Origin of the sequence: Micromonospora sp. TSRI0369 (assembly GCF_001905625.1) — a bacterium.
GTDB classification, from domain to species: domain Bacteria; phylum Actinomycetota; class Actinomycetes; order Mycobacteriales; family Micromonosporaceae; genus Micromonospora; species Micromonospora echinospora_A.
The window spans coordinates 1-177,887 of record NZ_LIVU01000012.1 but is presented as its reverse complement, the minus strand read 5'-3'; the positions used below and the strand labels follow the sequence as shown (position 1 = coordinate 177,887).

Below are 177,887 nucleotides of genomic sequence, written 5' to 3'. Positions count from 1 at the left end.
CCGCGCACGTCGTCGCCGACCCGTACGCCGACAACTCCCCCGGCCGCCCGGCGGGCCTGGACTGGGACGCGACGCTGGCGGTGCGGCGCGACCTGTGGTCGTGGGGTCTCGGCGTGGCGGAGGCGATGGACACCGCGCAGCGCGGGATGGGGCTGCCGCCCGATCGAAAACGCCGCCAACCTCATGATCAACCGGGCGGGGCGGGGCGGGGGCAGAGGGGGAGAGACGGGGGAGCCCGGTCCGCCTGGGGCGGGCCGGGCTCCGGGTGGGGCGGGGTGGGTCAGCCGGCGTGCTTGCGGCGGGCGGCCATCCGGCCGCGCTGGGTCTGGTCCAGCACCACCTTGCGGATGCGCACCGCGGCCGGGGTGACCTCGACGCACTCGTCCTCGCGGCAGAACTCCAGCGCCTGCTCCAGCGACAGCTTGCGCGGCGGGATCAGCTTCTCGGTCTCGTCGGCGGTCGACGAGCGCATGTTGGTGAGCTTCTTCTCCTTGGTGATGTTGACGTCCATGTCGTCGGAGCGGGAGTTCTCGCCGACGATCATGCCCTCGTACACCTCGGTGCCCGGGTCGACGAAGAGCTGGCCGCGCTCCTGGAGGTTGGTCATGGCGAACGCCGTGACCGCGCCGGCCCGGTCGGCGACCAGCGACCCGTTGTTGCGGGTGCGCAGCTCGCCGAACCACGGCTCGTACGACTCGAAGACGTGGTGCAGGATGCCGGTGCCGCGGGTCTCGGTGAGGAACTCGGTGCGGAAGCCGATCAGGCCGCGCGCCGGGACCAGCCACTCCATCCGGATCCAGCCGGTGCCGTGGTTGACCAGCTGCTCCATCCGGCCCTTGCGGGTCGCCAGCAGCTGGGTGATCGCGCCCAGGTACTCCTCCGGGGCGTCGATGGTCAGCCGCTCGACGGGCTCGCAGGTCTTCCCGTCGATCTCCCGGGTGACCACCTGCGGCTTGCCGACTGTCAGCTCGAAGGACTCGCGGCGCATCTGCTCGACCAGGATCGCCAGGGCCAGCTCGCCGCGGCCCTGCACCTCCCAGGCGTCCGGCCGCTCGGTGGGCAGCACCCGCAGCGACACGTTGCCGACGAGCTCCTTGTCGAGCCGGTCCTTGACCATCCTTGCGGTGACCTTGGCGCCCTTGACCCGGCCGACGAGCGGCGAGGTGTTGGTGCCGATGGTCATCGAGATGGCCGGCTCGTCCACGGTGATCAGCGGCAGCGGCACCGGGTTCTCGGCGTCGGCGAGCGTCTCACCGATCATGATCTCGGGGATGCCGGCGACGGCGATGATGTCGCCCGGCCCGGCGGACTCGGCGGGCTTGCGCTCCAGGCCCTCGGTCATCAGCAGCTCGGAGATGCGGACCCGCTGGGTGCTGCCGTCGGTGCGGCACCAGGCCACGCTCTGGCCCTTGCTGATGGTGCCCTGGCGGACCCGGCACAGCGCGAGCCGGCCCAGGAACGGCGAGGCGTCGAGGTTGGTGACGTGCGCCTGAAGCGGCGCGCCCTCGTCGTACGCGGGCGCCGGGATGGTGTCCAGCAGGGTGCGGAACAGCGGCTCCAGGTTGTGGCTGTCGTCCGGGACCGCGCCGTCGGCGGGCTGGGTCAGCGAGGCGATGCCGTCGCGGGCGCAGGCGTAGACGATCGGGAAGTCGATCTGCTCCTCGTCGGCGTCCAGGTCGAGGAAGAGCTCGTAGGTGTCGTCCACGACCTCCTTGATCCGGGCGTCCGGACGGTCCACCTTGTTGATCACCAGGATGATCGGCAGCCGGGCGCGCAGCGCCTTGCGGAGCACGAACCGGGTCTGCGGCAGGGGGCCCTCGCTGGCGTCGACCAGCAGCACCACACCGTCGACCATGGTCAGGCCGCGCTCGACCTCGCCGCCGAAGTCGGCGTGACCGGGGGTGTCGATGATGTTGATGGTCACCGGTTCGGAGCCGTCGGCCGGCGTGTACCGCACACCGGTGTTCTTGGCGAGGATGGTGATGCCCTTTTCCCGCTCGAGGTCCATCGAGTCCATGACCCGATCGGTGTTCTCACCGCGGGCGCCGTAGGCGCCGGCCTGCCGCAACATGGCGTCGACCAGGGTCGTCTTGCCGTGGTCGACGTGGGCGATGATGGCGACGTTGCGGAGGTCGGTGCGTAGCTGCATACCCTCCATACTCCTGTCTGCGGTTGCCCGGGCACGCCTCGGGGTCACCCCGAGATCGCCCGGATCTGCGTCGAAAGTGCTGTGCCGACCGTTCCAGCGCCTGGCATGCTGACACCCGTGCGGGGTGCCCGATGCCTGACCTGCTGAGCTGGCTGCAGGAGCTGCCGCCCCTGCTGATCTACCTGGCCGCCGCGGCGATCGTCGCGGCGGAGACCGCGGTGATCGTCGGGCTGCTGATGCCCGGCGAGGCGACCCTGCTTCTGGTCGGCTTCCTAGCGTACGCGGGGACGCTGCGCCTCGCGCCCGTGCTGGTGGCCATGACCGCCGCAGCAGTGATCGGAGACACACTCGCGTGGCGGGCCGGGCGGCGGTACGGCCCACGGCTGCGCGCCTCCGGCGTCGGCGCCCGGATCGGGGCGCACCGGTGGCGGCGCGCCGACTCGCTGCTGGACCGGCTGGGCGGTCGCGGCGTGCTGGCCGCCCGCTGGATCGCGTTCGCCCGCACGCTGGCGCCCCGGCTGGCCGGTTCGGCCGGGATGCCGTACCGGCGGTTCGCGCCGTGGAACCTGGCCGGGGTGGCGAGCTGGGTCGGCGCCTCGGTGCTGGCCGGTTACCTGGCCGGGGAGTCGTACGAGCGGGTGTCGAAGCTGCTCGGCCAGGCCACCGGGGCGGTGCTGGCCCTGCTGCTGTGCCTGCTCGGCGTGGTGCTGGCGGGCCGCTGGCTGGGACGCAACCCGGACCCGGTGCGCGCGCTGGCCGCCCGGGCCGCCGCGCTGCCGCCGCTGCGCTGGCTGCGGTCCCGGTACGGCGTGCTGTTCTTCCTGGTCGCGATGCGGGTCGGCCCGGCCTGGGGCCTGCTGATCAACCTGGTGCTGGGGCTGGCGCTGCTGTTCGTCGCCGGGTTGGCCGTGGCGCTGCTGCTGGAGGCGGTGGTCCGGCACAGCGGGCTGGGCGTCCTGGACGGGCTGGTCGCCGACTGGTTCGCCGCCCGGCGTACCCCCGGGGTGGTCGACGCGGCGCAGGCCGCGGTGTCGGGGCTGCGCGGCTGGCTGCTCATCGCCGCGGTCGCCGTGGTGGCCGCCGTGGTGACGGGGCGGGGCCGGCCGTGGCGGGCCGACCCGCTCGGGGTGCTGGGCACCGTCGGCGCGGCGGTGCCGCTGGTGTTGCTCGTCGTTGTCGCGGATCTGACCGATCCGGGTGGCCCGGACCGCGCCGGTGACCTGTTCCCCACCCAGAACGCGGTGGTCACGGCGAGCCTCGGCACGCTGGCCTGGCTGCTGTCACGCGGCGTGCGCTGGCCGGTCGGCGTGGCGGTCTGGACAGCCGCGTCGGCAGGGGTGGTCATGGTCACCGGCGCGCGGCTCTACCTGGGACTCAGCACCGCGAGCGGCACCGTCACGGCGGTGCTGCTGGGCATCGCCTGGACCACCGTGTTCGTGGTGGCGTGGGCGACCCGGGACCGGCTGGCCGACGGTGACGAGCGGCCGGCCGCGACGGACGGCGACCCGGCCCGACGGGACACGCCGCCCCGTCCCCGGCGGCGCAGGCCGCCGTCTCGGGTACCCCGCGGACCTGCCGATCCTTGTTAGGGTGCGCCGACGGCAACGACGGGGGAGGTCGGATGCGGCGAGGACTCGGCCGGTGGGCCGCGGTGGCGGTGGCGGCGCTGCTCGCGACGGGCACGCTGACGGCATGCGGCGAGGGGGAACGGCCGGTCGCCGTGGACCTGCCCACGGCGGCGCCGGCGGACGAACCGCAGGAGGTGCCCGCCGACGCCCCGAGCGAGGAGCCACCGGCGGTGGCGGCGATGGGTGGGCGGCCCAGCCCGAGCGCGTCGGCCAGCCCGCGGGCCAAGCCGCCCCGCACGTCCACCGGGCCGCTCGCCAAGCCGGATCCGCCGACCGAGACCAAGGTTCCGCCGCCCCCGCGCAAGCCGGTGGCCGGCTGCAAGCCGAGCTACCGGGGCACCGCGGCGAGCCGGAGCCAGGTGAAAGCGGCGCTCGCCGATGCCGCGGCGCGCACCTACTGGCCCACCTCGGCGCCGGACATCCGTATCCCGTCGGCCCTGATGAAGGCCACCGCCTGGCAGGAGAGCGGGTGGCAGTCCAACATCGTCGCCTGCGACACCGGAATCGGGCTGATGCAGGTCATGCCGGATACGGCGAAGTGGATGAACCAGCGGTTCGGCCAGTCGTACGACGTCGAGAACTACCAGGACAACGCCTATCTGGGTGGCAGCTACCTGGCCTGGCTGACCAAGTACATCGGGGACATGTACTTCAAGGCCGACTACCGCCTCGACGCCTCGCTGTGTACCGCGGAGCTGGACTCCTGTCTGCTCAACGCCGTGATCTCGGCGTACAACTTCGGGCACGGCAAGGTGGCGCAGAAGGACAAGCCGCTGGACATCCCCAACCCGCAGTACGTGCGCAACGTGCGGGCGCTGATGACCGAGTGCGAGTGCCTGAGCTTCTGAGCGAGCGAACGGACAAACGAACGGGCGGGGCCGGCGAACGTGCCGGCCCCGCCCGTCTGTCCAGGTCAGTCCCGCGCGGGCACCGGCTCGGCCGGCGCGTCGACGGCGTCGCTGGGCGCGTCGGCGTCCCGCTTGATCCGGCCGGGCCACCAGAACCGGTCGCCGAGCAGGAACGCCAGCGACGGCACCAGCACGGTACGCACCAGCAGCGTGTCCAGCAGCACACCGATGCAGACGATGATGCCGATCTGGGTGAGCGTGATCAGCGGCAGCACGCCGAGCACCGCGAAGACCGCGGCGAGCAGCACGCCCGCGCTGGTGATGACGCCGCCGGTGACCCGCAGCGCGGACAGCATGCCGTCGCGGGTGCCGGTGCGCCGGGCGTCCTCCCGGGCCCGGGTGACCAGGAAGATGTTGTAGTCGACGCCGAGCGCCACCAGGAAGACGAACGCGAGCAGCAGCACCCCGCTGTCCAGCGCCGGGAAGTCCAGCACGTGGTCGAAGAGCAGCCAGGCCGCGCCGAGGCTGGCGAAGAACGACGCGATCACGGTCACCACCAGCAGCAGCGGCGCCAGGATTCCGCGTAGCAGCAGCACCAGAACCGCGCCGACCAGCAGCAGGATGAGCGGCAGGATCAGCTGGAGGTCCCTGGTGTTCGCCTCGTTCGAGTCGTAGGTCGCGGCGACCGAACCACCGACCAGGGCGCCGTCGGGGGCGTCCGCGCCCTCCACGGCGGGCGGCGCGGAATCCGGTACGGCGGCCACGGCGTCGCGCAGCGCCACCACGGCCCGGTCGGAGGCGGCGCTGCCGGGCTCGGCGGTGAGCACCACGTCGATCTGGGCGACCCGGTCTCCGGCGGCGCCCGGCCGGGCCGAGGCGACCCCGTCGACGTCGGAGGCGGCGGCGAGCACCGCCTGGGCGGCCTGCGGGTTGGTGAGCACCGCCACCGGCTGGGTGCTGCCGGCCGGGAACGCCCGCGCGAGCGTCTCCGCCCCGGCGACCGCCTCCGGCTTCTCGCTGAACTGCTCGGTCTCGGACAGGCCGGTGCGGATGCCGAGGCCGCCGAGGGCCAGGCCGGCGAGCAGCAGGACGGCGAGCGCGGCGACCGGCAGCGGCCGGCGGACGACCATCTCGCCCAGGCGGCCCCAGACCCGGCCCTCGCGGGCGGCGCTGCCGACGCGGGGGACGAACGGCCAGAACAGGCCCCGGCCGAACAGCAGCAGCGCGGCGGGGAGCACGAACAGGGCGGAGAGCATGGCGAGGATCACACCGGTGGCGCAGGCCAGGGCGAGCGCCCGGTTGGTCTCCTGCTCGGACAGCAGCAGCGTGAGCACGCCGAGGACGACGGTGCTGCCGCTGGCCAGGATCGGCTCGGCGGTACGGCGCAGCGCCGAGCGCATGGCGGCGAACCGGTCCTCCTCGCGGCGCAGTTCCTCCCGGTAGCGGGCGATGAGCAGCAGCGCGTAGTTGGTGGCGGCGCCGAACACCAGCACGCTGGCGATGCCGGTCACCTGTCCGCTGGGCAGGTAGATGCCGAACGCGGGCACGAGGGACTCCACCACGCGCAGCGTGATCTGCTCGGTGGCGCCCACCACGAGCAGCGGTACGAGCCACAGGAACGGGCTGCGGTAGGTGATCAGGAGCAGCACCGCCACCACGGCGGCGGTGACCAGCAGCAGCGTGGTGTCCGCGCCCTGGAACACCTTGCCCAGGTCGGCGGTGAAGGCCGGGCCACCGGTGACCTCGACGGTCAGCTCGCCGGGCAGGTCACCGACCGCCTCGCGCAGCTTCTCCACCTCGTCGACCACCGCCGACGGGCCGCCCTCGGTGGACAGCGGCACCGCGACCAGCGCCACTGTTCCGTCCGGGGAGACCTGGGCGGGGGAGACCCGGCCGCCGGCGGCGAGCGAGCTCAGCTGGCCGGCGAGGCCGTCGAGCTGACCCCGGTCGGCCCCGCTCAGCGGAGCCTGGTCGGCGCGGCTGACCACCACCAGGGCGGTCTGGGCGTCCTTGGAGGGCAACTGGTCCTGCAGCCGTTCGACCTGCGTCGACTGCCATTCCACGGACAGGCCGGTGCCGGAGACCGGGTCGGGATTGTCCGGCTTCGGCAGCCCGAAGGCGACTACGCCGACGACGAGCGCGACGGCCAGGGTGAGCCAGGCGGCGAGCCGGCCCCGGACGACGCGGGAGAACAGTGACATCGGATGCCCTCACTATTGGTCGCGGAGGATTCTCTCTGAACGAGTATCTTGATAAGCGAGATTATCCGGGGTGGTTCTATGCTGCAACCGGATCAGTTCGGGCAGGGGGTGTCGGCGAGCGGTGGCGCACAGGATGTACCGGCGACGGGACGACCCGCGCGGGCGGATGATCGCCGAGATCACCAACGACCTGCGCCGCTACTCCGTCGACGCCCAGCACATCGGGCACGCCTTCGCCGGCCTGCACGGGCTCAACGCCACCGACCTGCAGGCGCTGATCGCGGTGATGGAGGCCGAGCTGGTCGGCGACCCGATCACCCCCGGCCGCCTCGGTGAGGCGCTCAACATCTCCTCCGGGTCGGTGACCGCGCTCGTCGACCGCCTGGAACGTGGCGGCCACATCCGCCGCGACCGGGACACCGCCGACCGCCGCAAGATCCTCCTGCACTACGCCGACCGTGGCGCCACGCTGGCGCAGAGCTTCTTCGGCCCGCTCGGGCGCCGCACCGACGAGGTGATGGACCGCTTCACCGACGACGAGCTGGCCGTGGTGCAGCGGTTCATGGCGGAGATGGTGCACTCCATGCGGACCCACCGGGACGAGATCCGCGCCGCGCCCCGCCGCGCCGCCGCACCCGGCCCCGACGGGGACGACTGATCGTGCGGCTGGTCACCCGGGCGGCCGCCGCGGCACTGCGACTGCCGGCCGCCCGCACCGGGCGGGTCACCGTGACCCGGGACATCCCGGTCCGGGTCCGTGACGGGGTGACGCTGCGCGCCGATCACTACGCGCCCGACCTGCCCGGCGCGCACTGCGTGCTGATCCGCACCCCGTACGGGCGAGGCGGCCCGATCCGGCTGCTCGGCCGCCTGATCGCCGAGCGCGGCTTCCACGTGGTCATCCAGTCCTGCCGCGGCACGTACGGCTCCGGCGGCGAGTTCGCTCCGCTGGTGCACGAGCGCGACGACGGGCTGGACACGCTGGACTGGCTGCGCCGCCAGCGGTGGTGGACCGGCGCGCTCGGCATGTTCGGCGCCAGCTACCAGGGCTTCGTGCAGTGGGCGGTAGCCGCCGACGCGGGCGAGGATCTGCGCGCGATGGTCGCCGTGGTGACCGCCTCGGCCACCCGCGACTCCACGTACGCGGGGGAGTCGTTCGCACTGGACACCGTGCTCACCTGGGCCGAGCTGCTCCAGGCGCAGACGGTGCCCTGGCTGGCCCGGCAGTGGGAACTCAAGCGCGGCCAGCCCCGGCTCGCCCGTGCCCTGGCGCACCTGCCGCTGGCCGAGGCGGACCGGGTCGCCACCGGCGTCACTGTGCCGTTCTTCCAGGAGTGGCTGCGCCACCACACCCCGGACGCCGGCTACTGGCGTACCCGGGTCTTCGGCGAACGGATCACCGAGGTGCGCGCCCCGGTCGCCATGGTCAGCGGCTGGCAGGACATCTTCCTGCCGGCCCAGCTCGACGACTACGCCCGCCTGCGGGCCGCCGGAGCGCGACCCCGCCTGGTCGTCGGCCCGTGGACCCACGGCAGTCCGGGCCTGCTCGTGGCGTCGCTGCGGGAAGGGCTGGACTGGCTCGACACGCACCTGGCCGGGCGGCCCGCGCCGCAGCGCGCGCCGGTGCGGGTGCACGTCGGCGGGGCCGGCGGCGGCTGGCGTGACCTGCCGGACTGGCCGCCGCCCGCCACGCCCGCCCGATGGCACCTGCGATCCGGCGGCGGGCTCGCCCCGCAACCGCCGGAGCACGGCACGCCGGACCGCTTCTGGTACGACCCGGCCGACCCGACCCCGTCGCTGGGCGGGCCGCTGCTCGTGGCCCAGCGGGCCGGCGCGGTGGACAACCGGCCGGTGGAGGCCCGGCCGGACGTGCTCACCTACACCAGCGAGCCGCTGGCGGAGCCGGTCGAGGTGGCCGGGCCGGTACGCGCCGAGATCCACCTGCGCAGCGAACTGTCGTACCTGGACGTGTTCGTGCGTCTGTGCGACGTGGACCGGCGGGGGCGTTCCTGGAACGTCTGCGACGGACTGGTCCGCGTCGAGCCCGGGCGGTTCCCGCGCGATCCGTCCGGTGTGGTCACGGTGCCGGTGACGCTCTGGCCGACCGCGTACCGCTTCGCGCCCGGGCACCGGCTGCGGGTCCAGGTCTCCGGTGGCGCCCACCCCCGCTACGCGCGCAACCCCGGCGCCGGCGAGCCACTCGGCACGGCTGTGACTCTTCGTGCTGGCTGGCGGGAGATCCTTCATGATCGTGAGCATCCCTCGGGGTTGACGCTGCCGCTCCTGCGGGCACCGTCCACAGCAGGCGGATAGTCCAAAAAACCGCTCCTGAGCTGGGCATTTCTGCCTAACCGTGGTTAAGCTCGGGGCAAGTGCCCGGTGCCGTGCAGTTATCCGGCGGGGCGCGTCCGCGGATCGCATGTCATCACGCGGTGTGATTGTCGTGCCCTCGCCGGTCATCGATCGGAAGGGGATCTGCCATGACGTCGGCCCCGGCGAACCTGCTGGCCGTCCGGAACCTGTTGCTCACCTACCTCAACGTCGACAAGAAGGCCGTACGCGGCGACGACCTGGAGCCGGCGGAGGTCGGCATCGTCGGCGACGTCAACCACCGGGGTGGCTACCACTGCGGCTCCGACCGGGTCGTGCGCAACGACTACTCGGTGGTGGAGTCCAGCCGGGACCGGAACGGGCTGACCCTGCACGCGTCCGGGTTGGACGTCGGCATGTTCTCCGTCCGCTCCGGCGGCGGCACGCACAACCTGCGGACGTTCTCCGCCTGGATGGTGGCGCAGTGCGCGGCGAACGCGGCCGACACCCGGGACATCAGGGAGATCATCTACTCCCCGGACGGGAGGACCGTTCGGCGCTGGGACCGGCTGGGACGGCGTACCGGCGGCGACAGCAGCCACCTGTTCCACACCCACTTCAGCTTCTTCCGCGACTCGACCAAGGCGGGGCGTGACCAGACCCCGCTGTTCCGCCGCTATCTGACCGCGATCGGAATGATCGCCATCGCGAAACCGGAGGACGACATGGAACAGACCGACCGGCTCATCAACGACACGGGATCGAGGAACCGTACCGTCGGCGACGTCCTGGCCGACCTGCAGAACCTGCGCAACTGGCTGATCTCGCCGGCCAACACGACCGGGCTCGTGAACCCGCCCATGCCCAACTCGCCGTTGCAGCAGATGCTGGCGATGCTGCGCGCCTGGCCGGCGCTCGTGGCACAGGTCAACGAACTGTCCGGCAAGGACTTCACCGACGAGCAGCAGATCGTCTCCGGCGTGCTGGCCGGGCTGCCGCCGGAGAAGATCGCCGAGGCCATCCCGCCGCAGATCGCCCGGGACGTCGCCGACGAGCTGTCCCGGCGGCTGACCGCCTGACCGTCCGGCGCCGCGACCACGGGTCGCGGCGCCGTCGGCGGGGCAATTCGGCAAGAGGTGTTGCGCAATAGCTCTTGCCAATGTGAGACTCGGCGCATGGAACAGCCGACCGTCCGGCAGATCACCGACTCGCGGGTGCTCGCCGCGCTCGCTCACCCACTGCGCCGCCGGCTCATGGACGTGCTCAAGGTGTACGGCCCGTGCACCGTCGGCATGCTCGCCGAGCGCACCGACCAGGCGCCGGCGAACGTGAGCCACCACCTCAAGGTGCTGGCCGCCGCCGACCTGCTGGTCGAGGCGCCCGAGCTGGCACGCGACCGCCGGGAACGCTGGTGGAAGCCCCGCAACCGGGGCGTGCGCTGGTCCGAGTCCGATTTCGGCGACGACCCGTCCACCCGGGTCGTCGTCGAGGCCGCCGGCTCACTCAACCTGGAGCGGCACACCGAGCTGGTGCGGGCCTGGCACGCCGCCTCCGACGAGACACACGCCGCGTGGAACGACGCCCCGTTCAGCACCGACCACTGGCTGCACCTGACCCCGGAAGAGTTGGAGGCGCTCGGCCGCGAGGTGATCGCCCTGCTCACCCGATGGGCCGACCGGCCGATCCCCGACGACGGGCAGCGCCGCGAGCCGGTCTTCGTCTTCGCCCACGGCGTCCCGGGCCGGCCGTGACCGCCCACACCGTCCCGGCGCCGGCCGCGCGCGCCTTACCGGGGCGCCCGTCGTGACCGCCCCCGCATCTACGGCCGGGCCGGCCGCCCCACCGCGCGGCGGGCTGTTCCGGCACCGCGACTTCCGGCTGCTCTGGACCGGCCACACGGTGAGCGCCGTGGGCAGCAACATGACCACTGTGGCGCTGCCCCTGGTCGCGGTCGCGGTGCTCGACGCCACCACCTTCCAGGTGGCGGTGCTCACCGCCGCGGCGTGGCTGCCCTGGCTGCTCGCCGGCCTGCCGGTCGGGGCGTGGGTCGACCGGGTCCGCCGTCGCCCGGTGATGATCGCCGCCGACCTCGCCGCCGCGGCGCTGTTCGCCAGCGTGCCGCTGGCCGCCCTGGCCGGGCTGCTCACCGTCGGGCACCTGCTGATGGTGGCGCTCGGCGCCGGCCTGGCCCGGGTCTTCTTCGAGACCGCCGACCAGGTCTACCTGCCCACGCTGCTGCGTCCCGAGCAGGTGCCCGAGGCCAACGCCCGGCTGCACGCCACACAGACCGCGAGCTACCTCGTCGGACCCGGACTGGCCGGTCTCGTCGCCCAGCTCGTCGGCGCGGTGACCGCCGTGGCGCTGGACGCGCTCACCTTCCTGCTGTCCGCGCTCTGCCTGCGCCGGATCAGCGCGGTCGAGGCCCGCCCGCACCGTCCGGACGGGACGACGTCGCTGCGCCGCGAGGTCGCCGCCGGACTGCGGTTCGTCGTCCGCGACCCGTACCTGCGGGTGCTGACGGTCTTCGGGGCGGCGAGCAACATCGGGCTCATCGGCTACCAGGCGGTGCTCGTGGTGTTCCTGGTGCGCTCGGCCGAACTCCCGGCGGGCCTGGTCGGCCTCCTGATCGGCCTCGCCAGCCTCGGCGGCGTGATCGGGGCCGCGCTCGCCGCGCGCCTGGCCCGCCGGATCGGCAGCGCCCGGACGTTGCTGGTCGCCGGCGCCCTCACCGGGCCGCCCGCGCTGCTCATCCCGCTGGCCGGACCCGGCGCGCGCACGGCGTGGCTGGTGCTCGGCGGTGTGCTGGTGAGCCTGGGCGTCGCGGTCGGCAACGTGGTGAAGGGCAGCTTCCGGCAGACGTACACGCCGCACCGGCTGCTCGGCCGCGTCACGGTGAGCATGCACCTGCTCAACTACGGCACGATTCCACTGGCCGCCCTGCTCGCCGGCGCGCTGGGCGCGGCCTGGGGGCCGGGCGGCGCGATCCGGGTGATGACCGCGTGGCTGGCGCTGACCCCGCTGATCCTGCTGGCCGGGCCGCTACGGAGACGGCGCGACCTGCCGGCCGCGCCGTCTTGATGATGCGCTGCGACGGCGGTCGGAGCCCCGACCGCCGCCACCGGCACGTCACTACATCGGACGGACGTTGTCCGCCTGCGGGCCCTTCTGGCCCTGGGTCACCTCGAACTCGACCTTCTGACCCTCGTTCAGCTCGCGGTAGCCACTGCTCTGGATGGCCGAGTAGTGGACGAACACGTCCGGGCCTCCGCCGTCCTGCTCGATGAAGCCGAAGCCCTTTTCCGAGTTGAACCACTTGACCGTGCCGGTTGCCATGCGTCTCTCCCTGTTCAATGCGGGCGAGCACCGGCTCCGCGGCCGGTGATCGCCCTGTACCACCCTGACAGTAACCGTCCGGGCCGCAATCCGCTGCCGGAAGCGCGCGGCGCGCCCGTGAATACGTGCCGCGCCGGGAAAATCACCCCGGCGTCGGGCGCGGCGCGGCATGCTTGCCCCGATGAGCACGCAGACGGCTCTGGCCGACCTGGAACAGGAGATCGCGGCGCCCGGCGCGGGCCCGGACCGCCTGCGCCTGGTCGACACGCCGTTCGTGCCCGAGGTACGCCTGCACCTGGCCGAGGACGCCATCCTGTGGTGGGCCCGGATGGAGGCCGCCGCCGGGCGGTCGCTGCCGCCGCCGTACTGGGCGTCGGTCTGGGCCGGCGGGCAGGCGCTGGCCCGGCACCTGCTCGACCACCCCGAGCTGGCCGCCGGGCGGCGGGTGCTCGACCTGGCCGCCGGATCAGGGCTGGTCGCCATCGCCGCCGCGCTCGCCGGCGCGGACGAGGTGGTCGCCAACGACATCGACCCGTACGCGGTGGCGGCCGTCACTGTGAACGCCCGCGCCAACCGGGTCATGGTGGCCGCCGACAGCGACGACCTGCTCGACGGCGTCGCCGGCGCCGACCTGCTGGTGGCCGGGGACGCGCTCTACGACGCCGGACTGGCCGCGCGGGTCCTGCCCTACCTGCGGCGCTGCGCCGACCACGGCGTCGAGGTGCTGGTCGGCGACCCGGACCGGGGCCACCTGCCGCCGGACGGACTGGAGCTGGTGGCCAGCTACCCGGTGCCGACCACCGAGCCCTCCGTCGACTCCCCGGTACGCCGGGTGCAGGTGCTGCGCCCCCGATGACCCTCAGGGATCTCCGGGTCGGGTGTCGGGGACCACTGGGGGATCATGCCCGATGTGCCAGGTGACCGGCGGGCCATAGCGTGCAGCTCATGAACGATCTCGTGGCCGCCGCCGGTGAGCTGCCCACCACCCTCCTGATGGGTCTGCTGGGCATCGTGATGCTCGCCGACGCCGTACCCCTGATCGGGGTGCTGGTGCCCGGCGACGCCGCGGTCCTCGCCGCGGTCGGCGCGGGTCGCCCGGCCGGCGGGGCGCTGACCGTCGCGGCGGTGGTCGCCGGCTGCCTGGCCGGCTGGTCGCTGAGCTTCTTCGCCGGACGGCGCTGGGGCGGGCAGCTGCGGGACAGCCGGGTCGGCGGCTGGATCGGCGAGTCCCGGTGGACCGCCGCCGAGACGCTGCTGCACCGCGGCGGCGGACGGATCGTGCTGGTGGCGCCGTTCCTGCCGGTGTTCAACGCGCTGCTGCCGCTGGCCGCCGGCGGGCTGCGGATGTCGTACCGGCGGTTCCTGGCCTGCGCGGCGGCCGGGGCCACCGCCTGGGCCGGGCTCTACGTGGCGCTCGGGCTCACCGCGCGGGCGCTGACCGGGCTGCTTCCCGGCGCGCTGAACCCCACGGTGCTGACCATGGCGGTCGGGCTGCTGCTCGCCGGGCCGGTGCTGCTCGCCACCCGGCGCCGGCTGCGGGCGGTCACTGTCACCGGCTGACCGCGACCGGCCCGGCCGCCACGGGGGAGGCCGGGCCGGTCGTGCTCACCAGCCGCGGGCGCGCCACTGCGGCACCGCGGGCCGCTCGGCGCCGATGGTGCTGTCCTTGCCGTGCCCCGGGTAGAACCAGGTGTCGTCGGGCAGGCGGTCGAAGAGCTTGGCCTCGACGTCGTCGATGAGCCGGCCGAAGCGCTCCGGGTCCTGGTCGGTGTTCCCGACCCCGCCCGGGAAGAGAGAGTCCCCTGTGAACAGGTGCGGGGTGCCGGCCGGGTCGCGGTAGAGCAGCGCGATCGAGCCCGGGGTGTGCCCGCGCAGGTGGATGACCTCCAGCGTGCAGTCGCCCACCGTCACGGTGTCGCCCTCGCTGAGCCGCTCGGCGGAGATGGGCAGGCCCTCCGCGTCGTCGGCGTGCACGAGCGCGCGCGCACCGGTCTTGGCCACCACCTCCTCCAGCGCGACCCAGTGGTCCATGTGCCGGTGCGTGGTCACCACGGCGGACAGCCCACCGTCGCCGACCAGCTCCAGCAGTCGAGGCGCCTCGTTCGCCGCGTCGATCAGCACCTGCTCGCCGGTGGCCCGGCAGCGCAGCAGGTAGGCGTTGTTGTCCATCGGGCCCACCGACAGCTTGCTGACGGTGAGCCGGTCGAGCTCGCGCACGGCCGGCGGCCCGCCGGGCGTGACGTCTCCGGTGTAGGTCATGACGATGCTCAGATCCATTCCGGTGGGTTGGGCAGAGGGCCGTCGGGGTCGACGGTGAGCAGCTCGCCCGCGCCCCGGCCGGTCAGCCAGGCGGCGAGTTCCGGCGCGGGGCCGGTGATCGTGGGCGCCCCCTCGGGGTCGCCCACGACGAGTTCGGAGGCCGCGCCGTCGAAGCGCAGCACCATGGCCGGCGCGGCCGGATTGCCGGACAGCCCGGTCACCACCTCGTGCAGCAGCCGCTGGGCGAACGCCTCCGGCCAGTCCGCCGGCTGGTAACCGGCCGCCAGGTCGACGTGGTGGACCTCGACCTCGCGCAGCCGGCCCCAGACCAGCATCGCCGCCGGCCAGGGGCCGCGCCGGGTCTGCACGGTGGCGCCCCAGGCGTCGACGGGCATCGCCGCGACCGCTGCGTCGAAGCGCTGACCGCTGCGGCGTACGTCATCGAGCAGGTCGGCCGGACCGCGCTCGGCGCCGGCGTCGATGTCGTCGGCGCGGGCCTGCGCCGAGGCGTACATCGGGATGTCCTCGCCGGTGCGCGCGGAGGTGAGCAGGTTGACGAACCCGTCGGCGTTGCGGGCCAGGTGGGTGAGCACGTGCGCCCGGGACCAGCCCGGCAGCAGCGAGGGCGCCGCGACGTCCGCGGCGGTCAGGCCGGAGACGGTACGCAGGAGCCGGTCGTTCGCCTCGGCCAGCGGGCCGGTCAGCAGCAGGGGGTCGGCGGTCATCTCGTTCTCACGGTTCGACCCTAGCTGGCCCGAGCGGGCCGCGCCGCAGGGGAAATCGCTTTCGGCGCGTCGGCGCGCCACCTACCGTCAGGGCCGACGACCTCGGGCCGCCCGGTCCGCGTCGTCGCCAACGCGGCACCGGGAGTCGGAGGGGAGGTGGTGCGCATGCCGGCCGCAGCGCGTGTGTTCCGCCATGCACCCCCTCGACACCGATGAGGACACCATGACTCTCGACCTGACCGCCCTCGGCTGGGACGCCGGCTGGGCGGCCCACCTCGACCGGCGTGCCGGCCACCGTCCCGGGCGGGTCGCCCGGGTGGACCGGGGCGTCTGCACCGTGCTGAGCCCGCAGGGGCCGGTACGGGCCAGCCTCGGCGGCGGCGTGCTCGCCGCTGCCGCCCGTGACCTGACCGCGCTGCCCTGCGCGGGCGACTGGGTGCTGCTGTCCACCTGGCCGGACGGCCCGGTCACCGTGGAGGCGGTGCTGCCCCGGCGTACGGCGCTGGTGCGGCGAACCGCCGGCAAGGACGCCAGCGGCCAGGTGCTGGCCGCCAACCTCGACGCCGCCGCGGTGGTCGAACCGGTGCACCCGGAGCCGGACGCCGCGCGGATCGAGCGGCTGCTCTCCCTGGTGCACGAATCCGGCGCGGAGCCGCTCGTCGTACTCACCAAGGCCGACCTGGCCGCGGACCCGGAAGCGGTGGCCCGGCAGCTGGCCGACCTCGCGCCGGGCGTGCCGGTGCTGCCGGTCAGCGCCGAGCGGGGCGCGGGCCTGGCGCCGCTGCGCCGGTTCGTCGGCCCGGGGAGCACGCTCGGCCTGCTCGGCCCCTCCGGCGCCGGCAAGTCGAGCCTGGTCAACGCGCTGGCCGGGGCGGAGGTGATGCGGACCCAGGCGATCCGCCGGGTCGACGGCAAGGGCCGGCACACCACCACCTGGCGGTCGCTGGTGCCGCTGCCGGATGGGGGAGCGGTGCTGGACACCCCCGGGGTACGGGCGGTCGGCCTGCTCGACGGCGCCGCCGGTCTGGACCGCGCCTTCGCCGACATCGCCGAGCTGGCCGCCGGCTGCCGGTACGGCGACTGCGCCCACGACGCCGAGCCGGGCTGCGCGGTGCGGGACGCGCTGGAGGACGGCGCGCTGCCGGTGCGCCGCTGGGAGAGCTGGCGCCGGCTGCAGCGGGAGATCGAGTACGAGGGCGGCCGGCGCGCGGCCCGGCTGGCGGCCGAACGGCGGGGCGGCTGGCGTGGCGGGCGGCGACGCACCGGGCGTCCGGCCACGCCCCCGGCTCCCGGGGCATTCTGAACCGGCCCGAGCCGGTCGGGTGGGAATGAGTGGTTCCCGCCCGACCGGCCTGAGCTGGGGGAATGTTCGCGCGACGGAAGTTGTCACACGTCGGGGCTAGAGTTGCCGAGGCGTCTTTTCTGCGCCCCGACAACCTGTGAAAAACACCCAGACCCGGCGTCTGGTGCACAGATCCGCCTCATATTCTTCTTCCGGGAGCACACGCACCGTGGCCGACCGACTGATCATCCGTGGCGCGCGCGAGCACAACCTGCGTGACGTCAGTCTCGACCTGCCCCGGGACGCCCTGATCGTCTTCACCGGGCTCTCCGGTTCGGGCAAGTCGAGCCTGGCGTTCGACACCATCTTCGCCGAGGGGCAGCGCCGCTACGTCGAGTCGCTGTCGTCGTACGCCCGGCAGTTCCTCGGCCAGATGGACAAGCCCGACGTTGACTTCATCGAGGGCCTCAGCCCCGCCGTCTCCATCGACCAGAAGTCCACCTCGCGCAACCCGCGCTCCACCGTCGGCACCATCACCGAGGTCTACGACTACCTCCGCCTGCTGTTCGCCCGCATCGGCGAGCCGCACTGCCCGATCTGCGGCGAGCGCATCTCCAAGCAGAGCCCGCAGCAGATCGTCGACCGCGTCCTGGCCATGGCCGAGGGCACCCGGTTCATGGTGCTCGCGCCGGTGGTGCGCGGCCGCAAGGGCGAGTACGTCGACCTGTTCGCCGAGCTGCAGGCCAAGGGCTACGCCCGGGCCCGGGTCGACGGCGTGGTGCACCCGCTGACCGAGCCGCCGAAGCTCAAGAAGCAGGAGAAGCACACCATCGAGGTGGTGATCGACCGGCTCAGCGTCAAGCCGAGCGCCAAGCAGCGGCTGACCGACTCGGTCGAGGCCGCGCTCGGGCTCTCCGGCGGCCTGGTGCTGCTCGACTTCGTCGACCTGCCGGAGGACGACCCGGCCCGCGAGCGCCGCTACTCCGAGCACCTGGCCTGCCCGAACGACCACCCCCTCGCCATCGAGGACCTGGAACCCCGGGTGTTCTCCTTCAACGCCCCCTACGGCGCCTGCCCGGAGTGCACCGGCCTGGGCACGAAGAAGGAGGTCGACCCCGAGCTGGTCATCCCCGACCCGGAGCGCACGCTGCGCGAGGGCGCGATCCAGCCGTGGGCCACCGGGCACAACCTCGAATACTTCCTGCGGCTGCTGGAGGCGCTGGGCGAGGCCGAGCACTTCGACATCGACACGCCGTGGCGGGCGTTGCCGTCGCGGGCGCAGAAGACGATCCTGCACGGCTCCGACGACCAGGTGCACGTGCGCTACCGCAACAAGTACGGCCGCGAGCGCTCCTACTACACCGGCTTCGAGGGCGTGGTGCAGTGGATCGAGCGCCGGCACACCGACACCGAGTCGGAGTGGTCCCGGGACAAGTACGAGGGCTACATGCGGGACGTGCCCTGCGCGGCCTGCGGCGGCGCGCGGCTCAAGCCCGAGGTGCTCGCGGTCACCCTGGCCGGCAAGAGCATCGCCGAGGTCTGCAACCTCTCCGTCGGCGAGGCGGCCGACCTGCTCGCCGGCATCGAGCTGACCGACCGGCAGAAGATGATCGCCGAGCGGGTGCTCAAGGAGATCAACGCCCGGCTGAAGTTCCTGCTCGACGTCGGCCTGGACTACCTCTCGCTGGACCGCCCGGCCGGCACGCTCTCTGGCGGTGAGGCCCAGCGCATCCGGCTCGCCACCCAGATCGGCTCCGGCCTGGTCGGCGTGCTCTACGTGCTCGACGAGCCGTCCATCGGCCTGCACCAGCGCGACAACCACCGCCTCATCGAGACGCTGCTGCGGCTGCGCGGGCTCGGCAACACGCTGATCGTGGTCGAGCACGACGAGGACACCATCCGGGTGGCCGACTGGATCGTCGACATCGGCCCCGGCGCGGGCGAGCACGGCGGCAAGATCGTGCACAGCGGCTCGGTGCCGGCGCTGCTGGACAACGCCGAGTCCGTCACCGGGGCGTATCTGGCCGGGCGCAAGTCCATCCCGACGCCCGCCGACCGCCGTGCGCAGACGCCGGGGCGCGAGCTGGTGGTGCACGGCGCGCGCGAGCACAACCTGCGCAACCTCACCGTGAGCTTCCCGCTCGGCCAGCTCATCGCGGTCACCGGGGTCAGCGGCTCGGGCAAGTCGACGCTCGTGAACGACATCCTCTACGCCGTGCTGGCGAACCAGATCAACGGCGCCCGGCTGGTGCCCGGCCGGCACACCCGGGTCACCGGCCTGGAGAACGTGGACAAGGTCGTCGGCGTGGACCAGTCGCCGATCGGGCGTACCCCGCGCTCCAACCCGGCCACCTACACCGGGGTCTGGGACCACATCCGCAAGCTCTTCGCCGAGACCACCGAGGCCAAGGTCCGGGGGTACGGCCCGGGCCGGTTCTCGTTCAACGTCAAGGGCGGGCGCTGCGAGGCGTGCTCCGGCGACGGCACCATCAAGATCGAGATGAACTTCCTGCCGGACGTCTACGTCCCCTGCGAGGTGTGCAAGGGCGCGCGTTACAACCGCGAGACGCTCGAAGTGCACTACAAGGGCAAGACGGTCGCCGAGGTGCTGGACATGCCGATCGAGGAGGCGGCCGAGTTCTTCTCCGCCATCCCGGCCATCCACCGGCACCTCAGGACGCTCGTCGACGTCGGCCTCGGCTACGTGCGCCTCGGCCAGCCCGCGCCGACGCTGTCCGGCGGTGAGGCGCAGCGCGTCAAGCTCGCCTCGGAGCTGCAGAAGCGCTCCACCGGCCGCACCGTCTACGTGCTCGACGAGCCGACCACCGGCCTGCACTTCGAGGACATCCGCAAGCTGCTGATGGTGCTGGAGGGCCTGGTCGACAAGGGCAACACGGTCATCACCATCGAGCACAACCTCGACGTGATCAAGACGGCCGACTGGCTCATCGACATGGGTCCCGAGGGCGGGCACCGGGGCGGCACCGTCATCGCCACCGGCACGCCGGAGGAGGTCGCCGAGGTGCCGGAGAGCCACACCGGGCAGTTCCTGCGGCCGATCCTCAAGCTCGACGGCCAGGCCAAGGGCGCCAAGGCGGCCACCACCCGGGCGGCCAAGGCCAACGGCGGCGCCAAGCCGCGGGCCCGCAAGGTGCCGGCCGGGGCGCGCTGACCGACGTCCTCCACCGCGGTGCCCGGTTCGTTGACGCGCCAGTATGAACCGTGTCCCACGCTGGTGCGTGTTTCCGCAGTAAGTCGAGAGAAAGGCCGGATATGAGTGATGACCAGGCGTTGACCCGACCGGTCACCCAGAGCCGCCGTGCCCTGCTGGCCGGCGCCGGCGCGGTCGGCGCGGCCGTGGTGCTCGCGGGCTGCGGCAGCGACGACGACGCGTCGCCCGGGCTCGCCCCGACCAGCGGTGGCCCGCCCGGCGCCACCGCCACCGGTGACGCCGGTGGCGGTGACCGGGCCGGCAGCAACGCCGTGGCCCGTACCTCGGACATCCCGGTCGGCGGCGGCGCGGTCTTCGCCAGCCAGGGCGTGGTGATCACCCAGCCCGAGGCCGGCCAGTTCAAGGCGTTCGACCCGATCTGCACGCACCAGCGCTGCCCGGTGTCGAACGTCGACGGCGGCACGATCAACTGCACCTGCCACAACAGTCGGTTCTCCATCACCGACGGCTCGGTGAAGGGCGGCCCGGCCACCAAGCCGCTCCCGGCCAAGGAGATCACCGTCGACGGCGACCAGATCCGCCTGGCCTGACCCCCGCCGCGCCCCCGGTCACCCGGGGGCGCGGCGGCGGCCGGGTGTCGGGGGTGCGGACTAGGCTTGAGAACGTGGCTGACCCCTCGACCTACCGTCCCGCGCCCGGCACCATCCCGGAGTCGCCAGGGGTCTACCGCTTCCGCGACGGCACCGGCCGGGTGATCTACGTCGGCAAGGCGCGCAACCTGCGCAGCCGGCTCAACTCCTACTTCGCCGACCCGGTCGGCCTGCACCAGCGCACCCGGCAGATGGTCTTCACCGCCGAGTCGGTCGACTGGATCACCGTCGCCACCGAGGTCGAGGCGCTCCAGCAGGAATACACCTGGATCAAGCAGTACGACCCCAGGTTCAACGTCCGCTACCGCGACGACAAGTCGTACCCCTATCTCGCGGTCACGCTCGACGAGGAATACCCCCGGTTGCAGGTGATGCGCGGCGCCAAGCGCAAGGGCGTGCGCTACTTCGGGCCGTACTCCCACGCCTGGGCGATCCGCGAGACGCTCGACCTGCTGCTGCGCGTCTTCCCGGCGCGGACCTGCTCGTCCGGGGTGTTCAAGCGGGCCGGGCAGGTCGGCCGGCCCTGCCTGCTGGGTTACATCGGCAAGTGCTCCGCGCCGTGCGTCGGCAGCGTCACCGCCGAACGGCACCGCGAGATCGTCGACGGCTTCTGCGACTTCATGGCCGGCCGCACCGACACCATGGTCCGCCGGCTGGAGAAGGAGATGCTCGACGCCAGCGAGCAGTTGGAGTTCGAGCGGGCCGCCCGCCTGCGCGACGACGTCGCGGCGCTGCGCCGGGCCATGGAGAAGCAGACGGTGGTGCTCGGCGACGGCACCGACGCCGACGTGGTCGCGTTCGCCGACGACCCGCTCGAAGCCGCCGTGCAGGTGTTCCACGTACGCGGCGGCCGGGTGCGCGGCCAGCGCGGCTGGGTGGTGGAGAAGACCGAGGAGCTGAGCACCGGCGACCTGGTGCACCACTTCTGCACCCAGGTGTACGGCGGCGAGCAGGGCGAGGCCGACGTGCCGCGCGAGCTGCTCGTCCCCGAGTTGCCCGGCGACGCCGACGCGCTCGCCGACTGGCTCTCCACCCGCCGGGGCAGCCGGGTGTCGCTGCGGGTGCCCCAGCGCGGCGACAAGCGGTCGCTGCTGGAGACCGTCGAGCGCAACGCCAGGGACGCGCTGGCCCGGCACAAGCTCAAGCGGGCCGGCGACCTGACCACCCGCAGCCAGGCGCTCGACGAGATCGCCGACGCGCTCGCCATGAACACGTCACCGCTGCGCATCGAGTGCTTCGACGTCTCGCAGATCCAGGGCACCGACGTCGTCGCCAGCATGGTCGTGTTCGAGGACGGGCTGCCCCGCAAGAGCGAATACCGTCGCTTCATCGTGCGCGGCGCCACCGACGACCTGTCGGCCATGTCCGAGGTGCTGCGGCGGCGCTTCGCCCGCTACCTCGACGCGCGCGCCGAGACCGGTGAGCTGGGCGAGGAGACCGCCTCCGACCCCGACCGACCCGGCATCGACCCGACCACCGGGCGGCCGCGCAAGTTCGCGTACCCGCCGCAGCTCGTGGTGGTCGACGGCGGCCCGCCCCAGGTCGCCGCCGCCGCGAAGGCGCTCGCCGAGCTGGGCATCGACGACGTGGCGCTGTGCGGGCTGGCCAAGCGGCTGGAAGAGGTCTGGCTGCCCGACGACGAGTTCCCGGTGATCCTGCCGCGTACGTCCGAGGCGCTCTACCTGCTGCAACGCGTACGCGACGAGGCGCACCGCTTCGCCATCACGTTCCACCGCCAGCGCCGCTCCAAGCGGATGACCGAGTCGGCGCTGGACAACGTGCCCGGCCTCGGCGAGGTACGCCGCAAGGCGCTGCTGCGGCACTTCGGCTCGTTGAAGCGGCTCTCCACCGCCACCGTGGAGGAGATCACCGAGGTCCCCGGAGTCGGCAGGCGTACGGCCGAGGCGATCCTGGCCGCGCTCGACGGCTCCACCGACGCCACCACGGCTGCCCCCCGTCCCTGACCCTTCTCGTGCTCGCGCCTGCCGTCGTGGCCCGGCCGCTGTCCAGCGGGCGTCAACAAACGCCCGTTGTCCGGTCCGCCGGCCCGCCACCGTCGTCGCGTGCCGTGGGTGGAACGCCATGGGTGTCTCGGCCCGCGTTTGGCACCCACACCGTTCCAGTCGCCGTCGCCAGGTGTCTCGGGTGGAACGCCGTGGGTGTCTCCGCCCGCTTTTGACACCTACGCCGTTCCAGCCACGCCTGTTCCCGATGGGCGAAACCGCCATCCCGTCCCCTGATCTTGCATTTGGTGCCCAACAGATGCTCGCTTTGCGAGGTTTGTCCAGCACCAAACTGCAAGATCGCCGTGCGCGCGCACCGCGAAGGCGCCGCCCAGCGCGCCTTGGGGCCGGTGTCCGGTTTGCCGGGGTGGCGCGTTGTGGTCGGCGCCATGCTCACGGCGGAATCCGGGGTGGGGTGCAGGCGTTGTACATGGCTGGCCGCCCAGGCATCAGGGCCGAGCGCTCAACCCGGTCCGCCCGGCACCACGGGTCAGGTCACGGGAATCGCCCCGGCCCGGCCGTCGTTACATCCCCCGACGACGAGCACCCCCGCCGGCGGGAATGACCCCGGCCCGGTGGTCGTTACATCCCCGAGCCGCGGAGCAGCCCCCTCTCGGGTCGCCCGCGTGCCAGCCCTTCCACGGGCACCCCCAAGACTTCCCCCTCGCGGCACCCCCCCTTTGCCGCGTCATCCCCCACTTCAGGGAGGCAACCATCATGGCTACCACTCTGCTGCGCAAGACCGTTCTGACCGCTGCTGGTGTCGTCGCCACCGCCGGTGGCATCGCCGGCCCCGCGATCGCCGCCCACGCCGCCCCCACCACCGGCACCACGAGCGTGGTGGCCGACCGCAAGAGCGGCCACGGCGAGCGCGAACTGGACGTGCGCTACGAAGCCCAGCCCAACTTCTACTTCTGCGGCCCCGCCGCCGCCCGTAACGCGCTGAGCGTGCAGGGCAAGAACATCGACGTGCACGCCATGGCCGAGGAGATGGGCACCACCGAGGCCGGCACCAACTCCATCAACGACATCACCCCCGTGCTGAACAAGGAGACCGGCGCCAAGGACGCCTACAAGTCGGTCGAGATCAGCACCCCCAAGGCCGACGACAAGCAGACCGACATCCTGCGCGCTGACGTGGTGAAGACCGTCGACGCCGGCCGGGCCGTGGTCGCCAACATCGCCGGCACCGCCACCGACACCGACGGCAACACCCACTCCTTCGAAGGCGGCCACTACATCAGCGTCATCGGCTACCGCGACGACGGCCGCACCGTCACCATCGCCGACAGCGCCAACCCGAACACCGCCACCTACCGGATGAGCATCGACAACCTCGCCGACTGGATCGCCACCCGCGGCTACAGCACCAGCTAACAACACCACCGCCGCACCCATGGCTGCAGAGCAAGAACAGGCAGCACGCACACCGAAAGGGCCCGACCCCCACCACGGGGGTCGGGCCCTTTCGCGTGCGTCAGGACTCGGCGAGGACGGCCAGGATCGCCTCGCCGTACTTGGCGAGCTTGTTCTCGCCCACCCCGCTGACCCGGGACAGCTCGGCCAGGGAAGCCGGCGGCTCGGCGGCGATCTGCCGCAGCGTCGCGTCGTGGAAGATGACGTACGCGGGGACGCCCTGCTCCTTGGCGGTGGCCGCGCGCCACGCGCGGAGTCGCTCGAAGACCGGCGCGGCGGCGGGGGAGAGGTCGGCGACCACAGTGGCCGCGCCCCGGGGCTTGGCGGACCGGCCGGCCGCCGGACGCTCCGGCTCCTTGCGCAGCGTGACGGTACGGCGGCGGCCGAGCACGTCCGCGCTGGCCTCGGTCAGCGCCAGCGTGCCGTAGTCGCCCTCGACGGCGAGCAGACCCTCGGCGAGCAGTTGGCGCACCACGCCACGCCATTCGGCCTCGCGCAGCTCGGAGCCGATGCCGAACGTGCTCAGCGAGTCGTGGCCGTACTGGTCGATCTTGTCGGTGTGCTTGCCGAGCAGGATGTCGATGCTGTGCCCGGCGCCGAAGCGCTGGTTGCGTTCGCGGTCGAGCCGGTAGACGGTGGAGAGCAGCTTCTGCGCGGCGACGGTGCCGTCCCAGGACTCCGGCGGGTCGAGGCAGGTGTCGCAGTTGCCGCAGGCGGCCACTGCGGTCTCGCCGAAGTATTCGAGCAGCTGGGCGCGGCGGCAGCGGACCGTCTCGCAGAGCGCCAGCATCGCGTCCAGGTGGGCGGCGAGGTTGCGCCGGTGCGCCAGGTCGCCCTCCGACGTCTCGATCATCTTGCGCTGCTGCACCACGTCCTGCAGCCCGTACGCCAGCCAGGCCGTGGACGGCAGCCCGTCGCGCCCGGCGCGGCCGGTCTCCTGGTAGTAGCCCTCCACCGACTTCGGCAGGTCGAGGTGGGCGACGAAGCGTACGTCGGGCTTGTCGATGCCCATGCCGAACGCGATCGTGGCGACCATGACCAGCCCGTCCTCGCGCAGGAAGCGCTGCTGGTTGGTGGCGCGGGTCGTGGCGTCCAGCCCGGCGTGGTAGGGCAGCGCGGGGATGCCGTTGGCGACCAGGAACTCGGCGGTCTTCTCCACCGAGGCCCGGGACAGGCAGTAGACGATGCCGGCGTCGCCCGGGTGCTCGTCGCGCAGCAGGCTCAGCAACTGCTTGCGCGGCTCCCGCTTGGGCACGATGCGGTACTGGATGTTGGGCCGGTCGAAGCTGGCCACGAAGTGCCGGGCCTCGGTGAGCCGCAGGCGGGTGGCGATCTCGGTGCGGGTCGCCCGGGTCGCGGTGGCGGTCAGCGCGATCCGCGGCACGTCCGGCCAGCGCTCGTGCAGCATCGACAGGTTGAGGTAGTCGGGGCGGAAGTCGTGCCCCCACTGCGAGACGCAGTGCGCCTCGTCGATCGCGAACAGCGCGATCCGGCCGCGTTCCAGCAGGCCGAGCGTGGAGCGTACGGCGAGCCCTTCCGGGGCGAGGTAGAGCAGGTCCAGCTCGCCGGCGAGGTAGGCCGCCTCGACCCGGCGCCGCTGCGCCGGGTCCTGCGTCGAGTTGAGGAAACCGGCGCGTACGCCGACGGCGGTGAGGGCGTCGACCTGGTCCTGCATGAGCGCGATCAGCGGGGAGACCACTACCGCCACGCCGTCGCGCACCAGCGCCGGGATCTGGTAGCACAGCGACTTGCCGCCACCGGTGGGCATGAGCACCAGCGCGTCGCCGCCGGACACCACGTGTTCGACGACCTCCTGCTGGAAGCCGCGGAAGGCGTCGTACCCGAAGACCCGCCGCAGCACCCGCAGCGCGTCGTCGGTCTGGGGGGCGTTGGTCCGCTCGTCGGTGGGGGAGACCATCCGGGCAGTCTACGAGCGTCCCCCGACAGCGCCGTCCCGGCGAGCCGCTCCGGGGCCGGCGACATGTTCCGGTCGTCACCCCGTGGAATCCCGGGCCGGGTCGCAGCCGTTAGAGTCGCTGATTGACCATGCGCGGCCGACCGGCCGCGGCGCCACGGCTGGGGGTAGCGGGTGAGCGAGGCGCGTACAGCGGGAGACCTGGGGCCGACCGAGGCGGAGACGACGCCGGTACGGCCTGCGCAGGCCGAGTCGGACACCTCACTGGTGGTGGTGACCGGGCTGTCCGGCGGCGGGCGCAGCACTGTGGCCCGGGCGTTGGAGAACGTCGGCTACTACGTGGTCGACAACCTGCCCCAGGCGCTGCTGCTCGACATGGCCGAGCTGGCGTTCAAAGCCGGTGGCGCGGCCCGGCGTACGGCGATGGTGCTGGACGTGCGCTCGCGGGCGTTCTCCACCGACCTGGCCGGGGCGATCCGGGAGTTGCGCGAGCGCGGCTTCCAGCCCCGGGTGGTCTTCGTCGACGCCGACGACGAGGTGCTGATCCGCCGGTTCGAGAGCGTGCGCCGCTCGCACCCGTTGCAGGGCGACGGGCGGCTGGCCGACGGCATCGCCGTCGAGCGGACGCTGCTGGAGGAGGCCCGCGACCAGGCCGACGTGATCATCGACACCAGCCACCTGAACGTGAACCAGCTGCGGCGCCGGGTCGAGGAGCTGTTCGGCGGCGAGGACGCCCGCCGGCTGCGGATCACCGTGATCTCGTTCGGCTTCAAGTACGGCCTGCCTCCGGACGCCGACTTCGTGATGGACGCCCGGTTCCTGCCCAACCCGTACTGGGTGCCGGAGCTGCGCGAGCACACCGGCCGGGAGGAGGCGGTGAGCGCGTACGTGCTGGGCCAGGAGGGCGCGGACGCCTTCGTGGCCGGGTACGCCGACCTGGTCAACGCCACCACCGCCGGCTTCGAGCGGGAGGGCAAGCGCTACCTGACCGTGGCGGTCGGCTGCACCGGCGGCAAGCACCGCAGCGTGGCGATCGCCGAGGAGCTGGCCGCCCGGCTGCGCCGCTCCGGCATAGCCGCCAACGCCCAGCACCGGGACCTGGGGCGGGAGTGACCCCGACCAGGGTGGTCGCCTTCGGCGGCGGGCACGGGCTCTCGGCGTCGCTGCGGGCGCTGCGGCACTGCGTACCCGAACTGGACCTGGACATCACCGCGGTGGTCACCGTCGGCGACGACGGCGGGTCCAGCGGGCGGCTGCGCGCGGAGCGCGGCGGCCTGCCCCCGGGTGACCTGCGTCAGGCGCTCGTCGCGCTGGCCGGCGACCATCCGGCCACCCGGCGCAGCGCGGCGCTGTTCCAGTACCGCTTCACCACCGCCGTGCCGCCGGCGCCGACGCTCGCCGCACCGGTTCCGGCCGCCCGCGCCGGTGACTCGCTCGCCGGCCACGCGGTCGGCAACCTGCTGCTGCACGGCCTGACCGAGCTGCTCGGCGATCCGGTGGCCGCGCTCGACCACGCGGGCGCGATGCTCGGCGCGGTGGGGCGGGTGCTGCCGATGTCCCGCCAGCCGGTGGGCATCGAGGCGCGGGTCCGCGGCGCCGACCCGGCCCATCCGGACGAGGTGTCCACCGTGCGCGGGCAGCACCAGGTGGCGGTCACCCCGGGCACCGTCGAGTCGCTGCGGCTCAACCCGCCCGCGCCGGCCGCGTGCGCCGAGGCGGTGACAGCGGTACGCGCCGCGGACTGGCTGATCTTCGGGCCGGGCAGCTGGTACACGAGCGTGCTGCCGCATCTGCTGGTGCCGGGCCTGGCCGACGCGATCGTCTCCAGCTCGGCGCGGCGGCTGGTGACGCTCAACCTGGTGGCCGAGAAGGAGACCTCCGGGCTCTCCCTGCCCGACCATCTGGACACGCTGCGGCGCTATCTGCCCGAGCTGAAGGTGGACCGGGTGCTGGCGGACTCGACGGCGGTGGGTGATCCCGCGGCGGTCGAACGTGCGGCAGAATCGCTTGGTGCCCGGCTGGTCCTCGCTCCCGTCGCCGTCCTCGACGGCACGCCCCGTCATGATCCAGCTGCCCTGGGCGCCGCGCTGGTGCCTGTCCTGCGCGCCGATCGTTAGACACGTACGTAATCACCGGCGACACGCCGGAACCGGTCCGTGAGGGGGCGCACTATGGCGATGACGGCTGCGGTCAAGGACGAGCTGAGTCGGGTCGACGTGCCCAAGCCCTGCTGTCGGCGGGCGGAGATGGCCGCCCTGCTGCGTTTCGCGGGCGGTCTGCACATCGTGTCGGGCCGCGTCGTGGTCGAGGCGGAGCTGGACACCGGCGCGGTGGCCCGCCGGCTGCGGCGCGAGGTGGCCGAGGTCTACGGCTACCCGAGCGAGATCCACGTGCTCGCCTCCGGTGGCCTGCGCAAGGGCAGCCACTTCATCGTGCGGGTGGTCAAGGACGGCGAGGCGCTCGCCCGGCAGACCGGCCTGCTCGACGTGCGGGGCCGCCCGGTGCGCGGCCTGCCGCCGCACGTGGTGGCCGCGAACGTCTGCTGCGCGGTCTCGGCCTGGCGGGGCGCGTTCATGGCGCACGGCTCGCTGACCGAGCCGGGCCGATCCAGCGCGCTGGAGATCACCTGCCCCGGCCCGGAGTCGGCGCTGGCGCTCGTCGGCGCGGCCCGCCGCATCGGCATCACCGCGAAGAACCGCGAGGTGCGCGGCGTGGACCGGGTGGTGGTCAAGGACGGCGACGCGATCGCCGCGCTGCTCACCCGCATCGGCGCGCACTCCAGCGTGCTGGCCTGGGAGGAGCGGCGGGTACGCCGGGAGGTGCGCGCCACCGCCAACCGGCTGGCCAACTTCGACGACGCCAACCTGCGCCGCTCGGCCCGTGCGGCGGTGGCCGCCGCGGCCCGGGTGACCCGCGCGCTGGAGATCCTCGCCGACGACGCGCCCAACCACCTGACCTCGGCCGGCCGGCTGCGGCTGGAGCACCGTCAGGCGTCCCTGGAGGAGCTGGGCGCGCTCGCCGAGCCGCCACTGACCAAGGACGCCATCGCCGGCCGGATCCGCCGGCTGCTCGCGCTGGCCGACAAGCGCGCCCGCGACCTGGGCATCCCGGATACGGAAGCGGCAGTCACGCCCGACATGCTCGTGGTCTGATAGGACTCGGGCGGCGAGCACCGCGAGCGGGGTCACCACCCGCCGCAGCGCGACGTCGCACGCTCGGATATGGTCGCTGCGTACGGCAAGGGGGCCGCGCACAGGCATCCCTCGCCGTGCTCACCGCCTCGGGCGGTCAGGTCTCCGGGACCGCGGCGGGGTGGCCGAGATGACATGTCGACGGCCGGCTCCAACGGTCGGCGCACACACCTCCGCCGGCCCCGGTCTGGCGCCGGCGGACCAGAACGCGAGGAGATGGGACCTGTGACCATCCGGGTTGGCATCAACGGCTTCGGCCGGATCGGCCGCAACTTCTTCCGGGCAGTGCTGGCGTCCGGCGCTGACATCGAGGTCGTGGCGGTCAACGACCTGACCGACAACGCGACGCTCGCCCACCTTGTCAAGTACGACAGCATCCTGGGCCGCCTCCCGCACGAGGTGAAGGCCACCGCCGACGAGATCACCGTGGGCGGCAAGACCATCAAGGCGTACGCCGAGAAGGACCCGGCGAACCTGCCGTGGGGCGAGGTCGGCGCGGACGTCGTCATCGAGTCCACCGGTTTCTTCACCGACGGCACCAAGGCGAAGGCGCACCTCGACGGCGGGGCCAAGAAGGTCATCATCTCCGCGCCGGCGAAGAACGAGGACGTCACCGTGGTCATGGGCGTCAACCAGGACCAGTACGACCCGGCCAAGCACAACATCATCTCGAACGCCTCCTGCACCACCAACTGCCTCGCGCCGATGGCGAAGGTCCTGCAGGACACGTTCGGCATCCAGCAGGGTCTGATGACCACCATCCACGCGTACACGCAGGACCAGAACCTGCAGGACGCGCCGCACAAGGACCTGCGCCGGGCCCGCGCCGCCGCGCTCAACATCGTGCCGACCTCGACCGGCGCCGCGAAGGCGATCGGCCTGGTGCTGCCGGAGCTGAAGGGCAAGCTGGACGGTTACGCGCTGCGCGTGCCGATCCCGACCGGCTCCGCCACCGACCTGACCGTGACGGTCGGCCGGGAGACCACCGTGGACGAGGTCAACGCCGCGCTCAAGGCCGCCGCCGAGGGCCCGCTGCGGGGCATCCTCACCTACAACGAGGACCCGATCGTCTCCGCCGACATCGTGACCGACCCGGCGTCGTGCATCTTCGACGCGCCGCTGACCAAGGTGATCGGCAACCAGGTCAAGGTCGTCGGCTGGTACGACAACGAGTGGGGCTACTCGAACCGCCTGGTGGACCTGGTCAAGCTGGTGGGTCAGTCGCTGTGACGATCCGTAACCTCGACGACCTGCTCGCCGAGGGGGTGTCGGGTCGGCGCGTGCTCGTGCGCGCCGACCTGAACGTCCCGCTCGACAAGCAGACCGGGGACATCACCGACGACGGCCGGATCCGGGCCGTCCTGCCGACGCTGAGCGCGCTGGTGCAGGCCGGTGCGAAGGTGGTCGTCTGCTCGCACCTGGGTCGCCCGAAGGGCGCCCCGGATCCGCAGTTCAGCCTCCGCCCGGTCGCCGGGCGGCTCGGTGAGCTGCTCGGCGCCCCGGTGGCCTTCGCCGAGGACACCGTCGGTGACTCGGCGCGGTCCACCGTGGCCGGCCTGGCCGACGGGCAGGTCGCGCTGCTGGAGAACCTGCGGTTCAACAAGGGCGAGACCAGCAAGGACGACGCGGAGCGCGGCGCGTTCGCCGACCAGCTCGCGGCGCTCGGTGACGCCTACGTGGACGACGCGTTCGGCGCGGTGCACCGCAAGCACGCCAGCGTGCACGACGTGCCGGCCCGGCTGCCGCACGTCGCGGGCCGGCTGGTGCTGCGCGAGGTCGAGGTGCTCAGCCGCCTCACCGGCGAGCCGGAGCGCCCGTACGTGGTGGTGCTGGGCGGCTCGAAGGTCTCCGACAAGCTGGCCGTGATCGAGGCGCTGCTGCCGACGGTGGACCGGCTGCTCATCGGCGGCGGGATGTGCTTCACCTTCCTCAAGGCCCAGGGCCACGAGGTGGGCACGTCGCTGCTGGAGAAGGACATGGTCGAGACCTGCCGCAACCTGATGGAGCGCGCGCCCGGCAAGATCATGCTCCCGGTCGACGTGGTGGCCGCCGACGCCTTCGCGCCGGACGCCGCGCACGACACCGTGCCCGCGGACGGCATCCCCAGCCACCGGCTGGGCCTGGACATCGGCCCGGAGACGGTGGCCGGTTTCGCCGCCGTGCTGTCGCAGGCGAAGACCATCTTCTGGAACGGCCCGATGGGCGTGTTCGAGATGGCGGCGTTCGCCAACGGCACCCGGGGCGTGGCCGAGGCGATCACCAAGGCCGACGCGTTCAGCGTGGTCGGCGGCGGCGACTCGGCCGCGGCGGTGCGCGCGCTGGGCCTGGACGAGTCCTCGTTCGGGCACATCTCCACCGGCGGCGGCGCCTCCCTGGAATACCTGGAGGGCAAGACCCTCCCCGGCATCGCGGCTCTGGAGAACTGAATGGCGAGCACGACCCGCCGGCCGCTGATGGCCGGCAACTGGAAGATGAACCTGAACCACCTCGAGGCCAACCTGCTGGTGCAGAAGCTGGCCGCGAGCCTGAATGAGAAGCAGCTCACCGACGTCGAGTGCGTGGTGCTGCCGCCCTTCACCGACCTGCGTACCGTGCAGACCGCGGTGGACGGCGACAAGCTGCTGATCGGCTACGGCGCGCAGGACCTGTCGCCGCACCCGTCGGGCGCGTACACCGGTGACATCGCCGGGCCGATGCTGGCCAAGCTGGGCTGCGGCTACGTCGTGGTCGGCCACTCCGAGCGGCGGCAGTACCACCACGAGGACGACGCGCTCGTCAACGCGAAGGTGTCGGCGGCGCTGGCGAACGGGCTCACCCCGATCCTCTGCATCGGTGAGGGCCTGGAGGTCCGGGAGCAGTCGGGTCAGGTGCGGCACTGCTGCGACCAGCTCGACGGCGCGCTGAAGGGGCTCACCGCCGAGCAGGTCACCAAGGTCGTCGTGGCGTACGAGCCGGTCTGGGCGATCGGCACCGGCAAGACAGCCACGCCGGAGGACGCCCAGGAGGTCTGCGGCGCGGTGCGTAAGCGCATCGCCGAGACCTACGACGCGAACACCGCCGAGCAGGTCCGGGTCCTCTACGGCGGGTCGGTCAAGGCGTCGAACGTCGCCGCGATCATGGCCCAGCCGGACGTGGACGGGGCCCTCGTGGGGGGCGCGAGCCTGGACGCGGAGGAGTTCGCGAAGATCTGCCGGTTCCCGGAGCACACCGCCCGCTGATCGCTCGCTATCCTTGACGCTGCCCGTCCACCGGCCGGTGCCGCAGTGCCCGACAGGTCCGGGCAGTGATCGCAACGAGAGGACTGACCCCCGCCATGCCGATCTGGTTCGCCTATACGATGATCACGTTGCTGGTCATCACCAGCGTGCTGCTCGTCCTGCTGATCCTCCTGCACCGCGGCAAGGGCGGCGGGTTGTCGAGCATGTTCGGCGGCGGCGTCAGCTCCAGCCTGGCCGGTTCCTCCGTGGCCGAGAAGAACCTCGACCGCTACACCGTTCTGGTGGGAATCGTCTGGTTCGCCTGCATCGTCGGGCTCGGGCTCTGGCTGCGCCTGCAGATGGCCACCGGCACCTGAGTCGGCGCTGAGAAGCGTACAATCTGCGCGCGGTCCGTCACGGACCGCGCGCAGTTTTGTTTCTCCGCGCGTCGCCCGTCGCCCACCCCCTCCGGCGGCGGTCCCCTCCGACGACAGGGAGCGAGCAACAGTGCCCAGCAACAACGTCATCCGCGGCACCCGGGTCGGGTCCGCCCCGGAGCGCTTCGACCAGCGCGTCGAGCCCGCCCCGCGCCGCCCGGTCGTCTACTGGTGCCGCCACGGGCACCGGGTCGAGTTCCTGATCGCCGCCGAGGCCGAGACGCCGGCCGCCTGGGAGTGCCCCCGCTGCGGCGAGCCGGCCGGCCCCGACCCGGGCGACCCGCCGGGCCGCCAGCGCGCCGAGCCCTACAAGACCCACCTGGCGTACGTGCAGGAGCGGCGCACGCCGGAGGAGGGTGAGGCGCTGCTCGCCGAGGCCCTCGACGCGCTGCGCCGCCGCCGCGGCCGGGCCTGAGCCGAGACGTGTTAAGAAGGGGCCCCTTCTCTACCGGAGGCGTTAAGAAGGGGCCCTTCCTTACACCTCAGCGGAGGCTGCGCAGGCGCGGGGGCACGTTCGCCGCCGCGGCCCGGTCGAGCAGCCAGAGGGTACGGGAGACGCCCTGCACCCCGGCGGCCGGCAACTGCACCGGCCCGGCCCCGGCCAGCGCCATGCCCACCGCCCGGGCCTTGTCCGCCCCGGCGGCGATCAGCCAGACCTCCTCGGCCGTGTTGATCGTCGGCAGGGTCAGCGTGGTCCGCACCGGCGGCGGCTTCGGGCTGCCCCGCACCGCGCTGACCGGGCGGTTGTCGTGGTGCACCGGGTGCTCCGGGAACACCGACGCCACGTGCCCGTCCTCACCGACGCCGAGCATCAGCACGTCGAAGTGGGGCAGGACCGCGTTCCCGGGCCGGGCGGCGGTGGCCAGCTCCCGCGCGTACCCGGCGGCGGCCGCCTCCGGGTCGTCGCCGGCCGGGCCGTCGGAGGCCGGCATCGGGTGCACCCGCGCCGGGTCCAGCGGCACCGTGTCCAGCAGCGCCGCCCGCGCCTGCGTCTCGTTGCGCTCCGGGTCACCGGCGGGCAGGAACCGCTCGTCACCCCACCACACGTCGACCCGGGACCAGTCGACCGCGTCCCGGGCGGGCAGCTGCCCGATCGCCCGGTACACCGCCGCGGCGATCCGTCCGCCGGTCAGCACCACCGACGCCTGGCCGCGCTCGGCCTGCGCGTCGAGCAGCTTCACCACCAACCGGGCCGCCACCGCCTGCGCCAGCAGGTCGGGGTCGGCGTGTACGGCGACACTCGCCTCAGTCATCCGTCGCGCCCTCGTGTTCCGGCCGCCCACCGGCGGTCACCTGTGCTTCCGGCCGCCCGGTCCGGGCGGTCACTCGTTCGCTGTCGCGCCCGCGTGCGCGGTCACGCCGGCCTCGGCCCGCTGGGCGGTCGCCGGATCCTTCCACACGTGCACCCGCTGGGCCGGACGCTGGTCGAGTCCGGTGATCCCGGCCGCGGCGCCGAGCGCCTCCGCGTACACCTGGTCGGCGTCGAGGCGGCGCAGCTCCTCGGCCAGTTCGTCGCCGAGCGGCCGACGGACCAGCGGCAGCGTGCGGTCCTCCTGCCCGGTACGCCGGAACACCGCGATGCTGTCGTCCCGGGTCAGCGTCAGCTCGTCGCCGTTGGCGCAGCGCAGCTGCACCTGACGCATCCGCGGGAACTCGTCGGACCGCTCCCAGGCCGGTTCGATGCCGAGCCGGGCCTTGAGCCACCCGCTCATCAGCGCCGCCGTCGGGTCCGACGGTGGCGCCACCACGCTGGCCTCGGTGACCCGGGCCTGGGTGGTGTCGAACGCGCCCGCCACGAGCGTGCGCCACGGGGTGATCCGGGTCCACGCCAGGTCGGTGTCGCCGGGGGCGTAGTCGTGGGCCCGCTGCTTCAGCGCGGCGATCGGGTCGGCGGCCTGCGCCGAGTCGGTGATCCGCCGGTCGGCCACCACACCGAGGAAGTCGGTGGCGATCTCCTCCGGCGGCTCGCCGTGCCACCAGGTCACCACCGGCACGTCCGGCACCAGCAGCGGCATCACCACGGATTCGGCGTGCAGCGCGAGCCGCCCGTACATCCGGGTCACGACGGCCTCGCACGGCCCGAGCCGGCCGCCCACGACGATCTCCGCGTCCAGCCGGTTGCGGTCGCGCTCCACGTCGGAGCGGACCACCACGAGCAGGCGGCACGGGTGCGCCGCCGCGGCGATGGTGGCGGCCGCCTCGGCCTCCCGGACCCGCTTCTCGTCCACCACCACGATCAGCGTGAGCGCCATGCCGCTGGCCACCCCGCCCGCGCTGCGCCGTTCCGCGGCCAGCGCCTTGACCACCTCGTTGCCGGTGGTGTCCCACAGCCCGATCATGCTCTTCTCCAAGCCCGGCCCTCGCGGGCCAGCATCTCGTCGGCGGCCCGGGGTCCCCACTCGCCGGCCCGGTACGGCTCCGGCGTGGTGCCCTCCCAGGCGTGTTCCAGTGGGTCGACCACCTGCCAGCTCTGCTCGACCTCGGCGGCGTCCGGGAACAGCGTCCGGTCGCCGATCAGCACGTCCAGCACGAGCCGCTCGTACGCCTCGGGGCTGGACTCGGTGAACGCCTCGCCGTACTGGAAGTCCATCGCGATGTCGCGGACCTCCATCGTGGTGCCCGGCACCTTGGAGCCGAACTTCAGCACCACGCCCTCGTCCGGCTGCACCCGGATGACGAGCTGGTTGGGGCCGAGGGACTCCATGTCGGCGACGTTGAACGGCAGGTGCGGCGCCTTCTTGAACATGATGGCCACCTCGGTGACCCGCCGGGGCAGCCGCTTGCCGGCCCGGATGTAGAACGGCACCCCCGCCCAGCGCCGGTTCTGGATGCCCAGCTTCACCGCCACGTACGTCTCGGTGGTGGAGCCCTCCGGAACGCCTTCCTCCTCCAGGTAGCCCTTGGCGCGCTCGCCGCCCACCCAGCCGGGCAGGTACTGACCGCGCACGGTGTCCTGGGAGACGTCGTGCGGCACGGTGATCGCCTTGAGGACCTTGAGCTTCTCGGCGCGGATCTCGTCGGCGTCGAAGCTGGTCGGTTCCTCCATCGCGACCAGGGCGAGCAGCTGGAGCAGGTGGTTCTGGAGCACGTCGCGGGCGGTGCCGACGGAGTCGTAGAAGGCGGCCCGGGTGCCGATGCCGACGTCCTCGGCCATGGTGATCTGCACCGAGTCGACGTACTTGGAGTTCCACAGCGGCTCGAACAGGTTGTTCGCGAACCGCAGCGCCAGGATGTTCTGGACCGTCTCCTTGCCCAGGTAGTGGTCGATCCGGAAGACGTCCTGGCGGGTGAAGACGTCGTCGACCAGGTCGTTGAGCGCCTTGGCCGAGGGCAGGTCGTTGCCGAACGGCTTCTCCACCACCACGCGGCGCCAGCCGCCGGACTTGTCGTTGTCCGCCATGCCGGTGCGGGCGAGCTGCTTGAGCACCACCGGGAAGGCCGCCGGGGGGATGGAGAAGTAGAAGGCGGCGTTGCCGGCGATGCCGTGGGAGCCGCGCAGCTCGTCAAGGGTGGCGGCGAGCTGGTCGAACGCGGCGTCGTCGTCGAACGAGCCGCCGACGAACTTGATGTTGCCGGCCAGCCGGGCCCACACCTCTTCCCGCCAGGGGGTACGGGCGTGCTTCTTGGCCGCATCGTGCGCCACCGACTCGAAGTCGCCGTCGCCCCAGTCCCGGCGGGCGAAGCCGAGCACCACGAATCCGGGCGGCAGGAGCCCCCGGTTGGCCAGGTCGTAGACCGCCGGCAGCAGCTTTTTGCGGGCCAGATCGCCGGTCACCCCGAAGATCACCAGGGCACACGGCTCGGGGATCCGGGGCAACCGCCTGTCCTGCACGTCGCGCAGCGGGTTCACCGGGCCACCTCCTCCTGCGTCTCGGTCCGCTGATTCCAGGTCATTGATCGTCACGTGCGTGTCCGTCCGGCCGTATCCAGCAGCTGGGCGACGCCAGCCGCCCGCTTGGTCAGGTGCAGTCGCAGCACCGGTCGTTCCCGGCCGGCCAGGGCCAGCCGGTCACCGGCGGCCTGGGCCGCCTGGAGCTGCGCGAAGGTGTACGGACGGCCGGGCACTTCCAGATCATCGGTGACCGCACCGGTGATCTGGAGGTGCCGGCCGCGGGTGTCGGTGTGCTCCGGCCGGCGCGGTCCCCAGGCGAAGGTGACCGGCCGTCCGGTGTGCCGTGCCAGCAGCGGGCGCAGCCCGGCCACCGCCGCGTCGGCCCGCGGGTCGAGGTACGCGGTGACCGCGAGGTGCTCCCGTTCGCCCAGCCCGTCGAGCAGCCAGCGCAGCGCGCCGGTCAGGTCGGCCGGCGCGCCGCTCGGGGCGTACACCTCGATCGCGTCCTCGGCCGACGACGGCGGCCCGCTGTCCGGCTCGTCGCCGGCCACCGCGGCGGCGGGCGCCGCGAACGGGTCGGTTCGCAGCGTCACCGCGGCGGTCGCGGCGGCGTAGGCCCAGGTGAGCAGGTGCGCGCCGAGCGGCCCGTTGACCGCCATGTCGGCGGCCACGCCCGGACCGACGCCGGCGCCGAGGGCGCCGCCGAGACCGACTGTGAGCACGCCCGGCCCGGTGGCGCCGGGGGAGCCCGGGGATTCCGCGAACAGCGGCAGGATCCGCCCGCCGGTCGCGTCGGCGAGCAGCGCGCCCGCCCAGCGGCCCAGGCCGTCGAGTCCGGTGCCGTCGGGGACCAGCGCGATCGTGTCCCGGCCCGCGCCGGGCGCCGCGCCCAGGGCCGCGCCGAGCGCGAGGCCCGGATTGTCCCGGTCCCGGTCGAGCGCGCCGGTGAGCGCCTCCGCCTCGTCCAGCACCTCGGCGACCGGCGCGCCCGCCAGCGCCGCCGGGACCAGGCCGAACGCGGTGAGCGCGGCCCACGGCCCGGCCACGCCGGGCTCGGCCGGGAGCACCACGGCGCCCAGCTCGTCGGCGCGCGCCGCGAGTTCCGTGCCGGGTTCGGTGACCACCACGACGTGCCGGGCGGCATCAGGGCCCTCGTCGGCCCACGCCTGCCGGTAGGCGCGCAGGTGGGCGTCGGTGGTCCGGTCCAGGCCGTGCCGGGCGGCGAGCACCAGGAGGGTACGCGCCGGGCGGTCGGCGAGCGCGGCCCGCGCCGGCCCCGGATCGGCGGTGTCGAGCACCGTCACCTGGCATCCCAGGCACTCGGCGACGACCTCGGCGGCGAGCGTGTCGCCGCGGTCGCCGGCCAGCACCACGTGGTCCAGGTCGCCCAGCTCGTCGGCCAGTTCGGCGAGCTGGGGGAGCAGGTCCCGGCTGCGCCGGTGGGCGTGCAGCCAGCCCAGCCGGGTGAGCGCCGTGGTCTCGGCTGCGGGCCCCCAGAGGGCCGGGTCGGCGGCGGCGAGCCTTGCCGGGACGTCGTGGGAGACGAGCGTGGCCCGCGCCGACGCGCCGAGGGCGCCGGCGCCGCGCACGGCCAGGCCGGCGGCCATGTCCGCCCGCCCGGCCAGCAGGTCACTCACGGTGCCGCCCCTCACCCAATCCACGGTACGGCGCGACGCGTCCCGGGGTCGGACCCCGGGACGCGTCGGACGCCGTCGGTCACGCGTTGCCGCCGGCCTGCTGGGCCGCCTGCGCGTTGCCCTCGGCGGCCCGGTGCGGGCTGCCCGAGCCCTTGGCCGCCTCGGCGAGGGACTTCTTGACCCCCTCCAGCAGCTCCACCCAGCTCGCCTCGAACTTCTCCACGCCCTCGCGCTCCAGCGTGGCGATGACGTCGGACAGGTCCACGCCTACCGCCAGCAGGTCGTCGAAGACCTGGCGGGCGTCGTCGTACGCCACCGTGACGGTGTCCGGCTTGGTCTCGCCGTGCTCGGCGTACGCGTGGATGACCGGCTCCGGCATGGTGTTGACGGTGCCGGGCGCGATCAGCTCCTCGACGTAGATGACGTCCCGGTAGTCCGGGTTCTTCGTCGAGGTGGACGCCCACAGCGGACGCTGCGGGTGGGCGCCAGCGTCGGCCAGCTTCTGCCAGCGCGCCGAGGAGAAGACCTCGCTGTAACGCTCGTACGCCAGCCGGGCGTTGGCGACAGCGGCCTTGCCGCGCAGCGCCTTGGCCTGGTCGGAGCCGATCTTCTCCAGCCGCTTGTCCACCTCGCTGTCGACCCGGGAGACGAAGAACGAGGCGACCGAGCCGATCTTCGACAGGTCGTGCCCGTTCGCCTGCGCCTGCTCCAGCCCGGCCAGGAACGCCTCCATCACCTGCGAGTACCGGTCCAGGCCGAAGATCAGCGTGACGTTGACGCTGATCCCCTCGGCCAGCGTCGCGGTGATCGCCGGCAGGCCCTCCTCGGTGGCCGGGATCTTGATGAACAGGTTCGGCCGGTCGACCAGCCACCACAGCGCCTTGGCCTCGGCGACGGTCTTCGCCGCGTCGTGCGCCGAGCGGGGGTCCACCTCGATCGACACCCGGCCGTCCACGCCGGCGCTGGTCTCGTACGAGGGGCGCATCACGTCGCAGGCCCACCGCACGTCGTACGTGGTGAGCATGCGGACCGCCTCCTCGACGTCCACACCACGCACGGCGAGGTCACGAAGCTGCCAGTCGTATTCGTCGGCGTCGCTCAGCGCCTTGGCGAAGATCGTCGGGTTGGTGGTCACCCCGGCCACGTGGCTCTCCCGGCGCAGCTTGTCCAGCCCGCCGGAGCTCAGCCGTACCCGGGAAAGATCGTCGAGCCAGATCGCCACCCCGGCGCCCTGCAGCTCGCTCAGTCTGTCCGTCATGACGTCGACGCTCCCCTCAGTTGCCGGTCGTGAAACCGGTGATGTCGCCCACCCGGGTCAGCGCCGCGTGCGCGGCGGCCACGATCCGGTCGGGGGTGAACCCGAACTGCTCGAAGAGCACGGTGTGCGGCGCGCTGGCGCCGTAGTGCTCGATGCTCACGCACTCGCCGCTGTCGCCGACGATCGCCCGCCACGACATCGCGATGCCCGCCTCCACGCTCACCCGTGCCTTTACCCCGCGAGGCAGCACCGACTCCCGGTACGCCTCGTCCTGCGCGAAGAACCACTCCTGGCAGGGCATCGAGACGACCCGGGTGGGGGTGCCGTCGGCCTCCAGCCGCTCCCGCGCGGTGAGGCAGAGCTGCACCTCGGAGCCGGTGCCGATCAGGATCACCTGCGGCTTGCCGCCGGACGCCTCGGCCAGCACGTACCCGCCCTTGGCGACGCCCTCGGCGCCGGCCAGGTCGGTGCGGTCGAGGGTGGGCAGCGCCTGGCGGCTGAGCGCCAGCGCGGTCGGCCGGTCGGTGTGCTCCAGCGCCTGCCGCCACGCCCACACCGTCTCGTTGGCGTCGGCCGGGCGGACCACGTCCAGGCCGGGGATGGCCCGCAGCGCGGTCAGGTGCTCGATCGGCTGGTGCGTCGGGCCGTCCTCGCCGAGGCCGATCGAGTCGTGCGTCCAGACGTAGGTCACCGGCAGCTTCATCAGCGCGGCCAGCCGCACCGCCGGGCGCATGTAGTCGCTGAACACCAGGAACGTGCCGCCGTACGGGCGGGTGCCGCCGTGCAGGGCGATGCCGTTGAGGATCGAGCCCATGGCGTGCTCACGGATGCCGAAGTGCAGCGTGCGGCCGTACTCGTCGCCCGGGAAGTCCTTGGTGGCGTGCGCGGCCGGGACGAACGACCGCTCGCCCTTCATGGTGGTGTTGTTGCTCTCGGCCAGGTCGGCCGAGCCGCCCCACAGCTCGGGCAGCACCGGTGCCAGGGCCTCCAGGATCTTGCCGGAGGCGGCCCGGGTGGCGACGCCCTTGGCGTCCGCGCCGAAGGTGGGCAGCGCGTCGGTCCAGCCGGTCGGCAGGGTACGGGTGGCCATCCGGTCCCACAGCGCCTTGCGCTCCGGGTTGGCCTGCGCCCAGGCGTCGAACCCGGTGGTCCACTCGGCCTGCTCCTGCGCGCCGCGCTCCAGCACCTGACGGGCGTGCTTGAGCACCTCCTCGTCGATCTCGAAGGTGCGCTGCGGGTCGAAGCCGAGGATCTCCTTGGTGGCCTTGACCTCGTCCGCGCCGAGCGCCGAGCCGTGGATCTTGCCGGTGTTCTTCTTGTTCGGCGCGGGCCAGCCGATGATCGTGCGCAGCGCGATGAACGACGGCCGGCCGGTCTCCGCCTTGGCGGCCAGCAGCGCCTGGTACAGCGCCTCCACGTCCTCGTGGTAGTCGCCCTGGTCGGCGTCGCCGCTGCGCCAGTCGACGGTCTGCACGTGCCAGCCGTACGCCTCGTAGCGGGCCGCGACGTCCTCGCTCTTGGCGATGCGGGTGTCGTCCTCGATGGAGATCTCGTTGTCGTCGTAGATCACGCAGAGGTTGCCGAGCTGCTGGTGACCGGCGAGCGCGCTGGCCTCGTGGGTGATGCCCTCCTCGATGTCACCGTCGGAGGCGATGCACCAGATGTCGTGCCGGAACGGCGAGTCGGCGCGGTCCGGCTCGGGGTCGAACAGGCCGCGCTCGCGGCGGGCCGCCATGGCCATGCCCACCGCGTTGCCGAGGCCCTGGCCGAGCGGCCCGGTGGTGGTCTCCACGCCCGGGGTGTGGCCGTGCTCCGGGTGACCCGGGGTGAGCGAGCCCCACTGGCGCAGCGCCTTGAGGTCGTCCAGCGCGAGCGGGTAGCCGGAGAGGAAGAGCTGGATGTAGAGCGTCAGGCTGGAGTGGCCGGCGGAGAGCACGAACCGGTCGCGTCCGGGCCAGTTCGGGTCAGCGGGATTGTGCCGCATGACCCGGTTGAAGAGCAGGTACGCCGCCGGGGCGAGGCTCATCGCCGTCCCCGGGTGGCCGTTGCCGGATTTCTCCACGGCGTCCATGGCCAGCACGCGGACCGTGTCGACGGCCCTGCGGTCGAGGTCGGACCAGTTGAGAGCGGGAAGCTCGGGTCGGTTGGCAGCCACGATGGTTGTGCTCCTCGGCAGATGGGCGGAACCCTCACTGATGACCCTATCGAGCGGTGCTAAACGTCCGCCCGGGGATCTCAGCATGCTGTTCTGTACGGATCGCGAACGTTCGGTCGTTCAACCGCGGGTGTGACGGCTCGCACCGTTGCCGGGTCCGCGGGGCAGCCAAAACGACGCCGCGTAGTGTGTGGGGCGGTGTGTGGACCTCGAAGGGTCCGGGCCGAACGACCTCCCCCGCCGAATGCCGGAAGGTGGCAATCCGTGAGCATGATCACCGAGCGCCCCGTCAGCAACCCTGCCGGGCAGCCGCCGGTGGGCACGGTGGCGGAGGCGCCGGCGAGCGGCCGGCGGGACGTACGCGCCGTCGTGGCGGCGTACGTGGCGCTGACCAAGCCGCGGATCGTCGAGCTGCTGCTGGTCACCACCGTGCCGGCGATGATGCTCGCGGACGGCGGCATGCCGTCGCTGTGGCTGGTCGCCGTCGTGCTCGTCGGTGGTTCGCTCGCGGCCGGCGCGGCGAGCGTCCTGAACTGCTACATCGACCGGGACATCGACCAGCTCATGCGGCGCACCAAGCGCCGCCCGCTGCCCGCGCACACGGTCTCGCCGCGCAGCGCGCTGATCTTCGGCCTGGTGCTGGCGGCCGTCTCGGTGGCGCTGATGGCGGCGACCACCAACTGGCTGGCGACCGTGCTGACGCTCGCCGCGATCGCCTACTACGACCTGGTCTACACGCTGTGGCTGAAGCGGACCACGGCGGCGAACACGTTCTGGGGCGGCATCTGCGGGGCCGCGCCGGTGCTGATCGGCTGGGCCGCTGTCACCGGCTCGCTGGCGCCGGCCGCCTGGGGCCTGTTCGCTGTGGTCTTCTTCTGGCAGATGCCGCACTTCTACGCGCTGGCGATCAAGTACAAGGACGACTACGCGCGCGCCGGCGTGCCGATGCTGCCGGTGGTGGCCTCGGTCCGGCGGGTCAACGCCGAGATCATCGGCTTCTCCTGGCTCACGGTGCTCTCCTCGCTGGCGGTCTGGCCGCTCGGGATGAGCCCGATCTACGGCGTGACGGCGCTCGTGGTGGGTGGGATCTTCCTCGTCGAGGCGTACAAGCTGTGCCGGCGGGCCACGCGTGGTGAGGCGGTCAAGCCGATGCGCCTGTTCCACTGGTCCACCACGTACCTGACGATCCTCTTCGCCGCCGTCGCGCTCGACGCCCTGCTCTGACCCGCCCGTCCGGCGGTTCATCAGAAATTTTTTTCGGGCTTCCGCGGAGGGGGCCAACCTGGACAGATTGTGACGATCTCGCCCGCCTGCTTTGCCCAGATTTAACCGACAAGTACGGGCAAATCACCTGTGGTTCTTCTTAAACCGGCGGGTAATTGGCATCACATTCAGTTCATGGTTCTCGCACATCCGAGTGGAAGTCTGCTTAGGCTTCGCGTCATGGCAGATGGTTCCGATACGACGCTGACGGCTGACAAGACCGCCGAGCAGGCCCCCAACGGCCTGGTCGCGGGCATCAAGTCGTTCGCCGCCGGACACGGCGGCGCGAAGGCGGTCATCGAGTACGTCGGCAAGCGCGGCGCACGGATCGTCCTCGTGGGTTCCGACGGGGTGTGGGCAGACCAGTTCGCCGACGGCACCGACGTGGCGCGGCAGGCCTGCGCCAAGGCCGGGGTCGACGTCGAGAACGCCTGGGAGCGTGAACTGATGGACCAGATGCGTCCGAGCAACGACCTGTGGCGGTCGATGGCCCGGCGCACGATGGCCCGTTGACATAAACCGAATGACCAACCACCACCAGTCGACCCGGGGGAAACCCCGGGTCGCTTTCGTCACCTGCGCCGAGCTGCCCGACCTCGACCCGGACGACCGGCTCGCGCTCGGCCCGCTCGCCGCCCGCGGGGTCACCGCCGAGATCGCGGTCTGGGACGACCCGGCCGTCGACTGGGCCGGGTACGACCTGGTCGTGCTCCGCTCCCCGTGGGACTACGCGCGGCGGCGCGACGAGTTCGTGGCCTGGGCGCGTACCGTGCCGGCCCTGGCCAACCCGGCCGACGTGGTCGCCTGGAACACCGACAAGCGCTACCTGTCCGAGCTCTCCGCCGCCGGGCTGCCCACCGTCGAGACGGTGTGGGTCGAGCCGGGGCAGGCGTGGACGCCACCCGCCGGGGGCGAGCACGTGATCAAGCCGGCGGTCAGCGCCGGCAGCCAGGACACCGGCCGCTACGACCTGACCGACAGGGAGCACCGCGCGCTCGCAGTGGCCCACGTACGGCGGCTCTCCGACGCCGGGCGGCTCACCATGGTCCAGCCGTACCTGGAGGCGGTGGACACGGCCGGGGAGACCGCGCTGCTGTTCCTGGCCGGCCCCGGCGGCCTGGTGTTCAGCCACGCGATCCGCAAGGGGCCGATGCTGACCGGGCCGGACCGGGGCGAGGCCGCGCTCTACAAGGAGGAGCGGATCGACGCCCGCGCCGCCACGGCGGAGCAGCGCGCGGTGGCCGAGAAGGTGCTGGCAGCCGTGCCCGGCGGCCCGGACCGGCTGCTCTACGCCCGGGTCGACCTGATCCCCGGCCCGGACGGCGCGCCGGTGCTGGTCGAGCTGGAGCTGACCGAGCCGAGCCTGTTCGTCGGGTACGCCGACGGCGCCCCGGACCGGCTCGCCGACGCGGTGCTCGCCCACCTGGCCCGCCGCTGAGCCGAGGCGGCGCGTGACGCTCAGTCGCGGTCGCTGTGGTTGCGTGCCCAGCGGCCGCCGATCGGCGGCGTGTCCAGCCGCAGCGCGGCCGCGGTGCCGGCCAGGTCGTTGTCCTCGAACGCGCAGGAGACGCAGCTGCCCGCCTCGGTGACCCAGATTCCGTACGCCTGGGTGTCGGCGTCCCGGTGCCAGATCCGGTTGGCGCGCACGGTGGCCGAGTCGAACGGCGCGGCGATGGTGATGCCGCCGCAGGCCGGCGGACCGTCCGGCAGCTCGTACTCGGCGCCCGGCTCCGGGGTGGCCTCGTTCCAGCCGGTGGAGCCGTCCGGGCGTACCTCGGCCAGGGAGAGCCGGGTGGCGGTGTTGTCGGACACCACGGCGTCCCGCGAGCCGACCCGGACCACCTTGCCCCGGTGCCCGCCGTCCGGCCAGTCCGCGTTGCCGTCGGTGACCTCGCGCGGGCCGTAGCGCACCGCCTCGCCGGAGCCGGAGCAGGCCGGGGCGGACCGGCGGCCGTTGTCCCGGATCCGGTTGCCGACGATCGACGTGTCGAGCATCGGCCGGTCGATCCGGATGCCGTCCAGCGCGTTGTCCCGGATGTCGTTGTCCTGGATCACCACGTCGGCCGCCGCGCCCCGGTAGCCGTGGCCCAGGTCGTGCTCGTGGTAGCCGAAACCGCCGTTGCGGCTGATCCGGTTGCCCTGCACGGTGTACGGGCCGGGGGTGTTGCCCATGCTGATGCCGTCGCCCACGTTGGCGTCGATCACGCAGCCGGTGAGCAGGCCGCCCCGCCCGGCCACCCCGGCGGTGCCGTTGCCGGACACGTCGAAGCCGGCCTCCAGGTTGTTGGTCATGGTGCAGCCGGAGACGATCAGCCCTTCGGCGCCCCAGTCGGAGATGCCGAACCGGTTGGCCTGGCTGTGGCAGCCGATGATCCGGAAGCCGCGCGGCGGGGTCCAGTAGTCCTTCTGCAACTCCAGGAAGATCCCGTTGGTGCCGTTGCCGAGGGTGGTGCAGTTGGCGATGGTGAGGCGCTCCACGTCGCCCCAGCCGCCGATGCCGACGCCGATCCCGGCGCCGCCCATCTGGTCGCCGTTGTCCAGCCGGCCGCATCCGACCACGACCACGCCGTCGATCAGGCTGTCCTGGAGGAAGTCGCAGCCCAGGCCGGTCGCCCCGGTGTGGTGGATGTAGAGGTTGCGGAACACGCCGCGCACCACGTACTGCAGGCCCAGCCCCTTGGCCAGGTAGTCGTAGGACGTCTGGGCCACGCCGGAGCCGTCGATCTCGAAGTCGGCGAACGTGCAGTCGGCGATGTGCCGGTCCCGGTCGGCGCCGTGCTGCACGGTGGTCCAGTACGCCAGCGGGACCGGTTCGCTGCGGTTGCCCTCGTTGCTGAGCAGGAACCGGGTCGCGGCCGGCCCGGCGCCGAGCAGCGAGACGCCGCTGCGCCAGACGGTGCCGGCGTCGCGGATCGAGTAGAGGCCCGGCGGGCAGTAGATCACCCGGGCCCGGCCGTCGGCGTCGTACCCGGCGCCGAGCCGGTCCACCAGCGCCGCCAGGGCCGGCTGGTCGTTCGTCACCCCGTCGCCGGTGAGGCCGTGCTCGTGGGCGTCGCACCACAGCGGCGCGCCGGCGACCGGCGTCAGCCGTTGCGGCGTGGTGGTGGCGAGGCTCTTGCGCGGCACCGGGAACTCCCCTCGGGCGTACGGTCCGTGACCCGGACCGCTTTCCCGTTCCCGTCGTGCGATAACGCCCCGCTCAGGCGGCGCCGGCGCCCACCGGTTCGGCGACCGGCTCGGCCGGGGCGGGCGGGACGGCCGGCAGCCGCTCCCGGGTCGCGAACAGCACGCCGAGCGTGGCCAGCAGCACCAGGCAGGAGCCGAGCATGTGCGCGCCGACGAGCACGGCGGGCAGGTGGGTGAAGTACTGCACGAAGCCGATCACGCCCTGGCCCAGCTCGACCGCGATCAGCACCGCGGCGGCCCGCGCCGCGCGCGCCGCGCCGACTGCCCGGAACGCGAAGTACAGCGCCACCGAGAGGCCGATCAGCAGGAAGACGCCGTCGGCGTGCACCTGCGAGATCTGCGTCGGGTCCAGGCCGTTGCGGGCCGCGCCGTGGTCGCCGGCGTGCGGGCCGCTGCCGGTCACCCAGGTGCCGACCACCAGCACCGACGCGCTCACCGCCGTGGTGATCCAGGCGAGGGTACGCAGTGGCGCCGGCACTGTCGGGGTCACCGGCCCGTCCGGCTCCCCGAGGCGCCGCCAGAGCGCGTACGCGGCGGCGATGACGGCCATGGAGGCGAGGAAGTGCAGCCCGACCACCCACGGGTTGAGGTTGGTCAGCACTGTGATGCCGCCGAGGACCGCCTGGGCCGGGATGCCGAGCAGCACGCCCACTGCCAGCGGCAGCGTCCCGCGGCGGCGGGGACGGTGGGCCAGCACGGCCACCACGACGGCGAGTGCGATGATCCCCACCGCGAAGGTGAGCAGCCGGTTGCCGAACTCGATCACCCCGTGCACGCCCATCTCGGCGGTCGTGGTGTAGGAGTCGTCGGTGCACCGGGGCCAGGTGGGGCAGCCGAGGCCGGACGCGGTGAGCCGGACGGCCCCGCCGGTGACCACGATCGCGACGTTCGCGATGATCGAGGCGAGCGCGAGGCGGCGCAGCAGCGTGGACGAGACCGGGAACCGGACGGAACGCTTCACGGAGCGAATCCTACGCACCGTAGTTGATCCCGATCGGGTGACTCCGCCACCCCGGTGGTCGGAATCACCGGACCCGGGTTTGCGGGCCCCGGGCGAATTACGTAACGTTGCCGTTGTGAAAAACGCGGCGGCGCTGTCCCGGGCGTCGGTGACCAGTGCGGTCACCGACGGTTCGCGGTCGCGTCGTGGCGTCCGGCCCGTCGAGCGGGAGTCCGCTCCGGCCGACCTGTCGACCCGCGACCGGGTCACCCAGCTCCTGCTGGAGCGCGGCGCGACCACCGCCGCGCAGCTCGGCTCGGCGCTCGGCCTCAGCCCGGCCGCGATCCGCCGGCACCTCGACGCCATGCTCGCCGACGGCGACGTGGTCGCCCGCGACCAGGTCGTGCGCGGCAGCCGAGGGCGGGGCCGGCCGGCCAAGGTCTTCGCGCTCACCGAGGCGGCCCGGGGGCGCTGCGGCACCCACCACTACGACAACATGGCCACCGCCGCGCTGCGGTGGATCGCCCGCACCGGCGGCGCCGCGGCGGTCGCGGCGTTCGCGGCCGAGCAGGTCTCCGCGCTGGAGACCCGCTGCCGGGCGGCCATGGAGGACGCGGGAGACGCGCCGCTCGCGCGGGCCGAGGCGCTCGCCGGGGCGCTCACCGCCGAGGGTTACGCTGCCAACGCGTCCACGATCGCCTCCGGCGGCCAGCTCTGCCAGCACCACTGCCCGGTGGCGCACGTGGCCGCCGAGTTCCCTCAGCTGTGCGAGGCCGAGACCGAGGTCATCTCCCGTCTGGTCGGCACCCACGTACAGCGCCTGGCCACCATCGCGCACGGCGACGGCGTGTGCACCACGCACATTCCCGCCCAGTCCGGTTCCACCGTCACCACTGTGAGGACAGATAAATGACCGAGCAGATCGTTCAGCCCCTGACCCAGGAGGAGCAGCTCGCCGCCCTCGGTCGTTACGAGTACGGCTGGGCCGACCCCGACGTCGCCGGGGCGTCCGCTCAGCGCGGCCTCAGCGAGGCGGTGGTGCGGGACATCTCGGCCAAGAAGAACGAGCCGGCCTGGATGCTCGACCTGCGGCTCAAGGGCCTGCGGCTGTTCGGCCGCAAGCCGATGCCGAACTGGGGCGCCGACCTCACCGGGATCGACTTCGACAACATCAAGTACTTCGTCCGGTCCACCGAGAAGCAGGCCACCTCCTGGGAGGAACTGCCCGAGGACATCAAGAACACCTACGACAAGCTCGGCATCCCGGAGGCGGAGAAGCAGCGCCTGGTCGCCGGTGTCGCGGCGCAGTACGAGTCCGAGGTGGTCTACCACCAGATCCGCGAGGACCTGGAGGAGCAGGGCGTCGTCTTCCTGGACACCGACACCGCGCTCAAGGAGCACGAGGACCTGTTCAAGGAGTACTTCGGCACGGTCATCCCGGTGGGCGACAACAAGTTCGCCGCGCTGAACACCTCCGTCTGGTCCGGTGGCTCGTTCATCTACGTGCCGAAGGGCGTGCACGTGGACATCCCGCTGCAGGCCTACTTCCGGATCAACACGGAGAACATGGGCCAGTTCGAGCGGACGCTGATCATCGTCGACGAGGGCGCGTACGTGCACTACGTCGAGGGCTGCACCGCGCCCATCTACTCCTCCGACTCGCTGCACAGCGCGGTCGTGGAGATCATCGTCAAGAAGAACGCCCGGTGCCGCTACACGACCATCCAGAACTGGTCGAACAACGTCTACAACCTGGTCACCAAGCGCGCCGTGTGCCACGAGGGCGCGACCATGGAGTGGGTCGACGGCAACATCGGCTCCAAGGTCACCATGAAGTACCCGGCGGTCTACATGACCGGCGAGCACGCCAAGGGCGAGGTGCTCTCGGTCGCCATGGCCGGTGAGGGCCAGCACCAGGACGCCGGCGCCAAGATGGTGCACGCCGCGCCGCACACCTCCTCGACCATCGTGTCGAAGTCGATCGCCCGGGGCGGCGGCCGCACCTCGTACCGCGGTCTGGTGCAGGTGCTGGAGGGCTCGACCAGCAGCAAGAGCACCGTCAAGTGCGACGCGCTCCTGGTCGACACGATCTCCCGCTCCGACACCTACCCGTACGTCGACATCCGTGAGGACGACGTGTCGATGGGGCACGAGGCGACCGTCTCCAAGGTCAGCGAGGACCAGCTCTTCTACCTGATGAGCCGGGGTCTGAGCGAGGACGAGGCGATGGCGATGATCGTGCGCGGCTTCATCGAGCCGATCGCCAAGGAGCTTCCGATGGAGTACGCGCTGGAGCTCAACCGCCTGATCGAGCTGCAGATGGAAGGCGCCGTCGGCTGACGCCGTCCGCCCTCCGCCTCACCTGACACCTCGTCGCAGAACAGACCAAGGAAGAGATGACTACCCAGGCTTCCGCACCGCCCACGACCAAGTCGCAGGCGCTCCGCTCGTACGACGTCGCCGACTTCCCGGCCCTGACCGGCCTGGAGGAGGAGTGGCGCTTCACCCCGCTCAAGCGCCTGCGCGGCCTGGCCACGTCGGCGCAGGGCGCGACCGGCGCGGTCCGGCACGAGTACGGCGACCTGCCCGAGGGCGTCACCGTCGACCGGATCGGCCGGGACGACCCGCGGGTGGGCAGCGTGCTCACCCCGTTCGACCGGGTCAGCGCGCTCGCGTACGGCGGGGCCGACGGCGCGCTGCTGGTGCGGGTCGCCCGCGACGCGGTGGTGGAGCAGCCGGTGCGACTGCGGGTGGTCGGCGAGAACGCCGAGGCGCTCGCGTTCGGCCACACGTTCGTCGAGGTGGACCGGTTCGCCGAGGCCACAGTGGTGATCGAGCACGTCGGCTCGGCCACGCTCGCCGACAACGTCGAGGTGTCGGTGGGTGACGGGGCGAAGCTGACCCTGGTCACCGTCGCCGACTGGGCCGACGACGCGGTGCAGGCGCAGCACCTCAAGGTGCGGCTGGGCCGCGACGCCCGGATCGTGCACGTGCAGGTCAGCCTCGGCGGCGACCTGGTCCGGCAGTACACGTCTGTGGAGTACACCCAGCGCGGCGGCGAGGCCGAGCTGTACGGCGTCTACTTCGCCGACTCCGGCCAGCACCTGGAGCACCGGCAGCTGGTCGACCACACCGTGCCGGACTGCCGCAGCAACGTCGGCTACCGGGGCGCGCTGCAGGGCGACGACGCGCACACGGTCTGGGTCGGCGACGTGCTGATCCGCGCCGAGGCGACAGGCACCGACACGTACGAGATCAACCGGAACCTGCTGCTCACCGACGGCGCGCGGGCCGACTCCGTACCCAACCTGGAGATCGAGACCGGCGAGATCGCCGGCGCCGGGCACGCCAGCGCGACCGGCCGGTTCGACGACGAGCAGCTGTTCTACCTGATGGCCCGGGGCATCCCGGAGGCCGAGGCGCGGCGCCTGGTGGTGCGCGGCTTCTTCGCCGAGCTGATCAACAAGATCCCGGTCGAGGAGCTGCGCGAGCGCCTGGGCGACGCGATCGAGGCCCGGCTGGCGAAGGCCGGCGCCTGATGCTCAAGATCTGCTCCACCGAGGACGTGCCGAAGGGCACCGCGATCAGCGCCGACGTGGACGGCGTGCAGGTCGCGATCGTGCACGGCGAGGACGACGTGTTCTACGCCGTGCACGACGAGTGCTCGCACGCCGCCGTGGCGCTGTCCGAGGGCGAGGTCGAGGGCTGCACGCTGGAATGCTGGCTGCACGGATCCCGTTTCGACCTGCGTACCGGTGAGCCCACCGGCCTGCCCGCGACCGAACCCGTACCCGTCTATTCCGTCGAAGTCCGTGACGGCGACATCTACCTTTCCGTGGACGGCGACGGCCGTCCGCTGCCGAGCAATGGAGTGACCCGCTGATGAGCACCCTGGAGATCCGCGACCTGAAGGTGTCGGTCAAGCTGCCCGAGGGTGAGCTCAAGCCGATCCTGCACGGGGTCGACCTGACCGTGCGCTCCGGCGAGACCCACGCGATCATGGGCCCGAACGGCTCCGGCAAGTCGACGCTCGCGTACTCGATCGCCGGTCACCCGAAGTACGAGATCACCGGCGGCGAGGTGACCCTCGACGGCGAGGACGTGCTGTCCATGTCCGTCGACGAGCGGGCCCGCGCTGGCCTCTTCCTGGCCATGCAGTACCCGGTCGAGGTCCCCGGCGTGTCGGTGGCCAACTTCCTGCGTACCGCCAAGACCGCGATCGACGGCGAGGCGCCGAAGCTGCGCACCTGGGCCGGCGAGCTGCGCGGCGCCATGGAGAAGCTCCAGATGGACCCGGCGTTCGCCCAGCGCAACGTCAACGAGGGCTTCTCCGGCGGCGAGAAGAAGCGGCACGAGATCGTGCAGCTGGAGCTGATCAAGCCGAAGATCGCGATCCTCGACGAGACCGACTCCGGCCTGGACGTGGACGCGCTGCGCGTGGTCAGCGAGGGCGTGAACCGGGTGCGCGACACCGGTGACACCGGCCTGCTGCTGATCACCCACTACACCCGCATCCTGCGGTACATCAAGCCCGACTTCGTGCACGTCTTCGTGGCCGGCCGGATCGTCGAGCAGGGCGGCCGGGAACTGGCCGACAAGCTCGAGGAAGAGGGCTACGAGCGGTACGTCGCCGGAGCCGGCGCGGCGCGGGCCTGAGACTCGACATGACCTCGATGGCCATCCCGGCGGGCATGCCGCAGTACGACGACGTGCCGCGCTTCGACGTGGCGAAGGTGCGGGCCGACTTCCCGATCCTCGACCGGGAGGTCAACGGCCACCCGCTGGTCTACCTGGACAGCGCCAACACCTCGCACAAGCCGCGGCAGGTGCTCGACGTGCTCGCCGAGCACTACGCGCTGCACAACGCCAACGTGTCGCGCTCGGTGCACACGCTGGGCACCGAGGCCACCGAGGCGTACGAGGGCGCGCGGGCGAAGATCGCCGCGTTCATCAACGCGCCGAGCGTCGACGAGGTGGTGTTCACCAAGAACTCCACCGAGGCGATCAACCTGGTGGCGTACGCGTTCTCCAACGCCTCGCTGCGCGCGGACGGCGACCCGCGGTTCCGGCTGGGCCCCGGCGACGAGATCGTGATCTCCGAGATGGAGCACCACTCGAACATCGTCCCGTGGCAGCTGCTCGCGGAGCGCACCGGCGCGACGCTGCGCTGGTTCCCGGTCACCGACCAGGGCCGGCTCGACGAGTCCGGCCTGGACGACCTGGTCACCGAGCGGACGAAGATCGTCTCGCTGGTGCACATGTCGAACATCCTCGGCACCGTCAACGCGACCTCGCGGATCACCGCGCGGGTCCGTGAGGTCGGCGCGCTGCTGCTGCTCGACTGCTCGCAGTCGGTGCCGCACCTGCCGATGGACGTGGTCGACTACGACGCCGACTTCATCGTCTTCACCGGGCACAAGATGTGCGGCCCGACCGGCATCGGTGTGCTCTGGGGCCGGGGCGAGCTGCTCGCCGCGATGCCCCCGGTGATGGGCGGCGGCTCGATGATCGAGACGGTGACCATGGCGGGCTCGACGTTCGCCGCGCCGCCGGCCCGGTTCGAGGCGGGCACCCCGCCGATCGCCGAGGCGGTCGCGCTCGGCGCGGCGGTGGACTACCTCACCGCGATCGGCATGCCGGCCATCCAGTGGCACGAGAAGGAGCTGACGGCGTACGCGCTGGACGCCCTCGCCACCGTGCCGGGCCTGCGGATCTTCGGCCCGACCGTGCCGGTGGGCCGGGGCGGGACGATCTCCTTCGCGCTCGGTGACGTGCACCCGCACGACGTCGGGCAGGTGCTCGACTCGCTCGGCGTGCAGGTGCGGGTGGGCCACCACTGCGCCCGGCCGGTGTGCACGCGGTTCGGGGTGGCGGCCACGACGCGGGCGTCGTTCTACCTCTACACCACCACCGCGGAGATCGACGCCCTGGTGGCGGGTCTGGAACAGGTGCGGAAGGTGTTCGAGTGATGCAACTCGACCAGCTCTACCAGGAGATCATCCTGGATCACTACAAGCACCCGCACGGCCGCGGCCTGCGGGAGTCGGCGGACCCGGCGGCCCGGGTCGGCGAGGCGCACCACGTCAACCCGACCTGCGGCGACGAGATCACCGTGCGGGTGGCGACCGACGGCACGGTGTTCACCGACATCTCGTACGACGGGATGGGCTGCTCGATCAGCCAGGCGTCGGCGAGCATCCTGCACGAACTGCTGCGCGGCCGGGCCGCGAGCGACGCCGCCGTGGTGCACGAGGCGTTCGTGCAGTTGATGTCCGGACGGGGCCAGGTCACGCCGGACGAGGACGTGCTCGGTGACGGGGTGGCGTTCGCGGGTGTCGCGCGCTACCCGGCCCGGGTCAAGTGCGCGCTGTTGTCGTGGATGGCGTTCAAGGACGCCGCGGCACGCGCCGGGGTGGGCGTGAGCCCGGAGGTGAAGGCATGAGCGACGAGACCAACATGACCTCGGAGACCGGCGCGGTGGCGACCGACGGCACGGTTGCCGGTGGCGCGGCCGTCAACGGGACTGTTGCTGACGGCGCGGCCGCGGGTGCGGCGGCGCCGGCCGGCAGCAAGGCCGCGGTCGGCGACATCGAAGAGGCGATGAAGGACGTCGTCGACCCCGAGCTGGGCATCAACGTGGTCGACCTGGGCCTGGTGTACGGCGTCCACGTCGACGACGACAACATCGCCACCCTGGACATGACGCTGACCTCGGCGGCCTGCCCGCTGACCGACGTGATCGAGGACCAGGCCCGGCAGGCGCTGACCACCGGTCCCGGCGGCGGCCTCGTGAACGACATCCGGATCAACTGGGTCTGGCTGCCGCCGTGGGGCCCCGACAAGATCACCGACGAGGGGCGCGACCAGCTCCGCTCGCTCGGCTTCAACGTCTGACAGTTCTCCCTGTCACGGCCACGGGCGCGGCACCCCTGACGGGGTGCCGCGCCCGCAGCGTCTGCTGCCCCCCGGGGAGATCTTGGAAGGAGAAGGCCCCTCTGAGGGCCACTTCCTTCCAAGATCTCTCCGTTTCCCTCATGTCGAGACGCGGCTCCCTCATGCTGGGAAAACCGTCACATGTTCGCTTGATCGACACCATTACGCCGAAGTGGTGTGGTCGGAGTGGCTCTGATGCCACCACATCGGCGTAATGGTGTCGATCAAGGTGGGATGACAGCACCGTCACTGGCGGCGGGGCCAGAAAACAGCTAGATCTCGTGCCAAGATCTCCAGCCCCGCCCCGCCCTGCCCAGCCCAGCTCAAACCAGGCGCGGGAAAAGTGGTCGCGGGGTGGGGGAGCGGGGGTGCAGGATGAGCGGGTGATCGAGGCGTACCCGAAGCAGGTTCCTGTCCGTGCGGCTACCGCCGCGCGTCGACAGCGCGCCCTGCCCTCGGCCGCCTCGCCCCACCACCCGTCGTCGTGAGCGGGGCGTTCCTGGCCGGCCTGGTCGCCGGCTACGGCGTCGCCATTCCGGTCGGCGCGATCGCGATCCTCATTCTCGGGCTCAGCGCCCGTACCTCGTTCCGGGTCGGTGCGGCGGCGGCGCTCGGCGTTGCCACCGCCGACGGTCTCTACGCTGCCGTGGCGGCGCTGGGCGGGGCCGCGGTGGCGAGTGGCCTCGCGCCGTTCGCGGGTCCGCTGCGGTTGATCGCCGCCGGCGTGCTGCTGGCCCTGGCCGGCCTCACCGCCTGGCGCGCGCTGCGCCCGCCGGCCACCACGCAACAGCCGAGCGCGCGGGGTGGGCTGGACACGCCGGTGCGGGCGTTCGCCGCGGTTCTCGCGTTGACCCTCCTCAACCCGGCCACAGTGGTCTACTTCGTGGCGCTCGTCCTCGGCCGGGGCGACGTGCTCGGATCCGCCCCGGTTCGCGCGGCCGCCTTCACCGCCGGGGTGTTCCTCGCCTCGGCCAGCTGGCAGTTGCTGATCGCCGGCGGCGGCTCGCTGATCGGCCGGGCCCTCACCGGTCCCCGTGGGCGGCGGGTCACCGCGCTGCTGTCCAGCGTCATCATCGCCGCCCTCGCGGTCGCCACAGTGCTCGGTGTCTGACTCGTCTCGGCCTTGTGAGGCGCGGATCCCGCGAGCGGGGACGACCTTAAGCACCGTCCACGTGGAACCGCATCCTCTTTGCGGGTGATGTTCGCAGTCGCTAGTGGTCCTAGGGTCACGGAACAATCCGTGGACCGTTCACGTACGTCCGGTCATCCCCGCCGGTCGTCCGTCGGTCCACACTCGACCCAGCAGGGAGAAGACTTGAGGATCACCCTGTGGCGTCCGCCGCGCGACCGGCAACCCGCTCGGCGCGGACGGACCGCTGCCCTCCTCGTCGCCGCGCTGGCCGCGGCGACGCTTCCCGTTCTCGCGGCGCCCACGCCCGCCTCCGCCGCACCCGGCGTCCACGGACCGTGGCAGAAGGTGGACGGCAAGCCCGCGGCCACGAAGGCGGGCCGCGAGGCCGCCATCAAGGCCAAGCGGCTGGCCGCGTACAAGCTGGACCGCGGCACCATGCAGGGCCTGCTGGACAAGGCGCCGGCCGAGAAGCGCGTGGCGGTGGCCCGGGTGCCGAAGCAGGTGGTGTCGCTGCCCGCTCCGGACGGCACGTTCCAGCGCTTCGAGCTGGTCGACTCGCCGGTCATGGAGGCCGGCCTGGCCGCGAAGCACCCGGACATCACCACGTACGCCGGCAAGGGCCTGGACGACCCGACCGCGACCATCCGCGCGGACCTCACCCCGCTCGGGTTCCACGCCTCGGTCCGCTCGGCCAAGGGCAACTGGTACATCGACCCGTACTACCAGCGCGACCAGAGCCTGTACGCGAGCTACTTCGCCCGCGACCTGGAGCACCCGGAGGGCGAGTTCGTCGAGCGTGAGGACGTCACGCAGGAGGCGCACGCGCTGGCCGAGGAGATCGCCGAGGCGGAGGTGCCGGCCGGGCCGCTGGTGAAGCTGCGCACCTACCGGGTGGCGCTGGTGACCGACCCGTCGTACGCCACCTACTTCGGCGCGGAGAACGTCACCGCCGCGAAGGTGACGCTGATGAACCGGGTCACGCAGATCTACGAGGACGAGACGGCGATCCGGCTCGTGCTGATCAACGACACCGACAAGACGAACCTGAACACGCCGGCCCTGGCCACCGAGCCCAACGGCCCGTGCGGCGCGGCGGCCTGCTTCACGCCGGCGCAGCTCACCTCCTGCGGCAGCGGCACGCTCAGCCGGAACCGGATCGTGCTCGGCCAGCTGGTCGGCGCGAGCAACTACGACGTGGGCCACATCGGCCTCGGCGTCAACGGCGGCGGCGTGGCCAGCCTCGGCGTGATCGGCGGCAACGGCAAGGCGCAGGGCTGCACCGGCCTGCCGACGCCGGTCGGCGACTTCTACGCGGTCGACTACGTCTCGCACGAGATGGGTCACCAGTTCGCCGGCAACCACACCTTCAACGGCACGCAGTACAACTGCTCGGGCGGCAACCGCAGCGCGGCCAACTCGTACGAGCCGGGCAGCGGTTCGTCGATCATGGCGTACGCGGGCATCTGCCAGCAGGACAACCTCCAGCCGCACAGCGACCCGTACTGGTCGCACCGCAGCTACACCGAGATCACCAACTACGTCACCTCGAACCGCCCGGCGATCAACGAGGTGCAGAACGTCTCGCTGTACGGGTTCGACGCCGACGGTGACTCCTTCACCGTCAGCTACGCGGGCAGCGACTCGGCGCCGATCGTGCGGGGCGTCAACTACACCACCGCCGGCATCAAGGCGGCCATCGAGGGCATCGCCGGCTGGCCGGCCGGCGCGACTGTCACAGTGGCCGCGTTCGGTGGCAGCGGCACGCTCAACGACAACGGCTTCCAGGTGACGTTCGGCGGCACGCTGGCGACCACCAACGTGGCGTCGCTGGAGCTGACGAACGCCTCTGGCACCTCCGGCTTCGTCGGTGAGACGGCCAAGGGCGGCGCCATCGACAACGGCGGCTGGCTGGTCGAGGAGACCACCAACCACGCCCCGGTGGTCACCGTGCCGGAGACCGTCACCATTCCGGTGCGTACGCCGTTCGCGCTGACCGGCAGTGCCACCGACGCCGACGGCGACACGATCACGTACCTGTGGGAGCAGAACGACAGGGGCGCCACGACCGGCACCGCGTTGACGAACAACACGAAGGTCAACGGCCCGCTGTTCCGGGTGTTCAGCGAGGCGGCGATCGTGTCGCCGACCGACACGCTGAAGTACTACTCGCCGGGTCTGAACGCGGTCACCACCGATTCGACCCGGGTCTTCCCGGACATGCGGCAGATCCTGGCCGGCAACACCAACGCCGCCACCGGCGCCTGCCCGGCGGCCCCGGCGCCGCCGGCCACCGGTGGCGCCTCGAACGTGCCGGCCGAGCTGGTCGACTGCTACTCCGAGTTCCTGCCCACCCGCGACTGGGTCGGCATCGCGGGCGACCGTACCCTGCACTTCAAGCTCACCGCCCGGGACGGACGGCTGGGTGGCGGCGGCATCGGCAGCGGCGACGTCGCAGTGGTGCTGGCGCCGGACGCGGGTCCGTTCCTGGTGACCTCGCAGGGCGCCGCCGCCGTCCTGGACGGCGGCTCGGCCCAGACCGTGACGTGGGACGTGGCCGGCACCGACGCGGCGCCGGTGAACGCCGCGCAGGTGAAGATCTCGCTGTCCGCCGACGGCGGGCTGACCTTCCCGTACGTGCTGGCGGAGCAGACCGCCAACACCGGCTCGGCGACGGTGACGCTGCCGAACGTGGCGACCGGGAAGGCCCGGATCAAGATCGAGGCGGTCGGCAACGTCTTCTTCGACGTCAACGACGCCGACTTCACCATCCGGTCCGCCCCGGCCGTCACCAGCACCGCCCCGGACGGCGTACGCGTGCAGTACAGCGACGCGCTCTCGCCTGCCGTCACTGTGACCGCCACCGACGGCGACACCACGGGCGCGGACCTGACCGCCGCCGCCACCGGGCTGCCCGCCGGCCTGTCCCTGGCCGTCACGAGCACCTCGGCGACCGACGCCCGGCCGGGCTCGCGTACCTGGACGGTCGCCGGCACCACGACGGCGGTCCCGGGTGACTACCCGGTCACTGTGACCGTCTCCGACGGCTCGGGCCTGACCGGCAGCACCTCGTTCACGATCACGGTCGCCGCCGAGGACGCGGCGGTGAGCTGGGCCGGGGACACGCTTGTGAACACCGCGACCAGCGGCGCCTCCGGCAAGGCCCTGCTGCGGGCCGTGATCCGGGACAGCTCGGTGCTGCCCGGAGCGACGGACGCCACCGCGGGCGACATCCGGACCGCCACCGTCACCTTCACCTCCGGCGGCGTGACGCTCTGCACCGCGGTGCCGGCCCTGCTCGGCACGGCCACCACGAGCGCCTCCGCGACGTGCGAGGCCACCCTGCCGAAGGGCACGCACACCGTCACCGCGACTGTGGGCGGCAACTACACGGGCAGCACCACCGCCCAGGTGACAGTGGCCGCCTCCGACGGCGGGTTCCTCACCGGTGGCGGGCACCTGACCGCCACCCGCTCGGCGGGCACCTACCCGGCCGACGTGAACTCCACCGTCGAGGTGGAGCTGAACGCGAAGCCGGGCAAGGTGAACAAGCCCGCCACGGGCAGGGCCGAGATCGAGTTCCGCTCCGGCGGGAAGGCGTACACGATCAAGGCCGACACCGTCGACGCGCTCGGCGTCACCTCGGCGGGCAAGGCCGCCCAGGTGCGCTACCAGGCCGCCCTCTACGACAGCAAGGGCAAGCTGGTGGCCTCCGGCCTGACGCTGGCCGTCACGGTGACCGACCGGGGCGCCCCCGGTAGGAACGACACCGTCGGGGTCACGCTCTGGAAGGGCGGCTCGCTGCTCTTCTCGTCCGACTGGACGGGCGGCGGCACCGCCGAGGTCACGCTGAAGGGCGGCAACCTCACGGTCCACTGATCCACCCGGTAGACGCGGGAGGGCACCGGTCACGGTGTCCTCCCGCGTTGCGTTCCCGGGTCCGGCGATGGCGTACCGTCGGGCCATGAGCAGCCGACCCGCCGCCGGCGGCGGCCGGTGGGTCGAGGTCGACCCCGGCCGCGTCGCCCGCTGGGTCGAGGGCTTCACCGACCGGCACGGCCCGCCGGCGACGACCGTCCAGGAGTACGGGCTGCTGCTCACCGCCCCGGACGACGCCACCGCCGAGCTGCACACCCCGCCCGGCGCGAGCGCGTCGGACGACGTACCCGGATTCGTCGCCTCTGCCACGGCGGCCCGCCGGATCGGTCTGCTCCTGGCCCGCAAGGGCGCGGTCGCCCTCGGCATCGCCGACGGCGCCGACCTGGTGGTCTCCAAGGTGGACACCCGGTACGTGCAGGGCCGTACCGCGGCGGGCGGCTGGTCCCAGCAGCGGTTCGCCCGGCGGCGTGACAACCAGGCGAAGGCGGCGCTGGGTGACGCGGCCGAGCTGGCCGTACGCCTGTTGTTGCCGGAGGCGGGCACGCTGACGACGCTGGTGTGCGGCGGCGACCGGCGCGCGGTGGACACGGTGCTGGCCGACCGGCGGCTGGCCCCGCTGGCGGCGCTGCGCGCGCCGCGCCTGCTCGACGTGCCGGAGCCCCGGCACGCCGTCCTGGTGGCCGCCGTCGCCGCCGCCCGGGCGGTCCACATCCTGGTCCGCTGAACAGGAAAGATCACCTCAAGACGGCTCAATCCCGCTTCTCGATGGTGCATCGAATCGACTCGATGCCTATCGTCGGTGTCACGAAGCCGGGTCTCCGGGCGACCCGCAGGGCAGCTTCGCCTCCGCCATCACGCGCCGACATCGTTGGGAGAGAACAACTTCATGAGCGGATATCTGGACGGCCGCCTGCGGGCCCGGTGGCGCCGTGCGACGAGACTCCTCGTCGCGGCGGCGGCAATGAGCGCCGGAAGCCTCGTGCTCACCGCCACGCTGACCGCGGGTACGGCGAACGCGAGCCCGGTGCAGCGCGCCGCGCTCGCCGCGCCCACCGTCAGCAGCGTCACCGCGGGCGGCGCGCACACGTGCGCGATCAGCACCGACGGGGGACTGTGGTGCTGGGGCTCGAACTACGGCGGTCAGCTCGGCGACGGGACCACCACGAACCGCAGCGCCCCGACGCAGGTCGGCACCGCCACCTGGACGAATGTCGACGCCGGCTCCGGGCACACCTGCGCGGTCCGCACGGACGGGACGCTGTGGTGCTGGGGCTCGAACTTCCGGGGTCAGCTCGGCGACGGGAGCACCACCAGCCGCAGCACCCCGGTGCAGGTCGGCACCGCGACCACCTGGGCCAAGGTCGACGCCGGCCCCCAGCACACCTGCGCGATACGCACCGACGGCACGCTCTGGTGCTGGGGCTTCAACCGGACCACCCAGCTGGGCGTCGGCGCCTCGCCGTACGTCGCGAACACCCCGTTGCAGGTCGGCACGGCCACCGACTGGGTGAGCGTCTCGACCGGCTACGGGCACACCTGCGGTGTCCGCACCGGCGGCACGCTCTGGTGCTGGGGGTCCAGCTCGGACGGCCAGCTCGGGCTCGGCAACCTGGCGCCCCAGACCGCGCCCGCGCAGGTCGGCACCGCGACCGGGTGGACCGGCGTCGCGGCCGGGTACGCGCACTCCTGCGGGATCCGCTCCGGCGCGCTGTGGTGCTGGGGTGAGAACGGATACGGGCAGCTCGGCGTGAGCGGCTCGTACCGGACCGCGCCGGTGCAGATCGGCACCGCCACCACGTGGAGCCGGATCGCCGCGAGCAGCGACACGACCTGCGCGTCCCGCACCGACGGCACCCTGTGGTGCTGGGGCAAGAACTCGGCGGGACAGGTGGGCGACGGCAGCACCACCCACCGGTCCGCGCCCGCCCAGGTCGGCACCGCCACCAGCTGGACCGGCGGCCTCGCGGTCACCGACCACGGCTGCGCGATCCGTACCGACGCCGGCCTGTGGTGCTGGGGCGACAACAGCGGTGGTCAGCTCGGTGACGGGACGACCGCCAACCGGTCCACTCCCGCTCAGGTGACGCTGCCGGCCTGACCGGCCCCGGAAACGACATCGGCCCGCACCGCCGTCTGCGGCGGTGCGGGCCGATGGCCGAGCGGGGATCAGGCCCCGGCGCCGAAGGTGTCGCAGGACTTCGGGTCACCGGTGGTGAAGCCCTTGGTGAACCACTGCTTGCGCTGCTCCGAGGTGCCGTGGGTGAACTCGTCCGGGTTCACCGGGCGGCCGGAACGCTCCTGGATCGCGTCGTCGCCGATCTTCTCGGCGGCGTCGATGGCCTGCGAGATGTCCTCCTCGGTGATGCTCTTGAAGATCTTCTGCCCGCGCTCGTCGGCGGTGCCGGTGGCGTTCTTCGCCCACGCGCCGGCGTAGCAGTCGGCCTGCAGCTCCAGCTTCACCGACAGCGCGTTCGCGCTCTTCGGGTCACGCTCCTGCTGGCGGCGCATCTGCGCCTCGGTGCCGAGCAGGTCCTGCACGTGGTGGCCGTACTCGTGGGCCAGCACGTACGGCTGGGCGAACTCGCCCTTGGCGCCGAGCTGATCGGCCAGCAGCCGGTAGAACGTGAGATCGATGTAGACCTGGTCGTCGGCCGGGCAGTAGAACGGGCCGACGCCGGAGTCGGCGGCGCCGCAGGCGGTGCTGACGTTCTGGCTGAAGAACACGGTCTTCGACGGCTTGTACTGCTCGCCGAACGCCTCCGGCATCGCGGTACGCCAGTACGCCTGGATCGAGTTGACGTAGAGGGTGTTGCGGCAGTCGAGCTGCTCCAGCGCGTCCTGCGCCGAGCACTTCTGCTCCAGCGAGGTGTTGTCACCCTGCTCGGAGCCGCCGCCGTTGGTGGCGGCGTTGAGGCCGAAGCCGCCACCCACCAGGGCGACGAGCACGGCGATGATGATGCCCACGATCCCGCCCCGGCCACCGCCGACCGGGATCGGAATGCCCATCCCGCCGCCTCCGCCGGACCCTCGCCGGTCGTCCACCTGGCTGGTGTCGACGCGCGCGTTCTCGTTCAGCTCCATGTTGACCCCGATCACCGATGTGTCCGTTTGTGATGGTTGCGGTACCGGACCGGGTCCGGACGGCGTTTTCGGTACCCGATGATCTTGCCCGGTAATCCGGCGGAGAGGGTCCGCCGGGCCCGGTACACTTGCTCCCGTGCTGCGCTGCGAAGGCTGAACGGCCCCGCGCCGACGGGAAATCACCACCCGCCGGCGCTTTCGCGTGCCCTGAGTCAGCCCTTCCGGACCCGAGAGCGAGTACTCCGAAATGATCACTGCCACCGGCCTGGAACTGCGCGCCGGTTCCCGGATCCTGCTGTCCGACACCACCCTGCGGGTGCAGCCGGGGGACCGGATCGGCCTGGTCGGGCGCAACGGCGCCGGCAAGACCACCACACTCAAGGTGCTCGCCGGGGAGGGCCAGCCGTACGGCGGCCAGATCGACCGGCGCAGCGCCATCGGCTACCTGCCGCAGGACCCGCGTACCGGCGACCTGGACGTCACCGGCCGGGACCGGGTGCTCTCCGCCCGCGGGCTGGACGTGCTCATGGCGCAGATGAAGGAACTGGAGAACAAGCTCGCCGAGGGCGCCGACGACGAGCGTCTGGTCCGCCGCTACGGCGCGCTGGAGGACCAGTTCGCCTCACTCGGCGGCTACGCGGCCGAGGCCGAGGCGGCCCGGATCTGCGCCAACCTCGGCCTGCCCGACCGCGCCCTTGCGCAGACCATCGGCACGCTCTCCGGCGGTCAGCGCCGCCGCATCGAGCTGGCCCGGATCCTGTTCCGCGACGCCGGCGAGAACGGCGGCGGCATCCTGCTGCTCGACGAGCCCACGAACCACCTCGACGCCGACTCGATCACCTGGCTGCGCGGCTTCCTCGCCAACCACAAGGGCGGCCTGATCGTGATCTCCCACGACGCCTCGCTGCTGGAGGCGGTGGTCAACAAGGTCTGGTTCCTGGACGCCACCCGGTCCGTGGTCGACACGTACAACCTGGGCTGGAAGGCGTACCTGGAGGCGCGGGAGACCGACGAGCGGCGCCGCCGCCGGGAGCGGGCGAACGCCGAGAAGAAGGCCGGCGCGCTGATGGCGCAGGCGGACAAGATGCGGGCCAAGGCCACCAAGACCGTCGCCGCGCAGAACATGGCCCGGCGCGCCGAGCGGCTGCTCTCCGGCCTGGACGAGGTCCGCGTCGCGGACAAGGTCGCCAAGGTACGGTTCCCGAGCCCCGCCCCGTGCGGCAAGACGCCGCTGACCGCCACCGGCCTGTCCAAGTCGTACGGGTCGCTGGAGATCTTCACCGACGTCGACGTTGCGGTGGACCGCGGTTCCCGGGTGGCCATCCTCGGCCTCAACGGCGCCGGCAAGACCACGCTGCTGCGGATGCTCGGCGGGCTGCTGGAGCCGGACACCGGCGAGGTGCGCCCCGGGCACGGGCTGCGGCTGGGCTACTACGCCCAGGAGCACGAGACGCTCGACGTGGACCGGACGATCCTGGAGCACATGCGCAGCGCCGCGTCCGACCAGACCGACACCGACCTGCGCAAGATCCTCGGCGCGTTCCTGTTCTCCGGCGAGGACGTGGACAAGCCGGCCGGTGTGCTCTCCGGCGGCGAGAAGACCCGGCTGGCGCTGGCCACGCTGGTCTGCTCCGGCGCCAACGTGCTGCTGCTGGACGAGCCGACGAACAACCTCGACCCGGTCAGCCGCGAGCAGGTGCTCGACGCGATCGCCCGCTACCCGGGCGCGATCGTGCTGGTCACGCACGACCCGGGCGCGGTGAGCGCGCTCAAGCCGGACCGCGCCATCCTGCTGCCCGACGGCGACGAGGACGCCTGGTCCGACGACCTGCTGGAACTGGTAGAGCTGGCCTGACTCCCGCTCCTGCTCGGCCTTCCCCGCCCTTCTCCTCGTTGATCATGAAGTTGGCGGCACTTTTGAAGATCCACATTGCCGTCAACTTCATGATCGACGGGGTCGGGTAGGGGCGTGCCGCGCCGGGCTGAGCGGGCCTGAGTCTGGGTCTGGCCGGGCGAGCTTGGGTCGGGTGGGCCTGGGCTCGGGGCGGGCGAGTTCGTGCTGGGTGGGCTCAGGCCGGGGCGATCGGCGTCGGGTCGGGCGGGCCTGGTGTCGGGCCGGCGGGGCGCCTGGAGTGCCGGTCAGGTCAGGAGAGCGGCCAGGTGGGGGAGGACGCCGGAGGTGAGCAGGATGGTCGCGCCGATCACGATGAAGATCACCGGGACCAGCCAGTGGCCGGCGCGGCCGACCAGGGCCACTACCCGGGGGTGCCCGCCGAGTACTGCGGCGACCGCGCACCACACGGCCACCAGCAGCGCGAACACCAGCAGCCAGGCCAGGCCGGTGGCCGGGTCGAGGGAGCGGAACACCGGTACGTAGACGGCGATGTTGTCCGCGCCGTTCGCCACGGTCACCCCGGCGACGCCCAGCAGGCTGCCGACCACCGCTGGCGGCTCGTCGTCGTCGGCGCGGGACAGCAACGCGCGGACGCCGAGCCCGATCGGCAGCAGCCCGAGCAGGCCAGGCCACGGGTCCGGCACCACGAGCAGCCCGGCGGCGGCCACCACCGCGATCGCGACGAGCGCGCCGATACCCGCGTACTGCCCGGCGACGATCTGCCACGGCCGGGGACGCCCGCTGTGCCGGGCGGCCACGAAGAGCACGGTGAGCACGACGATGTCATCGAGGTTCGTGGCGGCGAAGACACCGGCGGCACCCGCCGCGGCCGTGATCACGTCAATCACCCCGGGCACGATACGGCCCGTCACACCGGACGTCCCAGCGCCAACCCAGGCCACCTGACCCCGCCCGCCGGCCCGGCCTGCCTTCGTGGCCTTCCCCGCACGAGCCATCCGCATGATCCACACCAGTTCGCCGAAGTGGAGGTGTCCGGAGCACGGTGATGCAGCCACTTCGGGGAAGTGGTGTCGATCATGCGGGAGGATGCCGCCACTTCGCCGAAGTGGCGCGAAGCGAATCGTCGCCTGTCGATCGGTGGGTCGGTTGGCGGCACCTCTCGTGCTTTCGCCGGCATGGACAGGTGGTCACGGGTCGGGGTGGGGGCTTGTCGACCCGCTGCGATGCCGCGACCTCGCCGAACTGCCGCGGAGGGGCTCGTCCGGCGGGCCGGTACGGATCAGCCGGTCGGAAGGATCACTCTATCGGGAAGCTGACATTGCGTAGCGTGTCGGTTGGCGAATAGTTGATATCTGGCGCATGATCGTCCGAGGCGGTCTAATAGGTGGGACCGTATCCGAACCGCACAGTCTGGGACGTGAGGGATCAGCATGGCAGCCACCGGCACAGCCACCAGCACTGAGAAGGGTCGCCGGATCGTCGGGGCCGAGCGTCAGACGCTCGCCAAAGACCTGGTAAAGCGGTACACCGGGGGTGAGAGCATCCGTGCTCTGGCGGCCTCGACGGGCCGTTCCTACGGGTTCATCCACCGTGTGCTCACCGAATCCGGCGTGCAGCTGCGGCAGCGCGGCGGCGCCCGGCGCCGGAAGAAGGCGTGACCCGCCGCCCAGCGTCGTCCATCAGCGCAATGTTCCGGGCCGTCCGGTGACCGCCGAGACGACCGGAGTGCGCTTCGACTGCGACGGGCCGGTCGCGACGGTGACGTTGTGCCGGCCCGACGTGCTCAACGCGCAGACCCCGGCGATGTGGCGCGCGATGAGCGACTTCTCCCGCGACCTGCCCGGCGACGTCCGCGTGGTCGTCGTACGCGGCGAGGGGCGAGCCTTCTCCGCGGGCCTGGACCTGGCGGTCGCGGGTGCCACCGGGCCGGGTTCCTTCGCCGAGCTGGCCGCGCTCCCGGAGGCGGAATGCGCCGACCGGATCGCCGAATACCAGGGCGGCTTCACCTGGCTTCACCGGCCGGACGTCGTCTCGATCGCCGCGGTGCAGGGCCACGCCATCGGCGCCGGCTTCCAGCTCGCGCTCGCCTGCGACATGCGTGTGCTCGCCGCCGACGCCAAGCTCTCGATGGCCGAGGTGACGCTCGGCCTGGTGCCCGATCTGGCCGGCACGCGCCGCCTGGTCGAGCTGGTCGGCTATTCGCGTGCCCTGGAGATCTGCGCCACCGGCCGCCGGATGGACGCCGCCGAGGCGGACCGGATCGGCCTGGCCACGCTCGTGGTGCCGAACGACGAGCTGGACGCCGCGGTGCGTGACCTGTCGGCCGGGCTGCTCGCCAACAACCGGGACGCGATCGTCGAGATCAAGGCGCTCCTGGCGGGCGCGGCCAACCGTTCGCACGCCGAGCAGCAGCGCGCCGAGCGGGAGGCGCAGACCCGGCGCATCCGGGACCTGGCCGGCCGGGGCGAGTAACCGGTCCGGGAGCGCGATTTCGTAAGGACCGTTCGGGAAGAACCGGGTTACTCGCGAGGTTGTCACAGGCGTCTGGAGAATGGACTCCGACGATTCATGCTGCCTGACGACCCGGAGGTGACTCGTGTCCCACCCGATGGCCGGCGGCGGCATGGGCGGCTGGAGCATGCTCCGGTCGCTGCGTAACCGGGACGAGGTCTCCGCCCACGAGCTCAAGCGCGGCACCGCCCGGCGGATCGTCGCGTTCGCCCGGCCCTACCGGCGTGACATCGTCGTCTTCCTGATCACCGTGATCGTCGCCGCGGTCATCGGCGTGGCCACCCCGCTGCTCGCCGGCGACGTCATCGACGCGATCGCCGGGGCCGGCCCGGACGCCCGCGCGACAGTGGTCCGGCTCGCCCTGATCATCGCCGCGCTCGCCGTGGCCGACGCGCTCTTCTCCCTGGTCCAGCGGTGGTATTCGGCCCGCATCGGCGAGGGCATCATCCTCGACCTGCGCACCCGGGTCTACGACCACGTCCAGCGGATGCCGCTGCAGTTCTTCACCCGCACGCAGACCGGCGCGCTCGTGAGCCGGCTCAACAACGACGTGCTCGGCGCGCAGCGGGCGTTCACCTCGACGCTGTCCGGCGTGGTCAGCAACGTCATCCAGCTCGTGCTCACCGCCGCCGCGATGCTCGTGCTGTCCTGGCAGATCACCGTGCTGGCGCTGGTGCTGCTGCCGATCTTCATCATCCCGGCCCGCCGGGTGGGCCGGCGGCTGGCCGAGATCACCCGCGAGTCGTACAACCTCGACGCCAAGATGAACGCGACGATGACCGAGCGGTTCGGCGTGGCCGGAGCGCTGCTGGTCAAGCTGTTCGGCGCGCCGGAGGTCGAGGCCGACCGGTTCGCCCGCCGGGCCGAGCGGGTGCGCGACATCGGCATCCAGTCCGCGATGTACTCGCGGACGTTCTTCGTGGCGATGCTGCTCGTCGCGTCGCTGGCCCAGGCGCTCACCTACGGGGTCGGCGGCTGGCTGGCGGTGACCGGGGCTGTCAGCGCCGGCACCGTCGTCAAGCTGGCGCTGCTGCTGACCCGCCTCTACGGTCCGCTCACCGCGCTCTCCAACGTCCGGGTCGACGTGATGAGCGCGCTCGTCTCGTTCGACCGCGTCTTCGAGGTGCTCGACCTGCGCCCGTCCATCACCGAGAAGCCCGACGCGGTGCCGGTGCCGCGCCGCAGCGGCCGCGTCGAGTTCCGCGACGTGCGCTTCCGCTACCCGAGCGCCGCCGAGGTGTCACTCGCGTCGCTGGAGGAGGTCTCGACCCTCGACCGTACGGTGAACGAGCCGGTGCTCAAGGGCGTCTCGTTCGCCGTCGAGCCCGGGCAGATGGTGGCCCTCGTCGGCCCCTCCGGCGCCGGCAAGTCGACGCTGTCCATGCTGATCTCCCGGATCTACGACGTCAGCGAGGGCCAGGTGCTTGTCGGTGGCGTCGACGTGCGGGACGCCACGCTCGCCTCGCTGCGCGACGAGATCGGCGTGGTCACCCAGGACTCGCACCTGTTCCACGAGACCATCCGGGAGAACCTGCGCTACGCCAAGCCCGACGCCACCGACGACGAGATCTGGGCCGCCCTGGCCGGCGCGCAGGTGGCCGACCTGGTCCGGGCGCTGCCGGACGGGCTCGACACGACAGTCGGCGAGCGTGGCTACCGCTTCTCCGGCGGCGAGAAGCAGCGCATCGCCATCGCCCGGCTGCTGCTCAAAGCCCCGTCGATCGTGATCCTGGACGAGGCCACCGCACACCTGGACTCGGAGAGCGAGGCGGCGGTGCAGCGGGCGCTGTCGGTGGCGCTGACCGGGCGTACCGCGCTGGTGATCGCGCACCGGCTTTCCACAGTGCGCGACGCCGATCAGATCCTCGTGCTCGACGAGGGCCGGATCGTGGAACGCGGCCGGCACGACGAGCTGGTGGCCGTCGGCGGCCTGTACGCCGAGCTGTACCGCACCCAGTTCGCGGTCACCGACTCGCCGACGCCCCACGCCGAGGCGGAGCAGCCCGAGCCGGTGGTCACCACGGTGCCGATGGGCACCTACGTCGCCCACGAGGCCCTGCCCCCGGCGGCGGCCAACTAGCGCCCCCGCGAGGCCGGGCGGACCGGCGCCCGGGCCGAGGCGCCCCGGACGACCGGTGCCCTAGCCCGCGACGACCGGAGCCCCAACCCGCGACGATCGCAGCCCTAACCCGCGACGACCGCCGCGCGCAGCTCGGCGAACGCGGCGCCGAGCGTCTCCGGGGTGAAGTGGGCGTTCAGGCCGCTCGGGTTGGGCAGCACCCACAGCCGGGCCGGCCCGAGCGTCTCGGGCTGCGGCCCGAATCCGGCCTTCGGCCGGGTGAACCCGATCCGGTACGCGGTCACGCCGACCACCGCCACCCAGCGTGGCCGGTACCGCTCGACCTTCGCGGTGAGCGTGGCGGCGCCGTCGACAAGTTCCGTGGCGGTCAGCTCGTCGGCGCGGGCACTGGCACGGGCCACCATGTTGGTGATGCCGAGGCCGAGCGCGGGCAGCGTGTCCTGCTCGCTGGGGTGCAGCAGACGCGGGGTGAAGCCGCCCCGGTGCAGGGCGGGCCAGAACCGGTTGCCCGGACGGGCGAAGTGCCAGCCCGTGGCCGCCGACCACAGACCCGGGTTGATGCCGACGAAGAGCACGTCCAGGCCGGGCGCGATCACGTCCGGCAGCAGCCGGTCGGCCGCCGCCGCGAGCTGCTCGCGGCTGGGGCGCGGGTGCCGCCGGGCGGGTGTGCCCGGACCGGGCGCGGTCTCGGGCCGGCCACCGCCCGGGCGCCGTCGATCGCTCACCGGCCCACCGCCCCGGGCACCAGGCCCGCCGCGAGCGCGGCCATCCGCCCCCGGTGCACCGCAGCCGCCGAAGGAAGCCCGGCCACAGCAGCCACTGTCACAGCCCGCGCAACGCGCCGCCGTCGACCGGGACGGTCACCCCGGTGACGTACCCGGCGGCGGGGGAGAGCAGGAACGCCGCCACCCGGCCGAACTCCGCCGGGTCGCCGATGCGCCCCAGCGGGATCGCGGCCTCGGCCTGGGCGCGGGCCCGCTCGGGGTCGCCGGAGCCGGCCAGCAGCTCCCGGTTGCGGTCAGTCATGATCCGTCCCGGCAACAGGCTGACCACGCGTACGCCGCGCGGGCCGAACTCGTCGGCCATGTCCTTCGCCACGCCGGCCAGGCCGGGCCGCAGGCCGTTGGAGATGCCGAGCCCGGGCAGCGGTCCGCGTACCGAGGTGGACAGCACCAGCCCGATCGCGCCGCCGTCGGTGAGCGCCCCGGCCACCGTGCGGGCGAGCCGGACGCTGCCGAGGAAGACGGTCTCGAACGACTCGCGCCACTGCTCGTCGGTGACCGAGGCCGCGGTGCCGGGCGGCGGGCCGCCGACCGAGATCAGCGCGCCGTCGAGCCGGCCGAAGTGTTCGCGGGCGGCGGCGACGAGGCGGTCCGGGGTGCCGGGGTCGGCGAGGTCGGCGGTGAGCCCGATCGCCCGCTGCGGGTCACCGAGCGCCTCGATCGCGGCGGCCACCCGTTCCGGGGCGCGCGCGGCGATGACCACCCGGGCGCCGTCGGCGACGAGTTGTTCGGCGGTGGCGAAGCCGAGGCCGCCGGAGGCGCCGGTCAGCACGTACACCCGGTCGGCGAGTCCGAGATCCATACGCCCGATCCTGCCGTACCGCAGGGCGCGTGTCAGCGCGGGGCGGGCCGCAACAGGCGTACCCGGCCGGCGAACTGGGCCGCGACGGCGCCGCCGGCCCGGGCGACGGCCGGCATTCGGCGGGGCCGGGGCGGGCGGTGGCCGTCGTAGCGGCTCGCGGCCTCACGCGCGGCCAGCTCCTCCGCGCCCAGCGGCGGCAGCGTGCCCTGGTCGCGCAGCTTTCGTGCCAGGTCCCAGCCGTCACGCAGGGAGCCGTTCGTGGGCCGTCCGTCCGCCCACGCGGTGAACGTCGCAGGCCAGTCCGCGCCGAGACCGGCGGCGAGCAGCGGCCAGTGCCGGGCCACGTCGCCGGAGCGTTTGCGCAGCAGCGCCCGGCGGGCCGCCTCGACCGGCGCGGGGGCGAAGCCGGGCGGCAGCGGTCCACCGGCGACGAGCGCGGCGACCAGCTCGGCCTGCCGGGCCGCCAGGTCGCCGCTCACGTGACCACCGGGTGGCCGGAGGCGACGGCGAGCGCGTCCAGTTCCGCGCGCAGCTCGGCGGCGGGCGGGTAGTGCCCGTCGCGTTCCAGCAGCAACGCGGGCGGCCGGCGCCGCTGACACAACTCGCTGACCAGGTCGAGCACGGCGGGAGGCACCGGATCGGTGTGCGTGTCGTGGTAGAAGCCGCCGTGTTCGGCGCCGCCCGCCACGTGCGCGTAGGCGATGCGTTCCAGCGGCAGCCGGTCCAGCAGCGCTGTCGGGTCGTCGCCCCGGTTGCGGGCGTTGGCGTGCACGTTCGCGACGTCGAGCAGCAGCAGCGCGCCGGTGGCGTCGAGGATCTCGGTGAGGAAGTCCGCCTCGTCCAGCTCGTCGTCGGGCCAGTCGAAGAGCGCGGCGATCGGCTCCAGGGCCAGCGGCACCGGCAGCTCCGCCTGCGTCCGCCGCACGTTCGCCACCACGGCGGCCACCGCCTCGCGGCTGCGCGGCAGCGGCAGCAGGTGACCGGCCTCCAGACCACCGGCCCGCACGAACGCGATGTGCTCGCTGACCAGCGGCGCGTCCAGCGCCGCGGCCACCCCGGCCAGGTGTGTCACCCGCGTCGGGTCGACCGGTTCCGCGCCGCCGAGGGACAGCCGCACCCCGTGGGGTACGACGTCGACGCCGCGTGCGCGCAGCTCGGCGAGCCCGTCCGGCAGCGGACCGGCCGGGGTGACCGTCTCCGCGACCACCTCGACGAACCGCAGCCCGGGCAGCCCGGCCACGAAACCGGCGATCTCGGGGCGCCAGCCGATGCCGACGCCGGCCGGGCCGGTCATCCGCCGCACCCGCCTCCGCCGCAGCCACCGCCTCCGCCGCAGGAGCTGCCACCGCCGCACGTGGAGGCGCCGCCTCCACAGGAGGTGCCGGAGCTGGCGCCGCCGGCGTTGCCCATCGCCTGCCGCTGGATCTCGGCCTGCTCGGCGAAGCCCGGGTCCATGGTCCAGAGTGTGGCGGTGCCGAACAGCGCCACGCCCAGCGCCACATCCGTCGCGCCGTACGTGGCGTACGCGGGGGAGGCGGCCGGCCGCAGCCAGGCGTGCCGGCGGCGCATGTCGTCGAGCGCGGCGCTCGCCGCCCGGGTACGCCAGGGCACCCGGTTGAGCAGCATGAACGCGATGCCGAGCGCGACCAGGCTGAGCAGGAGCCAGCCGGTGGGCCGCCCGTTGAGCAGCCCGAAGACGGCGCGGGCGATGCCGATCACCAGCAGGAAGCCGATCAGCAGCGCGCCACGCCGCAGCGTCCGGCGTCGCTCCTGGTCCAGTGCCAGGCCCCGGCGGACCAGACCGTCGCGCAGCTCGTCGATCGCCCGCCGCACCCATTCGTCGGCGGCCAGGTCCCGGGTACGCAGGCCGCGGCTCGCCGCGTGGTGGACCGCCTGGTCCAGCGGGGTGGCCCCGGCCGGCAGCGGACCGCCGGTGGTGAGCCGCCGGTCGGGTCGTACGCCGACCGCGCCGGCGTGGCGCAGCGCGCCGAGCGCGGCCCAGACGGCGAGCTGGTCGCCGCCGTTGAGGTACGCGACCTGCTGCGGCCCCAGCGCGCCGTGGTCGGTCACCGGCGTGCCGGCCAGCATGCGACGCCGGTACACGATCGCGCCGACCACCAGGACGACGGCGACCAGCAGGTACCAGCGCAGGAAGGTGGGGCCGGGGATGCCCCAGGTGTCGTCCGAGGGGAGGCTCATCGGCTGCTCCTGTCGCGCGGAGGGGTCGCGGCTCATTGTGGAGCAGGCGCGCCAGAGTCGATCTCCTGGAGCGGCGCAGTTACCGGACCGAGACCGGCGCGGCTCAGTGCCGGCGCACGGCCTCCTCGACCAGGTCGAGCACCCGGGCCAGGTCACCGGCCGGGCGGCCCATCGCCAGGTGCAGCACCAGCCCGTCGTAGGCCAGCTCCAGGAACTGGGCCAGCACGTCGATCGGGACGTCGTCGCGCAGCACGCCGGCCTCGCGTTGCCGCACCAGACGTTCCCGGGTCGCCGCGGCGATGGCTTCGGAACGCTCCGCCCAGCGCTTGGCGAAGGCCGGGTCGGTACGCAGCCGGCGCGAGACCTCCAGCTGGCTGCCGAGCCAGCCGGTGGTGTCCGGCGAGACCGCCCGGGCCAGCAGGTCGCGCATGACCTGCACCAGGCCGTTGCGGGCGACCGTCTCCACCATGGCGGCGGCGTCGTCCTCGGCGACGGCCAGGAACAGGGAGTCCTTGTCCCGGAAGTGGTGGAAGATCGCGCCACGGGACAGGCCGGTGGCCTCCTCCAGCCGCCGCACTGTGGCGCCCTCGTAGCCGTGCCGGGCGAAACACGCCCGCGCCGCCGCGAGAATCTCCTGCCGGCGCGCGTCGAGCTGGTCCTGACTTACTCTGGGCACGAACGGATCGTCGCAGGTGGAACCGCGTGATGCAAACCGTACGTACGGCTTGAGATCCGATTCCGGATGATCATCCGGCCGTGTCCGGTGGTTAGGATCGGCGGGTGACCCCCCTCCCCAGTGATTCGCTGACAGTGGCCGCCGTCCAGGCTCAGCCGGTGCCCGGTGACGTCGCCGGCAACGCCCGCGCCGCCGCCCGCCTCGTCGCCCGGGCCGAGGGCGCCCGGGTCGTGGTGCTGCCCGAGCTGTTCCTGCCGGCGTACCACCCGCCGACGCTGGGCGCCGACCCGGAGGGCACCGACGTGGCCGCCGACGCCGACGGCCGGGTCGCCGACCCCCGGCTGGACCCGCTGCGTACCGCAGCCGCCGACGCGGGCACCGCCGTGGTGATCGGCGCCGCCGTCCGCCACCCCGACCGGCGGCGCACGATCTCCTCGCTCGTCGTGGACCCGGCCGGCACGGTCACCGCCGCGTACGACAAGCAGCAGCTCTGGAGCGGCGAGCGCGAGCTGTTCGACGCCGGCCGCCGGGGCGCCACGCTCGAAGTCGACACGTGGCGGCTTGGCCTGGGCGTCTGCTATGACGGCTGCTTCCCGGAGCACGCGCGGGCCGCGGCTGGCGACGGCGCGCACGGGTATCTCTGCCCGAGCGGCTACCTGGCCGGCTCGGCGCACCGCCGCGACCTCTACTACGCCGCCCGGGCGCTGGACAACACGATGTACGTCGTGTTCGCCAACGCGGTCGGCGGCGCGGATCCCTGGCGGTTCAACGGCGGCGCGGCGGTGTACGACCCGGAGGGCCGGCCGCTGGCGCGGGGCGCCGACACCGGCGAGGACGTGCTGGTGGCGACGCTGGACCCGGAGGCGCTGGCGGCCACCCGCGCGGCGCACACCATGCTGCTCGACCGGCCGGTGGACGCCGGGGCCGCCCGCGCCGCGCTCGTCGCCTGACCGTGGCGGCCCCCGGGGCCCTGTCGGTGCTCCGAGCGTTCCCGTAGGGTGCCCAAGTGCCGTTGCTCCTGCTCGATCTGGACAACACCCTGCTGGACCGCGACGGGCCGTTCCGTGTCTGGGGAGAACGCTTCCTGGCGGGCATCGGCGCGCCGCCCGTCGACCTCGACTGGCTGGTGTCCGTGGACGCCGACGGGCTGACCAACCGGTGGGACGTGGCGGACGCGATCCGCGACCGGTACGCGCTGCGCATCCCCTCGATCGACCTGGTCGACGAGCTGCACGACGGCGTGGTGGCGCACATGCGGCTCGATCCGCTGGTGGCCTGCGCGCTGCGGATCGCCGCCGACGCCGGCTGGGTGCCGGTGGTGGTCACCAACGGCGCGACCCGTCAACAGGACGCCAAGATCCGCAAGACCGGCCTGGACCGCTACGTCGCCGACTGGGTGATCTCGGAGGAGGCCGGCGTCAGCAAGCCGAACCCGAGGATCTTCGCGCTCGCCGCCCAGCGGGCCCGGATGCCGTTGCGCGGCGCGTGGGTGGTCGGTGACAGCCCGGAGGCGGACATCGGCGGCGCGACAGCAGTGGGCCTGCCCAGCGTCTGGCTGCATCGGGGACGCCGCTGGTCGGACCCCCGGTTCGCGCCGACCCGGATCGAGGACGGGCTGATCGCGGCCGTCGCGGCCGTGCTGGCCGGCTGACCCGGCGGCCGATCGACAGGCCGCCCGGCGGCACGGAGGGCGGGCCGCACGGCGGCCCGACGGGCAGGCCGCACACCGGCGGAAAATCCGTTGACCCGCACCGGACCGCGGACGAGCATGGTGCCGCGCGAGTGCGCAGCCGGGTGATGCCCGGTCGAGGAGAGGAGGTCGGTCATGGCCGTCTTCGCAGGGTCGTTCCACCTGCCTCCACCAGCCTCGATCGAAGGACAGATCCACCTGTGCGCGACAACGACTTCCCGGCGCCGCAGCGCCGTGGCCGCGGCAAGAGCCGCTTCGACGACGACGAACCCGACTTCCTGAAGCGGGGGCGGCCCACGCCGACCCTCACCGACCCGGACGCCGAGCCCGACGCGGAGGACAGCTGGTCCTCCTGGGACCGGGCTGTCCACGGCCCGGAGCCCTACCCGGACTGGCTGGTCACCGAACTGGCCGCCCGGGACACCGAGCTCGGGGTGCTCAAGACCGGCAAGGAGGCGGACGTCCACCTGGTCCGCCGCGCCGTGCCGGACACCGACCGCTCCTGCCTGCTGGCGGTCAAGCGGTACCGCGACGCCCAGCACCGGCTCTTCCACCGCGACGCCGGTTACCTGGAGGGCCGCCGGGTGCGCCGGTCGCGGGAGATGCGGGCGATGACCGGCCGTACCGCGTTCGGCCGGCAGATGATCGCCGGGCAGTGGGCGGCGGCCGAGTTCGCCGCGCTGTCCCAGCTCTGGGAGATCGGCGCCGCCTCCGGGCGGATCGCCGTGCCCTATCCGGTGCAGCTGCTCGGCACCGAGCTGATGCTGGAGTTCGTCGGCGACGCCGGGGCGGGGGAGGCCGCGCCGCGGCTGGCGCAGGTCCGCCCCGACGCCGCCGAGCTGCGCGATCTGTGGGATCAGCTGGTCGAGGCGCTGACCGTGCTGGCCCGGGCCGGGTACGCCCACGGCGACCTGTCCCCGTACAACCTGCTGGTGCACGCGGGCCGGCTGGTGATGATCGACCTGCCGCAGGTGGTCGACGTGGTGGCCAACCCGCAGGGCGGCGAGTTCCTGGCCCGGGACGTGCGGGTGGTGGCCGCCTGGTTCGCGGCCCGCGGGATGCCCGCCACCGTCACCGACCCGGAGGCGCTCACCGAGGCGCTGCTGCGGGAGGCGGGGATCCGCTGACGGGGTGGGTGTCCCGGGCGGTCGAGCCGCCCGGGACACCCACCCGTGCGGGTCATTGCAGGTAGCGCTCGACCTCCGGCACCGGGCGCTCGCCCTGGGCGTCCGGGTCGCCGTGCGCCTGGCGCGCGGCACGGCGACGGCGCAGCAGGTCCCAGCACTGGTCCAGGGACTCCTCCAGGGCCCGCAGCCGCTCCCGGGCCTCGTCGTCGGTGCCGGACTCGTGCTGCTGCGCGTCGGCCCGCAGCCGGTGCTCCTCGTCGACGAGTTCCGAGATCCGGCTCAGGATGGTCTTGTCGTCCATGCCCGAAGCTTGGCACAGCGGACGGGTCCGCGCCCGCGTTCTGCCGGCGTCCGCGGTAGGTGAGCGTCGCTCGCGCTCCGCAACCACCACTGTGTACGCGAGTGACGCACATCCCACCGTCTCCATTCTCGACAAAGAGATTGTTGTTACGTGAAATATCCTCCGACCTGCCTTTTGATCTGCGGCTCAGGATGGCATGCTCGCGGGCAACATTACGGCTCGATACGGAGTCGCGACCCTGAGTCAACCGAGGGAGCGTTCAGGTGCCCGAACCGACGGACACACCGGGGCCTACCGGCCGACCCCGAACCGTGCCGCTGCGGAAGATCCTGCCGGCGGCGCTCCGCGATCCCGCCCGGGCGCTCATCGACATCGGTAACCGTACCGACGGCGAGCTGGTCCGGCTCAACCTCGGTTCGTTCCGGCCGTACCTGGTCACCCACCCCAGGCACGTGCAGCACGTGCTGCGCGACCGGGCGGACAACTACGAACGGGCCGGTGACGGGCTGTTCTGGCGCCCGGTGAAGCGACTGTTCGGCGAGGGCATCCTCGGCGAGGGGCAGATCTGGTCGGCCAGCCGCCGCATGCTCCAGCCGATGTTCACCGCCAAGCGGGTGGAGGCGCTCGTCGACGGCATGGCCGACGCGATCCGCGACGCGGTCGACGAGCTGGACGAGCCGGCCCGCGCCGGGCGCCCGGTCGACATCGGCGTGGAGCAGGCGCGCATCGTCAGCCGGGCGATCATGAAGGTGCTCTTCGCCGACCGGATCTCGGTGCCGGACGCGATGCGCGTGATCGAGGCGCAGGACCGGATCGCCACCGCCGTCATCCCGCGCATCATCGTGCCGTTCGCGCCGCTGTCCCTGCCGATGCCGGGGGACCGGACGTTCGCCCGCGCCGTACGCGTCGTGGACGACGTGCTGGTGCCGATCGTCCGCGAGACCCGCGAGTCCGCCGACCAGGGTGACGACGTCATCTCGACGCTCTGGCAGGCCCGCACCGACGACGGGCGGCAGCTCGACGAGCGGCAGGTCCGCAACGACACAGTGGCCATGTTCGCCGCCACCACCGAGACCACCATCAACGTCCTGACCTGGGCCTGGCCGCACCTGGACGAGCACCCCGAGGTGGCCGAGCGGCTCTACGCCGAGATCGACGAGGTGGTCGGCGACGAGCCGGTACGCCGCGAGCACCTGAGCCGGCTCACGTACACCCGGATGGTGCTGGACGAGCTGCTGCGGCTCTACCCGATCGGATGGATCATCCCGCGCCGCGCGGTCGCCGGGGACGTCATCGACGGCGTGCCGATCGAGCCCGGCGCCACGATGGCGGTCAGCCCGCTGATCACCCAGCGGATGCGGCAGTTCTGGGACCGCCCGGACGAGTTCGACCCCGAACGGTTCCGGCCCGAGCGGGTCCGGGCCCGGCACCGGTACGCCCACTTCCCGTTCGGCGGCGGGCCGCACCAGTGCCTCGGCATGTACCTCTTCTACCTGGAGGCGCAGCTCATCCTCGCCACCATGCTCAGCCGCTACCGGTTCCGGCTGCACCGCCCTGGCGTACCCGGGTTGCGGCTGGCCGCGGCGCTGCGGCCGCGCGAGCGGGTGGAGCTGACGCTCGTCGCGGCCGGGCGGGCGGAGCGGGCATGACCGACGGGCCGACACCGGATCCGCTGGCCGCCGCGGCGGAGCAGGGCCGGGTCTGCGCGCTCGCCGCGCAGGGCCAGCGCGGCCTGCGCAAGGCCGCCGCCGCGCACCCCGAGCTGTTCCCCGCGGACCCGTTCGACGCGACGCTGTTCAGCAGCATCGCGCAGGCGATGGCGTTCAGCGCCCCCTGGCACAGCGCCGCCGAGCTGGCCGTGACCAACCGCGCGGTGCTCTGGGGCTTCGCCGTGGACTGGCTGGTCGACCACCAGGCGACCAGCCGGGCGGCTGTCGACCGGGTCACCCGTACCTGCCTGGACGTGCTCGACGGCGCCGGCGCCGACGACCCGCTGGGCCGGTTCCTGGCCGAGTTGCGCGACGACGTCGCGGCCGCGCCCGGCTACCCGGCGCTGCGCGGCCACTGGCGTGCCGCGATGGAACGCACGCTCGACGCGATGGCCCGCGAGTGGGACTGGCGGCGCGCCGGCCGTCCCACGCTCGCCGACTACCTCGCGAACGCCGACAACCTCGCCGCGACGGTGGTGAACGTGGCGCACTGGATCCACACCGGATCGGTGTCCACCGCCGAGGCGATGGATCTGGTCGTTCCGGTGAGCGACGAGGTGCAGCGGGCCCTGCGGCTGGTGAACGACCTCGGCACCCACCGCCGGGACGCCGAGTCCGGCGACCTCAACGCGCTGCTGCTGGTGGACGACCCGGCGGCTGTCGAGCGGCGGTTCGCCGAGCAGGTCGACCACTGCCGCGTCCTGCTGGCGAAGCTGGCCGGCGAGGCGCCCCGGGAAGCCGACTTCCTGTCCCGGCAGCTCGGCTTCACCACCGGCTTCTACCGGAGCACCGACTTCTGGGGCGTGCGGTGACGCTCACCGCCGGCCCGGCCACCCGGCCCGCGCCCGCGCGTGACCTGGTCGCCGCGCTCACCGGTGAGCCGTCCGGGCAGACGTCGCCGTCGATCTACGAGAGCGCCCGGCTGGTCGCGCTCGCGCCCTGGCTGGACGGCCACGACCGGCGCCTGGCCTGGCTGCTGGGCCGGCAGCGGCCGGACGGCGGCTGGGGCGGCGCCGGTGGCTACGCGCTGGTGCCGACGCTGAGCGCGGTCGAGGCGCTGCTGACAGTGCTGCGCCGCGACGGCCCCGCCGCCGCGCCGGCCGCCGCGGCGCACCGGGGCCTGGCGTTCCTGGCCGGCGCGCTGCACGGCGGCGCCCCGCCCGACCTCCCGGCCACCGACCTGATCGTGCCGGCGCTGCTCACAGCCGTGGACCGGCACCTCGCCGGACCGGCCGGGCCACCACCCGGGCTGGCCGAGTGGGCCGGCCGGCCCCGCCTGCCGCTGCCGGCCGGTCTCGACCCGGCCCGGCTGACCCGGGTACGCGGGCTGCTGGCCGCCGGGCGGGCTGTGCCGGAGAAGCTGGCGCACGCGCTGGAGGTCGCCGGTGAGCTGGCGTACCGGGCGTCCGGAGTGCGTCCCTCGGCCAGCGGCGCGGTGGGCGCCTCCCCGGCCGCCACGGCCGCCTGGCTGGGCCGGCCGGAGCCCGGAGCGGCGCTGGACTACCTGCGCGCGGTGGCCCGGCCCGGCCCGGTGCCCTGCGCCAGCCCGATCACCGTCTTCGAGCGCGCCTGGGTGCTCGGCATCCTGGTCCGGGCCGGTGTGCCGGTCGGCGCGCCCGAGCCGGTGCTCACCGAGCTGCGCGCCGCCGTCGGCCCGTCCGGCGCGGCCACCGCGCCCGGCCTGCCCGCCGACGCGGACACCACGGCGGTCGCGCTCTACGCGCTGGCCCGGCTGGGCCGCGCGCCGGGCGTCGGGCCGCTGGCCGGGTTCGACACCGGGCGGCACTTCTGCACCTGGCCGGGGGAGGACGGCGCGTCGCTGACCACCAACGCGCACGTGCTCGACGCGCTCGGCGAGCAGCCGAGCGGACCCGGAGTCACCGGCGCGCGCCGCCGGGTCACCGCGTGGCTGCTCGAACGGCAGGAGCCGGACGGGCGGTGGGAGGACCGCTGGCACGCCTCGGCCTACTACGCCACCTACGCGGTGCTGCTGGCGCTGGCCGACCACGCGCCCGACGGCACGGCGCGTGCCGCCGTCGAGCGGGGCGTCGCCTGGCTGCTGGACACGCAGCGCCCGGACGGCTCCTGGGGACGATGGCACGGCACCGCCGAGGAGACCGCGTACGCGGTGCTCGCCCTGGCCGGCGCGGGCCGTTCCGGGGACGCGCGGATCGCCGTGGCGCTCGCCCGCGGCCGACGTCGACTGTCCGAGCTGGACGGATGCGACGACGAACCGGCACTATGGCACGACAAGGATCTCTACCGTCCGACGCAGATCGTGCGCGCGGCGGTGCTGGCGGCCTCCGGTCGCGCCGTCGAGGCCGGACCACCATGATCAGGATCGCTTGAATGGAGTTCACGACGGCTGCTAGCGTGCGCCGGAGTCGATCGGATTTCGGACCGACCGTAGACCGGGCCAGGACGGTGTGATGGGTTCCCGCAGTACGAATCTCCGTACGAAGATCATCGCGCTGCTGGCGTCGCTGATCGCGCTGTGGGCGTTCGCCGCGTGGGTGACCGTGCGGGACGGGTTCAACCTGCTCGGCGTGCAGGCGCTCAACGCGCGCGTCTTCGAGCCGAGCGACCCGCTGCTGCAGGAACTGCAGGCCGAGCGGCGGCTGTCGCTGCGCTACCTGGGCGAGTCCGACCCGGGCCGGCTGCGGGAGCTGGACGCCCAGCGCGCGCGTACCGACGAGACCGCCACCGCGCTGTGGCGCTCGGTGCAGGACTGGCGCACCGAGGTCCCAGCCAGCGAGGAGCTGATGCAGCGGCTCGGTGAGCTGAAGACCGAGCTGGACCAGATCGGCCAGGTACGCGCCGACGTGAGCCGCAAGACCATCGACCGGACGGCCACGCTCACCGCGTACGACGAGGCGGTCGACGCGATCTTCGCCGTCTTCGACGCGCTCGGTGGTCTCGACGACGACGAGATCGCCAAGGACACCGCCGCGCTCATCGACCTCAACCGGTCCCGGGAACTGCTGTCCCAACAGGACGCGCTGATCACCGGCGCGATCGCGGCCAACCGGATCACCGTGGCCGAGCAGACCGCGTTCGCCCGCCTGGTCGGCGCGCAGTGGTTCCTCGCCGACCGCACCGCCCGCGACCTCGCCCCGACCGACCGCGCACGCTTCGACCGGATGGTCGAGGGCGACGCGTTCCAGCAGCTGCGGACACTGCAGGACCGGGTCCTCGCGGCCAAGGGCGCCGACGTGCGCCCGCCGGTGACCGCCGCGGCGTGGCAGGCCGCCGCCGAGCAGGCGATGGCCGACCTGCGCGGGGTGATCCTGGCCGGCGGTGAGGACATCGTGGCCCGCGCCATGCCGGTCGCGATCGGCGTCATCGTGCGGCTGGTGCTCGCCGCCGGTCTCGGCCTGCTCGCCGTCATCGCCTCCGTGGTCGTCTCGATCACCACGGCGCGGGCGCTGGTGCGGCAGCTCGAACGGCTGCGGGAGGCGGCCTTCAACCTGGCGCACGAGCGGCTGCCGAGCGTGGTGGAGCGGCTGGGCCGCGGCGAGGAGGTGGACGTCGCCCGCGAGGCGCCACCGTTGCAGTTCGGCGACGACGAGATCGGCCAGGTGGGCAAGGCGTTCAACGTCGTGCAGGAGACCGCCGTCCGCACCGCCGTCGAGCAGGCCGAGCTGCGCCGCAGCGTACGCGACGTCTTCCTCAGCCTGGCCCGGCGCACCCAGGCGCTCGTGCACCGGCAGCTCACGCTGCTGGACGCGATGGAACGCCGGGAACACGACGCCGAGGAGCTGGAGGACCTGTTCCGGGTCGACCACCTGGCCACCCGGATGCGGCGCAACGCCGAGAACCTGATCGTGCTCTCCGGCTCGACGCCCGGCCGGGCCTGGCGTCGCAACGTGCCGATGGTCGACGTGGTCCGCGGCGCGGTCGCCGAGGTCGAGGACTACACCCGGGTGACAGTGCGTCCGCTCGGCGAGGTGTCGCTGACCGGCCGCGCCGTCGGCGACGTCATCCACCTGCTGGCCGAGCTGATCGAGAACGGGCTCTCCTTCTCCCCGCCGCAGACCACCGTGGAGGTCCGCGGTCAGCTCGTCGCGAACGGCTTCGCCATCGAGATCGAGGACCGGGGCCTCGGCATGAGCCACGACGAGATGGCCGCCGCCAACGCGCGCATCGTCGACCGGTCCGAGCTGAACCTGGCCGACGCCGCCCGGCTCGGCCTGTTCGTGGTCAGCCGGCTCACCGAGCGGCACGGCGTCAAGGTGCAGCTCAAGGAATCCGCGTACGGCGGGACCACAGCCGTGGTGCTGATCCCGCGCGAACTGATCACCACCGCCGACGGCGCCGGTGGTTTCGACGGCCCTCCCGCCGCTGAGCCGGCCGTGCCCGCCACCCAGAGCACACCGGCCGACGCCGGTGCCGAACCGGCCACCGCGTCCGGCGCCGACGGTGGCGCCGAACCGGACGACCCGGCCGAGCCGGCCCCGCCCGTGCCGGAGCCGGCGACGCAGGCGCCCCGGCTGACCCCGTCCGGGCTGCCCGCCCGTACCCGCAAGCGGCAGCCGGCGGTGGCGGGCCCGACCACGGAGCTTGCGGTGGTGGAACGCCGTCCGGCCGCCGCGCCGGCTCCCTCTGCGGCGGCTGAGCCGGAGTCGTCGCCGGTGACCGACGCCGGGCTGCCGGTCCGGGTACGCCAGGCCAGCCTCGCGCCGGAACTGCGACACGACCAGACCGAGGCGGACGACGACGCCGCCGACGACGACGACACGGCGCGTGCACCGGAGCAGGTGCGCCGGATGATGAGCTCCTACCAGAGCGGCACCCGACGCGGCCGTACCGATGCCGCGCGCCTGCTCGGCGGGGCGCAGGGGGCCGGCGGTGCGCCGGCCGACGCGGACGAGCAGGTCACCTGACCGGAACGTCGACGCGACGCAAACCGGAAGAGAACGGCACACAGCCGGGAAGAAGAGGACGACGAGTGGCGCAGAAGACGGCTTCGAGCGCGGATCTGACGTGGCTGCTGGATGACCTGGTCGGCCGGGTCAAGCAGGCGGAGCACGCCGTGGCGCTCTCCACCGACGGACTGCTGATGGCCTCGTCCCGCGGATTGAGCCGGGACGACGGCGAGCACCTGGCCGCCATGGCGGCGGGCATCCAGAGCCTGGCCCGTGGCGCGGGCAAGCGATTCGGCGGCGGGCACGTGCAGCAGACCATCATCGAGATGCAGTCCTCCTTCCTGTTCGTCACAGCGGCCGGGCGCAACGCCTGCCTGGCGGTGCTGGCCTCGGAGGACGCGGACGTCGGCCTGATCGCTTACGAGATGGCCATGCTCGTCACCCGGGTCGGCCGGTTCGTCGCGTCACCGACCCGGGAACAGCCCCTCGGCGAGAACGCGGCACTATGACCGGCCGGGGGGACTCCGCGGAGCAGGAGTGGGTCGACGACCACGCCGGCCCGGTGGTGCGCCCGTACGCGGTGACCGGCGGCCGGGCCCGCCCGGTGACCGGCACGTTCGACCTGATCTCGCTGGTCACCGCGACCCGCGCGGATGTCGGATCGGATTCCGGGCTGGGCCCGGAGCATGTGGCGATAGTCGGCCTCTGCCAGCGGATTCTCTCCGTGGCCGAGATCGCCGCTCATCTCGACCTGCCGGTGGGCACGGTCCGGGTCCTCCTCGGAGACCTGGCCGCCCGCAGCCTGGTGCAGGTACGCGAGCCGCGCGCGACCGCCGCCGGCCTTCCCGACGAGCACGTTTTCGAGGCGGTAATCAATGGACTACGGGCGCTCTGAGCGGCCGGCGGGCGCCGCGCCGCTGCCCACCGCGATCAAGATCCTGATCGCGGGCGGGTTCGGCGTCGGCAAGACCACCATGGTGGGCGCGGTCAGCGAGACCAAACCGCTGCGCACCGAGGAGGTGCTGACCGAGACCGGGATCGGCATCGACGACCTGTCCGGCGTGGAGGAGAAGTCGACCACCACTGTGGCGATGGACTTCGGCCGGATCACCATCAGCGACGACCTGGTGCTCTACCTGTTCGGCACGCCCGGGCAGGACCGGTTCTGGTTCGTCTGGGACGAGCTGGCGCTCGGCGCGCTCGGGGCGGTGGTGCTCGCCGACACACGCCGCCTGGCGGACTGCTTCCCGTCGATCGACTACTTCGAGGGGCGCGGCACGCCGTTCGTGGTGGCGGTGAACTGCTTCGAGGGCGCCAAGAAGTTCCGGCTCGACGAGGTGCAGGCCGCGCTCGACCTGGACCCGGGCGTACCGGTGGTGCTGTGCGACGCGCGCAAGCGTGAGTCGGCCAAGGAGGTGCTGATCACGCTGCTGGAGCACGCCATGAAGCTGCGTGAGGCCCGCCGTCGCGCCGCCACCGACTGAGCGCCTCACCGCCACGGATTCCCGGGGCAGCCCGGGCGGGCGAATCGTGAGAGCCTGAGCCGCATGACCGAGCTGAGCGTCCGGGCGATGACCCCGGAGGAGTTCGACAGCTGGCAGGACGAGTTGACCGCGGAATACGCGCGGGAGCACGTCACCGCCGGCAACTGGACTCCGGAGGAGGCGCCCGACCGCGCGCGGGAGGCGAACGCCGTGCTGCTGCCGCAGGGCATGGCCACGCCCGGCATGCTGTTCCTGCTCGGCGTGCTGGCCGACGGCTCGCCGGTCGGGCGCCTGTGGATCAGCCTCACCCATCCGCGCGGCCTCGCCGGCTGCGCCTACCTCTACGACATCGAGGTGGCGGCCGAGCACCGGGGCCGAGGGCTCGGGCGGGCGCTGCTCACGGCCGGGGAGCGGGCGGCCCGAGAGCACGGGGCCCAGGCGCTGGAGCTGAACGTCTTCGGCGCCAACGAGACGGCGCGCAAGCTGTACGAGACGTCGGGATACCGGGTGGTCACCCAGCAGATGCGCAAGGAACTGCCCGCCTAGGAGCCGCCGTCAGAGGCGGGTGGCGGTCCGGATCAGGCCGGCCAGCGCCCGGGACCGGCTGTGCGGTGGCCACGCGATGACTGTGGTCACCGCGGGCGCGTCCGGCACCGGCACCGCGGCCAGGTCGGCGAGCAGCAGCGACCGGGCCGACTCCGGCAGCACCACCACGGTCCGGCCGAGCGCGATGAGCTGGAACAACTGGGCGTGGTCCCGGACCTCGGGGCCCGGCCCGTCCGGATACGACCCGTCGGCTCGGGGCCAGCGCGGCATCGGCAGGTCCGGCAGCGCCTCCACCTCGGCCATCAGCAGGTGCGGCCGCCGGGCCAGCGGATGCCCGGCCGGCAGGATCGCCACCTGCTGTTCGGTGATCAGCTCCTCGGTGTCCAGCCCGGTCGTCGAGTCGAACGGCAGGTGCAGCAGCGCCACGTCGGCGCGCCCGTCGCGCAGCAGCCGTTCCTGTTCGCCGATGCCGCACAGCAGGACCTCGACGGGGACCGCGTCCGGCTCGGCGGCGTACGCGTCGAGCAGTTTCGGCAGCAGCTCGCTCGACGCGCCCGCCTTGGTCGCCAGCACCAGCCCGGGGCCACCGGTAGCGGCCTGCCCGGCGCGGCGGGTGCGGCGGTCGGCGGCGTCCACGGCGTCGAGGGCGGCCCGGCCCTCCCGCAGCAGCACCGACCCGGCCGCGGTGAGCGCGACGCTGCGGTTGTCCCGCTCCAGCAGGGTCACGCCGAGGCGGCGTTCGAGCTGCTGGATCGCCCGCGACAGCGGCGGCTGGGCGATGCCGAGACGGCGCGCGGCCCGGCCGAAGTGCAGCTCCTCGGCCACCGCCACGAAGTAGCGAAGCTCCCGCGTCTCCATCCCGCCACCGTACCCCCGGATCGATACCCGCCCGGTATCGCACGCCACCGAAGCGGTGTTGGAGGCCCGTGCGGCCCGCGGCCAGGATCGAGGGCATGAGCGAACGGACTGTCGCGCTGGTGACCGGCGCGAACAAGGGAATCGGGTACGAGATCGCGGCCGGCCTGGGCGCGCTCGGCTGGCGGGTGGGCGTCGGCGCCCGGGACGAGCGGCGGCTCGCCGAGGCGGTCGCGAAGCTGCGCGCGGGCGGCGTGGACGCGTTCGGCGTACCGCTGGACGTCACCGACGACGCGAGCGTGACGGCCGCCGCCCGGCTGCTGGAGACGGAGGCCGGCGGGCTGGACGTACTCGTCAACAACGCGGGCGTGACCGGCGGCGTGCCGCAGCACCCGGGTGACGTCGACCTCGCGACCATCCGGACCGCCGTCGAGGTCAACGTGATCGGGGTGGTCCGGGTGACCGAGGCGATGCTGCCGCTGCTGCGCCGCTCGGCGTCGCCCCGGATCGTCAACATGTCCAGCGGCGTCGGCTCACTGGCCCGGCAGAGCGCCTCGGGGGGCGAGCATCAGACCGGGCCGTTGTCGGTGGCGTACTCGCCGTCGAAGAGCATGCTCAACGCGGTGACGATCCAGTACGCGCGGGCGCTGGCCGGCACGGGCCTCCTGATCAACGCCGGCTGCCCGGGTTTCACCGCGACCGACCTGAACAGCTTCCGCGGGGTGCGGACCCCGCAACAGGGAGCGGCGATCGCGATCCGGCTGGCGACGCTGCCCGACGACGGTCCGACCGGCGGCTACTTCGAGGACGCGGGCGTCATCCCGTGGTGAGTGCGGCGCGTCAGCACCACATCACCGGGTTGCCGGTGGCCACGGACGCCGCACACAGCCGGCGCAGCGGCTCCACGATGTAGGCGAAGTCGTCGCCCGACCGGCTCCGGGACCGCACCGCGAGCCGCTCGGGCGGCGGCTCGCCGTGCTCGCCCACCGGCCGCATCGCCAGCACCGTCCGCGTCCCGCCGGCGGTGAGCTCCACCCGGTCGCCGGGCAGCGGCCGCTGGCCGAACCGGACGGCCCGGAACAGGGTCACCGGTGGGTCGGCGCGGTCGAGAACGAAGAAGCCGTCCGGATCGACGCCCGCCTGAAAGCCCGGGCCGAACATGAACAACCCGCGGTAGGCCTCGACGTACTGCATCACGACCGCGCCGGTCGCCTCGTCGATCAGCTCCACCTCGTCGGTGATCCGGTCGGTGCCTGCGATCGCGTCCAGCTCGGCGAGCACGACTGCTGCCCGGTCGGCGGACAGCGAGCCGCCGTTGGCGTCCGGCAGCGCGGCGGCGAGCGTCGGGAAACGGTGCTCGCCGGCCGCGCGCAACGCCTGCTGGAACAGGCGTACGCCGGCCCAGTTGGACACGCGCTCGCTGACCAGCTCCATGTGCCGGTGCGGGCAGGCGTCTCCGGTCATCCACGCGTAGAAGGCGTTGTCGGCGGCCCCGTCGTACTCGCCGGTCTGCACCAGCGCGAGCCAGCCGTCCTCGTCGTAGCCGACTGGCCCGATCGGGCACGGCGTGGCGAGGCCGTCCTGCCAGCACCGGCAGTACACGAACGCGTCGAGTCCCACGCCGGCACGCTACCGGCGCCCGCCCGGCGCCGCGCGTCGGTTTCCGGCGCGCGGCGGATCGCTGCCGCTCAGGTGCCGCGCGCCGATTCGCGGCGGCTCAGGTGACGGCGAGCAGCACGGCGTCTCCGCTCGCCGCCGCGTCGCGGTAGAAGTCGCGCAGCGCGGTGAAGTTCGGCAGCAGGTAGCTGTCGAACTCGTCGTCGCCGTCGTCCCAGATGTGGGGGTAGATCTCGGCCTCCGACATGGCCGCCGGGTCGAAGCGGGCCCGCAGCGTCGCCTCGTCCACCGTGTCGAGCCCGGCGGCCACGGCGCGCACGGCGTCGGGCATGAGCAGCCGGGCCGGGCCCATCCCGAGATCCGGGCCGATCGGGTCGCCTCCGATGATCGCCGGGCCGGCGTCGCCCCGGACCTCGTACGTGGTGCCGTTCAGCAGGTAGTGCAGCCCGTGCCACGCCTTGTCGAGGTCGAGCTCGTCCGGGCCACCCTGGAACAGGGTGCCGACCTTCTCCGGGTCGGCAAGCACCGCCGCCAGCTCCTCGGCGGACAGCCGGCGTGCGTTGAAGATCATGCCCATGGGGTTGCCTCTCGGGGGTGCCGGTGTGAATCGGCGGCAGAGTAGCGTGCGCGTGCGACAGGCATGACACCATCGGCGCATGGCCACTGACACGCGGCACCTCGGCGTCCACATCGACCGGCCGTTGTCGGAGGTGTACGCCTTCGCCGCCGACCCGGCGAACCTGTCTCGCTGGGCACCGGGCCTCGGCGGCTCGGTGGCCCGGGTCGACGGCCAGTGGTTCGTGGACACACCCGAGGGGCGGGCGCGACTGACGTTCGCGCCGGCAAACGAGTACGGCGTGCTCGACCACGAGGTGCAGACGCCCTCCGGCGAAACGGTGTACGTGCCGTTGCGCGCCATCGCCGACGGCGACGCCACCGAGGTGGTGTTCAGCCTGCGGCGGATGCCCGGCATGAGCGACGCGGACTTCGACCGGGACACCGCGCTCGTAGAGGCCGACCTGGCCCGGCTCAAGGCCGTGCTGGAGAGCGCCGCTAGCTGAGCGGGGCGCGTGGTCGGTCGGCAATCCGGCCTCTACAGTGGGCAAGGAGGGCGCACGATGCCACTGCTGCGGATCCACCTCGACAGCGACCCGACCACCGCCCGCCGCGTCCTGCAGACGCATCGCGATGGCGGCGTGCATCACGAGTCGCGGGAAGCGGCCCGGGAGCAGGTGTGGCGCCAGGGCCGCACCCCGGCCGGTGACCCGGTCTTCGTCGGCATCACCAACGGCCGTCGCAACGTGCAACTGCTCTACGACGTCGAGGTCTACTCCGACACCGTCGCGTGAGCGCTCGCCGGCACTCACCCCCATTGAAATGGGAATTGCGTGCCGGGCTCGGCCGGTGATCGTGAGCGGGACGGAATTCGGCATCCTGCGCGCCGACGTTCGAATTCGGCTCGACGCAGTCCGGCGAGCGCAATTCGTGATTCAGTCGCCGATCGCGTCCCGCATTCGTTCCCTCGTCCAGTATTCGGACGGGTCGGTGGCGCCCGGGCTCGGATTGTGCGTCGCGACCACCGGGCCGGGCGGCGCCGGTCGCGCCGCGCCGCCGTCGCGCGCCGCGACGACCACGACGGCCACGGCCACGGCGAGCGCCGCGACGGCGGCCGCGCCGAGCAGTACACGATGTGACATGTCGCCTCCTCCGGGCCGGTCGGCCGGTGCCGGTCCGCCTGGTGCGCCGGGCGGCACACCAGGCGGACCGCCGGTCACCAGGTGTCGTTCGCGTACGTGTTGTAGAGCGTCCCCACCACCGCGGCGGAGAAGTACGGCGAGCCGTTCGTGTTCGAGCCGCTCGAGTAGCTCATCACCCCGTGCACGTCACCGCGCCTGGTGGTGTTGTCGTAGCTGTAGTACCACGGGCCGCCGCTCGAACCGCCCCCGAAGCCGCAGTTCATCTCGATCCGGTTGCTGCCCGCGTCCCTCGACGTGCCCGAGCAGACCCACTGGATCTCGCCGCTGTCCTTGTTGCTCGGGTAGCCGAAGATGTCGTAGTGGTACGCCCGGCCACCGCCGGTGAGCAGCCCGTTCGCGCCGACCGCGTCCACGACCGACCGGCTGCCGTAGACGAGCGCCACCGCCACGTCGTACTGCCGCTCACGGGTGCTGATCCAGCCGCTCGGCACCGCGAGCGTGGACCAGTCCCAGGTGCCGTACGGCTGTGCGCCGTTGCGGTAGGACGGCACGAACATCCAGTTCGCGGTGTGCCAGTCCCGGCCCGGCCCGTCGTGCACGCAGTGCGCGGCCGTGAAGACCATGTTGCGCGCCGGGCTGTTCACCACGCTCGCCGAGCAGTAGTGGCCCAGGCCGTCGGTCGAGCTGGTGTAGAAGATCTTCCCCACCGTGATCGACTCGTTGAGCTGGGCGCCGAAGCCGCTGCCGTCCTTCGGCGCCACCGACTCCGCGAAGCGCCGCACCCGCTCCGGTGTGGGGCTCTGGGTGACCGGGCCGGCGGACTTCTCCACCTCGTCCGCCGGGGTGGCGGCTGCCATCCGCTCGGCCGTCCAGTAGGCCCTGGCCTGCGAGGACGACCCCGCCTTGCGCTCGATCGACGTGACAGCGGCCGGAGCAGCGGTGCCCGCTGTGGTGCCGGTGGTGGCCAGCGCCGGAGTGCCGGCGAGGATGGCCGGCAGGATCAGGGCCGGCAGGGCCAGGAGTCTGATCGTCGTTTTCATGAAATCCTTCCCAGTGTTCGATTCTTGGATCGAAACTGGAGCGCCCCGTTGTTCATCGCGATGTCGGCAACGTATCGACGGGATTCTGAGCATGTCAACGAATCATGGACGTCGATTGTTTGCAGTGTCGGATGTGCGATCGGAGGGCGATGGAATTCATCGAATAGCAATTTCCCAATGAGTGGGAGGGGGAAAGGGCTGCCCTTCCAGCCCGGCGACACGCCCTCGCGGCAGGTCGCGGAGCGGATCGGGTCGAGCTTCGAGCGCGCGACCGGGCTCAGCGGCGGGTCGACGTCAGGAACCGGGTCCACGCGGCCGGGGTGAAGGTGAGCACCGGCCCGGCCGGGTCCTTCGAGTCGCGGACGCCGACCACACCGGGCAGGTTGCCGGCGACCTCGACGCAGTTGCCGCCGTTGCCGCCGCTGCGGGTGCTCTTGCGCCACCGGGCGCCGCTCAGGTCCATGCCGCCGCCACTTTCCTCAGCAGTTCCAGGGTCCGCGCGCGGGGCAGCGCCTCGCCCCGGATGCGTTCCCACCGACGCTCCAGGGTAGCAATCTCCGAGGGCTGCTCGATGATCTGCGCGCGGGCCTGACTGTCCACGTGCGCCACCCGGTTGCCGTCGCGCAGCTCCGCGATGACGAACGGCCCGTCCAGCCCGGGATAGGTCGGCGTGTCCGCCGGCACCACGTGGAGCTGCACGTTCGGCAGCTCGGCGCAGGCGAGCAGGTGAGTCGCCTGCGCGGCCATCAGCGCCCGGTCGCCGGCGGCGGCGCGGCGCAGCACCTGCTCGTCGAGCACCACGACGTACAGCGGCCCGCGCGGCCGGGTGAGGATGCCCTGCCGGTCCAGCCGGGCGGTGACCAGGTCGGTGACCTCGTCGCAGGTCAGCGGCTGGCCGATGAACGTGGCCCGGGCGTACGCCTCGGTCTGCAACAGGCCCGGCACCCACGCCAGCTCGAAGGTGCGTAGCGCGACCGCCTCGCGTTCGATGTCCACCCACGGGCGGAACCAGACCGGCACGCGGCGGCGGACCGCGTCCGGCCAGAGCGCCTCGATCGGCTGGCCCAGCAGGTTCGCCACAGTCGCGCGGTGCCGGCTTTGCGGGATGTGCCCGGGGTTCGCCCACCGGGCCACCGTCTTCGGATGCAGGCCGAGCCGTTCCGCCAAACTCTCGGCGGTGTGGCCGGCACCGGCCAGCGCGGTGACGAAGGCATGGTTCATGCCTATTCCTCCCCGGAGCAAAAGAACCGTCCGAAGGAGATTACACAACGCTGTGTGATTGTTCGGGCACCCTCGGCACGGTGGAGGCATGACCGAACCGACACCCACATCGGCGTACCCCCGGGTGGTGCTGCCGCTTACCGGCCACCGCGCGTGCGGTCCGGCCTGGCGCTGCGACCGCTGTGGCGAGCCCTGGCCGTGCCCGACCCTGCGGGCCGCGCCCACCGACGCGGCCCGCCGCGCCACGATGATCCCCGAGTTCTCCCGGCTCACCCGGCAGGCAATCCGCGACCTGCGCGGGCGACCCGACGGCCCGGACCCGATCGCGATCGTGCGGCGCTTCCTGTGGTTCCTGCCGCTCACCGACGCCGAGGCACGCGCCGTCGCGCTCCGCCTGCGCTGAGATGTAAGGAAGGGCCCCTTCTTAACAGACGTCTGTTAAGAAGGGGCCCTTCCTTACATGCGAACTCAGCTGGCGATCATCCGGCGCAGCACGTACTGCAGGATGCCGCCGTGCCGGTAGTAGTCCGCCTCACCCGGGGTGTCGATACGGACCACGGCGTCGAACTCCACGCCGGTGTCGGTGGTGACCTTCACCGTGCGCGGGGTCTCGCCGTCGTTCAGCGCGGTGACGCCACTGATCGAGAACGTCTCCGTGCCGGTCAGGCCCAGCGACTCGGCGGTCTCGCCGCCCGGGAACTGCAGCGGCAGCACGCCCATGCCGATCAGGTTCGAGCGGTGGATCCGCTCGTACGACTCGGCGATGACCGCCTTCACGCCCAGCAGCATGGTGCCCTTGGCGGCCCAGTCACGCGACGACCCGGAGCCGTACTCCTTGCCGGCCAGAATGACCAGCGGGACGCCCGCCTCCTGGTACGCCATCGAGGCGTCGTAGATCGAGGACTGCTCACCGGTCAGGTGGTTGACGGTGAAGCCGCCCTCGACACCCGGGACGAGCTGGTTGCGCAGCCGGATGTTGGCGAACGTGCCCCGGATCATCACCTCGTGGTTGCCCCGGCGGGAGCCGTACGAGTTGAACTCGTGCCGGGCCACGCCGTGCTCGGCCAGGTACTTGCCGGCGGGGGAGTCCGCCTTGATCGAACCGGCCGGGGAGATGTGGTCGGTGGTCACCGAGTCGCCCAGCTTCGCCAGCACCCGCGCGTCGGCGATGTCCTGCACCGGGGTCGGCTCCTGCTGCATGCCCTCGAAGTACGGGGGCTTGCGCACGTACGTCGACTCGCCGTCCCAGGAGAACGTGTCGCCGGTCGGGGTGGGCAGCGACTGCCAGCGCTCGTCACCGGCGAACACGTCGGCGTACGCGGCGCTGAAGCCGGTCGCGCCGATCGCCGAGGCGATGACGTCCTGGATCTCGGCGCTGTTCGGCCAGATCTCCCGCAGGTACACCGGGTTGCCCTGGGCGTCCTCGCCGATCGGCTCGTTGGCCAGGTCGATGTCCATGGTGCCGGCGAGCGCGTACGCGACCACCAGCGGCGGGGACGCCAGGTAGTTCATCTTGACGTCCGGGTTGATCCGGCCCTCGAAGTTCCGGTTGCCGGACAGCACCGACACGACGGCCAGGTCACCGTCGTTGACGGCGGCGGAGACCTCCTCCGGCAGCGGGCCGGAGTTGCCGATGCAGGTGGTGCAGCCGTAGCCGACCAGGTTGAAGCCGAGCTTGTCCAGGTACGGGGTCAGGCCGGCGCGGTCGTAGTAGTCCATGACGACCTTCGAACCCGGCGCGAGGGTGGTCTTCACCCACGGCTTGCGGGCCAGGCCCTTCTCCACCGCGTTGCGGGCCAGCAGCGCGGCGCCGATCATGACCTGCGGGTTCGAGGTGTTCGTGCAGGAGGTGATCGCGGCGATCACCACGGCGCCGTGGTCCAGCTCGTACTCGGCGCCGTCGGCGCCGGTCACGCGTACCGGATTGCTGGCCCGGCCGCCCGCTCCCACCGCCGCGGTCTCCAGGTCGCGCGGCGCGTCCGCCGGGTCGTTCACGCCGTTGGCGGGGGAGTCGCTGGCCGGGAAGGACTCGGCGGACGCCTCGTCGGCCGGGCCGTCGGTGCCGAACGGCTTCTCCTGCTGCGGCACGCCCGGCTTGCGGCCCGGGTCGCCGCCGGTCTCGTCGGCGGCCACGTAGTCGCCGAGCGCGGCGCGGAACAGCGTCTTGGCGCTACCAAGCGGCACCCGGTCCTGCGGGCGCTTCGGTCCGGCCAGCGACGGCTCGATGGTGCCGAGGTCCAGCTCCAGGCGCTCGGAGTACTCCGGCTCGCGCTCCGGGTCGTGCCAGAGGCCCTGCTCCTTGGCGTACGCCTCGACCAGCGCCACCTGCTGTGCGTCGCGGCCGGTCAGCTCCAGGTACCGGACGGTCTCGGCGTCGATCGGGAAGATCGCCACGGTCGAGCCGTACTCCGGCGACATGTTGCCGATGGTGGCGCGGTTCGCCAGCGGCACGGCGCTCACGCCCGGGCCGTAGAACTCGACGAACTTGCCGACCACACCGTGCTTGCGCAGCATCTCGGTGATGGTCAGCACCAGGTCGGTGGCGGTGGTGCCGGCCGGCATCTCGCCGGAGAGCTTGAAACCGACGACCCGGGGGATCAGCATGCTGACCGGCTGGCCGAGCATCGCGGCCTCGGCCTCGATGCCGCCGACGCCCCAGCCCAGCACGCCCAGGCCGTTGACCATGGTGGTGTGCGAGTCGGTGCCGACGACCGTGTCCGGGTACGCCTGGCCGTTGCGCTCCATGATCGTACGGGCCAGGTACTCGATGTTGACCTGGTGCACGATGCCGGTGCCCGGCGGGACGACCTTGAACTCGTTGAACGCGGTCTGACCCCAGCGCAGGAACTGGTAGCGCTCCTTGTTGCGCTCGTACTCCAGCTCGACGTTGCGCTCGAAGGCGTCCTCGCGGCCGAACAGGTCGGCGATGACCGAGTGGTCGATGACCAGCTCGGCCGGGGCCAGCGGGTTGACCTTGGTGGCGTCGCCACCCAGGTCACGTACCGCCTCGCGCATGGTGGCCAGGTCGACCACGCAGGGCACGCCGGTGAAGTCCTGCATCAGCACCCGGGCCGGGGTGAACTGGATCTCCACGCTCGGGTCGGCGGTGGCGTCCCACGCGCCGAGCTGCTGGATGTGGTCGGCGGTGATGTTCGCGCCGTCCTCGGTCCGCAGCAGGTTCTCCAGCAGGATCTTCAAGCTGTAGGGCAGTCGCTCGTGGCCCTCCACCTTGTCGATCCTGAAAATCTCGTAGCTCGCGTCTCCGACGCGTAGCTGGGTCTTCGCACCGAAGGTGTCGAGGCTCGCCACGTCGTACTCCTTCACACCAGCGACCGTGAGTAGTCCTGAGCAGTTTGTCGCACCGACCGGGGCGCCGCCGTGCTTAGGCAACACTTACCTGCGTCGGTCTCTACAAAACCGTACGTCCGTCTTGCTATTCATGCAACCTCGTGCCACGCTGCGGGACGAGGAGGTGCCACCATGATCCATCACGTCCTGCTTGCCTGCCCCCGCGGCTCCGAGAATCTCTCCCGCTCCTTCTACACCGGCCTGCTCGGCCTCACCGAGAAGCCCAAACCCCCGGCCCTCGCCGCCCGCGGCGGTTGCTGGTTCACCGGGTACGGTGCCGAACTGCACCTGGGCGTCGAGGACGACTTCCGCCCGGCCCGTAAGGCCCACCCGGCGCTGGTGCGGCCCGACCTGGACGAGCTGGCCGCCCGCCTGCACGCCGCCGGCCACCCCGTGACCTGGGGCGACGAGGAGATTCCCGGCATGCGGCGGTTCCACACGCACGACCCGCACGGCAACCGCCTGGAGTTCTTGGCCCCCGCCGGGTGACCGGGCGCGGGTAGGGTCGGCGGGGTGGTCGACGTACAGCACTGGCTCGCCGCCCTCCCGCCGGGCCTGATCTGCCTGCTCGTGGGCGCCGTCATCGGTGTGGAGAGCATGGGCATCCCGCTGCCCGGCGAGATCGTGCTGGTCAGCGCCGCGCTGCTCGCCGCCACCGGCGCCGTCGGGCCCGAGTGGGTGGCCGCCGCCGCGGCCACCGGCGCGATTCTCGGTGACTCCGTCGGGTACGCCGTCGGCCGCCGCGGTGGCCGTCCCCTGCTGGAGCGGCTCGGCCGCCGTTTCCCGAAGCACCTCGGCCCCGCACACCTGGCCCGTGCCGAGATGAGCTTCGCCCGGCACGGCGTCTGGGCGGTGTTCTTCGGGCGGTTCGTCGCGCTGCTGCGCATCCTCGCCGGGCCGCTGGCCGGGGCGCTGCGCGTGCCGTACCGCCGGTTCCTGATCGCCAACGCCGCAGGCGGGCTGGTCTGGGCTTTCGGCACGACGTACCTGCTCTTCTACCTCGGCCGGGCCGCCGAGCACTGGCTCAAGGACATCTCCTGGGCCGGGCTGGTGCTCGCCATGCTGGCCGGCGTGGTCAGCACCGTGTGGCTGCGCCGCCGGGCCAAGCGCCTGGATCCGCTGGACGCGTCCGACACTCCCGAGCCGGTCCCCGCAGCCGACCGCTGACCCGCGTGGACGTGGCCCGGACGAGCGGGCCGGGTTGCGTAAGCGCGGGTGCGGGCATCCGGTGCGCCGCCCGTCCCGCTGATCATGAAGTTAGCGGCACTTTGTGCCTGTTTTGTCCCGGCCAACTTCATGATCAACGGGGCGGGGTGAGGGTGCGGGGGAGATCTTGGTACGAAACGCCCCTCTAGGGGCCGTTTCGTACCAAGATCTTGAGGTGGTCCGGTCTGCAGGACGCTGGTCCTGGGGAGTGGGACGAGGGCGGGCGGCGGGAGCGGGGGAGAGCGGCGGGCGCTGATGGTTGGTGGTCAGGGGGCGGTCAGCAGGTCGAGCAGGGTGTCGCGGGCGGTACGGACGGCGGCTCGGGACTCCTCGGTGTGGTCGAGCGCGTCGAATCCGTGCTGACCGTTCGGCACGTCCACGACGTGCAGCGGGATGCCGCGTCGCCGGGCGACCGCCGTGAACGCCTCGATGGTGGGTGCGACCTCGGGCCGTTCCCGCCCCGCCCGGGTCAGCACGAGCGTCGGCCGTGCCACGCCCTCCGCCTGCGTGGCCTTGGCACCCGAGCCATCGGAAGAGGTCGCGCCCGGGCCGTCGGCGGGGGAGGCCGTGCCCGACGGAGCGGCGTCACCTGTAGCGGCGGGCGGGTCCAGGGCGTCGAGCGGGCGGAAGCGTGGGTCGACCGGGGGCCACCCGGGCAGCGGGGCCAGCAGCGGATAGGTCGCGGCCAGGCCGCGCAGCCAGCGGGGCGGGTCGCGGAGCCAGTCGCCGAGCAGCAGGCCGGCGCCGGAGAAGAACCAGAGGCCGAGCCGCTCGGCGTCGACGCGAGGATCGGCGCGGAGCAGTTCGGCGGCGGCGGCCACCCGCGCGGCGACGGCGTAGAGGTCGTCCGGGCTCGTCACGGTGAGCCGGGGGATCGCGGCCAGCACGTCCCGCTCGGCGAGCAGCGCGCCGTAGCCCCGGTAGAGCGGCCAGTCGCGCGCATCCGGCGCCTCGGGCGGGCCCGGTACGCCGTGCACGATCACGACGGCGGGGTGCGGGCCGTCGCCGGTGGGTACGTGCAGGTCGACGTCGCCGTGCCGTTCCACAGTGGCGGGCCGGGGATCGAGGACGAACGGACTTTCCCAGAAGCTGGTTCCCATCACGCCGATGCTAGGAGAACCCGCCCGACCTCACCGCCCCGTGACCGTCAGTCAGGAGGACGACGACGCCTTCGCGTGCCGCTCGCGCAGCCGGTCCCGGATCTCCTCCGGGGTGTACGCCCGGCGCCGCCGTTCCGCGCGCGCCACGACCACGCCGGTCGCCGCGACGCCGGCGAGACCCGCGAGCCCGAGTACCTTCCACCACCGCATCCGTTGCCGCATCCGCATAGGGTAGTCCTCCATGAGCATCAGCCTGGACGAGGCCGTCGAGCTGACCCGTACCGGCGACCTGTGGGTGTTCCGTGGGCGCAGCGTGCCCGACCGGGCCATCCAGATCACCACGAACAGCCCGGTCAACCACGTGGGCATGGCCGTGGTGCTCGACGACATGCCGCCGCTGATGTGGCACGCCGAGCTGGGCCGTTCGCTGCCGGACATGTGGACCGGCACCCACCAGCGTGGCGTGCAGTTGCACGACCTGCGCGACGCGGTCTGCGTCTGGGCCAACCGGTACGGCCAGCGGGGCTGGCTGCGTCAGCTCGATCCGCCCGCGGATTCGGCGATGGAGGAGGCGGTGCTGCGTACCGTGGCGCGTCTCGACGGCACGCCGTTCCCGTCCACCGCGCAACTCGCCTGGCGGTGGGCCCGGGGCCGGCTGCCGCGCCCGCGCCGCCTGAGCCCGGGCGGCATCCTGGGCAGGCTCGGCGGCAGGAGCGAGATCGGCAGCCCGGGCATGACCGGCGACAGAGGAGAGACCAACGGCCCGGGCGCGGTCGGCGGCGACAGCGCCGGGGCCCGGGAGCGGGCGCTGGAGACGGCCTACTGCGCCGAGGTGGTCGCGGTGACCTACGAGGCGATGGGGCTGCTGCCCGCCGGGCGGCGGCCCAACTGGTACGACCCGGGGCGGTTCTGGAGCGGCGACGACCTGGCCCTCAGCGGTGGCGCGCAGCTCGGCGCCGAGATCGAGGTGGGGATCCCGCCGCGCTGAGGAAGGTTTGCCGCCGCGCCGGGCCGGTAATGAGGAGCGTCGTGACGGCTTCCACCGACCTCGACACGCTCACCGACTTCTTCGACCGGTACGGCGTGGCGCTGACCACCGCCGACGTGCCGGCCATCGCCGGCTGCTACGCCCTGCCCGGGCTGGTGGTCGCCGACACCTACAGTTTCTCGTTCACCTCACCCGCGGCGGTGGCGCTCAGCTTCGTCGGCGCCGCCCCCGACTACCAGGAGCGGGAACTGGTGGCGGCGAACGCGCAGATCGAGGACGTGCAACAGGTCTCGGCGCTGCTCACCGAGGTGGCGGTGCGCTGGGAGTTCCTGGACAGCCAGGGCGGAGCGGTGCCCGGCGAGCGCTACCGCTACCTGCTGCGCACCACCGAGGACGGCCCGGTGATCTGCACAGTCATCCGTACCGCCTGATCGTGGTGGCGCGGCGGCCGGCCTCGCGGGCCGGCCGCCGCGCCCACTGGCGTCAGCGGTGGTGGGCGCCGGCCCAGCGGTCGGCCTCGGGGGCCGGGTGCAGGCCGGGCTCGTGCAGGCCCTCCTCGGTGACCTGGCCGATCCGGCGGTACGTCTCGGGCCGGCTGGTGCGCAGCACCAGGCCCCAGAGCAGGCCGAGCACGCCCGCCACCACCGGAATCGCCGGCAGCAGCCACTTCAGGTAGCTCGCGGTGTCGGGCGCGAGCAGCGCGTCGAAGTTGAACAGCAGCACCAGCAGCACGGCGGTGAGCAGGATCGTGCCGAGCCCCGGGGCGATCGCCCGCTGCCACGCGCTCTCCGGGCCGGGACGGCCCCGGAAGAAGCCCACCACGGAGGCCGAGGTGAGCGTCATCAGCAGCACGACGCCGACCGCCGCCGCGCCGGACAGCCAGGTGAACAGGTCGATCACCGGGTCGCGGCCGGTCATCGCGAAGGCCAGGAACACCACGACGGCGACCACGCTCTGCATCACCGAGCCCGCGACCGGGGCGCCGCTGCGGCTGGAGGTCGCGCCGAGGAAGCGCGGCAGGACCCGCTCGCGGCCCAGCGCGAACAGGTAACGCGCCACGCCGTTGTGGAAGGACAGCAGGGCGGCGAGCACGCTGGTGATGAACAGGACGTTGGCGATGTCCGCGACGACCGCGCCGGTGTACTGGTCGAGTGCGCCGAAGATGATGCCGGGTCCCGCCTCGGCGCTGGCCGCCGGCGCGTTCTCCGGGCCGGTCAGCACGGTCAGCGCCCACGCGGAGAAGGCGTAGAACAAACCGGTGAACGCCACCGCGATGTAGGTGGCCCGGGCCACGGTGCGCCGCGGGTCCTTGACCTCCTCGCTGTAGATGGCGCCGCTCTCGAAGCCGGTGAAGGAGGCGATGGTGAACGCGAGCACCGCGCCGAATCCGGCGCCGAACAGGTGGCCGGGGCTGATGCCGGCGGTGGTGACCGCGCCGCCGGCCGGGTTGGCGAAGGCGACCAGGTCGAAGATCAGCACGGCGACGCACTCGAGGATGAGCAGCACCGCCAGCACGGTGGCGTTCAGGTCGATGCGCAGGACGCCGAGCGCGCCGATGAAGACCCAGGCCAGCAGCGCCCAGACCCACCAGTCGAGGCTGATGCCGGTCTTGGCGTCCATGAAGTCGCCGAGGATCGCGCCGAGCAGGCCGTAGAGGCCGATCTGGATGGCGTTGTACGCGGCCAGCGCGACCGCCGAGCCGGCCACCCCGCCGGCTCGGCCGAGGCCGTTGGCGATGTACGCGTAGAACGCGCCCGCGTTCGCGACGTACCGGCTCATCGCGGCGTAACCGGTGGCGAAGACGGCGAGCACTGCCGCGAGCAGCACGTACCCGAGCGCGGCGCCGATGTTGCCGCTGACGGCGTACATGGTGGTGACACCACCGCCGAGAACGGTCAGCGGCGCCGACGCGGCGACGGTGAAGAAGACGAGGTGAGCGGTGCCGAGACGACCGCGGCGCAGCCCACCGTCGGAAAAGAACGGATCGGAGGACAAGGCTTCTCCAGGGGAGGGGAGTGAGGGGGTTCAGCTGTCTACTTCGGAACAACCTGAAGCAGGGTATTGGTGATCACTGATTGTCACAAGCCCGCTTCGATATCGATTAGGGCGCGCCTGATCGACCGGAATTGAGCTGTGCGTGGTCATGCCGTACCGTCCCGTGTCGACGTTCACGGCCACCGTTCGAGGATGGACCATGACCTACCCCGGGGCGCAGGCCACCTATCGGCTTGCGGATGCGCTGTTCCTTATCGGACACGACGAGTTCACCGGCAAGCCGCATGTCGCCGTCGACCGGCTGGAGTGCGGGCTGGCGGGCGCCGCGCTCGCCGAATTGATGTTCGAGGGCCGGATCGCCCTCGACGGCGGCGGAATCGCCGCCGTCGATCCGCGACTGTGGCAGGAGCCGCTGACTGATCTGCTGATCACCGAGATCCTGCGTCGCGAGGGCGCGCACCCGGCCCGGCTGTGGATCCGCTACCTGCGGACCCAGCTCAACATCAACGAGCGCGTGGGCACCCGGCTGGTCACCGCCGGCGTGCTCCGCCGGGAGCAGGGCAAACTGATCGGCCGGACGGTGCGCTGGCCGGCCAACGACCCGAACCAGGCGGCCTCGCCGCGGGTGCGGCTGACCGCCATGCTGATGCACTCGTCCCCGGCCGAGCTGGACCCGGGCACGCTGCTGCTGGCAAGCCTCGCCGAGGCCGTCGGACTGGCCACGAACATCTTCGACCCGCAGGTCGGCGTCCGGATGCGGGACTGCCGGCGGTTCCTGCCGGGGCAGCTCGACGGACTGCTCGCCGCCGTCGTGGGCGCGCTCGACGTCAGCACCACGACGGTACGGCGTTGACGTCCCGCCCCGGTGAGGCCCGGGGCGGGACGATCCCGGTCAGGCCGGGTCGCGCCACATCGGGTAGAGGCTGGGCCCGTCCGGCAGGTCGAGCGTGACCGGGCGGCGCCGGAACCCGAGCCGCTCGTAGAGCGCGGCGTTGCGCGGCGAACTGGCCTCCAGGTACGCGGCGGAACCGGCCTGATCCAGCTCGGCCAGCTTGTTACGCAGCAGCGCCGACCCAACGCCCCTGCCGTGATGGTCCGGGTGCACCGCGATGAAGGGCAGGTACCAGTGCGGCTCGCTCGGGTGGCGGGCGCTCATCATCTCGTCGAGCATGCCGAACCGTTTCATGGCCTCCGCGCCGATCGCGGCCTCCATCTCGGCGAACTCGTCGCCGTCCTCGGCCTCGTGGCCGTCGCCGGTGGGCAGCCAGAGCGTCGCGCCCAGCCCGTCACCCGCGACGTGGACCTCGCCGGTGCGCAGCGCCAGCGCGACGAACGGTCCGAAGAAGGCGGGATGGACCCGCGCGCGGTGGTCGTCGGCCGGGAAGACCCAGCCGCTCACCGGATCCCGCATGAACGCCTCGGCGAGGATCGCGGTCACGACGGCGGCGTCCGCCGTGGACGCCCGCCGGATGTTGCCCTGCCACTCAGTCACTGGCCATCCGTCCTACCGGCTCGACGAGCCATTGTGGTCATTGATCGGCGTGCAAGGTATCAGGTGTTCACGTCGTGCGGCAGTGCTCGACCGGCATGCTCGCCGCAGCCCGGTCCGGGTGGCTACTCTGGCCCGGACCCCCGACAGGAGGACCATGTCCCACAAGCGTCGCTCCGGCCCGCAGCCCGGAGCCGCCATGACCTCGTCCCCGTGGATCCTCGTCGCCACCGGCGTGGTCGTGATGGTGGTCCTGCTGGCGGTGGCGCTCGGTTCGGTGCGGGGCCGGAGCACGTTCCCGGCGGCCGACCCGGCCGATCCGCTGATGCCGCTGCCGCACATGCCGCTGACCCCCACGGCGGCCAGCGCCACCGGTCCGTCGTCGGTCTCCACCGCTCCGGTGATGCCGGGCCTGTCGCCCCGGTCCACGGTGCTGCCCGCCGCGCCGACGCCGGCCGCGTCGACACCCAGCCCCCGGGCCGTCGCCCGGCCGGTGCTGCCCCCGTCGCCTCCGCAGTCCGTGGCGCCGCCGTCCGCGGTGACCGGAAGGTACAGCGTGCAGAGCGCCTTCGACGGCGGTTTCATCGGCGAGGTGCTGCTCGTCAACACGGCACGCACGCACCGGGGCTGGACGGTGCGCGCGCTGTTCCCGGGTGGCCGGCTGGTCACCGCCTGGGTCGAGGGCGCCGAGCAGGGCGTGTTCCGCTTCGACGACGGCGTCTTCACCTACCGCAGCGGATTCGACCTTGCCCCCGGGCAGTCCCTGCCGGTGCGGTTCCACATCGAGCGGGCCGGCACCCGGCCGGCGAGCTGCACTGTCGACGGCGCGCCCTGCGCCGCCTGGTAGACCCCGCGTCCCGGGTCGGGGCGACACGTGTGCACCCTCTTGCAAGGTAACTGCTTTGTTGCGACAGGGTTTGCAAGGTATTGCAGAATGTTTCGGCAAGGGCTAGCGTGCGGGCGAATCAGCGACCAGAGAAAGGCCGTCGATGAAACCGCCGCCGATATCCCCCAAGGCGCTGCTCGCCCTGGTCACCTCCCTCGTACTCGCCGTCGTCGGCGTTCCGGTGGCCCTCCACCAGCTCGGCGACGACGCCCCCGACCGCGCCGCCACCCCCGACGTCCTGGCCGCCGGCAACGCTCCCCAGTGGAACCGTGAGCCGTCCCCCGACGTGTTGCTCACGGCCGGCCGCAACACCGCCAAGGCCGAGCAGTTCTACTTCGTCCTGCCGGACCGGTTCGCCAACGGCGACAAGCGCAACGACACCGGCGGCCTGGCCGGCGGCCGGCTCACCACCGGCCACGACCCGACCGACAAGGGCTTCTACCACGGCGGCGACCTCAAGGGCCTGATCGACCGGATGGACTACGTCCAGGGGCTCGGCACCACCGCCATCTGGCTCGCGCCGATCTTCAAGAACCGGCCCGTGCAGGGCACCGGCGCGGACGTCTCGGCCGGCTACCACGGCTACTGGATCACCGACTTCACCCAGGTCGACCCGCACTTCGGCACGAACGCGGAGCTGAAGAAGCTGGTCGACCTCGCCCACCGCCGGGGTATCAAGGTCTACCTCGACATCATCGTGAACCACACCGCCGACGTCATCCGGTACGCCGAGGACAAGTACGGCTACGTGGACAAGAAGACCGCGCCCTACCGCGACGCGCAGGGACGTCCCTTCGAGGACCGGAACTACGCCGACGGCACCCGGAAATTCCCCGCCGTGAACGAGAAGTCGTTCCCGTACACGCCGACGTTCGCCACCCCGGCCGACGCGAAGGTCAAGGTGCCGGCGTGGCTGAACGACCCGACCATGTACCACAACCGCGGTGACTCCACCTTCGCCGGGGAGAACAGCGAGTACGGCGACTTCTCCCGCCTCGACGACCTGTGGACCGAGCGGCCCGAAGTGGTACGGGGCATGACCGACATCTACGCCGAGTGGATCGGCAAGGTCGGTGTGGACGGGTTCCGCCTCGACACCGTCAAGCACTCGAATCTCGAATTCTGGCCGCAGTTCGCCCGGGGTGTCGAGTCCGCCGCGGCCAAGGCCGGCAAGAAGGACTTCTTCATGTTCGGCGAGGTCTACAGCGCCGAACAGGAGATCCAGTCCACCTACGTGCGGCGCGGCGGTCTCCCCGCCACGCTCGACTTCTCCTTCCAGGAGGCGGCCCGCGGCTACGCTGCCGCCGACGGCTCGGCCAAGGCGCTCGCCGACGTGTACGCCAAGGACGACCTGTACGCCGCGCGGGACACGAACGCCAACCGGCTCACCACGTTCCTCGGCAACCACGACATGGGCCGGATCGGCTCGTTCGTCGCCGCCGCCGGCGGGGACGACGCCGCCCAGCTGAAGCGCAGCCGGCTCGCCCACCAGCTCATGTTCCTCACCCGCGGCCAGCCGGTCGTGTACTCCGGCGACGAGCAGGGCTTCACCGGACCGGGCGGGGACAAGGACGCCCGGCAGGACATGTTCGCCTCGCGGACCGCCGACTACCTCGACGACGACCTGATCGGCACCACCCGGACCCACGCCGTCGACCAGTACGACACCCGCCACCCGCTCTACCGGACCATCGCCGAGCTGGGCGGCCTGCGGGCCGCGCACCCGGCGCTGCGCGACGGCGTCCAGGTCACCCGGCACGCCGCCGACGGCCCCGGCGTCTTCGCGTTCTCCCGCGTCCTGCCCGCCGACCGGATCGAGTACGTGGCGGCGGTGAACAACGCCGCCACCCCGCAGACTGTCCCGGTGGACACCTGGTCGGCCGGCGCCCGTTTCACCGGCGTGTACGGCGGCGCCGCGGACGTGACGGCCGCCGCCGACGGCAAGCTGAGCCTCACCGTGCCGGCGATGTCGGCGGTGGTGCTCAAGGCCGACCGGGCGATCCCGCACGCCGGGAGTGCCCCGAAGATCACGATCACCGAGCCGGGTGACGCGCCCGCCCCCGGCAAGGCCACCGTCACCGCCCAGGTCACCGGCGACCCGCTCGCCACCGTCACGTTCGCCGCCCGGGTCGCCGGTGGGAAGTGGACGCTGCTCGGCAGCGCGCACCGCGCCCCGTACACCGTGCACCACGACCTCACCGGCCTGCCCGGCGGCACCACTGTCGAGTACAAGGCGGTGGTCCGCGACGGCAAGGGCCGCACCGCCACCGCCCGCGCCACCGGCACCGTCGGCACCCCGGACCGGGGCGAGTCGCGGGACTGGGCGATCGTGCACTACAAGCGACCGGCCGGTGGGTACGACGACTGGCGGCTCTACGCCTGGGGTGACATCGACCCGGCGTACGTCACCGAATGGCCCGCCGGGCAGCCGTTCGCCGGCGAGGACTCGTACGGCCGGTTCGCCTGGGTGAAGCTCAAGCCGGGCGCGACGTCGGTCGGCTTCGTCGTGGTCGACTCCGACGGCAACAAGGACGTCGCGGCCGACCGCTTCGTCGACGTGACCCGGACCGGGGAGGTCTGGGTCAAGCAGGGCGATCCGGAGGTGTACCCGACGCGGCAGGCCGCCACCGGCGAGCCCGACCCGCCGGTGGCGCAGGACACGGCGCTGATCCACTGGCGCAAGGCCGACGGCAACTACGACGGCTGGGGTCTGCACCTGTGGGACGGCGCGGCCAGCCCGACCGACTGGGCCACGCCGCTCAAGCCGGAGAAGATCGACGCCTACGGCGCGGTGTTCCGGGTGCCGCTGACGGCCGGCGCGACCGGGCTGAGCTACATCGTGCACTCCGGCGACGAGAAGGATCAGCCCGTGGACCAGCGGCTGGACTTCGCCACCGCCGGGCGCGAGGTGTGGCTGCTCGCGGGCGTCAAGGGCCGGCTGCTGCCGACCACCATGTCCGACGCCGCTACCGACATCGACATCACCAGGCAGAAGGCGAACTGGATCGACAGGTCCACAGTCGCCTGGGCCACCGGTCCGACCGACGGCAGGCGGTACGCGCTCGCGGTCGCCCCGGCCGGTGGGATCGGCGTCGCCGACGGCGAGCTGACCGGCACGTACACCGAGTTGCCGCTGCGGGCGCAGCCCAACGGGCTGACCGAGGCGCAACGGCAGGCGTACCCCCATCTCTGGGACCGTCGCGCCTTCACGCTCGCGCGCGGCGACCTGGCCAAGGTGCCGGCGGCGCTGCGCGGGCAGCTCGTGGTGACCGAGCGGGACGCCGAGGGCGCCCTGCTCGCCGCCACCGGCGTGCAGATCCCCGGCGTGCTCGACGACGTCTACGCGGCCGCGACCGGGGCGAAGCTCGGCCCGACGTTCGCCGGGCGGGTGCCCACGCTGGCCGTGTGGGCGCCGACCGCGCGGACGGTGTCGCTGGAGCTGTTCGACTCGCCCACAGCCAAGCCGACCACTGTGGCGATGCGCCGCGACGACCGCACCGGCGTCTGGTCGGTACGCGGCACGAAGGCATGGAGCGGCCGCTACTACCGCTATCAGGTACAGGCGTGGCAGCCGGCGGCGCAGAAGGTGGTCACCGCGTCGGTGACCGATCCGTACTCGGTGGCGCTCGCGCCGAACTCCACACACAGCCAGATCGTCGACCTGACTGACCCGGCGCTCGCGCCGGCCGGCTGGGCGAACCTGCGCAAGCCGGCCGCCCCGCCGGCGTCGAAGGCCCAGATCTCCGAGCTGTCGGTGCGGGACTTCTCCGTCGCCGACAGCACGGTCCCGGCCGAGCGGCGGGGCACCTACCTGGCGTTCACCGACCCGCAGACGGCGGGCATGAAGCACCTGCGGGCGCTCGGCGACGCCGGGGTCAACTACCTGCACCTGCTGCCGGCCTTCGACTTCGCCACCATCCCGGAGAAGCGGGTCGACCAGGCCGAGCCGGCCTGCGACCTGGCCGCGCTGCCGCCGGACTCCGAGCAGCAGCAGAAGTGCGTCGCTGCGGTCGCCGACACCGACGGCTACAACTGGGGGTACGACCCGCTGCACTACACGGTGCCGGAGGGCGGGTACGCCACCGATCCGAACGGCGCCAAGCGCACCACCGAGTTCCGGCAGATGGTCGCCGGGGTGAACAAGGCCGGCCTGCGGGTGGTCATGGACGTGGTCTACAACCACACCTCGGCCGCCGGCACCGACCCGAAGTCGGTGCTCGACCAGGTGGTGCCGGGCTACTACCACCGGCTCCTGGACGACGGGTCGGTGGCCAACAGCACCTGCTGCGCCAACACCGCCCCGGAGCACGCCATGATGGGCAAGCTCGTGGTGGAGTCGCTCGTCACCTGGGCCAAGGCGTACAAGGTCGACGGCTTCCGGTTCGACCTGATGGGCCACCACCCGAAGGCGAACATCCTGGCCGTGCGGGCCGCGCTCGACAAGCTCACGCTCGCCCGCGACGGCGTGGACGGCCGGAAGATCCTGCTGTACGGCGAGGGCTGGAACTTCGGCGAGGTCGCCGACGACGCCCGGTTCACGCAGGCCACCCAGGCCAACATGGCCGGCACCGGCATCGGCACGTTCAACGACCGGCTCCGCGACGCGGTACGCGGCGGCGGCCCGTTCGACGCCAACCCGCGGGCGCAGGGCTTCGCCTCCGGCCTGTACACCGACCCGAACGGCGACGAGGTGAACGGCACGGCGGCCGAGCAGCGGGCCCGGCTGCTGCACCAGCACGACCTGATCAAGGTGGGCCTGACCGGGAACCTGCGCGACTACCGGTTCACCGACTCCTCCGGGAAGCGGGTCACCGGCGCGCAGGTCGACTACAAGGGCGCACCGGCCGGATACACGGCAGCGCCGGGCGAGGCGGTCACCTACGTCGACGCGCACGACAACGAGATCCTGTACGACGCGCTGGCGTACAAGCTGCCGCAGGGGACCTCGGCGCAGGACCGGGCCCGGATGCAGGTGCTCGCGCTGGCGACCACAGCGCTCGGGCAGGGCGCCGGGTTCGTCACCACCGGTTCGGAGCGGCTGCGCTCGAAGTCGCTGGACCGCAACTCGTACAACTCGGGGGACTGGTTCAACCAGATCCGCTGGGACTGCGCCCAGGGCAACGGGTTCGGCGCCGGCCTGCCGCCGGAGCAGGACAACCGTGACAAGTGGTCGTACGCGAAGCCGCTGCTGGCCGACCCGAAGCTGGTGCCGGACTGCGCGGCGGTCGAGCTGGCCGACGCCCGGTACGCGGAACTGCTGCGCGTGCGCCGGTCCTCGCCGGTGTTCGGGCTCGACACCGCCGAGCAGGTGCAGAAGCGGGTGGCGTTCCCGCTGTCCGGCGCGAAGGAGACCCCGGGCGTGCTCACCATGACCCTCGACGCGCGAGGGCTGGACGGGACGTGGAAGTCGGTGACTGTCGTCTTCAACGCCACGCCGGAGACGGCGAAGCAGACCGTCACCGGGCTGCGCGGGGCGAACGTGGCGCTGCATCCGGTGCTGCGGAACTCGGCGGACCCGGCGCTGCGTACCGCGTCGTTCGACCGGGCCGCCGGCACGTTCACCGTGCCCGCGCGCAGCGTGGCGGTGTTCGTCCAGAGCTGACCGGCACGGCCGACCGGCCCCCTGCCACTTCGCGTGGCAGGGGGCCGGTCGCGTACCCCGGACCGTCAGGTCAGTTGAAGCAGTCCTCGACGGTGTTGGCGCAGTTGGTGGGGTCGTTGTTGCTGATGAGGGACTTGTCGTCGAGCTTGACGCGTCCTTCGTTGTTGAGGACGCCGCCGGCGACCCGGTGGAGCTTGCTGGAGTCGGTGGCGGTGTTCTTGGTGACGTGGGTCTTGGTGAGGGTGATCTTGGCCTTGTTGTTGAAGATGCCGCCGCCGTTGAGGGCGGTGTTGGCCTTGATCTCGGTGTCGCGGATGGTGAGGGTGGCGTTGTCGTCCTTGTCGTGCTCGCGGGCGAGGAAGCCGTCCTCGATCTTGATGAGCCACTCACCGTTGAAGATGCCGCCGCCGAACCGGCCGGCGGTGTTGTCGACGATCTTGCTGTCGGCGATCGTGGCGCTGGCGTGCTCCTTGTTGTTCGGGTAGCCCCAGTGCTTGCCGCCGGTGACCACCACGCCGCCGCCGTTGCCGTCGGCGTGGTTCTTGGCCACGTGGACCTTCTCCAGGAGCAGGTCCGTGTTCTCGGCGTAGACGCCGCCACCGTTCTCGCAGGCGGTGTTGCCCGTGATCGCGGTGAAGGAGACCGTGACGGTGCCGCCGCTGCTGAACAGACCGCCGCCGTTCTTGCCGGCGCGGTTGTCCGACAGGCTGGACTTGACGCCGTCCTTGCCGTGGTCGGAACCGAAGATTTCGACGATCCCGGCCTCGTGGTGCTTCTCCTTCTTGTCGTAGCCCTTCGGCGCCTCGGAGCCCTTGGGCGCCGCGGCGGCCGCCGGGCCGTGCTCGCCGGAGAAGCCGCCGCCGTTGGCGATGCCGCCGCCGTTGCCGGCTGCGGTGTTGTCGTCGACGTGGGTTTCCTCGACCTTGAGGATGCCCTCGTTGAAGATGCCGCCGCCGTCGCCCTGGGCGTGGTTGCTGACGACCTTGCTGTCCTTGAGCCAGGTGCGGCCGTAGTTGGCGATGGCGCCGCCGTCGCCCTCGGCGTTGTTGTCGGTCAGCTTCACGTTGACCAGGTGCGCGCTGCCGCCACGCTCGACCAGGAGCGCGCCGCCGTCGCCCTCGACCCGCTTGTCGTCGTCCTTGCTGTCGTTCATGCCGTCGGCGACCGGCGTGACCGCCGCCGCCGTGGTGGCGGTGGTGGCCGCGGCCGGAGCCGCGACAGCCGGGGCGGCGGCCGGCGGCTGGCCGGTGCCGTTGCCCGGAGCGGGCGACTGGCCGTTGCCGGGCGCCGGAGCGGGGCCACCGCCGCCGGGGTACTTGAACTCGTTGGCGTTGCCGCCCTTGACGGTGAGGTCCTTGAGGGTGAGGTCGCCGCCGTCGACGACGCGGAAGATGCGGAAGGTGTCTTCGGCGTCGCGCTTGATGGTGGAGCCGTTGCCCTTGATGGTGACGTCCTGCTTGATCTCGGGCAGGGCGGAGCCGAACTTGCGGTCCTTGACGCCGAGTTCGTAGGTGCAGTTCTCGGCGAGCTTCAGGGTGCCGCCGTGGTCGCGGTTGGCCAGTTCGAGGGCGTCGATCAGGGCGTCGTCGTCGCAGGCGACCTCGCGGGTCTTGCCGTGGTCGTCCTTGCCGTCCTTGCCCCAGTCGCCCTTGTCCGGGCCCCACTCGCCACGGTCGCGGCCTTCCTCGCCACGGTCCTTGCCGTCCTTGCCGTGCCCGTCCTTGTCGTAGCCGTCGTGGCCGTACTTGTCCTCGGCGCCCTTGTCGCCGTGGTCGCCGTCGCTGAGCTGCTGCGTGGTCGACCACTTGACGTCGGCGAGCCGGTGCGGGCCGGTGGCCCCGGTGGTCGCATAGGCCACGCCGGCGAGGCTGACCGCTCCGGTCAGGCCCACGACGCCGGTGGCGAGCCACATCCGGCGACGCCGGAGCGGGGAGATGGTCTTGCTGGTGGCGCCATTGTTATTGCGAAGGTAGTTGGACATCGGAGCTCTCTGCCCTCTCCTTGTACCTGACAAGGTCGCTTCGCCCTGGCGAGGCGGCCTTCGCTACAAATCGGTTGTAGCTGCTGAGAACGACCGTATGAGAACCTTCTTCGCCTCGTGGCCATACACGAAAAAAACCCGCATAAGGGTGCGGGTGGGATGGGCAGGCGCAGTGCGGCCCGGACGCCCCGGCGGGGGACACCGCGGCCAGTCGGGGCGCGCGTCACAGTTGCTCCGGGGTGGGAGCCCTCCGCGCGCCGTCCGCGGCGCGAGGAGGGCTCCCCGGTTATGTGGTGGAACGGATCAGTTGAAGCAGTCCTCGACGGTGTTGGCGCAGTTGGTGGGGTCGTTGTTGCTGATGAGGGACTTGTCGTCGAGCTTGACGCGTCCTTCGTTGTTGAGGACGCCGCCGGCGACCCGGTGGAGCTTGCTGGAGTCGGTGGCGGTGTTCTTGGTGACGTGGGTCTTGGTGAGGGTGATCTTGGCCTTGTTGTTGAAGATGCCGCCGCCGTTGAGGGCGGTGTTGGCCTTGATCTCGGTGTCGCGGATGGTGAGGGTGGCGTTGTCGTCCTTGTCGTGCTCGCGGGCGAGGAAGCCGTCCTCGATCTTGATGAGCCACTCACCGTTGAAGATGCCGCCGCCGAACCGGCCGGCGGTGTTGTCCGCGATGGCGCTGTCGGCGATCGTGGCGCTGCCCTCGTGGCCGTCCTTCTCGGCGCCGTTGCCGGCCCAGTCCCGCCCGCCGGTCGTCACCACGCCGCCGCCGTTGCCGTCGGCGTGGTTCCCCGCCACGTGGACCTTCTCCAGGAGCAGGTCCGTGCTCTCGGCGTACACGCCGCCACCGTTGTCGCAGGCGACGTTGCCGCCGATGGCGGTGAACGAGACGGTGACCCAGCCGCCGCTGCTGAACAGACCGCCACCGTTGTGACCCGCCCGGTTGCGGCTCAGCGTGCTCAGCGAGGCGTCCTTGCCCTCGTGCGCACCGATGATCTCGACAGTGCCCGCGTGGTGCTTGCCGTGCTCACCCTTGTCGGCCTTCATCGCCGAGGTCAGGTCGACCGGACCGTCGTGGTGCTCACCGCTGCCGTTGGCGATGCCGCCGCCGTTGCCGGCTGCGGTGTTGTCGTCGACGTGGGTTTCCTCGACCTTGAGGATGCCCTCGTTGAAGATGCCGCCGCCGTCGCCCTGGGCGTGGTTGTCGACGACCTTGCTGTCCTTGAGCCAGGTGCGGCCGTAGTTGGCCACGGCGCCGCCGTCGCCCTCGGCGCTGTTGTCGGTCAGCTTGACGTTGTGCAGGTGCGCGCTTCCGCCGCGCTCGACCAGCAGCGCGCCGCCGTCGCCCTCGACCCGCTTGTCGTCGTCCTTGCCGTCCGGCCCGGCCGCCTTCGGTACCGACGGCCCGGGGTACTTGAACTCGTTGGCGTTGCCGCCCTTGACGGTGAGGTCCTTGAGGGTGAGGTCGCCGCCGTCGACGACGCGGAAGATGCGGAAGGTGTCTTCGGCGTCGCGCTTGATGGTGGAGCCGTTGCCCTTGATGGTGACGTCCTGCTTGATCTCGGGCAGGGCGGAGCCGAACTTGCGGTCCTTGACGCCGAGTTCGTAGGTGCAGTTCTCGGCGAGCTTCAGGGTGCCGCCGTGGTCGCGGTTGGCCAGTTCGAGGGCGTCGATCAGGGCGTCGTCGTCGCAGGCGACCTCGCGGGTCTTGCCGTGGTCGTCCTTGCCGTCCTTGCCCCAGTCGCCCTTGTCCGGGCCCCACTCGCCACGGTCGCGGCCTTCCTCGCCACCGTCCTTGCCGTACCCCTCGTCGTGCTTGCCGCTGTCGGAGTCGTTGCCGGCGTTCTGGGGAGCGGCGGCGTGGTTGTCCGCCACCGGCTCGGTGCCGGACTTGTCGTCGCGGGCGGCGAGACCACCCAGCGCCGCCAGCCCGACGACGCCGGTCAGCCCGGCCACGCCGGTGGCGACCCAGAGCGCCCGCCGCTTGCTCGTCCGCGGAGGAGGCGCCATCGGCGTCCCGCCGTCGGGTGTCGTTACGTCGTTCGACATGAGAGCCCTTTCGGTTCTTCCCAAACGGGTCGCACCGCCCCCAGGCCGGGCGACCAGCTACAAACCGGTTGTAGCCTCTGATCGACACCGTATGAGAAGGTTCCTCGCGAGGAAGACGTATCCGAAAAAAGCCCGCATTCCTCCCACGAACGGCGGTCGGTGACCAACCACCTGAGCGGGACAGCAACGGCCCAGACGGCGGCGGGCCCCACCACCTGCCGTCAAGGCGCGGTGGTGGGGCCCGCCGGACGTCGCGGCCCGGAGGATCAGCCGGGCAGGCGGGGACCCGCCTCACGCTGCTCGGCCAGCCAGGTCTCCACCTCGTCCGAGCGGCGCGGCAGCCCGGCCGAGAGGTTCACCGGGCCGTCCGCGGTGACCAGGATGTCGTCCTCGATCCGGACGCCGACGCCCCGCAGCTCCTCGGGGACCAGCTCGTCCTCCGGCTGGAAGTAGAGCCCCGGCTCGACGGTGAGCACGTACCCCTCGCCGAGCGGCCCCTCCCGGTAGTTCTCCTTGCGCGCGTTGGCGCAGTCGTGCACGTCGATGCCGAGCATGTGGCTGGTGCCGTGCAGCGTCCACCGCCGGTAGACCGTCGAGGCCGGGTCCATCGCCTCGTCCACGCTCACCGGCAGCAGCCCGAGATCCTTCAGCGCCTCCGCCAGCACCCGCATCGAGGCCAGGTGCACGTCCCGGAACGCCACGCCCGGCCGGCACATCTCGATGCCCGCCTGCTGGGCGGCGTACACGGCGTCGTAGACCTGGCGCTGCAACGGCGTGAACCGGCCGTCGACCGGCAGCACCCGGGTGACGTCGGCGGTGTAGAGGTTGCGGTTCTCCACGCCCATGTCCATCAGCAGCAGGTCACCCGGGCGGGTGGCGCCGTGGTTGTGCACCCAGTGCAGGATCGTCGCGTGCTCGCCGGCCCCGACGATCGAGCCGTACCCGACGTCGTTGCCGTCGTGGCGGGCACGCAGCGCGAAGACGCCCTCCAACAGCCGCTCGGAGACGCCACGGTCGGCCGGCAGCGCCCGCGCCACGTCCTCGAAGCCGCGCACGGTGGCGTCACACGCCTCCTGGAGCTGCGCGATCTCCCACTCGTCCTTGACCAGCTTCAGCTCGGCGACCGCGATGGCCAACTCCCGGTCGCGGCCGGGCTGACCGTCGGCGCGCGCGCCGTCGTACTGACGCACCGCGGCGTCCACCCGGGCGTCGAAGCCGCGCAGCACCCGGGTACGCCCCGGCGCCAGCTCGGCCAGCGCCGCGTCCAGCTCGCTCAGGTCGGCCGTCGGCAGGCCCAGCTCGGTCGACTTCTCCCGCAGCGTCGGCCGGCGGCCCACCCACAGCTCACCGTGGCGGCTGCGGAAGAACTCGTCGGTCGCCCGGGACGACCGGGGCCGCATGAACAGCGTGGACTCGCCGCCCGGGCGCAGCACGAGGACGCTGTCCGGCTCCAGGTCGCCGGTCAGGTACGCGAAGTCGCTGCCCGGACGGAACCGGTGGTCGGTGTCGTTGGCGCGTACCTTCTCGTTGCCCGTGGGGATGACCAGCGTCTCGCCCGGGAAGGCCTCGGCCAGCGCGGCCCGCCGCTTGGCGTGGTTGGGCGCCTCCGGGCGCGGCGCGACCGGCAGTTCGGTGTCCCGCCAGCCCTGGCGCATGAACGACAGGAACGCCTCCGGGAAGTCCGGGTCGTGCGACTCCGTACCGTCCGCCGGTTTGCCCTGCCGCGTCCGCTCCTCGGCCATGATCCGTCCCTCCCTGAGCCTCGTCGCTGGTCCAGACGGTACCGCGCGCACGACAGCGGGAGGTGCCTGCGGTGCCGCGACGGTGGCTTCCGGCGCGTGGAAAGATGGCGGCCATGTGCGGACTCCTGGCCTTCTTCAGCGCGCGCGGCGACGCCGCCGCCCACCGCGACAACATCGCCGGCGCACTGGAGTGCCTGCACCACCGTGGCCCGGACGAGACCGGGGTCGAGGTGGTCGGCGACGCCTCCGGCCGGTACGCGGACGGCGTGTTCGCGCACAAGCGCCTGGCGATCATCGACGTGGCGCTGAGCCACGAGCCCCTGCCGTACGCGGGCGGGCGTTACCTGCTCACCTTCAACGGCGAGATCTACAACTACATCGAGCTGCGTGAGGAGCTGATCCGCGACTACGGCGCCCAGTTCGCCACCAACGGCGACGGCGAGGTGATCGTCGCCGGCTACCACTACTGGGGTGAGCAGGTGCTCACCAAGCTGCGCGGCATGTTCGCGTTCGTCATCTGGGACCGGCAGGAGCGGCGGGCCTTCGGCGCGCGCGACTACTTCGGTATCAAGCCGCTGCACTACCTGGAGACCCAGGACGGCCTCTATCTCGCCTCGGAGAAGAAGGCGCTGCTGCCGTTCGCGCACTCGGCGTACCAGGGCGACGCGGGCATCGACACCGCGAACCTGAGCCACTACCTGACGCTGCAGTACGTGCCGGAGCCGGGCACGCTGCACAAGGGGATCAGCCGGATCGGGTCGGGGGAGTACCTGACCTGGACCCCGGGCGGCCGGATCGAGGTGCGCCGCTGGTACCGGCCGGTGTTCCGCCCGGCCCCGGTCTCCGACGAGCAGCGGCTCTACCACGACATCCGGGAGACGCTGCGGGAGAGCGTCCGGATGCACATGCGCTCGGACGTGCCGGTCGGCTCGTTCCTGTCCAGCGGCATCGACTCCACCGCGGTGGTGGCGCTGGCCCGCGAGTTCAACCCGAACATCCTCACCTTCACCGTCGGCTACGACGTGCCCGGCTACTCCGAGATCGACGTGGCCCAGGACTCGGCCCGGCACCTCGACGTGACCACCATCCCGACCAAGATCGGGCCGCAGGACATGATCGACGCGCTGCCGAAGATCGTCTGGCACCTGGACGACCCGGTCGCCGACCCGGCGCTGGTGCCGCTCTACTTCGTGGCGAAGAAGGCCGCCGAGCACGTCACAGTGGTGCTCTCCGGCGAGGGCGCGGACGAGTTCTTCGGCGGCTACACGATCTACCGGGAGCCGCTGTCGCTCAACGCGGTGAACAGCCTGCCCGACGGCGTGCAGAAGGGCCTGCGCGCGGTGTCCAAGGCGATCCCGCAGGGGGTCAAGGGCAAGAGCTTCCTGGAGCGCGGCACCACCCCGATCGAGGAGCGCTACTACGGCAACGCCCGGATGTTCACCGAGGAGGAGAAGCAGCACCTGCTGCGCCGCTACGACCCCTCGGTGCGCTACACGGACGTGACCGCGCCGATCTACGCCGAGTGCACCGAGCTGGACGACGTCACCAAGATGCAGTACGTCGACCTCTACACCTGGCTGCGCGGCGACATCCTGGTCAAGGCCGACCGGATCTCGATGGCGCACTCGCTGGAGGTGCGGGTGCCGTTCCTGGACCGGGAGGTGTTCAACGTCGCCGCCGGCATCCCTGTCGACCTGAAGCTGCCGCCCCGCTCCGAGGCCACCAAGTACGCGATGCGCCAGGCGCTGCAGGGCGTCGTGCCGCCGGCCATCGTCAACCGCAAGAAGCTGGGCTTCCCGACCCCGACCCGGGTCTGGCTGCGCGGCGAGATGTACGAGTGGGCGCGGCACGTGCTGTCCACCTCGGGCGCGGGCGACCTGATCGACCTGTCGTACGCGATGCGCCTGCTGGAGGAGCACAAGCGGGAGGAGGCCGACCACTCCCGCAAGGTGTGGACCGTGCTGATCTTCTGCATCTGGCACGCCATCTTCGTGGCCAAGACGCTCGACCCGGGCATCCAGCGCAACCAGTCGGCGCTGCTCACCAAGCCGGTCGTCGGCAGCATGGTCCGCTGACCCGAGCGTGACGAGGAAGGGCCCCCGGGATGTTCCCCGGGGGCCCTTCCCAGTGCGTGATCAGCGACCGGTGCAGGTGACGGTCGGCAGGGAGTTGGTGCCGGAGAAGTTCGCCGTGAAGCCGAACGTCGTGGTGCCCTCCGGCGGGACGCTGCCGTTGTAGGCGGCGTTGGAGACGCTCACCGACGCCCCGCTGCCGCTCAACGTGCCGTTCCACACCTGGTTGATGGTCTGGCCGCTGGGCCAGGTCCAGTTCGCGGTCCACCCGGAGTACGTCCGGGTGCTGTGGTTCATGATCGTCACTTCGCCCTGGAAGCCGCCACCCCAGGCGGTGACCACCTTGTACACCGCCATGCAGGAGCCGGACGGCATGGTCGGGCTGGTCGTCACCGGCGGAGGCGAGGTCGGCGGCGCGGTCGTCGGGGGCGCGGTGGTCGGCGGCGCGGTGGTCGGCGGTGCGGTCGTCGGGGGGTTGCTGCCGCCCGAGCCGATCCCGGTCACCTCGCCGTTACCGCCGTCGAACGTCACGTCCGAGCAGCCGAAGAAGTTCTCCTGGCTGTCCGAGCGGACCCAGCGCGAGTAGATGATGTGCCGGCCGCTCTTGTTCGACGGCAGGTTGCCGCTGAAGTAGTAGTGGCCGTCGTTGGTGCCCACAGCGCCGCGCTGCGGCGGGTTGGTGACCTGCAGGAACGGCTGCTCCTCCAGGTCGCTCCAGGCCAGCGGCCGGTTCGGGCTCCAGCTGTCCTTGGTCACGTAGAAGTAGAACGTGCCCGGGTGGTGGGCCCAGTTGCTGTACCGGAACTCGATCGACCGCCCGGCCGTCAGGTGCGTGAGCGGCCAGTCGTTACGCGCCGCGTCGTACCCGCTGAAGCCGGGGTTGCCGCCGCTGCACAGCTTGCCGTCGGGGATGAACCCGACGGTGCGCCCGCCGGCGTCGGAGCGCAGCACGCTGAACCAGTTGTACAGCGAGTTCGCCCCGCTCTCGGCCACCGCCGACGAGCAGGCGGGGTTGTTCGGCCGGATCTCACCGGTTCCGGTGAGGCCGTCCTTCCAGCACAGGTAGGTGCGGGCGCCCGGCGTCATGGCCGCGCCGTGCGCGGCCGCCGGTCCGGAGTTGGTGACCAGGGCGAACGCGCCCAGGGTCAGGGTGGCGGCCGCGGTGAGCAACGCGGCCGTACGGGATCGGGTTCGGTGCACGGGGATCTCCTGACTCGCGGAGCGTGGCCCGGTTCGGCCCGCCCCGCTGCGACGAGCGGATGCGACGATCGCGGTGCCCGCGCCCGGTCAGCGTGCGGCCGGGGCCGTCGACGGGCGCGCACCGTCTGCGGTCCGTTGCCCAACGGACCGTGGATGCCCTCGCGTCGGATCGACCCGGCGGCCGGTGACGCGGCAGCCCCCGCGTCGTCACCCGGCACCGCAATCCCACCACGTCCGGGCGCGGCCCGCAATAGGTGCTGCTCGATGCCAGGGTCCCGGCGCGCGGGGCACCCGGCATGCGCCAGGATCGGGGGGAGGACGACGAGGGGAGCCAGGATGGGGTACGCGGTGGTGCTCGGCGAGGCGCTCGTGGACCTGCTCGACGCCGAGCACGACGGAGAGCCCGTCTACCGGCAGGCGATCGGCGGCGGGCCGCTCAACGTGGCGGTGGCGATCGCCCGGCTCGGCGGGGACGCGCGGTTCGTCGGGTCGCTCGGCGACGACGCGCTGGCCGGGCGGATCCGCGCCTTCCTCACCGGCGCCGGTGTGGACGTGACCGGGGCGGTGACGGTGCCGGCCCCGACCACCCTTGCGGTGGCCACCTTCGCCGGCCCCGAGCCGGAGTTCCGCTTCTACGGCGAGCCCCGCTCGTACGCGCTGCTCGGCCCGGACGACCTGGACGTGGCGCTGGTCGAGGGCGCGGACGTGCTCTACTGCGGCTCGATCGTGCTGCTCGACCCCCCGGTGCTGGCCGCCGCCCGCCGCGCCTGGTCGATCGCCGGCGGGCTGCGGGTGTTCGACCCGAACGTCCGTCCCAGCCTGCTCACCGCCCCGGGCGCGCTGGACGGGCTGCGCGCGGTGGTCGCCGAGTTCGCCGCCGCGGCGCACCTGGTCAAGCTCAGTTCCGCCGACGCGCGGGTGCTCTACCCGCACGAGCCGGTCGAGGGCGTGGCCGCGTACCTGCGGGAACTGGGCGCGAGCACGGTCGTGGTCACGCTCGGCGCGGACGGCGCGCTGGTCGCCGCCGCCGACGACGTGGTACGCGTGCCCGCCCCGAAGGTCGACGCGGTGGACGCGACAGGCGCGGGGGACTCGGTGATGGGCGCGCTGGTGGCCGAGCTGCTGACCGCGGGTGAGCCGGCCGATCCGATCGGCTGGCGGGAGCGGGTGGCATTCGCGCTGCGGGTGGCCGCGGTGGTCTGCGAGTCACCGGGCGGCGCCACCGCCATGCCCACCCGCGCCGAGGTGACCACCCGCTTCGCGTGAAAGGAAGGGCCCCTTCTTAACGCCTCAGGTAGAGAAGGGGCCCCTTCTTAACGCACTCACCCCGAGCCGCACTCACCCCGCGCCGCACTCACCCCGCCCGCGTGCGGGTCATCGTCAGGACGGTGACCAGGGTGAGGACAGCGGCGCCGGCCAGGACCGTGGCCATCGGCAGCGCGCTGCCCTCGCCGCCGAGCCCGACCAGGGGCGCGGCCACCGCGCCGACCACCGACTGGATGCCGCCCATCAGCGCGGCGGCCGTGCCGGCGTGGCGGGCGTGCGCGTCCAGCGCCAGCGCCGTGCTGTTCGGCGTCACCATGCCCAGCGCGCCGACGTACCCGAACAGCGCCACTGCGGTCAGCGCGAGGCCGGCGGTCAGCGCGCCGGTCAGCACGCCAGCCGCGGCGACCAGGCCGACCGCCAGCGCGGTGACCAGCAGCCGGCGTGGCGGGAACCGGTCGAGCAGCCGGGCGTTCAGCTGCCCCACGGCCACCAGGGCGAGCGCGTTGGCACCGAAGATGACGCTGTACACCGCCGCGGAGACGCCGAAGACGTCCTGGAACACGAACGACGACCCCGAGATGTACGCGAACAGCCCGGCGAAGGCGAAGCCCTGGGTCAGCGCGTACCCGAGGTAGACCCGGTCGGCGAGCAGCGACCGCATGGTCCGGGCGGTGGCCCCCAGCCCGCCGGTGCTGCGGCGCTCGGCCGGCAGCGTCTCCGGCAGGCGCAGCGCGACCGCGACGGCCAGCACCGCTCCGATGACGGCCAGCACCAGGAAGACGGCCCGCCAGGAGCCGAACCGGAGCACCAGGCTGCCCACGCCCGGCGCCGCGATCGGCGCGACACCGAAGACCAGGGTGAGCCGGGAGAAGTACTTCGCGGCGTCCCGGCCCGAGTAGAGGTCGCGGACCACGGCGCGGGCGACCACCACGCCCATGCCGCCGGCCAGGCCCTGGGCGAACCGCACGGCGGCCAGCAGCGGGGCGTTCGGCGCCACCGCGCACGCCAGCGCCAGCACGGTGTACGCGACCACGCCCACCAGCACCGGACGGCGGCGCCCCCAGCGGTCGCTGAGCGGCCCGGTGACGAGCTGGCCGAACGCCAGGCCGATCAGGCAGGTGGTCAGCGAGAGCTGGATGCCGGCCTGGTCGGCGCCGAGGTCGCGGGTCATGGCCGGGAACGCGGGCAGGTACATGTCCAGCGAGAGCGGGCCGATGGCGGTGAGCGTGCCGAGCAGCACCAGCAGGCTCGCGCCGCCGGTGGACGCGGTGGCGCCGGCGCCGGTCGGGCGTGCGGCGGGCGGCGCGGCTTGACTCACGAGCGGGTACCCCCTGATCCGATGTGCTCGGGTACCTTACCTCTGTAGTCAGAACTATTGCGATGTGAGGCGGGTGACTCCGTGGCGACGAACGAGCAGGTCGCGCGGTTCGGCGCGGTCCTCGGGGAGCTGCACCGGCTCGTGCGCCGCCGGTCCACGGCGCGCGCCGGGCGGGACCCGCTGCCCGAAGCTCAGGTGGAACTGCTCCTGCTCGTACGGGACACTCCGGGCATCAGCGGCAAGGAGGTGGCCCAGCGCCTCGGCACAGCCCCCAACACGGTGAGCACGCTGGTCCGCGACCTCACCGACGCCGGGTTGCTGGCCCGCGACCGCGACCCCGCCGACCGCCGCGTGGTCCGGCTGCGCGTCACCGAGGCCGCCCACCGGCGGATGGCCGACCACCAACGGCACCGCACCGCGCTGCTCACCGAGGCGCTGGCCGACCTCGACCCGGCGGCGCGCGACGCGATCCTGGCCGCCGTCCCGCACCTCGACACGCTGCTCACCACGCTGCGGGGACACACCCGGCCGGAGCCCGCCGAGCGGGACCCCCGCGCGTCCGGAAACCCGGTGGCCGCCGCGCCGCCCGGGGCCGGATGATCGCCGGGTGATGCTGCACCAGGACGAGACACCTGTGGACGAGGGGATCGTCCGGGCACTGCTGACCGGCCAGCGCCCCGAGTGGGCCGCGTTGCCGTTGACCCCGGCCGGCGCCGGGACCGACAACACCATGTACCGGCTCGGCGACGACCTGCTCGTCCGGCTGCCTCGGACCGCGGAGAAAGCCGGCGCGCTGCGCAAGGAACAGCTGTGGCTGCCCCGGCTCGCGCCGCTCCTGCCGTACCCGGTGCCGGAACCGCTCCACGCCGGGACGCCGACCGCCGCCTTCCCGCTGCCGTGGTCGGTGCAGCGGTGGATCCACGGCGACGAGGTCGGACGCGGCACGGTCCGGGACTGGGCCGCCCTCGGCGCCGACCTGGCGGTGTTCGTGCGTCACCTGCACGCGGCCGACCTGCACGGGGCGACCCGCGTGGACGCGCTGAGCGGATACCGCGGCGGCAGCCTGCGCCCCTGTGACACCTGGGTCAGCGCGGCGCTCGACGACTGCCGGCGCAGGATCGGCGACGAGACGGACGTCGACACCCTGCACCGGCTCTGGCGCGACGCCCTCACCCTGCCCGAACCCACCGGCCCGCACGTCTGGCTGCACACCGACCTCAAGCCCACGAACCTGCTGGCACGCGACGGCCGGCTGTGCGCGGTCATCGACTTCGGCGGGCTGACCGTCGGGTTCCCGGACGCGGAACACGCGCCGATCTGGGACCTGCCGCCGCAGGCCCGGCACGCCTACCGGCAGGCGCTCGACCTGGACGACGTGACCTGGGCACGCGCCCGCGCCTGGGCACTCGGGGTCGCGGCCAGCGGTGTCTCCTACTACTGGCATACCTTCCCGGCGTTCGTCGCCGAGTGCCGCAACCGCCTCCGCGAGATCCTCGCCGACGCCGGCTGAGACCGGCCGCCGGTCAGGCCGTGCCGTCCAGCTCCGCGTAGCCGCGGCGGGCCGCGATCAGGCCCGGCCGGGCGCCGAACGGCGACTCGGCCGCCACCCGCTCCGGCGGCGCGCTCCCGGTGTGCCCGGCGCGGATCAGCCACGCCTGCCGCGCCAGCTGCGCGTGCTGGTCCCGGACGAAGTCCGCGCCGACCGGCTCGCCGTGACCGGGCACGACCACCGTCGCGGGCGTCGTCAGCCGCAGCAGGTCGGCCACCGCGTCCGGCCACTTCAGGGGGTACGACTCCTCGAACGCCGGCGGCCCGCTCTGCTCCACCAGGTCGCCCGCGACCAGCACGTCCGCATCGGGCACGTGCACCACCAGATCGGCGTCGGTGTGCCCGTGCCCGGGATGGCGCAGCACCACGCGGCGGCCCCCGACGTCGAGCACGGTCTCCTCGACCACCTCGTGCGTCGGCGCCCGCAGCTCGGTACGCGCCAGCTCCTCGGCCAGCGCCGGCTGCTCGGCGCGCATCTCCTCGTACGCGGCGCGGCGCAGCGCGTCGGGCTGGTCCCGCAGCGCCGCCGCGGCCTGGGCGTGCGCGTAGATCGCGGTGCCCGGCCCGGCCAGCGTGGCGTTGCCGAAGCAGTGGTCGAAATGGTGGTGCGTGTTCACGATCGTCCACGGATGCGGGGTCACCGCCCGCGCCGCCGCCGCCAGCTCCCGGGCCTGCCCGGCGGTGGAGAGCGTGTCCACCAGCAGCGCCGCGCCGTCGCCGACCACGAGCACCACGTTCACCGCCAGCAGCGGCTCACGTCTCACGTGCACCCCGGGGGCGACCTCGGTGAAGCCGGCGGTCATGACGGCCCGACGGCCCGCTCGACGAAGCGCTGCCGGTCGACCAGCGCCCGCTCGACCCGGCCCTGCGCCGCCACTGTCGGCCCGTCGGTGACTGTCACCTCGAAGACGAGCCGCTTCCCGTCGACCTTGACCAGCTCGGCGTGGGCGGCCACGGTACGCCCGACCGGGGTGGCCGCGCGGTGCTCCAGCTCGACCCGTACGCCGACGGTGGTGGACCCGGACGGCATCCGGGTCGCGGTGGCGGCCACCGTCGCCGCCTCGGCCAGCGCCAGCACACGCGGGGTGCCGAGCACCGGCACGTCCCCGGAGCCCACCGCCTGAGCGGTGTCGGCGTCGGTCACGGTCAGCTCGACCCGGGCGGTGAGGCCCGGCGTGAAAGGCGACTCCGGCTGCTCCTGCATGCGGCCGAGCCTAGTGCAGCCGACCCGGGGCCGTCCGGCGTCCGAGCCGCCGCGCCCGTGTCGTCCCCGCCCGCCCGCAGGCCCGCCTGTCGCCCGCCGTTAACCTTGTCCGCGATGGCCGAGCAGACACAATCTCCGACCCCCGCCCCCGACACGACCACCGAGTCGCCCGACGGCGGGCGCCGCCGTGTGATCGCGATGACCATCTGGGGCGTCGCGTTCGTCGCCGCCTGGCTCGGCATCGGCCTGCCCACCGATCCGGCGTACGCGTTCCTGTGGATCTGGGCCGGCACCGTCGCCTGGAACTCGGCCCGCCCGTGGCGCAGTCACCTGCGCTTCGCCCGGGACTGGATCCCGGTGGTGCTGCTGCTCGCCGCGTACAACCTGTCCCGGGGCTTCGCCGACAACGGCGCCACCCCGCACGCGATGGAGCTGATCGTCGCCGACCGGTTCCTCACCGGGTGGCTCACCGGCGGTGAGGTGCCGACGATCTGGCTCCAGGAGCGCCTGTACGACCCGGCCGAGGTGCGCTGGTGGGACGTGCTGGTGAGCTGGATCTACTTCTCGCACTTCGTGGCGACGTTCGCCGCCGCCGCGGTGCTGTGGATGCGCAACCGGCGGCGCTGGATCGCGTACATGTCCCGCTGGGGCTTCCTGTGCGCGGCCGGGCTGGTCACCTACTTCGCCTACCCGGCCGCGCCGCCGTGGTGGGCGGCGCAGAACGGCCTGCTCACCGAGGTCGCGCGGATCTCCACCCGGGGCTGGAAGGAGATCGGCATGCACGGCGCGGGCAACCTGCTCAACGCCGGGCAGATCGCCTCCAACCCGGTGGCCGCGATGCCGTCGCTGCACACCGCGTTCGCGCTGTTCGTGGTGCTGTTCTTCATGCGGTCGGTGCGCAAGCGCTGGTGGCCGCTGATGCTGGCGTATCCGCTGGCCATGACGTTCACGCTGATGTACAGCGGTGAGCACTACCTGATCGACGTGCTGGTCGGCTGGGCGTACGTGGGCCTGACGTTCCTGGTGGTCGGCCTGGCCGAGCGCTGGTGGGCGGCGCGGCAGGCCCGGCGGGCCGGGGAACCCGCCGTCGCGGCCGACGTGCCGCAGCCCGTCACCGGCGGCGCCACAGTGGCCGACCCCGACACCCCGGAGCGGGACGCCGACGACCGGGACGCGGTGCCGGCCGAGCGACGCTAGACCCCGCTGCCCGCTGCCCGCTGGCGGGACCGCCGTCGAGCGGCCGGATCAGCGTCGGTGGTCGGCTCCGCGGGCGGCCCGCGACCGCTCGGTCAGCTCCGCGGCCAGCTCCCAGGCGTCGGCCACGTCCCGGTCGACCGCCGCCGCCCCGGCCCCGCCCGCGGTGTCCGCGTGCACGGTGGCCAGCCGCAGCAGCCGCTGCGCCGGGCCCTGGGTGACGCGCACGCTCTGGATCCGGGCGTACGGCACCAGCGTCAGCTGGCGGGTCAGCAGCCCGGACCGGGCCACGAAGACCCGCTCGTCGAGGCCGGCGCCGACCACCTTGCGGCTCAGCGGGCGCAGCCAGCGGGCCCGGGACGGGGGCGGCGTGCCGGGCAGCTCGTCCAGGCGTACGCCGGGCAGCACCTCCGCCACGACCATCGCGCCGGTGCCGGCGTCGCCCACCGGCAGCAGCCGGTCCGGGCGGTTACGGTCGTCCGGCTCACCGGCCGAGTAACCGGCCACCTCCAGGCGCAGCCGCAGCCAGTCCTTCATCCGCCAGAGCAGTGGCCAGGTCGCCCGCACGGTCTGCACCCGGTGCAGCGGCACCGTCTGCACCCGCGTCTCCAGCAGCCCGTTGTGCACGCGCAGCGTGCCGTCGTCCCGGTCGAGCCGGAAACTCCAGTCGTCGAGCACCCGGCGGATCGGTTGCAGCACCACGCCGGCCATCGCGGTGAGCGTGCTCGCCACCGCGACGAACGACCACGAGCCCTCGGAGAGGAACTGGGCGCCCACGAACACCACGCCGACCGGCAGCAGGAACGCCTGCGGCGTGAGCAGTTGGCTGACCAGCAGGTCCTGGTTGCGTACGACGTGCAGCCGGCGTCCGGCCGGCGCGGGCGCGACCGGCGTACCCGGGGCGGCCGGCACGCCGGGCTCGGCCAGGGCGGGCGCCGGGGGCCGGCCGGCGACCGCGAGCAGCCGCTGCCGCAGCGCGGTGGCCTCGGCCACGCTGAGGTAGGCCAGCGGCGCCTCGGTCTTGCCTCCGCCGACCACCTCCAGCCGCAGTTCGGCCAGGCCGGTGAGCTGGGCCAGCAGCGGCCGCACCACCTCCACCGCCTGCAACCGTTCCAGCGGGATGGCGCGCGTGCGCCGCCACAGCAGGCCCTCGTACACGCGCAGCTCACGGCCCACCAGGTGGTAACCGGTGTTCCACCAGCTCACCACGGACAGCACGGTGGCCCCGAGCACGAAGACCGTGACCAACAGGGCGAACCAGCCGAACCCGACCCGCGACAGCGTCGACCAGGAGAGACCGGCGATCACGACGACGAGTGACTTCGCGCCGTGCAGCGCGGGGCTCAGCGGATGCAGCCGCTGCCGCGGTTCCTCGCCGTCCGCCGAGGGCGCGGCGGCCGGACCCCAGGGTCCCGGGTACGGCGGAGCGGGCGCGGGCCACGGCCCGGGCGTCGCGTCGGATGCCGTCCCGTATCCGGGCGGGGGCCCGTAACCGGGTGGTGGCGCGTATCCGGGCGGCGGTCCGTAGCCGGGCGGCGCGGCGGGCGGGCCGTAACCCGGCCCGGGCGGCTGTTCCGGACCGGCCGGCGGTGGGGGACCGGGCGCCGCCCCGGGCCGGTCGTCGTGGGGCCGCGGCGCGCCGGGGTCGTTCCGGTCGCTCACAGGCCCTCCGCCCGGTCCTCGCCCAGCGCGGTGAGCCGGTCACGCAGCCGGGACGCCTCGGCCGGACGCAGCCCCGGCACCCGGGCGTCGCTGGCGGCCGCCGCCGTGTGCAACTGCACTGTGGCGAGGTCGAAGGCACGCTCCAGCGGACCGGCGCTCACGTCGACGAACTGCATCCGGGAGTACGGCACGATGGAGAGCCGCCGCACCAGCAGGCCGTGCCGCACCAGCAGGTCGTCGTCGCGCTCGGCGTACCCCCAGGCGCGGACCGCGCGCACGATGGTGATCGCCCGCCAGACGCCGATCAGCAGGGCCACGCCGACGGCGGCGCCGAGCAGCCAGTGCCCGGACAGCGCCCAGGCGACGCCGAGCACCACGAGCGCCACCGCCAGCCCGATGCCGAGCCGGATCAGCTCCACCCAGATCAGGTCGCGGGAGATCGGCTGCCAGTTGACCGTGTCCGGCCAGGGCTCCAGCGCGCTGTGCGAGGCGGACGGGGACCCGGTGTGGCCGTCACCGCTCACCGGGAGGACCAGCCGTGTTCGACGGTGGTACGGACTCGGTTCGTCTGCTCGCTCACGCTCCGAGCGTAGGCGATCCCGGCAGCGGGACCACCTCGCGGAGGAAGCCGCGTGCGTCGAGGAAGTCGCCGAGGGTGCTCCGGTGCGCCGCGCAGGCGAGCCAGGTCTTGCGCCGGTCGGGCGCGTGCAGGCGGGGATTGTGCCAGCGGAGCTGAAACTCGGCGGGAGCGCGACATCCCCGCGCCGAGCAGATCAGCGCGTCGTCCGGGGGGTTGGGAGTCGTCACCGGGGCGAGTCTAGGCGTCGCACGCCGGGAGTTTAGCGCCGGGCGGCCACGGGGGGAGCCGCCCGGCGACGGGGTGAATCGTACACACTGCGGACCCCTTGTTGTCCACCCGTGTTCAGCGTTTTCCGTGCGGCGGTACGGGCGTGGCCGGACGGCGCGGCGAAAATCGTGCCTCTCCCACCCTCGGCTCTCAGCGAGGCATGACAGTCTTGATACGCACCACGCCGCGACGACGACCCTGCTGTGGAGGACCGGTGGCCCAGCCGACCACACCCGACGTGCCGAACCCGACCGAGGCGCCGCCGGACGGCCCGCCCCCGGCGGCCACCACCCCGGCCCAGGACGCCACGCTGTTGGAGCGGGCGCTGTTCGAGATCAAGCGGGTGATCGTCGGCCAGGACCGGATGGTCGAGCGGATGTTCGTCGCGCTGCTGGCCCGGGGTCACTGCCTGCTGGAGGGCGTACCCGGGGTGGCCAAGACGCTCGCCGTGGAGACCCTGGCCCGGGTCGTCGGCGGATCGTTCGCCCGGGTCCAGTTCACCCCGGACCTGGTGCCCGCCGACATCATGGGCACCCGGATCTACCGGCAGTCCACCGAGAAGTTCGACGTCGAGCTGGGCCCGGTCTTCGTCAACTTCCTGCTCGCCGACGAGATCAACCGCGCGCCGGCGAAGGTGCAGTCGGCGCTGCTGGAGGTGATGAGCGAGCGGCAGGTCTCCATCGGTGGCGAGAGTCACCGGGTGCCGGACCCGTTCCTGGTGATGGCCACCCAGAACCCGATCGAGCAGGAGGGCGTCTACCCGCTGCCGGAGGCGCAGCGGGACCGCTTCCTCATGAAGATCGTCGTGGGCTACCCGACCGACGCCGAGGAACGCGAGATCGTCTACCGGATGGGCGTCGCCCCACCGGAGCCGGTGCGGGTGTTCGACACTCCGGAGCTGATCGCGCTGCAGCACAAGGCCGACCAGGTCTTCGTGCACAACGCGCTCGTCGACTACGCGGTCCGGCTGGTGCTCGCCACCCGGGCGCCCGCCGAGCACGGCATGCCCGACGTCGCCCAGCTCATCCAGTACGGCGCCAGCCCGCGCGCCTCGCTCGGCCTGGTCCGGGCCACCCGGGCGCTGGCGCTGCTGCGCGGACGCGACTACGCGCTGCCGCAGGACGTGCAGGACATCGCGCCGGACATCCTGCGGCACCGGCTGGTGCTCAGCTACGACGCGCTCGCCGACGACGTACCGGCCGACCACATCGTGCACCGGGTGATGTCGACCATCCCGCTGCCGGCCGTCGCGCCCCGCCAGCAGGCCACACCGCCACCGGCCGTGCCGCACAACGGATGGCCCGGGCAGCGGCCGTGACCCCGCCCACCCGGCTCGCCACCGGCGACCGCTCCGGGGCCGTGCTGGCCCGTCTCCAGCTCATGGTCACCCGCAAGCTGGACGGGCTGCTCCAGGGCGACTACGCCGGGCTGCTGCCCGGCCCGGGCAGCGAGGCGGGCGAGTCCCGGGAGTACCGCCCCGGCGACGACGTGCGCCGGATGGACTGGCCGGTCACGGCCCGCACCACCATGCCGCACGTGCGGCGTACGGTGGCCGACCGCGAGCTGGAGACCTGGCTGGCCGTCGACATGTCGGCCAGCCTGGACTTCGGCACCGGGCGGTGGCTCAAGCGGGACGTGGCGATCGCCGCCGTCGCCGCGCTGGCCCACCTCACCGTGCGGGGCGGCAACCGGATCGGCGCCGTCGTCGGCACCGGCGGGGCCGGCGGGCCGGGGACGCTGCTGCGGCTGCCCGCCCGTTCCGGCCGCAAGGAGGCCCAGGGGCTGCTGCGGGCGGTGGCCGGCGCCGAGATCCGGCCGGGTCGCAGCGACCTCGGCGCGCTCGTCGACATGCTCAACCGGCCGCCCCGGCGGCGCGGCGTGGCGGTGGTCATCTCCGACTTCCTCGCGCCGCCGCCGCAGTGGGGCCGGCCGCTGCGTAAGCTGCGGGTCCGCCACGACGTGCTGGCCGTGGAGGTGGTCGACCCGCGGGAGTTGGAACTGCCCGACGTGGGGGTGCTGCCGGTGGTCGACCCGGAGAGCGGCGAGCTGCACGAGGTGCAGACCGCCGACCCGGGCCTGCGCCGGCGGTACGCCGAGGCGGCGGCCGCCCAGCGCGGGGCGATCGCCGCCGAGCTGCGCGCCGCGGGCGCGGCCCACCTGCGCCTGCGTACCGACCGAGACTGGCTGCTGGACATGGTGCGTTTCGTCGCCGCGCAGCGGCACGCCCGCACACGAGGGACGACTCGATGATCCGATTTCTGCAACCGTGGTGGCTGCTGGCCCTGCTGCCGGTGCTCGCCCTGGCCGCCGCGTACGTCTGGCGGCAACTGCACCGCCGGCAGTACGCGCTGCGGTTCACCAACGTCGACCTGCTGCGTACCGTCGCGCCCAAGGGACTGGGCTGGCGGCGGCACGTGGCGGCCACCGCGTTCCTGCTCTGCCTGCTGGTGCTGGCGACCGGCCTGGCCCGCCCGGCGATCGACACCCGCGAGCCGCTGGAGCGGGCCACCGTCATGCTCGCCATCGACGTGTCGCTGTCGATGCAGGCTGACGACGTGTCGCCGAACCGCCTGGAGGCGGCGCAGGAGGCGGCCAAGCAGTTCGTCGGCGAGCTGCCGGAGAGCTACAACCTGGGGCTCGTGTCGTTCGCGAAGTCGGCGAACGTGCTCGTGCCGCCGACCAAGGACCGGGCGGCGGTGAACGCCGCCATCGACGGGCTGGTGCTGGCCGAGGCGACAGCCACCGGCGAGGCGGTCTTCACCTGCCTGGAGGCGATCCGGTCGGTGCCGGCCGACGGCGCGGCGGGCATCCCGCCGGCCCGCATCGTGCTGCTGTCCGACGGCTACCGGACCTCCGGCCGGTCGGTGGAGGAGGCCGCCGCGGCGGCGCAGGCGGCGAACGTGCCGGTGTCCACCATCGCGTTCGGTACCGACTCGGGGCAGGTCGACATCGGCGGGCAGCTCCAGCGGGTGCCGGTGGACCGCACCGCGCTGTCCCAGCTCGCGGAGACCACGCAGGGCTTCTTCTACGAGGCCGCGTCGGCCAGCGAGCTGAAGCAGGTCTACCAGGACATGGGCAGCTCGATCGGCTACCGGACGGAGCCGCGCGAGATCACCCAGTGGTACGCGGGAATCGCCCTGCTGCTGGCGCTGTGCGCGGGCGGGCTGAGTCTGCTCTGGACGTCCCGGCTGGTCTGAGCCGGGCCCGGCCGGCGGTGGTCAGTGACCGCCGCCGGCCAGCACGAACAGGACGGCCACCCAGACGGCGGCGAGGGTGAAACCCAGGGGGGCGACGTAACGGCTCATGGGTGTGCTCCGTGGCGACAGTCGGCCCGGTGAGGGGCCGTGGGGGTCGGGGCGTACGCGCACGAAGTCGTGACCGGGTGCTCCGCCGCGCGGCAGGCCATCCCCGGCATGGGCGCCGGAGAGCGGGTGCGGTGCGAAGGCGGGAAGCGGGTCAGCCGCGTCGACCGAGCCGTGGCTCAGCGGGGCTGACGGTGGGCCCGGCCACGACTGGGAGGATCGCTATCTCGCACAGCGATCACCTCCAGCGGTCGGCGGGGCCCGGAACGCGGGCGCAGACCGGCCCGCAGACCCGGTGATCGTACACCGAGGTGTGCGGGTGTCGTGCGCGCGGCCGTCGATCCGGCTGGAGCGGCCGTGTGACCTGCTCGGGTTAGCGCTTACCTACCGGTAACCCCTAGGCTCCGACCGGACCGAGAGATCACTGGAGCAAAAGGGGGATCCGTGGCCCGTACGGTGCTGGTGACCGGCGGCAACCGGGGGATCGGCCTGGCCATCGCGCAGGCCTTCGTCAAGCAGGGCGACCGGGTGGCCGTCACGTACCGGAGCGGCGAGGCCCCGGAGGGCCTGTTCGGGGTGCGGTGCGACGTGACCGACGCCGAGTCGGTCGACGCCGCGTTCACCGCGGTCGAGGCCGAGCTGGGCCCGGTGGAGGTGCTCGTCGCCAACGCCGGCATCACCGACGACACGCTGCTCATGCGGATGTCCGAGGAGCAGTTCACCCGCGTGCTCGACACCAACCTGAGCGGCTCGTTCCGGGTCGCCAAGCGGGCCTCGACGAAGATGCTCCGGGCCCGGTGGGGCCGGATGATCTTCATCTCCTCGGTGGTCGGCCTCTTCGGCGGCGCGGGCCAGGTCAACTACGCGGCCAGCAAGGCCGGCCTGATCGGCGTGGCCCGCTCGATCACCCGCGAGCTGGGCAGCCGCAACGTCACCGCGAACGTGGTGGCGCCCGGCTTCATCGACACCGACATGACCGCCGGGCTGCCCGAGGAACGCAAGGCCGAGCTGCGCAAGGCGATCCCGGCCGGCCGGATGGCCACCCCGGACGAGGTCGCGGGCGTCGTCACCTGGCTCGCCTCGGACGCGGCCGCCTACGTCACCGGCGCCGTCATCCCGGTCGACGGCGGCCTGGGCATGGGTCACTGAGCAGAGCACGGAGGAGACACGCAATGTCCGGACTTCTCGCCGGTAAGCGGCTGCTGGTCACCGGCGTCATCACCGACGCCTCGATCGCCTTCTCGGTGGCGAAACTCGCCCAGGAGAACGGCGCACAGGTCGTGCTCACCGGCTACGGCCGGCTCTCCCTGGTGGAGCGGATCGCCAAGCGGCTGCCCGAACCGGCGCCGGTGATCGAGCTGGACGTCACCAACGAGGAGCACCTGGCCGGCCTGGCCGACAAGGTACGCGAGCACGTCGACGGCCTCGACGGGGTGGTGCACTCGATCGGGTTCGCCCCGCAGAGCTGCCTCGGCGGCGGCTTCCTCGACGCCCCGTGGGCGGACGTGGCCACCGCGCTCCAGGTCTCCACCTTCTCGTACAAGTCACTGGCCATGGCCGCGCTGCCGCTGATGTCCTCCGGCGGCGCCGTGGTGGGCCTCACCTTCGACGCCACCAAGGCTTGGCCGGTCTACGACTGGATGGGCGTGGCCAAGGCCGGGCTGGAGTCCGCCTCCCGCTACCTGGCGCTGCACCTGGGCAAGCAGGGCATCCGCAGCAACCTGGTCGCCGCCGGCCCGCTGCGCACCATCGCCGCCAAGTCCATCCCCGGCTTCGACCAGTTCGAGGACGCCTGGACCGAGCGGGCCCCGCTGGGCTGGAGCCTCACCGACCAGGAGCCGGCCGCCCGGGCCTGCCTGGCGCTGCTGTCGGACTGGTTCCCGGCCACCACCGGCGAGATCGTCCACGTCGACGGCGGCTACCACGCCATCGGCGCCTGAGCTGTAAGGAAGGGCCCCCTCTTAACGCCTCGTGCATAGGAAGGGGCCCTTCTTAACACCCCATGCCCGGGTGGTCACCGCGCCGACCAGGGGGCGTCGCCACGCCGTCACGGCGGGCGAGGAACAATGGTCCTCATGGCGTACGACGCGTTGGTGCTGGTCTCCTTCGGCGGCCCGGAGCGGCCCGAGGACGTTCTCCCGTTCCTGCAGAACGTGACCCGGGGGCGGGGGGTGCCGCCGGAGCGGCTGGCCGAGGTCGCCGAGCACTACCTGCACTTCGGCGGGGTGTCACCGATCAACCAGCAGTGCCGCGACCTGCTCGCGGCGATCCGCGAGGACTTCGCCGCCAACGGCCTCGACCTGCCGGTCTACTGGGGCAACCGCAACTGGGACCCGATGCTCGCCGACACGGTGGCGCGGATGCGCGACGACGGGATCACCCGGGCGCTCGCGTTCGTCACCAGCGCGTACGGCGGCTACTCCTCCTGCCGGCAGTACCAGGAGGACATCGCCTCGGCCCGCGCCGCGGTCGGCCCGGACGCCCCGCTGATCGAGAAGCTGCGCCAGTTCTGGGACCACCCCGGCTTCATCGAGCCGCACGCCGACGCGGTCCGCAACGCGCTCGCCCAGCTCGACCCCGCGAAGCGGGACAGCACCCGGCTGGTCTTCACCGCGCACTCGGTCCCGATGTCGGCGGCGGCCTCCGCCGGCCCGCACGGCGGCCGGTACACCGCCCAGCTGGAGGAGGTCGCCCGGCTGGTGCACGCCGCTGCCGCGCCGGACCTGGCGTACGACCTGGTCTGGCAGAGCCGGTCCGGCCCGCCGCAGGTGCCGTGGCTGGAGCCGGACGTCAACGACCACCTGGCCACCCTGCCCGAGCAGGGCGTGACGAGCGTGGTGGTCAGCCCGATCGGCTTCGTCTCCGACCACCTGGAGGTGGTGTGGGACCTGGACACCGAGGCGCTGGAGACGGCCAAGCAGCTCGGCCTGGACTTCGTGCGGGCCGGTACGCCGGGCGTCGACCCGCGGTTCGTGTCGATGGTCCGCGAGCTGGTGCTGGAGCGCACCGCCCCGGACGGCGAGCGGCTGCGCCGCCGTCTCGGCGAGCTGCCGGCCTGGGACACGTGCCCGGCGTTGTGCTGCGTACCCCCGGCACGCCGGCCCTGAGCCCGACCCGACGACACCCCTGGGGACGACACGATGCTTGACCGCAAGCCGGTGCAGAGCTGGCTCACCGACATGGACGGCGTGCTGGTGCACGAGGGGCAGCCGGTGCCGGGCGCACCGGAGTTCGTCAAGAAGCTGCGCACCTCCGGCAAGCCGTTCCTGGTGCTGACCAACAACTCCATCTACACCCCGCGTGACCTGCGGGCCCGGCTCGGCCGGATGGGGCTGGACGTGCCGGAGGAGGCGATCTGGTCCTCGGCGCTGGCCACTGCCCAGTTCCTGGCCGACCAACGGCCGGGCGGAACCGCGTACGTCATCGGTGAGGCCGGGCTGACCACGGCGCTGCACGCGGTGGGGTACGTGCTCAGCGACTTCGCCCCGGACTACGTGGTGCTGGGGGAGACGCGCACCTACAGCTTCGAGGCGATAACCAAGGCGATCCGGCTGATCAACGACGGCGCCCGGTTCATCTGCACCAACCCGGACGCCACCGGCCCGTCGATGGAGGGCGCGCTGCCGGCGGCCGGCTCGGTGGCCGCGATGATCTCCAAGGCGACCGGTGTCGACCCGTACTTCGTCGGCAAGCCCAACCCGATGATGATGCGCTCGGCGCTGAACACCATCGACGCGCACTCCGAGTCGACCGCGATGATCGGCGACCGGATGGACACCGACATCCTGTGCGGGCTGGAGGCGGGCCTGGAGACGATCCTGGTGCTCACCGGCATCAGCAGCCGGGCCGAGGCCGAGCGGTACCCGTACCGTCCGTCGCGGATCGTCGACTCGGTGGCCGACCTGATCGACGAGGTCTGAGCCGGGGTTCTACAGCCGCAGCGGCGCGTTGCAGGCGGCCACCAGGGCCTGCCGGCAGGCGGTGGTCAGCGGCCGCAGCGCCGCGTCCCGTTGCTGCGCCTCGTAGGTGTTCACCGCGCCGCCGGGCGCGCTCTCCCCGGCTAGCGCGAGCACCCGATCGAGTACGGCGGCGCGCGCGAACAACCGGCGGGCCCGCGGGTCGAAGCCCGGCGGCAGGTCGGTGGCGCCGTCCGGGCGGCGCAGCGCGGCGAGCGCGCCGGCCAGCTCGGGCCGCCACTGCGCGACGTCCAGCCGGGTCAGCGTGGCGGTCGTCTCGGCGAGCACAGCGGAGAGTTCCGCCTCGGCCTCCGCCGCGCCGGGCGTGGACAGGGACGCCTTCGGCGCGTCCGCCGGCAGCGGGTGGACCCGCCAGAGCACTGTCTCCCAGGTCATCCCCGAGCCGGAGGTGTGCGTGCGGACCTCCGGCACCAACCCCATCCCGCTGGCCACCACCGCCTCGCCGGCCACCAGCGCCGCCCCGGCGAACGCGCCCGGGCCGGGCAGGCCGCGCGGGTCGCCGGGCGCGGGCAGCACCAGGCGGATGTCGTCCGGGGAGTGCTTGGCCAGGCTGGGCAGCGCCTCCCGCAGGGACACGTCGGTCCAGGTGCCGGGCGCGTCGGCGACCAGGTGCTCCTCGTCGCCGGCGACCGCGTCGGCCACCTCGTCGAACGGCACCAGGCCGGCTCGCCAGGCACGCACCCAGGCGACGAACCGGCTCGACCGGCGCGGAGCCAGTGTGGCCGCGCCCGCTGCGGGGGAGGACATGCCGAAAGGGTACGTGCTCCGCGCCGCTGCTGTCTCGGCTGCCGCTCCGGTGGCGCGACCTGCCCCCAACTAACCCCTTCGCACCGTTTCGTGCCGACGGATGACGGCCCGGTCGGCGCGTCGGCGAGCGACACGCCGAGGTCGTGGTTAGCGTCTCCGACATGGCGGGGCGATACGACGGCGACGTGCTGGCCGGCGACTGGCGGCGACGGAAGGTGACCCCCGAAGTCGACGCCGAGCCCGACCTGGTGGTCGAGGACGCCGACTCCGGGTTCTGCGGCGCGGTGGTCGGCTTCGACGCCGGCGCGGTGGTGCTGGAGGACCGGCACGGGCGGCGGCGCAACTTCCCGCTGCTGCCCGCCGCGTTCCTGCTCGACGGCCGGCCGGTCACGCTACGGCGGCCGGCCCGTGCCCCGGTGCCCGCCGCGCGCCGCCGTACCGCGTCCGGGTCGATCGCGGTGGACGGCGTACGGGCGCAGGTCGCCAAGGCCAGCCGGATCTGGGTCGAGGGCGTGCACGACGCCGCGCTGGTCGAGCGGATCTGGGGCGACGACCTGCGCATCGAGGGCGTGGTGGTGGAGCCGCTGGACGGCATCGACGCGCTCGCCGAGGAGGTACGCGCGTTCGCGCCCGGCCCCGGCCGCCGCCTCGGGGTGCTCGTCGACCACCTGGTGCCCGGCTCGAAGGAGAGCCGGATCGTCGCCCGGGTCACCTCGCCGCACGTGCTGGTCACCGGCCACCCGTACGTCGACGTGTGGCAGGCGGTACGCCCGGCCGCGCTGGGTATCGCGGCGTGGCCTGTGGTGCCGCCGGGGCAGCCCTGGAAGGAGGGCGTCTGCGCGGCGCTCGGGGTGGCCGAGCCGGCCGACATGTGGCGGCGCATCCTGTCCCGTGTGGACAGTTTCGCGGACGTGGAGACGCCGCTGATCAACGCCATGGAGCGGTTGATCGACTTCGTGACCGAGCCTGTTTGAGTGGTTGGGCCTCTGTAGTGGTTGCGGTTGGGGGCCGGGGGCGACCGTGCCCGACTCCGGGCGGTCAGGCTTGATCCCTGCGCCGGTCACGGTCGCCCCCGGCCCCGCCGTGCGTCAGCTCCGCCCGCCCCTGGACCCGCCGTGGTGCCAGCTCCGCCCGCCGCCGGACCTCCTGTCCCCGCCCCGGCCCCGTCTCGGGCTTCCTTTCGGGTCCCCTCCTGGCGCCCCTCGCGCCCCTCGCCAGGTTGATCAAGGAGTTTGTGGGTGTATTGGAGATCAACACCGACACAAACTCCTTGATCACGGGGGTGGGCGGTGGGGGTGTGCGTCGATCATGGAGTTGTGGTCCCCGCGGATCGGGCATAGCGGGGCGAAACGAGGGCCGCAAGTGCAAGATCGGCGGGGCGGGGCGGGGTGGGGGCGAAGGCCGAGGGCGGGGGTCAGGGGAGTTCGTCGGGGGTTCGGGTCAGGACGAAGGTGGCTATGTCGAGGGCTACCGGGGTGCCGGAACCGTCGCGGATCACGGTGAGGATCTCGCCGTCCTGGGAGCCGGAGCGGCCCCGCCACCGGTCCGGGCCCTCCGGCGTGAAGCGCAGCTGCGGCCTGCCCACCTGGCCGCCGACCAGCTCACCGGCGGCGTCCACGCGGAACTCGTACTCGCCGCCCATCCACCACCAGCGGCCGGTCAGCGCGGCCACGTCGGCGGCGGGCGGGTCGGCCGGACGCCAGGGGGCGGGCGCGGCCGGCTCGGCGTCCAGCACCAGCGTGAGCGCCTCCCGGCCGAGCGCGCCGATGTGGTGGCCGCGCAGGCCGTACGAGTTGGCGAAGTTCACCACGGCGGTGCGGGTGGGCCGGTGGACGGCCAGGCCGGCGACGTACCCGGGCATCGAGCCGCCGTGCCCCACGTACACCCGGTCGCCGATCCGGTAGAGCTCAATGCCGAGTCCGTGGCCGCCGCTCCACGAGTCCAGGTCGTTGATGACCATGGGGGCGCACATCTCGGTGAGCGTGGCGGGGGAGAGCAGCGCCGGGTCCGGGTCGGCCAGGAACGACGCCCAGCGGCCCAGGTCCTCGACCGTCGACCAGAGTTGCCCGGCGGGCGCCATCGCCCCGCTGTCGGTGAGCGGCTCCTCCCGCAGCGTCTCGTGCCAGGGGTGCACGACGTAGCCGGGGGCGTACGGCTCGGTGGGGTGGTACGTGGTGCGGCGCATGCCCAGCGGCGCCAGCAGCCGCTCGGTCAGCAGCTCCGCCCACGGGGTGCCGGTGATCCGTTCCAGCACGCCGCCGAGCAGCCCGTACGCGAGGTTCGAGTAGTGGTAGACGAAGTGCGGCGGGTGGGCGATCTTGTCCGGCGTCAGCCCGGCGAGCAGCGTCGGCAGGTCCGCGCCCTCGGTCCGCTCCCACCATTGGCCGTCCGGCTCGCGTTGCAGCCCGCTGATGTGGCCGAGGAGCCGGCGCACGGTCACCGACCCGACCGGGGTCCCGGGCAGGTGCGCGTCCAGCGGGTCGTCCAGCGCCAGCCGGCCGGCGTCGCGCTGCTGCATCACCAGCACCGCGGTCATGGTCTTGGTGATCGAGCCGATCCGGTACTGGAGGTCGGCGTCGGGGCGGGGCGTCTCACCGGCGACGGCCAGGTGCGCCAGGCGCCCGTCGCGGATTACGCCGAGAGCGAGCGACGGGCCCCGCCCTTCGGCCTGGGCCCGGGCGACCAGCAGGTCCACCTGACGCGCGGTTTCGGGCAGCAGGGCCATGTCGTCCTCCTCGTCGGCGGGCGGCGCGGTACGCCGAGCCGAGCCTAGCGATCATGACAGTTCGATGACACGTGCGTTGACGTGTCAGGATTGTTCTCGTGGACGCCGTGTTCTGGATCGTTCTGGGTGTGGTATTAGCGGTCGCCGAGATCTTCACGGCCCACCGCCGCAAGATGACGGTGATCGTGGGCGGCACCGGCCTGGCCGGNNNTTCGGGCAGCAGGGCCATGTCGTCCTCCTCGTCGGCGGGCGGCGCGGTACGCCGAGCCGAGCCTAGCGATCATGACAGTTCGATGACACGTGCGTTGACGTGTCAGGATTGTTCTCGTGGACGCCGTGTTCTGGATCGTTCTGGGTGTGGTATTAGCGGTCGCCGAGATCTTCACGACGACGCTCTTCCTGATCATGTTCGGGGTCGGAGCGTTCGCCGCTGCCGGCGCCGCGGCGCTCGGTGCGCCGGTGGCGCTGCAGGCGGTGATCTTCGCCGTGGTGTCGGCGTTGTCGGTGGCGGTGGTCCGTCCGGTGGTCCGGCGGCACGCGCGGCCGGCGATCGAGACCGGGGAGCAGCCGTTCGGGGTCGAGGCGCTGGAGGGGGCCACCGCTGTGGTCCTGGAGCCGGTCGACGCCGAGCGCGGCATGATCAAGATTGATGGTGAGCTGTGGACGGCCCGCTCGTACGACGCGACGCGCGCGTACGCCGAGGGTGAGCGGGTGCAGGTGATCAAGGTCCGGGGCGCTACCGCCCTGGTATGGCAGGACGACATTTCTCCCCCGGGCGAGCTGCCCGAAGCGAAAAGGTGAACGGTATGGAGTTTCTGGCGATCCTGATGATCGCGGTGGCGTTGATCGGTGTGGTGACGCTGTTCAAGGCGGTGCGGATCGTGCCGCAGCAGCGGCAGGACGTGGTGGAGCGGCTCGGTAAGTACAAGCGCACGCTGAACCCCGGCCTCAACCTGCTGGTCCCGTTCGTCGACGCGGTGCGCACCAAGGTCGACATGCGCGAGCAGGTGGTCAGCTTCCCGCCGCAGCCGGTGATCACCTCCGACAACCTGGTCGTCTCGATCGACACGGTGCTCTACTTCAAGGTGGTCGACTCGGTCCGGGCCACCTACGAGATCTCCAACTTCCTCCAGGCCATCGAGCAGCTCACCGTCACCACGCTGCGTAACGTGATCGGCTCGCTGGACCTGGAGCGTGCGCTGACCAGCCGCGAGGAGATCAACCGGCATCTGTCCGGCGTGCTGGACGAGACCACCGGCCGCTGGGGCATCAAGGTGACCCGGGTCGAGATCAAGGCGATCGAGCCGCCGCCGAGCATCCGCGACTCCATGGAGAAGCAGATGCGCGCCGAGCGGGACCGCCGCGCCGCGATCCTCAACGCCGAGGGCCACAAGCAGTCGCAGATCCTCACCGCCGAGGGTGAGAAGCAGGCCGCGGTGCTGCGCGCCGACGGTGACCGGCAGGCCCGGATCCTGCAGGCGGAGGGCCAGGCGAAGGCGATCCGTACCGTCTTCGACGCGATCCACACCGCCAACCCGAGCCAGAAGGTGCTGGCCTACCAGTACCTCCAGGCGCTGCCGCAGATCGCCAACGGCACTGCCAACAAGGTCTGGATCGTCCCGACCGAGCTGACCAAGGCCCTGGAGGGCATGGGCGGCGCGCTGGGCGGGCTGGCCAACATGGTCGGCGACCAGCCCTCGCCGGAGGCTGCCAAGAGCGCCGGCGAGGTCGAGCGGGAGGCCGCCGAGGCGGCCCAGGCCGCGGCCATCGCGGCCCAGGAGATCCACGACGAGGTACGCGTGGCGGAGGCGCAGGCCACCGGCGGCAACACCCCGCAGGGTCTGCCCGCGCCGGAGCCGGTGTCACCGGCCAGCCTGGTGAACGACCCGGCGGACCAGCGCGAGCGGGGCTGACCGGCAAATCCGAGAATCTCTCATGCGGCGCTCCGGCGGCTGCCACCATCGGTTTCAGGACGGGTGGTGAGCAGGGCCGGAGCGCCGTTGCGTGTCCCGGGCCGCCCGCGGCGCGAACGAGGTGAGGCATGAAGGACCCGGCGAACCGGCTGTTCTCCCGTACCCCGGTCCCCGGCGCGCACGACCCCGCCGGGCCGATCGGCTCCCGGCGTACCGGAGGGGGTTTCGGGGTCCTGCCGTTCGTCTCCGAGCCCGGCCGCGGGGCGCCGGCCACCGACGCGACCTGGGCCTGGTCGGTCCGCCGGTTCGCCCGCGCGGCGGTCTGGCTGCTGCCGGCGTACGCGGTGCTCTACGGCCTGGTGGCGATGGCCAGCGACGGCGGGGTGGGCAACGACCCGTACCCGGCCGACGGCCGGCCGCTCTACCTGGTCGGCTGGGTCGCCTCGGTGTGGCTCGGGCTGCTCGCCCTGCTCGCGCTCACCGGCCTGCTCGCCGCCACCCGCTGCCGCCGGATCGCGCTGGCCGGGCTGCTGTGCAGCATCGGCGGGATGGTGCTGATGCTCCCGTTCGCCGGCCTGGCCGAGCAGACGCCCGTGTTCGGCGTGACCGCGCGCGGCATCGTGCTGTTCGGCGCCACCCTCTACAGCGTGGGCTGGTTCCTGACCGGCTGGTCCGTCGCCCGGTCCGGGATGTTCTCCTACGGCGACGGGACCATGCTGATGATCGCCGCCCCGCTGCTCGGCCTGGGTGGCGCGCTGATCGGCTCGCTCCAGACGTTCGGCGCGATCTTCGTGCTGGTCGCCGGCATCGGCATCGGCTACCGCAGCGGCCGCCTGGTGCCCGAGACCATCGCCCGGGACGCCGCAGCGGCCAGCGTCGCCGCCGCACCGGTGCCGCCCGCGTCACCAAAGGGCCCACTCGGGGCGGGCTGACCGATTCTTCAGCTGGGCGGTCGCCGTGAAGTAACTGACAGTTGCCTGGCGAGGTGGCCGGTAGGCGGCTTTGGTGGCAATCCTTGCGTCCATGCCGTCTCCCAGGTCGCCGCTGTCGCGGCTGTTCACCGTGCTGCTGGCCGGCCTGCTCGCCGGGCTCGTCCTCGCGGTCGCCGCGCTTCCCGGCGGCCTGCTCGGCGGGTTCGCCGCCCGGGCGGCGCTCGGCGCGTACGCGGACCTGCCCGACGCGCTGCGCACGCCGGCCCAGCCGCAGCGCTCCTACCTCTACGCCAACGACGGCAAGACGCTGATCACCACGTTCTACGACGTGAACCGCACCGACGTGTCGCTGGACGAGATCGCCCCGGTGATGCGGCAGGCGATCATCGCGGCCGAGGACCGGCGGTTCTACTCGCACGGCGGCGCGGACCTGCGCGGCATCGCCCGCGCGCTGGTGGCGAACGTCTCCGGCGGCGGCACCGAGCAGGGCGGCTCCACGCTGACCATGCAGTACGTCCGCAACGTGCTCAAGACCGACCCGAACCGCACAGCGGAGGAGCGGCAGGCCGCCACCGAGCAGACCGTCGGGCGCAAGCTCCAGGAGATCCGGTACGCGAACGCGCTGGAGCAGTCGCTCTCCAAGGACGAGATCCTCAACCGCTACCTGAACATCGCGTACTTCGGCTCCGGCGCGTACGGCGTCGCCGCCGCCGGCCAGCGCTACTTCGGCAAGGCGCCGGCCGACCTGACGCTGGGCGAGGCGGCGCTGCTCGCCGGTCTGGTCCAGTCGCCGGAGGCGTACAGCCCGATCGACGGCGACCTCGACCAGGCGCTGGCCCGCCGCGCGTACGTGCTGGACGCGATGGCCGAGACCGGTGCGATCACCGCCCAGCAGGCCGCGGCGGCGAAGGCCGAGGCGCCCACGCTGCGCCCGACCGCCCAGCCCAACGGCTGCACCGCCACCGCCCAGGGCCACGACGACTGGGGCTTCTTCTGCGACTACCTGCGCCGCTGGTGGCTCACCCAGCCGGCCTTCGGCAGCACCCCCGAGGAGCGCGAGCAGGCGCTGCGCCGGGGCGGCTACCGGGTCGTCACCACGCTCGACCCGAAGATCCAGGAGACCGCGCAGGAGCAGGCCACCAAGGTCTACGGGTACGGCAACAAGCGCGCGCTGCCGATCGCGGCGGTCGAGCCCGGCACCGGCCGGGTGCTCGCCATGGCGGTGAACCGGCACTACAGCCTCGACGACAACCCCGCCGGGCAGGCCAACTACCCGAACACTGTCAACCCGCTGATCTCCGGCGGCGCCAGCGTCGACGGCTACCAGGCCGGCTCGACGTTCAAGATGTTCACCATGCTGGCCGCGCTGGAGGCCGGCAAGCCGCTGGCCACCGGCTTCGACGCGCCGAGCCGCCTGCCCACCCGGTACGCCTCGGACGACGAGGGCAACTGCGACGGCACCTGGTGCCCGGCGAACGCCAACCCGCAGTGGATGGACGGCTACCGGATGATGTGGGACGGCTTCGGCCGCTCCGTCAACACGTACTTCGTCTGGCTCGCCGAGCAGGTCGGCGAGGACAAGGTGGTGGAGATGGCGCAGCGCCTCGGCATCACCTTCCGGGCCGGCTCCGACGCCGCGTTCGCCCGCGACCACGCCGCCGACTGGGGCGCGTTCACGCTGGGCGTGGCCGCCACCACCCCGCTCGACCTGGCGAACGCGTACGCGACGGTGGCCGCCGAGGGCACGTACTGCGCGCCGCTGCCGGTGGTCTCGGTGACCACGCCCGACGGCGGGACCGTCGACGTGGGGCAGCCGGCGTGCAGGCGGGTCCTCGACCCGGACGTGGCCCGGGCCGCCACCGACGCGGCCCGCTGCCCGGTCGGCCAGCAGTCCGCGTTCGAGCAGTGCAACGGCGGCACCGCCACCGCCGTCGACCGGATCGTCGGCCGCCCGGTCGCCGGCAAGACCGGCAGCTCGGAGCGGAACGCCACCGAGACGTTCGTCGGGTACACCCCGCAGGTCGCCGTGGCCGGCATCGCCGCCAACCCGGACGACGTCACCGACCTGGTCGGCTCCGCCGTGCAGGCGAAGGTGATCGACGCGGTGGCGCGGACCATCAGGACGGCGGTCACCGGCGAGCCGGTGCGCGACTTCACCGCCCCGAGCCGGAAGCTCGTCGGCGACCCGCAGCGTCCGCAGCCGCCCCGGCGGACCGAGCCGGACCGCCGCGAGCAGCGCGAGGACCGCGAGCTGCCCTCCGACGTGCTCCGCTGGCTGCGCGACCGCGGGTAAGGAAGGGCCCCTTCTTAACGCCTCCGGTAGTAAAGGGGCCCCTTCTTAACACCCAGGAAGCACACCACCGCCGGGCGCGGGAAGACCGCGTACGCGGCGCGCACCACTCGCCGTCCCCGGTCGCCCCGGGCCGCCATGATCACGTCCTGGCACCAGGTCCACCGGTCCAGCACCGCCACCCGGCCGGTCAGGCGGGCCACCGCCACGGTCCGGGCCATCGCCGCCGCGCGCACCGTCGCCTCCAGCGCCGGATAGACGGTACGGCCGAACAGCGCCACCCCGTCCGTCCGGCCGAGCGCCCGGGCCAGCCGGTTCCACAGCGGCCGTCCACCGGCGTTCTCGAAGTACCGCGCCCGGACACCCCGCCGGCGCAGCCGTTCGGCCAGCGCCTTCGCCTGGGTGGTCTTGCCGGAGCCGTCGACGCCGAGCAACGCGATCATCACAGGTCGGGCCACGCACCCGGATGCTAGCGGCACCCGCCAACGGCCGTTGATGATCGACTTGTGATCGACCGGTGACGCTTGGCGACAGGCTTGGGCTCGCCTTCCGCGGTACTGCGGAGGGCGTACCCGAATCGAGGAGGCGTCCATGGAGAAGGCCACGATCGAGCAGGCCGGCAAGAAGAAGCTCTCGCTGAAGGTCCGCAAGCTGGAGCGGCTGGAGACCACCGTCATCCGCGAGAGCAACGGCGCCTGATCCGCGTCGGCACCCCGGTCGCCGCCACGTACCGGCGGCGGCCGGGGTGCCGCTTTCCCGCCTTCCGCCGAGCATTGTGAGGTTGCGGTACCCATGCTCAAGCCGCGCATCAAGAGTGTCCACGAGCCCTACACCCTGCCGGGGAACCGGCTGATCATCGGTCTGATGCAGTACGGCGTCGCGTCGGAGATCCAGGACGACGAGGACGGCACGATCGCCCGCATCCTGACGTTGCTCGACGGCACCCGGTACGTGTGGGAGGTCTGCGCGGACCTCGCCGAGACGCACCCGGGAATCGACGAGGACAGCGTCCGCGAGGTGGTGGATCAGCTCATCGCGCAGGGCTTCGTCGAGGACGCGGCGGCCCCGCTGCCCGACGGGTTCACAGTGGAGGCCGCGCAGCGCTACGACCGGGCCCGGCACTTCTACGCCTGGATCGACACCCAGCCGCGCCGTTCGCCCTTCGAGGTGCAGGCGCGCATCGGGCGGGCCCGGGTCTCCGTACTCGGTCTGGGCGGCACCGGCACGGCGGTCGCTGCCGGACTCGTCGCCAGCGGCGTCGGCGGCCTGCACTGCGCCGACTTCGACGTGATCGACCAGCCGAACCTGACCCGCCAGCTGCTCTACACCGAGAGCGACCTCGGCCAGCCGAAGGTGAAGGTCGCCGTGGACCGGCTGCGGGCGATGAACTCGCACGTCGAGGTCACCGGGGAGGAGTGCCGCGTCCGCTCCGCCGACGACCTGGTGCCGCTGATGAACGGGCGGGACGCCTTCGTCCTCTGCGCGGACCGGCCCGTCGACCAGATCCAGGACTGGACGAACGAGGCGGCCCTGCGTACCGGCACTCCGTGGTTCATGGCGCTCTACACCGGGCCGATGACAGTGGTCGGCTCGTTCCTTCCGGGCCGTACCGGGTGCTACACGTGCCTGCGGCGACGGCCGGACAAGCACGAGATCCAGACCGACGGCACGCCGCTGCGCGGAGGGGAACGACCGAACGCGGTGATCGCCGCCACCGCGAACGTGACAGGTCACCTCTGCGCGCTGGAGGTGCTCTATTACCTCGGCGGGCTGCCCCAGCAGGTCGCCGGGCGGGTCTTCCACCAGAACGCCGCGCGCTGGGACCACCACTACTTCATCGACGTGCCGCGAGACCCGGACTGCCCCTCGTGCGGTCCGCGCGGCGCGTGAGGACCGGGCGATGACGACCACCGGGACCGAGGCCGCGCCGGACCTGAGCGCCGCGACGCGGGTACGGTTCCACCCGCTGCGGATCCGGCCGTCCGACGACGACCCGGACTCGGTGGTGGTGGGCCGGCCGGAGGTCGGCGAGTTCGTGGAGTTGCCCGCGATCGGCGCCCGCGCCGTCGAGCTGCTCGACGCCGGAGCGCCGATCGGCGTGGCCGAGGAACGGATCGCCGCCGAGCACGACGTGGACCTCGACCTCGTGGACCTGGTGCTCGCGCTGCGGGAGGCGGGCCTGGTGGCCGAGGTCGACGGCCGGCCCACCGGCGGCGCCCGCCGCGAGGACCGGCCGCACCTGCCCTGGCTGCGGGCCCGGCACGTGCGCTGGCTGTTCGGCCCCGCGGCGAAGGTGGCCTACGTCGCGCTGGTCGCGGCGACGCTGGCCACCGTGGTACGCCGTCCCGAGCTGCTGCCGTCGTACCGGGACTTCTTCTGGACCGGCTACGTCGGTCTCGCCGTGCTCGTGAACACCGCGCTGTTCTCCGTGACGGCCGTTCTGCACGAGTTCAGTCACCTGGTCGCGGCCCGTTCGCTGGACGCGCCGGCCCGGATCCGCTTCGCCACCCGGCTGCACCACCTGGTCCTGGAGACCGACGTGACAGCGATCTGGTCGGTGCCGCGCCGCCACCGGTACCGGGTCTATCTCAGCGGCCTGCTCTGGGATTTCGCCGTCGTGTGCGCGGCGCTGCTGGTGATGGCGTACGCCCGGCCGCATCCGCTCGTCGACGGGCTGCTGTCCGCCGTCGTCCTGGTGATCGTCATGTCGATGGCGCTGCAACTGCACGTCTACATGCGCACCGACTGCTACTTCGTCCTGCTGGACGTGCTGCGGTGCCGCAACCTGTTCCAGGACGGCTTCGCGTACGCCCGGCACCTGCTGCGCCGGGGTCTGCACGCGGCGCTTCCCGGCCGGGTGGCGGCGTCCGCCGGGGACCCCACCGCCGTCCTGCCGCCGCACGAGCGGCGCGCGGTGCGGATCTACGCGCTGGCGGTGGTGGCGGGCAGCGCTGTCGCGCTGTCCAGCTTCGTTCTGTTCGGAATCCCGATCGTCGCGCACGGCGCGATCCAGGCGGGCTCGGCCGTGCTGGCCGGCGCGACCGGCGGAAGCCTGCTCGCGGCCGTGGACGGCGCGCTCGTCCTGCTCGTCGAGGGCACGCTCCAGGCGATGTTCCTGGTCACGTTCTACCGGCGTCATTCGCGACGACGCCTGACGCGGGCCACCTCCGGCCCGGCGCCGCACGGCGCGCCGGAGCCGATCGGCTGACCGGCGGCGACGACCGGCCACAGTGGTGCGTCCCCGCGGCCACCGCTGGGACGCGCTACTCGCTGACCTCGCGCGACCTCGTCTAGGGTGGGCCGGAGGGCGATCATGAAGTGGTCGCCCGGGTCCGCGCGCTTCGGGGGGAGCGAATGGTGCCGGCGGTCATGTTTCGGCTGCTCGGCCCGGTCGAGGTGTGCCTCGACGACCGTACGGTCCGCGTCGGTGGCCCGCGCAGTCAGGCAATGCTCGCCGCGTTGCTGCTGGAAGCCAACCGGATCGTCCCGGTGTCCCGCCTCATGGACGCCGCGTGGGGCAGCCATCCGCCGGCGAGCGCGGACGTCCAGGTCCGCAACCGGGTCGCGGCGGCGCGACGGGCGCTGCGCGCCGCCGGTCTGCCCGGCGACGTGATCGGCACCCACGGCTCCGGATACCTGCTCACCGTCGCCGACGGTCAGCTCGACCTGGACGTCTTCGAGGAACGGGTACGCCGGGCCGAGGGGCGACTCGACCAGGGCGGCGCCCCGGAGGAGGCGGTGTCCGGGCTGCGCGAGGCGCTGGCGATGTGGCGCGGTCCGGCGCTCGACGGCCTGCGTACGCCGGCGCTCACCGCCGCGGCGCAGCGTCTCGACGAGCGGCGGATGACAGTGGTCGAGCGCTGCCTCGGCCTGGAGCTGGGCCTCGGCCGGTACGACAGCGTCATCGGCCGGCTCACCGAACTGGTCGAGGCGTACCCGTGGCGGGAGTCGCTCGTGGGCCAGCTCATGCGGGCCCTCTATCTGGCGGACCGGCAGGGCGAGGCGCTGGACCGGTTCGACCAGTTGCGCCGTCGCCTGGCCGAGGAGCTCGGCGTCGACCCGACGGCGCAGCTGATCCGGCTGCGCGACCTGATCCTGCGCAACGACCCCAGCCTGCGGGCGGCACCCGACGCCGGGCCGGTCGTCGCGCCGCCGGACCGCCCGGCCGCCTCCGGAACGCGCCAGGCCGCCGCCGCACAACACGGAGCCGCCGGACCGGACGGTGCCGGACGCCCGCCGGTCCGGATGCTTCCGGCGGGCCTCACCGACTTCGTCGGCCGGGAGGAGCAGATGGCGGCGGTCCTGGAGTGGCTTCCGGATCGGCCGGCGGTCGCCGTGACGGCGATCAGTGGCCTGCCCGGCGTCGGCAAGACCGCGCTGGCGGTCCGGATCGCCCACCACCTCGGCGCGGCGTACCCCGGTCCGCACCTGTACGTCGACCTGAACGGGCACGACCATCCGTCGCCTCCGGTCGAGGTGCTCGGGCGGTTCCTGCGGGCGCTCGGTGTGCCTGGCGCGGAGATCCCGGCCGACCTGGAGGAACGCGCCGCGCTGTTCCGGGGCGCGATGGCCGAGCGGCCCGGTCTGGTGCTGCTGGACAACGCGGCCGACGCGGCGCAGGTGCGCCCCCTGCTGCCCGGGACGGACACCGTCGTGCTGGTCACGAGCCGGCGCGCGCTCGTCGACGTCGACGGCGCCTACCAGCTGCGACTGGACCCGCTGCCCGAGGCGGACGCGCTGCGGCTGCTGGCCGGCATCATCGGCGCGGACCGTGTCGCTGCCGAGCCCGGCTCCGCGTCGGACGTCGTCCACCACTGCGGACTGCTGCCGCTGGCGGTGCGGATCGCGGGCGCCCGGCTGGCGATACCCGGCGTGCCGTCGCTGCGGCAGGCGGCGGCGCAGCTCGCCGAACTGTCGCACCGGCTGGACCACCTCACCCGCGCCGACCGCAGCGTACGGGCGGCGTTCCACTCGGCGTACGTGGCGCTGGACGAGCCGGCCCGCCGGCTGCTGCGCCGGTTCGCGGTGCTGGACCTCGACCGGGCGCCGCCGTGGCTGCCCGCCGTCCTGCTCGACGACGAGGCGGGCGCGGCGGACGCGGTCACCGGCCTGGTCGAGGCCAACCTGGTCGAGGTGACCGGACCGGACGAGCTGGGCCAGGTCCGCTATCACCTCCACGATCTGGTCCGCGCCTTCGCCCGGGAGCGCGCCGCGCGGGAGGAGGGGCCGCGGGAACGGCCGGAGGTGCTGCGGCGTGTCTTCGGCACCTGGCTGACGCTCGTCGAGCAGGCCCGGGTGGCGCTGAGTCACGAGGGCGGCGCCGCCATCGTCGCCGACCTGCCGAGGTCACCGGCGCCCACCGGCGAGCACCTGAGCGACCCGAAGCGCTGGTTCAGCGCCGAACGGGCCGCCCTGCTGGACAGCGTCGAGCAGGCCGCCGCGACGCCCGGCCTGGAGGACTACTCCTGGGCGCTGGCCTGGCACTGCGACTACTACCTGTTCGTCGACGCCCGGCTGGACGAGCTGACCCGGGTCACCGAGACCGGGCTGGCGGCCGCCGAGCGCCGGCGGCACCCCGAGGGGATCGCCCGGCTCCGGCTCTGCGTGGCGTTCGCGGCCCTGCTGCGCAGCGACCTGGAGGCCGCGCTCGGCTACGCGCAGGCCGCCGCCGCGGCGGCCGAGCCGCTCGCCCAACCCTGGCTGCGGGCCGACATCGCCGGCGTCGAGAACCAGGTGTACGAGGGACTGGGTGACCGGGCGTCGGCACGCGCCAGCCTGGTCCGCTCCATCGAGCTGTACCAGGAAGCCGGTGACGAGGTCGCCGCCGGACCGAAACTCGTCCGGCTGGGCGTACTCCAGTTGCAGGAAGGCGATCCGGCCGCCGGGGAGACGCTCGCCCGGGCCGTCGCGCTGCTGCGGGCCGCCGGCACGCCCCGGCCGCTCGCGTTCGGCCTACGCGCGTCGGGCCGCTGGCACGACCACCGCGGCGCGGTGGACGAGGCCCGGGCGGCGTACCTGGAAGCACTGGATCTGGTCCGGCGGCACGGTGACCGGCTCGGTGAGGTGGCGCTGCTCAGCGAGGTCGCCGCGATGCTCGCGGGGCACGGCCGGCTGGGCGAGGCGGCCGGGTACGCCGACACCGCCCTGGAGCAGGCCCGCAAGACGCGGGTCGCGGCGTACCTGGCCTACGCCCGGTACGCCCAGGGACGGATCAGCCTGATGTCGGGCGAGCCGGCGCGGGCGCGGGTCCTGCTCGAACAGGCGGCCGGCGACCTGACGGCCAGCCCGCCGCTGCAGGTGGAGGCCCTGATGGACCTCGCCCGGGCGGTGGAGCGGCTGACCGGGGCCGAGGCGGCCCGGGACGTCTGGCGGCGCGCCCACGCGGTGGCTGCCCGGATCGGGGCCACTGCCACGGCGGACGAGATCGAGCGGCGGCTCGCCGGACCGTAGCCTGGCCTGGAGGGGGCAGCCGGCCGGGTTGTCGGATCCGGCCGGACGGCTCCGACCCACCGGCGAGCGCGCCCGACCGGGACGCGCCGCAACGCGGAGGAACACATCATGGGCACTGTCATCTACTGGGTGCACACGTCGGTCGACGGTTTCATCGAGGGGCCGAACGGCGAGTTCGACTGGCCGCAGATGGGGGAGGAGCTGTCCGCGTACTCGATCGACCTGTCCGAGCGGGCCGCCGCCTTCGTCTACGGGCGGCGGGTGTGGGAGATGATGGCCGCCTACTGGCCGCAGGTCGAGTCGATCTCCGACCATCCGCACGACCTGGCGTTCGCGCCGATCTGGCGGCGTACCCCGAAGGTCGTGGTCTCCCGCACGCTCGCCGAGGCTCCCCACGGCGCGGTGGTGGTCGGCGGCGGCGACCTGGCGAAGGAGTTCGCCGAGGTCCGCGAGCGCTTCCCCGGCGACCTGCTGGTCACCGGCGGCACCGGCGCGGCGACGGCGCTGGCCGCGCTCGGCCTCGTCGACGAGTTCCACGTGATCGTGCACCCGGTGGTGCTCGGCGGCGGACGGCAGGTGCTGCCCGACCTGGCCCGCCAGCACCTGCGGCTGGTCGAGACGCGTCAGTTCGACGGACGGTCGGTGCTGCTGCGCTACGAGCGGGCCTGACGCCTCAGCGGCCCCGGCGGCGGGGCCGGTACGTGGCGAGCGCGGCCGGTACGCCGCGGCGCACGATGCCGGCCCGGTCGCTGTCCCCGCGCAGCACCGCCGCGGCGGTCTTGCGGGCCTGCTCGGCGGTGAAGTGCGGCGGCAGCATCAGCTCGGCCGGGTCCACCACCGCGTTGACCACCACCGGCCGGTCCGCGTCGAGCACCCGCTGCCACAGGCCGTCCACCCGGCCGGGGGAGTCGACAAGCTCGCCGCCGAGCCCCAGCACCTCCGCCCACCTGTGGTACGCCACGTCCGGCAGGTCCTGGCTGTCCGGGAACATCGGTGTGCCCTCGCCGGAGCGCTGCTCCCAGCTGACGAACGCGAGATCCCGGTTGTTGAGCACGAGCACCACGAACCGGGGGTCGGACCACTCCCGCCAGTACTTCGCCACAGTGATCAGCTCGTTGACGCCGTTCATCTGCATCGCCCCGTCGCCGAGCAGCGCGATCACCGGGCGGTCCGGGTGGGCGAACTTCGCCGCCAGCGCGTACGGCATCCCGCCGCCCATGGACAGCAGCGTGCCGGAGAGGCTGGCCAGCATGCCGGGGCGGACCCGCACGTGGCGGGCGTACCAGGCGGTGGCGGTGCCGCAGTCCACGGCGAGCATGGCGTCGCCTGGCAGCGCGTCGTCGAGCGTGGCGAACAGCGACTGCGGGTTGACCGGCTCGGCCGGCTGGGCGGCGACCTCGCGTTGGGAGGCCCGCCACTTGCCGGTGGCGTCGGCGATCGTGGCCCGCCAGGCGGTCGGGCCCGGCCCCGGGCCCAGCTCCCTGAGCAGGGCGCGCAGCGTCGGCCCGGCGTCGCCGGTCAGGTTCACCTCGGTCGGGTAGCGCAGCCCCATCCGGGTGCCGTCGATGTCGATCTGCACCGCCCGGGCCTGCCCCTCCGGCGGGTAGAACTCCGAGTACGGCATCTGGCTGCCGACGATCAGCAGCCTGTCGCACTCGCGCATGAGCTGCCAGCTCGGGCGGCTGCCGAGCAGGCCGATCGCGCCGGTCACCCAGGGCTGGCGGTGGTCGACGGCGGTGAAGCCGAGCAGCGCGGTGGCGACGCCGGCGCCGAGCCGGTCGGCGATCCGGCGTACCTCGTCCTCGGCGCCCAGCGCGCCCTGCCCGACCAGCATCGCCACCCGCTCGCCGCCGCGCAGCACCTCGGCGGCGCGGCGCACATCGGCCTCCGGCGGCACTGTCGGCTCGCTGCTCGGCACCGCGCTGGTGTGGTAGTAGCCGTGCGCGTGCGGCGGGTGCGGCACCGCCGGCAGGTCCTGCACGTCGGAGGGGAGGACCAGGGCGGTCACGGTACGCCGGGCCAGCGCGGTGCGGCAGGCCCGGTCCACCAGATGCCGGGCCTGCGACGGGTCGTCGAGCTGGGCCAGGAAGGCCGACGCGACGTCCTTGTAGAGCGAGAGCAGGTCCACCTCCTGGTAGTAGCCGCCGCCCTCGGCGGGCAGCGCGGTGTGCCCGAGCAGCGCCACCACCGGCTGGTGGTCGAGCTTGGCGTCATAGAGGCCGTTCAGCGCGTGGATCGCGCCCGGACCGCTGGTCACCACCACGCAGCCGAGCGGGCCGCCGCCGTACTTGACGTGCGCGCCGGCCGCAAACCCGGCGGTCTCCTCGTGCCGGACCTGGATGAACCGGGCACGCCCCTCGGCGCGTTGCAGCGCCGAGGTCATGCCGTTGATCCCGTCGCCCGGGTAGCCGTAGTAGCGGTGCACACCCCATTCGGCGAGCCGGGCCACCAGGTAGTCGGCAACTGTGGCGTCGCGGGGGAGGTTGCCGTCGTGATCCGCGCCCATCGTGGTCCCTCCGTCGCGTCGGCCTTCGGCTCCGTTCCCCGCCCGGGGCGGCGGAAACCCGGCCCGTGCCGGGGCGACCGGGCGGGCCGGGCAGAATCGCCTGGTGCCCGTCCACGAGATCACCGACCCCGACGACGACCGGATCGCCGACTACCGCGCGCTCACCGACGTGGAGCTGCGTACGCGCTGGGAACCGCCGCACGGGCTGTTCATCGCCGAGGGGGAGCTGGTGCTGCGGCGGGCGCTGCGGGCTGGCTACCCGGCCCGGTCGTACCTGGTCGACGCCAAGCGGGTGGACCAGCTCGCCGACCTCGACACCGGCGACACCCCGGTGTACGCGGCCACGCCGGACGTGCTCCAGCGGGCCACCGGCTTCCACGTGCACCGGGGCGTGCTCGCGTCGTTCCACCGCAGGCCGCTGCCGTCGGCCGACGAGGTGCTGGCCGCCGCCCGGCGCGTGGTGATCCTGGAGGACGTCAACAACCACACCAACCTGGGGGCTGTTTTTCGAGGCGCCGCCGCGCTCGGCGTCGACGCGGTGCTGCTGTCCCCGACCTGCGCCGACCCGCTCTACCGGCGCAGCGTACGGGTCAGCATGGGCGAGGTGTTCGCGGTCCCGTACGCGAAGCTCGACAGCTGGCCCGCGGGGCTGGACCAGGTCCGGGCGGCCGGGTTCACCGTGCTCGCGATGACGCCCGCGCCTGATGCCGTACCGATGCAGCGGCTGACCCCGGCGCAGCGGGAGCGGGCGGCGTTGCTGCTCGGGGCGGAGGGGCCGGGGCTGACCGCGGCGGCGCAGGCGGCCAGCGACGTGCGGGTGGTGATCCCGATGCGGCGCGGCGTGGACTCGCTGAACGTGGCCGCCGCCGCGGCGGTGGCGTTCTGGGAGCTTGGGCGCGACGACCCGCTCTGACGTACGGCTTGCATGACCATGCGAGACCGTGCATAATCTTCCTTGTGTCCAAGGTTCTCACCTCCCTGCCCATCGGCGAACGTGTCGGCATCGCCTTCTCCGGCGGCCTCGACACCTCGGTCGCGGTCGCGTGGATGCGCGACAAAGGTGCCGTCCCGTGCGCCTACACCGCCGACATCGGCCAGTACGACGAGCCCGACATCGCCTCGGTGCCCGGCCGCGCCCACACCTACGGCGCCGAGGTCGCCCGGCTCGTCGACTGCCGCGCCGCGCTGGTCGAGGAAGGGCTGGCGGCACTGACCTGCGGCGCCTTCCACATCCGCTCCGGCGGGCGGGCCTACTTCAACACCACCCCGCTGGGCCGGGCCGTGACCGGCACGCTGCTGGTGCGGGCGATGATCGCCGACGACGTGCAGATCTGGGGCGACGGCTCGACGTTCAAGGGCAACGACATCGAGCGGTTCTACCGGTACGGCCTGCTGGCCAACCCGCAGCTGCGGATCTACAAGCCGTGGCTGGACACCGACTTCGTCACCGAGCTGGGCGGCCGCACCGAGATGTCGGAGTGGCTGCTGGAGCGCGGCCTGCCGTACCGGGACAGCACCGAGAAGGCGTACTCCACCGACGCCAACATCTGGGGCGCCACCCACGAGGCCAAGACGCTCGAACACCTCGACACCGGCATCGAGACGGTCGAGCCGATCATGGGCGTGAAGTTCTGGGACCCGTCTGTGGAGATCCCCACCGAGGACGTCACCATCGGCTTCGGCCAGGGCCGCCCCGTGACGATCAACGGCAAGGAGTTCGGCAGCGCCGTCGACCTGGTGCTGGAGGCCAACGCCATCGGCGGCCGGCACGGCCTGGGCATGTCCGACCAGATCGAGAACCGGATCATCGAGGCCAAGAGCCGGGGCATCTACGAGGCGCCGGGCATGGCGCTGCTGCACGCCGCGTACGAGCGGCTGGTAAACGCCATCCACAACGAGGACACGCTGGCGAACTACCACAACGAGGGCCGTCGCCTCGGCCGCCTCATGTACGAGGGCCGCTGGCTGGACCCGCAGGCGCTGATGCTGCGCGAGTCGCTGCAGCGCTGGGTCGGCACGGCGGTCACCGGCGAGGTCACGCTGAGGCTGCGCCGGGGCGAGGACTACTCGATCCTCGACACCACCGGTCCGGCGTTCAGCTACCACCCGGACAAGCTGTCGATGGAGCGCACCCAGGACTCGGCGTTCGGTCCGGCCGACCGGATCGGCCAGCTCACCATGCGCAACCTCGACATCGCCGACTCCCGCGCCAAGCTGGAGCAGTACGCCTCCGTCGGCATGGTCGGCGGCGGCAACCCGCAGCGGGTCGTGGGCGCCGCCCAGGCCGCCTCGACCGGGCTGATCGGCGCCATGCCGCAGGGCGGCGCCGAGGCCATCGCGTCCCGGGGCGTGCCCACCGCCGAGGACGAGGCGCTCGACCGGGCCGCCATGGAGTTCGGCGTCGACTGATCCCGCAGTCGGCCGGCTCGTCCTCCCCGGCGAGCCGGCCGGTGCGGCCCTCGGCAACGACGGTGACGCAGGGTAGCGTGTCGCCCGTGTTTCCTACCGTGCGTGAGGTCCTGGACCTGGTGCCCATGCGCCACGGTGCGCCGCGCCTGGTCGCCGGGAACGCCGGGCTGGACCGGCCGGTGCGGTGGGTGCACATCGCCGAGGTGCCCGACATCGCCACTCTGCTGGGCGGCGGGGAACTGGTCCTGACCACCGGGATCGGGCTGCCGACCGACGACGCCGGGCTGCGCGAGTTCATCGGCACCCTGGCCGACGTCGGCGCCTCCGGGCTGGTGGTCGAGCTGGGCCGCCGGTACCTCACCGGAGTGCCCCGGGTGATGGCCGCCGCCGCCGAACGCCGCGGCCTGCCCCTGGTCGAGCTGCGCCGGGGCACCCCGTTCGTCCGGATCACCGAGGCGGTACACGGCCTGATCGTGGACGCCCAGCTCACCGAGCTGCGCGCCACCGAGGAGATCCACCAGCGGTTCACCGACCTGTCCGTGGAGGGCGCCGAACCGGCCGAGGTGCTGCGGCAGGCCGCCGAACTGGCCGGCTGCCCGATGGTGCTGGAGAACCTGTCCCGGCAGGTGCTCGCGTACGACCCGGCGGGGGAGAACGCGGAACTGCTGCTGGACGGCTGGGAACAGCACTCCCGGCAGATCCGCCCGGCCGGGCGCACCGCGTACGACCCGGGCAGCGGCTGGCTGGTCACCACAGTCGGGGCGCGCGGACAGGACTGGGGACGGCTGCTGCTGCGCTGGCCGGTCGCCGAGTCCACCCCGCCGACCCGGCTGACCATCCTGATCGAGCGGGCCGCCTCCACGCTGGCCCTGGGACGCCTGATCCGGCGCGACGCCGAGGGCCTGGAACGGCAGATCCACCGCACGCTGCTGACCGCGCTCATCGACCACTCCCGCCCGGTGGACGAGGTGGCGCTGCGCGCCAAAGCGCTCGGCGTCGTCCTGGACCGCCGGCACCTGGTCGGCGTGGTGGTCCGGCACCGTGGCGACGAGCCGGCCGCCGACGCCGGCCCGGGCGCCGACGCCGACCCCGAGGCCGGCCCGGCCCGCCTGCGCGACCTCGCCGAGGCGGTCGGCCAGGCCGTGCGGGACGCCAAACTCACCGCCCTGACCAGCGCCGTCGACGACCACGCGGTGGGGGCGCTGCTGGCGCTGCCCGACGCGGCCGCCGAGGAGAAGGCACTCGCCGCGTTCGCCACGGCGTTGCGCCGGGTACGCCTCGACGCCGCACCCGCCCGCCCTCCGGCCTCTCGCCCCTCGGATCCGGCCGACAGGTCCCCGCAGTCCGGTCGGTCCGCGGCCGACCGCTCGGCGTCCGGACGGCCGGCGCGGCCGGTCGAGGTCCCGTCGCGGCCGACGATCGTGGTGGCGGCCGGTTCCGGCGTCGGCAGTCTGCGCGAGGCGCGCCGCTCACTTGTCGAGGCGCGCCAGATCGCCGAGGCGGCCCGGCGGGACCCCCGCGACCTGCCCTGCTACCGGCTGCCGCACGTCGGGCTGGCCGGTCTGCTGCACCTGCTGCGCGACGAGCCCCGGTTGCAGACGTTCGTCGAGCGTGAACTCGGGCCACTGCTCACGTACGACGCCCAGCACCCCCGCGAGCAGTTGCTCGGCACGCTGCGCGCGTACCTGGAGCAGGGGCGGAACAAGTCGGCCGGGGCGGCCGCGGCGCACCTGTCCCGGCCGGCCTTCTACGAGCGGCTGGCCCGGATCGGCCGCATCCTCGACGCCGACCTGGACTCGGTCGACAGATGCCTCTCCCTGCACGTGGCGCTGCTGGCCCTGGACGCCATCCGCACCCCCTGACCCACCCCCGGCCCGGGCTGAGCTCGCCGATCTTGGAGTTATGGCGCCCAGAGTGCCCCGAAGCACCCGTTCTGTGCGGTGCCACAACTCCAAGATCGGCGGTGCCGGGTGTTGATCATGAGGTTGGGCCGGTGTTTCGCCCGAATTCGCCCCGCCAACTTCATGATCGACGGGGCGGGGCGGGGCGGGGCGGGGGCGGGGCGAGGACCGGGTGGGGGTCAGGTTAGGGCGGTGAGGGCCTTGGCGTAGAGGGCGGGGACGAAGTTCGGGCCGCCGGGGGTGAACACGTCGGAGGTCGCCGCCGCCTGCCAGGCGGTGTCGGGCAGGGCCGCGACCAGGGCGCGTACCACCGGGGCGTCGCGCCACTGGTCCTGCTGGGCGAGCAGGCTCAGCGCCACGACCGACTCCTCCACCTCGCCGACGCACTCGAACGGCTTGTGCCCGTCGACGCCGAGCAGCTCCCGGTAGCCGGGCACCTGGGCGTCGTCGGCCAGCAGGTCGCCGCCGAAGATGCCGGTCAGCCGCTCCCGGGGCATGAACGGCGCCATGGCCAGGAACACGAAGCGGCACTTCGGGCAGTCCCGGCACCAGCGCTCGCTCGCGTCGCGCAGCTTGAACGCGGCGTTGCAGCTGGTCACCACCGCGTCGTACCTGTCGATCTCGGCGAACAGCCGGGCGATGTGCAGCTCGGACAGGGAGCGCAGCAGCGAGAAGTACGGCTCGGTGAGCCCGGCGTGCTCGGCCAGCGCCGCGCGCAGCAGCCCTTCCGCCTCCACGCCCTTGGACCACTGGTGGTTGATCTCGTGGCCCTGCCAGATCAGGTTCGGGTCGGACGCCGAGCGCTCGTTGGACATCACCACCGGGCCGAGGCCGTGCAGCACGGCGGTGGCGACCGCGATCAGCGAGTTGATCGCGGTGACCGGGATGTGCCCGTTGCGGGCGCCCGCGGCGTTCAGCTCGAACAGCACCGGGTCCAGCCGCCGCCGGGCGGCCAGCGGCACCAGGTCGGACGCCTCGTTCACCGACACGATCACGTGGTTCGGGTTGACCGAGAAGGGCACCGGGTCGAGGCCGGCGCGGCGCAGCGCCTCCAGCGTGACGATGGAGTCCTTGCCGCCGCCCACCGCCGACAGCGGACGCCTGTCGGAGTTGTCCAGCGGCGTCGCCGGGTCCACCGTCCCGGCGGGCACCTCGGGGCGCAGTTCCAGCACGTACGGCAGGTCGTTGCGGTACGCGTACTCGGCGAGGCCCTTGGTGTAGACGGCGGTGACCAGCTCGACGGCGGCGGCGCCCAGCGGCGCGGGCAGCACCAGCCGGGGCGGCGCGGCGGCCTTGTAGTAGCTGACGCCGGCGACGACGTGCAGCAGCTCCAGGACCCGCGCCAGGGTGGCCGCGGTGGCGTCGGTGACCGGCTCGGACGGCAGCGGAAGCGTGATCACCTCGGTGAATCGCTGCTCGCCGTCGGGACCGGTCAGGGCGTAGTCGAACAGGACCTCGCCGGTGGCGAAGTCGATCGAGTAGGACGGGAAGGTGAAGGCGTCCATCCGCCGCAGCTGCTCGTTGGGCACACGCCATACTAGGCCCTGGTTCGTCCGCCCGTGTCCGGCTGGGCCGACCCCCGACCGCCGTGCACCGACCGAGTCCGAGGAGAGCCCGTGCGCCTGTCTGATCTGCGCGGACGTCATGTCGCCGTCTGGGGCGCCGGCCGCGAGGGCCGGGCCGCGGTGACCGCGATCGCCGCGCACGGGCCGGCCGGCCTGGTCGTCGTCGACGACAGCGCCAACTTCCTCACCCTGCCCTGGGAGGGCCCGCTGGCCGACGCGGCGCCGCTTGTGACCGGCGAGGAGGGCTTCGAGCGGCTGGCCGCCGCGGACGTCGTGGTCCGCTCGCCCGGGGTGCCGAACACCCACCCGTGGATGGTGGAGCTGCGCCGCCGGTCCGTGCCGGTGACCCAGGGCAGCGCGCTGTGGATGGCCGACCACGCGGACCGGACCGTCGGGGTGACCGGCAGCAAGGGCAAGAGCACCACGTCCAGCCTGGTCAGCCACCTGCTCACCGCGATGGACCGGCCGAACGTGTTCGGCGGCAACATCGGGGTGCCGTTGCTGGACCTGCCGGAGGCGGAGCTGTACGTGCTGGAGCTGTCCAGCTACCAGTGCGCCGACCTGACCGACTCGCCCCGGGTGGCGGCGGTGACCGCGCTGTTCCCCGAGCATCTGGACGCGCACGGCGGCGAGCGGGAGTACTACCGGGACAAGCTGAACCTGATCGCGCACGGACCGCACGCCGTCGTCGTCAACGGCGCCGACCCGCGCCTGGCCGCGGAGCTGGGCGACCGGCCCGCGATCCGGGCCGGCTCGCCGGACACCACGCACGTGGCGACCGGCCCGGACGGCACGCAGTGGTTCCACCTGCGGGACACGCCGCTGTTCCCGCGCGCGGTGCTGCCGCTGGTCGGGCGGCACAACGAGGGCAACCTCTGCGTCGCGCTCGCCGTGCTGGACGCGCTCGGCGTCGACGTGGTGGCGCGTAAGGACAGCCTCGCCGTCGCGGTCGCCGAGTTCCAGGGCCTGGCGCACCGGCTCACCGAGATCGCCGACCCGTCCGGGCTGACGTTCGTCGACGACACGCTCGCCACCAGCCCGTACGCGGCCATGCACGCGATCGACGCGTACGAGGGACGGCCGCTGACGGTGATCGTCGGCGGCGCCGACCGAGGGCTGGACTACAGCCCGCTGCGCGCGCACCTGGCCGATCGGGAGATCACCGTGATCGGCGTGCCGGACAGCGGCCCCCGCATCGTGGAGGCGCTGTCCGGGCTGCCGTCGGTGCGTACCGAACTGGCCGACGACCTGGTCGCCGCCGTCGGGCTGTCCCGCAAGCTCACCCCGGCCGGCGGGGTGGTGCTGCTGTCCCCGGCCGCGCCCAGCTACGGCCGGTTCCGCAACTTCGAGCACCGCTCCGAGGTGTTCGCGCAGGCGGTGGCGGACACCGCCCGCTGAGTCAGCCGCGCTCCGCCCGCGTGTGCCGCGGCGGCCCCGGCTCGGCCGTCAGGAGCGCGTCGAGCGACTCGGTGGGAGCCGAGCTGTCGACCGGCTCGCGCGGCCCGGGCGCGGTGGCGCCGGCCGCCGTACCGTCGAGCGTCGCCTCGACAGGCGCCGCCTCGGCGGATGCCGTCTCGGCGTGGGCCGCCCGCTGCTTGACCGGGGTCCAGGCGAACGCGAGCGCCCCGCCCACCAGCGCCAGCAGCATGCCGACCAGGAACCCGCCCAGGTTCGAGGTGAGCCAGGAGACCAGCCCGAGCACCAGGGAGAGCACCGCGTAGAAGACCCGTTGCTGCGGCGTGGTGATCAGCAGCACGCCGCAGATCACCAGGATCGCCGGGACCAGGTACGCGGCCAGGCCCTGCGGCCCGACGTGCAGCAGGACGCCGAGCGGCGCGCGCAGCGTCACCAGCATCTCCGCGCCGCCGAGCGCGATGAGCAGCCCGGCGGTGAACGGCCGGGCGCGCCGCCAGTGCCGCCAGCGTGCGCGGACGCCGGCGGCCGGCGCCGTGTGCTGTCCCGCGGTCACGTCAGCACCCGTCGGAGCTGAAGCCCATGCGCAGGTTGGGCAGCGTGAAGATCGCGGCGGTGGTGGCGTAGTTGTTCTGCCGCAGGTTGGTGATGGTCACCGTGTCGGCCTGCTGGGCGAACACGCCCGGGTTGCCCTTGACCCCGGGGACCTTGTCGACGGTGCTGGCGTCCTGCCCCACGTCGATGTTCTTGAAGGAGGCGTTGCCGGCGATCTCGTCGCCGTCGACCACGAGCGTGCGGGCGGTCACGGGCTTGCCGGAATTGCCGGCGGTGATCCGCAGGTTGGTCCCGCCCAGGTTGATGCTCTGGCAGAGATTAGTCAGTTCGGCCTTGTCGATGGCCGAGACGATCACGAGCACCTGCCCGCCGGTGTCGCCCTGGTTGGGGCTGTCCGGGATCATCTGGTCCAGCGTGGCGAACTGTTCGAACCCGGTCCCCTCCAGTTTGTCGGCGGTGACGGTGAACGGCATGCCCGAGATGGCGAACTGCGCGCCGAGGACACCCTGGGCGGTGAGCATCACCATGCCGGCCGCGCCGACCGTCACGGTGCCGAGCGTGACGGCGAACCGGCGCCAGCGTACGCCGCTTCTCGGTTGATCGATCTGCTCCGACATGCTGGCTCCCTTTCGAGATCAATTCATCCGCGACGATGTGAATTGGATTCGCAGGATGTCCGCGCCGGGTGGGCGCAGGCCGAAGTTACCGCTGAGTAAAGGGCCGGTCAACTGCCTGTAGCAGATCGTTGGGCGGCATTTGCCAAAAGCGGCCAAAGTGAAAAACCGCTGCGGTTTCTGATCGGTCAGGGGTGACCGGTCGGCGCGCACGGCGCCGTGGCGGCCGGTCCGTCGTCCGGCCGGGCGGCCCGGGTGGCGCGCCGGGCGCCCTCGGGGCCGAGAAACGGCGCGGTGGCCGCGTACGTGAGCACCGGCAGCAACAGCGGCAGCTCGTCGGCCCGCCCCTGCGCCACCCGTTCCCGGATGGTGGCGTAGATGCCGCCGACCACTGTGGACACCAACGCGTCGCGATCCACCTCGGCGCCCGCCGGCTCCGGGCCGGCATCGGCGAAGAACCGGCGGAAGCTGCGCAGCAGCGCGTCGCGTTCCCGGCGCGCGTCCGGCCCGGCCGCGTCCACCTCGACGAGTGCGATCCGGGCGAAGGCGGGCACGCTGGCCAGCACGTCGAGCAGCGTGCGCAGCGCCGCGCGGGCGGCGTCCGGCCAGGCCGGGCCGGCGTCGCGGTAGGCGTCCTCCATCAGGTGCGACACCACTGTGATGCCGTGCCGGTACGCGGCCAGGAAGGCGTCCTGCTTGCCGGTGAAAAGCGCGTAGAAGGCGGGCCGGGTGACGCCGGCCGCGTGGCAGATGTCGCTGACCCGGGCGTTGTCGTACCCCCGGGCGGCGACCTCGCGGACCAGCCCGTCGAAGAGTCGGTCGCGCTGGGTCGCCGCCACCTCCTCGGCCGGCACCCGGCGCGGGCCGCGCTTGATGGCGCGGTCCGGGTCGCGGCCGTGGCGGGCGCCCGGCAGGGGCACGGGCGCCGGTGGCGGCGGGCTCGGGACGGTCACCTGTCGACCTCTCTTGATGCGTTGACTTTACGACCCTCCGGGGTTTATAACTTTCGACACGCTCAGTTCACGCCCCGTCACCGCTGGTGATCTCTCCTCGTCGGTCACCCCGTACGTGTCGAAGGAGGGCCGGATGGCTGCCATTATCGCCGCGCGCACCCGTCCCCCCAAGGCCGGGAAGACCGAGGTGACGCGGCGTCGCCGCACTGCGCCACGCCGCCCGGCCCGCTGAGGCCGCAACGGCGCACCACCACCGTCGGCGGTCCGATCCCGACCGCCGCGCCCACCGGCTCCGTCCACTCCGGACGCCGCCGGCACCGTTTCCTGTCCCACCGCCGGAAGGAACAACCATGCCCAGGTACGGACGCATCGGCGCGGGCCTCGCCGCCCTGGCGCTGCTGACCGGTCTGGTCGGCGCCGCCCCCGCCACCGCCGCACCCACCACCTCGCTGGCCAGCGCCGTGCTGACCTACCCGACCGTCGCCGGCACCGCCGTGTCGGTGGGCGACGTCATCCAGGCCAGCCTGCGCAGCGGTACGAACGCCACGTTCTACTCCTCGACCAGCGGCACCACCGGTATCAAGTGCGCCGCGTCCAGCTTCAGCGCCAAGGTGCTGACCAACCCGACCGCTCCCGGCACCGCGACCGAGAGCCTGACCGCGCAGTCGTTCTCCAGCTGCACGACGAACGTCTTCGGCACCACCGGCGTGCAGAGCGTGACTGTCAACAACCTGCCCTACACCACCTCGGTGACCAGCGCCGGCGTCGTCAAGATCTCCGGGACGACGGCGGCGCCGATCCAGAGCACCGTCGTGCTCAACTCGCTGCTCGGAACGATCACCTGCGTCTACCGGACGAGCACGAACTCGCTCACCGGTGCGGCGTCCAACGGCACCAACTCGATCAGCTTCACCAACCAGCCGCTCACCAAGTTCTCCGGCCCGTCGCTCTGCTTCGGCACCGCGTACTTCACCGCGACGTACTCGCCGGTGAAGGACACCAGCAAGACCGGCAGCCCGGCGGTCTACGTCAACTGACACCCGCTCCCGGGCCGGTGCGCGGCGGTTCGCCGGGCGCCGGCCCGGACGTCGGTTCAGCCGGTCGTCAGCGTCGCGTGCAGCGCGCGCATCGACCGCAGCGCCGACCGGATCTCCTGCAGGTAGCGGCCCGGTGTCAGGGTCGGCTCCGGTACGTCGACCGCGGCGCGCGCGGCCGGGTCCACCCCGACCGTCTCGATGCCGCACCCGTACGGCACGGCGAGCGTCCGCAGCGCATCGCAGTGCTGGAACGGCACGTAGATCGGGGCGGTCACCATCAGCACGTCGTCGCCCGCGCGCAGCCGCACGTGCTCGGCCCAGAACCGCTGCGTGTCGGCGGTGTGCGCGCGACGGCGGTCCGGCTCGCTCGACGGCGCGGCGAGCACCCGTACCGGGGGCAGCCCGGCCGGCCGGTAGGTGCGCGAGGACCAGGCGCGGTGCGGATGACCCGCCGGCTCGCCGCGTTCGTCGTCCGGCGCGTCCACCCCGAACGCCAGCCGCACGCCGGCGTCGAGGACGTCGACCTCGGTGGCGCAGCCGGGCAGCCCGGCCGCGTCGAGCGTGCGGCACTCGGCCGGTGAGAGCGGCCGGAAACTGCCCAGCACGGCCACCTCGCCGGTCACCCCGGCCGCCGTCCGGGCCAGCATCGCCGCGTACGCGGTGCGCCGCAGGCAGGCGTGCGCCAACCCGCCGAGCACCAGCAGGTGCGCGTACCCGGATCGGGCCGGCGCGACGGCACGGACCAGGCCGAGCGTGGCGGCCGCGCGCAGCACCAGCCCGGCGGTGGCCGGGTCGAACGCCGGCTCCCGGGCGTCCGGGCGTTCCCGTCCCTGCCGGAAGTCCCAGCGGCGGGCGGAGAACGCGTCCAGGCCGGCCAGCACCGCCGCCAGGTCGCCGTCGGGCCAGTCACCGCCGAAGTGCGCCACCAGATCCCGCACCGGCGTGGACTCCACCCAGGACCGGATCCCGGCCAGGAGGTGCGCCCGCGTCGTCCCCGCCACGCCGCCCGGCAACGTCACCTGATCCGTCCGCACCCGGCGGATGCTACCGCCGGGCCTCCCGGCACGGTGCCGGTTGTCCCGGCCCCGGTCGTGGTGGGAACGTGCGGGGATCCACCTCCGCTGAAGGGTGCGCCGATGACCTCCGACGACCTGCTGGCCCGGCACCGGGCAGTGCTCCCGTCCTGGATGCCGCTCTACTACGCCGAACCGCTGGAACTGGTGGCCGGCTCCGGCCGCCGCGTCACCGACGCGGCCGGCCGGACCTACCTGGACTTCTTCGGCGGGGTGCTGACCACGATGGTCGGTCACGACATCCCGGAGATCCGGGAGGCGGTCGAGCGGCAACTGCGTACCGGCCTCGTGCACACCTCCACGCTCTACCTGATCCGCCAGCAGGTCGAGCTGGCCGAGAAGATCGCCCGGCTCTCCGGCATCCCGGACGCCCGCGTCTTCTTCACCAACTCCGGCACCGAGGCGAACGAGGCCGCGCTGCTGGTCGCCACGAACCACCGGCGCTCGCACCAGATCCTCGCGGTGCGCAACAGCTACCACGGCCGGTCGTACGCGACGATGGGCGTCACCGGCAATCGTGGCTGGTCGGCCAGCGCGCTGAACCCGTTGCAGGTGGCCTGGCTGCACTCCGGCGAGCGGCTGCGCGGGCTGCTGGCCCGGCTGGATGCCGCCGACCGGGTCGACGCGGCGGTCGAGGACCTGCGCGAGGTGCTCGCCACCCAGACCGCCGGCGACGTGGCCTGCCTGATCGCCGAGCCGGTCCAGGGCGTCGGCGGCTTCGTGCACGGCCCGGACGGCCTCTTCGCCGCCTGGAAGAAGGTGCTCGACGAGCACGGCATCCTGCTGATCAGCGACGAGGTGCAGACCGGGTGGGGTCGCACCGGCGAGCACTTCTGGGGCTACCAGGCGCACGGCGTGACGCCGGACCTGCTCACCTTCGCCAAGGGCATCGGCAACGGCTTCGCGCTGGCCGGGGTGGTCGGCCGGGCCGAGGTGCTGGAGTCGGTGCCGGCGATCAGCTTCTCCACGTTCGGCGGCAACCCGGTCTCCACAGCCGCCGGCAACGCGGTGCTCGACTACCTGCTCGACCACGACCTCCAGGCCAACGCCGCCCGGGTCGGCGCGATCCTCGGCGACGGCCTGCGCGCTGCGACCGCCGGGCTGGGCCAGGTCGCCGAGGTGCGCGGCAAGGGCCTGATGCTCGCCGTCGAGTTCGTCCACCCGGGAACCGTCGAGCCGGACGCGGCGCTGACCACCCGCGTCTTCGAGGCGTGCCGGGCCGGCGGCCTCCTGGTGGGCAAGGGCGGCCTGTACGGCAATGTGATCCGGATGGGCCCGCCGCTGACGCTCACCGAGGACGAGGCCCGCGAGGGTCTGGCGATCCTGGTCGAGGCCGTTCACAGCGCGATCGGCGGGTGAACGTCAGTCCGGCCGGTCCTCCCGCCCGGCCCTGAGCAGCCGCAGCAGACCCGCCCCGGCCAGGTACGCCACCAGCGCCGGGGCGGGCAGGCCCAGCGGCTCCGGCGCCGTCTTGGGCGCGAGGCTGTTCAGCAGCAGGCCGACCAGCACGCCCGCGTACCCGGCGAGGGCCAGCCCGGCGCGCAGCCGCCGCCTCCCGACGCCGGCCGGGCCGGTCGCGGCCGGGCGGCGGGTCCGGGCCTCGACCGGGCCGAAGACGGCGACCAGCACGGCCAGCACCGCGGCCAGCGCGAGCAGCCACGGTACGCGCCACGCCCACCAGGCCGCCGAGCCGACCGGGGGAGTGGGCAGCACGCCGAGCGCGTCCAGCAGGCCGACCAGCAGCACCGCGGCGGTCAGGTGCCAGAGGAACAGGGTGAGCACCACCGCGTTGACCGCGAGCACCGCCTGCCACGGGCCGGACCGGCGCAGCCAGCGCCCGGCCGGGCGCCGCAGCAGCAGGATCAGGCCGAGCTGGGCGGCGGCAGCGGCCATCAGCGCCAGGCTCGGCGGCGCCGCGTTGTCCAGCCGCTCGCCGGGGACGTGCAGCATCGCCACCGGGTACGGCCCGGCCGTCGTGAGCAGCACCAGCGCGACCAGCCCACCGCCGAGCAGGAGCGCGCCCGCCCGGCGGGACAGCGGCAGGCCGCGGCGGAACAGGCCACGCGGCCCGGCGTGTTCGGCGCGGGTGTCCGGCCGGGCGGCGTCGTACCAGGCGAAACCGAGCTGGTGCACGGCCAGCCAGCCCAGCAGGTAGTTGCCGTCGGCGAGCACGGCCGGGCCGAGGAGCCGGCCGAGGTCGCCGAGCGCGACCAGCACCACGAGCACCACCGGCACGGCGAGCCCGAACCGGCGGTGCAGCGCGTACATCGGCGGGGTCAGCGCGACCACCGCGACGTAGGCGACCAGGAACCACAGCGGGATGGTGGCGAACCAGACCACGGCGCGCACCTGCGTCGCGTCGGCGCCGCGCAACGTGGCGATCCCCGCGCCGGCGGCCAGGACCAGCAGCAGCACGGTGGTCGGCCGGACCAGCCGGGCGCTGCGGTCGACCAGCCAGCCCGTCGCCGAGCCGCCCCGGCGGCGGCGTGAGGTGAGCGAGGCGGCGTTCGCGTAGCCGCCGACCAGGAAGAACACCGGCATCACCTGGGCCACCCAGGTCAGCGGCCAGGCCCAGCGCAGGTCGGCCAGCGCGGAGTGACCGGCGGGGCGGCCGTCGTCGTACCCGATCGCTGTCACGCCCCAGTGGCCGAGCACGACCATGGCGATGGCCACCGCCCGGAGCAGGTCGATGTAGCGCTCCCGCCCCGGCGGCGTGCGTTGCGCGAGCTGCCGCAGGCGGCGCATGAGGTCAGGCTAGGCCAGCGCCCTGCGACCGGTACGGATAACGGATCGGTCGAGGGGTCTTGTGGTCCCCGTCGCACTGTCGTAGAAATTCTTCAGTGGAAATGCCTTCCGTGAAGACAAGCAACGGTTTGCTCACCAGGCGTACCCGAACCGAGGAGATGCGATGAACAGGCGTGAGATCCTTCGGCGCAGCGCCGCCGCCGGCCTGCTGGCCACCCCCGCTGCCGGCCTGCTCGCCGGCTGCGCCACCTCCGGTGGTGACGACGAGGGCGACGGCGGCGCGTACAAGGGCACGAAGAGCGAGCAGAACCCGCTCGGCGTGGCCGAGGACGCCCCGCTGGAGGTGGTGATCTTCAACGGCGGCTTCGGCGAGGACTACGCCAAGGCCCACGAGGCCATGTACAAGGAGCGGTACCCGAAGGCGGAGATCAAGCACTCGGCCACCGCGGAGATCAGCAAGACGCTCCAGCCCCGCTTCGTCGACGGCAGCCCGCCCGACGTGGTGAACAACTCCGGCGCCGGCCAGATCGACTTCAACGGCCTGGTCTCGCAGAACGCCATCGCCGACCTGGGCGAGCTGCTCGCCGCCCCCAGCCTCGACACGCCCGGCAAGACGGTCAAGGACACGCTGCTGCCCGGCACCGTCGAGGTCGGCTCCTACGACGACCGGTTCCTGGTGCTGAACTACACCTACACGGTGTACGGCATCTGGCACTCCACGAAGCTCTTCGCCGACCGTGGCTGGGAGGACGCCAAGACCTGGGACGACCACATCGCGCTCTGCCGCCGGATCAAGGCCGCCGGCGTCGCCCCCTGGACGTACGCCGGTGTGCACCCCCGCTACATGAGCTGGCCGCTGATCTCCACCGCGATCAAGTTCGGCGGCCCGTCGGTCGCGCTGGCCATCGACAACCTGGAGCCCGGCGCCTGGAAGTCGGACGCGATGAAGACCGCCGCCGACGCCTGGCACCAGATCGTCAAGGACAAGTTCATCCTCGCCGGTTCGCCGGGCCTGGACCACAAGCAGTCGCAGACCGCCTGGTGCCGGGGCAAGGCTGCGTTCATCTCCTGCGGCTCCTGGCTGGAGAGCGAGCAGAAGGACGTCACCCCGTCCGGCTTCAACATGACAGTCGCGCCCACGCCGAGCCTCGGCAGCGGCGACAAGCTGCCGTACGAGGCGATCCGGGGCACCGCGGGCGAACCGTTCATGGTGCCGGCGAAGGCGCGCAACGTCGCCGGTGGCCTGGAGTACTTCCGGACCATGCTGTCCCGCAAGGGCGCGCAGGACTTCACCAGGAAGGTCGCCAGCCTGCCCGTGGTCGCCGGCGCCACCGAGGGCATCGACCTGCCGCACGGGCTCGGCACCGTGGTCAAGGCGCTCGACGCGTCCGGGTCCAACGGCTTCAACTGGGTCTACAACAACTACTACCGCAAGCTGGAGCGCAACCTGGTCGACGCGGCCTGCGGCGAGTTCTTCAGCGGCCGGATCGGCCCGGCCGAGTTCCTCGACCAGTGCCAGAAGGGCGCCGACTCGATCGCGCAGGACAGCTCGGTCAAGAAGTACAAGCGGTCCGCGTGATGCGACAGGGTCGCCTCCCCCTGATCCTCACGTTCCTGCTGCCCCCGCTGGCGTTGTACGGCATCTTCGTGCTCTCGCCGTACCTCCAGGCGTTTCAGATCTCCACCACCGACTGGATGGGCTACTCCGCACAGGCCGACCCGGTCGGGATGGCGAACTTCCGCACGCTGCTAGACGACGGGTACGTCTGGAACGCGTTGAAGAACAACGCGATCCTGCTCGCCGTGGTGCCGGTGGTGACCATCGCGCTGGGACTGTTCTTCGCCAGCATGCTCACAATGGGCGGGCGCAAGGGCCGGGCCGGGGTGACCGGGGTGCGGGGCACCTCGGTCTACCGGCTCGTCTACTTCTTCCCGCAGGTGCTCTCGGTGGTGATCATCGCGCTGCTCTGGAAGGAGATCTACAGTCCGACGAGTGGCCTGCTCAACGGCGCCCTGCGCGCCGTCGGGCTGGCCACCCCGGCCTGGCTCGGCGACCCGCGCTTCGCGTTCTGGTGCGTGCTGGCGGTGATGGTGTGGAGCAACGTCGGCTTCTACGTGGTGCTCTTCGGCGCCGCCATGCAGGCCATCCCGCGCGACATCTACGAGGCGGTGCTGCTCGACGGCGCGTCCCGCACCACGATGCTGCGGAAGATCACCATCCCGCTGCTGTGGGACACCATCCAGGTCGCGTGGATCTACCTGGCCATCGCGGCGCTCGACGGCTTCATCCTGGTCCAGCTCATGACCAACGGCGGGCCGAACTTCTCCTCCGACGTGATCGGACTGCGGATGTACGACACGTCGTTCGGCAGCGAGAACAAGTTCGGGTACGCCTCGGCGATCGGCGTGGCGATGTTCTTCCTGACCCTCTCGGTGGCGGTGCTGGCGCTGCGCACCGCCCGGCGTGATCGGATCGAGTACTCGTGACCACCGTGGACACCGGCGCCCCGGCCGCCGAGGCGACCCGCGCGGCCACCCCGGCCGACCGTCCGCCCCGGCGTGAGCTGGGCGTGGCGAACGTCTTCTCGCACGGCTTCCTCATGCTCTGGGCGGCCATGACGGTGCTGCCGCTGGCCTGGATGGTGCTCAGCTCGCTGAAGAGCAACGGCGAGATCATCGCCGAGCCGTGGGGGCTGCCCGAGGCGCTGCGCTTCGACAACTGGGCGCGGGCCTGGAGCACCGCGCACATCGGCCGGTTCTTCTTCAACAGCCTGGTGGTGGTGTCCGGCTCGCTGAGCCTGACCATGCTGCTCGGCGCCACCGCCGCGTACGTCTTCGCGCGCTACGAGTTCCGGGGCCGGCAGGTGGTCTACTACCTGTTCGTCGGCGGCATGATGTTCCCGGTGTTCCTGGCCCTGGTGCCACTGTTCTTCGTGGTCCGCAGCGTCGGCCTGCTCGGCACCTGGCCAGGTCTGATCCTGGTCTACACCGCGTACTCGCTGCCGTTCACGGTGTTCTTCCTGACCGCGTTCTTCCGGACGCTGCCGACGTCGGTGGCGGAGGCCGCGATGATCGACGGGTGCGGGCACTTCCGGCTCTTCTTCCGGGTGATGCTGCCGATGGCGAGACCGGGACTGATCAGTGTCGGGATCTTCAACTTCCTGAGCCACTGGAACCAGTTCCTGCTGCCCCAGGTGCTGATCCCGGGCGACGGGCAGGACCGGATGCTCGCCCAGGGCCTGAGTTCGCTGGCGGTCAGCCAGGGCTACGCCGGTGACTACGCCCAGTTGTTCGCCGGCCTGACCATCGCGGTGCTGCCGGTCCTCGTGGTGTACGTGGCGTTCCAGCGCCAGGTCCAGTCCGGACTGACCGCCGGGCAGCTCAAGTGAGGTCGTTGCCACAGGCAACGGGGCAGTGGGGAAGATCGAAGTGACCTAGGGTGAGCCGGCACGCTCATCTATCGACAGGAACCTCATGTTCTTCCTCATCTACACGCTGTTGCTGTTGCTCGGCGGCATCGCGATGATCGCGGTAGGCATAGCCGTCAAGGAGCAGGGCAAGGGCTCCCGGATCCTCAACGTGGTCATCGGCCTGGCCTTCTTCGGGTACGGCTTCTACCTGCTTTTCCTCTTCGACGGTGACAGCTACCGGATCTTCTTCTACGTCTTCGTCCTGCCGATCCTGCTGATCGTGCGTGCGGTGAAGGCGCGCAAGGAGGCACGCGAGCAGGCGGGCGCGCAGCAGTTCGCGGGCGGCCAGCCGTTCCCGGTAGCGGGCGCGCCGCAGTACCCGGGCGGGCAGCAGCAGCCGGGCATGTATCCGGGGGCGGGGCACGGTCAGTCCGGCCAGGCGTTCCCGCCCGCCCAGGGTCAGCCCGCCCCGGGTCAGCCCGCCCCGTACGGCGCCGCGCCGCAGGGTCATCCGGGTCAGCCCGCCCCGCAGGGCTGGCATCCGAATCAGCCGAACTCGCAAGACCGATACTGATCAGCCGGAGTGCCCGGCCCGCGCCGAGAACCGCCGGAAGCGGCGACTGGAACGCCATGGGTGCCAAACCGGCGTTATGACACCCATGGCGTTCCACCCCACGGCCGAGCGCCGCAGCGCAGCGGGGCGGGGCGGCCAGCGCGGCGGGGCGGGCCGGGCAGCGGGGTGGGGCGGGTCAGGTGGGTGGGGGCACGAGGCGGGCGTGCAGCGCGGCCGCGTCGGTCACCTCGGGCAGGTCCCGGGCGGCGAGCCAGGCCGCGGCGGCGGCCCCGTCGCCGGCACCGAGAAGCGGCGCGTCCGGCCACCGGCCGGCCAGTTCCGCGCGTACCGCGCCGGCCAGCGGGGTGTCGCCGGTGAGCAGGCCGCCGCCGAGCACCACCGGATCGGTCGCGCCGGGCGGCCGGATCCGGGACACGCTCTCCGCCAGCGCCGCGGCGGCCTTGGCGATCAGCGCGACCGCCGTCGGCTCCCCGTCGCGGGCCGACGACACCACGAGCGGCGCGAGCCGGGCCAGCTCCACAGGGGGCCGGCGGGTCACCGCCTGCACCACGGCGTCGACCGTCGCGCGCGGGCGGTCGTCCACTTCGGTCGCGCCGGTCAGTTCCGTGAGCACCCGTCGGCCCAGGTCACCGGGTGCTTCCGCGCGGTCCAGATCGGCCAGCAGCCGCCGGACCGCCTCGCGGCCGAGCCAGAAACCCGAGCCGGCGTCGCCGAGCAGCCAGCCGTGGCCGTCGGCGGTGCGGTCCAGCCGCAGGTCGCGTACCTGGGCGGCGATCGCGCCGGTGCCGGCGATGAGCACCGTGCCGTCCGGGGCGGCGGTGCCGGAGGCGTAGGCGACCAGGGCGTCGCCGTGCACCGCGTACGGGCAGCGCAGTCCCGCCTCGGCCCAGGCCCTGTCGAACGCGTCGCGGCCGTTCGGGTCGGCCAGGAGGCGGCCGGCTCCGGCGAGGCCGATGACGCCGGCGCGTACCCGGATCGGGTCGATGTCGGCGAGCGCCGCGCGCAGGGCGGCGAGCAGCTCGGCGGCGGCCCGCTCGGCGCCGTGACTGGTCGGGTTGCCGCCACCGGCCCGGCCGGCGCCCAGGCGGGCGCCGTCGAGGCTGAGCGCTGCCGCGCGGGTGGACGTACCCCCGACGTCGAGGCCGACCACGACGGTGTCCGACATGGTCCTCATGCTGGTCGGCCGCGTCGCCGGACGCAAGATCGCGGCCGTGCGCCAGGTAACAGTTTGAAAACTTCGCCCACAGTCTTGACACGGAGGGGCCTTCAGTAAGAACTTTTACCACTAACAGTTAACACTCTTTTCCGAAAGGCGCCCGCCGATGGCCGAGCACGAGGTGGAGACTTCCGCGGCGACCGCGGTGGTCGATGCCGTTCCGGCCGACCGGCTGGGCGCCGACGGGGTGCTGGCCCGGGTCCGGGCCGGCGCGGGGGAGCTGACCGGCGCGTTGCGCCGGGTCGCCGAACACGTGCTCAGCGACCCGGAGGCGGCGGCCCGGGCCACCATCGTCGAGCTGGCCGAGCGCAGCGGCACGTCACCGGCGACCATCACCCGGTTCTGCCGGGCGATGGGCTTCGAGGGGTACGCGGACCTGCGCCTCGGCATCGCCGCCGAGACCGGGCGGGCCCGCTCCGCCGGCTGGACCGTCGACATCGGACGCGAGATCCAGCCCGGCGACCCGCTGTCCCGGGTGCTCGACCAGATCATGGCCGCCGACACGCGGGCCATGCACGACACCGCCGCGCTGCTCGACCTGGCCGAGGTGGAACGGGCCGCGGTCGCCATCGCCGGGGCCAGCCGGGTGAACATCTTCGGCGCCAGCGGCAGCGCGCTCGTCGGCGAGGAGATGCAGTTCAGCCTGCACCGCATCGGGGTGGCGGCGTGGGCCTGGAGCGACGTGCACGAAGGGCTGGCCAGCGCCGCGCTGCTGGGCGCCGGGGACGTCGCGCTCGGCATCTCGCACACCGGGCAGACCCGGGAGACGATCGAGCTGCTCGCCGAGGCCGGCAGCCGCGGCGCCACCACAGTCGCGCTCACCGGCTTCCCCCGCTCGCCGCTCGCCGAGCTGGCCGACATCGTGCTGGTCACCGCCAGTCAGGCGACCACATTCCGGCCCGACGCGCTCTCCGCCCGGCATCCCCAACTCGTCGTGCTCGACCTGCTCTACATCGCGGTGGCGCAGCGTACCCACGACCGCGCCCACGCGGCCTTCCGGCGTACCGCCCAGGCCGTCGACGGGCACAAGGCCGCGAAGGGGTCCCTCTCATGATCAGTGCCCAGCGGTACGCCGACGCGGTCCGCCCGGTGCTCGACCGGCTGGTCGACACCCAGGCGGTAGCGGTGGACCGGGCAGCCGACCTGATCGCCTCCGGCCTGCGCGCCGGTGGCGTCCTCCAGGCGTTCGGCGCCGGTCACTCCGAGGCGTTCGCCGCCGAACTGGTCGCCCGGGCCGGCGGCCTGGTCCCCGCCAACCGGCTCTCCCTGCACGACCTCGTGCTGCACGGCGACGCGCCCCGCGATGTGCTCGCCGACCCGAAACTGGAACGCGACCCGGCCGTGGCGCACCAGCTCTACGCGCTGGCGGCGCCGCAGCCGCAGGACGTGTTCGTGGTCGCCTCGCAGTCCGGCATCAACGGCTCGGTGGTCGAGCTGGCGACGCTCGTCAAGCGCGGCGGCCATCAGCTGATCGCTGTCACCTCGGTCGAGCACACCGCGCGGGTCGCTCCTCGGCACCCGTCCGGGCACCGGCTCGCCGACCTCGCCGACGTCGTGCTGGACAACGGCGCGCCGTACGGCGACGCACTGCTGCCGCTCGAGGGCGGCGGCGCGGTCTGTGCGGTCTCCTCGGTCACCGCGGCGCTGCTGGCGCAGCTGCTGACCGCCGAGGTCGTACGACGGTTCCACCAGGCCGGAGAGGTACCCCCTGTCTACCTCTCCGCCAACGTCCCCGGTGGGGACGAGCACAACCTCGCCCTCGAGTCGCGGTACGCCGGGCGCCTCCGGCGGACCGCCTGACCCGACACCACAAGGAGAGACAAGATGTCGGTTACTCCCGAGAAGTTCGGCGACGTCAGCCGTCGGACGCTGCTGCGGCGTGCCGCCGCGGCCGGTCTGCTGGCCGTACCGGCGGCGGGTCTGCTGAGCGCCTGCGCCGGCAGCGAGCCGAGCAAGTCCGACGGCGGCGGCGCGGCCAAGAGCAAGGACAACCCGTTCGGCGTCAAGGACGGCAGCGCGGTCAAGGTGGTGGTCTTCAACGGCGGGCTGGGCGACCAGTGGGCCAAGGAAGACAAGGTCATCTTCAACGCCAAGCACGCGAACGTTACGGTCAACATGTCTTCGACCCAGAAGATCAAGACCGAAGAGCAGCCCAAGATGGCGACGCAGCCGAGCGACCTGGTGATGAACTCGGGCGCCGACATGATGGACCGCAGCACGCTCATCAACGAGGGCGCGATCGAGCCGCTGGACGACCTGCTCACCGCGCCGGCCTGGGACAGCGAGGGGACCGTGGCCGACAGCCTGCTGCCGGGCACCGTCGCCGACGGTACGCAGAACGGCAAGTTCTACGTGGTCAACGTGGCGTACACGGTCTGGGGCAACTGGTACAACGCCGCCCTGTTCTCCAAGGAGGGCTGGACGGCGCCGACCACCTGGGACGAGTTCTTCGCGCTCGCGCCGAAGATCAAGGCCAAGGGCATGGCGCCGTACGTGCACGACGCGGTGCACGGCTACTACCCGCGCTGGGCGCTGTTCGCCAGCATCTGGAAGGCGGTCGGCAAGCAGGCCGTCGTCGACATCGACAACCTGAAGGACGGCGCCTGGAAGGCCGACGGCATCGTCGCGGCGCTGGAGCCGTGGGAGAAGCTGGTCAAGGACAAGCTGCTGCTGCCGGGCAAGCTCGACCACACCCAGTCGCAGCAGGCGTTCCTGGACGGCAAGGCGGCCTTCATCCAGGTCGGCACCTGGCTGAAGAACGAGATGGCCGCGACCATCCCGCCGGGCTTCGAGATGACCATCTCCGACTACTGGAGCAAGAGCGGGGACAAGGCCGCCAAGGACGTCTTCGCCTCCTCCGGTGAGGGCTTCGTGGTGCCGAGCAAGGCGCCGAACAAGGAGGCCGCGAAGGAGTTCCTGCGGGCCATCCTGTCCAAGGCCGGCTCGGCGAAGTTCGCCGAGCTGACCAAGTCGCTGGCCTCCACCAAGGGCTCCGGCGACAACGTCCAGGACACCGCGCTGGCCTCGGCGAACTCGCTGATGAAGAACGGCAGCTCCGACCTGATCTCGGTCAAGTTCCCGGACTTCTACGCCGACCTGGACAAGGAGAGCCAGAACCTCTCCGAGGAGCTGATGGCCGGCCGGCTCACCGCGCAGCAGTTCGTCGACAAGATGCAGGCGGCCGCCGACAAGGTCGCCAAGGACTCGTCGGTCAAGAAGCAGACCCGCACCGCCTGATCACCGCGAGGAAGTGAGTCCAATGCGGCACGGAGTCGCGCGTTTCGTCACGGGTTTCCTGGCCCTGCCCGTCGCGCTGTACCTGTTCTACGTGGTGTGGCCGTTCGCCCAGGCGGCGGGGTACTCGCTGACCGACTGGGGTGGGTACTCGGATTCCCAGCGCTTCGTCGGGCTGGACAACTACGTCCGGCTGATCTCCGACGAGCTGATCCGGAAGGCGTTCTGGCACAACGTCTTCTTCCTGGTCACCGTGCCGCTGTTCACGATCGCGCTGGCCCTGTTCCTCGCGTTCCTGCTCAACGTGGGCGGACGCGAGGACAGGGCCGGCATCCGCGGGGTGTTCGGCTCCGGGATCTACAAGGTCATCTTCTTCTTCCCGCAGGTGCTGTCGCTGGTGGTCATCGCCGTCATGTGGCAGCAGATCTACCGCACCGACGGGCAGGGCCTGATCAACGGCCTGCTCATCAAGATCGGGCTGGTCGACGCGGACAACCCGATCGCCTTCACCGCCGACCCGGAGCCGTTCCTCGGCGTGCCGGCGGTGCTCTGGTGGCTGCTGTTCATCGCGGTGTGGAGCGGCGCCGGCTTCTACATGGTGCTGTTCTCCGCCGCGATGCAGTCGATCCCGAAGGACATCTACGAGGCCGCCATCCTCGACGGCGCGGGCCGGTTCCACACGTTCTTCCGGGTGACGCTGCCGCTGCTGCGGGACAGCATCTCGGTCGCCTGGGTGTATCTGGGCTTCATCGCGCTGGACATGTACGCGCTGGTCTTCGTCATGACGCCGAGCCAGGGCGGGCCGAACCACGCCAGCGAGATCTTCGCCTCGGTGATCCAGTTCAACGCGTTCCAGAAGGGCCAGTTCGGTTACGCCTGCGCGATCGCCGTCGCGCTGGCCATCTTCACCATCCTGCTGGCCGCGCTCCAGCTGAGGATCACCCGCCGTGAGCGGATCGAGTACTGAGGAGGTCTGGACGATGAGCACTGTGACCCACACCTCCGGTCCGGCCCGGTCCGACACGGCGCCGCCGGACCGGCCGCCGGTGGACCGGCGGGACGTCGGCAACGGCTTCGGCGGCCGGATCTTCAACGGCTTCTCGCACCTGTTCCTCGCGGTCTGGGCGATCATGGTGGTCTACCCGCTGCTGTGGGTGGTGATGTCGGCGCTCAAGACCGACTCCGAGGTGATCCGCGAACCGCTGTCGCTGATCCCCGACTCGCTGCAGTGGGACAACTTCGCCCGCGCCTGGACCGCCGGGATCGACAGCTTCTTCCTCAACACGCTGCTCGTGCTCGTGTTCAGCGTGACGTTGACGATGCTGCTCGGCTCGATGGCCGCGTACGCGCTGGCGCGGTACGAGTTCCGCGGCAACCGGCTGATCTACTGGATGTTCCTGTCCGGGCTGACGCTGCCGATCTACCTGGCCGCGGTGCCGCTGTTCAAGGGCGTCTACAACACCGGGGTGAGCCTTCCGCTGCTCGGCCCGAACAAGCACCTCATGCTGATCCTGGTCTACGTGGCCTGGTCGCTGTCGTTCACGATCTTCTTCATGCACTCGTTCTTCCGGACGCTGCCCGACTCGATCGCCGAGGCGGCACAGGTCGACGGGGCCTCGCACACCCGTACGTTCTTCAGCGTGATGCTGCCGATGGCCAAGCCGGGCCTGATCAGCATCGGCATCTTCAACGTGCTCGGCCAGTGGAACCAGTGGTACCTGCCGACGCTGCTCATGCAGTCGGTCTCCGGCGAGCCGAAGAACCAGGTGATCGCCCAGGGGCTGATCGAGTTGTCGGTGAACCAGGGGTACAAGTCCGACTGGTCCGGTCTGTTTGCCGGTGTCACCATGGCGATGCTGCCGGTGCTGATCGTGTACATCGTCTTCCAGCGCCAGGTGCAGTCCGGCCTCACCGCCGGCGTAGGTAAGTAACCCCCCGGATGTAAGGAAGGGCCCCTTGTTAACGCGCAGCGTTAACAAGGGGCCCTTCCTCTACCGCAGGCGTTAAGAGGGGGCCCTTCCTTACACGCGGAGCGTGTCAGGGGGAGGGGGCAGAATGCGTCCGTGCTGATGGCGGTGGTGGCGGACGAGCGGGGCGGCGGCGTGCTGCAACCGCTGCACGCCGACGGCACCCCGTCCGGCCCGGCCGAGGAGGTGGCCGACCTGGCCGCCGCCGTCGCCGCCAGGGAGGCCGCCGGGCACCCCCGCTGGCTCTGGGCCGCCTGGGCGGGCGTCTACCCGGCGCTGCTGCGCGCCGGGGTCCGGCTCGACCGCTGCCACGACGTCGAGCTGACCGAGGCCCTGCTGCTCGGGCACGCGGGCCGCTGGGGCGAGCCCCGAGCGCTGCCCGCCGCCTGGGCCCGGCTGACCGGCGCGCCGGTCCCGCCGGATCCGGCCCCCCGCCCGCCCGAGCCGCCGGGCCACGCCCAGGCCGCGCTCTTCGAGCCGCCGTCGGGCCCGCCCGGTCCGGGCATCACGGCGTTGACCCGGGTGTACGCCGACCAGCTCGCCCGGATCGCCGCGACCACCCACCCCGGCCGGTTCCGGCTGCTGGTGGCCGCCGAGTCGGCGGGCGCGCTGGTGGCCGCCGAGATGGGCGCGGCCGGTCTGCCCTGGCGCGCCGACGTGCACGACGCGATCCTCGCCGACCTGCTCGGTGAGGCGTCGCCAGTAGGCGGGCCGCCGCGCCGGCTGGCCGAGTTGCAGGCGCGGATCGCTGACGCGTTCGGCGTACGCCAGGTGCACGCCGACTCGCCGGCGGAGCTGTTGCGGGCGTTCGCCCGGGCGGGCGTGGAGCTGCCGAACACGCGGGCGTGGGTGCTGCGCGGGGTGGAGCATCCGGCGGCGGCGCTGGTCCTGGAGTACAAGGAGCTGTACCGGATCTGGACGGCGCACGGCTGGGCCTGGCGTGACGCCTGGGTCTCCGGCGGCCGGTTCCACCCGGAGTACGTGCCGGGCGGTGTGGTCTCCGGCCGGTGGGCGACCCGGGGCGGCGGGGCGTTGCAGATTCCGAAGGTGATCCGGCAGGCGGTGGTGGCGGACCCGGGCTGGACGTTCGTGGTTGCCGACGCGGGCCAGCTCGAACCGCGCGTGCTGGCGGCGGTCTCGGGTGACGAGCGGCTCGCCGCGGCGGGCGGGGCCGGTGACCTGTACGCCGCGCTGGCCCGGGACGCGTTCGCCGGTGACCGGGCGAAGGCCAAGGTGGCCCTGCTCGGGGCGATGTACGGGCAGACCGGCGGGGCGGCGGTGCCGGCCCTGGCGGTGTTGCGGAAGAACTATCCGACCGCGTTCGGCTACGTCGAGGCGGCGGCGCGTACCGGTGAGGCGGGCGGGCTGGTCCGGTCCTGGCTGGGCCGCACCTGCCCGCCGGGGTCGGCGGGGTTCGCCGACGGGGAGGAGGCGCTGGCCGACGGCGAGGCCGACCCGCACAGCCCGTCGGCCCGGGCGGCGCGCTCACGCGGGCGCTTCACCCGCAACTTCGTCATCCAGGCCACCGCCGCCGAGTGGGCTTCCACGCTGCTGGCCACGCTCCGCACCGAGTTGGCCGGCGCGGAGGCGGAGCTGGTGTTCTTCCAGCACGACGAGGTGGTGGTGCACTGTCCGGCCGGGCGGGCGGCGGCGGTCGCCGAGGCGGTCACCGCGGCCGGCGCGCGGGCCACCCGGCTGCTGTTCGGCGACACTCCGGTCCGGTTCCCGCTCGACCTGTCCACTGTCGACTGCTACGCAGACGCGGCATAGTCACGCAAATTTCCGTTTTGCCCCGCTACCCGCCCCCGGTCGTGCTCGTTGGGCCCGGTGTGCGTACGACGGGACGGACCGGGCGGCTGTGCCCGGTCCGTCCCCTGATCGAGGGGGCACCGCTGAACCGGATCGCTGCAATGATCATCGCCGCCGGTGGCGGCCGCCGCATCGGCGGACCCGAAGCGCTGCTGCACCAGGGAGAGAAGCCACTGGTCAGCCAGATGATCGACACGATGGCCGAGGCAGGCTGCGCGCAGGTCGTGGTCGTCCTGGGCGCGGCGGCCGAGCAGGTGCGGCAGACCACCGACCTGACCGGCGCCACGGTCGTGGTCAACCGCGCGTGGGGCACCGGCGTCGGCTCCTCGATCCGGGCCGGGCTCGCCGCGCTCACCGACGACGACATCGAGGCCGTCGTCGTGGTCCCGGTGGACATGCCCGGGCTCACCGCGACGGCGGTCCGCCGCGTGACTGCCCTGCCGTACCCGGACGTGCTGGTCTGCGCCACCTACGACGGGTTGCGCGGCTACCCGATGCTGTTCGGCCGCCGGCACTGGTCCGGCATCGCCACGCTCGCCAGCGCAGACGTCGGGGCCCGGCCGTACCTGCTGGCGCACAAGGACCAGATCGTCGACATCGCCTGCGACGCGGTGGCCGACGGCAGCCGGATCGACAGCCCGGAGCTGATGGCGCTCTACGGCCTGTCCATCCCCGAGCAGCGCGTCGGCGCCTGAGACCGCGGAGCTGGCCAAGCAGGTCTCGGCGGACTACGCGCACGTCGAGGACGGCCTCCTGCTCGTCTGTGTACTGAAGGGCGCGGTCATGGTCATGGCCGACTTCGCCCGCGCGCTG

Annotated in this window: 157 protein-coding genes and 2 pseudogenes; 103 read left to right on the top strand and 56 right to left on the bottom strand. The window is 72.7% G+C overall.

What is annotated here, in order from left to right:
- Positions 1-155 (top strand): annotated as a pseudogene (locus tag AMK25_RS28415) (DUF993 family protein); the annotation flags it as partial.
- 125 nt (positions 156-280) lie between these two features.
- Here AMK25_RS28415 and typA read toward each other — a convergent pair.
- Positions 281-2,149, bottom strand: coding sequence for a translational GTPase TypA (gene typA / locus AMK25_RS28410; RefSeq protein WP_073831436.1), 1,869 nt, complete (start codon positions 2,147-2,149; stop codon positions 281-283).
- A 131-nt stretch (positions 2,150-2,280) separates the two neighbouring features.
- On the opposite strand from typA, the gene AMK25_RS28405 reads away from it, so the two are divergent.
- The gene (locus AMK25_RS28405; RefSeq protein WP_073831435.1) at positions 2,281-3,738 is read left to right on the top strand and encodes a DedA family protein; all 1,458 of its coding nucleotides are present in this window, start codon (positions 2,281-2,283) and stop codon (positions 3,736-3,738) included.
- A gap of 32 nt (positions 3,739-3,770) precedes the next feature.
- Positions 3,771-4,625, top strand: coding sequence for a lytic transglycosylase domain-containing protein (locus AMK25_RS28400; protein ID WP_073831434.1), 855 nt, complete (start codon positions 3,771-3,773; stop codon positions 4,623-4,625).
- Positions 4,626-4,690: 65 nt separating this feature from the next.
- Here AMK25_RS28400 and AMK25_RS28395 read toward each other — a convergent pair whose 3' ends face one another.
- A complete protein-coding gene (locus tag AMK25_RS28395) occupies positions 4,691-6,826 on the bottom strand; it encodes an MMPL family transporter (RefSeq protein ID WP_073831433.1) in 2,136 nt (711 codons plus the stop codon).
- A gap of 133 nt (positions 6,827-6,959) precedes the next feature.
- On the opposite strand from AMK25_RS28395, the gene AMK25_RS28390 reads away from it, so the two are divergent.
- The 5 genes from AMK25_RS28390 (at position 6,960) to AMK25_RS28370 (ending at position 12,214) form a co-directional block, all read left to right on the top strand.
- Positions 6,960-7,484, top strand: coding sequence for a MarR family winged helix-turn-helix transcriptional regulator (locus tag AMK25_RS28390; protein ID WP_073831432.1), 525 nt, complete (start codon positions 6,960-6,962; stop codon positions 7,482-7,484).
- 2 nt (positions 7,485-7,486) lie between these two features.
- Positions 7,487-9,139, top strand: coding sequence for a CocE/NonD family hydrolase (locus tag AMK25_RS28385; RefSeq protein WP_073831431.1), 1,653 nt, complete (start codon positions 7,487-7,489; stop codon positions 9,137-9,139).
- Positions 9,140-9,306: 167 nt separating this feature from the next.
- Positions 9,307-10,215 (top strand): hypothetical protein, encoded by a 909-nt coding sequence (locus AMK25_RS28380; RefSeq protein WP_073831430.1) that lies wholly within the window; start codon positions 9,307-9,309, stop codon positions 10,213-10,215.
- Positions 10,216-10,311: 96 nt separating this feature from the next.
- A complete protein-coding gene (locus tag AMK25_RS28375; protein ID WP_073831429.1) occupies positions 10,312-10,887 on the top strand; it encodes an ArsR/SmtB family transcription factor in 576 nt (191 codons plus the stop codon).
- A 52-nt stretch (positions 10,888-10,939) separates the two neighbouring features.
- Positions 10,940-12,214 (top strand): MFS transporter, encoded by a 1,275-nt coding sequence (locus AMK25_RS28370; protein ID WP_073831428.1) that lies wholly within the window; start codon positions 10,940-10,942, stop codon positions 12,212-12,214.
- A 51-nt stretch (positions 12,215-12,265) separates the two neighbouring features.
- On the opposite strand, the gene AMK25_RS28365 is transcribed toward AMK25_RS28370, so the two are convergent.
- Positions 12,266-12,469 carry a cold-shock protein gene (locus AMK25_RS28365; RefSeq protein ID WP_013287480.1) on the bottom strand — a complete coding sequence of 68 codons (204 nt, stop codon included), beginning with the start codon at positions 12,467-12,469 and terminating at the stop codon, positions 12,266-12,268.
- A gap of 181 nt (positions 12,470-12,650) precedes the next feature.
- Here AMK25_RS28365 and AMK25_RS28360 point away from each other — a divergent pair, with 181 nt between their 5' ends.
- Both AMK25_RS28360 and AMK25_RS28355 read left to right on the top strand, forming a co-directional pair.
- Positions 12,651-13,325, top strand: a complete 675-nt coding sequence (locus AMK25_RS28360) for a class I SAM-dependent methyltransferase (protein ID WP_073831427.1) — start codon at positions 12,651-12,653, stop codon at positions 13,323-13,325.
- A gap of 89 nt (positions 13,326-13,414) precedes the next feature.
- On the top strand, positions 13,415-14,029 hold the full coding sequence (locus AMK25_RS28355) for a DedA family protein (RefSeq protein ID WP_073831450.1): 615 nt from the start codon (positions 13,415-13,417) through the stop codon (positions 14,027-14,029).
- A 45-nt stretch (positions 14,030-14,074) separates the two neighbouring features.
- Here the strand turns inward: AMK25_RS28355 and AMK25_RS28350 are convergent, their stop codons facing one another.
- Together AMK25_RS28350 and AMK25_RS28345 are read right to left on the bottom strand one after the other, a co-directional pair.
- Complete coding sequence (locus AMK25_RS28350; protein ID WP_073831449.1) at positions 14,075-14,728, bottom strand: MBL fold metallo-hydrolase; 654 nt, start codon at positions 14,726-14,728, stop codon at positions 14,075-14,077.
- Between the two features lie 8 nt (positions 14,729-14,736).
- Positions 14,737-15,453 carry a maleylpyruvate isomerase family mycothiol-dependent enzyme gene (locus AMK25_RS28345; RefSeq protein ID WP_073831426.1) on the bottom strand — a complete coding sequence of 239 codons (717 nt, stop codon included), beginning with the start codon at positions 15,451-15,453 and terminating at the stop codon, positions 14,737-14,739.
- 223 nt (positions 15,454-15,676) lie between these two features.
- Between AMK25_RS28345 and rsgA the strand changes: the two genes are divergently transcribed.
- The 5 genes from rsgA to AMK25_RS28320 all read left to right on the top strand — a co-directional run bounded on the left by rsgA (position 15,677) and on the right by AMK25_RS28320 (position 23,937).
- On the top strand, positions 15,677-16,756 hold the full coding sequence (gene rsgA, locus AMK25_RS28340) for a ribosome small subunit-dependent GTPase A (RefSeq protein ID WP_073831448.1): 1,080 nt from the start codon (positions 15,677-15,679) through the stop codon (positions 16,754-16,756).
- A gap of 208 nt (positions 16,757-16,964) precedes the next feature.
- Complete coding sequence (uvrA, locus tag AMK25_RS28335) at positions 16,965-19,907, top strand: excinuclease ABC subunit UvrA (protein ID WP_073831425.1); 2,943 nt, start codon at positions 16,965-16,967, stop codon at positions 19,905-19,907.
- 101 nt (positions 19,908-20,008) lie between these two features.
- Positions 20,009-20,497, top strand: a complete 489-nt coding sequence (locus AMK25_RS28330; protein ID WP_073831424.1) for a Rieske (2Fe-2S) protein — start codon at positions 20,009-20,011, stop codon at positions 20,495-20,497.
- Between the two features lie 74 nt (positions 20,498-20,571).
- Positions 20,572-22,521: an excinuclease ABC subunit UvrC gene (gene uvrC, locus AMK25_RS28325; protein WP_073831423.1), complete on the top strand. Its 1,950-nt coding sequence runs from the start codon at positions 20,572-20,574 to the stop codon at positions 22,519-22,521.
- A 756-nt stretch (positions 22,522-23,277) separates the two neighbouring features.
- Positions 23,278-23,937 carry a C39 family peptidase gene (locus AMK25_RS28320; protein WP_073831422.1) on the top strand — a complete coding sequence of 220 codons (660 nt, stop codon included), beginning with the start codon at positions 23,278-23,280 and terminating at the stop codon, positions 23,935-23,937.
- A 100-nt stretch (positions 23,938-24,037) separates the two neighbouring features.
- Here AMK25_RS28320 and recQ read toward each other — a convergent pair whose 3' ends face one another.
- Complete coding sequence (gene recQ / locus AMK25_RS28315; RefSeq protein ID WP_073831421.1) at positions 24,038-25,894, bottom strand: DNA helicase RecQ; 1,857 nt, start codon at positions 25,892-25,894, stop codon at positions 24,038-24,040.
- A 198-nt stretch (positions 25,895-26,092) separates the two neighbouring features.
- Between recQ and rapZ the strand changes: the two genes are divergently transcribed.
- From rapZ to AMK25_RS28275, 8 genes are all read left to right on the top strand, one after another.
- The gene (rapZ, locus tag AMK25_RS28310; protein WP_073831447.1) at positions 26,093-27,004 is read left to right on the top strand and encodes an RNase adapter RapZ; all 912 of its coding nucleotides are present in this window, start codon (positions 26,093-26,095) and stop codon (positions 27,002-27,004) included.
- Positions 27,001-28,008: a gluconeogenesis factor YvcK family protein gene (locus AMK25_RS28305; RefSeq protein WP_073831420.1), complete on the top strand. Its 1,008-nt coding sequence runs from the start codon at positions 27,001-27,003 to the stop codon at positions 28,006-28,008. Before rapZ ends, AMK25_RS28305 begins: the two co-directional genes overlap by 4 nt.
- 54 nt (positions 28,009-28,062) lie before the next feature.
- On the top strand, positions 28,063-29,043 hold the full coding sequence (whiA, locus tag AMK25_RS28300) for a DNA-binding protein WhiA (protein WP_030503240.1): 981 nt from the start codon (positions 28,063-28,065) through the stop codon (positions 29,041-29,043).
- A 264-nt stretch (positions 29,044-29,307) separates the two neighbouring features.
- On the top strand, positions 29,308-30,312 hold the full coding sequence (gene gap / locus AMK25_RS28295; RefSeq protein WP_073831419.1) for a type I glyceraldehyde-3-phosphate dehydrogenase: 1,005 nt from the start codon (positions 29,308-29,310) through the stop codon (positions 30,310-30,312).
- Positions 30,309-31,508, top strand: coding sequence for a phosphoglycerate kinase (locus tag AMK25_RS28290; protein WP_073831418.1), 1,200 nt, complete (start codon positions 30,309-30,311; stop codon positions 31,506-31,508). Before gap ends, AMK25_RS28290 begins: the two co-directional genes overlap by 4 nt.
- On the top strand, positions 31,509-32,300 hold the full coding sequence (gene tpiA / locus AMK25_RS28285; protein ID WP_073831417.1) for a triose-phosphate isomerase: 792 nt from the start codon (positions 31,509-31,511) through the stop codon (positions 32,298-32,300). It begins immediately after the preceding gene.
- 95 nt (positions 32,301-32,395) lie between these two features.
- A complete protein-coding gene (gene secG / locus AMK25_RS28280) occupies positions 32,396-32,656 on the top strand; it encodes a preprotein translocase subunit SecG (protein ID WP_073831416.1) in 261 nt (86 codons plus the stop codon).
- A gap of 130 nt (positions 32,657-32,786) precedes the next feature.
- Positions 32,787-33,131, top strand: a complete 345-nt coding sequence (locus AMK25_RS28275) for an RNA polymerase-binding protein RbpA (RefSeq protein WP_073831415.1) — start codon at positions 32,787-32,789, stop codon at positions 33,129-33,131.
- Positions 33,132-33,198: 67 nt separating this feature from the next.
- Here the strand turns inward: AMK25_RS28275 and pgl are convergent, their stop codons facing one another.
- From pgl to tkt, 6 genes are all read right to left on the bottom strand, one after another.
- Positions 33,199-33,969 (bottom strand): 6-phosphogluconolactonase, encoded by a 771-nt coding sequence (pgl, locus tag AMK25_RS28270; protein WP_073831414.1) that lies wholly within the window; start codon positions 33,967-33,969, stop codon positions 33,199-33,201.
- A gap of 69 nt (positions 33,970-34,038) precedes the next feature.
- Positions 34,039-35,055, bottom strand: a complete 1,017-nt coding sequence (locus tag AMK25_RS28265; protein WP_073831413.1) for a glucose-6-phosphate dehydrogenase assembly protein OpcA — start codon at positions 35,053-35,055, stop codon at positions 34,039-34,041.
- Entirely contained in the window at positions 35,052-36,566 is a 1,515-nt protein-coding gene (zwf, locus tag AMK25_RS28260) for a glucose-6-phosphate dehydrogenase (RefSeq protein ID WP_073831412.1), read from the bottom strand. Before zwf ends, AMK25_RS28265 begins: the two co-directional genes overlap by 4 nt.
- A 50-nt stretch (positions 36,567-36,616) precedes the next feature.
- Positions 36,617-38,185 (bottom strand): glucose-6-phosphate isomerase, encoded by a 1,569-nt coding sequence (locus tag AMK25_RS28255; RefSeq protein ID WP_073831411.1) that lies wholly within the window; start codon positions 38,183-38,185, stop codon positions 36,617-36,619.
- A gap of 79 nt (positions 38,186-38,264) precedes the next feature.
- Positions 38,265-39,443, bottom strand: a complete 1,179-nt coding sequence (gene tal, locus AMK25_RS28250) for a transaldolase (protein ID WP_073831410.1) — start codon at positions 39,441-39,443, stop codon at positions 38,265-38,267.
- Positions 39,444-39,459: 16 nt separating this feature from the next.
- Entirely contained in the window at positions 39,460-41,598 is a 2,139-nt protein-coding gene (gene tkt, locus AMK25_RS28245) for a transketolase (RefSeq protein WP_073831409.1), read from the bottom strand.
- A 264-nt stretch (positions 41,599-41,862) separates the two neighbouring features.
- Here tkt and AMK25_RS28240 point away from each other — a divergent pair, with 264 nt between their 5' ends.
- From AMK25_RS28240 to AMK25_RS28230, 3 genes are all read left to right on the top strand, one after another.
- Positions 41,863-42,822, top strand: coding sequence for a heme o synthase (locus AMK25_RS28240; RefSeq protein ID WP_073831408.1), 960 nt, complete (start codon positions 41,863-41,865; stop codon positions 42,820-42,822).
- A gap of 219 nt (positions 42,823-43,041) precedes the next feature.
- A complete protein-coding gene (locus AMK25_RS28235) occupies positions 43,042-43,374 on the top strand; it encodes a hypothetical protein (protein ID WP_013287454.1) in 333 nt (110 codons plus the stop codon).
- A gap of 10 nt (positions 43,375-43,384) precedes the next feature.
- Complete coding sequence (locus tag AMK25_RS28230) at positions 43,385-44,299, top strand: ATP-grasp domain-containing protein (protein WP_073831407.1); 915 nt, start codon at positions 43,385-43,387, stop codon at positions 44,297-44,299.
- Positions 44,300-44,319: 20 nt separating this feature from the next.
- Here the strand turns inward: AMK25_RS28230 and AMK25_RS28225 are convergent, their stop codons facing one another.
- Together AMK25_RS28225 and AMK25_RS28220 are read right to left on the bottom strand one after the other, a co-directional pair.
- The gene (locus AMK25_RS28225; RefSeq protein WP_073831406.1) at positions 44,320-45,987 is read right to left on the bottom strand and encodes a right-handed parallel beta-helix repeat-containing protein; all 1,668 of its coding nucleotides are present in this window, start codon (positions 45,985-45,987) and stop codon (positions 44,320-44,322) included.
- A gap of 73 nt (positions 45,988-46,060) precedes the next feature.
- On the bottom strand, positions 46,061-47,026 hold the full coding sequence (locus AMK25_RS28220; protein WP_198937691.1) for a COX15/CtaA family protein: 966 nt from the start codon (positions 47,024-47,026) through the stop codon (positions 46,061-46,063).
- A 97-nt stretch (positions 47,027-47,123) separates the two neighbouring features.
- On the opposite strand from AMK25_RS28220, the gene AMK25_RS28215 reads away from it, so the two are divergent.
- From AMK25_RS28215 to AMK25_RS28160, 12 genes are all read left to right on the top strand, one after another.
- Positions 47,124-47,900 (top strand): helix-turn-helix transcriptional regulator, encoded by a 777-nt coding sequence (locus AMK25_RS28215; RefSeq protein WP_073831404.1) that lies wholly within the window; start codon positions 47,124-47,126, stop codon positions 47,898-47,900.
- A complete protein-coding gene (gene sufB / locus AMK25_RS28210; protein ID WP_073831403.1) occupies positions 47,897-49,327 on the top strand; it encodes a Fe-S cluster assembly protein SufB in 1,431 nt (476 codons plus the stop codon). The genes AMK25_RS28215 and sufB overlap by 4 nt, the downstream gene beginning before the upstream one ends.
- Positions 49,328-49,383: 56 nt before the next feature.
- Entirely contained in the window at positions 49,384-50,526 is a 1,143-nt protein-coding gene (gene sufD, locus AMK25_RS28205) for a Fe-S cluster assembly protein SufD (RefSeq protein WP_073831402.1), read from the top strand.
- Positions 50,526-50,870, top strand: a complete 345-nt coding sequence (locus AMK25_RS28200; RefSeq protein ID WP_064445305.1) for a non-heme iron oxygenase ferredoxin subunit — start codon at positions 50,526-50,528, stop codon at positions 50,868-50,870. Before sufD ends, AMK25_RS28200 begins: the two co-directional genes overlap by 1 nt.
- Positions 50,870-51,643 (top strand): Fe-S cluster assembly ATPase SufC, encoded by a 774-nt coding sequence (gene sufC / locus AMK25_RS28195; protein ID WP_073831401.1) that lies wholly within the window; start codon positions 50,870-50,872, stop codon positions 51,641-51,643. The genes AMK25_RS28200 and sufC overlap by 1 nt, the downstream gene beginning before the upstream one ends.
- Before the next feature lie 8 nt (positions 51,644-51,651).
- Entirely contained in the window at positions 51,652-52,956 is a 1,305-nt protein-coding gene (locus AMK25_RS28190; RefSeq protein WP_073831400.1) for a cysteine desulfurase, read from the top strand.
- Positions 52,956-53,429 (top strand): Fe-S cluster assembly sulfur transfer protein SufU, encoded by a 474-nt coding sequence (gene sufU, locus AMK25_RS28185; RefSeq protein WP_073831445.1) that lies wholly within the window; start codon positions 52,956-52,958, stop codon positions 53,427-53,429. Before AMK25_RS28190 ends, sufU begins: the two co-directional genes overlap by 1 nt.
- Positions 53,426-53,881: a metal-sulfur cluster assembly factor gene (locus AMK25_RS28180; protein ID WP_443189934.1), complete on the top strand. Its 456-nt coding sequence runs from the start codon at positions 53,426-53,428 to the stop codon at positions 53,879-53,881. Before sufU ends, AMK25_RS28180 begins: the two co-directional genes overlap by 4 nt.
- A gap of 523 nt (positions 53,882-54,404) precedes the next feature.
- Positions 54,405-55,031, top strand: a complete 627-nt coding sequence (locus tag AMK25_RS28175) for a LysE family transporter (protein ID WP_073831399.1) — start codon at positions 54,405-54,407, stop codon at positions 55,029-55,031.
- 204 nt (positions 55,032-55,235) lie between these two features.
- Positions 55,236-58,928 (top strand): M12 family metallo-peptidase, encoded by a 3,693-nt coding sequence (locus tag AMK25_RS28170; RefSeq protein WP_241826525.1) that lies wholly within the window; start codon positions 55,236-55,238, stop codon positions 58,926-58,928.
- A gap of 85 nt (positions 58,929-59,013) precedes the next feature.
- The gene (locus tag AMK25_RS28165; protein ID WP_073831444.1) at positions 59,014-59,652 is read left to right on the top strand and encodes an acVLRF1 family peptidyl-tRNA hydrolase; all 639 of its coding nucleotides are present in this window, start codon (positions 59,014-59,016) and stop codon (positions 59,650-59,652) included.
- Between the two features lie 162 nt (positions 59,653-59,814).
- On the top strand, positions 59,815-61,026 hold the full coding sequence (locus AMK25_RS28160; RefSeq protein WP_073831397.1) for an RCC1 domain-containing protein: 1,212 nt from the start codon (positions 59,815-59,817) through the stop codon (positions 61,024-61,026).
- Between the two features lie 68 nt (positions 61,027-61,094).
- Here AMK25_RS28160 and ypfJ read toward each other — a convergent pair whose 3' ends face one another.
- Positions 61,095-62,009 (bottom strand): KPN_02809 family neutral zinc metallopeptidase, encoded by a 915-nt coding sequence (gene ypfJ, locus AMK25_RS28155; RefSeq protein WP_073831443.1) that lies wholly within the window; start codon positions 62,007-62,009, stop codon positions 61,095-61,097.
- Between the two features lie 247 nt (positions 62,010-62,256).
- Between ypfJ and AMK25_RS28150 the strand changes: the two genes are divergently transcribed.
- Positions 62,257-63,864, top strand: a complete 1,608-nt coding sequence (locus AMK25_RS28150) for an ABC-F family ATP-binding cassette domain-containing protein (RefSeq protein WP_073831396.1) — start codon at positions 62,257-62,259, stop codon at positions 63,862-63,864.
- Between the two features lie 284 nt (positions 63,865-64,148).
- On the opposite strand, the gene AMK25_RS28145 is transcribed toward AMK25_RS28150, so the two are convergent.
- Positions 64,149-64,751: a cadmium resistance transporter gene (locus AMK25_RS28145; RefSeq protein ID WP_241826524.1), complete on the bottom strand. Its 603-nt coding sequence runs from the start codon at positions 64,749-64,751 to the stop codon at positions 64,149-64,151.
- A 543-nt stretch (positions 64,752-65,294) separates the two neighbouring features.
- On the opposite strand from AMK25_RS28145, the gene AMK25_RS28140 reads away from it, so the two are divergent.
- The 3 genes from AMK25_RS28140 (at position 65,295) to AMK25_RS28130 (ending at position 68,455) form a co-directional block, all read left to right on the top strand.
- Positions 65,295-65,522, top strand: coding sequence for a helix-turn-helix domain-containing protein (locus AMK25_RS28140; protein ID WP_007072022.1), 228 nt, complete (start codon positions 65,295-65,297; stop codon positions 65,520-65,522).
- A 46-nt stretch (positions 65,523-65,568) separates the two neighbouring features.
- Positions 65,569-66,336: an enoyl-CoA hydratase/isomerase family protein gene (locus tag AMK25_RS28135; protein WP_073831395.1), complete on the top strand. Its 768-nt coding sequence runs from the start codon at positions 65,569-65,571 to the stop codon at positions 66,334-66,336.
- 136 nt (positions 66,337-66,472) lie between these two features.
- Complete coding sequence (locus tag AMK25_RS28130) at positions 66,473-68,455, top strand: ABC transporter ATP-binding protein (RefSeq protein WP_073831394.1); 1,983 nt, start codon at positions 66,473-66,475, stop codon at positions 68,453-68,455.
- Positions 68,456-68,559: 104 nt separating this feature from the next.
- Here AMK25_RS28130 and mug read toward each other — a convergent pair whose 3' ends face one another.
- From mug to AMK25_RS28100, 6 genes are all read right to left on the bottom strand, one after another.
- Positions 68,560-69,180 (bottom strand): G/U mismatch-specific DNA glycosylase, encoded by a 621-nt coding sequence (gene mug / locus AMK25_RS28125; protein ID WP_073831393.1) that lies wholly within the window; start codon positions 69,178-69,180, stop codon positions 68,560-68,562.
- A 97-nt stretch (positions 69,181-69,277) separates the two neighbouring features.
- On the bottom strand, positions 69,278-70,039 hold the full coding sequence (locus AMK25_RS28120; RefSeq protein ID WP_073831392.1) for an SDR family oxidoreductase: 762 nt from the start codon (positions 70,037-70,039) through the stop codon (positions 69,278-69,280).
- Between the two features lie 32 nt (positions 70,040-70,071).
- A complete protein-coding gene (locus tag AMK25_RS28115; protein ID WP_073831391.1) occupies positions 70,072-70,518 on the bottom strand; it encodes a hypothetical protein in 447 nt (148 codons plus the stop codon).
- Entirely contained in the window at positions 70,515-71,333 is an 819-nt protein-coding gene (locus AMK25_RS28110) for a DUF692 domain-containing protein (RefSeq protein ID WP_073831441.1), read from the bottom strand. Before AMK25_RS28110 ends, AMK25_RS28115 begins: the two co-directional genes overlap by 4 nt.
- Positions 71,330-72,238, bottom strand: a complete 909-nt coding sequence (locus AMK25_RS28105) for a TIGR04222 domain-containing membrane protein (protein ID WP_073831390.1) — start codon at positions 72,236-72,238, stop codon at positions 71,330-71,332. Before AMK25_RS28105 ends, AMK25_RS28110 begins: the two co-directional genes overlap by 4 nt.
- A 103-nt stretch (positions 72,239-72,341) precedes the next feature.
- Positions 72,342-72,914, bottom strand: a complete 573-nt coding sequence (locus AMK25_RS28100; RefSeq protein ID WP_030503274.1) for a TetR/AcrR family transcriptional regulator — start codon at positions 72,912-72,914, stop codon at positions 72,342-72,344.
- A 104-nt stretch (positions 72,915-73,018) separates the two neighbouring features.
- Between AMK25_RS28100 and AMK25_RS28095 the strand changes: the two genes are divergently transcribed.
- The 3 genes from AMK25_RS28095 to AMK25_RS28085 all read left to right on the top strand — a co-directional run bounded on the left by AMK25_RS28095 (position 73,019) and on the right by AMK25_RS28085 (position 75,731).
- On the top strand, positions 73,019-73,864 hold the full coding sequence (locus AMK25_RS28095) for a carbon-nitrogen hydrolase family protein (RefSeq protein ID WP_073831389.1): 846 nt from the start codon (positions 73,019-73,021) through the stop codon (positions 73,862-73,864).
- Positions 73,865-73,920: 56 nt separating this feature from the next.
- Complete coding sequence (locus tag AMK25_RS28090; RefSeq protein WP_073831388.1) at positions 73,921-74,565, top strand: HAD family hydrolase; 645 nt, start codon at positions 73,921-73,923, stop codon at positions 74,563-74,565.
- A 239-nt stretch (positions 74,566-74,804) separates the two neighbouring features.
- Complete coding sequence (locus AMK25_RS28085) at positions 74,805-75,731, top strand: serine protein kinase RIO (protein WP_073831387.1); 927 nt, start codon at positions 74,805-74,807, stop codon at positions 75,729-75,731.
- Between the two features lie 52 nt (positions 75,732-75,783).
- On the opposite strand, the gene AMK25_RS28080 is transcribed toward AMK25_RS28085, so the two are convergent.
- Positions 75,784-76,032 carry a DUF2630 family protein gene (locus tag AMK25_RS28080; RefSeq protein ID WP_030503278.1) on the bottom strand — a complete coding sequence of 83 codons (249 nt, stop codon included), beginning with the start codon at positions 76,030-76,032 and terminating at the stop codon, positions 75,784-75,786.
- A gap of 311 nt (positions 76,033-76,343) precedes the next feature.
- Here AMK25_RS28080 and AMK25_RS28075 point away from each other — a divergent pair, with 311 nt between their 5' ends.
- The 8 genes from AMK25_RS28075 to AMK25_RS28040 all read left to right on the top strand — a co-directional run bounded on the left by AMK25_RS28075 (position 76,344) and on the right by AMK25_RS28040 (position 84,636).
- Positions 76,344-77,681 (top strand): cytochrome P450, encoded by a 1,338-nt coding sequence (locus AMK25_RS28075; protein ID WP_198937690.1) that lies wholly within the window; start codon positions 76,344-76,346, stop codon positions 77,679-77,681.
- The gene (locus tag AMK25_RS28070; protein WP_073831385.1) at positions 77,678-78,553 is read left to right on the top strand and encodes a terpene synthase family protein; all 876 of its coding nucleotides are present in this window, start codon (positions 77,678-77,680) and stop codon (positions 78,551-78,553) included. The genes AMK25_RS28075 and AMK25_RS28070 overlap by 4 nt, the downstream gene beginning before the upstream one ends.
- On the top strand, positions 78,550-80,076 hold the full coding sequence (locus AMK25_RS28065; protein WP_241826523.1) for a prenyltransferase/squalene oxidase repeat-containing protein: 1,527 nt from the start codon (positions 78,550-78,552) through the stop codon (positions 80,074-80,076). The genes AMK25_RS28070 and AMK25_RS28065 overlap by 4 nt, the downstream gene beginning before the upstream one ends.
- Before the next feature lie 94 nt (positions 80,077-80,170).
- The gene (locus AMK25_RS28060; RefSeq protein ID WP_073831384.1) at positions 80,171-82,624 is read left to right on the top strand and encodes a sensor histidine kinase; all 2,454 of its coding nucleotides are present in this window, start codon (positions 80,171-80,173) and stop codon (positions 82,622-82,624) included.
- A gap of 65 nt (positions 82,625-82,689) precedes the next feature.
- A complete protein-coding gene (locus AMK25_RS28055; protein WP_073831383.1) occupies positions 82,690-83,115 on the top strand; it encodes a roadblock/LC7 domain-containing protein in 426 nt (141 codons plus the stop codon).
- Positions 83,112-83,501 carry a DUF742 domain-containing protein gene (locus AMK25_RS28050; RefSeq protein WP_073831382.1) on the top strand — a complete coding sequence of 130 codons (390 nt, stop codon included), beginning with the start codon at positions 83,112-83,114 and terminating at the stop codon, positions 83,499-83,501. Before AMK25_RS28055 ends, AMK25_RS28050 begins: the two co-directional genes overlap by 4 nt.
- Positions 83,482-84,090 carry a GTP-binding protein gene (locus tag AMK25_RS28045; protein WP_073831381.1) on the top strand — a complete coding sequence of 203 codons (609 nt, stop codon included), beginning with the start codon at positions 83,482-83,484 and terminating at the stop codon, positions 84,088-84,090. Before AMK25_RS28050 ends, AMK25_RS28045 begins: the two co-directional genes overlap by 20 nt.
- A gap of 63 nt (positions 84,091-84,153) precedes the next feature.
- Positions 84,154-84,636 carry a GNAT family N-acetyltransferase gene (locus AMK25_RS28040; protein WP_073831380.1) on the top strand — a complete coding sequence of 161 codons (483 nt, stop codon included), beginning with the start codon at positions 84,154-84,156 and terminating at the stop codon, positions 84,634-84,636.
- A gap of 9 nt (positions 84,637-84,645) precedes the next feature.
- On the opposite strand, the gene AMK25_RS28035 is transcribed toward AMK25_RS28040, so the two are convergent.
- Positions 84,646-85,494 (bottom strand): LysR family transcriptional regulator, encoded by an 849-nt coding sequence (locus AMK25_RS28035; protein WP_073831379.1) that lies wholly within the window; start codon positions 85,492-85,494, stop codon positions 84,646-84,648.
- 95 nt (positions 85,495-85,589) lie between these two features.
- Here AMK25_RS28035 and AMK25_RS28030 point away from each other — a divergent pair, with 95 nt between their 5' ends.
- Positions 85,590-86,321 (top strand): SDR family oxidoreductase, encoded by a 732-nt coding sequence (locus tag AMK25_RS28030; RefSeq protein ID WP_073831378.1) that lies wholly within the window; start codon positions 85,590-85,592, stop codon positions 86,319-86,321.
- 10 nt (positions 86,322-86,331) lie between these two features.
- Here the strand turns inward: AMK25_RS28030 and AMK25_RS28025 are convergent, their stop codons facing one another.
- Positions 86,332-87,111 (bottom strand): hypothetical protein, encoded by a 780-nt coding sequence (locus AMK25_RS28025; protein WP_073831377.1) that lies wholly within the window; start codon positions 87,109-87,111, stop codon positions 86,332-86,334.
- A 97-nt stretch (positions 87,112-87,208) separates the two neighbouring features.
- Positions 87,209-87,679 (bottom strand): YfbM family protein, encoded by a 471-nt coding sequence (locus tag AMK25_RS28020; RefSeq protein WP_241826522.1) that lies wholly within the window; start codon positions 87,677-87,679, stop codon positions 87,209-87,211.
- An 85-nt stretch (positions 87,680-87,764) separates the two neighbouring features.
- Between AMK25_RS28020 and AMK25_RS28015 the strand changes: the two genes are divergently transcribed.
- Together AMK25_RS28015 and AMK25_RS28010 are read left to right on the top strand one after the other, a co-directional pair.
- On the top strand, positions 87,765-88,169 hold the full coding sequence (locus tag AMK25_RS28015) for a polyketide cyclase (protein WP_073831375.1): 405 nt from the start codon (positions 87,765-87,767) through the stop codon (positions 88,167-88,169).
- Between the two features lie 57 nt (positions 88,170-88,226).
- Positions 88,227-88,457, top strand: coding sequence for a hypothetical protein (locus tag AMK25_RS28010; protein WP_073831374.1), 231 nt, complete (start codon positions 88,227-88,229; stop codon positions 88,455-88,457).
- A 141-nt stretch (positions 88,458-88,598) separates the two neighbouring features.
- Here the strand turns inward: AMK25_RS28010 and AMK25_RS28005 are convergent, their stop codons facing one another.
- The 4 genes from AMK25_RS28005 to AMK25_RS27990 form a co-directional block, all read right to left on the bottom strand.
- The gene (locus AMK25_RS28005) at positions 88,599-88,805 is read right to left on the bottom strand and encodes a hypothetical protein (RefSeq protein ID WP_043329680.1); all 207 of its coding nucleotides are present in this window, start codon (positions 88,803-88,805) and stop codon (positions 88,599-88,601) included.
- 74 nt (positions 88,806-88,879) lie between these two features.
- Positions 88,880-89,845, bottom strand: a complete 966-nt coding sequence (locus AMK25_RS28000; protein WP_073831373.1) for a trypsin-like serine peptidase — start codon at positions 89,843-89,845, stop codon at positions 88,880-88,882.
- Positions 89,846-90,122: 277 nt separating this feature from the next.
- The gene (locus AMK25_RS27995) at positions 90,123-90,308 is read right to left on the bottom strand and encodes a DUF397 domain-containing protein (RefSeq protein WP_043329686.1); all 186 of its coding nucleotides are present in this window, start codon (positions 90,306-90,308) and stop codon (positions 90,123-90,125) included.
- Positions 90,299-91,066, bottom strand: coding sequence for a DUF5753 domain-containing protein (locus tag AMK25_RS27990; protein ID WP_073831372.1), 768 nt, complete (start codon positions 91,064-91,066; stop codon positions 90,299-90,301). Before AMK25_RS27990 ends, AMK25_RS27995 begins: the two co-directional genes overlap by 10 nt.
- An 88-nt stretch (positions 91,067-91,154) precedes the next feature.
- On the opposite strand from AMK25_RS27990, the gene AMK25_RS27985 reads away from it, so the two are divergent.
- Entirely contained in the window at positions 91,155-91,469 is a 315-nt protein-coding gene (locus AMK25_RS27985) for a hypothetical protein (RefSeq protein WP_013475922.1), read from the top strand.
- A gap of 65 nt (positions 91,470-91,534) precedes the next feature.
- On the opposite strand, the gene AMK25_RS27980 is transcribed toward AMK25_RS27985, so the two are convergent.
- The gene (locus tag AMK25_RS27980; RefSeq protein ID WP_073831371.1) at positions 91,535-94,390 is read right to left on the bottom strand and encodes an aconitate hydratase; all 2,856 of its coding nucleotides are present in this window, start codon (positions 94,388-94,390) and stop codon (positions 91,535-91,537) included.
- A gap of 156 nt (positions 94,391-94,546) precedes the next feature.
- Here AMK25_RS27980 and AMK25_RS27975 point away from each other — a divergent pair, with 156 nt between their 5' ends.
- Positions 94,547-94,903 (top strand): VOC family protein, encoded by a 357-nt coding sequence (locus AMK25_RS27975; RefSeq protein ID WP_073831370.1) that lies wholly within the window; start codon positions 94,547-94,549, stop codon positions 94,901-94,903.
- A gap of 24 nt (positions 94,904-94,927) precedes the next feature.
- Entirely contained in the window at positions 94,928-95,581 is a 654-nt protein-coding gene (locus AMK25_RS27970; protein WP_073831369.1) for a DedA family protein, read from the top strand.
- Positions 95,582-95,886: 305 nt separating this feature from the next.
- On the opposite strand, the gene AMK25_RS27965 is transcribed toward AMK25_RS27970, so the two are convergent.
- Positions 95,887-96,720, bottom strand: coding sequence for an alpha/beta hydrolase family protein (locus tag AMK25_RS27965; protein WP_241826521.1), 834 nt, complete (start codon positions 96,718-96,720; stop codon positions 95,887-95,889).
- Positions 96,721-96,771: 51 nt separating this feature from the next.
- The gene (locus AMK25_RS32095; protein ID WP_139135452.1) at positions 96,772-96,963 is read right to left on the bottom strand and encodes a hypothetical protein; all 192 of its coding nucleotides are present in this window, start codon (positions 96,961-96,963) and stop codon (positions 96,772-96,774) included.
- On the opposite strand from AMK25_RS32095, the gene AMK25_RS27960 reads away from it, so the two are divergent.
- Together AMK25_RS27960 and AMK25_RS27955 are read left to right on the top strand one after the other, a co-directional pair.
- Positions 96,962-97,708, top strand: coding sequence for a hypothetical protein (locus AMK25_RS27960; protein WP_073831367.1), 747 nt, complete (start codon positions 96,962-96,964; stop codon positions 97,706-97,708). The two genes, AMK25_RS32095 and AMK25_RS27960, sit on opposite strands and share 2 nt — an antisense overlap.
- Positions 97,709-97,749: 41 nt before the next feature.
- Positions 97,750-98,139, top strand: a complete 390-nt coding sequence (locus tag AMK25_RS27955; RefSeq protein ID WP_064445336.1) for a hypothetical protein — start codon at positions 97,750-97,752, stop codon at positions 98,137-98,139.
- A gap of 52 nt (positions 98,140-98,191) precedes the next feature.
- Here AMK25_RS27955 and AMK25_RS27950 read toward each other — a convergent pair whose 3' ends face one another.
- Positions 98,192-99,703, bottom strand: a complete 1,512-nt coding sequence (locus AMK25_RS27950; protein WP_073831366.1) for an APC family permease — start codon at positions 99,701-99,703, stop codon at positions 98,192-98,194.
- A 199-nt stretch (positions 99,704-99,902) separates the two neighbouring features.
- On the opposite strand from AMK25_RS27950, the gene AMK25_RS27945 reads away from it, so the two are divergent.
- A complete protein-coding gene (locus AMK25_RS27945) occupies positions 99,903-100,556 on the top strand; it encodes a GOLPH3/VPS74 family protein (protein ID WP_073831365.1) in 654 nt (217 codons plus the stop codon).
- Between the two features lie 39 nt (positions 100,557-100,595).
- On the opposite strand, the gene AMK25_RS27940 is transcribed toward AMK25_RS27945, so the two are convergent.
- Entirely contained in the window at positions 100,596-101,195 is a 600-nt protein-coding gene (locus tag AMK25_RS27940) for a GNAT family N-acetyltransferase (RefSeq protein WP_073831364.1), read from the bottom strand.
- A gap of 154 nt (positions 101,196-101,349) precedes the next feature.
- Here AMK25_RS27940 and AMK25_RS27935 point away from each other — a divergent pair, with 154 nt between their 5' ends.
- Both AMK25_RS27935 and pulA read left to right on the top strand, forming a co-directional pair.
- The gene (locus AMK25_RS27935) at positions 101,350-102,039 is read left to right on the top strand and encodes a cellulose binding domain-containing protein (protein ID WP_073831363.1); all 690 of its coding nucleotides are present in this window, start codon (positions 101,350-101,352) and stop codon (positions 102,037-102,039) included.
- 142 nt (positions 102,040-102,181) lie between these two features.
- A complete protein-coding gene (gene pulA, locus AMK25_RS27930) occupies positions 102,182-107,680 on the top strand; it encodes a pullulanase-type alpha-1,6-glucosidase (protein ID WP_073831362.1) in 5,499 nt (1,832 codons plus the stop codon).
- A gap of 70 nt (positions 107,681-107,750) precedes the next feature.
- On the opposite strand, the gene AMK25_RS27925 is transcribed toward pulA, so the two are convergent.
- The 3 genes from AMK25_RS27925 to AMK25_RS27915 form a co-directional block, all read right to left on the bottom strand.
- On the bottom strand, positions 107,751-109,661 hold the full coding sequence (locus tag AMK25_RS27925; protein WP_073831361.1) for a hypothetical protein: 1,911 nt from the start codon (positions 109,659-109,661) through the stop codon (positions 107,751-107,753).
- A 303-nt stretch (positions 109,662-109,964) separates the two neighbouring features.
- Positions 109,965-111,704 (bottom strand): hypothetical protein, encoded by a 1,740-nt coding sequence (locus AMK25_RS27920; RefSeq protein WP_073831360.1) that lies wholly within the window; start codon positions 111,702-111,704, stop codon positions 109,965-109,967.
- Positions 111,705-111,970: 266 nt separating this feature from the next.
- On the bottom strand, positions 111,971-113,446 hold the full coding sequence (locus AMK25_RS27915) for an aminopeptidase P family protein (protein WP_073831359.1): 1,476 nt from the start codon (positions 113,444-113,446) through the stop codon (positions 111,971-111,973).
- 113 nt (positions 113,447-113,559) lie between these two features.
- Between AMK25_RS27915 and asnB the strand changes: the two genes are divergently transcribed.
- On the top strand, positions 113,560-115,521 hold the full coding sequence (asnB, locus tag AMK25_RS27910) for an asparagine synthase (glutamine-hydrolyzing) (RefSeq protein ID WP_073831440.1): 1,962 nt from the start codon (positions 113,560-113,562) through the stop codon (positions 115,519-115,521).
- Positions 115,522-115,581: 60 nt separating this feature from the next.
- Here the strand turns inward: asnB and AMK25_RS27905 are convergent, their stop codons facing one another.
- A complete protein-coding gene (locus AMK25_RS27905) occupies positions 115,582-116,718 on the bottom strand; it encodes a lytic polysaccharide monooxygenase auxiliary activity family 9 protein (protein WP_073831358.1) in 1,137 nt (378 codons plus the stop codon).
- A 336-nt stretch (positions 116,719-117,054) separates the two neighbouring features.
- Between AMK25_RS27905 and AMK25_RS27900 the strand changes: the two genes are divergently transcribed.
- Entirely contained in the window at positions 117,055-117,984 is a 930-nt protein-coding gene (locus AMK25_RS27900; protein WP_073831357.1) for a carbohydrate kinase family protein, read from the top strand.
- 88 nt (positions 117,985-118,072) lie between these two features.
- Here the strand turns inward: AMK25_RS27900 and AMK25_RS27895 are convergent, their stop codons facing one another.
- Positions 118,073-119,302: a multidrug effflux MFS transporter gene (locus tag AMK25_RS27895; RefSeq protein WP_073831356.1), complete on the bottom strand. Its 1,230-nt coding sequence runs from the start codon at positions 119,300-119,302 to the stop codon at positions 118,073-118,075.
- 81 nt (positions 119,303-119,383) lie between these two features.
- Between AMK25_RS27895 and AMK25_RS27890 the strand changes: the two genes are divergently transcribed.
- The gene (locus AMK25_RS27890; RefSeq protein ID WP_073831355.1) at positions 119,384-119,902 is read left to right on the top strand and encodes a MarR family winged helix-turn-helix transcriptional regulator; all 519 of its coding nucleotides are present in this window, start codon (positions 119,384-119,386) and stop codon (positions 119,900-119,902) included.
- 10 nt (positions 119,903-119,912) lie between these two features.
- Complete coding sequence (locus tag AMK25_RS27885; protein ID WP_198937693.1) at positions 119,913-120,812, top strand: aminoglycoside phosphotransferase family protein; 900 nt, start codon at positions 119,913-119,915, stop codon at positions 120,810-120,812.
- Between the two features lie 13 nt (positions 120,813-120,825).
- Here the strand turns inward: AMK25_RS27885 and AMK25_RS27880 are convergent, their stop codons facing one another.
- Both AMK25_RS27880 and AMK25_RS27875 read right to left on the bottom strand, forming a co-directional pair.
- The gene (locus AMK25_RS27880) at positions 120,826-121,653 is read right to left on the bottom strand and encodes an MBL fold metallo-hydrolase (protein ID WP_073831353.1); all 828 of its coding nucleotides are present in this window, start codon (positions 121,651-121,653) and stop codon (positions 120,826-120,828) included.
- Complete coding sequence (locus tag AMK25_RS27875; RefSeq protein WP_073831352.1) at positions 121,650-122,054, bottom strand: thioesterase family protein; 405 nt, start codon at positions 122,052-122,054, stop codon at positions 121,650-121,652. Before AMK25_RS27875 ends, AMK25_RS27880 begins: the two co-directional genes overlap by 4 nt.
- Positions 122,055-122,168: 114 nt before the next feature.
- Here AMK25_RS27875 and AMK25_RS27870 point away from each other — a divergent pair, with 114 nt between their 5' ends.
- The gene (locus AMK25_RS27870; RefSeq protein ID WP_073831351.1) at positions 122,169-123,251 is read left to right on the top strand and encodes a phosphatase PAP2 family protein; all 1,083 of its coding nucleotides are present in this window, start codon (positions 122,169-122,171) and stop codon (positions 123,249-123,251) included.
- Between the two features lie 48 nt (positions 123,252-123,299).
- Here the strand turns inward: AMK25_RS27870 and AMK25_RS27865 are convergent, their stop codons facing one another.
- The 3 genes from AMK25_RS27865 to AMK25_RS27855 are packed head-to-tail and all read right to left on the bottom strand — an operon-like array spanning position 123,300 to position 125,717.
- Entirely contained in the window at positions 123,300-124,910 is a 1,611-nt protein-coding gene (locus AMK25_RS27865) for a PH domain-containing protein (RefSeq protein WP_443189933.1), read from the bottom strand.
- Positions 124,907-125,434 (bottom strand): PH domain-containing protein, encoded by a 528-nt coding sequence (locus AMK25_RS27860; RefSeq protein WP_073831350.1) that lies wholly within the window; start codon positions 125,432-125,434, stop codon positions 124,907-124,909. The genes AMK25_RS27865 and AMK25_RS27860 overlap by 4 nt, the downstream gene beginning before the upstream one ends.
- A gap of 52 nt (positions 125,435-125,486) precedes the next feature.
- Positions 125,487-125,717 (bottom strand): hypothetical protein, encoded by a 231-nt coding sequence (locus AMK25_RS27855; protein WP_073831349.1) that lies wholly within the window; start codon positions 125,715-125,717, stop codon positions 125,487-125,489.
- Positions 125,718-125,971: 254 nt separating this feature from the next.
- Here AMK25_RS27855 and AMK25_RS27850 point away from each other — a divergent pair, with 254 nt between their 5' ends.
- From AMK25_RS27850 to AMK25_RS27820, 7 genes are all read left to right on the top strand, one after another.
- Entirely contained in the window at positions 125,972-127,075 is a 1,104-nt protein-coding gene (locus tag AMK25_RS27850) for an AAA family ATPase (RefSeq protein ID WP_073831348.1), read from the top strand.
- Positions 127,054-128,007, top strand: a complete 954-nt coding sequence (locus tag AMK25_RS27845; RefSeq protein WP_073831347.1) for a DUF58 domain-containing protein — start codon at positions 127,054-127,056, stop codon at positions 128,005-128,007. Before AMK25_RS27850 ends, AMK25_RS27845 begins: the two co-directional genes overlap by 22 nt.
- Positions 128,004-128,954 (top strand): VWA domain-containing protein, encoded by a 951-nt coding sequence (locus tag AMK25_RS27840; protein ID WP_073831346.1) that lies wholly within the window; start codon positions 128,004-128,006, stop codon positions 128,952-128,954. Before AMK25_RS27845 ends, AMK25_RS27840 begins: the two co-directional genes overlap by 4 nt.
- Positions 128,955-129,503: 549 nt before the next feature.
- Positions 129,504-130,208 (top strand): beta-ketoacyl-ACP reductase, encoded by a 705-nt coding sequence (gene fabG / locus AMK25_RS27835; RefSeq protein WP_073831345.1) that lies wholly within the window; start codon positions 129,504-129,506, stop codon positions 130,206-130,208.
- Positions 130,209-130,231: 23 nt separating this feature from the next.
- Positions 130,232-130,999: an enoyl-ACP reductase FabI gene (gene fabI, locus AMK25_RS27830; RefSeq protein WP_073831344.1), complete on the top strand. Its 768-nt coding sequence runs from the start codon at positions 130,232-130,234 to the stop codon at positions 130,997-130,999.
- A gap of 135 nt (positions 131,000-131,134) precedes the next feature.
- Positions 131,135-132,166, top strand: a complete 1,032-nt coding sequence (locus AMK25_RS27825) for a ferrochelatase (RefSeq protein ID WP_073831438.1) — start codon at positions 131,135-131,137, stop codon at positions 132,164-132,166.
- A gap of 33 nt (positions 132,167-132,199) precedes the next feature.
- Complete coding sequence (locus tag AMK25_RS27820; protein ID WP_073831343.1) at positions 132,200-132,979, top strand: HAD-IIA family hydrolase; 780 nt, start codon at positions 132,200-132,202, stop codon at positions 132,977-132,979.
- A 9-nt stretch (positions 132,980-132,988) separates the two neighbouring features.
- On the opposite strand, the gene AMK25_RS27815 is transcribed toward AMK25_RS27820, so the two are convergent.
- The gene (locus AMK25_RS27815; protein ID WP_073831342.1) at positions 132,989-133,783 is read right to left on the bottom strand and encodes a hypothetical protein; all 795 of its coding nucleotides are present in this window, start codon (positions 133,781-133,783) and stop codon (positions 132,989-132,991) included.
- Between the two features lie 161 nt (positions 133,784-133,944).
- Between AMK25_RS27815 and AMK25_RS27810 the strand changes: the two genes are divergently transcribed.
- A complete protein-coding gene (locus AMK25_RS27810) occupies positions 133,945-134,757 on the top strand; it encodes a DUF3097 domain-containing protein (RefSeq protein ID WP_073831341.1) in 813 nt (270 codons plus the stop codon).
- Between the two features lie 440 nt (positions 134,758-135,197).
- Here AMK25_RS27810 and AMK25_RS27805 read toward each other — a convergent pair whose 3' ends face one another.
- Entirely contained in the window at positions 135,198-136,508 is a 1,311-nt protein-coding gene (locus AMK25_RS27805) for a serine hydrolase domain-containing protein (RefSeq protein ID WP_073831340.1), read from the bottom strand.
- 327 nt (positions 136,509-136,835) lie between these two features.
- Between AMK25_RS27805 and AMK25_RS27800 the strand changes: the two genes are divergently transcribed.
- From AMK25_RS27800 to AMK25_RS27785, 4 genes are all read left to right on the top strand, one after another.
- A complete protein-coding gene (locus AMK25_RS27800) occupies positions 136,836-137,309 on the top strand; it encodes an NfeD family protein (protein ID WP_073831339.1) in 474 nt (157 codons plus the stop codon).
- Between the two features lie 5 nt (positions 137,310-137,314).
- Positions 137,315-138,421, top strand: a complete 1,107-nt coding sequence (locus AMK25_RS27795) for an SPFH domain-containing protein (protein ID WP_073831338.1) — start codon at positions 137,315-137,317, stop codon at positions 138,419-138,421.
- Positions 138,422-138,549: 128 nt separating this feature from the next.
- A complete protein-coding gene (locus AMK25_RS27790; RefSeq protein WP_073831337.1) occupies positions 138,550-139,353 on the top strand; it encodes a hypothetical protein in 804 nt (267 codons plus the stop codon).
- A 91-nt stretch (positions 139,354-139,444) separates the two neighbouring features.
- Positions 139,445-141,646, top strand: coding sequence for a transglycosylase domain-containing protein (locus tag AMK25_RS27785; protein ID WP_241826520.1), 2,202 nt, complete (start codon positions 139,445-139,447; stop codon positions 141,644-141,646).
- Positions 141,647-141,660: 14 nt separating this feature from the next.
- On the opposite strand, the gene AMK25_RS27780 is transcribed toward AMK25_RS27785, so the two are convergent.
- Complete coding sequence (locus AMK25_RS27780) at positions 141,661-142,101, bottom strand: hypothetical protein (RefSeq protein ID WP_241826519.1); 441 nt, start codon at positions 142,099-142,101, stop codon at positions 141,661-141,663.
- 334 nt (positions 142,102-142,435) lie between these two features.
- On the opposite strand from AMK25_RS27780, the gene AMK25_RS27775 reads away from it, so the two are divergent.
- The 4 genes from AMK25_RS27775 (at position 142,436) to AMK25_RS27760 (ending at position 148,762) form a co-directional block, all read left to right on the top strand.
- Positions 142,436-143,533, top strand: a complete 1,098-nt coding sequence (locus AMK25_RS27775) for a TOMM precursor leader peptide-binding protein (RefSeq protein ID WP_073831335.1) — start codon at positions 142,436-142,438, stop codon at positions 143,531-143,533.
- A 10-nt stretch (positions 143,534-143,543) separates the two neighbouring features.
- The gene (locus AMK25_RS27770) at positions 143,544-144,851 is read left to right on the top strand and encodes a hypothetical protein (RefSeq protein ID WP_073831334.1); all 1,308 of its coding nucleotides are present in this window, start codon (positions 143,544-143,546) and stop codon (positions 144,849-144,851) included.
- A gap of 161 nt (positions 144,852-145,012) precedes the next feature.
- Entirely contained in the window at positions 145,013-148,093 is a 3,081-nt protein-coding gene (locus AMK25_RS27765; RefSeq protein WP_158070680.1) for an AfsR/SARP family transcriptional regulator, read from the top strand.
- 108 nt (positions 148,094-148,201) lie between these two features.
- On the top strand, positions 148,202-148,762 hold the full coding sequence (locus tag AMK25_RS27760) for a dihydrofolate reductase family protein (RefSeq protein WP_073831332.1): 561 nt from the start codon (positions 148,202-148,204) through the stop codon (positions 148,760-148,762).
- Between the two features lie 4 nt (positions 148,763-148,766).
- Here AMK25_RS27760 and AMK25_RS27755 read toward each other — a convergent pair whose 3' ends face one another.
- Positions 148,767-150,599 carry a thiamine pyrophosphate-requiring protein gene (locus AMK25_RS27755; protein WP_073831331.1) on the bottom strand — a complete coding sequence of 611 codons (1,833 nt, stop codon included), beginning with the start codon at positions 150,597-150,599 and terminating at the stop codon, positions 148,767-148,769.
- A gap of 100 nt (positions 150,600-150,699) precedes the next feature.
- Here AMK25_RS27755 and AMK25_RS27750 point away from each other — a divergent pair, with 100 nt between their 5' ends.
- From AMK25_RS27750 to AMK25_RS27740, 3 genes are all read left to right on the top strand, one after another.
- A complete protein-coding gene (locus AMK25_RS27750; RefSeq protein ID WP_241826527.1) occupies positions 150,700-151,512 on the top strand; it encodes a TrmH family RNA methyltransferase in 813 nt (270 codons plus the stop codon).
- A 44-nt stretch (positions 151,513-151,556) separates the two neighbouring features.
- Complete coding sequence (argG, locus tag AMK25_RS27745) at positions 151,557-153,008, top strand: argininosuccinate synthase (RefSeq protein WP_073831329.1); 1,452 nt, start codon at positions 151,557-151,559, stop codon at positions 153,006-153,008.
- Between the two features lie 86 nt (positions 153,009-153,094).
- On the top strand, positions 153,095-154,870 hold the full coding sequence (locus AMK25_RS27740) for a PucR family transcriptional regulator (RefSeq protein ID WP_443189932.1): 1,776 nt from the start codon (positions 153,095-153,097) through the stop codon (positions 154,868-154,870).
- Between the two features lie 218 nt (positions 154,871-155,088).
- Here AMK25_RS27740 and AMK25_RS27735 read toward each other — a convergent pair whose 3' ends face one another.
- On the bottom strand, positions 155,089-156,438 hold the full coding sequence (locus AMK25_RS27735) for a hypothetical protein (RefSeq protein ID WP_073831327.1): 1,350 nt from the start codon (positions 156,436-156,438) through the stop codon (positions 155,089-155,091).
- An 87-nt stretch (positions 156,439-156,525) separates the two neighbouring features.
- Here AMK25_RS27735 and murD point away from each other — a divergent pair, with 87 nt between their 5' ends.
- The gene (murD, locus tag AMK25_RS27730; RefSeq protein WP_073831326.1) at positions 156,526-157,872 is read left to right on the top strand and encodes a UDP-N-acetylmuramoyl-L-alanine--D-glutamate ligase; all 1,347 of its coding nucleotides are present in this window, start codon (positions 156,526-156,528) and stop codon (positions 157,870-157,872) included.
- Between the two features lies 1 nt (position 157,873).
- On the opposite strand, the gene AMK25_RS27725 is transcribed toward murD, so the two are convergent.
- The 3 genes from AMK25_RS27725 to AMK25_RS27715 all read right to left on the bottom strand — a co-directional run bounded on the left by AMK25_RS27725 (position 157,874) and on the right by AMK25_RS27715 (position 160,009).
- Entirely contained in the window at positions 157,874-158,443 is a 570-nt protein-coding gene (locus tag AMK25_RS27725) for a DUF6114 domain-containing protein (RefSeq protein ID WP_073831325.1), read from the bottom strand.
- Between the two features lies 1 nt (position 158,444).
- Positions 158,445-159,059 (bottom strand): DUF6230 family protein, encoded by a 615-nt coding sequence (locus tag AMK25_RS27720; protein ID WP_030500319.1) that lies wholly within the window; start codon positions 159,057-159,059, stop codon positions 158,445-158,447.
- 185 nt (positions 159,060-159,244) lie between these two features.
- Positions 159,245-160,009, bottom strand: a complete 765-nt coding sequence (locus tag AMK25_RS27715; RefSeq protein WP_073831324.1) for a TetR/AcrR family transcriptional regulator — start codon at positions 160,007-160,009, stop codon at positions 159,245-159,247.
- Positions 160,010-160,359: 350 nt separating this feature from the next.
- On the opposite strand from AMK25_RS27715, the gene AMK25_RS27710 reads away from it, so the two are divergent.
- Positions 160,360-161,046, top strand: coding sequence for a Tat pathway signal sequence domain protein (locus AMK25_RS27710; protein WP_073831323.1), 687 nt, complete (start codon positions 160,360-160,362; stop codon positions 161,044-161,046).
- Between the two features lie 56 nt (positions 161,047-161,102).
- Here AMK25_RS27710 and AMK25_RS27705 read toward each other — a convergent pair whose 3' ends face one another.
- A complete protein-coding gene (locus tag AMK25_RS27705; protein WP_073831322.1) occupies positions 161,103-162,065 on the bottom strand; it encodes a hypothetical protein in 963 nt (320 codons plus the stop codon).
- Between the two features lie 117 nt (positions 162,066-162,182).
- Between AMK25_RS27705 and AMK25_RS27700 the strand changes: the two genes are divergently transcribed.
- Positions 162,183-163,478: an aspartate aminotransferase family protein gene (locus AMK25_RS27700; protein WP_073831321.1), complete on the top strand. Its 1,296-nt coding sequence runs from the start codon at positions 162,183-162,185 to the stop codon at positions 163,476-163,478.
- A gap of 3 nt (positions 163,479-163,481) precedes the next feature.
- Here the strand turns inward: AMK25_RS27700 and AMK25_RS27695 are convergent, their stop codons facing one another.
- Positions 163,482-164,864: an acyltransferase family protein gene (locus tag AMK25_RS27695; protein ID WP_073831320.1), complete on the bottom strand. Its 1,383-nt coding sequence runs from the start codon at positions 164,862-164,864 to the stop codon at positions 163,482-163,484.
- Between the two features lie 163 nt (positions 164,865-165,027).
- Here AMK25_RS27695 and ngcE (AMK25_RS27690) point away from each other — a divergent pair, with 163 nt between their 5' ends.
- From ngcE (AMK25_RS27690) to AMK25_RS27675, 4 genes are all read left to right on the top strand, one after another.
- Entirely contained in the window at positions 165,028-166,443 is a 1,416-nt protein-coding gene (gene ngcE / locus AMK25_RS27690; protein ID WP_073831319.1) for an N-acetylglucosamine/diacetylchitobiose ABC transporter substrate-binding protein, read from the top strand.
- Positions 166,443-167,351 (top strand): carbohydrate ABC transporter permease, encoded by a 909-nt coding sequence (locus AMK25_RS27685; RefSeq protein ID WP_073831318.1) that lies wholly within the window; start codon positions 166,443-166,445, stop codon positions 167,349-167,351. Before ngcE (AMK25_RS27690) ends, AMK25_RS27685 begins: the two co-directional genes overlap by 1 nt.
- Positions 167,348-168,253 carry a carbohydrate ABC transporter permease gene (locus AMK25_RS27680; RefSeq protein WP_073831317.1) on the top strand — a complete coding sequence of 302 codons (906 nt, stop codon included), beginning with the start codon at positions 167,348-167,350 and terminating at the stop codon, positions 168,251-168,253. Before AMK25_RS27685 ends, AMK25_RS27680 begins: the two co-directional genes overlap by 4 nt.
- A gap of 85 nt (positions 168,254-168,338) precedes the next feature.
- On the top strand, positions 168,339-168,848 hold the full coding sequence (locus AMK25_RS27675; RefSeq protein WP_073831316.1) for a hypothetical protein: 510 nt from the start codon (positions 168,339-168,341) through the stop codon (positions 168,846-168,848).
- Between the two features lie 175 nt (positions 168,849-169,023).
- Here AMK25_RS27675 and AMK25_RS27670 read toward each other — a convergent pair whose 3' ends face one another.
- Positions 169,024-170,013 (bottom strand): N-acetylglucosamine kinase, encoded by a 990-nt coding sequence (locus tag AMK25_RS27670; protein ID WP_073831315.1) that lies wholly within the window; start codon positions 170,011-170,013, stop codon positions 169,024-169,026.
- Between the two features lie 157 nt (positions 170,014-170,170).
- Between AMK25_RS27670 and AMK25_RS27665 the strand changes: the two genes are divergently transcribed.
- The 8 genes and pseudogenes from AMK25_RS27665 to AMK25_RS27630 form a co-directional block, all read left to right on the top strand.
- The gene (locus AMK25_RS27665) at positions 170,171-171,118 is read left to right on the top strand and encodes a MurR/RpiR family transcriptional regulator (RefSeq protein WP_073831314.1); all 948 of its coding nucleotides are present in this window, start codon (positions 170,171-170,173) and stop codon (positions 171,116-171,118) included.
- On the top strand, positions 171,115-171,864 hold the full coding sequence (locus AMK25_RS27660) for a sugar isomerase domain-containing protein (RefSeq protein WP_073831313.1): 750 nt from the start codon (positions 171,115-171,117) through the stop codon (positions 171,862-171,864). Before AMK25_RS27665 ends, AMK25_RS27660 begins: the two co-directional genes overlap by 4 nt.
- 24 nt (positions 171,865-171,888) lie before the next feature.
- Positions 171,889-173,301, top strand: a complete 1,413-nt coding sequence (ngcE, locus tag AMK25_RS27655; protein WP_073831312.1) for an N-acetylglucosamine/diacetylchitobiose ABC transporter substrate-binding protein — start codon at positions 171,889-171,891, stop codon at positions 173,299-173,301.
- 22 nt (positions 173,302-173,323) lie between these two features.
- Positions 173,324-174,265 carry a carbohydrate ABC transporter permease gene (locus AMK25_RS27650; RefSeq protein WP_073831311.1) on the top strand — a complete coding sequence of 314 codons (942 nt, stop codon included), beginning with the start codon at positions 173,324-173,326 and terminating at the stop codon, positions 174,263-174,265.
- Positions 174,266-174,278: 13 nt separating this feature from the next.
- Positions 174,279-175,229, top strand: coding sequence for a carbohydrate ABC transporter permease (locus AMK25_RS27645; RefSeq protein ID WP_073831310.1), 951 nt, complete (start codon positions 174,279-174,281; stop codon positions 175,227-175,229).
- Between the two features lie 138 nt (positions 175,230-175,367).
- Entirely contained in the window at positions 175,368-177,035 is a 1,668-nt protein-coding gene (locus AMK25_RS27640) for a bifunctional 3'-5' exonuclease/DNA polymerase (protein WP_241826526.1), read from the top strand.
- Positions 177,036-177,175: 140 nt separating this feature from the next.
- The gene (locus tag AMK25_RS27635; protein WP_073831309.1) at positions 177,176-177,769 is read left to right on the top strand and encodes a nucleotidyltransferase family protein; all 594 of its coding nucleotides are present in this window, start codon (positions 177,176-177,178) and stop codon (positions 177,767-177,769) included.
- A pseudogene (locus AMK25_RS27630) lies at positions 177,768-177,887 on the top strand (hypoxanthine phosphoribosyltransferase); the annotation flags it as partial. The gene AMK25_RS27635 and the pseudogene AMK25_RS27630, both read left to right, overlap by 2 nt.

What these genes read in the sequence shown, in the direction of transcription:
- typA (WP_073831436.1), bottom strand. Translation starts at nt 2,149, where the DNA reads ATGCAGCTACGCACCGACCTCCGCAACGTCGCCATCATCGCCCACGTC.
- AMK25_RS28405 (WP_073831435.1), top strand. Translation starts at nt 2,281, where the DNA reads ATGCCTGACCTGCTGAGCTGGCTGCAGGAGCTGCCGCCCCTGCTGATC.
- AMK25_RS28400 (WP_073831434.1), top strand. Translation starts at nt 3,771, where the DNA reads ATGCGGCGAGGACTCGGCCGGTGGGCCGCGGTGGCGGTGGCGGCGCTG.
- AMK25_RS28395 (WP_073831433.1), bottom strand. Translation starts at nt 6,826, where the DNA reads ATGTCACTGTTCTCCCGCGTCGTCCGGGGCCGGCTCGCCGCCTGGCTC.
- AMK25_RS28390 (WP_073831432.1), top strand. Translation starts at nt 6,960, where the DNA reads ATGTACCGGCGACGGGACGACCCGCGCGGGCGGATGATCGCCGAGATC.
- AMK25_RS28380 (WP_073831430.1), top strand. Translation starts at nt 9,307, where the DNA reads ATGACGTCGGCCCCGGCGAACCTGCTGGCCGTCCGGAACCTGTTGCTC.
- AMK25_RS28375 (WP_073831429.1), top strand. Translation starts at nt 10,312, where the DNA reads ATGGAACAGCCGACCGTCCGGCAGATCACCGACTCGCGGGTGCTCGCC.
- AMK25_RS28365 (WP_013287480.1), bottom strand. Translation starts at nt 12,469, where the DNA reads ATGGCAACCGGCACGGTCAAGTGGTTCAACTCGGAAAAGGGCTTCGGC.
- AMK25_RS28360 (WP_073831427.1), top strand. Translation starts at nt 12,651, where the DNA reads ATGAGCACGCAGACGGCTCTGGCCGACCTGGAACAGGAGATCGCGGCG.
- AMK25_RS28355 (WP_073831450.1), top strand. Translation starts at nt 13,415, where the DNA reads ATGAACGATCTCGTGGCCGCCGCCGGTGAGCTGCCCACCACCCTCCTG.
- AMK25_RS28350 (WP_073831449.1), bottom strand. Translation starts at nt 14,728, where the DNA reads ATGACCTACACCGGAGACGTCACGCCCGGCGGGCCGCCGGCCGTGCGC.
- AMK25_RS28345 (WP_073831426.1), bottom strand. Translation starts at nt 15,453, where the DNA reads ATGACCGCCGACCCCCTGCTGCTGACCGGCCCGCTGGCCGAGGCGAAC.
- rsgA (WP_073831448.1), top strand. Translation starts at nt 15,677, where the DNA reads ATGACTCTCGACCTGACCGCCCTCGGCTGGGACGCCGGCTGGGCGGCC.
- AMK25_RS28330 (WP_073831424.1), top strand. Translation starts at nt 20,009, where the DNA reads ATGAGTGATGACCAGGCGTTGACCCGACCGGTCACCCAGAGCCGCCGT.
- AMK25_RS28320 (WP_073831422.1), top strand. Translation starts at nt 23,278, where the DNA reads ATGGCTACCACTCTGCTGCGCAAGACCGTTCTGACCGCTGCTGGTGTC.
- recQ (WP_073831421.1), bottom strand. Translation starts at nt 25,894, where the DNA reads ATGGTCTCCCCCACCGACGAGCGGACCAACGCCCCCCAGACCGACGAC.
- whiA (WP_030503240.1), top strand. Translation starts at nt 28,063, where the DNA reads ATGGCGATGACGGCTGCGGTCAAGGACGAGCTGAGTCGGGTCGACGTG.
- tpiA (WP_073831417.1), top strand. Translation starts at nt 31,509, where the DNA reads ATGGCGAGCACGACCCGCCGGCCGCTGATGGCCGGCAACTGGAAGATG.
- secG (WP_073831416.1), top strand. Translation starts at nt 32,396, where the DNA reads ATGCCGATCTGGTTCGCCTATACGATGATCACGTTGCTGGTCATCACC.
- pgl (WP_073831414.1), bottom strand. Translation starts at nt 33,969, where the DNA reads ATGACTGAGGCGAGTGTCGCCGTACACGCCGACCCCGACCTGCTGGCG.
- AMK25_RS28265 (WP_073831413.1), bottom strand. Translation starts at nt 35,055, where the DNA reads ATGATCGGGCTGTGGGACACCACCGGCAACGAGGTGGTCAAGGCGCTG.
- tal (WP_073831410.1), bottom strand. Translation starts at nt 39,443, where the DNA reads ATGACGGACAGACTGAGCGAGCTGCAGGGCGCCGGGGTGGCGATCTGG.
- AMK25_RS28235 (WP_013287454.1), top strand. Translation starts at nt 43,042, where the DNA reads ATGGCAGATGGTTCCGATACGACGCTGACGGCTGACAAGACCGCCGAG.
- AMK25_RS28230 (WP_073831407.1), top strand. Translation starts at nt 43,385, where the DNA reads ATGACCAACCACCACCAGTCGACCCGGGGGAAACCCCGGGTCGCTTTC.
- sufB (WP_073831403.1), top strand. Translation starts at nt 47,897, where the DNA reads ATGACCGAGCAGATCGTTCAGCCCCTGACCCAGGAGGAGCAGCTCGCC.
- sufD (WP_073831402.1), top strand. Translation starts at nt 49,384, where the DNA reads ATGACTACCCAGGCTTCCGCACCGCCCACGACCAAGTCGCAGGCGCTC.
- AMK25_RS28200 (WP_064445305.1), top strand. Translation starts at nt 50,526, where the DNA reads ATGCTCAAGATCTGCTCCACCGAGGACGTGCCGAAGGGCACCGCGATC.
- sufC (WP_073831401.1), top strand. Translation starts at nt 50,870, where the DNA reads ATGAGCACCCTGGAGATCCGCGACCTGAAGGTGTCGGTCAAGCTGCCC.
- AMK25_RS28190 (WP_073831400.1), top strand. Translation starts at nt 51,652, where the DNA reads ATGACCTCGATGGCCATCCCGGCGGGCATGCCGCAGTACGACGACGTG.
- sufU (WP_073831445.1), top strand. Translation starts at nt 52,956, where the DNA reads ATGCAACTCGACCAGCTCTACCAGGAGATCATCCTGGATCACTACAAG.
- AMK25_RS28180 (WP_443189934.1), top strand. Translation starts at nt 53,426, where the DNA reads ATGAGCGACGAGACCAACATGACCTCGGAGACCGGCGCGGTGGCGACC.
- AMK25_RS28165 (WP_073831444.1), top strand. Translation starts at nt 59,014, where the DNA reads ATGAGCAGCCGACCCGCCGCCGGCGGCGGCCGGTGGGTCGAGGTCGAC.
- AMK25_RS28160 (WP_073831397.1), top strand. Translation starts at nt 59,815, where the DNA reads ATGAGCGGATATCTGGACGGCCGCCTGCGGGCCCGGTGGCGCCGTGCG.
- ypfJ (WP_073831443.1), bottom strand. Translation starts at nt 62,009, where the DNA reads ATGGAGCTGAACGAGAACGCGCGCGTCGACACCAGCCAGGTGGACGAC.
- AMK25_RS28150 (WP_073831396.1), top strand. Translation starts at nt 62,257, where the DNA reads ATGATCACTGCCACCGGCCTGGAACTGCGCGCCGGTTCCCGGATCCTG.
- AMK25_RS28140 (WP_007072022.1), top strand. Translation starts at nt 65,295, where the DNA reads ATGGCAGCCACCGGCACAGCCACCAGCACTGAGAAGGGTCGCCGGATC.
- AMK25_RS28130 (WP_073831394.1), top strand. Translation starts at nt 66,473, where the DNA reads ATGGCCGGCGGCGGCATGGGCGGCTGGAGCATGCTCCGGTCGCTGCGT.
- AMK25_RS28120 (WP_073831392.1), bottom strand. Translation starts at nt 70,039, where the DNA reads ATGGATCTCGGACTCGCCGACCGGGTGTACGTGCTGACCGGCGCCTCC.
- AMK25_RS28110 (WP_073831441.1), bottom strand. Translation starts at nt 71,333, where the DNA reads ATGACCGGCCCGGCCGGCGTCGGCATCGGCTGGCGCCCCGAGATCGCC.
- AMK25_RS28105 (WP_073831390.1), bottom strand. Translation starts at nt 72,238, where the DNA reads ATGAGCCTCCCCTCGGACGACACCTGGGGCATCCCCGGCCCCACCTTC.
- AMK25_RS28080 (WP_030503278.1), bottom strand. Translation starts at nt 76,032, where the DNA reads ATGGACGACAAGACCATCCTGAGCCGGATCTCGGAACTCGTCGACGAG.
- AMK25_RS28070 (WP_073831385.1), top strand. Translation starts at nt 77,678, where the DNA reads ATGACCGACGGGCCGACACCGGATCCGCTGGCCGCCGCGGCGGAGCAG.
- AMK25_RS28060 (WP_073831384.1), top strand. Translation starts at nt 80,171, where the DNA reads ATGGGTTCCCGCAGTACGAATCTCCGTACGAAGATCATCGCGCTGCTG.
- AMK25_RS28050 (WP_073831382.1), top strand. Translation starts at nt 83,112, where the DNA reads ATGACCGGCCGGGGGGACTCCGCGGAGCAGGAGTGGGTCGACGACCAC.
- AMK25_RS28045 (WP_073831381.1), top strand. Translation starts at nt 83,482, where the DNA reads ATGGACTACGGGCGCTCTGAGCGGCCGGCGGGCGCCGCGCCGCTGCCC.
- AMK25_RS28040 (WP_073831380.1), top strand. Translation starts at nt 84,154, where the DNA reads ATGACCGAGCTGAGCGTCCGGGCGATGACCCCGGAGGAGTTCGACAGC.
- AMK25_RS28035 (WP_073831379.1), bottom strand. Translation starts at nt 85,494, where the DNA reads ATGGAGACGCGGGAGCTTCGCTACTTCGTGGCGGTGGCCGAGGAGCTG.
- AMK25_RS28030 (WP_073831378.1), top strand. Translation starts at nt 85,590, where the DNA reads ATGAGCGAACGGACTGTCGCGCTGGTGACCGGCGCGAACAAGGGAATC.
- AMK25_RS28020 (WP_241826522.1), bottom strand. Translation starts at nt 87,679, where the DNA reads ATGATCTTCAACGCACGCCGGCTGTCCGCCGAGGAGCTGGCGGCGGTG.
- AMK25_RS28015 (WP_073831375.1), top strand. Translation starts at nt 87,765, where the DNA reads ATGGCCACTGACACGCGGCACCTCGGCGTCCACATCGACCGGCCGTTG.
- AMK25_RS28010 (WP_073831374.1), top strand. Translation starts at nt 88,227, where the DNA reads ATGCCACTGCTGCGGATCCACCTCGACAGCGACCCGACCACCGCCCGC.
- AMK25_RS28005 (WP_043329680.1), bottom strand. Translation starts at nt 88,805, where the DNA reads ATGTCACATCGTGTACTGCTCGGCGCGGCCGCCGTCGCGGCGCTCGCC.
- AMK25_RS28000 (WP_073831373.1), bottom strand. Translation starts at nt 89,845, where the DNA reads ATGAAAACGACGATCAGACTCCTGGCCCTGCCGGCCCTGATCCTGCCG.
- AMK25_RS27995 (WP_043329686.1), bottom strand. Translation starts at nt 90,308, where the DNA reads ATGGACCTGAGCGGCGCCCGGTGGCGCAAGAGCACCCGCAGCGGCGGC.
- AMK25_RS27990 (WP_073831372.1), bottom strand. Translation starts at nt 91,066, where the DNA reads ATGAACCATGCCTTCGTCACCGCGCTGGCCGGTGCCGGCCACACCGCC.
- AMK25_RS27985 (WP_013475922.1), top strand. Translation starts at nt 91,155, where the DNA reads ATGACCGAACCGACACCCACATCGGCGTACCCCCGGGTGGTGCTGCCG.
- AMK25_RS27975 (WP_073831370.1), top strand. Translation starts at nt 94,547, where the DNA reads ATGATCCATCACGTCCTGCTTGCCTGCCCCCGCGGCTCCGAGAATCTC.
- AMK25_RS27965 (WP_241826521.1), bottom strand. Translation starts at nt 96,720, where the DNA reads ATGGGAACCAGCTTCTGGGAAAGTCCGTTCGTCCTCGATCCCCGGCCC.
- AMK25_RS27960 (WP_073831367.1), top strand. Translation starts at nt 96,962, where the DNA reads ATGAGCATCAGCCTGGACGAGGCCGTCGAGCTGACCCGTACCGGCGAC.
- AMK25_RS32095 (WP_139135452.1), bottom strand. Translation starts at nt 96,963, where the DNA reads ATGGAGGACTACCCTATGCGGATGCGGCAACGGATGCGGTGGTGGAAG.
- AMK25_RS27945 (WP_073831365.1), top strand. Translation starts at nt 99,903, where the DNA reads ATGACCTACCCCGGGGCGCAGGCCACCTATCGGCTTGCGGATGCGCTG.
- AMK25_RS27935 (WP_073831363.1), top strand. Translation starts at nt 101,350, where the DNA reads ATGTCCCACAAGCGTCGCTCCGGCCCGCAGCCCGGAGCCGCCATGACC.
- pulA (WP_073831362.1), top strand. Translation starts at nt 102,182, where the DNA reads ATGAAACCGCCGCCGATATCCCCCAAGGCGCTGCTCGCCCTGGTCACC.
- AMK25_RS27925 (WP_073831361.1), bottom strand. Translation starts at nt 109,661, where the DNA reads ATGTCCAACTACCTTCGCAATAACAATGGCGCCACCAGCAAGACCATC.
- AMK25_RS27920 (WP_073831360.1), bottom strand. Translation starts at nt 111,704, where the DNA reads ATGTCGAACGACGTAACGACACCCGACGGCGGGACGCCGATGGCGCCT.
- AMK25_RS27915 (WP_073831359.1), bottom strand. Translation starts at nt 113,446, where the DNA reads ATGGCCGAGGAGCGGACGCGGCAGGGCAAACCGGCGGACGGTACGGAG.
- asnB (WP_073831440.1), top strand. Translation starts at nt 113,560, where the DNA reads ATGTGCGGACTCCTGGCCTTCTTCAGCGCGCGCGGCGACGCCGCCGCC.
- AMK25_RS27900 (WP_073831357.1), top strand. Translation starts at nt 117,055, where the DNA reads ATGGGGTACGCGGTGGTGCTCGGCGAGGCGCTCGTGGACCTGCTCGAC.
- AMK25_RS27885 (WP_198937693.1), top strand. Translation starts at nt 119,913, where the DNA reads ATGCTGCACCAGGACGAGACACCTGTGGACGAGGGGATCGTCCGGGCA.
- AMK25_RS27880 (WP_073831353.1), bottom strand. Translation starts at nt 121,653, where the DNA reads ATGACCGCCGGCTTCACCGAGGTCGCCCCCGGGGTGCACGTGAGACGT.
- AMK25_RS27875 (WP_073831352.1), bottom strand. Translation starts at nt 122,054, where the DNA reads ATGCAGGAGCAGCCGGAGTCGCCTTTCACGCCGGGCCTCACCGCCCGG.
- AMK25_RS27870 (WP_073831351.1), top strand. Translation starts at nt 122,169, where the DNA reads ATGGCCGAGCAGACACAATCTCCGACCCCCGCCCCCGACACGACCACC.
- AMK25_RS27845 (WP_073831347.1), top strand. Translation starts at nt 127,054, where the DNA reads ATGGCCCGGGCAGCGGCCGTGACCCCGCCCACCCGGCTCGCCACCGGC.
- AMK25_RS27840 (WP_073831346.1), top strand. Translation starts at nt 128,004, where the DNA reads ATGATCCGATTTCTGCAACCGTGGTGGCTGCTGGCCCTGCTGCCGGTG.
- fabI (WP_073831344.1), top strand. Translation starts at nt 130,232, where the DNA reads ATGTCCGGACTTCTCGCCGGTAAGCGGCTGCTGGTCACCGGCGTCATC.
- AMK25_RS27825 (WP_073831438.1), top strand. Translation starts at nt 131,135, where the DNA reads ATGGCGTACGACGCGTTGGTGCTGGTCTCCTTCGGCGGCCCGGAGCGG.
- AMK25_RS27820 (WP_073831343.1), top strand. Translation starts at nt 132,200, where the DNA reads ATGCTTGACCGCAAGCCGGTGCAGAGCTGGCTCACCGACATGGACGGC.
- AMK25_RS27815 (WP_073831342.1), bottom strand. Translation starts at nt 133,783, where the DNA reads ATGTCCTCCCCCGCAGCGGGCGCGGCCACACTGGCTCCGCGCCGGTCG.
- AMK25_RS27810 (WP_073831341.1), top strand. Translation starts at nt 133,945, where the DNA reads ATGGCGGGGCGATACGACGGCGACGTGCTGGCCGGCGACTGGCGGCGA.
- AMK25_RS27805 (WP_073831340.1), bottom strand. Translation starts at nt 136,508, where the DNA reads ATGGCCCTGCTGCCCGAAACCGCGCGTCAGGTGGACCTGCTGGTCGCC.
- AMK25_RS27795 (WP_073831338.1), top strand. Translation starts at nt 137,315, where the DNA reads ATGGAGTTTCTGGCGATCCTGATGATCGCGGTGGCGTTGATCGGTGTG.
- AMK25_RS27790 (WP_073831337.1), top strand. Translation starts at nt 138,550, where the DNA reads ATGAAGGACCCGGCGAACCGGCTGTTCTCCCGTACCCCGGTCCCCGGC.
- AMK25_RS27785 (WP_241826520.1), top strand. Translation starts at nt 139,445, where the DNA reads ATGCCGTCTCCCAGGTCGCCGCTGTCGCGGCTGTTCACCGTGCTGCTG.
- AMK25_RS27775 (WP_073831335.1), top strand. Translation starts at nt 142,436, where the DNA reads ATGCTCAAGCCGCGCATCAAGAGTGTCCACGAGCCCTACACCCTGCCG.
- AMK25_RS27770 (WP_073831334.1), top strand. Translation starts at nt 143,544, where the DNA reads ATGACGACCACCGGGACCGAGGCCGCGCCGGACCTGAGCGCCGCGACG.
- AMK25_RS27765 (WP_158070680.1), top strand. Translation starts at nt 145,013, where the DNA reads ATGTTTCGGCTGCTCGGCCCGGTCGAGGTGTGCCTCGACGACCGTACG.
- AMK25_RS27760 (WP_073831332.1), top strand. Translation starts at nt 148,202, where the DNA reads ATGGGCACTGTCATCTACTGGGTGCACACGTCGGTCGACGGTTTCATC.
- AMK25_RS27755 (WP_073831331.1), bottom strand. Translation starts at nt 150,599, where the DNA reads ATGGGCGCGGATCACGACGGCAACCTCCCCCGCGACGCCACAGTTGCC.
- AMK25_RS27720 (WP_030500319.1), bottom strand. Translation starts at nt 159,059, where the DNA reads ATGTCGGAGCAGATCGATCAACCGAGAAGCGGCGTACGCTGGCGCCGG.
- AMK25_RS27710 (WP_073831323.1), top strand. Translation starts at nt 160,360, where the DNA reads ATGCCCAGGTACGGACGCATCGGCGCGGGCCTCGCCGCCCTGGCGCTG.
- AMK25_RS27700 (WP_073831321.1), top strand. Translation starts at nt 162,183, where the DNA reads ATGACCTCCGACGACCTGCTGGCCCGGCACCGGGCAGTGCTCCCGTCC.
- AMK25_RS27695 (WP_073831320.1), bottom strand. Translation starts at nt 164,864, where the DNA reads ATGCGCCGCCTGCGGCAGCTCGCGCAACGCACGCCGCCGGGGCGGGAG.
- ngcE (WP_073831319.1), top strand. Translation starts at nt 165,028, where the DNA reads ATGAACAGGCGTGAGATCCTTCGGCGCAGCGCCGCCGCCGGCCTGCTG.
- AMK25_RS27685 (WP_073831318.1), top strand. Translation starts at nt 166,443, where the DNA reads ATGCGACAGGGTCGCCTCCCCCTGATCCTCACGTTCCTGCTGCCCCCG.
- AMK25_RS27675 (WP_073831316.1), top strand. Translation starts at nt 168,339, where the DNA reads ATGTTCTTCCTCATCTACACGCTGTTGCTGTTGCTCGGCGGCATCGCG.
- AMK25_RS27670 (WP_073831315.1), bottom strand. Translation starts at nt 170,013, where the DNA reads ATGTCGGACACCGTCGTGGTCGGCCTCGACGTCGGGGGTACGTCCACC.
- AMK25_RS27665 (WP_073831314.1), top strand. Translation starts at nt 170,171, where the DNA reads ATGGCCGAGCACGAGGTGGAGACTTCCGCGGCGACCGCGGTGGTCGAT.
- AMK25_RS27660 (WP_073831313.1), top strand. Translation starts at nt 171,115, where the DNA reads ATGATCAGTGCCCAGCGGTACGCCGACGCGGTCCGCCCGGTGCTCGAC.
- ngcE (WP_073831312.1), top strand. Translation starts at nt 171,889, where the DNA reads ATGTCGGTTACTCCCGAGAAGTTCGGCGACGTCAGCCGTCGGACGCTG.
- AMK25_RS27650 (WP_073831311.1), top strand. Translation starts at nt 173,324, where the DNA reads ATGCGGCACGGAGTCGCGCGTTTCGTCACGGGTTTCCTGGCCCTGCCC.
- AMK25_RS27645 (WP_073831310.1), top strand. Translation starts at nt 174,279, where the DNA reads ATGAGCACTGTGACCCACACCTCCGGTCCGGCCCGGTCCGACACGGCG.
- AMK25_RS27640 (WP_241826526.1), top strand. Translation starts at nt 175,368, where the DNA reads ATGGCGGTGGTGGCGGACGAGCGGGGCGGCGGCGTGCTGCAACCGCTG.
- AMK25_RS27635 (WP_073831309.1), top strand. Translation starts at nt 177,176, where the DNA reads ATGATCATCGCCGCCGGTGGCGGCCGCCGCATCGGCGGACCCGAAGCG.